At 63.9% G+C, this 228984-nt stretch carries 213 protein-coding genes, 2 tRNA genes, 2 pseudogenes and 1 riboswitch (2 of these 218 only partly in view); of the genes and pseudogenes, 120 read left to right on the top strand and 97 right to left on the bottom strand.

Annotated features, from left to right (window positions below; all coding sequences use genetic code 11):
• The 5 genes in view from pstC to phoB are tightly spaced (at most 22 nt apart) and all read left to right on the top strand, a layout consistent with a single transcriptional unit that may run on beyond the window.
• A protein-coding gene (pstC, locus tag BM374_RS03270; RefSeq protein ID WP_177248144.1) for a phosphate ABC transporter permease subunit PstC crosses the window boundary here: on the top strand, positions 1-222 show its 3' portion. It extends 774 nt beyond the left edge of the window; only the last 222 of its 996 coding nucleotides appear in the window; its start codon lies beyond the left edge, outside the window; it ends in the stop codon at positions 220-222.
• A 4-nt stretch (positions 223-226) separates the two neighbouring features.
• The gene (gene pstA, locus BM374_RS03265; protein WP_092289111.1) at positions 227-1072 is read left to right on the top strand and encodes a phosphate ABC transporter permease PstA; all 846 of its coding nucleotides are present in this window, start codon (positions 227-229) and stop codon (positions 1070-1072) included.
• Positions 1069-1890 carry a phosphate ABC transporter ATP-binding protein PstB gene (gene pstB, locus BM374_RS03260; protein ID WP_092289110.1) on the top strand — a complete coding sequence of 274 codons (822 nt, stop codon included), beginning with the start codon at positions 1069-1071 and terminating at the stop codon, positions 1888-1890. The genes pstA and pstB overlap by 4 nt, the downstream gene beginning before the upstream one ends.
• Positions 1891-1901: 11 nt before the next feature.
• Complete coding sequence (phoU, locus tag BM374_RS03255) at positions 1902-2618, top strand: phosphate signaling complex protein PhoU (protein WP_092289109.1); 717 nt, start codon at positions 1902-1904, stop codon at positions 2616-2618.
• A gap of 22 nt (positions 2619-2640) precedes the next feature.
• On the top strand, positions 2641-3348 hold the full coding sequence (gene phoB / locus BM374_RS03250) for a phosphate regulon transcriptional regulator PhoB (protein WP_092289108.1): 708 nt from the start codon (positions 2641-2643) through the stop codon (positions 3346-3348).
• Positions 3349-3609: 261 nt separating this feature from the next.
• Here the strand turns inward: phoB and BM374_RS03245 are convergent, their stop codons facing one another.
• Positions 3610-4122 (bottom strand): GcrA family cell cycle regulator, encoded by a 513-nt coding sequence (locus tag BM374_RS03245; RefSeq protein WP_092290184.1) that lies wholly within the window; start codon positions 4120-4122, stop codon positions 3610-3612.
• 454 nt (positions 4123-4576) lie between these two features.
• Here BM374_RS03245 and BM374_RS03240 point away from each other — a divergent pair, with 454 nt between their 5' ends.
• The 3 genes from BM374_RS03240 (at position 4577) to BM374_RS03230 (ending at position 7993) form a co-directional block, all read left to right on the top strand.
• A complete protein-coding gene (locus tag BM374_RS03240; RefSeq protein ID WP_177248061.1) occupies positions 4577-5779 on the top strand; it encodes an aspartate aminotransferase family protein in 1203 nt (400 codons plus the stop codon).
• Positions 5779-6702 carry an ornithine carbamoyltransferase gene (gene argF, locus BM374_RS03235; RefSeq protein ID WP_092289107.1) on the top strand — a complete coding sequence of 308 codons (924 nt, stop codon included), beginning with the start codon at positions 5779-5781 and terminating at the stop codon, positions 6700-6702. Before BM374_RS03240 ends, argF begins: the two co-directional genes overlap by 1 nt.
• Positions 6703-6985: 283 nt before the next feature.
• The gene (locus BM374_RS03230) at positions 6986-7993 is read left to right on the top strand and encodes an Hsp33 family molecular chaperone (protein WP_092289106.1); all 1008 of its coding nucleotides are present in this window, start codon (positions 6986-6988) and stop codon (positions 7991-7993) included.
• Between the two features lie 113 nt (positions 7994-8106).
• On the opposite strand, the gene apaG is transcribed toward BM374_RS03230, so the two are convergent.
• Complete coding sequence (apaG, locus tag BM374_RS03225; RefSeq protein ID WP_177248143.1) at positions 8107-8499, bottom strand: Co2+/Mg2+ efflux facilitator ApaG/CorD; 393 nt, start codon at positions 8497-8499, stop codon at positions 8107-8109.
• Positions 8500-8692: 193 nt separating this feature from the next.
• Here apaG and BM374_RS03220 point away from each other — a divergent pair, with 193 nt between their 5' ends.
• From BM374_RS03220 to BM374_RS03210, 3 genes are read left to right on the top strand one after another with little or no spacing between them, the layout of a single operon-like run.
• The gene (locus BM374_RS03220) at positions 8693-9955 is read left to right on the top strand and encodes an OpgC domain-containing protein (RefSeq protein WP_092289104.1); all 1263 of its coding nucleotides are present in this window, start codon (positions 8693-8695) and stop codon (positions 9953-9955) included.
• Positions 9955-10734 (top strand): SGNH/GDSL hydrolase family protein, encoded by a 780-nt coding sequence (locus BM374_RS03215; RefSeq protein ID WP_092289103.1) that lies wholly within the window; start codon positions 9955-9957, stop codon positions 10732-10734. The genes BM374_RS03220 and BM374_RS03215 overlap by 1 nt, the downstream gene beginning before the upstream one ends.
• A gap of 12 nt (positions 10735-10746) precedes the next feature.
• Positions 10747-11739 carry an SGNH/GDSL hydrolase family protein gene (locus BM374_RS03210; RefSeq protein WP_092289102.1) on the top strand — a complete coding sequence of 331 codons (993 nt, stop codon included), beginning with the start codon at positions 10747-10749 and terminating at the stop codon, positions 11737-11739.
• Between the two features lie 137 nt (positions 11740-11876).
• On the opposite strand, the gene BM374_RS03205 is transcribed toward BM374_RS03210, so the two are convergent.
• A complete protein-coding gene (locus tag BM374_RS03205) occupies positions 11877-13064 on the bottom strand; it encodes an O-succinylhomoserine sulfhydrylase (RefSeq protein ID WP_092289101.1) in 1188 nt (395 codons plus the stop codon).
• 73 nt (positions 13065-13137) lie between these two features.
• Positions 13138-13217, bottom strand: a riboswitch (SAM riboswitch).
• 107 nt (positions 13218-13324) lie between these two features.
• Between BM374_RS03205 and BM374_RS03200 the strand changes: the two genes are divergently transcribed.
• The 4 genes from BM374_RS03200 (at position 13325) to BM374_RS03185 (ending at position 17742) form a co-directional block, all read left to right on the top strand.
• On the top strand, positions 13325-14431 hold the full coding sequence (locus tag BM374_RS03200; protein WP_092289100.1) for a 2'-deoxycytidine 5'-triphosphate deaminase: 1107 nt from the start codon (positions 13325-13327) through the stop codon (positions 14429-14431).
• Between the two features lie 102 nt (positions 14432-14533).
• The gene (locus tag BM374_RS03195) at positions 14534-14962 is read left to right on the top strand and encodes a PAS domain-containing protein (RefSeq protein ID WP_092289099.1); all 429 of its coding nucleotides are present in this window, start codon (positions 14534-14536) and stop codon (positions 14960-14962) included.
• A gap of 104 nt (positions 14963-15066) precedes the next feature.
• Complete coding sequence (locus BM374_RS03190) at positions 15067-16119, top strand: hypothetical protein (protein ID WP_092289098.1); 1053 nt, start codon at positions 15067-15069, stop codon at positions 16117-16119.
• Between the two features lie 180 nt (positions 16120-16299).
• Positions 16300-17742, top strand: a complete 1443-nt coding sequence (locus tag BM374_RS03185) for an MATE family efflux transporter (RefSeq protein ID WP_092289097.1) — start codon at positions 16300-16302, stop codon at positions 17740-17742.
• A 55-nt stretch (positions 17743-17797) separates the two neighbouring features.
• Here BM374_RS03185 and BM374_RS03180 read toward each other — a convergent pair whose 3' ends face one another.
• From BM374_RS03180 to BM374_RS03165, 4 genes are all read right to left on the bottom strand, one after another.
• On the bottom strand, positions 17798-18193 hold the full coding sequence (locus tag BM374_RS03180; protein ID WP_092289096.1) for an SRPBCC family protein: 396 nt from the start codon (positions 18191-18193) through the stop codon (positions 17798-17800).
• A 126-nt stretch (positions 18194-18319) separates the two neighbouring features.
• Positions 18320-18679, bottom strand: coding sequence for a VOC family protein (locus tag BM374_RS03175; RefSeq protein WP_177248060.1), 360 nt, complete (start codon positions 18677-18679; stop codon positions 18320-18322).
• 54 nt (positions 18680-18733) lie between these two features.
• Positions 18734-19573, bottom strand: a complete 840-nt coding sequence (locus BM374_RS03170) for a helix-turn-helix transcriptional regulator (protein ID WP_092289094.1) — start codon at positions 19571-19573, stop codon at positions 18734-18736.
• Between the two features lie 9 nt (positions 19574-19582).
• Positions 19583-20161 (bottom strand): methylated-DNA--[protein]-cysteine S-methyltransferase, encoded by a 579-nt coding sequence (locus BM374_RS03165; protein WP_092289093.1) that lies wholly within the window; start codon positions 20159-20161, stop codon positions 19583-19585.
• A gap of 175 nt (positions 20162-20336) precedes the next feature.
• Between BM374_RS03165 and BM374_RS03160 the strand changes: the two genes are divergently transcribed.
• The 13 genes from BM374_RS03160 (at position 20337) to BM374_RS03100 (ending at position 31519) form a co-directional block, all read left to right on the top strand.
• Positions 20337-20410: transfer RNA gene (locus BM374_RS03160), tRNA-Gly, on the top strand.
• A gap of 17 nt (positions 20411-20427) precedes the next feature.
• Positions 20428-20877 carry a ribose 5-phosphate isomerase B gene (rpiB, locus tag BM374_RS03155; protein ID WP_092289092.1) on the top strand — a complete coding sequence of 150 codons (450 nt, stop codon included), beginning with the start codon at positions 20428-20430 and terminating at the stop codon, positions 20875-20877.
• A 186-nt stretch (positions 20878-21063) separates the two neighbouring features.
• Positions 21064-21645: a helix-turn-helix domain-containing protein gene (locus tag BM374_RS03150; protein WP_092289091.1), complete on the top strand. Its 582-nt coding sequence runs from the start codon at positions 21064-21066 to the stop codon at positions 21643-21645.
• On the top strand, positions 21645-22157 hold the full coding sequence (locus tag BM374_RS03145) for a GNAT family N-acetyltransferase (protein ID WP_177248059.1): 513 nt from the start codon (positions 21645-21647) through the stop codon (positions 22155-22157). The genes BM374_RS03150 and BM374_RS03145 overlap by 1 nt, the downstream gene beginning before the upstream one ends.
• Positions 22158-22159: 2 nt before the next feature.
• Positions 22160-22624 carry a GNAT family N-acetyltransferase gene (locus BM374_RS03140; RefSeq protein WP_177248142.1) on the top strand — a complete coding sequence of 155 codons (465 nt, stop codon included), beginning with the start codon at positions 22160-22162 and terminating at the stop codon, positions 22622-22624.
• An 88-nt stretch (positions 22625-22712) separates the two neighbouring features.
• Complete coding sequence (locus tag BM374_RS03135) at positions 22713-23756, top strand: LacI family DNA-binding transcriptional regulator (RefSeq protein WP_092289089.1); 1044 nt, start codon at positions 22713-22715, stop codon at positions 23754-23756.
• 72 nt (positions 23757-23828) lie between these two features.
• Positions 23829-25283: a xylulokinase gene (gene xylB, locus BM374_RS03130; RefSeq protein ID WP_092289088.1), complete on the top strand. Its 1455-nt coding sequence runs from the start codon at positions 23829-23831 to the stop codon at positions 25281-25283.
• Complete coding sequence (xylA, locus tag BM374_RS03125) at positions 25284-26606, top strand: xylose isomerase (RefSeq protein WP_092289087.1); 1323 nt, start codon at positions 25284-25286, stop codon at positions 26604-26606. It begins immediately after the preceding gene.
• An 8-nt stretch (positions 26607-26614) separates the two neighbouring features.
• Positions 26615-27373, top strand: coding sequence for an ATP-binding cassette domain-containing protein (locus BM374_RS03120; protein WP_092289086.1), 759 nt, complete (start codon positions 26615-26617; stop codon positions 27371-27373).
• Positions 27373-28443, top strand: a complete 1071-nt coding sequence (locus BM374_RS03115; RefSeq protein ID WP_092289085.1) for an ABC transporter permease — start codon at positions 27373-27375, stop codon at positions 28441-28443. The genes BM374_RS03120 and BM374_RS03115 overlap by 1 nt, the downstream gene beginning before the upstream one ends.
• Before the next feature lie 216 nt (positions 28444-28659).
• A complete protein-coding gene (locus tag BM374_RS03110; protein WP_092289084.1) occupies positions 28660-29592 on the top strand; it encodes a sugar-binding protein in 933 nt (310 codons plus the stop codon).
• 100 nt (positions 29593-29692) lie between these two features.
• Positions 29693-30673 carry an aldo/keto reductase gene (locus tag BM374_RS03105; RefSeq protein ID WP_092289083.1) on the top strand — a complete coding sequence of 327 codons (981 nt, stop codon included), beginning with the start codon at positions 29693-29695 and terminating at the stop codon, positions 30671-30673.
• A gap of 3 nt (positions 30674-30676) precedes the next feature.
• Positions 30677-31519 (top strand): amidohydrolase family protein, encoded by an 843-nt coding sequence (locus BM374_RS03100; protein ID WP_092289082.1) that lies wholly within the window; start codon positions 30677-30679, stop codon positions 31517-31519.
• A 204-nt stretch (positions 31520-31723) separates the two neighbouring features.
• On the opposite strand, the gene BM374_RS03095 is transcribed toward BM374_RS03100, so the two are convergent.
• From BM374_RS03095 to BM374_RS38405, 3 genes are all read right to left on the bottom strand, one after another.
• Positions 31724-32089, bottom strand: a complete 366-nt coding sequence (locus tag BM374_RS03095; protein ID WP_092289081.1) for a nuclear transport factor 2 family protein — start codon at positions 32087-32089, stop codon at positions 31724-31726.
• A gap of 153 nt (positions 32090-32242) precedes the next feature.
• Positions 32243-32593: a RidA family protein gene (locus BM374_RS03090; protein ID WP_092289080.1), complete on the bottom strand. Its 351-nt coding sequence runs from the start codon at positions 32591-32593 to the stop codon at positions 32243-32245.
• Positions 32594-32710: 117 nt separating this feature from the next.
• Entirely contained in the window at positions 32711-32866 is a 156-nt protein-coding gene (locus tag BM374_RS38405) for a hypothetical protein (protein WP_177248058.1), read from the bottom strand.
• 210 nt (positions 32867-33076) lie between these two features.
• Between BM374_RS38405 and BM374_RS03085 the strand changes: the two genes are divergently transcribed.
• Together BM374_RS03085 and BM374_RS03080 are read left to right on the top strand one after the other, a co-directional pair.
• The gene (locus BM374_RS03085; protein WP_092289079.1) at positions 33077-34081 is read left to right on the top strand and encodes a PAS domain-containing protein; all 1005 of its coding nucleotides are present in this window, start codon (positions 33077-33079) and stop codon (positions 34079-34081) included.
• 295 nt (positions 34082-34376) lie between these two features.
• Positions 34377-36482 (top strand): HAMP domain-containing methyl-accepting chemotaxis protein, encoded by a 2106-nt coding sequence (locus tag BM374_RS03080; RefSeq protein ID WP_092289078.1) that lies wholly within the window; start codon positions 34377-34379, stop codon positions 36480-36482.
• Positions 36483-36512: 30 nt separating this feature from the next.
• Here BM374_RS03080 and BM374_RS03075 read toward each other — a convergent pair whose 3' ends face one another.
• Positions 36513-38171, bottom strand: coding sequence for an FAD-binding dehydrogenase (locus BM374_RS03075; protein ID WP_092289077.1), 1659 nt, complete (start codon positions 38169-38171; stop codon positions 36513-36515).
• Between the two features lie 251 nt (positions 38172-38422).
• On the opposite strand from BM374_RS03075, the gene BM374_RS03070 reads away from it, so the two are divergent.
• The 5 genes from BM374_RS03070 to BM374_RS03045 all read left to right on the top strand — a co-directional run bounded on the left by BM374_RS03070 (position 38423) and on the right by BM374_RS03045 (position 42890).
• Complete coding sequence (locus tag BM374_RS03070; RefSeq protein ID WP_092289076.1) at positions 38423-38944, top strand: hypothetical protein; 522 nt, start codon at positions 38423-38425, stop codon at positions 38942-38944.
• A 193-nt stretch (positions 38945-39137) separates the two neighbouring features.
• Positions 39138-39263, top strand: coding sequence for a hypothetical protein (locus BM374_RS40250; protein WP_502689409.1), 126 nt, complete (start codon positions 39138-39140; stop codon positions 39261-39263).
• Between the two features lie 18 nt (positions 39264-39281).
• The gene (locus BM374_RS03060; protein WP_092289074.1) at positions 39282-39872 is read left to right on the top strand and encodes an SCO family protein; all 591 of its coding nucleotides are present in this window, start codon (positions 39282-39284) and stop codon (positions 39870-39872) included.
• A 254-nt stretch (positions 39873-40126) separates the two neighbouring features.
• Positions 40127-41062 (top strand): ABC transporter substrate-binding protein, encoded by a 936-nt coding sequence (locus BM374_RS03050; RefSeq protein ID WP_092289072.1) that lies wholly within the window; start codon positions 40127-40129, stop codon positions 41060-41062.
• 184 nt (positions 41063-41246) lie between these two features.
• Positions 41247-42890, top strand: coding sequence for a lysine--tRNA ligase (locus tag BM374_RS03045; protein WP_092289071.1), 1644 nt, complete (start codon positions 41247-41249; stop codon positions 42888-42890).
• A gap of 154 nt (positions 42891-43044) precedes the next feature.
• On the opposite strand, the gene BM374_RS03040 is transcribed toward BM374_RS03045, so the two are convergent.
• Entirely contained in the window at positions 43045-43797 is a 753-nt protein-coding gene (locus tag BM374_RS03040) for a carbonic anhydrase (RefSeq protein WP_092289070.1), read from the bottom strand.
• Positions 43798-43890: 93 nt separating this feature from the next.
• On the bottom strand, positions 43891-44544 hold the full coding sequence (locus tag BM374_RS03035) for a S24 family peptidase (protein WP_092289069.1): 654 nt from the start codon (positions 44542-44544) through the stop codon (positions 43891-43893).
• A gap of 300 nt (positions 44545-44844) precedes the next feature.
• On the opposite strand from BM374_RS03035, the gene BM374_RS03030 reads away from it, so the two are divergent.
• Complete coding sequence (locus BM374_RS03030; RefSeq protein ID WP_092289068.1) at positions 44845-45189, top strand: DUF952 domain-containing protein; 345 nt, start codon at positions 44845-44847, stop codon at positions 45187-45189.
• Complete coding sequence (locus tag BM374_RS03025) at positions 45186-46283, top strand: quinone-dependent dihydroorotate dehydrogenase (RefSeq protein ID WP_092289067.1); 1098 nt, start codon at positions 45186-45188, stop codon at positions 46281-46283. The genes BM374_RS03030 and BM374_RS03025 overlap by 4 nt, the downstream gene beginning before the upstream one ends.
• Before the next feature lie 123 nt (positions 46284-46406).
• Here BM374_RS03025 and BM374_RS03020 read toward each other — a convergent pair whose 3' ends face one another.
• From BM374_RS03020 to BM374_RS03005, 4 genes are all read right to left on the bottom strand, one after another.
• On the bottom strand, positions 46407-47732 hold the full coding sequence (locus BM374_RS03020) for an MATE family efflux transporter (RefSeq protein WP_092289066.1): 1326 nt from the start codon (positions 47730-47732) through the stop codon (positions 46407-46409).
• Between the two features lie 87 nt (positions 47733-47819).
• Entirely contained in the window at positions 47820-48125 is a 306-nt protein-coding gene (locus BM374_RS03015) for a DUF6460 domain-containing protein (protein ID WP_092289065.1), read from the bottom strand.
• Positions 48126-48429: 304 nt separating this feature from the next.
• Complete coding sequence (locus tag BM374_RS03010) at positions 48430-50091, bottom strand: ATP-dependent DNA ligase (protein ID WP_092289064.1); 1662 nt, start codon at positions 50089-50091, stop codon at positions 48430-48432.
• Complete coding sequence (locus BM374_RS03005; RefSeq protein WP_092289063.1) at positions 50088-51122, bottom strand: ligase-associated DNA damage response exonuclease; 1035 nt, start codon at positions 51120-51122, stop codon at positions 50088-50090. The genes BM374_RS03010 and BM374_RS03005 overlap by 4 nt, the downstream gene beginning before the upstream one ends.
• A 133-nt stretch (positions 51123-51255) precedes the next feature.
• Between BM374_RS03005 and BM374_RS03000 the strand changes: the two genes are divergently transcribed.
• From BM374_RS03000 to pdeM, 4 genes are all read left to right on the top strand, one after another.
• Entirely contained in the window at positions 51256-52182 is a 927-nt protein-coding gene (locus tag BM374_RS03000; RefSeq protein ID WP_092289062.1) for a class I SAM-dependent DNA methyltransferase, read from the top strand.
• Positions 52183-52297: 115 nt separating this feature from the next.
• On the top strand, positions 52298-53527 hold the full coding sequence (locus BM374_RS02995; protein ID WP_177248057.1) for an ABC transporter substrate-binding protein: 1230 nt from the start codon (positions 52298-52300) through the stop codon (positions 53525-53527).
• Between the two features lie 229 nt (positions 53528-53756).
• A complete protein-coding gene (locus BM374_RS02990; RefSeq protein WP_092289061.1) occupies positions 53757-56423 on the top strand; it encodes a ligase-associated DNA damage response DEXH box helicase in 2667 nt (888 codons plus the stop codon).
• A 151-nt stretch (positions 56424-56574) separates the two neighbouring features.
• Entirely contained in the window at positions 56575-57258 is a 684-nt protein-coding gene (pdeM, locus tag BM374_RS02985) for a ligase-associated DNA damage response endonuclease PdeM (RefSeq protein ID WP_502689413.1), read from the top strand.
• Positions 57259-57424: 166 nt separating this feature from the next.
• On the opposite strand, the gene BM374_RS02980 is transcribed toward pdeM, so the two are convergent.
• The gene (locus BM374_RS02980; RefSeq protein WP_177248056.1) at positions 57425-58285 is read right to left on the bottom strand and encodes a LysR family transcriptional regulator; all 861 of its coding nucleotides are present in this window, start codon (positions 58283-58285) and stop codon (positions 57425-57427) included.
• Positions 58286-58383: 98 nt separating this feature from the next.
• Between BM374_RS02980 and BM374_RS02975 the strand changes: the two genes are divergently transcribed.
• Together BM374_RS02975 and BM374_RS02970 are read left to right on the top strand one after the other, a co-directional pair.
• Positions 58384-59292: a DMT family transporter gene (locus tag BM374_RS02975; protein WP_092289058.1), complete on the top strand. Its 909-nt coding sequence runs from the start codon at positions 58384-58386 to the stop codon at positions 59290-59292.
• Positions 59293-59306: 14 nt separating this feature from the next.
• Positions 59307-60080 carry an MBL fold metallo-hydrolase gene (locus BM374_RS02970; RefSeq protein WP_092289057.1) on the top strand — a complete coding sequence of 258 codons (774 nt, stop codon included), beginning with the start codon at positions 59307-59309 and terminating at the stop codon, positions 60078-60080.
• Positions 60081-60195: 115 nt separating this feature from the next.
• On the opposite strand, the gene BM374_RS02965 is transcribed toward BM374_RS02970, so the two are convergent.
• The 6 genes from BM374_RS02965 to BM374_RS02945 form a co-directional block, all read right to left on the bottom strand.
• A complete protein-coding gene (locus tag BM374_RS02965) occupies positions 60196-63666 on the bottom strand; it encodes a tetratricopeptide repeat protein (protein WP_092289056.1) in 3471 nt (1156 codons plus the stop codon).
• 352 nt (positions 63667-64018) lie between these two features.
• The gene (locus BM374_RS02960) at positions 64019-65752 is read right to left on the bottom strand and encodes a thiamine pyrophosphate-requiring protein (protein ID WP_092289055.1); all 1734 of its coding nucleotides are present in this window, start codon (positions 65750-65752) and stop codon (positions 64019-64021) included.
• 53 nt (positions 65753-65805) lie between these two features.
• The gene (locus BM374_RS39290; RefSeq protein WP_244552521.1) at positions 65806-66636 is read right to left on the bottom strand and encodes a hypothetical protein; all 831 of its coding nucleotides are present in this window, start codon (positions 66634-66636) and stop codon (positions 65806-65808) included.
• Positions 66618-67460 (bottom strand): alpha/beta hydrolase family protein, encoded by an 843-nt coding sequence (locus BM374_RS39285; protein WP_244552520.1) that lies wholly within the window; start codon positions 67458-67460, stop codon positions 66618-66620. The genes BM374_RS39290 and BM374_RS39285 overlap by 19 nt, the downstream gene beginning before the upstream one ends.
• Before the next feature lie 92 nt (positions 67461-67552).
• Complete coding sequence (locus BM374_RS02950) at positions 67553-69256, bottom strand: FAD-dependent oxidoreductase (RefSeq protein ID WP_092289054.1); 1704 nt, start codon at positions 69254-69256, stop codon at positions 67553-67555.
• 24 nt (positions 69257-69280) lie between these two features.
• The gene (locus tag BM374_RS02945) at positions 69281-70654 is read right to left on the bottom strand and encodes an MFS transporter (protein ID WP_092290177.1); all 1374 of its coding nucleotides are present in this window, start codon (positions 70652-70654) and stop codon (positions 69281-69283) included.
• A gap of 139 nt (positions 70655-70793) precedes the next feature.
• Between BM374_RS02945 and BM374_RS02940 the strand changes: the two genes are divergently transcribed.
• Positions 70794-71690 (top strand): LysR family transcriptional regulator, encoded by an 897-nt coding sequence (locus BM374_RS02940; RefSeq protein ID WP_092289053.1) that lies wholly within the window; start codon positions 70794-70796, stop codon positions 71688-71690.
• A 78-nt stretch (positions 71691-71768) separates the two neighbouring features.
• Here the strand turns inward: BM374_RS02940 and BM374_RS02935 are convergent, their stop codons facing one another.
• Positions 71769-72356: a PadR family transcriptional regulator gene (locus BM374_RS02935; RefSeq protein WP_092289052.1), complete on the bottom strand. Its 588-nt coding sequence runs from the start codon at positions 72354-72356 to the stop codon at positions 71769-71771.
• A gap of 197 nt (positions 72357-72553) precedes the next feature.
• On the opposite strand from BM374_RS02935, the gene BM374_RS02930 reads away from it, so the two are divergent.
• The 4 genes from BM374_RS02930 to BM374_RS02915 all read left to right on the top strand — a co-directional run bounded on the left by BM374_RS02930 (position 72554) and on the right by BM374_RS02915 (position 78380).
• The gene (locus BM374_RS02930) at positions 72554-72937 is read left to right on the top strand and encodes a nuclear transport factor 2 family protein (protein ID WP_092289051.1); all 384 of its coding nucleotides are present in this window, start codon (positions 72554-72556) and stop codon (positions 72935-72937) included.
• Positions 72938-72970: 33 nt separating this feature from the next.
• Positions 72971-74761, top strand: a complete 1791-nt coding sequence (locus tag BM374_RS02925) for an acyl-CoA dehydrogenase C-terminal domain-containing protein (protein ID WP_092289050.1) — start codon at positions 72971-72973, stop codon at positions 74759-74761.
• Positions 74762-74803: 42 nt separating this feature from the next.
• Positions 74804-76012, top strand: a complete 1209-nt coding sequence (locus BM374_RS02920; RefSeq protein WP_092289049.1) for an acetyl-CoA C-acetyltransferase — start codon at positions 74804-74806, stop codon at positions 76010-76012.
• 154 nt (positions 76013-76166) lie between these two features.
• A complete protein-coding gene (locus BM374_RS02915; RefSeq protein ID WP_092289048.1) occupies positions 76167-78380 on the top strand; it encodes an FAD-dependent oxidoreductase in 2214 nt (737 codons plus the stop codon).
• Between the two features lie 78 nt (positions 78381-78458).
• Here BM374_RS02915 and gstA read toward each other — a convergent pair whose 3' ends face one another.
• Positions 78459-79073 carry a glutathione transferase GstA gene (gstA, locus tag BM374_RS02910; protein ID WP_092289047.1) on the bottom strand — a complete coding sequence of 205 codons (615 nt, stop codon included), beginning with the start codon at positions 79071-79073 and terminating at the stop codon, positions 78459-78461.
• A gap of 127 nt (positions 79074-79200) precedes the next feature.
• On the opposite strand from gstA, the gene BM374_RS02905 reads away from it, so the two are divergent.
• The 3 genes from BM374_RS02905 (at position 79201) to BM374_RS02895 (ending at position 81924) form a co-directional block, all read left to right on the top strand.
• Positions 79201-79698 carry a MarR family winged helix-turn-helix transcriptional regulator gene (locus BM374_RS02905; RefSeq protein WP_092289046.1) on the top strand — a complete coding sequence of 166 codons (498 nt, stop codon included), beginning with the start codon at positions 79201-79203 and terminating at the stop codon, positions 79696-79698.
• 99 nt (positions 79699-79797) lie between these two features.
• On the top strand, positions 79798-81168 hold the full coding sequence (locus BM374_RS02900; RefSeq protein WP_092289045.1) for a glutamate--cysteine ligase: 1371 nt from the start codon (positions 79798-79800) through the stop codon (positions 81166-81168).
• 177 nt (positions 81169-81345) lie between these two features.
• Complete coding sequence (locus tag BM374_RS02895) at positions 81346-81924, top strand: PAN domain-containing protein (RefSeq protein WP_092290176.1); 579 nt, start codon at positions 81346-81348, stop codon at positions 81922-81924.
• A 151-nt stretch (positions 81925-82075) separates the two neighbouring features.
• Here the strand turns inward: BM374_RS02895 and BM374_RS02890 are convergent, their stop codons facing one another.
• Genes BM374_RS02890 through tldD form a run of 3 tightly spaced genes read right to left on the bottom strand, consistent with a single transcriptional unit; the run spans position 82076 to position 84855 of the window.
• A complete protein-coding gene (locus BM374_RS02890; protein ID WP_092289044.1) occupies positions 82076-82642 on the bottom strand; it encodes a nucleotidyltransferase family protein in 567 nt (188 codons plus the stop codon).
• A gap of 12 nt (positions 82643-82654) precedes the next feature.
• Positions 82655-83431 carry a signal peptidase I gene (gene lepB, locus BM374_RS02885; RefSeq protein WP_092289043.1) on the bottom strand — a complete coding sequence of 259 codons (777 nt, stop codon included), beginning with the start codon at positions 83429-83431 and terminating at the stop codon, positions 82655-82657.
• Entirely contained in the window at positions 83428-84855 is a 1428-nt protein-coding gene (gene tldD / locus BM374_RS02880) for a metalloprotease TldD (RefSeq protein WP_092290174.1), read from the bottom strand. The genes lepB and tldD overlap by 4 nt, the downstream gene beginning before the upstream one ends.
• A 170-nt stretch (positions 84856-85025) precedes the next feature.
• On the opposite strand from tldD, the gene BM374_RS02875 reads away from it, so the two are divergent.
• A complete protein-coding gene (locus BM374_RS02875) occupies positions 85026-85313 on the top strand; it encodes a hypothetical protein (protein ID WP_092289042.1) in 288 nt (95 codons plus the stop codon).
• 6 nt (positions 85314-85319) lie between these two features.
• Here the strand turns inward: BM374_RS02875 and BM374_RS02870 are convergent, their stop codons facing one another.
• Positions 85320-85865, bottom strand: a complete 546-nt coding sequence (locus BM374_RS02870) for an invasion associated locus B family protein (RefSeq protein ID WP_177248055.1) — start codon at positions 85863-85865, stop codon at positions 85320-85322.
• 447 nt (positions 85866-86312) lie between these two features.
• Here BM374_RS02870 and coxB (BM374_RS02865) point away from each other — a divergent pair, with 447 nt between their 5' ends.
• From coxB (BM374_RS02865) to BM374_RS02825, 9 genes are all read left to right on the top strand, one after another.
• Positions 86313-87167, top strand: a complete 855-nt coding sequence (gene coxB / locus BM374_RS02865) for a cytochrome c oxidase subunit II (RefSeq protein ID WP_092289041.1) — start codon at positions 86313-86315, stop codon at positions 87165-87167.
• An 81-nt stretch (positions 87168-87248) separates the two neighbouring features.
• Positions 87249-88865, top strand: a complete 1617-nt coding sequence (gene ctaD, locus BM374_RS02860; protein ID WP_092289040.1) for a cytochrome c oxidase subunit I — start codon at positions 87249-87251, stop codon at positions 88863-88865.
• 60 nt (positions 88866-88925) lie between these two features.
• Positions 88926-89870 (top strand): heme o synthase, encoded by a 945-nt coding sequence (locus tag BM374_RS02855; protein ID WP_092289039.1) that lies wholly within the window; start codon positions 88926-88928, stop codon positions 89868-89870.
• Entirely contained in the window at positions 89867-90043 is a 177-nt protein-coding gene (locus BM374_RS02850) for a cytochrome c oxidase system small membrane protein (RefSeq protein WP_035700697.1), read from the top strand. The genes BM374_RS02855 and BM374_RS02850 overlap by 4 nt, the downstream gene beginning before the upstream one ends.
• 5 nt (positions 90044-90048) lie before the next feature.
• A complete protein-coding gene (locus BM374_RS02845) occupies positions 90049-90705 on the top strand; it encodes a cytochrome c oxidase assembly protein (RefSeq protein WP_092289038.1) in 657 nt (218 codons plus the stop codon).
• Positions 90706-90769: 64 nt separating this feature from the next.
• A complete protein-coding gene (locus tag BM374_RS02840) occupies positions 90770-91666 on the top strand; it encodes a cytochrome c oxidase subunit 3 (RefSeq protein WP_092289037.1) in 897 nt (298 codons plus the stop codon).
• Positions 91667-91762: 96 nt separating this feature from the next.
• Positions 91763-92164, top strand: coding sequence for a DUF983 domain-containing protein (locus BM374_RS02835; protein WP_092289036.1), 402 nt, complete (start codon positions 91763-91765; stop codon positions 92162-92164).
• On the top strand, positions 92161-92925 hold the full coding sequence (locus BM374_RS02830) for an SURF1 family protein (protein ID WP_092289035.1): 765 nt from the start codon (positions 92161-92163) through the stop codon (positions 92923-92925). The genes BM374_RS02835 and BM374_RS02830 overlap by 4 nt, the downstream gene beginning before the upstream one ends.
• A 108-nt stretch (positions 92926-93033) precedes the next feature.
• Positions 93034-93399 carry a nuclear transport factor 2 family protein gene (locus BM374_RS02825; protein ID WP_092290171.1) on the top strand — a complete coding sequence of 122 codons (366 nt, stop codon included), beginning with the start codon at positions 93034-93036 and terminating at the stop codon, positions 93397-93399.
• 30 nt (positions 93400-93429) lie between these two features.
• On the opposite strand, the gene BM374_RS02820 is transcribed toward BM374_RS02825, so the two are convergent.
• The gene (locus tag BM374_RS02820; protein ID WP_092289034.1) at positions 93430-94770 is read right to left on the bottom strand and encodes a histidine kinase; all 1341 of its coding nucleotides are present in this window, start codon (positions 94768-94770) and stop codon (positions 93430-93432) included.
• 86 nt (positions 94771-94856) lie between these two features.
• Between BM374_RS02820 and BM374_RS02815 the strand changes: the two genes are divergently transcribed.
• The 5 genes from BM374_RS02815 to BM374_RS02795 all read left to right on the top strand — a co-directional run bounded on the left by BM374_RS02815 (position 94857) and on the right by BM374_RS02795 (position 100153).
• On the top strand, positions 94857-95501 hold the full coding sequence (locus BM374_RS02815) for a response regulator transcription factor (RefSeq protein WP_092289033.1): 645 nt from the start codon (positions 94857-94859) through the stop codon (positions 95499-95501).
• A 549-nt stretch (positions 95502-96050) separates the two neighbouring features.
• Complete coding sequence (gene thrC, locus BM374_RS02810; protein WP_177248054.1) at positions 96051-97469, top strand: threonine synthase; 1419 nt, start codon at positions 96051-96053, stop codon at positions 97467-97469.
• Positions 97466-98755 (top strand): M16 family metallopeptidase, encoded by a 1290-nt coding sequence (locus BM374_RS02805; protein ID WP_092289031.1) that lies wholly within the window; start codon positions 97466-97468, stop codon positions 98753-98755. The genes thrC and BM374_RS02805 overlap by 4 nt, the downstream gene beginning before the upstream one ends.
• A 39-nt stretch (positions 98756-98794) precedes the next feature.
• Positions 98795-99382 (top strand): GNAT family N-acetyltransferase, encoded by a 588-nt coding sequence (locus BM374_RS02800; RefSeq protein WP_063197874.1) that lies wholly within the window; start codon positions 98795-98797, stop codon positions 99380-99382.
• Between the two features lie 117 nt (positions 99383-99499).
• On the top strand, positions 99500-100153 hold the full coding sequence (locus BM374_RS02795) for a hypothetical protein (RefSeq protein WP_092290170.1): 654 nt from the start codon (positions 99500-99502) through the stop codon (positions 100151-100153).
• A 197-nt stretch (positions 100154-100350) separates the two neighbouring features.
• Here BM374_RS02795 and BM374_RS02790 read toward each other — a convergent pair whose 3' ends face one another.
• The 5 genes from BM374_RS02790 to BM374_RS02770 all read right to left on the bottom strand — a co-directional run bounded on the left by BM374_RS02790 (position 100351) and on the right by BM374_RS02770 (position 102988).
• Positions 100351-100836 carry a F0F1 ATP synthase subunit B family protein gene (locus BM374_RS02790; protein ID WP_092289030.1) on the bottom strand — a complete coding sequence of 162 codons (486 nt, stop codon included), beginning with the start codon at positions 100834-100836 and terminating at the stop codon, positions 100351-100353.
• Positions 100837-100841: 5 nt separating this feature from the next.
• Positions 100842-101408: a F0F1 ATP synthase subunit B gene (locus tag BM374_RS02785; protein ID WP_092289029.1), complete on the bottom strand. Its 567-nt coding sequence runs from the start codon at positions 101406-101408 to the stop codon at positions 100842-100844.
• A 61-nt stretch (positions 101409-101469) separates the two neighbouring features.
• Complete coding sequence (locus BM374_RS02780) at positions 101470-101697, bottom strand: F0F1 ATP synthase subunit C (RefSeq protein ID WP_092289028.1); 228 nt, start codon at positions 101695-101697, stop codon at positions 101470-101472.
• Positions 101698-101750: 53 nt separating this feature from the next.
• On the bottom strand, positions 101751-102500 hold the full coding sequence (locus BM374_RS02775) for a F0F1 ATP synthase subunit A (protein ID WP_092289027.1): 750 nt from the start codon (positions 102498-102500) through the stop codon (positions 101751-101753).
• Between the two features lie 113 nt (positions 102501-102613).
• Entirely contained in the window at positions 102614-102988 is a 375-nt protein-coding gene (locus BM374_RS02770) for an AtpZ/AtpI family protein (RefSeq protein ID WP_092289026.1), read from the bottom strand.
• Between the two features lie 387 nt (positions 102989-103375).
• Between BM374_RS02770 and BM374_RS02765 the strand changes: the two genes are divergently transcribed.
• Together BM374_RS02765 and BM374_RS02760 are read left to right on the top strand one after the other, a co-directional pair.
• Complete coding sequence (locus BM374_RS02765; protein ID WP_092290169.1) at positions 103376-103909, top strand: hypothetical protein; 534 nt, start codon at positions 103376-103378, stop codon at positions 103907-103909.
• A gap of 27 nt (positions 103910-103936) precedes the next feature.
• Positions 103937-104422, top strand: a complete 486-nt coding sequence (locus BM374_RS02760) for a secondary thiamine-phosphate synthase enzyme YjbQ (protein WP_092289025.1) — start codon at positions 103937-103939, stop codon at positions 104420-104422.
• Positions 104423-104496: 74 nt separating this feature from the next.
• Here the strand turns inward: BM374_RS02760 and BM374_RS02755 are convergent, their stop codons facing one another.
• The gene (locus tag BM374_RS02755) at positions 104497-106125 is read right to left on the bottom strand and encodes an MFS transporter (protein ID WP_210188574.1); all 1629 of its coding nucleotides are present in this window, start codon (positions 106123-106125) and stop codon (positions 104497-104499) included.
• 302 nt (positions 106126-106427) lie between these two features.
• Between BM374_RS02755 and BM374_RS02750 the strand changes: the two genes are divergently transcribed.
• On the top strand, positions 106428-107099 hold the full coding sequence (locus BM374_RS02750; protein WP_092290167.1) for a response regulator: 672 nt from the start codon (positions 106428-106430) through the stop codon (positions 107097-107099).
• 94 nt (positions 107100-107193) lie between these two features.
• Here the strand turns inward: BM374_RS02750 and BM374_RS02745 are convergent, their stop codons facing one another.
• Positions 107194-110025, bottom strand: coding sequence for an ATP-binding protein (locus tag BM374_RS02745; protein ID WP_092290165.1), 2832 nt, complete (start codon positions 110023-110025; stop codon positions 107194-107196).
• Positions 110026-110222: 197 nt separating this feature from the next.
• On the opposite strand from BM374_RS02745, the gene BM374_RS02740 reads away from it, so the two are divergent.
• The 3 genes from BM374_RS02740 to BM374_RS02730 all read left to right on the top strand — a co-directional run bounded on the left by BM374_RS02740 (position 110223) and on the right by BM374_RS02730 (position 112331).
• Positions 110223-110642, top strand: coding sequence for an organic hydroperoxide resistance protein (locus BM374_RS02740; RefSeq protein WP_092290163.1), 420 nt, complete (start codon positions 110223-110225; stop codon positions 110640-110642).
• 33 nt (positions 110643-110675) lie between these two features.
• The gene (locus BM374_RS02735; RefSeq protein WP_092289023.1) at positions 110676-111707 is read left to right on the top strand and encodes an alpha/beta fold hydrolase; all 1032 of its coding nucleotides are present in this window, start codon (positions 110676-110678) and stop codon (positions 111705-111707) included.
• A gap of 69 nt (positions 111708-111776) precedes the next feature.
• Positions 111777-112331 (top strand): cytochrome P460 family protein, encoded by a 555-nt coding sequence (locus BM374_RS02730; protein WP_092289022.1) that lies wholly within the window; start codon positions 111777-111779, stop codon positions 112329-112331.
• A gap of 26 nt (positions 112332-112357) precedes the next feature.
• Here BM374_RS02730 and BM374_RS02725 read toward each other — a convergent pair whose 3' ends face one another.
• Together BM374_RS02725 and hemA are read right to left on the bottom strand one after the other, a co-directional pair.
• On the bottom strand, positions 112358-115867 hold the full coding sequence (locus BM374_RS02725) for a PAS domain-containing hybrid sensor histidine kinase/response regulator (RefSeq protein ID WP_092289021.1): 3510 nt from the start codon (positions 115865-115867) through the stop codon (positions 112358-112360).
• 183 nt (positions 115868-116050) lie between these two features.
• The gene (gene hemA, locus BM374_RS02720) at positions 116051-117280 is read right to left on the bottom strand and encodes a 5-aminolevulinate synthase (protein ID WP_092289020.1); all 1230 of its coding nucleotides are present in this window, start codon (positions 117278-117280) and stop codon (positions 116051-116053) included.
• Between the two features lie 221 nt (positions 117281-117501).
• On the opposite strand from hemA, the pseudogene BM374_RS02715 reads away from it, so the two are divergent.
• Positions 117502-117724: pseudogene (locus BM374_RS02715) on the top strand (TRAP transporter large permease subunit); the annotation flags it as partial.
• A 20-nt stretch (positions 117725-117744) separates the two neighbouring features.
• Positions 117745-118176, top strand: coding sequence for a type II 3-dehydroquinate dehydratase (gene aroQ, locus BM374_RS02710; RefSeq protein ID WP_092289019.1), 432 nt, complete (start codon positions 117745-117747; stop codon positions 118174-118176).
• Positions 118177-118186: 10 nt separating this feature from the next.
• On the opposite strand, the gene BM374_RS02705 is transcribed toward aroQ, so the two are convergent.
• The 4 genes from BM374_RS02705 to BM374_RS02690 form a co-directional block, all read right to left on the bottom strand.
• Entirely contained in the window at positions 118187-119248 is a 1062-nt protein-coding gene (locus BM374_RS02705) for an MBL fold metallo-hydrolase (protein WP_092289018.1), read from the bottom strand.
• Between the two features lie 212 nt (positions 119249-119460).
• Positions 119461-121614 carry a methyl-accepting chemotaxis protein gene (locus BM374_RS02700; RefSeq protein WP_092289017.1) on the bottom strand — a complete coding sequence of 718 codons (2154 nt, stop codon included), beginning with the start codon at positions 121612-121614 and terminating at the stop codon, positions 119461-119463.
• Between the two features lie 168 nt (positions 121615-121782).
• The gene (locus tag BM374_RS02695; RefSeq protein ID WP_092289016.1) at positions 121783-122508 is read right to left on the bottom strand and encodes an outer membrane protein; all 726 of its coding nucleotides are present in this window, start codon (positions 122506-122508) and stop codon (positions 121783-121785) included.
• A 222-nt stretch (positions 122509-122730) separates the two neighbouring features.
• Positions 122731-123051: a hypothetical protein gene (locus BM374_RS02690; protein WP_092289015.1), complete on the bottom strand. Its 321-nt coding sequence runs from the start codon at positions 123049-123051 to the stop codon at positions 122731-122733.
• 190 nt (positions 123052-123241) lie between these two features.
• Here BM374_RS02690 and BM374_RS02685 point away from each other — a divergent pair, with 190 nt between their 5' ends.
• Entirely contained in the window at positions 123242-123529 is a 288-nt protein-coding gene (locus BM374_RS02685; RefSeq protein ID WP_177248053.1) for a hypothetical protein, read from the top strand.
• Positions 123530-123626: 97 nt separating this feature from the next.
• Here the strand turns inward: BM374_RS02685 and BM374_RS02680 are convergent, their stop codons facing one another.
• From BM374_RS02680 to BM374_RS02655, 7 genes are all read right to left on the bottom strand, one after another.
• Positions 123627-123836, bottom strand: coding sequence for a hypothetical protein (locus BM374_RS02680; protein ID WP_092289013.1), 210 nt, complete (start codon positions 123834-123836; stop codon positions 123627-123629).
• Entirely contained in the window at positions 123833-123997 is a 165-nt protein-coding gene (locus BM374_RS38400; RefSeq protein ID WP_177248052.1) for a hypothetical protein, read from the bottom strand. The genes BM374_RS02680 and BM374_RS38400 overlap by 4 nt, the downstream gene beginning before the upstream one ends.
• Before the next feature lie 167 nt (positions 123998-124164).
• Positions 124165-125787: an ABC transporter ATP-binding protein gene (locus BM374_RS02675; RefSeq protein WP_177248051.1), complete on the bottom strand. Its 1623-nt coding sequence runs from the start codon at positions 125785-125787 to the stop codon at positions 124165-124167.
• On the bottom strand, positions 125787-126626 hold the full coding sequence (locus tag BM374_RS02670) for an ABC transporter permease (protein WP_143270142.1): 840 nt from the start codon (positions 126624-126626) through the stop codon (positions 125787-125789). The genes BM374_RS02675 and BM374_RS02670 overlap by 1 nt, the downstream gene beginning before the upstream one ends.
• Positions 126623-127594 carry an ABC transporter permease gene (locus BM374_RS02665; RefSeq protein WP_092289011.1) on the bottom strand — a complete coding sequence of 324 codons (972 nt, stop codon included), beginning with the start codon at positions 127592-127594 and terminating at the stop codon, positions 126623-126625. Before BM374_RS02665 ends, BM374_RS02670 begins: the two co-directional genes overlap by 4 nt.
• A 197-nt stretch (positions 127595-127791) precedes the next feature.
• Positions 127792-129342, bottom strand: a complete 1551-nt coding sequence (locus tag BM374_RS02660; RefSeq protein ID WP_092289010.1) for an ABC transporter substrate-binding protein — start codon at positions 129340-129342, stop codon at positions 127792-127794.
• A 171-nt stretch (positions 129343-129513) separates the two neighbouring features.
• Positions 129514-129825, bottom strand: a complete 312-nt coding sequence (locus BM374_RS02655) for a hypothetical protein (RefSeq protein WP_092289009.1) — start codon at positions 129823-129825, stop codon at positions 129514-129516.
• Positions 129826-130007: 182 nt separating this feature from the next.
• Between BM374_RS02655 and irr the strand changes: the two genes are divergently transcribed.
• Together irr and BM374_RS02645 are read left to right on the top strand one after the other, a co-directional pair.
• The gene (gene irr, locus BM374_RS02650) at positions 130008-130484 is read left to right on the top strand and encodes a Fur family transcriptional regulator Irr (protein ID WP_092289008.1); all 477 of its coding nucleotides are present in this window, start codon (positions 130008-130010) and stop codon (positions 130482-130484) included.
• A 223-nt stretch (positions 130485-130707) separates the two neighbouring features.
• The gene (locus tag BM374_RS02645) at positions 130708-131964 is read left to right on the top strand and encodes an aminopeptidase (RefSeq protein WP_092289007.1); all 1257 of its coding nucleotides are present in this window, start codon (positions 130708-130710) and stop codon (positions 131962-131964) included.
• A gap of 132 nt (positions 131965-132096) precedes the next feature.
• Here the strand turns inward: BM374_RS02645 and BM374_RS02640 are convergent, their stop codons facing one another.
• On the bottom strand, positions 132097-132684 hold the full coding sequence (locus BM374_RS02640) for a hypothetical protein (protein ID WP_244552517.1): 588 nt from the start codon (positions 132682-132684) through the stop codon (positions 132097-132099).
• A gap of 207 nt (positions 132685-132891) precedes the next feature.
• Between BM374_RS02640 and BM374_RS02635 the strand changes: the two genes are divergently transcribed.
• Entirely contained in the window at positions 132892-133347 is a 456-nt protein-coding gene (locus BM374_RS02635; RefSeq protein ID WP_092289006.1) for a cupin domain-containing protein, read from the top strand.
• A gap of 109 nt (positions 133348-133456) precedes the next feature.
• Here BM374_RS02635 and BM374_RS02630 read toward each other — a convergent pair whose 3' ends face one another.
• The 6 genes from BM374_RS02630 to BM374_RS02600 form a co-directional block, all read right to left on the bottom strand.
• Positions 133457-133978, bottom strand: coding sequence for a hypothetical protein (locus BM374_RS02630; protein WP_092289005.1), 522 nt, complete (start codon positions 133976-133978; stop codon positions 133457-133459).
• A 74-nt stretch (positions 133979-134052) separates the two neighbouring features.
• Positions 134053-134997, bottom strand: coding sequence for an EamA family transporter (locus BM374_RS02625; protein ID WP_092289004.1), 945 nt, complete (start codon positions 134995-134997; stop codon positions 134053-134055).
• Between the two features lie 70 nt (positions 134998-135067).
• Positions 135068-135883 carry an MBL fold metallo-hydrolase gene (locus tag BM374_RS02620; protein ID WP_092289003.1) on the bottom strand — a complete coding sequence of 272 codons (816 nt, stop codon included), beginning with the start codon at positions 135881-135883 and terminating at the stop codon, positions 135068-135070.
• Positions 135884-136083: 200 nt separating this feature from the next.
• Positions 136084-136479: a type II toxin-antitoxin system VapC family toxin gene (locus BM374_RS02615; protein ID WP_092289002.1), complete on the bottom strand. Its 396-nt coding sequence runs from the start codon at positions 136477-136479 to the stop codon at positions 136084-136086.
• A gap of 148 nt (positions 136480-136627) precedes the next feature.
• Positions 136628-138154, bottom strand: coding sequence for a permease (locus BM374_RS02605; protein ID WP_092289001.1), 1527 nt, complete (start codon positions 138152-138154; stop codon positions 136628-136630).
• On the bottom strand, positions 138151-138900 hold the full coding sequence (locus tag BM374_RS02600; protein ID WP_177248140.1) for an ABC transporter ATP-binding protein: 750 nt from the start codon (positions 138898-138900) through the stop codon (positions 138151-138153). The genes BM374_RS02605 and BM374_RS02600 overlap by 4 nt, the downstream gene beginning before the upstream one ends.
• A gap of 273 nt (positions 138901-139173) precedes the next feature.
• Here BM374_RS02600 and BM374_RS02595 point away from each other — a divergent pair, with 273 nt between their 5' ends.
• From BM374_RS02595 to BM374_RS02570, 6 genes are all read left to right on the top strand, one after another.
• Complete coding sequence (locus BM374_RS02595) at positions 139174-140049, top strand: branched-chain amino acid ABC transporter permease (RefSeq protein ID WP_092288999.1); 876 nt, start codon at positions 139174-139176, stop codon at positions 140047-140049.
• Positions 140050-140053: 4 nt separating this feature from the next.
• Positions 140054-141205 carry a branched-chain amino acid ABC transporter permease gene (locus BM374_RS02590; protein ID WP_092288998.1) on the top strand — a complete coding sequence of 384 codons (1152 nt, stop codon included), beginning with the start codon at positions 140054-140056 and terminating at the stop codon, positions 141203-141205.
• Positions 141202-141960 carry an ABC transporter ATP-binding protein gene (locus BM374_RS02585; protein ID WP_092288997.1) on the top strand — a complete coding sequence of 253 codons (759 nt, stop codon included), beginning with the start codon at positions 141202-141204 and terminating at the stop codon, positions 141958-141960. The genes BM374_RS02590 and BM374_RS02585 overlap by 4 nt, the downstream gene beginning before the upstream one ends.
• A 4-nt stretch (positions 141961-141964) precedes the next feature.
• The gene (locus BM374_RS02580; protein WP_092288996.1) at positions 141965-142753 is read left to right on the top strand and encodes an ABC transporter ATP-binding protein; all 789 of its coding nucleotides are present in this window, start codon (positions 141965-141967) and stop codon (positions 142751-142753) included.
• Between the two features lie 45 nt (positions 142754-142798).
• On the top strand, positions 142799-144637 hold the full coding sequence (locus BM374_RS02575) for an AMP-dependent synthetase/ligase (RefSeq protein WP_092288995.1): 1839 nt from the start codon (positions 142799-142801) through the stop codon (positions 144635-144637).
• Positions 144638-144720: 83 nt separating this feature from the next.
• Positions 144721-145920 carry an ABC transporter substrate-binding protein gene (locus tag BM374_RS02570; RefSeq protein ID WP_177248050.1) on the top strand — a complete coding sequence of 400 codons (1200 nt, stop codon included), beginning with the start codon at positions 144721-144723 and terminating at the stop codon, positions 145918-145920.
• A gap of 52 nt (positions 145921-145972) precedes the next feature.
• Here BM374_RS02570 and BM374_RS02565 read toward each other — a convergent pair whose 3' ends face one another.
• Together BM374_RS02565 and BM374_RS02560 are read right to left on the bottom strand one after the other, a co-directional pair.
• Complete coding sequence (locus BM374_RS02565; RefSeq protein ID WP_092288993.1) at positions 145973-147097, bottom strand: lysozyme inhibitor LprI family protein; 1125 nt, start codon at positions 147095-147097, stop codon at positions 145973-145975.
• A 66-nt stretch (positions 147098-147163) separates the two neighbouring features.
• Positions 147164-147895: a transglutaminase-like cysteine peptidase gene (locus BM374_RS02560; RefSeq protein WP_092288992.1), complete on the bottom strand. Its 732-nt coding sequence runs from the start codon at positions 147893-147895 to the stop codon at positions 147164-147166.
• Between the two features lie 613 nt (positions 147896-148508).
• Here BM374_RS02560 and BM374_RS02555 point away from each other — a divergent pair.
• The 10 genes from BM374_RS02555 (at position 148509) to BM374_RS02510 (ending at position 164561) form a co-directional block, all read left to right on the top strand.
• Positions 148509-153989, top strand: coding sequence for a VCBS domain-containing protein (locus BM374_RS02555; protein WP_092288991.1), 5481 nt, complete (start codon positions 148509-148511; stop codon positions 153987-153989).
• A gap of 80 nt (positions 153990-154069) precedes the next feature.
• Positions 154070-156298, top strand: a complete 2229-nt coding sequence (locus BM374_RS02550) for a CHASE2 domain-containing protein (RefSeq protein WP_092288990.1) — start codon at positions 154070-154072, stop codon at positions 156296-156298.
• A 35-nt stretch (positions 156299-156333) separates the two neighbouring features.
• Positions 156334-156531 (top strand): hypothetical protein, encoded by a 198-nt coding sequence (locus BM374_RS02545; protein ID WP_092288989.1) that lies wholly within the window; start codon positions 156334-156336, stop codon positions 156529-156531.
• On the top strand, positions 156528-157943 hold the full coding sequence (locus tag BM374_RS02540; RefSeq protein ID WP_092288988.1) for an amidase: 1416 nt from the start codon (positions 156528-156530) through the stop codon (positions 157941-157943). Before BM374_RS02545 ends, BM374_RS02540 begins: the two co-directional genes overlap by 4 nt.
• Before the next feature lie 234 nt (positions 157944-158177).
• Positions 158178-158447, top strand: coding sequence for a GlsB/YeaQ/YmgE family stress response membrane protein (locus BM374_RS02535; protein ID WP_092288987.1), 270 nt, complete (start codon positions 158178-158180; stop codon positions 158445-158447).
• Positions 158448-158700: 253 nt separating this feature from the next.
• Positions 158701-160449: a type I secretion system permease/ATPase gene (locus BM374_RS02530; RefSeq protein ID WP_092290154.1), complete on the top strand. Its 1749-nt coding sequence runs from the start codon at positions 158701-158703 to the stop codon at positions 160447-160449.
• Complete coding sequence (locus BM374_RS02525) at positions 160446-161780, top strand: HlyD family type I secretion periplasmic adaptor subunit (protein ID WP_143270140.1); 1335 nt, start codon at positions 160446-160448, stop codon at positions 161778-161780. The genes BM374_RS02530 and BM374_RS02525 overlap by 4 nt, the downstream gene beginning before the upstream one ends.
• 164 nt (positions 161781-161944) lie before the next feature.
• A complete protein-coding gene (locus BM374_RS02520) occupies positions 161945-163414 on the top strand; it encodes an AMP nucleosidase (RefSeq protein WP_092288986.1) in 1470 nt (489 codons plus the stop codon).
• Between the two features lie 120 nt (positions 163415-163534).
• Entirely contained in the window at positions 163535-164149 is a 615-nt protein-coding gene (locus BM374_RS02515) for a tetratricopeptide repeat protein (RefSeq protein ID WP_092288985.1), read from the top strand.
• 136 nt (positions 164150-164285) lie between these two features.
• Positions 164286-164561, top strand: coding sequence for a DUF1488 family protein (locus BM374_RS02510; protein WP_177248049.1), 276 nt, complete (start codon positions 164286-164288; stop codon positions 164559-164561).
• 12 nt (positions 164562-164573) lie between these two features.
• Here BM374_RS02510 and BM374_RS02505 read toward each other — a convergent pair whose 3' ends face one another.
• Positions 164574-165059, bottom strand: coding sequence for a CinA family protein (locus BM374_RS02505; protein WP_092288983.1), 486 nt, complete (start codon positions 165057-165059; stop codon positions 164574-164576).
• Positions 165060-165202: 143 nt separating this feature from the next.
• On the opposite strand from BM374_RS02505, the gene BM374_RS02500 reads away from it, so the two are divergent.
• The 3 genes from BM374_RS02500 to BM374_RS02490 are packed head-to-tail and all read left to right on the top strand — an operon-like array spanning position 165203 to position 167809.
• Positions 165203-166261, top strand: coding sequence for an amidohydrolase family protein (locus tag BM374_RS02500; protein ID WP_092288982.1), 1059 nt, complete (start codon positions 165203-165205; stop codon positions 166259-166261).
• 25 nt (positions 166262-166286) lie between these two features.
• The gene (locus BM374_RS02495; RefSeq protein WP_092288981.1) at positions 166287-167396 is read left to right on the top strand and encodes an amidohydrolase family protein; all 1110 of its coding nucleotides are present in this window, start codon (positions 166287-166289) and stop codon (positions 167394-167396) included.
• The gene (locus BM374_RS02490; RefSeq protein ID WP_092288980.1) at positions 167396-167809 is read left to right on the top strand and encodes a Rieske (2Fe-2S) protein; all 414 of its coding nucleotides are present in this window, start codon (positions 167396-167398) and stop codon (positions 167807-167809) included. The genes BM374_RS02495 and BM374_RS02490 overlap by 1 nt, the downstream gene beginning before the upstream one ends.
• A 139-nt stretch (positions 167810-167948) precedes the next feature.
• Here BM374_RS02490 and BM374_RS02485 read toward each other — a convergent pair whose 3' ends face one another.
• Together BM374_RS02485 and BM374_RS02480 are read right to left on the bottom strand one after the other, a co-directional pair.
• Positions 167949-169289 carry an MFS transporter gene (locus BM374_RS02485; protein WP_092288979.1) on the bottom strand — a complete coding sequence of 447 codons (1341 nt, stop codon included), beginning with the start codon at positions 169287-169289 and terminating at the stop codon, positions 167949-167951.
• Positions 169290-169431: 142 nt separating this feature from the next.
• On the bottom strand, positions 169432-170325 hold the full coding sequence (locus tag BM374_RS02480) for a transcriptional regulator GcvA (protein ID WP_092288978.1): 894 nt from the start codon (positions 170323-170325) through the stop codon (positions 169432-169434).
• 110 nt (positions 170326-170435) lie between these two features.
• On the opposite strand from BM374_RS02480, the gene BM374_RS02475 reads away from it, so the two are divergent.
• Together BM374_RS02475 and BM374_RS02470 are read left to right on the top strand one after the other, a co-directional pair.
• Complete coding sequence (locus BM374_RS02475; protein ID WP_092288977.1) at positions 170436-170639, top strand: DUF1127 domain-containing protein; 204 nt, start codon at positions 170436-170438, stop codon at positions 170637-170639.
• 76 nt (positions 170640-170715) lie between these two features.
• On the top strand, positions 170716-171339 hold the full coding sequence (locus BM374_RS02470) for a GNAT family N-acetyltransferase (protein WP_092288976.1): 624 nt from the start codon (positions 170716-170718) through the stop codon (positions 171337-171339).
• 237 nt (positions 171340-171576) lie between these two features.
• On the opposite strand, the gene BM374_RS02465 is transcribed toward BM374_RS02470, so the two are convergent.
• Together BM374_RS02465 and BM374_RS02460 are read right to left on the bottom strand one after the other, a co-directional pair.
• Positions 171577-172407, bottom strand: coding sequence for an enoyl-CoA hydratase (locus BM374_RS02465; protein WP_092288975.1), 831 nt, complete (start codon positions 172405-172407; stop codon positions 171577-171579).
• Positions 172408-172563: 156 nt separating this feature from the next.
• Entirely contained in the window at positions 172564-173265 is a 702-nt protein-coding gene (locus BM374_RS02460) for an SDR family NAD(P)-dependent oxidoreductase (RefSeq protein WP_092288974.1), read from the bottom strand.
• Between the two features lie 232 nt (positions 173266-173497).
• Here BM374_RS02460 and BM374_RS02455 point away from each other — a divergent pair, with 232 nt between their 5' ends.
• Together BM374_RS02455 and BM374_RS02450 are read left to right on the top strand one after the other, a co-directional pair.
• Positions 173498-175282, top strand: coding sequence for an acyl-CoA dehydrogenase family protein (locus BM374_RS02455; RefSeq protein ID WP_092288973.1), 1785 nt, complete (start codon positions 173498-173500; stop codon positions 175280-175282).
• Positions 175283-175361: 79 nt separating this feature from the next.
• Positions 175362-176450 carry a Zn-dependent alcohol dehydrogenase gene (locus BM374_RS02450; RefSeq protein WP_092288972.1) on the top strand — a complete coding sequence of 363 codons (1089 nt, stop codon included), beginning with the start codon at positions 175362-175364 and terminating at the stop codon, positions 176448-176450.
• Between the two features lie 250 nt (positions 176451-176700).
• Here the strand turns inward: BM374_RS02450 and BM374_RS02445 are convergent, their stop codons facing one another.
• The 4 genes from BM374_RS02445 to mbfA all read right to left on the bottom strand — a co-directional run bounded on the left by BM374_RS02445 (position 176701) and on the right by mbfA (position 180664).
• A complete protein-coding gene (locus tag BM374_RS02445) occupies positions 176701-178173 on the bottom strand; it encodes an amidase (RefSeq protein WP_092288971.1) in 1473 nt (490 codons plus the stop codon).
• A gap of 90 nt (positions 178174-178263) precedes the next feature.
• Positions 178264-178791 carry a cytochrome b gene (locus BM374_RS02440; RefSeq protein ID WP_092288970.1) on the bottom strand — a complete coding sequence of 176 codons (528 nt, stop codon included), beginning with the start codon at positions 178789-178791 and terminating at the stop codon, positions 178264-178266.
• Positions 178792-178822: 31 nt separating this feature from the next.
• The gene (locus tag BM374_RS02435) at positions 178823-179683 is read right to left on the bottom strand and encodes a hypothetical protein (protein ID WP_092288969.1); all 861 of its coding nucleotides are present in this window, start codon (positions 179681-179683) and stop codon (positions 178823-178825) included.
• Positions 179684-179692: 9 nt separating this feature from the next.
• The gene (gene mbfA / locus BM374_RS02430; RefSeq protein ID WP_092288968.1) at positions 179693-180664 is read right to left on the bottom strand and encodes an iron exporter MbfA; all 972 of its coding nucleotides are present in this window, start codon (positions 180662-180664) and stop codon (positions 179693-179695) included.
• A 184-nt stretch (positions 180665-180848) separates the two neighbouring features.
• On the opposite strand from mbfA, the gene BM374_RS02425 reads away from it, so the two are divergent.
• A complete protein-coding gene (locus tag BM374_RS02425) occupies positions 180849-181571 on the top strand; it encodes a hypothetical protein (protein ID WP_092288967.1) in 723 nt (240 codons plus the stop codon).
• Between the two features lie 144 nt (positions 181572-181715).
• Here the strand turns inward: BM374_RS02425 and BM374_RS02420 are convergent, their stop codons facing one another.
• From BM374_RS02420 to BM374_RS02395, 6 genes and pseudogenes are all read right to left on the bottom strand, one after another.
• Positions 181716-182090 (bottom strand): hypothetical protein, encoded by a 375-nt coding sequence (locus tag BM374_RS02420; RefSeq protein ID WP_092290150.1) that lies wholly within the window; start codon positions 182088-182090, stop codon positions 181716-181718.
• Positions 182091-182201: 111 nt separating this feature from the next.
• Positions 182202-183348, bottom strand: a pseudogene (locus tag BM374_RS02415) (alpha/beta fold hydrolase).
• Positions 183349-183526: 178 nt separating this feature from the next.
• On the bottom strand, positions 183527-184396 hold the full coding sequence (locus BM374_RS02410) for an MBL fold metallo-hydrolase (RefSeq protein WP_092288966.1): 870 nt from the start codon (positions 184394-184396) through the stop codon (positions 183527-183529).
• 14 nt (positions 184397-184410) lie between these two features.
• Positions 184411-185022: a glutathione S-transferase family protein gene (locus tag BM374_RS02405; RefSeq protein ID WP_092288965.1), complete on the bottom strand. Its 612-nt coding sequence runs from the start codon at positions 185020-185022 to the stop codon at positions 184411-184413.
• Between the two features lie 135 nt (positions 185023-185157).
• Complete coding sequence (locus BM374_RS02400; RefSeq protein WP_092288964.1) at positions 185158-186000, bottom strand: fumarylacetoacetate hydrolase family protein; 843 nt, start codon at positions 185998-186000, stop codon at positions 185158-185160.
• A gap of 176 nt (positions 186001-186176) precedes the next feature.
• Complete coding sequence (locus tag BM374_RS02395; protein WP_177248048.1) at positions 186177-187028, bottom strand: MBL fold metallo-hydrolase; 852 nt, start codon at positions 187026-187028, stop codon at positions 186177-186179.
• Positions 187029-187217: 189 nt separating this feature from the next.
• On the opposite strand from BM374_RS02395, the gene BM374_RS02390 reads away from it, so the two are divergent.
• On the top strand, positions 187218-187649 hold the full coding sequence (locus BM374_RS02390; protein ID WP_092290148.1) for a DUF3775 domain-containing protein: 432 nt from the start codon (positions 187218-187220) through the stop codon (positions 187647-187649).
• 199 nt (positions 187650-187848) lie between these two features.
• Here BM374_RS02390 and BM374_RS02385 read toward each other — a convergent pair whose 3' ends face one another.
• From BM374_RS02385 to BM374_RS02370, 4 genes are all read right to left on the bottom strand, one after another.
• Positions 187849-188631: an SDR family oxidoreductase gene (locus BM374_RS02385; RefSeq protein WP_092288962.1), complete on the bottom strand. Its 783-nt coding sequence runs from the start codon at positions 188629-188631 to the stop codon at positions 187849-187851.
• Between the two features lie 117 nt (positions 188632-188748).
• Positions 188749-189261 carry a CvpA family protein gene (locus BM374_RS02380; protein ID WP_092288961.1) on the bottom strand — a complete coding sequence of 171 codons (513 nt, stop codon included), beginning with the start codon at positions 189259-189261 and terminating at the stop codon, positions 188749-188751.
• A gap of 236 nt (positions 189262-189497) precedes the next feature.
• A complete protein-coding gene (locus tag BM374_RS02375) occupies positions 189498-191090 on the bottom strand; it encodes a GMC family oxidoreductase (protein WP_177248047.1) in 1593 nt (530 codons plus the stop codon).
• A 128-nt stretch (positions 191091-191218) separates the two neighbouring features.
• Positions 191219-192595, bottom strand: coding sequence for a coniferyl aldehyde dehydrogenase (locus tag BM374_RS02370; protein ID WP_244552532.1), 1377 nt, complete (start codon positions 192593-192595; stop codon positions 191219-191221).
• Between the two features lie 380 nt (positions 192596-192975).
• Between BM374_RS02370 and BM374_RS02365 the strand changes: the two genes are divergently transcribed.
• From BM374_RS02365 to BM374_RS02345, 4 genes are all read left to right on the top strand, one after another.
• Positions 192976-193052, top strand: a tRNA-Met gene (locus tag BM374_RS02365).
• A 537-nt stretch (positions 193053-193589) separates the two neighbouring features.
• Complete coding sequence (locus tag BM374_RS02355) at positions 193590-195113, top strand: alpha-hydroxy acid oxidase (protein WP_210188572.1); 1524 nt, start codon at positions 193590-193592, stop codon at positions 195111-195113.
• Positions 195061-197028, top strand: a complete 1968-nt coding sequence (locus BM374_RS02350; RefSeq protein WP_092288958.1) for a glycoside hydrolase family 15 protein — start codon at positions 195061-195063, stop codon at positions 197026-197028. The genes BM374_RS02355 and BM374_RS02350 overlap by 53 nt, the downstream gene beginning before the upstream one ends.
• On the top strand, positions 197025-197531 hold the full coding sequence (locus BM374_RS02345) for a hypothetical protein (RefSeq protein WP_092288957.1): 507 nt from the start codon (positions 197025-197027) through the stop codon (positions 197529-197531). The genes BM374_RS02350 and BM374_RS02345 overlap by 4 nt, the downstream gene beginning before the upstream one ends.
• 9 nt (positions 197532-197540) lie before the next feature.
• Here BM374_RS02345 and BM374_RS02340 read toward each other — a convergent pair whose 3' ends face one another.
• Positions 197541-198572: an SDR family oxidoreductase gene (locus BM374_RS02340; RefSeq protein WP_092288956.1), complete on the bottom strand. Its 1032-nt coding sequence runs from the start codon at positions 198570-198572 to the stop codon at positions 197541-197543.
• Positions 198572-199015, bottom strand: coding sequence for a PPC domain-containing DNA-binding protein (locus tag BM374_RS02335; RefSeq protein WP_092288955.1), 444 nt, complete (start codon positions 199013-199015; stop codon positions 198572-198574). The genes BM374_RS02340 and BM374_RS02335 overlap by 1 nt, the downstream gene beginning before the upstream one ends.
• A gap of 147 nt (positions 199016-199162) precedes the next feature.
• Between BM374_RS02335 and BM374_RS02330 the strand changes: the two genes are divergently transcribed.
• From BM374_RS02330 to BM374_RS02320, 3 genes are all read left to right on the top strand, one after another.
• Positions 199163-200920, top strand: coding sequence for a thiamine pyrophosphate-dependent enzyme (locus BM374_RS02330; protein WP_092288954.1), 1758 nt, complete (start codon positions 199163-199165; stop codon positions 200918-200920).
• 129 nt (positions 200921-201049) lie between these two features.
• Positions 201050-204037 (top strand): FAD-binding and (Fe-S)-binding domain-containing protein, encoded by a 2988-nt coding sequence (locus tag BM374_RS02325; RefSeq protein WP_210188571.1) that lies wholly within the window; start codon positions 201050-201052, stop codon positions 204035-204037.
• A gap of 29 nt (positions 204038-204066) precedes the next feature.
• Positions 204067-204258, top strand: coding sequence for a hypothetical protein (locus BM374_RS02320; protein WP_143270138.1), 192 nt, complete (start codon positions 204067-204069; stop codon positions 204256-204258).
• Between the two features lie 132 nt (positions 204259-204390).
• Here the strand turns inward: BM374_RS02320 and BM374_RS02315 are convergent, their stop codons facing one another.
• From BM374_RS02315 to BM374_RS02295, 5 genes are read right to left on the bottom strand one after another with little or no spacing between them, the layout of a single operon-like run.
• The gene (locus BM374_RS02315; protein WP_092288952.1) at positions 204391-204666 is read right to left on the bottom strand and encodes a cytochrome C oxidase subunit IV family protein; all 276 of its coding nucleotides are present in this window, start codon (positions 204664-204666) and stop codon (positions 204391-204393) included.
• Positions 204663-205307 (bottom strand): cytochrome c oxidase subunit 3, encoded by a 645-nt coding sequence (locus BM374_RS02310; protein ID WP_092288951.1) that lies wholly within the window; start codon positions 205305-205307, stop codon positions 204663-204665. Before BM374_RS02310 ends, BM374_RS02315 begins: the two co-directional genes overlap by 4 nt.
• Positions 205300-206907, bottom strand: coding sequence for a cytochrome c oxidase subunit I (gene ctaD / locus BM374_RS02305; RefSeq protein ID WP_092288950.1), 1608 nt, complete (start codon positions 206905-206907; stop codon positions 205300-205302). The genes BM374_RS02310 and ctaD (BM374_RS02305) overlap by 8 nt, the downstream gene beginning before the upstream one ends.
• Positions 206904-207845, bottom strand: coding sequence for a cytochrome c oxidase subunit II (gene coxB, locus BM374_RS02300; protein ID WP_092288949.1), 942 nt, complete (start codon positions 207843-207845; stop codon positions 206904-206906). Before coxB (BM374_RS02300) ends, ctaD (BM374_RS02305) begins: the two co-directional genes overlap by 4 nt.
• A gap of 26 nt (positions 207846-207871) precedes the next feature.
• On the bottom strand, positions 207872-208225 hold the full coding sequence (locus tag BM374_RS02295) for a hypothetical protein (protein WP_092288948.1): 354 nt from the start codon (positions 208223-208225) through the stop codon (positions 207872-207874).
• Between the two features lie 119 nt (positions 208226-208344).
• Here BM374_RS02295 and BM374_RS02290 point away from each other — a divergent pair, with 119 nt between their 5' ends.
• Genes BM374_RS02290 through BM374_RS02265 form a run of 6 tightly spaced genes read left to right on the top strand, consistent with a single transcriptional unit; the run spans position 208345 to position 215397 of the window.
• The gene (locus tag BM374_RS02290) at positions 208345-209001 is read left to right on the top strand and encodes a cytochrome c3 family protein (RefSeq protein WP_092288947.1); all 657 of its coding nucleotides are present in this window, start codon (positions 208345-208347) and stop codon (positions 208999-209001) included.
• Positions 208998-211886, top strand: coding sequence for a TAT-variant-translocated molybdopterin oxidoreductase (locus BM374_RS02285; RefSeq protein WP_092288946.1), 2889 nt, complete (start codon positions 208998-209000; stop codon positions 211884-211886). The genes BM374_RS02290 and BM374_RS02285 overlap by 4 nt, the downstream gene beginning before the upstream one ends.
• Positions 211883-213238, top strand: a complete 1356-nt coding sequence (gene nrfD, locus BM374_RS02280) for an NrfD/PsrC family molybdoenzyme membrane anchor subunit (protein WP_092288945.1) — start codon at positions 211883-211885, stop codon at positions 213236-213238. The genes BM374_RS02285 and nrfD overlap by 4 nt, the downstream gene beginning before the upstream one ends.
• Positions 213231-213761, top strand: coding sequence for a DUF3341 domain-containing protein (locus BM374_RS02275; RefSeq protein WP_092288944.1), 531 nt, complete (start codon positions 213231-213233; stop codon positions 213759-213761). The genes nrfD and BM374_RS02275 overlap by 8 nt, the downstream gene beginning before the upstream one ends.
• Positions 213758-214288 (top strand): c-type cytochrome, encoded by a 531-nt coding sequence (locus tag BM374_RS02270; protein ID WP_092288943.1) that lies wholly within the window; start codon positions 213758-213760, stop codon positions 214286-214288. The genes BM374_RS02275 and BM374_RS02270 overlap by 4 nt, the downstream gene beginning before the upstream one ends.
• Before the next feature lie 44 nt (positions 214289-214332).
• Positions 214333-215397 carry a hypothetical protein gene (locus tag BM374_RS02265; RefSeq protein WP_143270137.1) on the top strand — a complete coding sequence of 355 codons (1065 nt, stop codon included), beginning with the start codon at positions 214333-214335 and terminating at the stop codon, positions 215395-215397.
• On the opposite strand, the gene BM374_RS02260 is transcribed toward BM374_RS02265, so the two are convergent.
• The 6 genes from BM374_RS02260 to BM374_RS02235 form a co-directional block, all read right to left on the bottom strand.
• Positions 215339-216166: a thioredoxin domain-containing protein gene (locus tag BM374_RS02260; protein WP_210188570.1), complete on the bottom strand. Its 828-nt coding sequence runs from the start codon at positions 216164-216166 to the stop codon at positions 215339-215341. The two genes, BM374_RS02265 and BM374_RS02260, sit on opposite strands and share 59 nt — an antisense overlap.
• Positions 216167-216270: 104 nt before the next feature.
• Complete coding sequence (locus tag BM374_RS02255; RefSeq protein ID WP_092288940.1) at positions 216271-217038, bottom strand: ABC transporter permease; 768 nt, start codon at positions 217036-217038, stop codon at positions 216271-216273.
• Positions 217035-217799, bottom strand: a complete 765-nt coding sequence (locus BM374_RS02250; protein ID WP_092288939.1) for an ABC transporter permease — start codon at positions 217797-217799, stop codon at positions 217035-217037. Before BM374_RS02250 ends, BM374_RS02255 begins: the two co-directional genes overlap by 4 nt.
• Complete coding sequence (locus BM374_RS02245) at positions 217796-218602, bottom strand: ABC transporter ATP-binding protein (RefSeq protein WP_092288938.1); 807 nt, start codon at positions 218600-218602, stop codon at positions 217796-217798. The genes BM374_RS02250 and BM374_RS02245 overlap by 4 nt, the downstream gene beginning before the upstream one ends.
• Complete coding sequence (locus BM374_RS02240) at positions 218599-219303, bottom strand: GntR family transcriptional regulator (protein ID WP_092288937.1); 705 nt, start codon at positions 219301-219303, stop codon at positions 218599-218601. Before BM374_RS02240 ends, BM374_RS02245 begins: the two co-directional genes overlap by 4 nt.
• A 12-nt stretch (positions 219304-219315) precedes the next feature.
• The gene (locus BM374_RS02235) at positions 219316-220197 is read right to left on the bottom strand and encodes an ABC transporter substrate-binding protein (RefSeq protein WP_502689412.1); all 882 of its coding nucleotides are present in this window, start codon (positions 220195-220197) and stop codon (positions 219316-219318) included.
• A 151-nt stretch (positions 220198-220348) separates the two neighbouring features.
• On the opposite strand from BM374_RS02235, the gene BM374_RS02230 reads away from it, so the two are divergent.
• Positions 220349-221338 carry a fumarylacetoacetate hydrolase family protein gene (locus BM374_RS02230; RefSeq protein WP_092290145.1) on the top strand — a complete coding sequence of 330 codons (990 nt, stop codon included), beginning with the start codon at positions 220349-220351 and terminating at the stop codon, positions 221336-221338.
• Positions 221339-221387: 49 nt separating this feature from the next.
• On the top strand, positions 221388-222164 hold the full coding sequence (locus tag BM374_RS02225) for a cyclase family protein (protein ID WP_092288935.1): 777 nt from the start codon (positions 221388-221390) through the stop codon (positions 222162-222164).
• Positions 222165-222180: 16 nt separating this feature from the next.
• Here BM374_RS02225 and BM374_RS02220 read toward each other — a convergent pair whose 3' ends face one another.
• From BM374_RS02220 to BM374_RS02205, 4 genes are all read right to left on the bottom strand, one after another.
• The gene (locus BM374_RS02220; RefSeq protein ID WP_092288934.1) at positions 222181-222774 is read right to left on the bottom strand and encodes a DUF1349 domain-containing protein; all 594 of its coding nucleotides are present in this window, start codon (positions 222772-222774) and stop codon (positions 222181-222183) included.
• Positions 222775-222908: 134 nt separating this feature from the next.
• The gene (locus BM374_RS02215; RefSeq protein WP_502689411.1) at positions 222909-223832 is read right to left on the bottom strand and encodes a substrate-binding domain-containing protein; all 924 of its coding nucleotides are present in this window, start codon (positions 223830-223832) and stop codon (positions 222909-222911) included.
• Positions 223833-223869: 37 nt separating this feature from the next.
• Positions 223870-225207: an ABC transporter permease gene (locus BM374_RS02210; protein WP_092290144.1), complete on the bottom strand. Its 1338-nt coding sequence runs from the start codon at positions 225205-225207 to the stop codon at positions 223870-223872.
• A complete protein-coding gene (locus BM374_RS02205; RefSeq protein WP_092288932.1) occupies positions 225204-226844 on the bottom strand; it encodes a sugar ABC transporter ATP-binding protein in 1641 nt (546 codons plus the stop codon). Before BM374_RS02205 ends, BM374_RS02210 begins: the two co-directional genes overlap by 4 nt.
• Before the next feature lie 167 nt (positions 226845-227011).
• On the opposite strand from BM374_RS02205, the gene BM374_RS02200 reads away from it, so the two are divergent.
• Positions 227012-227722 (top strand): GntR family transcriptional regulator, encoded by a 711-nt coding sequence (locus tag BM374_RS02200; protein ID WP_092288931.1) that lies wholly within the window; start codon positions 227012-227014, stop codon positions 227720-227722.
• Between the two features lie 158 nt (positions 227723-227880).
• On the opposite strand, the gene BM374_RS02195 is transcribed toward BM374_RS02200, so the two are convergent.
• On the bottom strand, positions 227881-228381 hold the full coding sequence (locus tag BM374_RS02195; RefSeq protein WP_092288930.1) for a hypothetical protein: 501 nt from the start codon (positions 228379-228381) through the stop codon (positions 227881-227883).
• Positions 228382-228662: 281 nt separating this feature from the next.
• On the opposite strand from BM374_RS02195, the gene BM374_RS02190 reads away from it, so the two are divergent.
• Positions 228663-228984, top strand: the beginning of a protein-coding gene (locus BM374_RS02190) for an ATP-binding protein (protein WP_092290143.1). It continues 2732 nt past the right edge of the window; 322 of the gene's 3054 nt are visible here — the first part of the coding sequence; its start codon is at positions 228663-228665; the stop codon falls past the right edge of the window.

Genomic DNA, 228984 nt, shown 5'->3' with positions numbered 1-228984 from the left:
GCGGTGACCTTCATCATCGGCAATTCGTTTCGAATCTCGTCCTCGATCTTCGCGCCCGGCACGACCATTTCGGCGGCGATCGCGAGCGAGTTCGCCGAAAGCGACGGCCTGCACCAGTCTGCTCTGATCCTGCTCGGCTTGCTGCTGTTCGTGTTGACGTTCTTTGTACTGGCCGCGGCGAGGCTCATGCTGCTGAGGCTGGAAAAGAAGGCGGGGAAGTAGCGCCATGAATCCGATCTACGCACGCCGCCGCCGCAAAGACCTTGTCATTCGTGGGTTGTGCTTCGCTGCCGCCCTGTTCGGTGTCACCTGGCTTCTGCTGATCCTGGCGACGTTGCTCTACAACGGCCTCACCGGGCTCAGCCTCCAGGTCTTCACGCAAAGCACGCCGCCTCCCGGCTCGACCGAAGGCGGCCTGCTCAACGCCATTGTCGGCTCGGTCATCATGACCTTGATCGGGGTCGGCATCGGCGCGCCGCTCGGTCTGTTCGCCGGCACCTACCTCGCCGAATATGGCCGGCATGATCGCCTGACATCGGTGATCCGCTTCATCAACGACATCCTGCTCAGCGCACCGTCGATCATCATCGGCCTGTTCATCTACGGCGCGGTAGTGGTTCCGATGCGCGGATTCTCGGGCATCGCCGGCTGCCTGGCGCTGGCCGTGATCGTGATCCCGGTGGTGCTGCGCACCACCGAGGACATGCTGCTTCTGGTGCCCAATCCGCTGCGCGAAGCCGCGAGTGCCCTCGGACTGCCGCGCTCGCTGGTCATCAAGAGGATCGCTTATCGTGCCGCGCGCTCCGGCTTGATCACGGGCGTTTTGCTCGCCACTGCGCGCGTGGCCGGCGAAACCGCACCCCTGCTTTTCACCGCGCTGTCCAACCAGTTCTTCAGTCTGGATCTCAGCAAGACGATGGCGAACCTTCCGGTTACCATCAACAACTTCGTGCAGAGCCCCTATGAATATTGGAAGCAACTCGCCTGGAGCGGTGCGCTGTTGATCACGCTCACCGTGCTCGCCCTGAACATTGGCGCCCGCATCCTCGGCGCCGAGAGGACCGCAAAATGACCGACCTGTCCGTATCCGTGAGTTCGAACGCTCACCTGGCCTCGCAGCAGCCGCTGCCGGAAGCGCCGGCGAAGGTGACCGTGCGCAACCTCAACTTCTATTACGGCGAGCACCACGCGCTGAAGAACATCAACCTGACGCTCGGCACCAATCGGGTTACGGCCTTCATCGGTCCGTCCGGCTGCGGCAAGTCGACCCTGCTGCGCATCTTCAACCGGATGTACGACCTCTATCCGGGCCAGCGCGCCACCGGCCAGCTGATGCTCGACCAGACCAACATTCTTGATCCCAAGCTGGACCTCAACCTGCTGCGCGCCCGCGTCGGCATGGTGTTCCAGAAGCCGACGCCGTTCCCGATGACGATCTACGAGAACATCGCCTTCGGCATCCGTCTTTATGAGAAGATCTCGAAGTCCGAGATGGATGACCGCGTCGAGAAGGCTCTGCGCGGCGGCGCGCTGTGGAACGAGGTCAAGGACAAGCTCAACGCCTCCGGCCTGTCGCTCTCGGGCGGCCAGCAGCAGCGCCTCTGCATCGCCCGCACCGTTGCCGTGCGGCCCGAGGTCATTCTGTTCGACGAGCCATGCTCGGCACTCGATCCCATCTCGACCGCCAAGGTCGAGGAGCTGATCCAGGAACTCTCCGAGAACTACACGATCGCGATCGTCACCCACAACATGCAGCAGGCGGCCCGCGTCTCCGACAAGACCGCCTTCATGTATCTCGGCGAGCTGATCGAGTTCGACGACACCAGCAAGATCTTCACGTCGCCATCCGACCGGCGTACGCAGGATTACATCACCGGCCGGTTCGGCTGAGGAGACGGGACATGGGTTCTGAACATACCGCAAAAGCCTTCGACACCGACCTCCAGGAGCTCACCCGCCTGGTCGCCGAGATGGGCGGCATCGCCGAGCGCATGATCGTCGATTCCGTCGACGCGCTGATCCGCCGCGACGTAGCGCTCGGTCAGCGCGTCGTCACCATCGATGCCGAGCTCGACGCGCTGCAGAAGAAGATCGAAGAACGCGCCGTGCTCACCATCGCGCGCCGCCAGCCGATGGCGATCGATCTGCGCGAGATCGTCGGCGCCATGCGCGTTGCGACCGATCTCGAACGCATCGGCGACCTCGCCAAGAACATGGGCAAGCGCGTCGCGGCGCTGGAGACCGACTTCCATCCGCTCAAGCTGTTCCGCGGCCTCGAGCACATGACCGACCTCGTGCAGCAGCAGGTCAAGTCGGTGCTGGACGCCTATGCTGCGCACGACCTGCCGGCGGCGATGGCGGTGTGGAAGGGCGACGAGGAAGTCGATGCCATCTGCACCTCGCTGTTCCGCGAGCTCCTCACCTACATGATGGAGGATCCGCGCAACATCTCCTTCTGCATCCATCTGATGTTCTGCGCCAAGAACATCGAGCGGATCGGCGACCACGCCACCAACATCGCCGAGACCGTGTTCTACATGATCGAAGGCCAGGCCATCACCGACAAGCGGCCGAAGGGCGACATGACGACGTTCGCCACGACGGTCCCGAACACCTGATTACGCAAGGAGCGACGACCCGATGGGCGCACGCATTATGGTGGTTGAGGACGAGGAAGCTCTGACCGAGCTTCTCCGCTACAACCTCGAAGGCGACGGCTATGACGTCGAGACGGTGATGCGCGGCGACGACGCCGACACCCGTCTCAAGGAGCACATCCCGGATCTGATCGTGCTCGACTGGATGCTGCCGGGTCTCTCAGGCATCGAACTGTGCCGCCGGCTGCGGACGCGGTCCGACACCAAGCAGCTGCCGATCATCATGCTCACCGCGCGCGGCGAGGAGAGCGAGCGGGTGCGAGGGCTTGCCACCGGCGCCGACGATTATATCGTCAAGCCGTTCTCGGTGCCTGAGCTCTTGGCACGTGTGAAGGGCCTGCTCCGGCGCGCAAGCCCGGAGCGGCTCGCAACGGTGCTGGCTTTCGGCGACATCGAGCTCGACCGCGAAAAGCGCCGCGTGGCGCGCTCGGGCCGGCCGATCGATCTCGGCCCGACCGAATACCGCCTCTTGGAGTTCTTCCTGGAGCATCCCGGCCGCGTGTTCTCGCGCGAGCAGCTGCTCGACAGCGTGTGGGGCCGCGACATCTATATCGACGAGCGCACCGTCGACGTGCATATCGGCCGCCTGCGCAAGCTGCTCAATCTCGGCCGCGAGCAGGATCCGATCCGCACCGTCCGCGGCGCCGGCTATGCGCTCGACGATCGCTTTGCGAAGGCGGAGCAGACGTAGGATTTTTGCGGGTGTTGGTTTGGCGAGCTACGGCAATCTCAGCCGCCATCCCGGGGCGCGCGTAGCGCGAGCCCTGGATCCATAACCACAGGAGGCGGATTGGCGAAGACTCGGAGTGACCATCTCGCGCAACAACCGCGCTCTCTGGTTATGGATCCCCGCCCCCCGTGCGCAATTGCGCACTAGGCGGGGGACGACACCGAGTAATTGGAGCCGTCATCGTGTGACGGCTACCGTTTTTGCAAAAACGAGATGGCTAGCTCACCGCGCGCCCGGCTTCGCCGGGGCGCGCCGGCGATCGGCCGCCGGCTGATACGCCACCCGCGAGTGCTGGGCGCAGTAGGGCAGGCCGGACAGCGCCTTGCCGCCGCAGAAGAAGAAATCCGGGCTCGAGGGATCGCCGACCGGCCAGTGGCAGGTGGCCTCGTTCAGCTCGAGCAGCGACAGCCGCTGGCTCATCGGCACCACGTTGTCATAGGTGACAGGCTCAGCCTCGACTTCGACCTCGAAGGCCTGCGCCAGTGCGGTGTTGCCGCGCGCCATCGGTCGGCTCACCCGCATCATGTGCTGCGCGGGACGTGCCTTGCGCGGCCGCGGAGCCGCCGAAGATGGGCTCTTGGCGCGGCCGGACAGGCCGAGCCTGTGCACCTTGCCGATCACGGCGTTGCGGGTGACATTCCCAAGCTCAGCGGCGATCTGGCTGGCCGAAAGTCCGGCCTCCCAGAGCTTTTTCAGCTGCTCGACGCGATCGTCGGACCAGGTCAAAACCGTCATTGCACCCTTTCCTTCGCCGCGCGCCGCCATCCTGGGGCGGCACGACGAATGCCTAAGTCTCGAAAAACCCGTGCCGCCAGAATCCCTTAAGGCTCGCCGGGCGCAATGAGACGCCCGAACGTTTACGCCGGTACATGAGGACTTCTGGGATCAGAACTGCTGCACGAGATGTCGTATCTGACAAGCCAAACGCTACAATATGGCGCGACTCACGCGCAAGAGTCCGCCGACTCGCTTCCACATGTTCCGTGGCGAAATTCCCGCAAAAACGCCACCGCAAGACTACGGAATCAGCGTTTCGCGAGGCTTTCCGGGCGGCATTGACACCGGTTTCACCAAGCCTAAGATAGTCGCGCGTGCCGCCCTTAAAAGGCGGCACGTTTCGTTTTCCGGGCCGGTCAATGGTGCGTTGCGCAATGCACCCTTCACCGTCCGCAACAATCAAGTGATCGTCATGACCAACAGCGCAGCGCCGCATTTGCTTCCCGTTTTCGCCAGAGCCGACATCGGTTTCGAGCGCGGTGAAGGCGTCTGGTTGATCGCGACCAACGGCGATCGCTATCTCGATTTCACCTCGGGCGTCGCGGTGAATGCGCTCGGCCATGCCCATCCTGCGCTGGTCAAGGCGTTGCAGGAGCAGGCGACCAAGCTCTGGCACATGTCGAACCTGTTCCAGAGCCCTGACGGCGAGAAGCTCGCCGCGCGCCTGTGCAGCGAGAGCTTTGCGGATCTCGTGTTCTTCTGCAATTCCGGCGCCGAGGCGCTGGAGGGCGTGATCAAGCTGGTGCGCCATCATCATTTCTCCAAGGGGCACCCGGAGCGGTACCGCATCATTACGTTCGAGGGCGCCTTCCACGGCCGCACGCTCGCAACGCTCGCCGCGACCGGCGCTGCCAAATATCTCGAAGGCTTCGGTCCGCCGATGGATGGCTTCGACCAGGTGCCGCATGGCGACCTCGAGGCCGTCAAGAAGGCGATCGGTCCGCACACCGCCGGTATCCTGATCGAGCCGATCCAGGGCGAGGGTGGCGTGCGCTCGGCTCCATCAGGCTTTCTCAAGGCGCTGCGCCAGCTCTGTGATGAGAAGGGTCTGCTGCTTGCGTTCGATGAGGTGCAGACCGGCATGGGCCGCACCGGCGATCTTTTCGCTTACCGGCGCACCGGCGTCACGCCCGATGTGATGTCGCTGGCCAAGGCGCTCGGCGGTGGCTTCCCGATCGGCGCGATACTGGCGACCGCCGATGCCGCGGCCGGCATGGGTCCCGGCTCGCATGGCTCGACTTTTGGCGGCAATCCGCTGGCGATCGCGGCCGCGAATGCCGTGCTCGACGTCATGGTCAAGCCCGGCTTCTTCGATCATGTGCAGAAGATGTCGCTGCTGCTCAAGCAGAAGCTCGCCTCCGTAATCGACCGTCACCCAGATGTCGTCAGCGAAGTGCGCGGCGAGGGCCTCCTGATCGGAATCAAGGCCGTGGTGCCCTCCGGCGACCTGGTCGCTGCGCTTCGCAAGGAAAAGCTGCTCACCGTCGGCGCCGGCGACAATGTCGTGCGCTTCCTGCCGCCCTTGATCGTCACCGAAGCCGAGATCGAGGACAGCGTCATCAGGCTCGAACGCGCCTGTGCTGCGCTATCAAGCAACAAGCGGGCGGCAAGCTGATGAGCAAGAAACCCAAGCATTTCCTTGATATCAACGAGCTGCCGCTGTCGGAGCTCAAGAGCATGCTCGCGGCCTCCTCCGCCATGAAGGCGAAGCAGAAGGCGCATCAGCCGGTCAGGCCGCTCGAAGGCAAGACGCTGGCGATGATCTTCGAGCGTCCGTCGACCCGCACCCGCGTCTCGTTCGACGTCGCCATGCGCCAGCTCGGCGGCGAGCCCATCATGCTCACCGGCGCCGAGATGCAGCTCGGCCGCGGCGAGACCATCGCCGACACCGCACGTGTGCTGTCGCGCTATGTCGATGCCATCATGATCCGGATCCTCAACCACGAGGCGCTGCTGGAGCTCGCGGCGAATGCGACCGTGCCCGTCATCAACGGCCTGACGCGGCGCTCACATCCCTGCCAGGTGATGGCCGATCTCCTGACCTTTGAGGAGCATCGCGGCCCGATCGAAGGCAGGACCGTGGCCTGGACCGGCGACGACAACAACGTGCTGGCGTCCTGGGCGCATGCCGCCGAGCGATTCAAGTTCAAGCTCAACGTCGCAACACCGCCGGAGCTTGCTCCGAAGAAGGTGATGCGCGACTTCATCAAGGCCACCGGGGCATCGATCGTGATCGGCACCGATCCGGAAGCCGCCGTGAAGGGCGCCGATTGCGTCGTCACCGACACCTGGGTGTCGATGGGCGACAAGGAAGGCGAGCACCGCCACAACGTGCTCAAGCCCTATCAGGTCAATTCCAAGCTGATGTCGCTGGCGAAGCCCGATGCGCTGTTCATGCACTGCCTGCCCGCCCATCGCGGCGAGGAGGTCACCGACGAGGTGATCGACGGCCCGCAATCGGTCGTGTTCGACGAGGCCGAAAACCGCCTGCACGCGCAGAAAGGCATTCTGGCCTGGTGCTTTGACGCGGTGAAGTAGAGCGACAGTGGAGCGAGTGCCCGCGCCGCTCCCCTCCGCCGTCATCCCGGCGCGCCTCAAGCGCGCGCAGATCCGGGATCCATAACCACAGGAGGTGGTTTGGCGAGGACTCGGAGTTGTCATCTCGCGCCATGACGCAATCCTGTGGCTATGGGTCCCGGGCTCGCGCTTCGCAGCGCCCCGGGACGACACCGAGCTTGAGGTTGCTTCGTACAATTCGAGTTGCATTCGGAACGCCCCGCACCCCTTCCATTTCGCCCCCTCCGACCCCAGATAAAGCGCCATGGTTTCCCAATCCCCTGACATGAAGACCGGGCATGAAGGCCCGGTTCGCGCGCCTTCAGCGGTTCCGATCGATGACGCTGTGGTGCCTTACGAGGTCGACGCGCTCGATGTGCGCGGTCGCCTGGTGCGGCTTGGTCCCGCGCTCGACGACATCCTGACCAAGCACGATTATCCTGCACCGGTCGGCAAGCTGCTCGGCGAGGCCATCGTGCTGACGACGCTGCTCGGCTCGGCGCTGAAATTCGAGGGCCGCTTCATCCTTCAGGCCCAGACCGACGGTCCGGTGTCGTTCCTGGTGGTGGATTATAATGCGCCGGATCGCCTGCGCGCCTATGCGCGCTTCGATGCCGCGCGCCTCGGCGATGCCAAAGATTCCGGCGCGCTGCTCGGTCGAGGCCATCTCGCCATGACCATCGACCAGGGGCCCGACATGAGCCGCTATCAGGGCCTGGTGGCGCTCGACGGCGGCAGCCTGGAAGATGCCGCCCACGAATATTTCCTGCGCTCCGAGCAGATCCCGACACGTGTGCGTCTCGCAGTCGGCGAGGAGTGGCGCAGTAGCGATGGCGGCAAGCATCGCTGGCGCGCCGGCGGCATGCTGATGCAGTTCTTGCCGAAGGCGCCGGAGCGCGCGCGACAGGCTGACCTGCATCCCGGCGATGCGCCTGATGGCGCCGAGATGCACAGCGTTGCTGAAGACGATGCCTGGGTCGAGGCGCGCTCGCTGATGGAGACGGTCGAGGACGTCGAGCTGATCGATCCCGATCTCTCCGGCGAGCGGCTGCTCTACCGCCTCTTCCACGAACGCGGCGTGCGCGTGTTCAACCCGCTTGTCCTGAAGGCGCAATGCTCCTGCTCGCGCGACGCGGTTGCCTCCATGCTGAAGAGCTTCTCGCCGGATGATCGCATCGCCATGGTCAAGGACGACAAGGTCGTCGTGACCTGCGAGTTCTGCTCGTCGGTGTACCAGTTCACACCGCACGAGGCCGGCGTCGAAGACGCGTAGGCGTCGGCATCGTAGGGTGGATTAGCGAAGCGTAATCCACCTCTTTTGTCTCCGCTGAAACATGGTGGATTACGCCTTCGGCTAATCCACCCTACGGCACTGCGCCACTGCCCCTAATTCAACACCCGCTTGTTGTCAGGGCTGTCGAGCGAGAACGTCGGCACCTCGATCTCGAAACGCTCGCCGGTCTCGCTGACCATCTGGTAGCGGCCGGTCATGAAGCCGGAGGCGGTCGAGAGCGGCACGCCCGAGGTGTATTCGAAGCGCTCGCCCGGGGCGAGGGTCGGCTGCTCGCCGACGACGCCTTCGCCCTTGACCTCCTGCTGCCGGCCGGAGGCGTCGGTGATGATCCAGTGCCGCGTCTTGAGCTGCACGGTCTCGTCGCCGGAATTGGTGATGACGATGGTGTAGGACCAGAAATAGCGCGAGCGGTCGGCCGACGACTGCTCCGGAACAAAGTTCGGCTCGACGGTCACTTCGATCTGGCGGGTCACGGCGCGGTACATGGTTGCCATCATAACGAAATCCTCGCCCGGAACCAAATGCCGCCGAGCCCTTCGCGACATCGTCCCGCCAGAATTGGCGGGGAAGTACACCCCCCAAATACACTCGTATGTGATCCGGCCGCTTTGCGAGGCGGCGACTGGACCGGTACACTCCTTGAAACGTCGCGATTTGCGGAAGGGTTTTTGGGCCCCGATGACCATTGCCGATCAAGTGACGGGATCAATCGCAGGAACCGCAAGCGCCAAGCCCGCGGATGCCAAGCCTGTGGAGGCCAAGCCGCGTGCGCCGGCGATCACGCTGCCCGCCATCGGCGAGCGCGAACTCAGGCTCGACCTGTTCCGGGGTCTCGCGTTGTGGCTGATCTTCATCGATCATCTGCCGCCCAATTTGCTGACCTGGTTCACGATCCGCAATTACGGCTTCAGCGACGCCACCGAGATATTCATCTTCATCTCCGGCTACACCGCAGCCTTCGTCTACGGCCGTGCGATGCTGGAGAACAGCTTCGTGGTCGCCACCGCGCGCATCCTGCGCCGGGTCTGGCAGATCTATGTCGCCCATGTCTTCCTGTTCACGATCTTCCTTGCCGAGATCTCCTATGTGGCGACCAGCTTCGAGAACCCGCTCTACACCGAAGAGATGGGGATCATGGATTTCCTCAAGCAGCCCGATGTCACCATCGTGCAGGCGCTGCTCTTGCGCTTCCGTCCCGTCAACATGGACGTGCTGCCGCTCTACATCGTGTTGATGCTGGCGCTGCCGCTGATCCTGTGGTCGATGAAGTGGAGGCCGGACGTCACGCTCGCGCTCTCGGCCCTGCTCTACGCGGCGACGTGGGAATTCGACCTCTACTTCTCGGCCTATCCGAACGGCTTCTGGGCGTTCAATCCGCTGGCCTGGCAATTGTTGTTCGTGTTCGGGGCCTGGTGTGCGCTCGGAGGTGCGCGACGCATGTCGCGCATTCTGGCTTCCCCGGTGACGATGTGGATATCGATCGCCTATCTCGTCGCGGCGTTCTGCGTGACGCTGACCTGGTACGTGCCGCAGCTGTCGCACTTCATGCCGAAGCGGCTCGAGCAGTGGATGTATCCGATCGACAAGACCGACCTCGACGTGCTGCGCTTCACGCATTTCCTGGCGCTGGCCGCGCTCACGGTGCGGTTCCTGCCGCGGGAATGGCCGGGCCTGAAATCGCCGTGGCTGCGGCCGCTGATCCTGTGCGGCCAGCATTCCCTGGAGATCTTCTGTCTCGGCGTCTTCCTGGCCTTTGCGGGCCATTTCATCCTGGCCGAGGTCTCGGGTGGACCTGCCATGCATGCGCTGATCAGTCTCGCCGGAATCCTGATCATGTGGGCGGTGGCCTGGGTGATTTCGTGGTACAAGCGGGTGGCTGACAAGAGCGGTGCGAAAACCAAAAACGCCGTCGGCAACGCCGATCTGGCGGGAGGGGGCTGATGAAGGCGAAGGTACTCCTGAGCCTGATCCTGCTGTGCGGTGTCCTCGCCGCGCCGTCGGCGCGCGCCGAGGATGCTGCGCCTGCTGCTCCGACCCTGCCCGCGGCCTGCGAACTGCCGTCCTACCTGCTCACAAGCGAAAGCCAGCTCCACAAGGTTGCCGACACCGTCAAATCAGGCAAACCGCTCGAAATCCTCGTCGTCGGAAGCCGCTCGACGACCATTCCGTCGTCGGAGAGCAGCTCCTATCCGGCCAGGATGGAGGCGATCCTCAAGGAGAAGCTGCCGCCGTCGGAGGCCGTGCACGTCTCCGTAGAAATACAGAGCAAGAAGACCGCGGAGGAGACTGCCGGAAGCTTCGTTAAGCTGATGGAAGCAAAAACACCTACTTTGGTGATCTGGCAGACCGGGACCGTGGATGCTATCCGATCCATCGATCCCGACGAGTTTCGCAACGCGGTGACCGAAGGGGTCGCTGCGTTGCAAAATGCAGGGGCTGACGTCGTGTTGATGAATTTGCAGTACAGCCCGCGCACCGAAACCATGATCTCGGCGCCGCCTTATCTCGATAACATGCGGGTGGTGGCGCAGGAGCATGATATCCCGCTGTTCGACCGTTTCGCGATGATGCGGCAGTGGAATGATCAGGGTCAGTTCGACCTGTTCAGCCCGTCCCGCGGCCCCGAGCTGGCGAAGCAGGTCCACGATTGCATCGGCCGGGCGTTGGCACAGTTCGTGATCGACGCAGCTCACCTGGGGCCGGCCGAGCAGCAAAATTGAGGTCTAGCGTTAATGAGTTCTTTCCGCCCTTTTGGCCTGTCGATATGGCTGGCGGCGCCCGCCGCGGCGGCGCTGCTGATGCTGACGTCCTTCGTGCAGACACCCGCTCACGCGCAAGCGACACCTGCTTCGCCGCAGGCGACTAATCCCACTCCGCCATTACCATCCGAGATGACGGTCGCCGTGACCGGCCAGCCGGCAAGCGAGCAGCGCGGTCTCACCTCGCGCGCCATCGACAAGGTGAAGCAGGTCGCGAAATCCGCCGGCGACATTTTCAGCCGCGTGCCTTGCCTGTCGCCGAAGGGCGTCTCGAAGACCATGGGCTCGCTGCCGCATGTCGCGAACAAGCTGATTGCCGGCAAGCCCGTCGTGATCGTCGCGTTCGGCTCGTCGTCGACTGCAGGCTATGGCGCCAGCTCGCCCGACTTCAACTATCCGAACCGACTCGCTGCACAGCTGCGCCGGCAATACCCGACCGCAGATATCACCGTCGTCAATGCCGGCGTCGGTGGCGAGGACGCTCCCGAGATGATGAAGCGCCTCCAGAAGGCGGTGATCGACGTGCACCCGGACATGGTGATCTGGCAGGTCGGTACCAATGCCGTGCTGCGTAACCTCGATCCCGGCGACACTGCGAAAATAGTGGAAGAGGGCATCAGCCGCATCCAGGCGTCCGACGAGGCCGACATCGTGCTGGTCGATCCGCAATATTCACCTGCCGTCAACAAGCGTGCCGAGAGCGCAGGCAAGATGGTGAAGCTGCTCGGCAAGGTCGCCGAGCTTCGTCACGTCGGCATTTTCCCGCGCTTCGAGGTGATGCGCGACTGGCATGAGAAGCAGGCGCTCCCGGTCGAGAGCTTCGTCATCGCCGACGGCCTGCACATGAACGATTGGGGCTATGCCTGCTTCGCTCAGCTACTCGGCGATGACATCATCCGCTCGGTGGGGCAGATCAAGCTGGGTGTGAACGTGCCGGCAGACGTGCGGACCTATCGGCCGATGTAATTCCGCTGTCGTGTCTTCGTAGGGTGGGTTAGCCCTGCAGATGTGCGAAGCGCATCTGCTCGGCGTAACCCACCACCTCTGCATCCGCGGAGATAAACAGTGGTGGGTTACGCCTTCGGCTAACCCACCCTACAACCTCACGCCTTCTCCAGCGCCGCGGTGAGATCCTCGATCAGATCATCGGCGTGCTCGAGCCCTGCCGAGAAGCGAATGAAACCCTCGCCGATCCCGAGCTCCGCGCGCACCTCCGGCTTCAGCCGTTGATGCGTTGTCGTCGCCGGATGCGTGACGAGGCTCTTGGCGTCGCCGAGATTGTTGGAGATCTTGGCAAGCTTGAGCTCGTTGAGCACCCGGAACGCCGCGGCCTTGCCGCCCTTCACTTCGAAGCCGACCAGCGTCGAGCCGCCGCGCATCTGCTTCCTGACCAGTGCCGCCTGCGGATGATCCTCGCGGCCGGGATAGACCAGCCGCGCAATCTTCGGGTGGCTCGCCAGCACATCGGCGATGCGCGTGGCGGTGTCGGTCTGCGCGCGCACGCGCACGCCGAGCGTCTCCAGGCCCTTGAGCAGGACCCAGGCGTTGAACGGTGAGATCGACGGGCCGGTCTGGCGCATGAAATTGTGGATGTGCTCGGCAATGAAGGCCTCCGACGACAGGATGATGCCGCCGAGGCAGCGGCCCTGGCCGTCGATATGCTTGGTCGCGGAGTAGACCACGACGTCGGCTCCGAGCTCGAGCGGGCTCTGCCAGATCGGCGTGGCGAACACGTTGTCGACGATGAGCCGTGCGCCAGCCTGGTGCGCGATCTCGGCAATGCCGGGAATGTCGAGCACGTCGAGCGTCGGGTTGGTCGGGCTCTCCAGGAAGAAGGTCTTGGTGTTGGGCTTCACCGCGCGCTGCCATTCATCGAGATTGGCACCATTGACCAGCGTGGTCTCGATGCCGTAGCGCGGCAGCAGGTCCTGCAACACATAGAGATTGGAGCCGAACAGCGCGCGCGACGCCACCACGTGATCGCCGGCCCTGAGCGGCGCCAGGATCGCCGTCGTCACTGCGGCCATGCCGGTCGCGGCCGATCGCGCGGCCTCGGCGCCTTCGAGCTCGATCATGCGGCGCTCGAACATCGCGATCGTCGGGTTCGAATAGCGCGAGTAAATGAAGCCGGGGTCCTCGCCCTTGAACCGCGCCTCGCACTCCTCGGCGCTGTTGTAGACATAGCCCTGCGTCAGGAACAGCGACTCCGACGTCTCGCCATATTGCGAGCGCAGGGTGCCGGAATGGACCAGGCGAGTTTCGGGGCGGTAGTTGGCAGGCGACTTCGACATAGGACCCTCCGATATGACCGTCTCGTCAAAACGGTCACAAAAAAACCGGCCTGGATATCTCCACGGGCCGGGATCACAGAGGTCCCCGGCCTGTTTAGCGACTTATTTAACGTGGCTGCAAGCCGGCCGGCTCAAATCACCACGGGATAAGTGATGCTCATATTCCGCAATGCCCTTTCCGTCAAGGCGTCCATCGGATAGCCGTAAACGCTGGTATTTTCACATGTCCGGATGGGTGTGCCCCTGACGAGGATCCCCGGTTGAGTTTCACGGTCGCCGCCGACGCCAATGGTATCCTGCCTGACCGCATGATCGCGGCGATGGCGGAAGAGGGTCTCATCCTGCCCGCCTATGATTTCGTCGAAAGCCAGATCCAGCCGGCAAGCCTCGATCTGCGTCTCGGCGACATCGCCTATCGCGTGCGCGCGAGCTTCCTGCCTGGACCCGGCGCCACCGTCGCCGAGCGCATCGACCAGTTGAAGCTGCACGAGTTCAGCCTCGCCGATGGCGCGGTGCTGGAGACCAACTGCGTCTACATCGTGCCGTTGCTGGAGAGCCTCGCGTTGCCGCCGGAGATCGTCGCGGCCGCGAACCCCAAAAGCTCGACCGGCCGCCTCGATGTCTTCACCCGCGTGATTGCCGACGGCACCCGGCGCTTCGACATGATCGGCGCCGGCTATCACGGCCCGCTCTATGCCGAGATCAGCCCGAAGACCTTTCCGGTGCTGGTGCGCGAGGGCTCGCGCCTTAGCCAGGTGCGCTTCCGCACCGGTGATGCCATCCTCAATGCCGACGAGCTCGATGGGCTGCATGCCACTGAGCGTCTCGTCGACATCGACGATGCCGATCTCACGGGCGGCGTCGCCGTCTCCGTCGATCTCTCCGGCGAGAAGGGCAGCGGCTTCGTCGGCTATCGCGCCAAGCGCCACACCGGGGTCGTCGATGTCGATCGTCGCTCCGGCTATGCAGTGGAAGATTTCTGGGAGCCGATCTCGGCGCGTCCCGACGGCAGCCTGATCCTCGATCCCGGTGAGTTCTATATCCTCGCCTCCAAGGAAGCGGTGCAGGTGCCGCCCGATTACGCCGCGGAGATGGTTCCGTTCGATCCGCTGGTCGGCGAGTTCCGCGTGCACTATGCCGGATTCTTCGATCCCGGCTTCGGCTATGCCGGTGCCGGCGGGCAAGGCGCGCGCGCCGTGCTGGAAGTGCGCTCGCGCGAAGTGCCGTTCATCCTCGAGCACGGCCAGATCGTCGGCCGCCTCGTCTACGAGAAGATGCTGGCCCGCCCCGATGCCATGTACGGCCAGCGCATCGGCTCCAACTACCAGGCGCAGGGCCTGAAGCTGAGCAAGCATTTCCGGGTGTAGTGCTCACCGCACCCTCTGCTGTCATGCCCGGTCAAGTCGGGCGATGACACCGAGCGTGTGGCAAGGTACCTCAGGACATCCATCGACATGCGAGGTGGCGCCATGACCGATCAGTTCCAACTCGACGCAAACATCCTCAACGACGTCGCCGACGCGCTGATCTATTCGGATCGCTCCGGCACCATCACACGGTGGAATCGCGCATCCGCTGTGCTGTTCGGCTTCCCAGCGGACGAAGCGCTCGGCCAAAATCTCGATCTGATCATTCCCGAACATCTGCGCGCTGCACACTGGAAGGGTTTTGAGGCCGCGCTCGCCAGCGGCACGATGAAGCTTGCGGGCAAGCCGACACTGACCCGGGCGCTGCACAAGAGCGGACGCAAGCTCTACATCGAAATGACTTTTGCGTTGGTGCGTGACGCCGCTGGCAACGTGCTCGGATCGGTTGCGATGGCGCGCGACGTCACCGATCGGGTCGAGCGCGAGCGCGCCGCCAAGGCAGCACAAAACAAGCCTGCGCAAAATTCGTGATGCGGAATTGACGGGCTATCGTGCAGGCCGCCCTGCTCGCACCTCATGTTGCCTGCTACGGGACGCAGTGACACACTCGATCAAAACAACGATCGGGAGTGAACATGACCGCAGCAGCAGACGCGGCGCATGCAGCGCAATGGAAGCGCTGGCGCGCGGTCGCCGAGCTCTATCACGCCTATTTCACCGGCCTCATCCTCACCGTGGTCACGCGCCGTGGCACGGCCGATGCAGCGGAGTTTGTCTTCCGCGTGTTCCGCCGCCAGCAGCAGGAGCGCTTCCTGCCGGGGCTCAAGAAGCTCGGGATCGATCATCTGCCGCCGGCAGTGGCGGCCGCGCAATATCACTACCTCTCCAACTGGATCGGCGGCGTGCATGTCGAATACATGTATGAGAGCGACACCAAGGCTTGGATCCGCTATCCGCCGCCGCGCTGGATCTGGAAGGGCGCTGCGATCTGCGGCGTGCCGGGCGAGGTGAGCCGCGCGATGTTGCGCGGCTGGCACGCCAACAACGGCGTCGCGCTGGACGACACCAGACTGGGCTTCGTCTGTACCAAGCAGAGCGTCGACGGCCAGGACGGGCTCGAAGGCTATTATCATCAATACGACCATGCGCTCGAGCTCGACCAGCGCCTGGTGTTCGCGCGGCATCTCGAAGCGCCGCTGTTCGACGAGAAGACCGCGCCGGCGCTGCCGGTCGCAAGCTGGCCGAAACCACGGCTGGAAAAAGCCTATCGCAACTACGCCATGGAATATGTCCGCACCGCTGCACCGGTGATGGTGCAGCTGTTCGGCCCGGAAGATGGCGGCTATCTCCTGCACCTCACCGGCAAGCTGATCGGGATGCAATGTTTCGATGAAGTCGCGACGGCGCTGTCGATGAGCCGCGGCGGTGCGAGGGAGTTCGCCTCGTTCCTTGACGCGCTGTTCGCCACGCAGGACGACTCCGCCGAGATCACGCAATCCGAAGGCAGCTTCGAGATCGCGCAGCAGAGCTGGAAGTTGATGGACGACGTGGCCGAATATCATGGTGCCTGCACCAAGGTGCTGGAGGGATTGTTCGAAGGGTTGGCTGCCGGATGCGGTCGGCATATCCCGGTGCATTTGCGCCCGACCGCCGCTGGCCGGCCGCCGCTGGTCTGGACGATTGGATAGGGAGAAGACCGCAATTCCACGGGCTGAAATGCACTGCCGCAGGGCACGCCTGCATCTGGCGCAGGAGGAATCGCCAGCCGCCGTGCTAACAAGTGCTGACGCGCCTTTCGCGCGAGCAAATTCATTGGCACACCTACGCATTGCCGCCCCCGCAAATGGCGCTTACACCCTGGAGAGGAAATGACTGAGATCGCCGAGATCCCGGTCGATGAGCAGGAACGTCCGCTGCCGCCATCCCCGCGCCCCGCACGGAGCGCGCTGACCGACGGGCCGATCCTGCGCACTCTGCTCTCGCTCGCCTGGCCGAACGTGGTCGCGCTGTCCGCCGGCACCTGCGTGGTGATCGCAGAGACGTCCTATATCGGCCGCCTCGGCGTCGAAGCACTGGCTGCGATGGCGCTGGTGTTTCCGACGGTGATCCTGACCATGACGATGTCGGGCGGCGCCATGGGCGGTGCCGTGGCTTCCGCTATCGCACGCGCGCTGGGCGCCGGCGATCGCGAGCGCGCCGGGACGTTGGCGGCGCATGCACTCCTGATCGGCATCACCTTCGGCCTCGTCTTCATGCTGGGCATGCTGATCTTCGGGCCCCAGGTGCTCACCATGCTCGGCGGCCGTGGTGACGTGCTGGCGCATGCGATCGCCTACACGCAAGTGTTCTTTGGCGGTGCGGTGCTGCCCTGGACGCTCAACACCATGGCCGGCGTGCTGCGCGGCACCGGCAACATGAAGCTGCCGTCGCTGTTGATCCTCAACTCTGCGGTCTGGCAGATCGTGCTCGGCGGCACTCTCGGCCTCGGGCTCGGACCCGTACCGCAGCTTGGCATGCGCGGCGTCGCGGCCGGCGCGCTGACCGCCTACTCCATGAACATCTGCATCATGGGTTGGTACCTCTTCTCCGGCCGCGCGCGTGTCGTTCCCAAACTGCGTGGCTTGCGCATCCAATGGGCGATGTTTTTCGACATCCTGAAGGTCGGCGCAATCGCCTGCTTCTCTCCGCTGCAATCGGTGCTGACCATCTCGATCTTCACGCACATGCTGGCGAAGTTCGGCACCGCGATCCTCGCCGGTTACGGCATCGGCGCGCGGCTCGAATTTCTGCTGACCTCGATCGCGTTCTCGTTCGGCATCGCCTCGGTGCCGATGGTCGGCATGGCGGTTGGCGCCGGCCGTATTTCGCGCGCCCGGCGCATCGCCTGGATTGCAGGTGCGAGTGCTTTCGTTGCCGTGGGTACGCCCGCCTGCCTCGTCGCGCTGTTCCCCGATCTCTGGGTCAACATCTTTACGGACAGCGCCAATGTGCGCGCGACCAGTCATCAATATCTGTCGACCGTAGCGCCGTTCTATGCCTTCATCGGGCTCGCCTCGACGATGTACTTCTCGTCGCAGGGAGCGGCCAAGGTGATCGGTCCGGTGCTGGCGCAGACTGCGCGGCTGATCTACATCGCGAGTTGCGGCTGGTGGTTGTCGACGCACGATGCCAGCGCGCAAAATTTCTTCTGGCTTGCCGCAAGCTCGATGGTCGTGCTCGGGCTGCTCTCGAGCTCCAGCGTGGCGTTGACGCGCTGGGGTCCGCGCGGGACGAGGCCGGCGGTTCGCGCGGTGCTCTCAGCCGCCGATTAGCGATGCCTGTGGCGGCGATGGCCGCCACAGCTGACCTCGCGGGATCGGACAAGAGCTAGCCCGCCGGGAAAGCCTTGTGCATCGCGACCACGGCGGCCTTGGTCTGCTCTCGCACGTAAGGGGCAAGCTCGTTCGGCAGCATGTCGATGATCCAGGCCAGGCGACATTTCGCCTCGCCGTCGGCGATCACCTGCACCGAGGCACTGTAGTGCTTCAGCCGCTCGTTGCTGATCGCGTAGACCAGCCGCTGCCGTGCATCGTCGCAATCGACCAGCACCTCGCGTGCAACCGAGCCGTTGGCGAAGGTGACGATGCGCGCATCGCCGTCGAGCTCGCAAGCGGTGACGAATCCCGGCACCAGCCGCCGAGGCAGCGCACCGAAATCGCGCACCGCATCCCATACGTTGCGGGCCGGGGCGGGGAGGGAGACATCGTTGTGAATGGAGGCCATAGAGAGTCCCATTTTTCTGGAGTCATTCCCGGGCGTTCGACGAGCCGAGCCCGGAATCTCGAGATTCCGGGTCTGGTGCTGCGCACCACCCGGAATGACATCGTATGTGGGGCCTTTGGTTGCGCCCTACGTACAAACCGCTTCGACATTGTTTCCATCAGGATCAATCAGAAAAGCCGCATAGTAAGTCGGACTGTAATCCTTGCGCGGCCCGGCGCCGCCATTGTCACGGCCGCCGCTTTTTAGCCCCTCGCTGTGAAACGCCTTCACCGCGTCATGATTCCCTGCGCGAAACGCGATATGCGCGCCGTCGGCCTTGCGGCCCGTGTTCAGATGCAGCCAGAGCGCCGGCTCGCCCTTCGGCCCGAACCCGGCATAGCCGTCGCCGCTCGAGCACAGCACGTAACCGAGCGGCGCCAGCACGGCGGCGTAGAAACGCGTGGCGGCGTCGAGGTCGGCAACGCGCAGCCCGATATGGTCATACATGGTCGTCTCCATTGCAAAGCGCGCCGAACTGGCGCGCGCCGGAGACGACCCTAGTCAGTTGAGGGCGAGCGGCTCTTGGAGAATCTTGCGCTTCCCTTTCGCAGCCTGCCGGAACCTGGTCGGCGACATGCCGGCGGCGCGGTGGAAGGTGCGGACGAAATTGGAGAGGTCGCCGAAGCCGACATCATAGGCGACATCGGTCACCGCGATGTCGTCCTCCGTGAGCAGGCGCGCCGCATGCCGCAGCCGCGAGCGCACCAGATATTGATGCGGGGTGACGCCGAGCACGTTGGAAAACAGCCGCAGGAAATGGAACGGGCTCAGCCCCGCCAGGCGCGCGGCCTGCTCGAGATCGATCTCGGCATGCGAGTTGTCGTCGATCCACAAGGCGGCCTCTACCGCGCGGCGGCGGTCGCGCGCCGTCGGCGCTACCCGCTTGCGCGGCTTGCCCGAGACCACATCAACAAAGCGGCCGGCCAGAAGCTGTCCGACCTCGTCGAGTCCCAGGTCGCTATTGCCATCTGCCGCCGTCTGGGCGAGCTCGCCCAGCACCATCAGCTCGGGCAGCGGCGGCGTTGCACCGATTTGCCAAGTCTCACGTCGTCCGCCGAGAGCATCGACGAGGTCCTCGCTGAGGAAGAACGACAGGCAGACATCGCCGCAGACGTGCTCATGGGTGCAGGTGTATTCGTCGCCGGGCGCTCCGACCAGTAGCGAGCCGGCCACCAGCTCGAAGAAGCCGGCGCTGCAATGGCAGCCAAAGCTTCCCGAGCGGACATAGGCGATGGAATGACCGGTGCGGCACTCGGCAAACGGCTGGTCGTCCGGTCCCGCGTCGCAGCGAAACTCGGAGACCGTCATCGTCTGGGACGTCAGCAGTGTGGTCGCATCCATCCCCGGTATTTAGGAGGGCGAGCGCGGCGGAGCAACGGGCAGCAGCACCTCGAACAGCGTCTTGGTGGCGATCGGATGGGCACCTTCGAGCGACAAGAGGCGCCGCTTCGAGATCACGCCGCCGTAAGGCGAGATCCGGTCAGTATAGCCGCTCGCTTCCAGCACCCGGTGGCAGGGCACGATGATCATGTAGGGATTTCGGGAGATCGCCTGCGCCACCGAATGCGCGGCGCCGGAGGCGCCCAGCGCCTTGGCGACCTCATGATAGGTGCGCGTCTCCCCGCGGGGGATGGTGCAGGCATATTCATAGACGCGCCGGTTGAAGGCAGGCACGCCGCCGGCATCGAGGCTGACGTCGGAAAAATCGGGATCGCTGCCTTGCAGCAAGGTCACAATGCCCTCGATCGCGAGCTCGGAATTGAGCGGTGGCGCCTGCTCGCGCGCCTCGGGATGGATCTGAAAAATCCGGCGGCGGGTGTCGATCTCCCGCGCCTCCGGCAATTGTACGGCAGCGACGCCAGTGCTGCTCCAGATGATGCCGCAACGGCCTATCGCCGTGTCGAAAATCGCGTAAGCACTCCCCACCATGCACACGCCCCACTCAGTGCACGTTTCTCCCCAGACGTTCGATCATAACACCGCCACAATCCGGCGCACCCAAAATCTTGCCAGGACGTTAAGATCAGTCCGGCTTGAGGCGCCAAAGCTCTTGGCGCCGGACACCGTCTCGGCTAATCAGGAAGAGTGCACGACACGCGCATGAGCGGGCGTAGTTCAATGGTAGAACGGCAGCTTCCCAAGCTGCATACGAGGGTTCGATTCCCTTCGCCCGCTCCAAATTCCTGGGACTATCAATGGCCGACAAGGACGAGAGCGCGCGCTTGGTCGCGATTGCCTGTGATCACGGGGGCTATGCCCTCAAGGAAGCCCTGAAAGGCGCGCTGCCCGATGTGACATGGTTGGACCTCGGCACCGATAGCGCCGCCTCCGTCGACTATCCCGATTTCGCTCACAAGCTGGCCGAGGCCATCAAGGCCGGTAAAGCCGGACGCGGCATTTTGATCTGCGGATCGGGTATCGGCATTTCCATGGCCGCCAATCGCCATGCGCATATCCGTTGCGCCCTCGTTCACGATGTCACCGGTGCGCGGCTGTGCCGCCAACACAATGATGCGAATGTTCTGGCGCTGGGCGGCCGGACGACCGGCGATGTGGTGGCGAGGGAATGCGTTGAAGCCTTCCTGAACACGGCGTTCGAAGGCGGCCGCCATCAAAAGCGCATCGACAAGCTGGGCTCCTGCTAAGGGCCGCTTACCCGACACCGCCTGATCCGTCCGTTCGCTCTTTGTGCATCCCGAGCGTTGCTCCCCGGCACGCAAAGATTCCAATATATTAGCCTCTCGCTCCCGGCACGCATCGTTCCACCGCCTTAAGCTCTTAGTGCCCGGCGGATGCGGTCCATGTGCCGGGCGATGTGCGGATCAGAGGCCATGGACCAGCAAAAACTCGACAGGGCGATCGGTCGCCGATTGAAGATTCTGAGGACGCAGGCCGGCATGACCTTGAATGAGCTCGCGGCGCGCTCCGGTGTCAGCCGGGCCATGATCGGGCGGGTGGAGCGGGCGCAGAGCAGTGCCACCGCGGCGCTGCTCAACAAGCTCTGCGCCGCGCTCGACGTCACGCTCAGCGATGTGGTCGCGCTTGCGGAGAAACCGCCCGAGCGGCTGGTGCGCCTCGCCGACCAGCCGCAATGGCGCGATCCCGACAGCGGTTACCGCCGCCGTCATGCCTCGCCGGCCGATGCGGCAAGCGGCATCGAGATCATCGTCGTCGATCTGCCGGCCGGCGCGCGCGTGGCCTACAGCCCGTGGGGGCGCAGCGCCTTCACCCAGCAGCTTCTGATGCTGGAGGGCGCGGTCTGCGTCTACATCGATGCCAAGACGCTGCGCCTGCGCGAGGGCGATTGCCTCGACTTCGACGTCATGCGCGCGATCACCTTCGAGAATGAAACCAGGCAGGATGCCCGCTACGTCATCATCACGCGGCGCGGCACCTCTTATGGGAAAATGTGATGTCGCCGATCGTCCGGGACGCCACGCTCGAGGATGCCGGGGATATCCTCGCCATCTATAATTTCGCCGCCATCAACACCACGGCGGTGTGGACCGACGGCCCCGCCGACATCGCCTCGCGGCGCGAATGGATCCGCGCGCGTCAGGAGGCCGGCTATCCCGTGCTGGTGGCGATGAAGGGCAGGGACGTCGTCGGCTTCGCCTCCTTCGGCGATTTTCGCCCTTTCCCAGGCTATCGCCACACCGTGGAGAATTCGGTCTATGTCGACGAGCGGCATCATCGGCTTGGCATCGGCCGCAGCCTGGTCACTGCGCTGGTCGAGCGCGCCAGTGCGCTGAACAAGCACGCGATGATCGCCGGCATCGAGGCCGCCAATATAGCCTCGCTCGGATTGCATGCATCGCTTGGCTTTGTCGAGGTCGCCCGCATGCCCGAGGTCGGCTGCAAATTCGGCCGCTGGCTCGATCTCGTCTTCATGCAGAAGACGCTTGCAGGCAATGTGAGGCCCTGATGATGCAGATCCGCACCGGCGATACCTTTGATCCGCGCGTCGTCGCGCTGCTCGACCACCATGTCGCGGCGGCGCGGGCGCAGACTGCGCCGGGCAGCGCGCATGCGCTCGACCTCGCAGGCCTTCGTGCCAGCGATGTCGCATTCTGGACCGGCTGGGACGGCGAAACGCTGGTCGCGACCGGCGCGCTGAAGACGCTCTCGCCCGACCACGGCGAGGTGAAGTCGATGCACACGCTCCAGACGGCGCGCCGCCGCGGCTTCGGTGGCCTCATGCTCCGCCACGTCATCGCCGAGGCCCGCAGGCGCGACATGACGCGGCTGAGCCTCGAGACCGGCTCGTGGGATTATTTCAAGCCGGCGCACGTGCTCTACCGCGCCCACGGCTTCGTGCCTTGCGCACCGTTCCAGGGCTATGTCGAGGACCCCAACAGCCTATTCCTGACGCTCGATCTGACCGGCGTCTAAGAGGTGCAACGCAACCGCGGCTCGAAAACATTGCCGCATCCCTCAAAATGAGTTGCGTACCTCAAAACACCTCTGCTAGCCTTCAGTCATGGTTGAGGAGACCGTTTCCGCCGCGCTGACGCTGAAGGACATCGCCCGCGAGGCCGGTGTCAGCTTGGCTACGGTCGACCGCGTCCTGCATCACCGCCCCGGCGTGCGGCCGGACACGGTCCGGCGCGTCCAGGAGATCATCGCGCGTAACGCCTTTCAGCCGCACGTGGCTGCCGCCGAGCTTGCCCGTGGCCGCGCCCGCCGCTTCGCCTTTGTGATGCCGACCGGCGCGAACCCCTTCATGCAGCAGATCGAGGCCTATCTCCGGGAGATGTCGGGCTGGCTTGCCGCGCGCCGTCTCAGCGTCGAGCTGGTCAATACGGATGTGTTCGATCCAGCCGTGCTCGCAGCCTCGCTCGAGGCGCTGTCGGGCAATTACGACGGCATTGCCGTGGTGGCATTGGATCATCCCGGCGTTCGCGCTGCAATCAACGACCTCGTCGATGCCGGCACCAAGGTGGTGACGCTGGTTTCGGATGTGCCGTCGTCGCGCCGCCATCATTACGTCGGCATTGACAATATTGCGGCAGGCCGCACCGCCGGGGCACTGGTCGGCCGGCTGGTCGGCCAAAAGTCCGGCAAGATCGGCATCATCGCGGGTTCGCAGGGCCTGCGCGATCACGCCGAGCGTATTTTCGGCTTCAATCAGGTGATGGCGTCGGAATTTTCGCACCTCGATGTATTGCCTCTGCTCGAGGGGCGCGACGACGACGATCGTTCCGAGCAGCTGATCTCGCGGCTCCTCGGCAAGCACCCCGACATCATCGGCCTCTACAATGTCGGCGCCGGCACGCAAGGCGTGGCCAAGGCACTGACCGAGGCCGGCCGCGAGAAGCAGGTCGTCTTCATCGCCCACGATCTCACGGCGATGACGCGGAGATTATTGCTCCAAGGCGCGCTGGATGCCGCGATCTCGCAGAACCCGGGGCATGAGGCGCGCGCCGCCGTGCGCGTGCTGCTGTCGCTTGCACGGAACGAGCCGATCTTGAGCGAACAGGAGAATATCCGCATCGACATCTTGATGCGGGACAATTTGCCGTAGCGGCGGCGTGAAGAGGATGGTCCGTGGAACAGGCGACGGAGATCGCCAACCGGGCCGGCAAGGGAGGACGAATTGTATCTCGGACTGGACATCGGCACGTCAGGTGTGAAGGCAGTGCTCGTCAGCGAGGCCGGCGCGGTTGTCGCGACGGCGGCGCGCGAGCTCGCGCTGTCGCATCCGGCGCCGCTGTGGTCCGAGCAGGATCCCGATGCCTGGGTTGATGCGGCGACCGGCGCGGTCGATGATCTCGCGCGCCAGCATCCGCGTGAGGTCGCGCAAGTCGTGGGTATCGGCCTGTCAGGCCAGATGCACGGGGCGACGCTGCTCGGTGCGGACGGCCGTCCGCTGCGCCCGGCCATTCTCTGGAACGATGGCCGCTCGCATGCCGAGTGCCTTGAGCTCGAGCGCCGCTGTCCCTCGCTGCACGCCATTGCCGGAAATCTGGCGATGCCCGGCTTCACCGCGCCAAAGCTGCTCTGGGTCGCGCGGCACGAGCCGAAGATATTCGCCCGCATCGCCAAGGTGCTGCTGCCGAAAGCCTATGTCCGCTATCGCCTGACCGGCGAGATGGTCGAGGACATGTCGGACGCATCAGGTACGCTATGGCTTGATGTCGGTTTGCGACGCTGGTCGGCACTGCTGCTGCACGCCACCGGCCTCGATCTGCACCACATGCCGCGCCTCGTCGAGGGCGGCGCGGTGAGTGCGGTGCTCGCGCCCGAATTTGCACGACGCTGGGGCATGACGAAAGACGTCGTGGTCGCGGGCGGCGCCGGTGACAACGCGGCGAGCGCGATCGGGCTCGGCGCGATCGCCCCCGGCAATGCCTTCCTGTCGCTCGGTACCTCCGGCGTGGTGTTCCGCGTCACCGACCGCTTTGCGCCGGCGCCTGAAGCGGCGGTGCACGCATTCTGCCACGCGCTGCCGGGTCTTTGGCACCAGATGGGCGTGATGCTGTCGGCGGCGGCTTCACTCGGCTGGCTCGCCGGCATGATGGAGGTGCCGGCCGCGGCTCTGCTGGTGCCGCTCGGTGAGCGCGTCGACGCGCCAAGCCCAGTCAAATTCCTGCCCTATCTCGACGGCGAGCGCACCCCGCACAACGACGCCGCCGCGAGCGGCGCCTTCGTCGGCCTGCGGGCTGCGACCGGTCGCAGCCAGATCGTCCAGGCGGTGCTCGAAGGCGTCGCCTTCGCGGCACGCGACAACCTGGCGGCGCTGGGTGCGGCAAGCGGGCCGATCGCCGAGCTCGATCTGGTCGGCGGCGGCTCGCGTTCGCCACTCTGGGCGCAGATCTGCGCCGACGTGCTCGGCATTCCCGTGCACCGTGTCGAGGAGGGCGAGGTCGGCGCGGCCCTTGGCGCAGCGCGGCTCGGCCGGCTCGCCGCCACCGGCGAAGATCCCGCGCAAGTCTGCACCCGTCCGCGACGGCTCGCCAGTTTCACACCTCGCGCACCCGCTGCGTCCGCCTATGATGAGGCCTATCGCAGCTGGCGCAAACTTTATCCCGCATTGAAGGAGACGACCTAAGTGAACGCGCCAGCCAGATTCTTCGATGCAAGCACGCCTGTCGCCTTTGCCGGCAAGGACGCGGATAATGCGCTCGCCTTCCGCTGGTATGACAAGGATCGCATGGTTCACGGCCGCAGGCTGGAGGACCATCTGCGCTTCGCGGTCTGCTATTGGCATTCCCTGTGTTGGCCGGGCGGCGATCCCTTCGGCGGCGAGACGTTTCTGCGGCCCTGGCATCACGGCTCTGATCCGATGGCGATGGCGCGCGCCAAGGCCGATGTCGCCTTCGAGCTATTCCGCCTGCTGGACGTGCCGTTCTTCACCTTCCACGACGTCGACGCGGCGCCGGAAGGAAATTCGCTTCAAGAGTCCGTTGCGAACCTCAACGCGATTGCTGATCTGTTCGAAGCGAAGATGGCTTCAGCCAAGGTCCGCCTGCTCTGGGGCACCGCGAACCTGTTCACGCATCGCCGCTACATGGCCGGCGCTGCGACCAATCCGGATCCTGATATCTTCACCTATGCCGCCGGCCAGGTTCGCGCCGCGTTGGAGGTGACGCACCGGCTTGGCGGCCAGAACTATGTGCTGTGGGGTGGCCGCGAGGGTTACGAGACGCTGCTCAACACCGATCTGGAGCGCGAGCTCGACCAGCTCGGCCGCTTCGTATCGCTGGTGGTCGAGCACAAGCACAAGATCGGCTTCAAGGGTCCGATCCTGATCGAGCCGAAGCCGAAGGAGCCGACCAAGCATCAATATGATTTCGATGTCGCTACCTGCTATGGCTTCCTGGCGCGCTACGATCTGCTCAAGGACGTCAAGCTCAATATCGAGCAGAACCACGCCATCCTCGCCGGCCACTCCTTCCAGCACGAGGTCGCCCTGGCCGAGGCGCTCGGCGTGTTCGGCTCGCTCGACATCAACCGCGGCGACGATTTGCTCGGCTGGGATACCGACCAGTTCGCGATGAATGTTCCCGAGCTGGCGCTGGTGTTCCACGAGATCCTGAGCCGCGGCGGCTTCACCTCGGGCGGGCTCAATTTCGATGCAAAGATCCGTCGTCAGTCGATCGACCCCGATGACCTCATCCACGCCCATGTCGGCTCGATGGATGCATGCGCGCGGGCGTTCCTCGCAGCTGCCGAGATGCTCGATGCCGGCGCCCTCTCAGGGCCGCTGGCCAAACGCTACGAGGGATGGGCCGGGCCGGAGGGACGGGCCATTCTCGGCGGCCAGCGCTCGCTTGCCGATCTCGCCGATCGCGCGCAAGGTCCGGGTTTCGACCCGCAACCGCGCTCGGGGCGGCAGGAGTATCTGGAATCCCTCGTCAACCGCTACGTCTGAGGTCGCTGATGGCAAGTGCTGACACAACACCGGTCCTCGAACTCACCGGCATTGGCAAGGAGTTCGGCGCCATCCGCGCGCTGCATGACGTCGACATGCAGGTGCGCCCGGGCGAAGTGGTCGGCTTGATGGGCGACAATGGCGCCGGCAAGTCGACGCTGGTCAAGATCATCGCCGGCAATTTCCGCCCCACCCATGGCGAGATCCGCTTCGACGGCAATGCCGTTCACTTCAGTCGCCCGGTCGATGCTCGCGCGGTCGGGATCGAGGTCGTCTATCAGGATCTCGCGCTCGCCGACAATCTGACGGCCGCGGCGAACGTCTTCCTCGGTCGCGAGTTGAAGCGCAAATTTGGACCGATCGCGCTGCTCGATCACAAGGCGATGGCCTCGCGCGCATTGGACTTGTTCGGCGAGCTGCGCTCGGAGACCCGGCCGCATGACCTGGTCAAGCAGATGTCCGGCGGCCAGCGCCAGGCCGTCGCAATTGCCCGCACGCGACTGTCCAATGCCAAGCTCGTGATGATGGACGAGCCGACCGCCGCGATCTCCGTGCGTCAGGTGGAGCAGGTGCTCAGCCTGATCCATCGTCTGAAGGAGCAGGGCGTCGCCGTCATGCTGATCTCTCACCGCATGCCCGACGTGTTCGCCGTCTGCGACCGCGTGGTCGTCATGCGCCGCGGCGAGAAGCGGGCCGACAAGCCGATTCACGAGACGTCCCCCGAGGAGGTCACAGCCCTCATCACCGGCGCGAAGGAGGCGGCGTAATGTCCGTGCCCATGGAAAGCCCGATCTCCTTCACCAATGTCGGCCGCAGCAAATGGTGGCACCGCGGCATCTTTGCCTCGCAGACCGGTTATGTGCTGCTGGCGCTCGTGGTGCTGATGATCGCGATGCGGTTTGCCAGCCCCTATTTCTTCACCGAAGGCAACATGCAGAACGTGGCGAAGAACTTCTCGTTCATCGCCATCGCCACGCTCGGAATTACGTTCGTCATCATCACCGGGGGCATCGATCTCTCCGTCGGTTCGATGATGTGTTTTTCCGCCATGATCACCTCCATGGTCATGGTGGAGCTGTCGGCGCCGGGATCGCTCTTCGTCCATATGGCCGCCGATGGCAAGACGATCGTCGCCAACACGCCCGGCTTGATCCTGCTGATCTCGGTACTCGCAGGCCTGCTCGCCGCGTTCATCGTCGGGCTCATCAACGGCTTTTGCATTGCGGTGCTCGGGCTGTCGCCCTTCGTCACCACGCTCGGCATGCTCTCGATCGTGCGCGGGCTCGCTTATGTGGTCTCGAACGGCCGCGGCAGCTTCCCGGGCGGGCCCGATGCCGATCTTTTCTACGCGTTGACCTCGGGTGATGTGTACGGCGTGCCCGCGCCCTTCATTTACCTGGTGATCCTCGCCGTGGTGATGGCGGTCGTGCTGCATCACACGAGCTTCGGTCGCCACGTCTTCGCGCTCGGCGGCAACGAGAAGGCGGCGGAATTGACCGGCATCCCGGTCGTGCGCGTGAAGATCGAGGTCTATGTGATCTGCGCGCTCGCCGCCGGCCTGCAAGGCATCATCATCTCGGGCTGGCTCGGATCCGCACCCGCGAACATGGCGACGTCCTACGAGCTCAACGTCATCGCCGCCGCGGTCATCGGCGGCGCCAACCTCGCCGGTGGCCTCGGCGGACCGCTCGGCGCCATCGTCGGCTGCGTGCTGCTGGAGGTGATCCGCAACGGCCTCGTGCTCGCGCAGGTCAACTCCTACTGGCAGCAGACGCTGGTCGGCGTGATCATCATCCTTGCCGTGCTGGTCGATCGCATCCGCTCGCGCATGACTTGAAGCATGATCCGGACCCGGAGGGCCGCGTTAGCGCAAAGCGTGAAGCGGTTTTCCGGAAAGATCATGCTCAAACAACGATCTGAAGCGAAATGATGATCCACCCAGATCTCATTTCGCTTCAGGGGGTTACTCCGGAAGGACAACGAAAGATCGTCTATCCGCCTGCCGGAGCATCAGATCACAAATGGATAGGCATCAAAGTGTGGAGGGAATGTAATGAAGAAGCTTCTTCTGGCCGGCGTGACCATCGCGATGATGGCGACTCCGGCGTTCGCCCAGACCTACAAGTTCGCTGTCGTTCCCAAGGCGATGAACAATCCGTTCTTCGACGTGGCACGTGACGGCTGCATGAAGCGGGCCAAGGAACTCGGCAATGTCGAGTGCATCTACAAGGGACCGATCGAGCACGAGCCGGCGACGCAGGCGCAGATCATCCAGGACTTCATCACCCAGAAGGTGGATGGGCTCGCGATCTCGGTTGCCGACGTCGCGTCCATGACCAAGTCGATCGAGGCTGCGACCGCGGCCGGCATCCCCGTCATCACGTTTGACGCGGACGCACCGGGCTCCAAACGCATCGCCTATATCGGCACCAACAACAAGGACTTCGGGCTCGCACTCGGCAAGCAGCTCCTGCAGCTCCGGCCCGATGGCGGCAAATACGCCATGGTCTCCGGTGGCCCGGGTGCGAAGAACCTCGCCGAACGCGTCGATGGCGTTCGCGAAGCGCTCAAGGGCTCCAAGTGGGTCGAGGTCCAGGGTTCGCCGACCTTCTGCAACGACGATTCCGCGCTTGCGGTTCAGCAGATGACGGACCTTCGCACCGCGACGCCGGATCTCGCCGCGATCGTTCCGGTCGGCGGATGGCCGATGTTCGCGCCGGAGGGCTTCAAGGCCTTCGTCAACAAGAACAAGAAGGACATCGATAGCGGCAAGCTGACGCTCGTCGTCGCCGATACGCTGAAGATGCAGCTCGAGTTGCTGCGCGACGGCTACTCCAACGCGCTCACCGGCCAGCGGCCGTTCGAAATGGGCGAGAAGTCGATGGACACGTTGCTCGCGATCAAGAAGGGCCAGAAGGTTCCGGAAGTGATCTACACCGGCCTCGATCTGGTGACGAAGGATAACGTCGCTCAACTCTTGAAGTAGAGACGTCGAGCAGGAACGTCTCCCAGCCCCGACGTTCCTGCGCTACACTCCCTCTCCCGCCCCGCGGGGGAGGGAGTGCTGTTTTGGGAAGGAAACTGCAATGAAGCGTACCCGGCTTGCAGACGGTCTCGATGTTACTTCGATCGGGCTTGGTTCGGCCCCGCTCGGTGGATTGTTCTCGGTGGTCAGCGATGCGGACGCGGAGGCAACGATCGAGCGCGCCTGGTCGCTCGGGGTTCGCTTCTACGACACCGCGCCGCTCTATGGTTTCGGCCTGGCCGAGCGTCGTCTCGGCAACTTCCTGCGGCAGCAGAAGCGCGACTCGTTCGCGATCTCGACCAAGGTCGGCCGGTTGCTGCGCGCGCCTGGCGGCGCGACGGTCGAGGACGATCATTACAAGGGCGCGCCTGCGCTGCGGCCGCAATTCGATTTCAGCTATGACGGGGTGATGCGCTCGGTCGAGGAAAGCCTCGGTCGCCTCGGGCTCGACCGCGTCGATGTTCTGCTCGTGCATGATCCCGACGATCATTATGACGAAGCCGTCAGCGGCGCCTTCCGCGCGCTGGTGAGGCTGCGCGACGATGGCACCGTCAAGGCGATCGGTTCCGGCATGAACCAGTCCGAGATGCTCACGCGTTTCGCCGAAACCGTGCCGGTGGACTGCTTCCTGCTGGCGGGCCGTTACACCCTGCTCGACCAGGGGGCGCTGGATGCGCTGTTCCCGGTCTGCGTCGCCAAGAACATCGGCATTCTGCTCGGCGGCATCTACAACAGCGGCATCCTCGCCAACCCGCACATGGGCGCGAAGTTCAATTATGAGGACGCCGACGCCGCGCTGGTCGCGCGCGCGCTCGCACTCGACGAGCTCTGTCGCAAGCACGGCACCGAGCTGAAGGCCGCCGCGCTCCAGTTCTGCATGGCTCATCCGGCCGTGACGGTTGCCGTGATGGGCGCGCGCAACGCCGCCGAGGTCGCCGACAACATCGCGATGTCGGAGCGCGCGGTGCCGCAAGCCTTCTGGCAGGAGCTGCGCGCGCGTGGCCTCGTCGACGCGCGGGCGCCGCTGCCGGGCGGAGCGTGAGCCATGATCATCGACGCCCACCAGCATTTCTGGGATCCCGCGCGCGCAGATTATCCCTGGATGAACGCTCCCGAGCTCGCGCCGATCCGCCGCCCCTTCGGCCCCGCCGATCTCGCGCCATTGCTGAAGGCGAACGGCATCGACGCCAGCGTCGTGGTGCAGTGCCGCTCCTCGGTCGCGGAGACCGAGGAGTTCTTGCGGATAGCGCAAGCCACGCCCTCCGTCATCGGTGTGGTCGGCTGGGCCGACCTGACCGATGCTGCGCTTGGTGACACGCTCGACCGCCTGCGCGCACTGCCGGGCGGCGCAAAGCTGGTGGGTATCCGTCACCAGGTTCACGATGAGGCCGATTCCGACTGGCTGTTGCGCGCCGATGTTCAGCGTGGACTCGCAGCACTGTTCACCCGCGATCTCACCTACGACTTCCTCGTCCGCTCCCGCGAGCTGCCCGCTGCGATTGCAAGCGCAAAAGCCTTTCCGAACGCCCGCTTCGTGCTCGATCACGCAGCAAAACCGCCGATCGCCGATGGCGGCAGCACCGATTGGTCCGATCACATCAAGGCGCTTGCGGCTTGCAGCAATGTCTGGTGCAAGGTCTCAGGGCTCGCGACCGAAGCGAGGTGGGATGATTGGGACGCGGAGCGCCTCTTTCCCTACGTGCAGCACGTCGCGAATTGCTTCGGCGAGGATCGCCTGATCTTCGGCTCCGACTGGCCGGTGTGCTTGCTGGCGGGCAGCTACGGCGAGATCAAGAGCGCGCTGGAAGCGTGCCTGGCGAAGCTCGGTGCGCACGTGCGCGAGAAGGCGTTTGGCGTGAACGCGAAGGCTGCGTATCGGTTGGCCTGATTGCAGTCGATGCGCGCTCTTCCCCTCTCCCCTTGTGGGCCCCTTGCGGGAGAGGGTGGATCGCCGCGAAGCGGCGAGACGGGTGAGGGGTATCTTTCCGCGAGTCGCCGCTCGCATGCGAGTTCGCAGAGGCAACCCCTCATCCGCCGCTTCGCGCCACCTTCTCCCACAAGGGGAGAAGGAAGAAAGTGGCATCTGGCGGCCTCACGCGCCCGTGGGCAGCTGATCCAGAAATCCCGTGATGCTCCGGATTCGCCCGTCCTTCAGCACGGCGAAATCCGTTCCCTTGATCGGGCTGTCGATACCGTCAGGGCCGAGGCCCCACGAGAAGCGCACATGGTCGCCGTAGCCGTTGGGCTCGCCGATCAGGCTGAACTTGAAGTCCGGAAATCGCTGCTGCACGCCTGATATCAGCGCATCGATGCCATCAAGGCCGTCGCCCTTCATCAGCGGATCGACATAGCTCGCATCCGCGGTCCAGTTTTCACTCAGTAATTCGCGGCGGCGATTTTGCGCGCGCTCGTTCCAGAGATCGATATAGCGGCGGGCGATGCTGACGTGGTCGGTCATGGTGCTCTCCTTCGATGGCGCCGTAGTCGGCTGTTGCAACTATCGAAGGTTCGCGGGCGAGGATCGATTACCTCGGAGATCATGGGGCCAAAAAAGATGGAGCGCGATGATGGTCTCATCGCGCTCCGGCCGCATCCAGAATGACTGCGAGAATTACTTCGCCGCGGTCACCATGATCTCGACCGTGTACTGCGGAGCCGCAAGCTTGGCTTCGACGGTGGCGCGGGCCGGGGTATTGCCGGGCGAGACCCAGCCATCCCACACCGCGTTCATTTCCTGGAACGTCTTCATGTCGGTGATGTAAATCGTGGCCGACAGCAGCTTCGACTTGTCGGTGCCGGCCTTGGCGAGATGGCCGTCGATGGTCTTCAGAATGTCCTGGGTCTGCTTCGTCACGCTTTCACCGGCGGCGTTGCTGGCGACAACACCGGCGAGATAGACGGTGTTGCCGTGCACGACGACCTGGCTCATACGCGGGCCGGTTTCAAAACGCTGAATGCTCATTTACGGGGATCTCCTTAAGGGAATGGCGGCCTTGTCTAGCGCAGCACCTCGTGCCGAGCCACCCCGGGCATGCAGGCATTGCCGGCCACGCATGCGTTGCCGACAATGCATGCGCCTTCACGGAAAGCGCTGGAAGAATGTCCAGGTCGTCTCGGCGCGGTCGATGTCGCCGTTCATCACGCCATGAACGTCGATCGTAGCGGCCCGTGCGGGAGGGAAGCAGCAGCTCGCTGCCAGCCAGAACGGGACAGCGTGCAGGACGGCTCTTGTCATTTTGGCGATGATCGCAGCATCATCGGTGGCATTTAACCGCTTCGATGCGCGTAACCAAGTTCAAGACTTTGGCGCGACTTTCAACCGCATGTAAGGACCTTCCGAAGTGCACAAATATGTTGCAGCAATCGAGAATTGAGCTGCGTCAACGTATGGAACTGAGATAGGCTGCAATTGGGAGTTGAGACTAATTTCGCGACGGGGGCTGAATTGCGCCACCTGGAAAAATACCTCGACCCTTCGGATATACTTCGTTTTTTTGAAGAGAAATTTGGGACCGGGGTCTGGCGTTGCGATGCCGAAGGCCGGATGCAGTGGTCACGCGGCTTCTATAGCCTGCTGGGCCTCGATCCCGATGCCGTCGCGCCCACCTATGCCGAGATCGAGAGACGAATCCATCCGGAGGATCGCCGGCCGCCGCACGTTCCGCGCGAATTGGTCTTTGACCGATCGTTGCTTGATGGCGAGTTTCGCATCATTCGACCGAATCGCGCGCTGCGCTGGATACGTATCCAGTCCGAGACGTTTCTGAACTCCGCCGGCGAGCCGGAATGCGTGCTCGGGATCGCCATCGACATCACCGAAGAACGCAGATCGCTGCAGCCGCTCAAGACGAATGCGGGTCGCTACGCGGCGCTGACGCGGGTCGCAGACGGATTGCTGTGGATCGGTGCTCAGGACGGCCGCATCACCGCGCTGCTGAACGCGGAGAACAGGCCGGACGCGCACTGGTTCTTCGGCAAGAGCTGGGTCGATCTGCTTCCGGAGGAGGAACGCGAAGCTGCCTTGCGGATCTGGGCGGCAGCTGCCGAAACGGGGCAGCCCTATGACGTGGAGCATCAACTGCGCCAGCCCGATGGCACTTATCGGTGGTATCATTGCAAGGCTTTGCCGGTCACGGATGCGGATGGCAACATTCGCGAGTGGTTGGGAATCTCCACCGACGTGCACCAGCAACGACCCTCGATTCAACACGCCGCGCTGCCAAGATTGACCGGCGCGCAATTGCGCGCGGCCCGCGGCATGCTGAACTGGTCGGTGAAACAGCTCGCCGCACGAACCGGGCTTTCTGCCGCCGTGATTCGCCGGCTTGAAGAGCAGAACGGCTTCTTGCGACTGCCGGACGATACATTGACGAGTCTTTGCGACGCGCTCTCGTCTGCGGGCATAGAGCTCATCTTCGGCGCTGGAAAACCTGGTGTGCGGCCGAGATAGTCATCACGGTCGTCACGCAGCCATTCGACTCCGGCGGCAGAAATAGTGCTCAATTTTTGCGTGTTGAGAGAGCTCACGCGCAAATTTTTCTTAATGCCGCAATAAGCAATTTTGGCCACACTCGGCCTACACGCCAAAGTCAGAATCGTGAAGACGTGAAACTGACGGTAGTAGCCGGGTAGCGGGCGCTGCAGGGGTATCGCCAGATCTGGTCATGTCAAACGGTCGTATCGGTCCGCGGCAACGTCCGTGGGGCAAATTTCATGCGACGTCTTATGCTTCGGAGTATTTGCAAATGTCTTATTTCAGATTTCGCATTGGCGGCCGGTTGGTCGCCGGATTTGCTGCAGTCTGCGCCATCATCGCACTTTCCGTCGGATACACCATGCTCGAGGTCGAGCGTATTGCAACGACGGTCGATCGCATGACGAAGCTGCGCACGCCGGTCGCGCTGGCGAGCACCGAGCTGATCGGCAATCTCTACTCCACGCTCGCGACTCTGCGCGGCTATCTGCTGAGCGGGAACCCGCAAGGCAAGCTCGATCGCATGGCCATGTGGAAGGAGATGGATCGAACCGTAGCCGCGTTCGACGAGCAGGCGGCGCAGTTCACCGATCCCGAGAACAGGCAAAGATGGGAGCAAGCCAAGGCGCTGCTCGCCGAGTTTCGCGCGGCGCAGGAGAAGGCCGAAGCGATCGCTTTCACCCCCGATGCCTATCCCGCGACCAAGCTCATGATCAGCGAGGCCGGCCCGCGCGCTGACGTGATCTTCTCCGAGATCACGAAGATGATCGATCAGGAGGAAGCACAGGAAGCCACACCGGAGCGGAAGAAATTGCTCAAGGCGATGGCCGACACGCGAGGCAATTTCGCCGCTGCCACGGCCCTGCTCAGGATGTACCTGCTCTCGGGCGAGAAGGCCGACAAGGAGAAATTCGGGAGGCCGTGGGAGAGCTTCGAGAAAGGCTATGCCGGAGTCAATGCGCGAAAGGACCTGCTCACTGCCTCGCAACAGGCGTCATTCGACAACATTGCTAAGGCGAAGCGCGAGTTCGCACCCCTCTATGAAAGGATCTTCGCGCTCCGGGAGGCCCAGGACTGGAATGCGCCGGTTTACCTGCTGCTGACCGAAGCCGCGCCGCGCGCGGCAAGAATTCTCGACCTGCTCGACGGACCCAAGGGAGTCGACGGCACGCGCTCGGGAGGCATCAAGTCCAATCAGAAGAGGATGCTGGTCGAAGAGACCCACGGCGTGCAGGAGAGCATCTCGCTGCTGAAGATGGTGCTGTGGATGCTGCTGGCTGCCGGAGTCGGCCTCGGCGCGACCATCGCATTGCTCACGTCCCGCTCGATCGTCGCCCCGATCCGGGGAATGACCAGCGCCATGGGCAAGCTCGCCGGCGGCGACACGTCGACCGCGATCCCCGGCGTCGGCCGCACCGACGAGGTCGGCGAGATGGCCAATGCGGTCCAGGTGTTCAAGGACAACATGATCGAAGCCGATCATCTGCGCGCCGATCAGGCGCAGACGGAGGCCCGCGCGGCCGCCCAGCGCAAGGCCGACATGCACAGGCTCGCGGGTCAGTTCGAGGAGACCGTGGGCGAGATCGTACGGACACTCTCATCTTCCTCGACCGAGCTCGAGGCCGCAGCCAGAACCCTGAGCAAGACCGCCGAGACCACCCAGGAATTGTCCAGCGTGGTCTCCGCCGCATCCGAGGAAGCCTCGACCAATGTTCAATCCGTGGCTTCCGCTACGGAGGAGATGAGCTCGTCAGTCAACGAGATCAGCCGTCAGGTTCAGGATGCAGCCAAAATTGCCGGTGCCGCCGTCGAGCAGGCGCAGCAGACCAACGATCAGGTCAACGAGCTGTCGGTAGCCGCCGCTCGCATCGGCGACGTGGTCGAGCTGATCAACACGATCGCGGGCCAGACCAACCTGTTGGCGCTCAACGCGACGATCGAGGCGGCGCGCGCGGGCGAAGCCGGCCGCGGCTTTGCCGTGGTCGCCTCCGAGGTCAAGGCGCTCGCAGAACAGACGGCGAAGGCGACCGGAGAGATCGGTCATCAGATCGCCGGCATTCAGTCCGCCACCCGGGACTCGGTGACTGCGATCAAGGCGATCAGTGGAACGATCGTCCGGATCTCGGAGATCTCGTCGACGATCGCCTCCGCCGTTGAAGAGCAGGGCGCGGCGACGCAGGAGATTGCCCGCAACATCCAGCAGGCGGCGCAAGGCACGGACCTGGTGGCTGCCAACATTACCGAGGTGAAGCACGGTGCCTCGGAAACCGGCTCGGCTTCCACTCAGGTGCTTGCCTCGGCCCAGTTGCTGTCCAACGACAGCGCGAGGCTGAAGGCGGAGGTCGACCACTTCCTCAGCACGGTCCGCGCCGCCTGAGACGTTTTCGACGCCCCGCGGCAGGGGCGGTTACCCCACCGCCTTCGCCGCGGCGCGACCCGCATTCCGGCCCGAGAACAGGCAGCCGCCGAGGAAGGTGCCCTCCAGCGAGCGGTAGCCGTGCATGCCGCCGCCGCCGAAGCCCGCGGCTTCGCCGACCGCATAGAGCCCGGGAATGATCTGCCGCTCGTTGCCGAACACGCGCGAGTCGAGATCAGTCTCGAAGCCGCCCAGCGTCTTGCGCGTGAGGATGTTGAGCTTGACCGCGATCAGCGGCCCCTGCGCGGGATCGAGGATGCGGTGCGGCGCGGCCGTGCGGATCAGCCTGTCGCCGATATAGCGCCGCGCATTGTGGATGTTCATCACCTGCGCGTCCTTGACGTAGGCATTGGCGATTTCGCGGTCGCGTGCCTCGATCTGCGTCTTGATGTCGTGGAGCTTGAGCAGATCGTTGCCGGCGAGCTTGTTCATGGCCGCGACGAGGTCCTCGATCCTGTCGCGCACGATGAAATCGACACCATGGCTCTTGAACGCCTCCACCGGCGCGGGCGCACCCTTGTTGGTGGCGCGGCGCAAGGTCATGCGCCAGCTTTTTCCCGTAAGGTCCGGGTTCTGCTCGGAGCCCGACAGCGCAAACTCCTTCTTGATGATGGCCTGCGTCAGGATGAACCAGGAATAATCGTAGCCTGACGACATGATGTATTTGAGCTGGCCGAGCGTGTCCGAGCCGGGGAATAGCGGCGCCGGCAGCCGCGTGCCTGTGGCGTCGAACCACATCGAGGAAGGACCTGGCAGGATGCGGATGCCGTGGCGCGGCCAGATCGGTGACCAGTTCTGGATACCTTCGACATAGTGCCACATGCGATCGCGGTTGATCAGCCGCGCGCCCGCCTTCTCGGTGATGCCGATCATGCGGCCGTCGACGTGCTCGGGCACGCCGGAGATCATGAACTTCGGAGGATCACCGAGGCGCTTGGGCCAGTTGGCCCGTACCAGATCGTGGTTGCCGCCAATGCCGCCGGAGGCGACGATGACAGCCTGCGCCTTCAGCGCGAACTCGCCGACGACGTTGCGCGACGAGCTCTTGCCGCGCTCGACGTTATCGGCCGCAAGGATCGCGCCGCTGACCCCGTCCACGGTACCGTTGGTGATCGAGAGCGCATCGACACGATGGCGGAACTTGAAGATCAGCCGGCCGCTCTTGGCGGCCTCGCGCGCGCGGCGCTCGAACGGCTCGACGATGCCGGGGCCGGTGCCCCAGGTGACGTGAAAGCGCGGCACCGAATTGCCGTGGCTCATCGCATCATAGCCGCCGCGCTCGGCCCAGCCGACCACGGGGAAGATGCGATGGCCCATCGCACGCAGCCAGTCGCGCTTCTCGCCGGCGGCGAACGCCACATAGGCCTCGGCCCATTTGCGCGGCCAGAAATCCTCCTCGCGATCGAAGCCGGCGGTGCCGAGCCAGTCCTGCATCGCGAGCTCGAAGGAGTCCTTGATGCCGAGCCGGCGCTGCTCCGGCGAATCGACCAGGAACAATCCGCCGAACGACCAGAACGCCTGGCCGCCGAGCGACTGCTCGCCTTCCTGATCGACGACGATGACGCGCTTGCCGGCATCGGCGATCTCGGTCGCCGCCACCAGTCCCGATAGTCCTCCGCCGACGACGATGACGTCCGCTTGCTCAGCCATGAGTTCCCCCCTGTAGTTGCCCGGGATTGAAGCCAGCCGGCGCAACTGAGATCAAGGGCTCGTCGCGTAAGACATCGTTAACGTGTTCCACTTGGGATCGAGACTGGCCGAGTGCAGCGCGGACGCAACACTGGATTTGAATTTGTTTTGAGTAAGCCGGCCTGCCTAGACAAAGCCGCAGAGTCGACGGACGCTAGGCGGGCATCACCACCTGACACGCAGATTCGAAAACGACTTGGGGCGGGGGAACAATGAAGTTTCTGACGGGGTTGCTTGCGGCGGTTTGCTTGATCGCCTGCATGGGGGCTTCTCACGCGGTGGTTCGGATCGCGGATGACCGCGGCGGCCGGATCGGAACCTACGTCGACAAGTACCAGGATCTGCGCCAATCAGGTGACACCGTCATCATCGATGGTCTCTGTGCATCTGCCTGCACCATCGTGCTCGGCGCCATTCCGCACGACCGGATCTGCGTGACCTCGAGCGCGACGCTCGGCTTCCACGCCGCTTGGGATTTCGGCGCCAATGGCCGCGCCGTCACCAATTCCGAAGCGACCCAGATGCTCTATGCGATGTATCCCTCACAGGTGAAGCGCTGGATCAGGGAGCGCGGCGGCCTCACCCCGCACATGCTGTTCCTCAGGGGCAGGCAGCTCCAGGCGATGTACAAGCCCTGCTACCTGGACGCACAGGCTTCCACCATCAAGCCGTCGCGTCGGCCTCTGCCGCAATCGGACCAGCTCGAATCCGCCCGCGGCCAGCTGCTGCACTGACATTTCGGTCTGACTGGATCGTCCTGGCCCGCCGCGGCGCCTTGCCCGCTGGCGGCGCCTTGCCCGCAGGCGGGTCAAGGCTTATCTGGAGCCTGGAACCGGGGTCTTTGCCCCAATCATTGCCATGGCTCAACCCATGCATCCCGCAAATCCTGTATCGGACAATTCGCCCAGTACCGGCCGGACGCCAGCCGTGCTGCTGTTGGTGGGCGCAAGCGCCGGCGGTCTGGTCGTGATCGGCGCGCTGGCGCTGTGGTTCCATTACGGCACCCAGGTGTTCTTCGAAATGATCAGGACCGGCTTCGCCGCCTGTTTCTGACCCGGAAAGTGTTCGCTCATGAGCTCCACCGCCCGTCCGCTGGTGATCGCGACCGCCTTTGCCGCAAGTCTCGTCGTTGGTCTGCTCGTGCTGTTCTGGGCGATGGGCGGGGTCAGCAAGGTGGCTCAGCCGGCCGCGATCGGCGGCCCGTTCCAGCTCACCGATCAGAACGGCAAGGCCGTCACCGAGAAGAGCCTCAAGGGCAAGCCGACCCTGATCTTCTTCGGCTACACCCATTGCCCTGACGTTTGCCCGACCTCGTTGTTCGAGATGTCGGAAGTGCTGCGTGCGATGGGCAAGGATGCCGACAAGGTCAACGCCGTCTTCATCTCGGTCGATCCCGAGCGCGACACGCCCGCAACCATGAAGGAGTATCTCTCGAGCTTCGATCCGCATCTCGAGGGCCTGTCCGGCGATCCCGCCGAGACCGCCAAGGTGATCACTTCCTACCGGGTCTACGCCAAGAAAGTCCCGACCAAGGACGGCGACTACACCATGGACCACACCGCGTTGATCTACCTGATGGACCGCGACGGGCGTTTCGTCTCGCCGTTCAACCTGAAACGGACCCCGGAAGAGGCGGCGGCGGATTTGAAGAAGTATCTGTAGGAAGAGCGCAACGATGGCGCGGCGTCCTCGGTGCAACCTCTCCCGCTTGCTTGCGGGGGAGGTCGGCGCGAAGCGCCGGGTGGGGGCTTTCGCCTCTCGGGGACTGCCTCATTGTGGCGACACCCTCTCCCCGACCCTCCTCCGCAAGCGGGGGAGGGGGCGCACCTCCCCCTTGGCCGCATTTCGGCTCGCGTTCCCGGCCGGATGGTCTATAAGGCCTTCCGATCCCAATGAAATTCATTCATTTTCTGCCGATGGCTCCATCGCGACAGCCAAAATCGTCCAAATCCGCCCGCAGGTTGCTGACGGGGCTGACTTTGGCCGCGTGTCTGCTTGCTGGCCCGTCCGGCGTCCGCGCACAGGTCCCGGCCAAGCAGCCGCCGGCGGCCCCTGAAGCCACGCCCAGGGTCGCGCCCCAAGCCGCTCCGCAGGCCGTGCCCGGCTTCTGGGATCCGCGGCGGCGCCCCGAGCGGCCGGACCTGTCGCGCCTGACCGTGATCCGCTTCCTGACCGAGACCGACTACCCGCCGTTCAACTACACCGGGGCCGACGGCAATCCGGCCGGCTTCAATGTCGATCTCGCCCGCAGCCTGTGCGAGGAGATCAAGGTCAGCTGCACGGTGCAGATGCGCCGCTTCGAGACGCTGGTCGATGCGCTCACCTCCAATCGCGGCGATGCCATCATCGCGTCCATGGCCGTGAGCCCGCAGCTGCGCGCGCGCGTCGACTTCACCGATCCCTATTACCGCGTGCCGGCGCGCTTCGTCTCGCGCAAGGATGCGGTGATGCCGGAGATCCGGCCCGAATATCTCGAGGGCAAGAAGGTCGGCGTCATCGCGGGCTCCGCGCATGAAGCGTATCTGAAGGCGATGTTCACCGACGCCGAGCTGCACGCCTATCCCAACGACGACGCATTGCGCGCCGCGCTTCGCAAGGGCGAGGTCGATTTCATCTTTGGCGACGCCATCTCGCTCGCCTTCTGGATCAACGGCACGGACTCTGGCGATTGCTGCGCCTTCTCCGGCGGCCCCTTCGTCGAGAGCCGCTTCTTCGGCGAGGGCATCGGCATCGCCGTGCGCAAGGGCAACGACGTGCTGCGCCAGGCCCTGAACTGGGCCCTGTTCCGCGTCTGGGAGAAAGGTCGCTACACCGATCTGTGGCTGCGGTATTTCTCGGTGAGCCCGTTTTAGTTTCTGCGCTGCCGCCTCATCGTCATTGCGAGGAGCGTAGCGACGAAGCAATCCAGTCTGTTTCCGCAGAAAGATTCTGGATTGCTTCGCTTCGCTCGCAATGACGATGAGGCGGCAGCGTTGCCCCGCAAGATTGCATTCTGCCCGGAAATCGCTATTTTCCGCGGCCCGGAGGCCCTTCTGAATGTCCGTTATCGATTCCAACATGAGCCCGAGCGATCTTCGTGCGCTCGCCGAACAATCCAACGCCTGGCCATTCGAGCAGGCGAAGGCCATTGTCGCCCGGCTGAAGAAGAGCCCGAAGGACGAGGTGCTGTTCGAGACCGGCTACGGTCCCTCCGGCCTGCCTCATATCGGCACGTTCGGCGAGGTCGCGCGCACCTCGATGGTGCGGCATGCCTTCCGCGTGCTGACCGAGGATAAGGTCAAGACCCGCCTGCTCGCCTTCTCCGACGACATGGACGGCTTCCGCAAGGTGCCTGACAATGTGCCGAACAAGGAGCTGTTGGCGCAATATTTGGGGCGGCCACTCACGTCCGTACCGGACCCGTTCTCGAACGAGCATCCGTCGTTTGGCGATGCCAACAACGCGCGCTTGCGTGCGTTCCTGGATCATTTCGGCTTCGATTACGAGTTCGCGAGCTCGACCGTCTATTACAAGTCGGGCCGTTTCGATGCGACGTTGCTGAAGATGCTCACCGCCTACGACAAGATCATGGACATCATCCTGCCGACGCTCGGGCCCGATCGTCGCGCGACCTATTCGCCGTTCCTGCCCATCAGCAAGACCACAGGCGTCGTGCTCCAGGTGCCGATGGTCCGCCGCGACGTTGCGGCCGGCACGGTGACCTATGTCGACCCGGACACTCATCAGGAAGTCGAAACATCGGTCACCGGCGGCAACGTCAAGTGCCAGTGGAAAGCGGATTGGGCGATGCGCTGGGTCGCGCTCGGCGTCGACTACGAGATGGCCGGCAAGGACCTGATCGACTCCGTGAAGCTCTCCGGCGCGATCGCGAGGGCACTCGGTGGCACGCCGCCCGAAGGCTTCAACTACGAGCTTTTCCTCGACGAGAAGGGCCAGAAGATCTCGAAGTCGAAGGGCAACGGCCTCACCATCGACGAATGGCTGCGCTACGCCTCGCCGGAATCGCTCTCGCTGTTCATGTATCGCGAGCCGAAGGCGGCGAAGCGGCTGTTTTTCGATGTCATCCCGCGCCAGGTCGACGACTATCAGCAGTTCATCGACGGCTTCGCCAGGCAGGACGCCAAGCAGCAGCTCGGCAATCCGGTCTGGCACATCCACAACGGTAAGCCGCCGCAGGGCGACATGCCCGTGACGTTCCAGCTGCTGCTCACGCTGGTGTCGTCGTCGAACGCGGAAAATGCCGAGACGCTGTGGGGCTTCATCGGCCGCTATCGTCCGGGCGTGAGCCCGCAGACGCATCCGAAGCTCGATGCGATGGTCGGCTACGCCATCAACTACTACCGCGACTTCGTCGCGCCGACCAAGCAATTCCGCGAGCCGACCGAGACCGAGCGCGCCGCGCTGCAGGACCTGCGCGATGCGCTGTCACAGCTGCCGCCGGATGCCTCGGCCGAAGACATCCAGAACGTGGTCTACGAGATCGGCCGCCGTGAGCCGTTCCTCGACCAGGTCAAGAAGGGCAAGGATGGCCGCCCCGGCGTCACGCTCGACTGGTTCAACATGCTCTACCAGGTGCTGCTCGGCCAGGAAAAGGGCCCGCGCTTCGGCTCCTTCGTTGCGGTCTATGGCGTGCAGAACGCCGTCAACATGATCGACGGTGCTCTGGCGCGGAGCGCGTGAGGTATACCCTCGGCGTCATCGCCGGGCTTGACCGGGCGATCCAGTACTCCGAGACGGCTGTGATTAGGCCGAGACGCCGCGGCGTACTGGATTCCCCGCCTTCGCGGGGATGACATCGAGTAATACGGCCAAATTGCGGAGTGGCGCCACCCCCTCAAATCGACTTGAGCACGTAGCGCCTGTTGTCCTTCTGCACCGGGCGCGCATTCATCGGATAGAGTTTTGCGAATGCGGCGACATCTGCGGCCGAGACCTGGATCGGGTCGGTCAGCAGCAGCCATTCCACCACTTCCGAGCAGGGCGGCGTCGTCAGCGAGCCGGGATAGCGGAAATAGCTGAGCCTCGTCGGCAGCAGGGCGTGGGGATCGATGCCCGCATCCGCCTTCACCGCGGGGCCTTCCGCCGCCGGCATCGTCTTGATGATCTTGCCGAACGCTGCGTTCGGCTTGCCTTCCGCCATGAGCACGCCGACCACAGCGAGCCCGCCGGCATCGTTGCTGTGAACGAAATGCGCCTCCATCGGAAAATTCTTGCCGCCGATCATATGCTCGCTCGGCCGGTGGAAATGCACCTGCACCAGCTTGTATTTGACGTCGCCGAGAAGGAGCGTGCTGCCCTCGGCGAAGTTGAGCTGGATGGTGTGGCCGTTGTTGACGATGGTGTCGGCGCTCTTGCCCCAGTTCAGCTTCAGCGCCGGCAGTTGCGATTTGACCGTCGCCTCGATATCGATCGGCGATTGCTGCAGGCCGACCGCGCAGGCCTTGTTGGCCGCGTCGAGATCGCCCCATTTGGCGGGAGCGCCGGCCCCCTCATAGCTCCAGTGCACGCCCTCGGCGGCGAAGGCCGGCTTGCACACCGGACAAAGCGCGAGACCTGCAAGGGCCTTCAATGCGTGACGACGATTCATGGTAATTCCCCCTAACTGAACCTGGTCGGCAATATCGGCCGCAACCTATGCGAGAGGGGCGGTGAGTCGCAATGGTGCGATCGCTCGCTGGATCTATTGGCTTGCCCACACGATCCGCGCAATCCAGGCAACCTCGCTCGCCGCCAACCTGCGCTCGGGCTGCGAGGCGTCGAACGGCTGCACATCGAGCGTCTTCGCCGTACGGCGTTTCAGCGTTGCCGCAATCACCTCGCCCGTCCCAGTCTTCACCACGACACGATCGCCCTTGCGGATCGGCGCACCGTGCGAGACGAGGATGACGTCACCCTCGCGGTAGGCAGGTAACAGCGCATCGCCTGACATTGCCAGCGCGAAAGTGCCGTTGTCCTCGGCGGTCGGCAGCGCGATCTCACCCCAGCCTTTGCCGGACGGCAAGCCTTGCTCGTCGAACGCGCCGCTCGCGCCGGCGAGCGCGAAGCCGAGCAACGGTACGGTGCGGCCGTCGCCGGAATCGTCGTCGATCAGCCTGACAAAAATGTCGATCGAGGAGTCCGCCGCTGCCAGCGCCTTGGCGATCGATTCGGTCGAGGGCCAGCGCTCGCGACCGTCGGAGGTGACACGTTTGGACTTGTTGAAGGTGGTGGGGTCGAGCCCGGCGCGCTTGGCAAGGCCGGACGGCGACAGCCCGGCACGCGCGGCCAGACGATCCAGCGCGGCCCAGATCTGGTCGTGGGTCAGCATCCTCCGTGCTTTGGCCTGTTTGACCATGGCAGGTCCAGCCCGTCGCAACTCAGGAAAACTATCCTCAAATCAACCGGTTTTCCGTTTTTCGCGCAAGGGGCACTAAGGCGTTTTCGAGCAAAGTGGTTGCCGGTTCGGGTTAGGAAAGCGCGCCGAAGCAAGAATTTGGAGCCTCATTCCGATTTCAGCCGAACGAAGCAGCTCTAACCCTTGAGTTCGGAGGGGGCGGCCTTTACGGTCGCGCCGGGTTTTAAGACCCTTGAGAGACGAAAAACCCCAAGAGAGTCAAAGAGCTGACTCAACGAGCAAACAGGACTCCGGTAAGCGGTGGTCAAGATCTATAAAATCTGTCCGGCCCCGGCCTGGCGCGAGGCGGAACGGCAGGGCGTGTACCGGGGGAGCGCGGATGATGCGCGCGACGGGTTCATCCATTTCTCGACCGCGCTCCAGGTTCCGGAGACCCTGCGCAAGCACTATTTCGGCCAGCGCGCGCTGTTCCTGGTCGAGGTCGACGGCGATGCGCTTGGCGGCGCGCTGCGCTGGGAGCGTTCGCGCAATGACGAGCTGTTTCCGCATCTCTATGGCGAGCTCGATCTCGGCGCCGTACTGTCGGTGATAAACCTCAATATACGCTCGGATGGCGGGCATGACGTACCGGAGCTTGCGCCGTGATCCGCGCTTTCGATGCATTCTCGCTGCCGGTGCTGCGCTGGCTCGATCCGGAGGATGCGCACCGGCTCGCGATCCAGGGCCTGCGCTTCCTGCCGCCGGTGAAACCGAGGCCTGACGATCCCAAGCTCGCGGTGCGCGCTTTCGGGCTCAACTTTCCCAACCCGATCGGTATGGCCGCGGGCTTCGACAAGAGCGCGGAAGTGCCCGACGCGCTGCTGCGGCTCGGCTTCGGCTTCGTCGAGATCGGATCGGTGACGCCGAAGCCGCAAGCCGGCAATCCGCGACCGCGGCTGTTCCGGCTCGAGCGCGACGAGGCCGTCATCAATCGCATGGGCTTCAATAATGACGGAGCGGAAGCGGTGCTGCGGCGGCTTGCCGCGCGCGCGGCGAACGGCGGCGTCGTCGGCGTCAATGTCGGCGCCAACAAGGATTCGCCTGACCGTGTTGCCGACTACGTCAAGCTGATCGAGACCTTCGCGCCGGTCGCGAGCTATTTCACCGTCAACGTCTCCTCGCCCAACACGCCCGGTTTGCGCAACCTGCAGGAAGGCGCGCTGCTCGACGATTTGCTCGGACGCGTGATCGATGCGCGCGAGCGTGTCAGGCAGAAGGCCGGCGACACGCCGGTGCTGCTGAAGATCGCGCCCGACCTCAGCCTCGCCCAGCTCGACGATGTCGTGCAGGTCGCGCGCTCGCGCCGGGTCGACGGCATGATCGTGTCGAACACGACGATCGCGCGGCCGAGCACGCTGCGCGAGGAGATGCGCGCGAAGGAGCAGGGCGGCCTGTCCGGCCGGCCGCTGTTCCGTCTGTCGACGCGCATGGTCGCGGAAACCTATGTGCGCGTCGAGGGCGCATTCCCTCTGATCGGCGTCGGCGGCGTCGATTCCGGCGGCGCCGCGCTGACGAAGATTCGCGCCGGCGCCAGCCTGATCCAGCTTTATTCCTCGCTGGTCTACAAGGGCCTCGGCCTCGTCGACGAGATCAAGCGCGATCTGACCTCGACGCTGCTGCGCACGGGGCGCGACTCTTTGTCAGAGATCGTCGGCGCGGATGCCGCCACGCTGACGGCGGAAGACTGGCCGGGGATGTAGGTCTCGTGCCCCGGGCGCAGCGCAGTGCGCCGCGTCTTCGCGGCGTGATGCGCTGCTGAACCGGGGCCCATGCCGCCGCATTCTGGGTCTCGGCTCGCGCTTCGCGCGTCCGGGACACGAGAGCTACGGCTTGGAAAACGTCGCCCGATACAGCGCCGGATACCTCGCGCCCTGCAGTCCGCCACGCGCGACATAGAACGCCAGCAGCGCACACCAAAGCCCGGCATTGCCGAGAGATTGCAGCGCCCACCACACCCCCAGGAAGATCGCGAGCGAGGCCAGCATCAGGTTGCGCATCTCGCGCGCCCAGGTGGCGCCGACATAGATGCCGTCGAAGCCGAACGCAAACACGCCGGGGACGGGCGCAAGCACGATGAACGGCAGGAACTCGCGCGCGGCGCGGCGGACATCCTCACTCGCGGTCATGAAATTGATCAGGTTCGGCCCGAACAGCGCGAACAGCACCGCGACGACCATCGCGAAGCCGAGGCCCCACAGCAGCACCAGCCGGGTCGAATCGGCAAAACCCCTGGGATCGCGTGCGCCAAAGGTGCGGCCGCAGAGCTGCTGGGCGGCATTGGCGAGGCCATCGAGGAAGAAGGCGCTGACCAACAGGAAATTGTTGAGCACGGAGTTCGCCGCCAGCGTGACGTCACCGGCGCGCGCGCCCTTGGCGGTGAAGAACAGGAAGACGGTGATCAGCGCGGCGGTGCGGATCATGATGTCGGAGTTCACCGACAGCAGTCGCATCAGCTTGGCGCGATCGAACAGCGTTGCGCGGGGAACGGCAAGGCCGCCATCCGCATGGCGTCGGCAGACGATGACGCCGAGCACGAAGCCGACGCTCTCCGACAGCAGCGCGGCGATCGCCGCGCCTGCGATACCGGTGTCGTAGACCAGCACCAGCAGTATCGTCGCCGCCATGTTGATGAGGTTGATGACGACCTGGAGCGCGAGCGCCGGATTGGCGCGGGCCTGCCCGACCAGCCAGCCGAGAATGACGTAGTTGGCGAAGGCGAATGGCGACGACCAGATCCGGATCATGAAATAGGTCTTGGCGGCGTGCGTGACGCCCTCGCTGCCGCCCATCAGGTCGAACAGCGCGCCGGCCAGCGGCATCTGCAGCGCAATCAGTGTGCCGCCGATCAGGCCGGCGACGATGAAGCCGCGCACCAGGATCACGGTCTGCTCGCGCGCTTCGCCGGCACCGAGCGCCTGCGCAGTGAAGGCGAGCGTGCTCATGCGCAGGAAGCCGAACAGCCAGAACAGGCAGTCGAAGATCACGGAGGCCATCGCGACGCCGCCAAGCAGGGCGGCATCGTCGAGCCGGCCGATCGCCGTGGTCGAGACCACGCCGATCAGCGGCGTTGTCAGGTTTGCGACCATCGCGGGACCGGCGATGGCGAACACCTGGCGTGAGCCGACCCTTTGAGGAAGCGGTGCATTCATGTCAGGGGCGTGTATCCGAACGCCAAGCCGAACGCACCATCGCAGCCGGCATGGCGTGATTGCGCCGGTTGCGCACGTCCAAAAGACTTACCGGCCGCGCGGTGAGCCGAACAGGCGCGACAAGAACCAGATCGGGATCACGATGACCGCGCCAAGCAGGAAGTAGCGCCATAGCCAGTTCACGGCATCGAAGCCGAGATCCCACAGGCGCTGGAACAGCAGGCGAATGCTGGTGAGGATATTCCAGGGATCGAAGCCGATCGCGGCCAGCACGACGCCGACCAGGATCGAGAGCAGCACCAGGCGAAACGCGACCGCCAGCGGCGAGCCGCCGAGAAAGCGGTGCAGGCCATCGCTGTGGCCAGCCGGCAAATCTCTGACGTCGTGGGCCATCTCAAACTCCTCGCGGGGATTCGATCCCCATTATAGGTCACGGCGGGGGACATGGGGAACCCGTAACGGCGCGTCAATCGGGTTACCGCGTTTTAATTCGGGCAGCTTCGGAAGATAGATTTGATGGAATTAGGTCGGACCGCAGCCGCTAAACCTCGCCTGCTTGCGAGGTCGGCGCGAAGCGCCGGGTGAGGGCTCTCGCCTCTGGGGGAATCCCAATGCGGAGACAGCCCTCTCCCCGACCCTCTCCCGCAAGCGGGGCCCGCAAGCGGGCGAGGGAGCGCACTGCCTTCGCGGCGGCAATTCACGCCTCAATCTCCGCCGCCTCTTCCTTCAGCATCCTTTCCAGCGTCTCCAGCCTATCCGCTTCCCGCGGCGGCTTGTCCCAGCGGAGGCGGCTGATGCGGGGAAAACGCATCGCGACGCCGGATTTGTGGCGCGGCGAGCGCTGCAGGCCCTCGAAGGCGACTTCCAGCACCAGCCCCTTGTCGCCCTCGTGCACGACGTGGCGGACGGGGCCGAACTTCTCGGTAGTGTTGCGGCGGACGAAGCGGTCGATCTGCAGCAGCTCCTCGTCGGTGAAGCCGAAATAGGCCTTGCCGACCGGCACCAGCTCCTCGCCGTTCTCGGTCTCGGACCAGACGCCAAAGGTGTAGTCCGAATAATAGGACGAGCGCTTGCCGTGGCCGCGCTGCGCATACATCAGCACGGCATCGATGATGTGCGGATCGCGCTTCCATTTCCACCACTGGCCCTTCGGGCGGCCCGGCAGATAGGGTGCATCGCGCCGCTTCAGCATGACGCCTTCGACCGCATCGGCGTCCTCACCGGCGCCGGCGCTTGCGGGATCGGCGCGCGCGGCGGTGAGAGCGTCCCAGCTTGCGAAGGGGACGATAGGTGACAGATCAATGCGGGGATCGTCGAGCTTTGCGATGAACGTCTCGAGATGCTCGCGCCGCTCCGCGAACGGCAGTTCGCGCAGATCGTTCTCGTCGTCGCCGAGCAGATCATAGGCGCGCAGGTGAATCGGAAACTCCTTGATCAGTTTTGGCGAGACGACCTTGCGGTTGAGCCGCTGTTGCAGAACGTTGAAGCTCTGTACGCGCCCCTCGCGCAGGATCAACAGCTCGCCGTCGATCGCGCCCGGAAGGCGCAGCGACGGCACGAGGTCCGGGAAGCTTCCGGTGATGTCCTCACCGGTGCGGGAATAGAGACGCGCGGTGATCTGGCCGCCGTCGTCGCGGCCGGCGACGGCCTGCACGCGAATGCCGTCCCATTTCCATTCGGCGATGTAGTCGGCCGGATCGAGGCTTGCGAAATCGCTGTCCTCGATCGCATGCGCCAGCATCACCGGGCGGAACGGCGCGGGATCGCGATTGACCGGCTTCTGGCTGCGGCCTTCCAGCCAGGCGAACAGGTCGAGATAGGGCGGCGAAAGCCCCGGCCAGATCAGCTCGATCTCATGCGGGTCCTTGTCGCCGAGCGCGGCTGCCGCGGTCTTCGCCAGCCGCGCCGAGATACCGATCCGCATCGCGCCGGTGACGAGCTTCAGCAGCGCCCAGCGGCCGGTCTCATCCAACTCGTCGAGCCAGCGTTCCAGCTGCTTTGGCAACTCCGTCTTGCCGAGCGTGCGGAGCGTGGTGACGACTTCGGTGAGCGTCGGGGACGGCGGGTTGTTGTGCGCCGCCATCGCGCTCTTCGGCCACATCAGCGCGACCGTCTCCGAGAGATCGCCGACATAGTCGTAACTCAGCCCGAACAGCACCTCATCCGTGCGCGATGCGATGAGATCGCGGATCAGCGCGGGCTTGGCGTGCTTGAAGCTGAGCGCGCCGGTGAGTGCCGCGAGCGCGTAGCCGCGGTCGGGATCGCCGACCTCGCGGAAATAGCCTGACAGCAGCCGCAGCTTGTTGTTACGGCCCGGCTCGTAGGCGAGGCGATCCAGCAATTCGGCGAAGCGGTTCATGCCTCGGCCTCGGCTTGGATCGGTGTCTCGCCTTCCTCCTCGCCATAGCCGACGAGATCGAGCGGCCGCGCGTGCAGACCTTGCGTCTTGCACCAATGCACCAGCGCATCTTCCTGGCCGTGGGTGACCCAGATCTCGCCGGCGCCGGTCGCGGCGATCGTTGCGGTGAGGCCGTCCCAATCGGCGTGGTCGGAGATGACCAGCGGCAATTCGATGCCGCGCTGCCGCGCACGGGCGCGCACGCGCATCCATCCAGAAGCGAACGCGGTGAGGGGATCGGGGAAGCGGCGCGTCCAGAGGTCTGCCGTTGCCGAGGGCGGGGCCAGCGTGATGGTGCCTGCGAGCGCCGCCTTCTTCACGCCCATCGCCGGCCTGAGTTCGCCGAGCGCGATGCCGCGGCTCTGGTAGTAATGCGTGATCGTCTCCATCGCGCCATGCAGATAGATCGGCGCGTCATAGCCGGCCTGGCGCAGCAGCGCGATCACGCGCTGCGCCTTGCCGAGCGAGTAGGCGCCGACGAGATGCGCGCGCTCCGGAAACAATGCGACGGAGGCGAGCAGCTTCCGCACCTCCTCGGCCGCATCGCCATGGCGAAACACCGGCAGGCCGAACGTGGCTTCCGTGATGAAGACGTCGCAAGGCACCAGCTCGAACGGGACGCAGGTCGGGTCGGGCGCGTCCTTGTAGTCGCCGGAGGCGACGATGCAGGTGTCCTTGGCGGACACCGCGATTTGCGCCGAGCCCAGCACGTGGCCCGCCGGGTGGAATTTCACTTTGACATCGCCGAGCCTGAGCTCCTCGCCGTAGCGGATCGCTTGGGTCGATCCGGCGAAATTCTCGCCGTAGCGCAGCCGCATCATGTCGAGCGTCTCCTGCGTCGCCAGCACCGCGCCATGGCCCGCGCGGGCATGATCGGAATGGCCGTGGGTGATCACGGCCCGCGCGACCGGGCGGATGGGGTCGATGTGAAAGCCGCCAGGCTTGCAGCACAGGCCGTCAGCAGTTGGCAGCAGGATGTCTTGCGGGCGCATTTCTGTCATATAGGAAGTGGTCGTCCCTAATTAACCCGTCATGCGCGGGCTTGACCCGTGCATCCATCCTCTTAAAGAGTTGCTTTTTTGATGGATTGCCGGGTCAAGCCCGGCAATGACGACCTGGTTCCCAATGCCGCTCCGCCTGTTCCTGACCTCCGGCGATCTCATGGCCGACCGCCGTTTCGAGTTCGCGCGCGACCTCCAGCTCAAGGGCGATCTGCCCGCGGCCGCCGACCTGATCGAGCAGGCGATCGAGCTCGCGCCAAACTTCACCTCGGCCTGGTTCACGCTGGGCGAGATCCGTCAGCAGCTCGGTGAACGCGACAAGGCCATCGCGGCGTTCCGGAAAGCGCGCGAGTCCGACCCCGACGACCAGCACGGCGCCGGCCTGCATCTGATGCGGCTCGGCGACGCCGAGATGGTGGAGATGCCGAAGGCTTATGTGCAGGCGCTGTTCGATCAATACGCGCCGCGCTTCGAACACGCGCTGATCAACGATCTCGGCTATCGCGCTCCCAGCCTGATCTTCAAGGCGGTGCTCGCCGCGCGCGTCGCCGCGAAGAAGCCGGCCTTCTTCAAGCGCACCATCGATCTCGGTTGCGGCACGGGCCTGGCGGCGGCGGCCTTCGCCAAGCAGGTCGATCATTTCATCGGCATCGACCTGTCGCCAGGCATGATCAAGGAGGCGCGCGCCACCGGCCTCTACGCCGAGCTCGAAATCGCCGACATGATCGAGGGCCTGCGCACGAAGAGTGACGCCAGCGCGAACCTCGTCGTTGCCGCGGATGCGTTTGTCTATCTCTCCGATCTCGCGCCTGTGCTCACCGAAGCCAAACGCGTGCTCGTCTCCGGCGGCGTGCTTGCCTTCACGCTGGAGACGCATGATGGCGATGGCATCGTGCTCGGTGACGGCCTGCGCTATGCCCATTCCGCGGAATATGTCCGCGGCGCCATTGCGAAGGCTGGACTGAAGCTGCTGACATTGGAGCCGGCCTCGCCGCGCAACGAGAACAACGAGCCGGTGCGCGGCCTCGTCGTGGTCGCCGACAAAACTTGAGTCTAGGCGCTAGAGCCAAGCGATTTAAGCGTCGTTGCGTCGCAAAGCTGCGCCTTCCCACTTGCGAGCCGTGCTGCGTTCCCAGCAAAATGCGCGCATGAGGGAGAAAACAACAATGACGAAGAATCCATCGCGGCGCGATATCGGCGCCGCCGCATTCGCCACCATTGCCGCATCCGTGCTGCCTGCGCCCTACGTCCGGGCCGCCGAAAAGAAGTACGATGCGGGCGCCAGCGATACCGAGATCAAGATCGGCCAGACCGTGCCGCATTCCGGCCCCGGCTCCCTCTACGGCGTGTTGGGCCGCATCGGCGAGGCCTATTTCCAGATGCTGAACGAGAAGGGCGGCATCAACGGACGCAAGATCAAGTTCCTCACCATGGACGACGCCTACAGCGCGCCGAAATGCGTCGAGGCAACGCGGCGCCTGGTCGAACAGGAGGAGGTGCTGGCGCTCTACGGCTCGCTCGGCACCGCGCCGCAGACATCAGTGCACAAATACCTGAATTCGAAGGGCGTGCCGCAGCTCCTGCTCAACACTGGCGCCTCGAAATGGAATAACCCGAAAGAGTTCAAATGGACCATGGCCGGTCTGCCGCTCTATCCGACCGAGGCGCGCATCCTGGCGCGGCACGTCGTCAGCGTGAAGCCGAACGCCAAGGTTGGCATCCTCTACCAGAACGACGATTTCGGCCGCGACTTCTTAGGTCCCTTCAAGAAGGTGCTGGCCGATGCCGGCGGCACCGCGCAGGTGATCATGGAGCAGACCTATGATCTCACCGATCCCACGGTCGATTCCCAATTGATCAATCTCTCGAAGTCGGGCGCGGACGTCTTCTACAACATCTCCACCGGCAAGGCCTCGTCGCAGTCGATCCGCAAAGTCGCCGAACTCGGGTGGAAGCCGCTGCAGCTGTTGTCGGCCGGCTCGACCGGCCGCTCCATTCTCAACGCCGCAGGGCTGGACAATTGCGCCGGCATTGTCGCCATCCGCTACAACAAGGAGGTCGGCCTGCCGAAATGGGAGAAGGATCCCGACGTGATGGCGTTCGAGGAGCTACGCAAGAAATACATCCCGACCATCGACCCCGACAACACCATCGCCTTTGCCGGTTATGGCCAGGCGGTCACCATGGGCGAGATCCTGCGCCGCTGCGGCGACGATCTCACCCGCGCCAACGTGCTGAAGCAGGCCTCCAACCTCAAGGGCTTCCATTCGCCCTATTTCCTCGACGGCGTCACCTACGACTACACGCCCGACGATTACACGCCGATGAAGACGCTCTACATCTCGATCTTCAGCGGCAAGGATTGGGACATCTCCGACAAGCCGATGTCGGAGTAGGGCGTTTCTTCCTTCTCCCCTTGTGGGAGAAGGTGGCGCGAAGCGCCGGATGAGGGGTTCTCACCGTACGCAAAACTGTTCGCGAGGATGGAAACCCCTCACCCGTCTCGCCGCTGCGCGGCGATCCACCCTCTCCCAGAAGGGGCCCACAAGGGGAGAGGGGAAGACCGCCCACGACACCCGCGCCCACCCCTCGACGAACCCATCCCCACGGCTTACCTCTAACGGCGTGCCGCCCCGCATCCTCAAAATCCCGGCCGAGCCGGCCACGCTACTGCCCGACCGTTTCCAAAAATGGTTCGCAGGCCGCGGCTGGTCGCCGCGCGCGCATCAGCTCGCACTGCTGGAAAAGGCGCGCGAAGACTGCTCCGCGCTGCTGATCGCGCCGACCGGCGCCGGCAAGACGCTGGCGGGATTCTTGCCGACGCTGGTGGAGTTGTCTTCTTCTCCCTCCCCCCTTGTGGGGGAGGGGCGGGGAGGGGGAGGGCCACAAGCACCGCTCGTGGGGCTACCCCCCTCGCGGCAGCCTGCGGCTGCCGACCTCCCGCACCAGGGGGGAGGTGACAACAAGCTCGTCTCTACCGGCCGCAGCGTTCAGCGCGGCGGCGGCCTGCACACACTCTACATCTCGCCGCTGAAAGCGCTTGCCGTCGATATCGCGCGTAATCTCGAGCGTCCCATCGCCGAGATGGGCCTGCCGATCAAGGTCGAGACCCGCACCGGCGACACGCCGGTGTCGCGACGCCAGCGCCAGCGGCGTTATCCGCCTGATATCCTGCTGACGACGCCGGAGCAACTCGCGCTGCTGCTCTCCTCCGACGACGCCCCGTTTCTATTTTCGTCACTCAAGCGCATCGTGCTCGACGAGCTGCACGCGCTGGTGACGTCCAAGCGGGGCGATCTGCTCTCGCTGGGCCTCGCGCGGCTGTGGCGATTGGCACCGCAGATGCGCGCGATCGGCCTGTCGGCAACCGTCGCCGAGCCGGAGCAGCTCGCACGCTTCCTGGTGCCGCAGCCCGAGGGCAAAAAGAGGGCGGCCGACATCGTCGTCGCCGGCGGCGCCGCGCCGCCGCTGGTTCAGATGCTCGACACCCGCGAGCGGCTGCCCTGGGCCGGCCACAGCGCGCGGCATGCGCTCCCCGAAATCTACGAGCTGATCAAGGCGAACAAAACCACGCTGGTGTTCGTCAATACCCGCAGCCAGGCCGAGATGCTGTTCCAGAATCTCTGGAGCATGAACGACGACGGGCTCGCCATCGCGCTGCATCACGGCTCGCTCGACGTCGCCCAGCGCCGCAAGGTCGAGGACGCGATGTCGGCAGGGCGATTGCGCGGCGTGGTCTGCACCTCCTCGCTCGATCTCGGCGTCGACTGGGGCGATGTCGATCTCGTCGTCAATATCGGCGCGCCGAAGGGCTCCTCGCGCCTGATGCAGCGCATCGGCCGCGCCAACCACCGCCTCGACGAAGCCTCGCGCGCCGTGCTGGTGCCGGCCAACCGTTTCGAAGTGCTGGAGTGCCGCGTCGCCATCGACGCCATCGCCGAGAATGCGCAGGACACGCCGCCGCTGCGCCTAGGCGCGCTGGACGTGCTGGCGCAGCACGTGCTCGGCTGTGCCTGCGGCGAGCCGTTCTTCTCGGATGAGCTCTATGCCGAGGTCCGCACTGCCGCGCCCTACGCCAATCTCACGCGGCAGGATTTCGATGATGTCGTCGATTTCGTCGCCTCCGGCGGCTACGCGCTGAAAACCTATGAGCGCTTCGCCCGCATCAAGCAGGACAAGGAGGGCCGCTGGCGCGTCGCCAACCCGAAAGTGCGGCAGAGCTACCGGATGAATGTCGGCACCATCGTCGAGGACGACATGCTGAAGGTGCGGCTGGTGCGTTCGCGCGGCGCAGGTCACGGCTCCACCGGCGTGATCGCGCGCGGCGGCCGCCTGCTCGGCGAGATCGAGGAGGCCTTCATCGAGGGCCTCTCGCCCGGCGACACCTTCGTGTTCTCGGGCGAGGTGGTACGCTATGAGACCCTGGTCGAGGACCAGGTCTACGTCTCGCGCGCGCATGACAAGGATCCGAAAGTGCCGTCCTATATGGGCGGCAAATTTCCGCTCTCGACCTATCTCGCCGAGCGCGTGCGGCGTCTGCTCGATGATTCCAGCGCGTGGCGTGGCTTGCCGGAGCAGGTGCGCGACTGGCTGTCGCTGCAAAGGGAAGCTTCGCGCGTGCCGGCGGTGCGCGAGCTGCTGGTCGAGAGTTTTCCGCGCGCCAACAAGCATTACATCGTCTGCTATCCGTTCGAAGGCCGCCTTGCGCACCAGACTCTCGGCATGCTGTTGACGCGCCGGCTGGAGCGCGCCCGCGCCCGACCGCTCGGCTTCGTCGCCAACGAATATGCGGTGGCGATCTGGGCGCTCGGCGATCTCTCCTTCATGATCCGCGAAGGCAGGATCGACCTCAACGCATTGTTCGACCCTGACATGCTCGGCGACGACCTCGAGGCCTGGCTCGCCGAATCCGCGTTGATGAAGCGCACCTTCCGCAATTGCGCGATCATCTCCGGCCTGATCGCGCGCCGCCACACCGGCGAAGAGAAGAGCCGCCGCCAGGTGCTGTTCTCGACCGACCTCGTCTACGACGTGCTGCGCAAGCACCAGGCCGACCACGTCCTGCTGCGTGCCGCGCGCGCCGATGCCGCCACCGGCCTGCTCGACCTGCGCCGCCTCAGCGACATGCTGATGCGCATCCAGGGCCGCATCACCCATCGGGAACTCGACCACGTCTCCCCGCTCGCGGTCCCCGTGATGCTGGAAATCGGCCGCGAGTCAGTTTATGGCGAAGCTGCAGACGAGCTGTTGGCCGAAGCCGCCGACGAGCTGGTCAAAGAGGCGATGTCGTAGAGAACCTGTCTGTGGGGCGCACCGATCTATCAACCCAACGCGGTCATTCCGGGGCGTGCGTTAGCGCGAACCCGGGATCTCGAGATTCCGGGTTCGATGCTTCGCTTCGCCCCGGAATGACGGTGAGGCGCGGCACGTGACGGAGCAAGTATTGATCTCCATCACCTCGACGTTCGCGCTGGATATTGCAGGCGTGTCGTTCCACACTGACCTCTCCGGCGCGCTGTTCTGGGAAGAGCAGCGCCTGCTTGTCGTCTCCGATCTGCACCTCGAAAAAGGCTCGAGCTTCGCCACGCGCGGCGTGCTGTTGCCGCCCTACGATACCGTTGCCACGCTCGGCCGCCTCGCTGCTGTCATCTCCCGCCATAATCCGCGCATCGTGATCGCGCTCGGCGACAGCTTTCATGATCGCACCGCGCATGAGCGCCTGTCGGCCGACGACCGCGAGTCCGTTGCCGCGCTTCAGAGCGGCCGAGACTGGATCTGGATCTCGGGCAATCACGATCCCGAGCTGCCGCGCGATCTCGGCGGCACCGTCGCCGACGAGGTCGCGATCGGCCCGATCACCTTCCGCCACGAGCCATCAGGCGCGCATGGCGAGATCGCCGGCCATCTCCATCCCAAGGCCCGCGTCTCCGCGCGCGGCCGCTCGATGGAACGGCGGTGTTTCGCCAGCGACGGCCTGCGCGCGGTGATGCCGGCCTTCGGCGCCTATGCCGGCGGCCTCAGCATCCGCGACGCGGCATTCGCCAGGATTTTTCCGACAAACGGCTTTGTCGCCCACCTGCTCGGCGACCGCCGCGTCCACGCGATCGCCGCGGCAAGGTGTTATTGAGGCGCAGGCCTTCTAGGGTGGGTTAGCCGTGCAGAACTGCGCGAAGCGCAGACCGCTTGGCGTAACCCACCGCTTCTGTTTCCGCGCAGTAGAGGGTGGTGGGTTACGCCCCGCAGATGCACTTCGTGCATCCGCAGCGCTAACCCACCCTACGCATCTCACAGGCTCACGCCGCCTTCGCCTGCACGTCTTCGCAGAACTCCGCCAGCCGGTCTGCCAGCCGCAATGTTGCGGAGCTCGCGTTCGGCGCGGCCATCAGCGCCACCTCGGTGCGGTTGATCGGCGCAAACCCGTCCTTCGCCGTCAGCACGCGGTGATCTGATTGGATCGACATCTCCGACAGAATGCTCAGCCCCATGCCGGCGGCGACCGCGGCCTGGATGCCGGCGAGGCTCGACGACATATAGGACATGTGCCAGGCGCGGCCGGCGCTTTCCAGCGCGTGGATGGCGCCGGCGCGGTAGAGGCAGCCGAGTGGAAAACCGATCAGCGGCACCGAGGGCACGTTGATGTCAACCGGATGGCTCTTGCTGGTGACCCAATGCACCTGCTCCGGCCACACCGCGATCGCCTCCTTGCCACCCGCCTCGCGCTTGTAGAGCGCGAGATCAAGCTCGCCGCGTTCGAGATCGCGCGCGAGGTTCTTGCTCTGGTCGGCGCGCACGTCGAGCCGCAGGTTCGGATGCGAGCGCGCGAACGCACCCAGCAGTTTTGCCAGCCGATACGCCGCAAAATCCTCGGGGATGCCAAGCCGGATCGCGCCTTCGCCTTCCTCGCGCAGCACGTCGCGCGCCTCTTCCGCCAGCGTGAGCAGCCGCCGCGCATAGGAGAGCAGCCGTTCGCCGGCTTCAGTGGGGCGGACGTCCTTGCCGTCCCGATGCAGCAGCACCTGGCCGACATCCTCCTCCAGCCGCTTGATCTGTTGGCTCACCGTCGATTGCGTGCGGTGGACGCGCTCGCTGGCGCGGGTGAAGCCGCCGGCCTCGATCACCGAGACGAAGCTGCGCAGGAGCTCCAGATCGAGCATTCCAGCCTCCATTCGAAAATCCACTGATATCGAGTTAATCATTTAATTTCCAAATGGCAAGGACAGTCCCTAGATCGAGGGCTCAGGAGAATGCCCTCATGTCCCTCGCCGCTTCGATTCCCGCGCCCCGCAGCCGTCTCAACACGCTTCCGCTTGCCATCGGCCTGTTCTGCCTGCTCTGGAGCTACGCTTTCGTCGCCGGCAAGATCGGCGTCACCCATTGCCCGCCGCTGATCCTGCTCGCCGCGCGCTTCTCGCTCGCCGGCGTTTTGATCCTCGGGGCCACCTTGATCCGTGGCGGTTGGTCGTTGTCCTGGCGCGACGCCCTGATCTTCGCCGTGCTCGGCATCGCCAACAACGCGCTCTATCTCGGGCTCGGCTACACCGGCCTGCAATCGGTCTCCGCCGGTCTCGGCGGCCTGATCGTCTCGGCCAATCCGGTGTTCACGGCCGCGCTCGCGGCGCTCCTGCTCGGCGAGGGCATGACCTGGCGCAAGGCCAGCGGTCTCTTCCTCGGGATCATCGGCGTCACGGCGATCGTCTGGCATCGCCTGTCGGTCGGCACCGACTCTCTGCACGGCATCCTCTTCACGCTGGCTTCGCTGGCGTCGATCGTATCAGGCACCATCCTGTTCAAGCTGCTCGCGCCCAAGGGGAGCTTGTGGATCGGCAACGGCGTGCAGAATCTTGCGGCCGGCATCGTGCTGACGCCGGTGGCGCTGACCTTCGCCGACGTTCATGCCATCGATGTCACGCCCAGCCTGATCGGTGCCTTCGCCTTCCTCGTGCTCGGCGGCTCGATCCTCGCCTACTGGCTCTGGTTTCATCTCCTCAAAGTGTGTGGTGCGACCGCAGCCAGTGCCTATCATTTCCTGATGCCGCCGCTCGGCATGCTGTTCGCCTTCCTCGTGCTCGGCGAGCATGTCGAGGCGCGTGACTTGCTCGGGATCATTCCGGTCGCGCTGGGCATTTACCTGGTGACCCGTCCTGCCAAGTCGGTTTCGTAAGAGGAGTTCCCCTCATGACTGTTTCCATCACCCTGATCGGCGGCCCGACCGCGCTGATCGAGATCGACGGCTTTCGCCTGCTCACCGATCCCACCTTCGACGCGCCCGGCGCCTACCAGCTGCCGCATGTGAAGCTGGAGAAGACGATTGGCCCGGCGATGAAGGCCGATGCGATCGGCCCTGTTGACGCCGTGCTGCTCAGCCATGACCAGCATTCGGACAATCTCGACAATTCCGGCCGCGACTTTGTGCTCAAAGCCAGGCGCGTGCTGACGACGGAGGCCGGCGCAAAGCGCCTCGGCGGCCATGTCGAGGGTCTCGCGCCGTGGGCGACCGCGCACCTGAAGGATGATGACGGCAACACGCTGACCATCACCGCGACGCCTGCGCGTCACGGCCCTGCCGGCATCGAGCCGCTGTCGGGCGACGTCATCGGTTTCGTCGTGCAGTCGAGCCGCAAGGACACGCGCCCGGTCTATATCAGCGGCGACACCACCTGGTTCGACGGCGTTGCCGAAGTCGCGCGCCGCTTCAAATGCGGCGTGGTGCTGCCCTTCGCGGGCGCCGCGCAAACCCGCGGGCCGTTCCATCTCACCATGGACACCAACGACACCGTCGAGACCGCGCGCGCCTTCCCCGATGCGATGATCGTGCCCGTGCATACCGAGGGCTGGGCGCATTTCCGCCAGAACGGCGAGGATCTCCGCAAGACCTTCGACGCGCTCGGCTTCGGGACAAGGTTGCGCTTGCTGGAGCCGGGCGTGCCGACGGTAATCGAGGCGCCGTAGTCGTCATTCCGGGGCGACGCGAAGCGTCGAGCCCGGAATCCATCGCGCCACCGGCTCTGCAGATGAATGGATTCCGGGCTCGCGCTGCGCGCGCCCCGGAATGACAATTCTCAAATCAATGCGCCGCTGACGCCGTCTTCTTCGTTGCGACCGGCTTAGGTGAGGGCTTGATAGCCGCTTGCGGCGCGTTGTCCCAGCCGCCCGCGGGCGCGGGAACGTTGACGGCATCGTCGGGCTGCGGCTCGGCGCTGAAGGTCTGGATCGCGAGCTTGGCGGCGGCGAGCGATTGCGGGTCGAGGCGCTTGGCGACGTCGTCGCGCTTGCTCGCCGAATCCGCATCGCCCTGGGCCGCGGCGAGGCTGAACCATTTGTAGGATTCGGCGAGGTTCTGCTCGACGCCGATGCCGCGGGCATAGAGGATGCCGAGGTTGAACTGGCTGTCGGCAACGCCGCGATCGGCCGCTTTCCGGAACCACTGCGCCGCGCTCTTGTAGTTGGCGCCGTGTCCGCCGCCATCGGCATCAAGCACCGCGAGATTGTGCATTGCCTTGGCGTTGCCGCGCTCGGCGGCCTGGGTGTAGTAGCGGCGGGCGATGTCGGCGTCCTTCTTCACGCCGAGGCCCTTTTCGTAGAGCGTGCCGAGGCGGAATGTTGCGGGCACCACGCCGGCCTGCGCAGCGCGGTCGTACCATTTCGCGGCTTCGTCGTAGTTCGCAGCCACGCCCTTGCCCTCGGCAAAACGCACGCCGATCTCGAAAGCTGCAGTCGCATCGCCCTTCATCGCGGCGGTGCGCAGGCCCGGGCCGCCGATGCCGTCAGGCAGCTTCTCGCTCGGCGGCACCTGGACGGTGCCAAGACGTGCACGGCTCGTGCCCGAGAGCGCGCCGGTGACATCGCTGTTCGTAGCCGGCGGAGCCGGTGTTGCTGCGGCGGGCGCGGGCGGAATTGCGACCGAAGCCGTGCTGGCGGGGTTCGCTGCCGGCGCGGCATCGTTCAGGGATTGCTTGCCGATCGGCGTCGGCGAGGTCATCGACGGCGTGACCTGTTCGGGCGCGGCGGGCTTGCTTTCGACCGGCGGCGGGGCCTGCGGCGCCGGCCGGCTCGACGTGTCCTCCATCGCCTGCGGCGCCGGTGGCGGGCTGCCCTCGAGCAGGTTCATTGCCATCTTGAAGGTGCCGAGCACGATCACGACCACGCTCGCGCCGACCAGCAGCGAGCGGATTTTGGATGTGATGGTCGAGCCGCCTTCCGGCGCCTTTCCTTGTCCTTGTCCTTGGCCCTTGGCGCGCGCCATGGCGGCCTTGACGCCGCGAGCGGGCTTCTCCTGCGGCTGCGCGGCGGCAGCTTGCGCGGCGCGGCGCGCGGCCGCGATGAAGCTCGACGACGACACCGGCTCCTTCGGTGCCGCCGGGATTTCGCTGATCGCACTTTCGGACGCGGCAATGCGCTCGGACGGCGTGGCGGGACGGCCGCTCGGACGCGTGCCTGGCTCGAGCGGATGATCCGGCGGCAGTTCAGGCGCGATCGCGGCGCGCACTGGCGCGGTGTGCGGCTCCAGAATCTCGCTGATCGCGCGCGGCGGCAAAGGCGGCGTGCCTTGCGCAGCCATCGGGACCGACGGCGGTGCGGCGGCGTGGAATTCACGCGGCGCGGCCACGAAAGCTGAGTGCGCCGGCTGCTGCGCAGCGGCCGGATTTGGCAGCTCGGGCCTCGGATCGTATTTCGGTGGTTGTGGCGGCCGTGGCTCGCGCGCCATCGGCTCGACGGGCGCTGCCATTGACGATGGCCCCGGCATGGGCGCAGCCATCGGCTGTGGTGCAGGCGCCGGCGGCGCGGTGCGCACCGCGCGCAGATCGCCCTCGATCATGGCAAGACGATCGACGACATGACCGAGCGTGTTGTTCACGGCCTCCAGCGAATCCTGGGTGCTGCGGTTGGTCTCGGCCTGGCTGAAGCGGATGTCGGACAGCTCGCGCTTGACGAGATCGACCATTCCGGAATCGGGAGCTGGCGTCGAATGACGGCTCTCCGCCAGCGCGGAATAGGTCGCCTGCTGGCGCTCCAGATGCCTGAGGATGTCGTGCAGCCCGTCCTCGACGCGGCTGAAATTGCCGCCGCGCGAATCGGAGGCGGCCTCCAACCGCTCCAGCAGATAGGAGACCCGCTGCTCGAGATGCGCGAAGGTCGAGGCCGAGTCGTTGCCGACCTGCATGCGGTCGAAACGGTCGGAGAGTGCGCGGATTGCTGCTTCCAGATGCTCGGTGCTCTCGGTCGGCTGAGGCCGTTCGCGCGTCTCCAGCGCGGCGGTGAGCGCAGCAATGCGCTGCTCGAGAACCGCAAAGCTGTCGCTATGACCGGACGAGCGGGTGATCTGGTCGACCTTGGACGACAACAGCTGCACGTCTTCGGACAGACGCGCCAGCGCCTCGTTGGAGGCGACGTTCGAAACGATGCCGCGCAACGCCGAGATCGCGCCTTCGAGCTGGCGCACAGTCGAGGGATCGTCGTTGGCGCGGAGGATCAGGTCGAGCTTGGCGCCGAGATTGCGGATCGCCTCGTCATAGCCGGTGAGTTGCTCGGCCGGCGTCAGCGTGCGCAGCACCTGCTTGATGTCGGACAGCGCGCGCTCGATGCCTGCCAGCACCTGGCCGTCGGTGCCGTTGGAGCGGGTCTCGTCGATGCGACGATGCAGCGAGCGGATCTCGTTCTCGATCGACTCGATCGCGCGGCGCGGCATCGCCTCGGTGATGGCGCTGCGGATCTCGGCAAGCTCGGCGCGGAAGCCGTTGATCGCCTGCTCGGTATTGTCAGGGCGCTGCAGCGACTCGATCTGGCTCGTGATCTTGAGCAGATGGCGCTCGAGCGAGGAGAAATCCGGCCCTGCTTGCGGTGGCGGCGGAGCATAGGCGGGCGCGGGTGGCGCCATCGGGGCCGCATAGGGAGCTGCGCCAGGCGCGATCGATGGCGCTGCGCGCGGCGGCACTTGCCGCGGCGCGAATCCGTCGAGCTCGCTCTGTCGCGCGGTGATCTCGGCGACCGCGACGTCGAAGGAGGCGGGGCTCAGGGGGGGCGAGTTGCGATAGACTTGCGCGGCTGCGCGCTCGACCGCATCCGCCTGGCGCTGGCGTGTCTCGACTGGTGCCTGTCGCGGCGCTTGAGGTTGTTGAGGTTGCTGAGCCTGAGGCTGCTGGGGGCGCGAGATCTGCGACAGGCGGGCGTCGAGCCGCGAGATCGCGTCGTTGAGCTGGCGGGCAACACCCTGCTCGCGCGAGACATCCTGGCGCGGGGCTGCGGGCTTCGAAATCCGCTCGATCTGCTGGGTGATCGCGTCGAGCCGTTTGTGGATGTCGGCGACGTCGCGACTTTCCTGACTCGGCATCGAAGCCGAGCGCGGATCGGGACGCTGCTCCTGACGTTGATCCTGGCGCTGCTCGTAAGGTCCGCGAAAGTTCGGTGGGGCGGTGTCGCCGAGCGTGGAATTCAGCCAATCGTTGAGTGACATGCCGGCACGACGCGCAGCAGCTTCGGCCCGCTCCCGGACGGATGGATCGATGCCGTCAACACTCCACGATACGCGCGAATTCATGACTCTGTCCGGTTCCGACTCCGGCGTCCCACCCGACGCCTCCAGTCTCCCCTCGCGTGCCGGTTGCGAAGACAATCGGATTTGGCGCGGGTCGTCTGCCTCGAAGACCGACTTTTTCCTGTTACGGTAAATAACGGGTTAAGGAACGCCGGCCGGGAGTCTTAAAGTTGGGCGGCGGGAACCGGTTTGGGCGCGGCTCTCGTCCGATTGCCCAACAACCGGTGTCATGCCCCGGCTTCTCGATTCGAGCCGCGCCGTCTCTGGAATATTGGATCGCCCGGTCAAGCCGGGCGATGACAGCTGAGTGCTTGGCAAGGTCGCGCCGCCCGTCCGGCTGCATTTAGCCTGTTTGTTAGAGCGGCACGATGTCGACATGCATGACGGCGGCGCGCCCGGCATCGACCGCGCGGAGACAGCGCGTGATGGTCTCATCAAGCCGATCCGGATCACTGACCCGTTCGCCATGGGCGCCGAACGCGCGGGCAATGTCGATGAAGTGCCGCTGCTCGTCTTGGCGTCCGGTCCGAAGCTGGGACAGGAACGCATCAGCCTTCTGGGCCTGTCCGTCTGGATAGACTCGCTGAACCGAGGCCTTCACCGCCTGCCAGCCTCCGTTATCGAGAACGATGGTGAAAATCGGCAGCCGATAGTGCTGCGACACGGCGTAGACGGAATCCGGCGCGGCGAAGTGGAAGGCGCCGTCGCCGACGATCTGCACCACCCGAGAGGAGGGCTTCGCCAGGCTGAGGCCGAGCGCCATGCCGCCGCTGAAACCAAGCCCGCCACCGGCCAGCCCAACATAGGTCATGGGCTTGGTGCGGCGGAGTTGCTGCTGAAGGACGGGCGCATTGCGGACAGCCTCATTCAGGACGATGTCGTCCTCGGACAGGAGCGCCCGGAGACGCGCGAAGAGGAATGCCGGATTGATTGCGCCTGGCTCGCCCTTTTGCGCGGCCGCGGATCGTCGCTTTGCCTCGACGGCCTCACGTATCGGGTGCCAGCCCTCGATCCGGCGACGCACCTTCTTTCGGTAGGCTTCGTCGGCGCGCGCTTCGACGATCTCGAGCACCTGCTGCAGGATGATCGCCGAATCCCCCTGGATGCGCAGGTCGGTGGCAAAGCCCCACATCGGAATGTCCGCCTTCAGCGGATCGATATCGATTTGGATCCAGCGTAGCGCATCCGCAGCCCTCACAGACTGCGGAACGAAGGGCACGTCGGTATCGATGAGCAGCCCGAGATCAGCATTGGCGACCAGCGCGGACGGATCCGCACCGGCGAAACACGGCGAGTCCTGTGGAATGTTCATCGTGACCGGATTGAATTCGGCCACGCGAATGCCGCAGGCGAGCGCCAGGCGGTCGAGCACCGCGACAGCATCTGGATTGCGTCCGAGATAGGCGGTGAACGCGATCGGATTCCCGGCCGCCATCAGCGCTTCAGCGACGGCATGCGCGCGCGCCGGTTCGATCCCGCCGGCCTTCACGGAGCCATACCGCGCCGGCGGATATCCAGGCATTTGCTGCTCGTCCCGGATTTCCGCGAGGGTCTCGCGCGGCAACATCATGTAGACCGGCCCCGGCGGATCGCTGTGCATGAACGCCGCAGCGCGCGTCAGCGCCTCCTTCACGACCACGCCCGATGGAAGCGTGTATTCCCATTTCACATAGGGCCGTACGATGCTCCCCTGGTCAAAGCTGTCCTGGACGAAGTGCACATAGGTATCTCGAGATCCGGTGAGCTCGCCGTGCAACGTGAATGGGGCCTGGCCGGCAAACAACATGACTGGCAGGCGATAGCGAAACAGATTCTGGATCGCCATGCACGCATTGGCCGTGCCGGCATCGACATGGACGAACACCGCCTGGCCGCGGCCGGTCGCAAACGCGTAGCCCGCCGCCATGTGGACGGCGACCACCTCATGCGGGCACAGGATGACCGCTGGATGACGCCGTCCCTCGCTGTCCCAGCGGGCGATCTCCTCGATCAGCGAGACGTGGTCGGTCCCGAGATTGGCAAAGATGTAGTCGACCCCGAGATCGACGAGGGTCTCGAGGAAGTAGTGTGCGGTGCTGTACGTCGGCATGCTTTGATCTTTCCCGCCTCACCACACCGCGTTCCGGCGGCCCAAATCCGGACTCAGATTGCCGCCTGTGTCGCCGTTCCCGCCACCATGTACCAGGTCACCAGCAGGGCGCAGATCAGCGCTCCAGGCAAAGATGTGCCCGTGCGTCGCCAGGTGAAAGTCGAGATGATGGCGACAGCCGCAAGGAGCGGGATGAACTGAATGCCGATGATGGTAGATAGCGGCACGACCGGCGAGGTCGGAAACGGATTGATCAGCTTTCCGCCAAGCCACATCGCCAGGTATTGGCCGCCGATGAGAACGACAAATCCGAGCGAGAGCACCAGGATCGTCGTGACATAATGGCCGATCGCCGGCGCATCGAGGCGGCTGAAATTCGCGTGCAGCGTGCGCAGCGCGACGACAAAGAACAGTGTGAACGGAACGAGATAGATCAGCATGATCATCAACTGTGTCGCGCTCGGCAGTTTGAGTGCCACGACCCAGAAACGAAAGTCGATCTTGAACAGAAGGTCGGCAAGCCAAACCGCCACAACGCCGATAGCGACCGTCGCAAGCGCGATCAAGACAGCCTGGGCCGCGACACCCTTGCGGCTGGTGCGCCTCGGCACGAAGGGCAGCAGAGCCAAGGTGATCGCCGTGTTGAGGAGCGCCCAGATCATGATCTCTGTCGTGAAAACCTGCGGGAGGAAACGCGATGCCGGCAGCCACGCATTTCCAATGGCAAAGGCAGGATAGTACGTGATCGCAGGCAGCAGCGCAGAAACCCAGAAAGCGGCCCACCATTGCCTGCCCTTGGGCAGCGCGGCCGTCGTCGCATCCGAACGGGCCGGCCCGATCTGAAGTGGGGCAAACGCTGAGAACGTCAGCAGCAGGTCGAACAAACCAGCAAACCTACGAGGGCGATCAACGTGCCGATCTCCTTGCGGAACCAGATCTGATCGGTCGGCGGCAGGGGCGTGCCGCCTATCAGCGTTTTGCTGAACCAGTCGAGGCTGTCGCCGATCGCTTCCTGCGAAAAATGATCGGCCGGATGCGTGATTGCCGGGGTATAAAGGACCCGCGCCGTACCCTTGCTGATATCGCCGTAAATCTTGCCAGGTTCGATAGCTCCCGCCCCACCGAACACGGCGGCAAGCTTTGCAGACTGAGGAATATTTTTGGCGTACTCGCTTCCCCACATGATCTGGGAGAACTCGTCGTATTGCGAGAAAACCACTGCGAGATTGCGCGGCCAGATCGGCGTGCCATCGGCCGCAAAAGGCTTTCCGGTGGAAGAACCCTCCAGCACAAGCGACTTGTAGGCATCCGGCATCGCTGCAGCCGCAGCCAGAATTGTCCAGCCGCCCATGGAGTGCCCTTCAAGGCCGATGTTCTCCTTGTCGACATATGGCAGGCTACGCAGATAGGCCAGACCGTCGGGACCGCCGAAACCGTGCGCGAAAGCAGGCGGATCACTGTAGCCATGGCCGGTCTGGTCCAAGGCAACGACCACGTAGCCGCGCCTGGCGAACTCGATCGCAAAACCGTCCTGCGTCTCGCGCGAGTTGATATAGCCGTGGACGGCGAGGATTCCGGGGGCAGGGTTTCGCTCGGTCGCATTCCGCGGAATGTAGACGAGAGCGCTCATCGTATTGCCAGCGGCGCCCTTGAAGCGCACATCTTCGATACGAATGCCATTGGTCGTCTGGGTGAAATGCGCCAGCATCCCACCCAGCAAGATTAGAACCGCTCCGACGGCAGCCATCGCCCCTTGACGCATTGAGTCCCCCGTTTGAAACAAGAAAGCTACACTTCCGATTAAGCAACGTGAGCAGCCGCGGCTTCTCTGGCCGAGTCGTGCTCACGGCTGGTCAGCTGGGAAATTGCTCCGCGCAATCGCTCAAACAGCCGATCAGAATCCCGCGGCGCCGCCATACCGCGCCAGGCAATGTGCGAATCCGGGCGCACCAACAGGAGCGTCTCAGGAAAATCGAATCCCGCCTTGGCCCGATCGACGTCGAGGAGCGTCAAGGGAGTGCCCGAACGCGCGGCTGCCTCGACCAGCGGCGCCGCATCGACGGCCGGATCGAACCGCACCAGCGTATAGGCGGGCCCGAGCGCGTCGAGCAGCGAACGTCCAGCAGCCAGCCATGCGTGCGGCACGCGCGCGCCGGGCACGGTCGAGGCCGTGAAGCTCCCCATGCTGTAGGGCGGCGGCGCTTCGCCGTCGTAAGCGATGATCGGCGAGCGGTCGTAGTAATAACCGAAATTCAGACCGGCGCAGCAATATTGCTGGACGTTGAGATCGTAGGCGGCCTGGCCGACCTTGCTACGCGCGGCATCGCCATCAGGACCATCGATCTCGACCTCGGCGGGCACCGCGCGCCGTTGACTCATGACGGCAAGTGCGTGGTTCATCGCGAAATGCGAGACCTGCTCGGTGATCGGCTGGCGCTCGGCCTCGTAGGCGTCGAGCAGCGCTGGGTTCGCCCATCCCTGCAGGACGCCGGCCAAAATCCAGCAGAGATCGACGGCATCGGCGATGCCAGCATTCATGCCGTACCCTGCATAAGGAATCCAAAGATGGGCGGCATCACCGCAAATGAACGCACGGCCGTCCCGGAAGCGATCGGCTACGAGGCGCCGCCCGACCCAATCCTCCTTGCTGATGATCTCATACTGGAAGCGATCATCGACGCCGAGAATGGTGCGCAGCGCCCAGTCGCGATCGACGCTGTCGAACTCGAGCTCTTCGGGCGCGAGGTGGTTGTGGATCAGCCAGTTGTCGCGGCCGTCGATCGAGACCGTCGTGCCGCAGCGGCGCGGATTGAGCGACATGGTCATCCAGGCGGGCTTCTGGGTGATCAGATCCTTCAGCGCGGGGGCGTGAATGTATGTGGACTGCACGCGCTGCACGACGTCAGTGCCACCAAGGCGCGAGCCGATCAGCCTACGCACAGTGGACCGGCCGCCATCGCAACCGATCAGATAATCGGCGGCAATGGTGATGTCCTCGTTCGTATCGAGGTTCTGCGCCCGCGCAATTACGTCATCTGCGCCCTGCTCGAAATGCTCGACCTGGACGCGACTGAGAATCCTGATCCTTGGCTGGGCTTCGGCGGCAGCGAACAGGATCGGCTCGAGATAGATCTGATTGATCCGATGCGGCGGCTCGGGCGTCGGCCAGTTGGTATCCGGGCCTCCGGTCGCCGTGTAGCGATCCGCGCGACAGGGAATCGGGATGCGCGTCAGTTCGCGCCCGACGACCGCAGTACGGTACGCGCAATCGTTCGGGAAGTCGGCGGGCAATCCGCCTTCTCGCACTTCGCGCGCGATGCCGAGGCGACGGAACACCTCCATTGAGCGTGCGGAGACATGGTTACATTTCACGTTCGGAGGCTCGCCGGCGCGGCGGATTTCGGCGACGACGACATCGATGCCGCGAGAGGCGAGATCCATGGCGGCGGTCAATCCGACCGGCCCCGCCCCGACGATCAGAACCTGGGTTTGGATGGCTTTCATGTCATCTTCTCTAACTAGAGTAGTTCATGCGCGTTCGGGCACGGAAAGCGCGTCATGTTGTGTCTTGCCGGCCAGCGCGCCGCCACGGCGCATGCTGAGGAGGGCAAGGCCAAGGATCACCAGTGCCGAGCAGAGCTGTGGCACGGCGCTGACCTGGAACAACGATGGGATCCCCCATTGCGCCGCAAGCATCAGTCCGCCGACAGTGACGCCGAGAATCGAGCCGAAGCGGCCCATGCCGAGCGCCCAACCAATTCCGGTGGCGCGGATGTAGGTCGGATAGAGGCGCGCCGCATACGCGTTACAGCCGATCTGTCCGCCGATCACGGCGACGCCGGCGATGAACACTGCCGGCACCAGGATCGGCAGCGCGGCTCCCGCAAGGCCGATGGTGACGATCGAGATGAACCCGGCGGCGTAGGTCAGGAACAGGACGCGATGGAAGCCGAGTCGCTCGATCAGCAATCCGAGCGCGACCGTACCGAGCATTCCGCCGACCTGAAACGCAACGCCGACAGCGATCGCCGCCTGCAAATCGAGGCCGACACCATGCGTCAGTGTCGGCAGCCAGCTATTCAGAAAGTAAATGTCGAGCATATTCATGAAGAACATGACCCACAGGAGCAGTGTCGGCACCAGCCGATGCCTCGTGAAGAGCTGCGGCAACAGAAAACCCTTGCCGCTTTCCTCGACGATGGTGAAGCGCGCATCCGCTGCAAAGCTTGCCGATGGATCGATCCGGGCCAAAAGCGCGCGAACGCGGCCGCTCTTTCTTGCATCGAGCGCGAGCAGGGAGAGCGATTCCGGGAGCCACAGGATCAGGACGGGGCAAAGGACGAGCGGAAGGAAGCCGCCCACCATGAAGATGACCTGCCAGCCATAGGCCGAGATCAGCTTGGCTGCGACCCAGCCGCCAATGGCAGAGCCGAGCGACACGGTCATGAACATCAACATGATCAGCAGGGTCCGGCGGCGCTGCGGTGAGTATTCGCTGGTCAGGGCAATGGTATTGGGAAGGACGCCACCGAGGCCGAGCCCGGTCATGAAGCGCAGGATCACGAGATCCGAGACGCTCCCGGCCCGGCTCGTTGCCAGCGACCCCAGCGCAAACACGAGAACACCGGCGACCACCAGCCACTTCCGGCCGAAATAATCGGCGAGCGCACCGAACAACAGCGAGCCGACCATGACGCCAAACAAGGACGCACCGAATACGGGCCCGAGGGCGCCGGGCGCCAGATGCAGATCCTTGCTGAGCGCCGGGGCGACGAAACCAAGCGCCTGGGCATCGAAGCCGTCCAGCCCGATCACTAGTGCACACAAGCAGATCGCGCGGATTTGGAAGGCCGACAGCGGACGGTCGTCAATGTAACGGCCAATGTTGATCGCTTCCGCCAAATCTCCCTCCCCTTGCTTGTTGTCGTTCGATGACACGCCGCGGCCAAGCCGCAGCGGCGAGCATCGCGCCGGAATTATCTTGCACGACTGCACTCTTTCGATTAGCCACAAAATTCTCATCCATTCACGAGCTTAGCTTATGAATCCTACCATGCGGCAGCTCGAGGCGCTGGTCCTGGTCTATCGCCTCGGAAGCATCACGAAGGCGGCGGCCGAGCTGCGCGTCACGCAGTCGGCGATCAGCCTCCTCATCCGGCAGATCGAGGAGAACTTCCAACTCAAGCTGTTCGATCGGACCACACGCGCGCTGCACCCGACGGCTGCGTGCCGGGAAGCGATCCCCGCAGCGGAACGGATCCTGTCGAGCGCACGAGGACTGTCGCAGCACATGCGTGACCTGGTCGAAGTCAGGACGGGGCGGATCGCCGTCGCAGTCTCCGCCGGCGTCGCCTCGGCCCTGCTCCCGCGCATCCTGGCGAGGTTTCGGTCTCGCTATCCCGAGGTGAAGATTGATCTGTTCGACATCGCTCCCGATGAGCTGCTGCCGTTCGTCACGGCGGGCCACGCCGAGTTCGGCATCGGCAGCTTCGAGGACGACGGCACCTCGGAAGCGCGGATCGAAACGCTCATGCAAAGCCCGCTCTCGGCGATCGGTATCAAAGACGGCCGGTTCGAGAAGCGCCGACGTTTGACCTGGGCCGACCTCACCGTCTCCGACCTGATTGCGATGCGCCGCGGAACGCGGATTCGCTCCCAGATCGACGAGGCCTTGTCACAGACGGGGCAGGAGCTGAAGCCGGCCCTCGAAGTCTCGCTCATCACGACCGCCCTGGCACTCACCGCGGAGGGCGCCGGAATCAGCATCCTACCGGCGCACATGCTGCCAAAGGCGCAGTTTCCAACCCTAGCAGCCGTTCCACTCAGCCAGCCGATCGTCAATCGGCACGTCTCGCTGTTGAGCCGGGCCGACTTTACGCTCTCGCCTGCAGCGGAGCAGTTCGCCGAAATCGTCAGACGCGTCTTGTCGACGAAATAGTGCCCTGAGCGCGCTGACGATTCATCCCGATCAGATCGCTCTTCAAGCCTACCGATCCAGTCTAGCCGTCGGCGCGCTTCAGCTCTTCTCCCGCTTGCCATCCTCGATCGGCACCACCGTGCCCTTGCCTGACATCGCCGACAGGGCCTCGAGCGCCTCTTCGCAGAAGTCGGCCACCATCTGCTCGTGCCTGGCGCCGAGCTGAAGCAGCAGCAGATTGCCGAGGTCGAGCCGGCCCTCCGCCGTTCCCTCCGGAAATCGCTTTTTCAGGATCCGCTCGTAGTTCTGGTGCCGGTCGCGATGGTGCTCCAGGCGGTCCATCAGATCGGTGCGGATGGGCTCGATGTCGATGCTGTCGAGCGCATGCAGCCGGACCAGCAGGTCGTCCTTGATCGAAGGCGGGGTGCTCGGACGCGCGGCCCAGTGCCGCAGTGCTGTTCGGCCCTCGGGAGTCAGCGTATAGATGAGTTTGTTGGGCTTGCCTGTCTGGACGACCTCACGGCCCTGGATGTAGCCGCGGTCGCGCAGCTTGGAGAGCTCGCGATAGATCTGCTGGTGGTCGGCTTTCCAAAAGAAGCCGATCGAGGAATCGAATGTCTTGGCGAGCTCGTAGCCCGTCATCGGACGTTCCGTCAGGCATGCGAGGATTGCGTCGCCCAACGCCATGGCACCAGCTCCCTTGAAATCCCGACTATCTGGCTTGACTTTATGCGCATTGGTGCATATGCGTCAATGTGCATATGAGGCGAGATCGAGGTTGGCCACAGGCCAGATCCGAAAACGCAATGAAATCAACGTCCTCGCTACTGTGCATGGGGTTGTTTTCAAAGCTTTGCCCAAGGCCTTGAGGGAGGCACCTGAGAATGACCGGCCTCGGTTCCTGGTACGCCTACACGAAGTCCCACGACAGCGCTGCGCTGTGGGACCTGCTGCATCCTGACGCCGTGTTCGAAAGCCCCGTCGTGCATTCGCCGCAGCGCGGGCGCGACATCACCTTCAAATATCTCGCCAGCGCCGAGAAGGTGCTCGGCGGTCCCGGCTTCACCTATGTCGGGGAATGGACAAACGAGCGCGGCGCGGTGCTCGAGTTCAAGACCATGATCGACGGCATCGAGATCAACGGTGTCGACATCATCACCTTCGACACCGACCGGCGCATCACCCATTTCAAGGTGATGGTGCGTCCGCTCAAGGCCATCAACATGCTGCACCGCCTGATGGCGGAGCAACTCGCCGCCCAATCATAATTCCCAAATTTCAGCCCCTGCCGGGAGACCGCCATGCCGATCTACAAAGCCCCCGTCGAAGACGTCAACTTCCTGCTCAATGACGTCTTCCAGATCGACCGCTACGACAATCTCGCCGGCTTCTCGGATGCGTCGAGCGACGTGCGCGAGGCCATCCTGGGCGAAGCCGCCAAGCTCGCCGAAGAGGTGCTGCAGCCGCTCAATCGCGTCGGCGACCTCGAAGGCTGCAGGCGCGCCGACGACGGCAGCGTCACCACGCCGAAGGGCTTCAAGGAAGCCTTCAAGCAAGTGGCAGAAGGCGGCTGGCTTGGCCTGTCGGCGCCGACCGAGTTCGGCGGCCAGGGCCTGCCGGTGACGCTCAGCCAGGCGGTCAACGAATTCCAGATCTCCGCCAACATGGCGTTCTCGATGTATGGCGGCCTCACCATGGGCGCGACCGCGGCGCTGCTGGTGCACGGCACACCCGAGCAGAAGCAGACCTACGTGCCGAAGATGGTCTCCGGCGTATGGACCGGCACCATGAACCTGACCGAACCGCATTGCGGTACCGATCTCGGCATGCTCCGCACCAAGGCGGTGCGCCAGGCCGACGGCAGCTTCAAGATCACGGGCACCAAGATCTTCATCTCGGCCGGTGAGCACGATCTCGCCGACAACATCATCCACCTCGTGCTCGCCCGCATCGAGGGCGCACCCGCCGGCATCAAGGGCGTGTCGCTGTTCGTGGTGCCGAAATTCCTCGTCAATGCCGACGGTTCGGTCGGCGCACGCAACGGCGTCGTCTGCGGCTCGATCGAGCACAAGATGGGCATCCACGGCAATTCGACCTGCGTGATGAACTACGACAACGCCACCGGCTGGCTGATCGGCGAAGAGAACAAGGGCATGCAGGGCATGTTCGTGATGATGAACGAGGCTCGCCTCGGCGTCGCCGTTCAGGGCCTCGCGCAATCCGAGGTCGCTTATCAGAATGCCGTCGCCTATGCCCGCGAGCGCATCCAGGGCCGCGCGCTCACCGGCGTGAAGGCGCCGGACAAGCCGGCTGACCCGATCATCGTGCATCCCGACGTGCGCCGCACGCTTCTCTCGATCCGCGCTTTCAACGAGGCCGCGCGCGCCTTCGTGATGTGGACCGCGCTGAAGAGCGACGTTGCCCACCGCTCGGAGGATCCGAAGGACCGCCAGGCCGCCGACGACCATATGGGGCTGATGACGCCCGTGCTGAAGGGCTTCCTCACCGACTACGGTTTCGCCAACGCGGTACAGGCGCAGCAGATGTATGGCGGTCACGGCTACATTGCCGAGCAGGGCATGGAGCAGTTCGTACGCGATGCCCGCATCGCCATGATCTATGAAGGCGCCAACGGCATCCAGGCGCTCGACCTCGTCGGCCGCAAGCTGCCGCGCGACGGCGGCCGCGCCATCATGGCTTTCTTTGGCGAGGTCATGGCCTTCGCCAAGGAGAACGGCGGCGACGAGGCGCTGAAGCCGTTCATCACTCCGCTCTCGACTTCGCTCGGCCATCTTCAGCAGGCCACGACGTGGCTGATGCAGAATGCGATGGCCAAGCCCGACAACGCTGGCGCTGCAGCAACCGACTACCTGCATCTCTTCGGCTTCGTCGCGCTGGGCTACATGTGGGCGAGGATGGCCAAGGTGACGCAGGCGAAGATTGCCGCGAGCGGCGCGACGCCCTATCTCTCGACCAAGCTCGTCACCGGCCGCTTCTTCATGGAGCGGATGCTGCCGGAAACCGCCGCCAATCTGGCGCGCATCCAGTCCGGCTGCGCCACCATTATGGAACTGCCCGCGGAAGCGTTCTGATTTCCGCGCCATCAATCTCGAACAACAGATCAGGAGGGCGTCATGCCTGAGGCATTCATCTACGATCACGTTCGCACCCCGCGTGGCCGCGGCAAGGCGGACGGCGCGCTGCACGAAGTCACCGCGCTCGCGCTCGCCAGCGTGCCGCTGAAGGCGCTGAAGGACCGCAACAACCTGCCCGAAGATTCCGTCGACGATGTCATCCTCGGCGTGGTCGATCCGGTCGGCGAAGCCGGCTCCGATATCGCGCGCTTCGCGGCGCTGAAGGCCGGTCTCGGCGAAGCCGTCCCCGGAGTGCAGATCAGCCGCTTCTGCGCCTCGGGCCTCGATGCCGTGAACTTCGCTGCCGCGCAGGTGATGAGCGGCCAGCATGAGCTCGTCATCGGCGGCGGCGCCGAATCCATGAGCCGCGTCGGCATCGGTGCTTCCGGCGGCGCCTGGCCGATGGATCCGTCGATGGCGGTCCCCGCTTACTTCATGCCGCAGGGCGTGTCGGCCGATCTGATTGCCACGAAGTACGGTTTCTCGCGCGACGATGTCGACGCCTATGCTGTGCAGAGCCAGCAGCGCGCGGCCAAGGCCTGGGACGAGGGCCGCTTCAACAACTCGGTCGTGCCGGTGAAGGACATCAACGGCCTCACCATCCTCGCCAAGGACGAGCACATGCGTCCCTCGACGACGATGCAGTCGCTGGCGCAGCTGCAGCCGTCGTTCACGATGATGGCGCAGATGGGCGGCTTCGATGGTGTCGCGATCCAGTCGCATCCGGAGATCGAGCGCGTCAACTACGTGCACCACGCTGGCAATTCGTCGGGCATCGTCGACGGTGCCGGCGCCGTGCTGCTCGGCAGCAAGGAGGCGGGCAGCAAGTATGGGTTGAAGCCGCGTGCAAAAATCCGCGCGTTCGCGAATATCGGTTCCGAGCCTGCGATGATGCTGACCGGTCCGGTCGACGTCACCGAAAAGCTGTTCGCGCGCTCCGGCATGAAGAAGTCGGACATCGACCTGTTCGAGCTCAATGAGGCCTTCGCTTCGGTCGTGCTGCGCTACATCCAGGCTTTCGACATCGACAACGCCAAGATCAACGTCAACGGAGGCGCGATCGCGCTCGGCCATCCGTTAGGGGCCACCGGCGCGATGATCCTTGGCACCGTGCTGGACGAGCTCGAGCGCACCAACAAGTCCACGGCGCTCGTCACGCTGTGCATCGGCGGCGGCATGGGCACCGCGACCATCATCGAGCGTGTGTAAGGAGCAATCGTAGGGTGGGTTAGCGAAGCGTAACCCACCTCTTCTGTTTCTGCAGGGAAGGCAGTGGTGGGTTACGCCTTCGGCTAACCCACCCTACGAAATCCAGATCAACCGCCGCGCCTGCGATCGGCTGCGGCACCGAGGAGCAACCAGCATGGCATACAAGAATTTCAAGGTTGAGACCGATTCCGACGGCATCGCGCTCGTCACCTGGGACATTCCGGGCCGTTCGATGAATGTGCTCGACGAGACCTCGACCAACGAGCTCGATGCGATCGTCAAGGCGACCACGGCCGATGCCGCGGTGAAGGGCGTCGTCATCACCTCCGCCAAGGAAGCGTTCTGCGCCGGCGCCGACCTCTCCATGCTCGAAGGCATGAACCAGGCCTATGCGAAGCTCTTCAAGGAGCAGGGCGAGACCGCGGCGAACCAGATGCTGTTCGACCAGAGCCGGCGTTTTTCGCAGGTGCTGCGCTCGATCGAAACGTCAGGCAAGCCGTGGGCGGCCGCCATCAACGGCCTTGCGCTCGGCGGCGGCTTCGAGATCACGCTGTGCTGCCACTATCGCGTGGCGGCGGAGAATCCCAAGACCCGCCTCGGCCTGCCCGAGGTCAAAGTCGGCCTGTTTCCTGGCGCCGGCGGTACGCAGCGCGTGCCGCGCCTGGTGCCGCCGCAGGACGCGATGACCATCCTGCTCAAGGGCGATCCGGTCACGATCGAGAAGGCGAAGGCGCTGAATCTGATTCACGCCATCGTTCCGCCTGCCGACCTCGTCAAGGCGGCGAAGGAGTGGATCAAGGGCGGCGGCAAGGCCGTCGCGCCGTGGGACGAGAAGGGCTTCAAGCTTCCCGGCGGCCCGGTGTTCTCCAAGGCCGGCATGATGATGTTCCCGGCGGGCAATGCCATCTATCGCCGCGAGACCTACGACAATTATCCAGCCGCGCGCGCCATCATGAGCTGCGTCTATGAAGGCCTGCAGTTACCGATCGACGCCGCGCTGCGCGTCGAGTCGCGCTACTTCACCTCGGTGCTGCGCTCGAAGGAAGCGGCCGCGATGATCCGCAGCCTGTTCCTGTCGATGCAGGAGCTCAACAAAGGCGCGCGCCGTCCGAAGGATGTGCCGCCGACCAAGGTGAAGAAGATTGCCGTGATCGGCGCCGGCTTCATGGGCGCGAGCGTCGGCTACGTCTCGGCCCGCGCCGGCCTCGACGTCGTCCTGATCGATCGCGACCAGGAGAGCGCCGACAAGGGCAAGGCGCATGCGCAGAAGGTGATCGAGGAGCAGATCAAGAAGGGCCGCGCCAAGCCTGACGATGCCGAGAAGCTGCTCGCGCGGATCACGCCGACCGCGGATTATGCCGCGCTTAGGGATGTCGACCTCGTCATCGAAGCCGTGTTCGAGGACCGGAAGGTCAAGGCCGATACGTTTGCCAAAGCGCAGGAATATCTGAAGCCGGACGTGATCTTCGCGTCGAACACTTCGACGCTGCCGATCACCTCCCTGGCCGAGAGCTTCAAGGACCAGGGCAAGTTCGTCGGCATCCACTTCTTCTCGCCGGTCGAGAAGATGATGCTGGTCGAGATCATTCTCGGCAAGAACACCGGCGATGTCGCGCTCGCGACCGCGCTCGATTATGTCCGGCAGATCGGCAAGACGCCGATTGTGGTCAATGACTCCAGAGGCTTCTTCGCCAACCGCTGCGTCGGCCGCTACGTCGCCGAAGGCAACGAGATGTTCCTCGAAGGCGTGCCGCCGGCGATGATCGAGAACTGCGCCAAGATGGCCGGCATGCCGGTCGGCCCGCTCTCGCTTTCGGACGAAGTCGCGCTCGACCTCGGTCTGAAGATCATGAAGGCGACCGAAGCCGATCTCGGCCCCAACGCCATCAATCCCGATCAGAAGAAGCTGATGGTCGAGATGGTCGAGAAGCAGGGCCGCCTCGGCCGCAAGAACAGCAAGGGCTTCTACGACTATCCCGACAAGGGTAAGGGCCAGAAGAGCTTGTGGCCGGGGCTCTCGGCGCTCCAGCCGAAGCAGCTCGACCCTGATACGCTCGATGTCGAGGAGCTGAAGCAGCGTTTCCTGGTGGTGCAGGCGGTGGAAGCCGCGCGTACGGTCGAGGACCACGTCATCACCGATCCGCGCGAGGCGGATGTCGGCTCGATCCTCGGTTTCGGCTTCGCGCCTTTCACCGGCGGCACGCTATCCTACATCGACTTCATGGGAGCTAAGAAGTTCGTCGAGCTCTGCCACAAGCTCGAGGCCAAGTACGGCTCGCGCTTCAGGCCGCCGAAGCTGCTGGAAGAGATGGCCGCCAAAGGCGAAACCTTCTACGGCCGTTTCGCGCCGAAGAAGGCTGCTGCCTGATCGAGCTTAAGCTCATTCGAGGATAAGAAGGGCCGGATCGTCGATCCGGCCCTTCGTCGTCGCTGTCGCGATCCGGCGTTACTTGGCCTGCACCAGTCCTTCCTTCTTCAGAGCTTCCTGCACCTTCGGCCGTGCCGCGACGCGGGCCTTGTAGGCGGTGAGGTTGGGCATCGCCGAGAGGTCGAACTTCATCCGGTCGCCCCAGGTCAGCATCGTGAAGAGATAGCCGTCAGCGACAGAGAACTGCTTGCCCATGAGGTAGTCTTTGCCGGCGAGCTCGCTGTCGATGTGCTTCAGCTTGCCCATGACACGATCCTTGAAGAACGCCTTGGCTTCGTCGTTCAGCGCCGGAGCGAACAGCGGGCCGAAGCTCTTGTGCACCTCGGAGGTGAGGAAGTTCAGCCATTCGAGCAGCTTGTAGCGCTCGGAACTGTCCCGCGCGGGCGCCAGGGCCTTGGCCGGGGCCTTGTCGGCGATCATCTGGACAATGACCGGGCCTTCCGTCACGATCTCGCCGCTGTCGAGGCCCAGCGCGGGAACCTGACCCTTCGGATTGACCTTCAGATAGTCTTCGCCGTTCTCGAGCTTCTTGGCCCGAATATCGACCTTGACCAGCTCATAAGGCAGGTCGGCCTCCAGGAGCGCGATGTGAGGGGACAGCGAGCAGGCACCGGGCGAATAATACAGTTTCATGGAATTTCCTCCTCTGGACGCTTGGTTGGGGCGAAGGGAACACCTACATGCACCTGCATGGAATAGTCAAGATTGATGCAGGTGCATCGAATGAGGTAAGAAGCGGACGACGAGTTTGAGCGGGACCATGAAACGCAAACCATCGACCGAGGCAACCAGCGCCTGGATCCGCCTGATGCGGGTGCAGAGCCGCGTGCTCGACTGCGTCGAGCAGGATCTGAAGAAGGCCGGTTTCCCGCCGCTGGCCTGGTACGATGCGCTGCTCGAATTGTCGCGGGCGCCAAGCGGCGAGCTGCGGCCGGTGGAACTCGAGCGGCAGATGCTGATCCCGCAATACTCCACCTCGCGCCTGATCGACCGCCTGGTCGATGAGGGGCTCGCTTCCCGGCGCGAATGCAAGATCGATAAGCGCGGCCAGTTCGTCGAGATCACGGAGGCGGGCCGCGAGCTGCAGAAGCGGATGTGGGGCGCCTATTCGGCTGCGATCGAGAAGTATGTCGGCTCGAAACTGTCCGACGCCGATGCCGTCAAGCTCAGCGGTCTGCTCGACCGGCTGGGCTGCTCATGCGGCGAGATGAAGCTGCCGCCCGTCGTCAATGTCAGCGAAAGCTCGCCGTCGCGATGATCGCGCGGCAAACCAGCACGTCTGCGCGCCCGGTGGGTTCGCGGACAATCCCCGTCACCTGGGCGCATTCGGTCGAAGCGCTTCTGATTAGAGTTTGATATGGCGCGAGACCAGATCGATATGACGCCGCTGCAATCGCGCGACGAACTCGTTGCGTGGTTCGAGGCCGGCTGCAAGGACCCATCGGAGTTCCGCATGGGCACCGAGCACGAGAAGACGCCGTTTACGCTCGAAGGCCACCGTCCGGTGCCTTACGAAGGCGCGCGCGGCATCGGCGCGCTGCTCGAAGGCATGAAGCTCCTGCTCGGCTGGGAGCCGATCATGGAGAAGGGCAACATCATCGGTCTCTACGACGTCACCGGCGGCGGCGCGATTTCGCTCGAGCCCGGCGGACAGTTCGAACTATCGGGCGCGCCGGTCGAGACGGTGCACCAGACCCAGAGCGAGTTGATGGCGCACCTGGCGCAGGTGCGCGAGATCGCGACCCCGCTCGGCATCGGTTTCCTCGGCCTCGGCATGACGCCGTCCTGGTCGCGCGCCGACATCCCCGTGATGCCCAAGGGCCGCTACAAGATCATGACCAACTACATGCCGAAGGTCGGCCAGTACGGCCTCGACATGATGTATCGAACCTGCACGGTGCAGACCAATCTCGACTTCTCCTCCGAAGCCGACATGGTCAAGAAGCTGCGCGTTTCCCTGGCGCTTCAGCCGGTCGCGACCGCTCTGTTTGCCAATTCGCCGTTCACGGAAGGCAAGCCGAACGGCTTCCTGTCCTTCCGCTCCGAGATCTGGCGCGATACCGACAACGCCCGCGCCGGCATGATGCCGTGGGCCTTCGAGGACGGTATGGGCTTTGAACGCTATGTCGACTATGCGCTCGACGTGCCCATGTATTTCGTTAAACGCGGCGACGATTACATCGACGTGTCGGGCTCCTCGTTCCGCGCCTTCTTCGACGGCCGCAACAACAATCTTCCCGGCGAGCGTCCGACGCTATCGGACTGGGCCAACCATCTTTCGACGATCTTCCCGGAAGTGCGGCTCAAGCGTTATCTCGAGATGCGCGGCTCCGATGGCGGCCCGTGGGGCCGTCTGCCGGCGCTGTCGGCGTTCTGGGCCGGGCTGCTCTATGACGACGCATCGCTCGATGCCGCCTGGGACCTGGTGAAGCACTGGACCGCACCAGAGCGTCAGGCTCTGCGCGACGATGTGCCGCGCTTCGGCTTCAAGTCGCGGATCAAGGACCGCTATCTGTTCGAAATTGCCAAGGAATGCCTCGTTCTGGCGCATGCCGGACTGCGCCGTCGCGGCCGCATCGACGCGATCGGCCGCGACGAAACACGGCATCTGGAGCCGCTCGATCGCATCATTGATTCCGGCCGGACGCCGGCCGAGGAGATGCTCGAGAAGTTCAACGGTGCCTGGAAGGGGTCGGTGGAACCGGCCTATGCGGAATACGCATTCTAGATTCAATCATAGCGCGTTTTCTTCACGCGAACCGGGGTCCACGTCGCTTGAACCATGCTTCCAGGCAAATAGCCAAATGATCGGGCTTTAGGCCGTTCATCGCCCATACAGGTTTGCGGCGATCAAATGACGGACTGGAAAAACCTGAGCGCCGTCAATAACTCGAAAGCTGTTTCGATGGGGAAGGGCCACCTGCCTGGGGCCGTCATGGCAAAGGTCACGGCTTGCGTCGTGGCATGTGTCACGCTGCTTTCGCTCGCCTTTGTGAGCGGGCCGGCGCGTGGCCAGACGGCGTTCGACCGGCCCGGAGGCGATTACTTCAACACGCCGGTCACCTCGGGTGATCCCGAGGACTGCGCGCTGCTCTGCGAGCGCGATCGCCGTTGTCGCGCGTGGAGCTTCGCCTATCCTGATATCGATGGCGCCGCGGCGGTATGCTGGCTCAAGAATACCGTGCCGCCGCGACAGCCCGCTAATTGCTGCATCTCCGGGGTGCGTGGCGCTGGCGTGATCGAGCCGCGCGTCGAGGGCGTCGAGAGCTCGATCGACCGCCCCGGCGGCGATCTGCGCAATTTCGATCTCAAGCAAGGCGACGGCGAGGAAGCCTGCAAGGCCGCCTGCACCGCCGACAATAAATGCCGCGCCTTTACCTACGCCCGTCCCGGTTACACCGGGCGCGAGGCGCGCTGTTTCCTGAAAAAGGAGATCAAGCCGCCGCGGCGAAAGGCAGGGTTCACGTCGGGCGTGGTCAGGTAGTGTTCGCGCTCGTGCCCCGGGCGCAGCGCAGCACGAAGTGATGCGCTGCTGAACCGGGGCCCATTCGGCCCCGCAATGCTCGGCGCGATGGGTCCCGGCTCTGCGCCGCATCGCTTCGCGATGCGTCTTGTCCGGGACACCAGAGTTTTATTCATTCCGCCGCAATTACCGTAAGCTCAGGCCATAGCGACTTCCATCGACCGGCTTTCGCAGCGTAATTCGCGGTGGAGAAATTCGATCCCGGATTTGGGCGCGCAATGAGGCGCGCGACGTCGTCGAAGCCGTGCGGTGCATAAACGTCGTAACCACTGTCCGTGCGCCTCACGCCCACTTGCGTGTTCTGGGGGAGGAAACGGTCGATACCGTCGGTTGAGCACGACAGCGGCGGATAGGGCAGACCGTGTTTGGTCGGGTACCACAGATGCACGCGGGCCTGATTACGAGCCTCGATCTTGACGTCGAGGTGATCGAGCCGCGCTTGTAGCTTGCGGATCACCGCGTCTTCCGCGTCCCACGACGTATCAGGGTGGAAGTAGAAGATATCATAGTCGGCGATGCCATGATCGAGGGGCCGGCCAGTGAGCACGTTCCACGCTGTTTGCACAAGGCATCCCGAGACCAGCCACGCATCCGGCAGCGCGAGGCTGCGGAGTTCGTCGATGATCAAACCGTTGACGGGATTTAGCAGGGCGAGGGCAAGAAACTCGTCTTTGCTCACCTTGCGATCAACTCAGTGCACGGCGGTGAAGAAACGCGCGAGACGGAAGCCGGAGAGCCAGTTCCAGACCGGCTGGCCGCGCATGCCGAGATCCCAGGAGCCGAGCACGGCGTCGGCACGGCCGACGAGATTGTCGACCGGCAGCAAGCCGACGCCGCCCGAGCGCAACGGCACGCGACTGTCGGCGGAGTTGTCTCTGTTATCGCCGAGCACGAACAGATGACCCGATGGCACGGTGACCTCGGGCGTGTTGTCGAGCGGGCCGTTGTCACGCATCTTGAAGATCAGATGCGACACGCCGTTCGGCAGGGTCTCGACATAGCGATAGGCCGGCTCGCTGCCGCCATTGTCGTCCTCGGCAGCTCCAACGCCATCCGGTTTCAATTCGGCGGGGCGGTCGTTGATGAAGAGCTGGCCTTGCCGCATCTGGATGCGGTCTCCGGGCAGGCCGACGACGCGCTTGACCCAGGCCTGCGAGCGATCGCCGGGCCAGCGGAACACCACGACATCGCCCTGCTTCGGCATCTCGGCGAATACGCGCCCGGTTTCCGGCAGGTTGATCTGGATCGGCAGCGAGGAGGTGCCGTAGCCATAGGGGAATTTCGAGGCGAGCAGCGCATCGCCGATCAGCAGCGTCGGCTCCATCGAGCCCGACGGCACATAGAACGGTTCGGCCAGCGCACCCTTGGCGATGAAGACGGCCGCGACGATGCCGGCGAGCTGCGCGATCTGCCCGGCCCAGCCGGTGCCCTTCCGCTTGGTGCTCATAGTTGCTTTCTCAACGCTCATGCGCCCGTTCCACCCACCGTAATGCGTTCCATCAGGAGTGACGGCTGGCCGACGCCGACTGGCACGCCCTGACCGTTCTTGCCGCAAGTACCGATGCCGGTATCGAGGGCGAGATCGTTGCCGATCATGCGGATGCGATGCAGGTCGGTCGGCCCGTTGCCGATCAGCATGGCGCCCTTCAGTGGCGCCCCTAACTTGCCGTTCTCGATCTTGTAGGCTTCGGTGCACTGGAACACGTATTTGCCCGAGGTGATGTCGACCTGTCCGCCGCCGAAATTCGCGGCAAACACGCCGTTCTTCACCGACGCCAGAATCTCGGCCGGATCGCGGTCGCCCGCGAGCATGTAGGTGTTGGTCATGCGCGGCATCGGCACATGGGCGTAGCCCTGGCGTCGGCCGTTGCCGGTCGGCTTCATGTTCATCAGCCGCGCGTTCTGGCGGTCCTGCATGTAGCCGACCAGGATGCCGTCCTCGATCAGCACGGTGCGGTTGGTCGGCGTGCCCTCGTCGTCGATCGACAGCGAGCCGCGGCGCGAGGCAATGGTGCCATCATCGACCACAGTGACGCCCTTGGCCGCGACCTGCTGGCCCATCAGGCCGGCGAACGCAGACGTCTTCTTGCGGTTGAAGTCGCCCTCGAGGCCGTGACCGACGGCTTCATGCAGCATCACGCCGGGCCAGCCGGCCCCGAGCACGACGTCCATTTCGCCGGCGGGGGCGGGAATCGATTCCAGATTGACCAAGGCCTCGCGCAGCGCGCCGTCGGCGGCGTCGCGCCAGGATCGGGTCTCGATGAACTCGGCATAGCCGGCACGGCCGCCATAGCCCTTGCTGCCGCTCTCCTGCCGGTCGCCCTGGCCGGCGACGACGGAGACGTTGACGCGCACCAGCGGGCGGATGTCGCGATAGCTCTCGCCGTCGGGCCGCAGGATCTCGACTACCTGCCAGGTCGCGCCCAGACTGACGCTGACCTGTCGCACCCGCGGATCCTTGTCGCGCAAATACGCGTCGATCTCGGCTAGCAGTTTGACCTTGGTCTCGAAGCCCGGCGCATCGAGCGGATTGTCATCGCCATAAAGGCGCACATTGGTATGCGGCGGCGGTGCGGCAAAGCTGCCAGAGTAGCCGCCGCGGACGGCTGCGACGGCATCGGCCGCGCGAATCAGCGCCGGCAGCGATACGTCGGAGGAATGCGCATAGCCGACCGCGTCGTCCTTGACGGCGCGCAGGCCGAAGCCTTGCGAGGTGTCGTAAGTCGCCTGCTTCAGCCGCCCATTGTCGAACATCAGCGCTTCGGTCTGGCTGTATTCCAGGAACAATTCGCCGTCATCGGCACCGGCAAGGCCGCGCGCGACCTCGTGGCGAACCTGGTCGCGGTCGAGATTGGCGCGGTCGAGCAGGGAGGTTGTGGCAGGGTTGGTCATGCGTCCGTCCATTATCGGGGGATGTGCGGCAAGATAATGGTTTCCAGCGCGTTTCGCGAGGGTCGGGCTGTCACATTACGGAAACGATAGGTACCGCTTCCGCTTAAACTCGCTTTCAGTATTTCGGGTTATCGAGGACGAACCCACGGATCAGAGCCGCCGGCAAAAGCATGTGGAATTCCCTGTTTGCGTTCTGGGATCAGTATCACGGTCTGATCATTGGTTTTGGCGTACTGGGCCTGGTCCTGCTTTTTAACCAGTTCATCTACCGTCGCTACTGGACCTCCTATCCCACTCGCGAGGCCTATATCGCAGCTCATCCCGGCTGCCACACGGCGGACGGCATCGTTTGCGCGACGTGCGGGCAAAAAGCGCTGACCGGGCCGGTGGCCGGAAAAGGGCGCATCTATCGCTGCGACTGGTGCGACAACGAGCTTTACCGTGTCGACAGAGCGTGAGCGCTGCTACGGCAGCTTGTCGTAGCCCTCGCCGAGCCCGTTCAGGCTGAGCGGGAAACCGATGCCTTCTTCCGGCGTCTCGAAGATGATGAAGGTCGCAGTCTTGGCGCTGCGGAGCTGGCCGAGCAGCTTGTCGTCCATGACGACCTCGGCGACGCAGCCATTGGGCAGGCAGCGGACGAAGCCGGCGCGGCCGACGTCCTGGTTGTCGAGCTTCAGCCCGAGGCCGGAGGGCAAGAGCACGCCCAGCGGGGCGACCACGCGCATCAGGCGGCTCTTCTGGTCGGCGGTCTTGAGCACGATCACGGTGAGGCCGGCATTGGAGCGGTCTTCCGCCACCACGCTCTGGATCAGGGCGCATTGCTCGGCCTGGGCGCCCGGAGGGGTGTCGCAGCGGATCTGCCAGTCGCCATGGACGGAGCGCACCGCGCCCTGCGCATGGGCAGAGCCGGGCAAGGCAAGGAGAAGGACGGTGGTCAGGAGGCCGATCAGCGTCATGAGGCCGCTAGCCGGCCATATTGCCGATCTTGCCATGCATCTCGATAGCCCCATCAGGGTCGGTCCCTCTGCTCGCTTGGGTCGCTCGCGCTGGTGGACTGATACGGGAATGACGGCGTCTTGAAGGCAATTCACAAGCAAGTTCCGCGCCGCTTGGCCATCATCGCCGCCACGAATCAGGTTCCTGCGCGGCCTTGCGCCAGTGCCTACAGCGGGCAACTCGGCTGTCAAGCCGCGGCATCCCGGCAAGCGGTATTTTTGTCTGATCTTACTAGGAAATATCTTGCGGGTGATCGCTGGCAGAAGAGGCTCAAGACTGCATTGCGATAGATCAAGAATTATGGTTTGAGAGGCTTGATTTCGGCGTTCTAGCGATCTGGCCCCAATTCCTCTTAGAGGTATTCTTGAGCGGCGGTTTGTCAGACGGGCGGATCGGAATAAGCGTTTCCCGGAAACAGGGGAGCGCACTTGGGGTGATTTCGTAAGGGGAGCGCGAACGGCATGAGGATGTCGATGGGTCGGGTGGGCCGGCATTTGCTGGGAATGGCCACCATCGCCTTGATGGCGACTGGCATCACGCTGCTGACGGGCGGCGCGGCATTTGCCGAGCTCGGGCAGCCCGAGCCGTGGGAATGGCACCTGCAAGGCTCCGGCTCCCCGGTGATGGACAATATCGTCTGGTTCCACAACTTCTTGTCCGTGCTCATCATCGTCATCACGTTGTTCGTTCTGGCGCTGCTGGTCATTGTGGTCATGAAGTTCAACGCGAGGGCCAATCCGGTGCCGTCGCGGACCACGCACAACACACTGATCGAGGTGGTGTGGACGCTGGTGCCGGTGCTGATCCTGGTCGGCATCGCGGTGCCGTCGTTCCGCCTGCTGTTCCTCGAGCTCGACGTGCCGAAGGCGGATCTGACAGTCAAGGCAACCGGCAAGCAGTGGTACTGGTCCTACGCCTATCCCGACAACGGCAAGTTCGAGTTCGACTCGCTGATGGCCCAGGACAAGCAGCCCCGCCTGCTCGGCGTCGACAACGAGATGGTGGTGCCGGTCAACAAGGTGATTCGCGTCCAGGTCACCGGCGCCGACGTCATCCACGCGTTCGCGCTGCCGGCCTTCGGCGTCAAGATCGACGCCATTCCGGGCCGGTTGAACGAGACCTGGTTCAAGGCCACCAAGACCGGCATGTTCTACGGCCAGTGCTCGGAGCTCTGCGGCAAGGACCATGCCTTCATGCCGATCGCGATTCGCGTGGTGAGCGACCAGGAGTTCGCCTCCTGGGTTGAATCGGCGAAGAAGAAATATGCGAGCGGCGGCACCAGCACGTTCGCCTCCGCGGCCGGCCCGACGCAGTAGCATCGGGTGAGGTGGGACTGAAAGCGACATAAGGGGCGGGACCTCCAAAGGTCCGAATGGGACGCAAGGCAGGATTTGAAAATGGCAACGAGCGCAGCGACACACGGCGATCACGCGCATGACCACGAGCACGCCCACCCGACCGGATGGCGGCGCTACGTCTATTCGACCAACCACAAGGACATCGGCACGATGTACCTGATCTTCGCGGTCATCGCCGGCATCATCGGTGCCGCGATGTCGATCGCGATCCGTGCCGAGTTGATGTATCCGGGCGTGCAGATATTCCACGAGACGCACACCTATAACGTGTTCGTGACCTCCCACGGCCTGATCATGATCTTCTTCATGGTCATGCCCGCCATGATCGGCGGCTTCGGCAACTGGTTCGTGCCGCTGATGATCGGTGCGCCCGACATGGCGTTCCCGCGCATGAACAACATCTCCTTCTGGCTGCTGCCGGCCTCCTTCGCGCTGCTGCTGATGTCGACCTTCGTCGAGGGCGAGCCGGGCGCCAACGGCGTCGGTGCCGGCTGGACCATGTACGTGCCGCTGTCGAGCACCGGTCACCCTGGTCCCGCCGTCGACTTCGCGATCCTGTCGCTGCATCTGGCGGGTGCCTCGTCGATCCTCGGCGCCATCAACTTCATCACCACGATCTTCAACATGCGCGCGCCGGGCATGACCCTGCACAAGATGCCGCTGTTCGTCTGGTCGATCCTGGTGACGGTGTTCCTGCTGCTGTTGTCGCTGCCGGTGCTCGCCGGTGCGATCACTATGCTGCTCACCGACCGCAATTTCGGCACCACCTTCTTCGCACCTGACGGGGGCGGCGATCCCGTGCTGTTCCAGCACCTGTTCTGGTTCTTCGGTCACCCCGAGGTGTACATCCTGATCCTGCCCGGCTTCGGCATGATCAGCCAGATCGTCTCGACCTTCTCGCGCAAGCCCGTGTTCGGCTATCTCGGCATGGCCTACGCCATGGTCGCGATCGGCGGCATCGGTTTCGTGGTGTGGGCGCACCACATGTACACGGTCGGCATGTCCTCGGCGACGCAGGCCTATTTCGTTGCCGCGACGATGGTCATCGCGGTCCCGACCGGCGTGAAGATCTTCTCCTGGATCGCCACCATGTGGGGCGGCTCGATCGAATTCCGCGCCCCCATGATCTGGGCGGTGGGCTTCATCTTCCTGTTCACGGTCGGTGGCGTCACCGGCGTCGTGCTGGCAAACGCCGGCGTCGATCGCGTGCTCCAGGACACCTACTACGTCGTCGCCCACTTCCACTACGTTCTGTCGCTCGGCGCCGTGTTCGCGATCTTCGCCGGCTTCTACTACTGGTTCCCGAAGATGTCGGGCTACATGTACAACGAGACCGTCGCCAAGGCGCACTTCTGGGTCACGTTCGTCGGCGTCAACATGGTGTTCTTCCCGCAGCACTTCCTTGGTCTGTCGGGCATGCCGCGCCGTTATGTCGACTACCCCGATGCGTTCGCGGGCTGGAACTTCGTCTCGTCGATCGGTTCCTACATCTCCGGCTTCGGCGTGCTGATCTTCCTCTACTGCGTGCTCGACGCCTTCATGAAGAAGGTGCCGGCGGGCGCCAATCCCTGGGGTGCAGGTGCGACCACGCTGGAGTGGACGCTGCCCTCGCCGCCGCCCTTCCACCAGTTCGAAGTGCTGCCGCGCGTGCAGTAAGCCGGCTTCCGCGGCGCCCGAGACGGGCGCCGCGGCTGTATAACGAAGCGAGTTGAATTCGTGTCCGTCCTCGACCAGAACGCCATCGACATCAATCCCCGCATCTCCGAGGCGGAGGTCGGCGACTATCTCGCGCTGCTTAAGCCGCGGGTGATGTCGCTCGTGATCTTCACCGCGCTGGTCGGGATGGCGATGGCGCCCGGGCACTTCCACTGGGTGCTGGCGATCACCTCGCTGCTCTCAATCGCCGTCGGCGCCGGCGCCTCGGGCGCGCTCAACATGGCGCTCGAAGGCGACATCGACGCCAAGATGTCGCGCACCGCCAACCGTCCGATTCCGCGCGGCCGCATCACCCGGCCCGAGGCGATGGCGTTCGGTATGACGCTCGCTTTCTTTTCGGTGATGACGCTCGGCATCCTCGTCAACTGGATCGCGGGCGCGCTGCTCGCCTTCACCATCTTCTTCTATGTCGTGATCTACACGATCGGCCTGAAGCGCTGGACCGCGCAGAACATCGTGATCGGCGGCGCCGCCGGTGCGCTGCCGCCGGTGGTGGCCTGGGCTGCCGTAACCGGCAGGGTCGATGTCGAGCCGCTGCTGCTGTTCGCCATCATCTTCTTCTGGACGCCGCCGCACTTCTGGGCGCTGGCGCTGTTCCGCTCCGACGACTATGCCCGCGCCGGCATTCCGATGCTGCCGAACGTCGCCGGCCCGGACGCGACCCGCCTGCAGATCCTGCTCTACACCATCGTGCTGATCGCGGTGGCCGCAGCGCCCTGGGTGCTCGGCTATTTCGATGCCATCTACGGCATCGTCTCGCTGATCCTGGGTGCCGGCATGCTGGTGCTCGCGATCAATGTCTATATGCGTCGCGAGCGCAGCCAGTCGCTGCGCGCGACGCGAAAGCTGTTTGCCTTCTCGATCCTGTATCTGTTCGCGCTGTTCGCGACCCTGCTGGCCGAGGTCGTGGTCCGGGCGCTTGCTCCTATGGTTGGGGGCGCATGATCACGGCGATGGCTGACAAACCCGAGCCAGATGGAATCGTCCTCACCGAGGCGCAGAAGAAGAGCCGTCGCCAGCGCTCGATCGCAATTGCGCTCGCGCTCGGTGTGCTCGTCGTCCTCTTCTTCGCCGTGACCATGGTCAAGGGGCCGGCGGTTCTCGTTCGCCCAATGTGACAGAGATGGATCAGAAGCCGACCATATCGCCCGATCAGAGCCGAACGGCCAGGAAAGGCCGTTCAGGCGGCTTGAGTCGCGATGTGCTGGTCGGTTCGATCTGCGGCGGCGTGGTCGCGCTGATGGTCGGCGCATCCTACGCAGCGGTGCCGTTCTACAACTGGTTCTGCCGCGCCACCGGGTTCAATGGCACGACCCAGGTCGCAAAGTCGGCGCCCGCCACCGGCCCGATCGCACGGAAGATCGCGGTGCGTTTCGATTCCAACGTCGCGCCCGGCCTGCCCTGGAAGTTCGAGCCCGAGCAGACCGAAATCGAGGTCAATATCGGCCAGGTCACCACGATCTATTACACCGTGACCAACCAGGCCGCGCGCACCACCTCAGGGCAGGCCGCCTACAACGTCGCGCCGCTGACGGTCGGATCGTACTTTCAGAAGATCAATTGCTTCTGCTTCACCGAGCAAACCATGGCACCCGGCGAGAAGCGCGAGATGCCCGTCGTGTTCTATGTCGATCCGTCGATCGTCAATGACCATGACAATGACGGGCTGAGCACGATCACGCTGTCCTACACGTTCTATCCGGTGAAGGATCCGGTGGTGAAGCCGCTCGCATCCGGCGAGGACGACAAGCGCAAGGGAAATCTCCAGCCGCCGGGTTGATGCTCAGGGGTTGGAACAAGGGGATAAGTGCCCGACAGGCACGGGATTGAGGAGACAGACCGCAATGGCTACCGCGCAAGGCAAGCATCACGACTACCATCTGGTCGATCCCTCTCCGTGGCCGGCGGTCGGCTCCGTCTCGGCCTTCATCATGGCGGTCGGTGCGATCTCCTGGATGCACCACATGTTCTCGGCGGCACCGATCGTGTTTGGTGTCGGCACCGTCGGCGTGCTCTACACCATGGCGAGCTGGTGGGGCGACGTGATCAAGGAAGCCCAGTACAAGGGCGACCACACCCGCGTCGTGCAGCTGCATCACCGCTACGGCATGATCCTGTTCATCGCCTCCGAGGTGATGTTTTTCGTCGCCTGGTTCTGGGCCTATTTCAACGCGGCGCTGTTCCCGGCCGATGCCGTCCACGCCACCCGTGACGCGGTGTTCGGCTGCGGCCTCGGCACCCAGCCTGGCGCCTGCTCGGTGCCGGGTACCTGGCCGCCCCACGGTATCGAGACCTTCGATCCCTGGCATCTGCCGCTGCTCAACACGCTGATCCTGCTCACCTCGGGCACCACGGTAACCTGGGCGCACCACGCACTGCTCGAGAACGACCGTCAGGGCCTGAAGTATGGCCTGATCCTTACCGTGCTGCTTGGGGCGACCTTCACTTGCGTGCAGGCCTATGAATACAGCCACGCGGCGTTCTCGTTCGCCGGCAATGTCTATGGCGCCACCTTCTTCATGGCGACCGGCTTCCACGGCTTCCACGTGCTGATCGGCACCATCTTCCTGATCGTGTGCCTGGTGCGCGCCTATGCGGGCCACTTCACGCCGAAGCAGCATCTCGGCTTCGAGTTCGCTGCCTGGTACTGGCACTTCGTCGACGTGGTCTGGCTGTTCCTGTTCCTGTGCATCTATGTCTGGGGACACGGCGCCGAGACCATGGCCCACGGCGCGCACTGAGCCGCGACAAATCGATCGGGAAAGGGCGGCCGCAGGGTCGCCCTTTCGCTTTCCAGTGCTCAAGGCCTGGCTGAAACTGTGATAGACTTGCATGTCATGAACGATCCCGCCGGCACTTCCGAAACCCAACCCACGGTCCTGCAAAGCGCGCTGCGTGGGCTCGCCTGCAAATGCCCGCGCTGCGGTGAGGGCAAGCTCTATGCGGGCTTCCTGACGTTGGCGCCGTCCTGTGACCGCTGCGGCCTCGACTATGCCTTCATCGACGCCGGCGATGGTCCGGCGATCTTCATCATCATGCTGGCCGGCGCGATCGTGGTCGGCTGCGCACTCGTGGTCGAGGTCAAGTACCAGCCGCCGTTCTGGCTGCATGCCGTGTTGTGGCTGCCACTGATCCTCGCCACCACGCTGTTGCCATTACGCTCCATGAAATCGCTGCTGATCGCACTGCAATTCCACCACAAGGCGGCGCCGGGCCGGCTGATCGACCGCGCGAAATGAACGAGACGGCGCGCAAGCCCCGCGTGGCCGGCTTCGCGCTGTTCACGTTTCTGCTGATGGCGGCCTTCGTCGCGCTTGGTGTGTGGCAATTGCAGCGCCGCACCGCCAAGCACGAGCTGATCGCGGCCCTCACCGAACGTCTTGCGGCAGCACCTGTCGCGCTGCCGCCGCCTGCGCAATGGGCTGCGCTGACGCCTGCGCGCGACGAATTTCGCCGCGTCAGCTTCACCGCAACCTATGTGGCTTCGCCGGACGCCATGGTCTATTCGTCCGGCTCGGCCGTGCGCAAGGATGCATCCACCCCAGGCACCTGGGCCTTCCTGCCGGCGCGGCTGCCGGGCGGCGAGATCGTCGTGATCGATGCGGGCTTCGTCGAGAACACGATGCAGGATCGCAGCGTCGAGGATCGCGCGGTGAAGAAGCTCGTCACCGGCGCGCCTGTTGCGATCACCGGCTATCTGCGCTTCCCGGAAACCCCGGGTTGGCTGACGCCGGCCGCGAACCTCGACAAGCGGCTGTGGTTCGTGCGCGATCATCTGGCGATCGCAAGCACCCTTCATTGGGGCGCGGTCGCGCCGTTCTATGTCGATCTCGAGCAGCCGGCGCCCGAGAACGGCATTCCGCGCCCGGGGCCGCTCGACGTGCACCTGAAGGACGATCATCTGCAATACGCCATCACATGGTTCGCGCTTGCCGGCGCGGTCCTGATCGCCTTTATCGTCTGGCTGAGGGGACGCTGGCGGAGTGGCGCAAATCGGTAGGTTTTCGGTGGGAACCCGGAATCCTCCGGGCTTTATTATTCAGCGCATATTCACGAGGGTGATCTTAATTCGCCCCCGACTTTTCCGCGGCGAACAGGATTGCTGGCGTTGAGCGATTTCGATCAAATGGGACTTGTCGTCGACTGGGTGGATGCCTGCCGCAGGGGCGACCTCACGACGCTGCTCGACCTCTACGCCGACGATGCCGAACTGAAGTGCACGTGCAACGGCACGCGCCTTTATCGCGGCCGGAGCGAGCTCGAAGCCTATTGGGAACCTAAACTCAGCGCGTTCTCCTCGGTAGGATTGGGCCTTGAGGAGATACATCCCGCGCAGAATGGGGTTGATCTGGAATATTCCATCGCGGGTTCGCTGCGCATCCGCGCCTCGTTCCGCTTCAGCGCGGACGGCAAGATCCACGGCACGTTGTGCGAACCGGCGCAGCAGGATGCCCACCAAGGCTGCGCTTGTTAGAGCGTTTCGAACGTTCCATCGGAATGGGCTTTAGGTTGATGCCTGCCCGTCTCGCACCGTTTCCATCGGCAGACGACAGCGAACATAGGTTCGATCGTTCGCACGCAGAAGTGACAGCGATCCGCTGAGCGCGCGCACGCGTTCATGCATGCCGGTCAGGCCGCGGCCGAAGACATTGTCGGCAGGAAAGCCGCCGCCGTCATCGGAGACTTCGATGCTGAGCGCATCGCCTGCTATCGCCGCCTCCACGTGGGCATTGCGTGCTCCGGCGTGGCGCAGCACGTTGGTCAACGCCTCCTGGATCACGCGGTAGACGGTTTGGGCCCGTGGCCCGTCGACCCCGTTGAGGCCAGGATCGATTGTCGCGGTGAGGCCGATATGCGGCGCCTGCCTGCGAAAATTCTCGAGCAGCGCCCGGACGCTGCCCTCCAATCCCAGCTCCTCGATGTAGAGCGGCCGCAGCCGGTCGAGGATGCGGCGATTGGTCTGCTGGAGCGCCTCGACCGAGCGTATCACCTCCTGCATGGAATTGCCGAGATGTCCCGCCTGCGGTGAAGCTTCGCCCAGCGCGATCGTGCCGGCGCGGATGCTGAACAACAGCGGGCCGAGCTCGTCATGCAGCTCGCGGGCAAGATCGCGCCGCTCATCATCCTGGAGCGACACCAGCCGGTGCAAGAGATCGCGATTGTCCCGACTGAGTTGCGCGAGCGTGGTTGCCAGCGCATTGGCCTCCTCGCAGCTTTGTCGGATTTCGGGCGGACCTGCGACCGGAATCGGCGTTGCATAATCGCCGCGCCGGATTCGGGTCAGGCCGGCGCCGAGGTTTTGCAGCGGCCGAAGCGCGGCACCTGCAAAGAAATAGGCGATCAATCCGGTGAGCACCATCAGCACGGCGGCGAGGCTCACCAGCGACACAAAGCCGATCCATTTCTCGAACAGGTCGGCGGAGAGGTCGGGCATGAACACAATGTCGCCGACATGCCTGCCCTCGATCATGACGGGAGATGCCGCGCCCACGTCTGGAAGGGCGATCAGGTCCACGAACCATCGCGGCACGCCATGCACATCCCGCAGGCCCTCCTTCGCGGCGAGCACAGGACCCGCTTCCACTGGCCGGAATTGAATATCTGAGGTGGGATCCAGGGATTGGACGAACGCGTCCAGCACCTTCCTTGGATTGTCCGAGGCGCCGAGCGCGTTGTTGAGTGCGACGGCGATCGTCTGAGTCGAGCGTCGACCTGGCTCGCTCTCCTCGGCCAGCTGACCGGTCGCAAAGGCCTGGAACAGCACGCCACTCAGGACCAGCGCGGCGACGAAGCTCAGGCCGAGCGGGAGAAACAGTTGAGTCCTGAATGAGAGCCGTTGCCACATTAGGCCAATTCTAACGTGCATCGGCGGAATTTTCTCTTTCCATTTGTTCCTGCCGGTCTATGAGTCGAACAAACAGAGAGCGCGCAATGCAAGATACCGCCAAACCGGCGACCAAGGTTCTCATCGTCGACGATCATCCCGTGGTGCTGTCGGGGTGTCGCACCCTGTTTGCGTCCGACCATTCGATCCGGATCGACGAGGCGAGCGATGCCAAATCCGGACACCGGGCCTATATCAGCAAGCGCCCCGACGTGACCGTGATCGACATCAGCCTGCCCGATCTCTCCGGCTTCGAACTGATGCGGCGGATCCGCAAGGACGACCCGGACGCCAAGATCATCATGTTCAGCATGAACGATGATCCGGCCTTCGTGGTGCGCGCAGTGGAGCTCGGGGCGCAGGGCTACGTCTCCAAGGGGGACGATCCCCGCATCCTGCTCAAGGCCGTGCGCAGGGTGGTTGCCGGCGACAATTTCATCTCGCCGCAGCTTGCCGAGGCCGTGACGTTCTCCGGCGCTGCGATCAAGGCCAATCCGGCCTCGCAGATGACGCCGCGGGAGCTCGAAATTCTCCGCCTGCTCGGGCGCGGCAACAAGATCGTCGAGGTCGCCGGGGCGCTCGGCATTTCCTACAAGACGGTCGCCAACACCACATCGCTGCTCAAGCAGAAGTTAGGGGCCAAGAACCATTCCGACCTGATCCGGATCGCGGTCGAAATCGGCATGAACTGACCTCGTCAGGACCGAGCCGGGCTGCTCCAGGATGCAGCCGGCTCGGCCGCCGGATCGACGCTACCGCTTGTGCGGGCAATGCAGGGACGGCGGCTGATCTGATCCGCCGACCCGATCGGCCGACGAACCGTTCGTACCCCGTTCAATGTCGTTGGCTTGGGAAAACGCGGCATTGAGGCCACGCGGCGGCCAGTTTGGCGCCCGACCTTGCCAAGCCGTCTCGGGAAAGTCTGGAACATTTGAAGACGCGCGCCGTTTTTGGTCTTGACGATCTCGTGACGGGCGACGATAGCTCGAACCAACGATTTTCGGGGCAGGTGCCCCGACGCGGAAAACCGGGTCTGCACACATCAACGACAGACCTTCCAAGAGAGGGCTGCGGCATCGCCGCAGCCCTTTTTGTTGGGCCTGCTTGCTGCCGGGAAGCGGTTTCCCGATGCCGCAAAACACTCTATGGTGCCCGCAGCGCCTCCGATGGCGAACTAGGAACATTGTAAAATCAAAGGCTTGGGGTCCAGATTCAGATCGGGCCGGCCTTTGGAGGGTAGTTTGACTCGTTACATCTCGACCCGGGGCGAGGCCCCTGAGCTTGGCTTTTGCGACGTGATGCTGACCGGGCTTGCCCGCGACGGCGGCCTGTATGTGCCGGTGACCTGGCCACAGCTCTCACGCGAGACCATTGCCGGCTTCTTTGGTCGTCCCTATTGGGAAGTCGCAGTCGATGTCATCCGGCCGTTCGTCGGCGGCGAGATTTCGGACGCCGAGCTCGGCCGCATGGCGAACGAGGCCTACGCCACCTTCCGTCATCCGGCGGTGGTACCGCTGCGCCAGATGTCGCCGCACCAATTCGTGCTGGAGCTGTTTCACGGTCCGACGCTCGCCTTCAAGGACGTGGCGATGCAGCTGATCTCGCGGCTGATGGATCATGTGCTGGCCAAGCGCGGCCAGCGCACCACCATCGTGGTCGCGACGTCAGGTGACACCGGTGGCGCCGCGGTCGAAGCCTTCGCTGGCTTGGAGAACGTCGACCTCATCGTGCTGTTTCCGCACAAGCGCATCTCCGAGGTGCAGCAACGGATGATGACGACCACGGGCGCGGCCAATGTCCACGCGCTCGCCATTGAGGGTAATTTCGACGACTGCCAGGCGCTCGTGAAGGGGATGTTCAACAACCATCGCTTCCGAGACGCGACCTCGCTGTCCGGCGTCAATTCCATCAACTGGGCCCGCATCGTCGCGCAGGTGGTCTACTATTTCACCTCCGCAGTCGCGGCCGGCGCACCGGGGCGTGCGGTGGACTTCATCGTGCCAACAGGCAATTTCGGCGATATTTTTGCAGGCTACGTCGCCAAGCGCATGGGTCTCCCCGTCCGGACGCTGCGCATCGCCGCCAATGTCAATGACATCCTCGCGCGCACGCTCAAGACCGGCATCTACGAGGTGCGCGGGGTGCACGCCACCGCCTCGCCGTCGATGGACATCCAGATCTCCTCGAATTTCGAGCGGCTGCTGTTCGAAGCGAGCCGGCGCGATGCGCCCGCGGTGCGCCGGCTGATGGAGCAGCTCAAGCAATCGGGCCGCTTCGTGCTGCCGGATGCGACGCTGGCTGCGATCCGCGAAGAGTTCGACGCCGGCCGCGCCGACGAGACCGAAACCGCGGCCGCGATCCGCGCCGCCTGGCGCGAGGCCGGCGAACTCGTCGATCCGCACACCGCGGTGGCGCTCGCGGTCGCCGACCGCGACACCACGGATACGACTGTGCCGAACATCGTGCTCTCCACCGCGCACCCGGCCAAATTCCCTGGCGCCGTGGAGTCGGCTTGCGGCCAACGGCCGCAACTGCCGGCCTGGCTCGACGGTCTCATGACCAAGTCCGAGCACATGACGGTGATGAAGAACGATCAGTCCGAGGTGGAGCGGTTCGTGCTGTCGGTCAGCCGCGCCGCAAGACAGGGAGTTGCCGGATGAGCGTCGAGATATCCAAGCTTGCCTCCGGCCTGACCGTCGTCACGGACAACATGCCGCACCTCGAGACCGCCGCGCTCGGCGTCTGGGCCGGCGTCGGCGGCCGCGACGAGAAGCCGAACGAGCATGGTATCTCGCATCTGCTCGAACACATGGCATTCAAGGGGACAACCGGGCGCTCGTCACGCGAGATCGTCGAGGAAATCGAGGCGGTCGGCGGCGACCTCAATGCCGGCACCTCGACCGAGACGACGTCCTATTATGCCCGCGTGATGAAGGCCGACGTGCCGCTGGCGCTCGACGTGCTCGCCGACATCCTGGCCAATCCCGCCTTCGAGCCGGACGAGCTCGAGCGCGAGAAGAACGTCATCGTGCAGGAGATCGGCGCGGCCCAGGACACGCCCGATGACGTCGTGTTCGAGCATCTCAACGAGCTCTGCTATCCCGAACAGCCGATGGGACGCTCGCTGCTCGGCACCGCCAAGACGCTGAAAAGCTTCAACCGCGACTCGCTGCGCAACTATCTCTCGACGCATTATCGCGGCCCCGACATGGTGGTGGCGGCCGCCGGAGCCGTCGACCACAGCCAGGTCGTCGCCGAGGCCGAGAAGCGCTTTGCCAGCTTCGAGGCGGCGCCGGGACCGAAGCCGCAGGCCGCCCAGTTCGGCAAGGGCGGCGCCAAGGTCGTGCATCGCGAGCTCGAACAAGCGCATCTGACGCTCGCGTTGGAGGGCGTACCGCAGACCGATTTGTCGCTGTTCTCGCTCCAGGTCTTCACCAACATCCTCGGCGGCGGAATGTCGTCGCGGCTGTTCCAGGAGGTGCGCGAGAAGCGCGGCCTCTGCTACTCGATCTACACTTTCCACGCGCCCTATAGCGATACCGGCTTCTTCGGCCTCTACACCGGCACCGATCCGGCCGATGCGCCGGAGATGATGGAGGTGGTGGTCGACATCATGAACGATTCTGTGGAGACGCTGACCGAGGCCGAGATCGCCCGCGCCAAGGCGCAGATGAAGGCAGGTCTGTTGATGGCGCTGGAGAGCTGCTCGTCCCGCGCCGAACAGCTCGCCCGGCACGTGCTGGCCTATGGAAGACCGCAGACGGTGCAGGAACTGGTGGCCCGGATCGACGCCGTCAGCATCGAATCGACCCGTGATGCGGCGCGTGCACTGCTTTCGCGCAGCCGGCCTGCGGTTGTCGCATTGGGCAGCGGCAGGGGTCTGGACACGGCGGTGTCTTTTGCGGAAGGATTGACCCGGGCGCGCGCCAAGGCGCGGCTGCATTAGGAGCCGCGCCACGGACCGCCCGCCCCGGGAAGCATCACCATGGCTCTCTTTCGCCTGCCGTCCAGTGGACCTGCTGCCCTCGCCCCCCGCGGCAACGGGCTGCTGCTGCGCGCGCCGCAGATGTCGGACTTTCTGCAATGGGCGCACTTGCGCGAGACCAGCCGCGATTACCTGACGCCGTGGGAGCCGATCTGGCCATCGGATGATCTGACGCGGTCCGGCTTCCGCCGCCGCCTGCGCCGCTATTCCGAGGACATCGCCGCGGACCGCTCCTATCCGTTCTTGATCTTCCGTGAACTCGACGGCGCCATGGTCGGCGGCATCACGCTCGCCAATGTCCGTCGCGGCATCGTCCAGGCCGGCACCATCGGCTATTGGGTCGGCCAGCCCCATGCTCATCGCGGCTACATGACGGCGGCGTTGCGAGTGCTGTTGCCGACGCTGTTCGGCGAACTCAATCTGCACCGGGTTGAGGCCGCCTGCATCCCCACCAATGCACCGTCGATCCGGGTGCTGGAGAAGTGCGGCTTCTCACGCGAAGGGCTGGCGCGCCGTTATCTCTGCATCAACGGCATCTGGCAGGATCATCTGCTGTTCGGCCTGCTGCACGAGGATTTTCGCGGCTGAGCCGGGGCGCTGCGCGAGGGGATCACCACTTTTTGCTGCCTTGGGATCGCCGATTTTGGCGATATAACCCGCAGGCCGGCCGATCGGCCGGAATGTTGCGATGGAGTGCTGCCGTTCATGAATGAGCTTCGATCATTGCGGAATGCGCTGCGGCGGGGTCCGGTGATCGCGCTGGCGCTGTCGGTGTTGTCTGCGACTGTCTCGCCGGTCGCGGCACAGTCATTGACGGACCGCTTCAAGAGCCTGTTCGGCGGCAGTTCCGACGAGCCTGCCCAGCCCAAGCCGGCGCCTGCACCGGGCGCGCCTCAGGCCGATGACGACATCGATTGCCCGCAGGTCACGGTGCGCGCCGGTGCGTCCACCTATGGTGTCGGAGCGACCGGCAAGCCCGCCGTCGGCAACGACGTCCGCTTCCAGGCCTCGATCAGCAAGATGGCGCGTGAATGCATTCGAAATGGCGGCGAGATCACCGCGCGCATCGGCATTCAGGGGCGGGTCATCGCAGGCCCCGCCGGTGCGCCTTCCACGGTCGAGGTCCCCCTGCGCATCGCGGTGGTGCAGGGCGGCGTTGGCGAGAAAGTGATCACATCGAAGGCCTACCGGACCACGGTCGAGATGTCGGAGGCCGGCAGTGTGCCTTTCAGCTTCGTTGCCGAAGATCTCGTCTATCCGGTGCCCTCGGCGGCAGTCGCCGATTCCTACATCTTTTATGTCGGCTTCGACCCGCAGGCGCTGTCGCCGGAGCCGAAGAAGGCGCGGAAGAAGAAGTAGGGCGGGGTCGTGCCCCGGACGCGACGCAGCGCGTAAGCGGTGCGGCGCAGAGCCGGGGTCCAGAAGCCGTGGATCCATGGGTCCCGGCTCTGGGAGCAGCGTTACACGCTGCGCCGCGTCCGGGACAACGGGTCCGTTGCCCAAAAAAAAAGCCGGCGCTCATCGCGCCGGCTGTTTGATTCGTGAGGCGAAATCCCTCAGTTCAGCTTCTGCCGAACCTCGGTGATGCCCTTGGCGAGCAGATCGTCGGCGACCGGGCCCTTGACCGACTGCGACAGGATCGTAGAGGCGGCCTGAACGGCAGCTTCGGCGGCTGCGGCACGGACGTCAGCCAGCGCCTGGGCCTCGGCGAGCGCGATCTTGCTCTCCGCGGTCTTGGTGCGGCGGGCGACGAAGTCTTCCATCTTCGCCTTGGCCTCGGTCGCGATGCGCTCGGCTTCGGATTTGGCGTTGGCGATGATGTCGGCGGCTTCGCGTTCGGCCGCGGCGCTGCGCGCCTTGTAGTCCGCGAGCACCTTGGCGGCTTCCTGCTTGAGGCGCGTCGCGTCGTCGAGCTCGGCCTTGATGCGCTCGGCACGATGGTCGAGCGCAGCCACTGCCTTCTTGAAGACTCCGAGATAGCCGAACACGACCATCAGGACGACGAAGGCGATGGCGACCCAGGTTTCAGGATCGAAGAACATGTCGACTAACCCTTCAAGGACGCATCAACGGCAGCACTGACCGACGCCGCATCCGGAACGACACCGGTGAGCTGCTGCACGATGGTGCCAGCCGCATCGGCCGCAATGCCGCGGACATTGCTCATGGCAGCCGTGCGGGTCGAGGCGATGGTCTTCTCCGCCTCGGCGAGCTTGGTTGCCAGCTGCTCTTCCAGCGCCTTGCGCTCGGCTTCCGCCTGCGCATTCGCCTTGTCGCGGGATTCGTTGCCGATCGCCTGAGCACGCGAACGCGCCGAAGCGAGTTCGCCTTCATAGGCCTTCAGCGCCGCTTCGGACTGATCCTTCAGCTTCTGCGCCTCGGCAAGGTCGCCCTCGATCTTGTTCTGACGCGCCTCGATCGCACCGCCGACCTTCGGCAGAGCGAGCTTGGACACGATCACGTAAAGCACGACGAAGAAGATCGCGAGCGACACCAGCTGCGAAGCGAAGGTGCTGCTCTCGAACGGCGGAAACGCGCCGCTGTGATGTCCGCCGTCGGCTTCGGTGTGGGCGCCGGTCTCAGGACCTTTCGCCTCGCCATGACTCTCGGCCATGGAGTACTCCTGTTGCTGTCACGCGCCGCTTCGGATGAAGCGGCGCGAAAGAAGTCGTTCCTTAGAAAACGAACAGCAGAAGCAGCGCGATCAGCAGCGAGAAGATGCCGAGCGCTTCGGTCACGGCGAAGCCGAAGATCAGGTTGCCGAACTGGCCCTGCGCGGCCGAGGGGTTACGGACCGCTGCGGCGAGGTAGTTGCCGAAGATCACGCCCACGCCGACGCCCGCACCGCCCATGCCGATGCACGCGATGCCCGCGCCGATGAGTTTTGCTGCTGTCGCGTCCATTTTAGACTCCTTGAAAGAAAGATAGGGTTGTGGGTGGAAATTCCCCGGACCGCTCAGTGTCCCGGATGAATGGCGTCGTTGAGGTAGATGCAGGTCAGGATCGCAAACACATAGGCTTGCAGGAACGCGACCAGAATCTCGAGAGCGTACAGCGAGATCGTGAGCGCCAGCGGCAGCACGCCGCCGACCCAGCCGATGGCGCCGAGCGAGAAGCCGAGCATGGCGACGAAGCCCGCGAACACCTTCAGCGCGATGTGGCCAGCCAGCATGTTGGCGAACAGACGGACGCTGTGCGAGACCGGCCGCAGGAAGAACGACAGGACCTCGATGAACATGACCAGCGGCAGGATGTAGCCGGGGACGCCGTGGGGAACGAAAATCTTGAAGAACTTCAGGCCGTTCTTGGCGACGCCGTAGATCAGCACCGTGAAGAAGACCAGCAGCGCCAGCGCCACGGTCACGATCAGATGGCTCGAGATCGTGAAGGTATAGGGGATGACGCCGACGAGGTTCGAGACGCAGAGGAACATGAACAGCGAGAACACCAGCGGGAAGAACTTCATGCCTTCCGCGCCGGCCGTCGAACGGATCGTCGAGGCGACGAATTCGTAGGAGATTTCAGCGACCGACTGCAGGCGGCCGGGAACGAGCTGGCTGCCGCTGGCCAGCATCAGGATCGAAATGATGGCGACCGCCACCAGCATGTAGAGCGAGGAATTGGTGAAAGCGATCGTGTGATTGCCGATATGGCCGATCGTGAAGAGAGGCTCGATGTTGAACTGGTGGATCGGATCGATTTTCATCGGCGCGGCATCTCTTGGTCTGCCGGGCAATGCCGGCTGGTCTCGGTCTGCCGGCCGGGCCGGCCCGCACCGGCGAAGCCGGCGCGATCACTCCTCTCCTGTGCGGATCGGCCTCAAGTACCACCGCGCCTGTTCTGACCCGCGCCCGCGGATCTCACCACATTCACTACGCCGGCCACGAAGCCCAGCAGCGTGAACACGATAAATCCGAAAGGCGACGTCGACAGCAAGCGGTCGAAACCCCAGCCAATCCCCGCTCCGACCACGACCCCGGCGATCAACTCGGAGGATAACCGAAAACCAAGCGCCATCGCCGAGGCTCTGGCCGCTCCGTCTCCACCGTCACCTGCGGGTTGCTCAGTCTTGACGTGGCGGCCGCGTAATTCGGACAACCGCTGATCAAGATTTCCGAGCCGTTCGGAAAGCGCAGCTTCATCGGGCGATCTATCGCGATCTCCATTCTCGCCGTGTCCCGTGTCTTGAGCCATGCCACGAAGACCCGAAACGCTGCGGTTGAATGGAAATTACGCCCGCCACCCTCAAAAGCCGCGCGGACCATACTGACCGCACATAATCAAGTCAAGCCAAGTCACGATCGCGTCGTCTTCTGTTATGTGGCTGATTTTATTGGAGATATTTCCTTGTGCGCCAGCGCTGCACACAGCGTGACGCCGCACCGCAGCAGCCTTGCGCGCGATCCGCCGACATGGCCGACATTTGGCCGTAGCTTTCGGGATCAAAGTGACGGTGACTTCCGTTGATTCCGCAGCTGCGGTTTTTTGCGGCGGCTCCAGCTGACCGGCGGTGCGCCGTCGCCAGTCCGGGTGTAGCATTCGAAGCGGACGTGCCACCCGTTCGACGTGGCGGAGAGCGCGATGAGACCTGTGAAATCATCCACAACATCATGGCTTGCAGCGGCGATCGTTGCCGTGGCGGCGGCCAGCGGCGGCGTGGTTGCTGCGCAATCCGCGCCCGATGGCGACAACGGCCGTTACAGCATGACGCCGATCCCGGAGGGCGTGCTGCGGCTCGACACCCGCACCGGCGCCGTCTCGACCTGCACCAAGAACGATGCCGGCTGGGCCTGCTATGCCGTGCCCGACGAACGCTCCGCGCTCGATGCGGAGATCGGTCGGCTCCAGGCCGAGGTCGAGAAGCTCAAAGGAGAGCTCGCGGCCGGGCCGTCCGTATCGGGCAAGATCGACGAGGCGCTGCCGAAATCCGATTCCCTGAAGAAGGCCGAGCCGCAAACACGAGATCCAAAGTCCGCCGAGGGTGACCGCAAGCTCGAGATCCCGCTGCCGAGCGACCAGGACCTCGACCGCGCAATGTCGTTCCTGGAAAAGGCGTGGCGCCGGCTGATCGACATGGCCAATCGCGTGCAGAAGGACGTGTCGGGCAAGATCTGAATTGTCGTACCGGCCGAGAGACCTTTGATGACATCAGCCAGATCCATCACACGCTCGGCGCCATCGTCGGTGCAAGCCACGTTCATCGTGTCGTCGCTGCTGACGGTGCAGACACAGGGGCGCGGCTTCACCGACCTTACCGGCGAGGTCGCGAAATTTGTCGCTGACACTCGCGCGCGCGAGGGCGCATTGACGCTGTTCATCCGCCACACCTCGGCGTCGCTGACGATCCAGGAGAATGCCGATCCGTCGGTCCTCGTCGATCTCACCACCGCGCTTGCGCGGCTTGCGCCTGAAAACGTGCCCTGGACGCATGACACCGAAGGGCCGGACGACATGCCGGCGCACATCAAGACGATGCTGACGCAGACCTCGCTGCACGTGCCAGTGCTGGGCGGCAAGCTCGCGCTCGGCACCTGGCAGGCGATCTATCTGATCGAGCATCGCGCGCGCCCGCACCGGCGCGAGGTCGTGCTGCAATTCATCGGCAGCGGCGAGGCGACACCAAAATGAAACCGGCCGCGGAATCTCCGCGGCCGGTTTGACTTGCTGAGAGGCCGGGCGCCTTGGGCGCCGGCCAGTCTCGACTAGATCTGCTTGATGTCGACGTCCTTGGTCTCGGGCAGAAACAGGAAGCCGACCACAAGGCTCATTGCCGCGATGGCGACCGGATACCAAAGGCCGGAATAGATGTTCCCGGTGGCGGCCACGATCGCAAACACCGTCGCCGGCAGGAAGCCGCCGAACCAGCCGTTACCGATGTGGTAGGGCAGCGACATGCCGCTGTAGCGGATGCGGCTCGGGAACAACTCAACCAGCCAGGCCGCGATCGGCGCGTAGACCAGTGTCACGTAAATCACGAGGACCCAGAGCAGGATCGTCGTCATGACATAGTTGATGTCGTTCGGATCGGCGGAGGCCGGATAGCCGTGGGTCTTGATCGCCGCCGGCAACGCCTTGGCGAAATCCGCCGACGTGGCCGTGAGCGTCTGCTCGCCGATCTTGACCGTCGCCGGGGTGCCCTTCGGCGCATCCTGGTTCTGGTAGTTCACCGACAGGTTCACCAGCGCGGCCTTGGCGATGTCGCAGCCGGTGGTGAACTTCTCGGTGCCCGTCGCCTTGAACTGGAACGAGCATTCGCCGGGATCGGCGATGACAGTCACCGGCGCGGAAGCCAGCGCGGCTTCCAGCTTCGGGTTGGCAAAGTGGGTGATGCCCTTGAAGATCGGGAAGTAGGTCACCATCGCCAGCAGGAAGCCGGCGAGGATGATCGGCTTGCGGCCGATCTTGTCGGACAGCATGCCGAAGATGACGAAGAAGGGCGTGCCCAATGCCAGCGCAACCACGATCATGATCTGCGACGGGACGGCCGGGACCTTCAGCGTCTGGGTGAGGAAGAACAGGGCGTAGAACTGTCCGCCGTACCACACCACCGCTTCGCCTGCGGTTGCGCCAAGCAGTGCCAGGATCGCGATCTTGGCATTGTTCCATTCGCCGAAGGCTTCGGTAAGCGGGCGCTTCGAGGTCTTGCCCTCATCCTTCATGCGTTGGAAGACCGGCGATTCATTCAGGCTCAAGCGAATCCAGATCGAAACCGCCAGCAGCACGCCGGACAGCAGGAAGGGAATGCGCCAGCCCCAATCGCCGAACGATTCCTCGCCCATCACAGTCCGGATTCCGAGGATCAGCAGCAGCGCCAGGAACAGGCCGAGCGTCGCGGTGGTCTGAATCCAGGAGGTGTAGTAGCCGCGCCTGCCCTGAGGGGCGTGCTCCGCGACGTAGGTCGCCGCGCCGCCATATTCACCGCCAAGAGCGAGACCCTGGATCAAGCGCAGGCCGATCAGCACGATCGGCGCGGCGATCCCCCAGGTTGCATAGCCCGGCAGCAGGCCGATGAAGAACGTGCCGATGCCCATCAGCGTCATGGTGACGAGGAAAGTGTACTTGCGGCCGATCATGTCGCCGAGGCGGCCGAAGATCAGCGCACCGAACGGACGGACGGCGAAGCCTGCCGCAAAGGCGAGGAGCGCGAAGATGAAGCCGACATTCGGCGGGACGTTCGAGAAGAAGTATTTTGCCAGGAAGGCGCCCAGCGTGCCGTAGATGTAGAAGTCGTACCATTCGAACACGGTACCGAGCGAAGATGCGAAAATGACCTTTCGCTCTTCGGCAGTCATTCCCCCAGCGCGGACCCCTGAGCCCGCTGTGGCAGCCATTGTCATCGTTTCGCTCCCAGAGTTAGTGCAAAGCCGCGCGCCCGGACCGGCCGGATCAATTTAGGCTTGCGCTCAAAGTAACATCGGCGTGAAACCTGCCCCAATACGACTTTCGGCCTTCCGCACTGACACGCAACTGACGGTGCGGAGTTATAGTGCCGTGCCGCGCTCCCGGCGCGCGGATTAACCCCTTTTTCCGCAAAGGAATAATGGGCCCTTGCATGCCACGGCCGGTCGGGGAAGAATTGACCATTGCGCGGGTCCGGACTACTGGCCCGGTGACGAACGACAGCAAGAGACCGATGAACGCTCCTTCCACCCATCTCGTCATTGCCGATGACCATCCGCTGTTCCGTGACGCGTTGCGGCAGGCGGTGGCGGGCGTCCTGAGCACGGCAAAGATTGACGAGGCTGGTTCTTTCGAGGATCTGACCAAGCTGTTGGAACAGACCTCCGACGTTGATCTGGTCCTGCTCGACCTCTCGATGCCGGGTATCTCCGGCTTCTCCGGCCTGATCTATCTGCGCGCGCAATATCCGGCGATCCCGGTGGTGATCGTCTCGGCCTCCGACGACAGCGCCACGATTCGCCGCTCGCTCGATTTCGGCGCCTCGGGCTTCATTCCGAAGCGGTTCGGCGTCGAGACCTTGCGCGATGCCATCCTCAAAGTGATGGAGGGGGACGTCTGGGTTCCCGCCGACACGGACCTCACGGCGGCCGCCGACCCCGACATGACGAAGCTGCGCGACCGCCTGGTGACGCTGACGCCCCAGCAGGTGCGGGTGTTGATGATGCTGTCGGAGGGACTGCTGAACAAGCAGATCGCCTACGAGCTCGGCGTCTCCGAGGCGACGATCAAGGCGCATGTCTCGGCGATCCTGCAAAAGCTCGGGGTCGAAAGCCGGACCCAGGCGGTGATCGCGGCCGCCAAGATCGCCGGCGGCCAGTGGAAGCAGGGCGCCCCGACGGGGTAGTCCAGTCACAAGGGCTTTGCGTGCGACGTGGCCATCTGAGTCCCGGCCCTGCGCAGCAGCCTTGTACGCTGCCGCGCGTCCGGAGACGAGAGACCTACAGGTTCTCCAGGATCTCGCGAGCCGCTTTGATATCCGTGGTGTCGGAGCCCTCGGCGAAGCCTTCGAGCGCCGTCCGGAGCAATCGCTTCGCTTCCCCGTCGTCGGCGACAAGCGTTGCCAGATCGATCGCGGCGCGCAGCTCCCAGGCTTTCGCGCCCGTGCGCCGGCTCAGTTCCAGCGCCTCCCTGAAATAGCTCTCCGCCTGCTCGATATTCGGCTGCGGCTGGGAGAGCAACACCTTGCCCTTCATCCGCAGCAGCTCGGGTCGGTACAAACGATCGCCGCCCTGATCGACGAGACCGATCACATCGTCGATCAGCTCCGCGCTTCTCTCGATTTGTCCGAGCGCCAGAAGGCCGTCAATCAGCGCGATATTGAACGTCGTGGTGAGCAGCTCATAGCCGGCATCATGCAGCTCCTGCAGGGAGAGCCTGACCGTTTCGACGCCGCTTTTCGCATCCCCGCGCCGGATTGCGAGTTCGCCTTTGACGCCTCTGCCGACTGCGAGATAGGGCCCCATCGAGCGGGACGCAGCGTGAGCGATGAAGCGGTCGATGTGCTCGTCAGCGGCATCGAGGTCACCGTTCCAGAGATCGATCGAGACCGCCCAGATCAGGGCGATGCAGAGCGTGATGGGATGATCCATCTGCGCGGCCTCGTCGACGGTCTGTTGCGCCAGTTGCCGCGCCTGCGCGGGTCGGCCCTGCAGCCACAATTCACGCGCCAGCGAGATGCCGGCGCGGTTGCGATGGTCGAAACCATAGACCGTGCTGATCCGCTCCGTGCCGGGACCGCGCCAGGCCGCCTCCAGCATCTTCAGGGCGTCGCGATGTTGGCCGCCGAGATGCAAGGAGACCCCGAGCAGCGATTGGGCGAGAGCAAGCGAGGCGGGATCGCCCAGCGTTTCCGCAACGGCGAGACCATGCTTCGCATGGCCGAGCGCGGCTTCGAACTGACCGATCCGCTCGTGGAAGATGTGCATCCGGCCGAGCAATTGAAGCTGGTTTGGCGCATCGCCGAGCCCGTTCGCAATGGCGAGCGCCCGGGTCAGCGCATTGCGTGCCGCTTCGCTGCCGCCGCGCGTGAACATCAAGGCCAAACCGAGCGCGGCTTGCAGATGCATCTCTTCAGCGCTGCCCCGCGAGATGGGATCCATGGCCAGCAGCGCCCGTTCCGACCAGCGCCGGCATTCCATCAGCAGGGACATCGCGAGGAAGATGGGTGCCGCCGCAGCGGCGAGCGCAATGCCGATCCTCGCATTTCCGTCCGGGCCAAAACACCAGTCGAGCGCGGCGCGCACGTTGTGAAGCGCCGAGAAGTGGATGGCCCGCTCGTCGGCACTCGGCAGCGCCGCCCATGTGGCGCCGGCTTGCTCCAGCCATCGCTGGTAGTAGGTGGCGTGGCGGGCGGCGAGCGCCGATCCGTCGTCGGCGATCGCGAGCAGATAAGCGCGCGTTGTGTCGAGAAGGCGGTAGCGCATCATGGCGCCGATGGGGCGTGGGGCGACCATCGATTTGGCGAGGAGGCTGTCGATGGCGTCGAACAGACGCGAGCGGTCGACCTGCTCGTCGGGCACGATCTCGAGCGCGGCGTCGATGGTGAAATGGCCGGCGAAAACCGCAAGCCTGCGCAGCACCAGGCGCTCGAGCTCGGACAGCAGCCCGTAGCTCCAGTCCAACGTCGCCTGCAACGTCTGCTGTCGCGGCGGCGCGGTCCGCTGTCCCTGCCACAGCAGGTTGAGACGCTCGTCAAGCAGCGTCGCAGTCTGCTCCAGGCCATAAGCTTCGACGCGACCGGCGGCGAGCTCGATCGCCAGCGCCATGCCATCGAGCTTGCGGCAGATTCTGGCGGCAATGACGGCATTGGAATCGTCGAGCGCAATCTGGGCGCCGCCGGCGGCGGCGCGTTCGAGGAAGAGTTCGAGTGCGGGATAGGTCCGCGCAACTGCGGCCGTCAGTTCGCGATCTTCAGGGGGAACGCCGAGCGGCGCCAACCTGTAGACCTGCTCGCCCTCGACGCGCAGCGCCTCTCGACTCGTCGCCAGGACGTGAACCTGCGGCGCGGCCTGAAAAATTTCGGCGGCGAGTGGTGCAGCCGCGGCAATCACATGCTCGCAATTGTCCAGGATCAGCAACATGCGCTTGTCCTGCAGATGTGCAAGTAACGCGGGCATCGGATCATCGGCTTGGGCCGGCAGGCCGAGCATCAGCAGGAGCGAGGTGATCACGAGATCGGGATCGCTGAGCGCCGCGAGATCGATGAAATGTGCGGCGTCGGAGAACGTCTCGAGCAGGTCGTGGGCGATCGCGACTGCAACGGCCGTCTTGCCGACGCCGCCGGGGCCTACGATCGTTACGAAACGGGACGTGACGAGCTTGTCCGACACGGTCGCGATCGCATCGGCGCGTCCGACCATCCGCTGCAACCGGTTCGGCAGCTTGACAGGCGGCAATTCAGCCCGGGATGCCGGGCGCGCCGGCGTCGAAATCTCGGCGTGCGAGATCGGCGCCACGAAGCAGTAGCCGCGGCCGGACAGCGTCGTGATGTAGCGGGCGCCGTTCTTGCCGTCGCCGAGCGCTTTCCGCAACGCCGCGATGTGGAAGCGCAGATTGGCTTCCTCGACACTCATGCCGGGCCAGACCAGGCCCATCAGATCCGATTTGCTGACGACCTCGTTGGGGCGCGACATCAGCGCGATCAGCGTATCGAAGCTCTTGGCGCCCATCGGCAGCACGACGCCGTCGCGCGTCACCAGCCTTTCATGTGGCGTCACCGTGAATGGTCCAAACGAGAATGTTGCGGCAGCGGGCCCGACCGGCTCGGTCATGACGAAATCTTGCTCATTTGCAGCATCGGATAGCCAGCGGGCGTCGATCCCGCAAGATCGGTATTGCATCGGCATAAGGCAAATGTTTGCGGATCTCGAAAGCCGGTTCCCTGCCGCCCTCACAACTTCTCACAAGTCCAAACGGGTGTGCTGCGACGCTCCCTGCTACTCAGTTGCGCGACGGCAAGGAGATACTCATGAAGCAATCGGAAAAACTGCTCTACACCGCACGAACCCACACCAGTGGCGGCCGTCAGGACGGCCTGTCCCGCAGCTCCGACGGGCGTCTCGATGTGCGCCTGTCGCCTCCGGGTGGCGCCGGCGTCGGCACCAATCCCGAGCAATTGTTCGCAGCCGGTTGGTCGGCCTGCTTCGAAGGCGCGATGGAGATCGCGGCGCGCAAGCGGAAAATCGACCTTCCAAGCAAAAGCGCGATCGATGCGGAGATCGACCTCGTCCTCGACGAGGGGGCCTACGCGCTCAGAGCCCGCCTCGGCGTCAGCCTGCCCGGCCTCGACCGCGACGTCGCGCGCGATCTCATCGATGAGGCGCACCGGACCTGTCCTTATTCCAAGGCTGTTCGCGGCAATATCGACGTCACAGTCGAACTGATCTGACCCTTCAACAACGATCAACAGGATAACAGGACAATGACACAGATGATCGACCAGCATCGCCGCCAGTTCCTCGGCGTCGCAGCCGGCACCGTCGCCGTCGGCCTCGGCGTGATCGACCTCGCACGTGCCGAAACGGAGGCAGTACGCTCCTCTCCATCGAGCTCCTCCTTCGGCACGATCAAGCAGATCAAAGCCGGCGTGCTTGATGTCGGTTACGCGGAAACCGGTCCCGCGACAGGCCCGGTGGCGATCCTGCTCCACGGCTGGCCTTACGACATTCACAGCTTCGTCGACGTCGCGCCGATCCTGGCGCAGGCCGGCTACCGCGTCATCATTCCTTATTTGCGCGGCTACGGTTCGACCCAGTTCCTCTCCGGCGAGACGCTGCGCAATGGCGAGCCGGCGGCGCTGGCCGTCGATATCGTCGCGTTGATGGATGCGCTCGACATCAAGAAGGCTGTCGTCGCCGGCTTCGACTGGGGCGCGCGCACCGCCGATATCATCGCCGCGCTGTGGCCGGAGCGCTGCCGCGCCCTGGTGTCAGTGAGCGGCTATCTGATCTCCAGTCAGGCGGCAGGCAGCGCGCCGCTGCCGCCTTCGGCCGAGTTGCAATGGTGGTATCAGTTCTATTTCGCGACCGAACGCGGCCGCGCCGGCTACGACAAGTACACCCATGATTTCGCAAAGCTGATCTGGAAGCTGGCCTCGCCGCAGTGGAAGTTCGACGACGCTACTTTCGATCGCAGCGCGAAGGCTTTCGAGAACAAGGATCACGTCGCGATCACGATCCACAATTACCGCTGGCGGCTCGGGCTCGTGAAGGGCGAGGCGAAGTACGAGGAGATCGAAAGGAAGCTCGCTTCCGGCCCGGTCATCAACGTGCCCACCATCACCATGGAAGGCGATGCCAACGGTGCCCCGCATCCCGATTCCAGCGCCTATGCCAAGAAGTTCTCCGGCCGCTACGATTATCGCCTGATCACCGGCGGGGTCGGTCACAATCTGCCGCAGGAAGCTCCGCAGGCCTTTGCCAAGGCCGTCATCGATGCCGACGGCGGCGCCTGAGCGCTCGTTCACCTCGGTCCGGCGCGCGCCGGGCCGAGGCACCCCGCGATCCCAGCTAGAAGAATCCTCATGACGTCTCCCGAATCCGAACCGAAAAAATCGTTCCCCACCACGATCATCGCGGTGGCGTTCCTGCTTGTCGTCGCCCTCCTGACATGCGTGCCGTATCTGGTCTCGATCGCGCTCGCTGGAGATCCTGTGACGGCGGACGCCTCGCCGATCTTCGGCGTCACGGTCCCTGTGAACTACAAGCAGTGGGAGCTGATCGCGCCGGCCGAGGAGGCCGCGCCCCTGGATGAGCTGCGCGCGGTCGTCGGCAACCAGGTTGCAATCGATGCCTATCAGGACGGCAAGCTGCCATTCCCCGATGGCACCATTCTGGTGAAGCGCGCCTGGAAGCGCGTGCAGTCTCCCGACTTCGCCTCAGCGACCATTCCCGGTGCTGCCACCACGGTCCAGGTCATGGTCAAGGATTCCAGGAAATACGCCGCGACCGGCGGCTGGGGCTTTGGGCGCTTCATCAACGGCAAGCCGGTGGATGAGGCGCAGCACCGCACCTGCTTTGCCTGCCATGAAGCCCGCGCCAGGGGACATGACTACGTGTTCACCCGGCTTGCGCCTTGAGATGGGAGGATCGGTCCGCAGCTACTTTATTCCGCTGCCACCATCTGCTGGGTCCGCCACTGCCCCAGCAGGGCGCGCAGCGAGGCCGGCTTCACCGGCTTGTTCAGCACCGCGATCTTTTCGTCGCGCGCCGCCATTTGCACCGCGGGGCTGCGATCGGCAGTGATCAGGATGGCGGGAATGGCGTCGCCGAAGCGGCGGCGGATGTCGCGGATGGCGGCGATGCCGTTGCCGCGGTCGAGGTGATAGTCGACCAGCAGCCCGGTGACGCGCCGGCCGGCGGCTTCGATGGCGGTAATTGCGCCTTCGGGATCGGCAACCGCGATCACCTCGGCGTCCCAGGCCTTGAGCAGCGTCCGCATGCCGTCGAGGATCGCGGCGTCGTTCTCGATGCAGACGATCAGCGCGCCGGAGATCGAGGTGCGTGCCAGCGGTGTTGCGATGGTCACCGCGGCGGTCAGCGTCACGGCCTTCGCCGTCGGGACGGTCACTGAGAACAGCGAGCCGCCGCTGGCATTGGCGTCGATGGTGATGTCGTGGCCGAGCACGCGCGCCAGTCGCTCCACGATCGAGAGTCCCAATCCCAGCCCGCGCGCGATCCGCGCGCCCTGCTCGAGGCGGTGGAATTCCTTGAAGATCTCGCTGCGTTTGACCGCGGGAATCCCGACGCCGGTGTCATAGACGCAGATATTGAGCGAGGCGCCGCGGCGGCGGCAGCCGACCAGCACGCGCCCGCGCGGGGTGTATTTGATCGCGTTCGAAATCAGGTTCTGCAACAGCCGCCGCAGCAGCAGCCGATCCGACGCGACCGGCAGGGAGCAGGGCACGAAGGTGAGATCGAGGCCCTTGGCGCGCGCGATCGGTGCGAACTCGATCTCCAGCGAGCGCATCAGATCGGCCATCTTGAAGCTCGAGATCGAGGTCGTCATCGCGCCGGCATCGAGCCTGGAGATGTCGAGGAGCGCGCCGAGGATCTCCTCGATGGCCTGCAGCGACTCGTCGATATTCTCGACCAGCCGCGTCTCCTCGCCATTGTGCTGGCGCTCGACCAGGCTCGTGACGTAGAGCCGCGCCGCGTTCAGCGGCTGGAGGATGTCGTGGCTGGCAGCCGCGAGGAAGCGGGTCTTGGAGATGCTGGCGTCCTCCGCGGTGCTCTTGGCCAGCGCCAGCTCGGAGTTCAGCCGGGTCAGTTCCTCGGTGCGGTCGCGCACGCGCTTCTCCAGCGTGGCGTTGGCGCGCTCCAGCGCTTCCGCGGCTTCGAAAGTCGGCGTGACGTCGGTGAAGGTGATGACGAAGCCGCCGCCGGGCATGCGGTTGGTGAGCACTTCGATCACCATGCGGCGTTCGGGAAGGCGTTCGAGATAAGGCTCGCTGTCGGTGGTATAGGCCACGAGCCGCTGCTCGATCATCGCCTCGCGATCGGTCTGATCGGCGGGATCGCTCACGCCCATGAATTCCAGGATCTCGCGGAGCGGCGTGCCAAACTGGATGAAGTGCGGGGGCACGTTGAGCAGATCGCCGAACTGCCTGTTGGAGCAGATCAGTTGCAGGTCTGCGTCGAACACCGCGATGCCCTGCCGAACATGGTTCAGCGCGGTCTGGAGGATCTCGCGGTTGAAGTGGAGCGCTGCATGGGAATCGTCGAGCAGCTTCAGCGCGGCCTTCGCGGATACGGTGCGCTTGCGCAGCAGCAGTGACATCACGAGGCGTGAGGACGCAGCCCCGATCGAGGATGCGATCAGGTGCTCGGCGTGCTGCAGCAGCTCGAAATCGGCGGGTGCTCCGGGCTCCAGCCGCATATTGCGGTGGGCCGAGAACGCCTCGAACGATTGCCGCGCACGATCCGGGCCGAGATACTGCGCAACCGTGGCCTGGATGTCCTGCACCGTGATCGTGGTGCGCCAGCGACGCAAGCTCGGCGAGATCGGCGCCAGCGTGTTGGGCACGAACAGGTCGGCCTGCACAAGCTCGATGGACGAGGGCTGCCGGGCCAGCGACAGCAGCACATAGGTGAGAATGTTGAGCGAGAGCGACCAGACCACGCCATGCATCAGCGGCGACAGATCGGCGCCGAACAGCGCCTGCGGCCGCAGCGCCTCGATCCCGAATGGCCCGTGCTGGAGCAGCAGAATTCCGGCCGTCGAGGAATCCATGAAGCTCGGTATGAACAACGTGTAGAGCCACACCGCGAAGCCGACCAGCATGCCGCCGATGGCGCCGCGCGCGGTCGCCCGCCGCCACAGCAGGCCGCCGAAGAAAGCGGGCGCGAGCTGCGCGATGGCTGCAAAGGAGAGCAGGCCGATCGCTGCCAGCTGGGCATTGCCGAGCGCGCGATAGTAGAAATAGGCCATCACCATGATGGCGAAGATGGCGAGGCGCCGCGAGCGCAACAGGAAGTCGCCGAAGTCGTTGGTGCCTGCGCGCCCCTCGGGTCGTCGTTGCAGCACCAGCGGCACCACGAGGTCATTCGAGACCATGATGGAGAGCGCGACGCATTCGACGATCACCATCGCCGTTGCTGCCGATAGGCCCCCCACGAAGACGGCGACGCTGAGAAGTCCCGCGCCCCCCTCCATCGGCAGCGCCAGCACGTACATGTCGGGATTGACAGCGCCGAACGGGAAAGTGATGAGGCCGGCGAGCGCGATCGGGATCACGAACAGGTTGATCGCGACGAGATAGAGCGGGAACAGCCAGCGCGCGCGGCTGACTTCCGCGTCCGAAGAATTCTCCACCACGCTGACGTGAAACTGCCGCGGCAGCAGCATGATCGCGCACAATGACAGCAGCGTCATGGTCAGGAAATTGCCGATCGACGGCGAATAATCGATGGCGCGCACCGCCTCCGGCGTCTTCATCGCGCGATCGATCAGTTCGTGCGGGGAGAACATCCAGAAGGTGACGAAGATGCCGGCGGTGAGGAAGGCAGCCAGCTTGATGATGGACTCGGTCGCAACCGCCAGCATCAGCCCATGCTGATGCTCGGTGGCGTCGGTCTGCCGCGTGCCGAACAGCACCGCGAAGGCGGCCATCGCCAAGGTGACCATCAGCGCAATGTCGCCGAGGATCGGAATGTGCGAGAACGCCTGGTCCTCGCTCAGAATGACTTCCAGCGAGGACGCCACCGCCTTGAGCTGGAGCGCGATGTAGGGCACCGATCCGATGATCGCGATCAGCGCCACCGTTGCCGCCACCGCCTGGCTCTTGCCGTAGCGCGCACCGATGAAGTCGGCGATCGAGGTGATGTTGTGCGCTTTGGCAAGCTGGATCACGCGGCGGAGCACGCCGGCGCCAAGCCCGATCATCAGGATCGGGCCGACATAGATCGCAAGGAAGTCGGTGGAGGTGCGCGTGGCAAAGCCCACCGAGCCGAAGAAGGTCCAGGAGGTGCAGTAGATCGCCAGCGACAGCGGATAGATCAGCCCGGACGCGCGGCCGGGGCCGGCCGGCGAGCGGCGGTCGCCATGGCTCGCCACCAGGAACAGGAAGCCGATATAGCCGAAGGCGGCGGCGATCACGCCCCAGTCGTGCAGCATGGCGAGCGTGCTTCTCCCCGGGCGCAAAGGCGCCCGCTCTCATTTTCGCTGCAAATCTAGCGCGTTGGCCGCGTGGAGGCGACAGCGAAATGGCAGGCGGGAGGGGGAACCGGGGTTGTCGTTAAGGTGCAAACGAGCGCAACGGCGCCTACCGTCGCCCTCCAGGGGAGGGTAAGAAGACGCCTACTCCGCCGCGAGCGACTTCTGGCGGAGCGGCAGACCCAAACGGTCCCACACCTGGAGCAGGGCTTCGGCGAGCTGATCGATCAGGCCGTCGTCGTGATAGGGCGAGGGCGTGATGCGCAGCCGCTCAGTGCCTTTGGGCACGGTCGGGTAGTTGATCGGCTGGATGTAGATGCCGTGCTCCTCGAGCAGCATGTCAGAGGCCTGCTTGCACTTCTCGGGATCGCCGACGAACAGCGGGACGATGTGGGTGTCGCTCGACATCACAGGCAGGCCGGCGGCGTTGAGGATCGCCTTGACGCGGGCGGCGCGATCCTGGTGGCGCTCGCGTTCCCAGCTCGAGCTCTTCAGATGCTTGATCGCGGCGGTGGCGGCCGAGCAGATCGCCGGCGGCAGCGCGGTGGTGAAGATGAAGCCCGGCGCATAGGAGCGCACCGCGTCGATGATCTGGCCGTTGGCGGCGATGTAGCCGCCCAGGCAACCGAACGCCTTCGCCAGCGTGCCCTCGAGAATGTCGATGCGATGCATGACGCCGTCACGCTCGGCAATGCCGCCGCCGCGCGGGCCGTACATGCCGACGGCATGAACCTCGTCGACATAGGTCATCGCGCCGTACTTCTCGGCGAGATCGCAGATCTTGGCGAGCGGGGCGATGTCGCCGTCCATGGAATAGAGGCTCTCGCAGGCGATCAGCTTCGGCCGGTGCGGGCCTGCGGTCTTCAGCAGCTCTTCGAGATGCGCAAGATCGTTGTGGCGGAACACTTGCCGCTCGCAGCCGGACTGGCGGATGCCCTCGATCATCGAATTGTGGTTGAGCTCGTCCGACAGGATCAGGCAGTTCGGAATGAGTTTTGCGATGGTCGCAATGCCGGTCTGGTTCGAGACATAGCCCGAGGTGAACAGCAGCGCCGCTTCCTTGCCGTGGAGGTCGGCGAGCTCGGCTTCGAGCTGCACCAGCGGGTGATGCGTCCCTGCGATGTTGCGGGTGCCGCCCGCGCCGGTGCCGACGCGCGTTGCGGTTTCGACCATGGCGCCGATCACCTTGGGGTGCTGGCCCATGCCGAGGTAATCGTTGGAGCACCAGATCACGACGTCGCGCTTGCCCTTGGGCGAGTGCCAGACCGCGTGCGGGAACCGGCCGGCCGTGCGTTCCAGGTCGGCGAACACGCGGTAGCGCCGTTCAGAATGGAGGCGATCGAGGGCGGAATTGAAGAACTGGGCGTAATCCATCGGCGAAACCTGAGACGGAACTGACCAAAAGGGCTGCATCTCCTTAGAGCTTTTCCAGCTCCAATGTCTATGCGCTATCCCACATTCGGCCGTGAGGGGCATTTGGGCAAAATGCCCTATCGTGCGATTTCAAACTTGATCCCGATCAAGTTCGCGCGAGAGACTATGCTGCTATGCAGCATACGCGCCCGTGCGCGCCCAGCCGGCCTTGGCCTTCCTACCCGGTCTATTTCGGCGTGCTCTTCATCATCAACAACGCGATCGGCCTGATCACGCCGCTGGTCGGCGTCGTGCTCAACGTTGTCTGCGGCGTCTCCCGGGTGTCGATGGACGATCTGATCCCGCGGCGTCTGGCCGTTGATGATCGCGCAGCTGGTCGTGCTAGCTTTGCTGACGCTGTTCCCCGTTCTCGTCGTCGGACCTGCAAAATGGTTCGGCGGCTAACCCTCTGGAAAGACCCGATCATGAAGCGCGTGATGATCCTCAACGGCCCCAACCTCAACATGCTCGGCATCCGCGAGCCGCACATCTACGGCACCACGACGCTCGACCAGGTCAATGCGGGCTGCGAGGAGGCCGCCGCAAAACTCGGGCTCAAGCTCGCCTTTCACCAGTCCAACCATGAGGGCGTACTGGTGGATTTGATCCAGTCGGCGCGGCAGGATGCCGACGCGATCGTCATCAATCCGGCCGGCCTGTCCTTTACCTCTGTCTCGATCATGGACGCGATCAAAACATTCGAAGGCCCGGTGCTGGAAGTCCACATCTCCAACATCCACGCCCGCGACGAATATCATCGCCACTCCAAGATCTCGTCCGTGGCGACCGGCGTGATCTGCGGGCTGGGCCCGTTCGGCTATATCGCGGCGCTGCACGCGATCGCGAACATGAATTGAAGCGACCGCTTCACGTCGTCCTGAACTGCAGCACGCCGTCCTTGGTCTCGGCCGTCAGCCGACCCTCGACGATCATGTAGTTGACATGGGCGACGAGCTCGCCGGCGGCAAAGCCCATCTGGTGCTCGTCCAGCACGTGCTTGTTGAAGACGACGGGCACCAAAGCGCGCGAGGTTTGCGGCACCTCGCGGCAGGCTTCCGCAATCAGGCGGCAGCGCTCCTCATGGTGATCAGCGAGCTGCTTGATGCGGGTCTTCAGGCCATAGAACGGCACGCCATGGCCGGGCAGCACCAGCAGGTCATAGGGCAGGGTGGTGGTGAGGCTCGCAAGCGAGGCCAGATATTCGCCGAGCGAGTTCTGGTCGGGCTCGACCGCCCACACGCTGACGTTCGGCGAGATCTTGCTCAGCACCTGATCGGCGGAGAGGAACAGCTTGTCGTCGGCGCAATACAGCATCACCTGGTCGAGCGCGTGGCCGCCGCCGGTGATCACCTTGAAGCGGCGCGCGCCGATCACGACCTCGTCGCCATGTGAGATGCGGCGGTAGGACGGTGGCAGCACCGAGACGCGCTTGAGATAATCCTGACCGCGACCGAGCAGCTTTTCGGTGAGCGACTCGTCCATGCCGTGGCGGCGGAAGAACAGCCGCTGCGCCTCGCGCCGCTCCTCGGTGCCGCGGTTCTGGTGATAGACCGATTGCAGATATTCGACCTGCGACATCACCAGCGGACAGTTGAACCGCTCGACGATCCAGCCCGCCAGACCGACATGGTCGGGATGCGAATGCGTGACGATCAGGCGCGTGATGTTGACGCCCTTCAGCGGCCCTTCGAACAGCTTGGTCCAGGCCTCGATCGTCTCCTCGTTGCCGAAGCCGGCATCGACCATCGCATAGCCGTCGCCGTCGGCGAGCAGATAAATGTTCACGTGGTTGAGGCGGAACGGCAGCTTCAGCCGCGCCCACAACACGCCGGGACGCACCTCGACGATCTCGTCGTGGCCGGGATGCTGGTCCCAGGGATATCGCAGCGCCTCGGCGGAGGACTGCACGGTGTCCGATTTCGCGTTCATGCTACCGGCTTAAACCCAGCGCGGGCGGGGCGCCAGCCGAAAAGAACGCCTGCCGGTCGCCGCATAGCGGTCATTCCGGCCGTATTCCGTAGCCCGGATGGAGCTCACCAAAGAGTCCGTCATTCCGGGGCGCGCTCCAGCGCGAACCCGGAATCCAGAGGTTATCGTGCGAGATTCCGGGTTCGCCTCTTCGAGGCGCCCCGGAATGACAATCAGGCCGCCCGCATGTTGTTGAGAAACGCGTCGATCTCCCCGCGCAGCAGGTCGGCTTCGCGGCGGAGTTCGTCGGAGGCACTCAGCACCTCGCTCGCCGCGGCCCCGGCCTCGGCGGAGGCGGTGGAGACGCCGACGATGTTGCTGGAGACCTCGCTGGTGCCGCCGGCGGCATGCTGGATATTGCGGGCGATCTCGCGGGTCGCTGCGCCCTGTTCCTCGACCGCGGCTGCAATGGTCGTGGTGACGTCGTTGATCTCGCCGATGATCCGGCCGATACCCTGGATGGCGCCGACGGCCGAAGTCGTGACCTGCTGCATGCTGGCGATCTGGGTTCGGATTTCATCCGTCGCCTTCGCGGTCTGGCTCGCGAGGCTCTTCACCTCGGACGCGACCACCGCAAAGCCGCGGCCGGCTTCGCCTGCGCGGGCCGCCTCGATGGTGGCGTTGAGCGCGAGCAGGTTGGTTTGCGAGGCAATCGTCTGGATCAGGTCGACCACGACGCTGATGCGGCTGGCACTCTCGGCAAGGCTCTGCACCGTGGTGTCGGTGGCGCCGGCCTCGTCCACCGCCTTCTTGGCGATCGCGGCCGAGGTGACCACCTGCTTGCTGATCTCCTCGATAGAGGACGACAGCTGCTCGGTGCCTGACGACACCGTCTGCACGTTGACCGAGGTCTCCTCCGCGGCAGAAGCAACCGCGTTCACTAGCGCGTTGGACTGGTCGGCGGTTGTCGACATGCTCTGCGCGGTCGCCTGCATCGAATTGGCGGATTGCGCGAGATTGTCGAGCGCGGCACGCACCGTGCCCTCGAACTCCGCAATCTTGGCTTCCATTTGCGCGGCACGCTCGGCCTTGGCGACGCGATCCTTCTCCTGCTCGCTCGCAAGCGCCCGGGCCTCGATCATGCTGTCGCGGAACACCGTCAGCGTTTCCTTCATCGCGCCGATCTCGTCGTTCTGGCGCGAGCGGACGATCTCGGTGTCGAGGTCGCCGGCCGAGAGCAGCTGCATGGCGCGCTGAAGCTCCCGGATGCGGCGCAGGATGTTGCGGCCGACATAGAGCCAGACGAACAGGGCCGAGCCGATCAAGGTGATCCCGCCCAGGGCCAGCATGGCTGTCGTGGCAAGCGAGATCTCCTGACGTGCCCGGAAGGTCGAGGCGTTGGTCTCCTTCTGTACGCCGTCGACGAGCGCCTGCACGCTGATGCCGAGGCCGACATTGAGCTTGCGGGTCTCGTCTAAAATGGTCTGGCCGTAGTCGATGGAGTCGAGCTCCTTCTGGCGGATCTTGAACACGCCGGATTTGCCCTCGCCGAAGGCGAACAGCTTCTGCACGGCATCGCGCACCGCCTGTACCGAGGGAATGTTCGGCAGGTCATCGAGGTTGGACTTGACGCGGTCGCGGGTCGTCTTGAATTCCTTCTCGATCGCCTCGAGCGTATCGCTGCTATTGGCCGAAAGAGCCGCCATCATGTCGGCGGCCATCAGATTGCCATTGGCGGAGACGGTCGAGATCTGCGACACCGTGCGCGCAGCTTCGGTGGCATCGTCGGCCGACACTTCCGCCGAACCGAGGATCGCGTTGAGGCGTGTTTGCGCGTCCAGCATCGCCGGGCCGGCGGCGCCGACAAAGGACTGCTGGGCCTTGCGCAATGCTTCATACTGCTTGTCGTGCAGCGCTCCGGTGTCGAGTCGTTCGCGGGCGGCTGAGACCAGGCTCTGCGTGGCTTCGTCGATGCTCTTGGCGGTGTCGCGGAGCGCGTTCGCGGTCTGCTGGTCGGCGCCAAGCTCGATGATTTCGCCGAGCTTGCCCATCGCGAGCTGCTGGATCTCCTTCACATTCTTGGTGCGCTCGTTCAGCGCATCATCGCTGGGCGAGGCGAGCAGGCCCGGTCCTTGCGCGGCGAGCGTCGCGCTCTGCGAGGCGAGCTGAAGGCTGGCAGAGAGGCGCGGGATGTCGCGGCCGCTCAAATCCATCATCGTCGAGCCGAGATGGTTGAACACGAAGCCGGCGCCGGCCGCGATCACGAGGCCCATGCCGGCGATCACGGCGAAAGCCGCGAACAGGCTGCCGCGCAGGCCCCATCTCGGCATTTTGAAACGAGGCTTGAGACGGCCTACGACACGGCCAACGCCCAGACGGATCGCCATCGAAATTCCCCCACACCCGTAAATCTTCTAATTTTCGTCGCGGAGTATCCTCGGGCCGGGTTAAAAAATCGCAAGTTGCACAAAAGGTTGGCAGTTCCGCAGGGCGAAAAAAGAAAGGGCCGGCAATGATGCCGGCCCTCGATAGCGAAACGGTGTTGTCAGGCGCGATCAGTAGCGCGCGACGACCGGGCTTGCCCAGTTGAAGCGGTAGTTGAGGCCCGCCTTGAAGGTGTGGTCGCCGGTGGTGAAGTTGCCGGTGCCGACCAGCGGACCTGCCGTGAAGTGTGCGTCGCCGAAATTATAGTACTGATACTCGGCCTTGGCCGACCAGTTCGGCGCGAACATGTATTCGAGGCCTGCGCCGATAGTGTAGCCGTTGCGGTGATCGCCATCGATGATGAAGGTGGCCGGCGCGCCGGCGGTGGTGGTCACCTTCTCATTGTTGTCCGAATAGGCGTAGCCGCCCTTCACGTAGACCAGGCCCGGGCCCCAGGTGTAGCCGACGCGACCGGTGATCGAGCCGAGGCCGCGCTGGTCGTTGGTGTAGGTGCCGCCCGGGAACACCGCGCCGACACTGCCGGAGAGCCAGGAATACTGGGCTTCGGCGCCGACCACGAAGTTCGGATTGACCTGCCAATCCATGCCGGCCTGCAGGCCGCCGAGGAAACGCCCGTTGCCGTTGTTGCCGGTGGAGAGGCCGCTGAAATTGTTGTCGCTCGAGAACGCACCGCCGATATGGCCGCCGATGTAGAAGCCGGTCCAGTTGTAGATCGGCGCGACATACGCCGGCGCAGCCTTGTTGTAATAGGGGCGGGCACCGAGATCGGCGCCGATCGCCGGCGCAGCCGCACCCACCACGAGCAGCGCAACGGTCGCAAATAGAATCTTCTTCATCGTCCAAACTCCAGCACTAAGGTCCCCGGCAGCGCGCTGTCCGCGCCGCGTTGGTTTTGCAGATAGCTTGCTTTTGAGGAAAATGCTGTCACATGCGTGGCACAACAGCGCCCAACCCAACTTATTGGGCTGTAATTGATTTTCGTGCTTAATGGCGGCTTAAGAAGTGCTGAAGGAAAGCTTAACTCGAGACGTTGCCGGTAACCTCGCGCGCGCATCTCGTTAACCAAGGCGCCGCAACACCTCGTCACGCATCTGCGCGCGGAACGCCGCGCGTCTGGCCGGCCGCTCTTCCTCGCGCACGTCATGACGGTCGAAGATGTCGAACTTCTCCAGGATCGGATAGCGCTCGCTCGCCATCGCAAGCACGCGCAGCACCTTGGTCGCGGCGTGCGTCGGCCCGCTCACCTCCCAGCGCCGGATCGTGTCGGCGCCGCTCTTCTCCGGCAGAGCACACAGCTTCGCCATGTCGGCTGCGGTGAGCGTCTGTCCGAGCACCTCCGACAGGTCGGCGCGCAATTGCTTCAGTTCGGCACCCGTCATGTCACCTCAGGACACGAAAGTCTTCGCAGCGTCTAGCGCTGATTCGGGTCGATCCGAAGGCGGGCATGTCAGGCCTCCTGGGGTTCCGGCACATTTCCGCGCACACGGAGTTATGAACGGATGGCCTATGGGAATCCTTCGGTGAATGAACACATGGTCAACAGTGCGGCAAGGCATGGAGGGATCCGTCATGACAACGATCAGGTTCGCCATCGCGGCGCTCGTCACGGTCGGACTGCTTGCCGCGCCGTTCGCGGCCGAGGCAAGGAAGGCTCGTGCGAGCCGGCATTACAGCACGAATGTGATGGCTCCCGCCTACAACGGCGCCGGCGTGACCGCGACGCAGTCGAGGCCATCCTACGGAAGCTCAGGCCCAGCAATTGGCACGGTCACGGCGCCTTCGATCGGAACGTATAATTGGCCGTCGGTCGGCGTCACCAACGCAGTCCCGACCTGGAGCAACACCAACCCGCGGTAAGCTGCGGCAAGATAGCGCGTGGCCGCGCCGCGGATTTGGTCGGGCGTCTGCTTCTCGGAAAGACGGATTGCCGGATCGACGCCGAAGCGGGAGCGGCCTAGATTCCCCGGCCGTTCTGCTGACCGATCACGCAGCGCCATGCGGCCAGGCGTTCGGCCGGATGCTGGTTCATCCATTCGGCGAGCTGCGGCGCGCCCATCAGGCAGGACTGCACCGAGACCTGTGCGAAGTCGGAGGAGGTGACGAGTTGTTCGTGGCAGCTTCCCGGCGAGGCGAGGCTACAGAGCACAGCGATGATCTTGATCACGCGAGGTTGCTCCCGTCGTTTCGACGCGGGTCGGGTCCACTCGATTGCTCACCGGCCGGACCGTCGGACGGGAAAATGCTGTCGTAGATCGCGCGCGCTTCCTGAATGAGACGAAGACGCTCGCGCTCGGACTTCGAGACAAACTGAATAATCTGGCCCATGTCGGCCTCCAATCGATCCTCGATCCATCATCAGATGATGGAAATCATTTCATGTGATGTGGGGTTCCGGCCTTGGCTTTGCAGCCGTGCAGGTGGTCACGGGGGATAAAAAACCCGTGACTGCTCCGTTCCTCAGACGGAGCAGAATACCGAGACGAAAAGGCGCCTCACACCGCCAGCACGCGTTCCTTCTGTCCTGGAACCGCAGCCAGCAGCTCGCGCGTGTAGGAATGTTCCGGCGCGGCAAAGAGCTGCGCGGTCGGCTTCAGCTCGACGATGGCGCCCCGCTGCATCACCGCGATACGGTCGCAGATCTGGGCAGCAACCCGCAGGTCGTGGGTGATGAACAGCATCGAGAGGCCGAGGCGGGCCTTGAGATCTTCGAGCAGCCGCAAGACCTGCGCCTGCACTGAGACGTCGAGCGCAGAGACGGCTTCGTCCGCGACGATGATCTCGGGCTCAAGCGCGAGCGCGCGTGCAATGCCGATGCGCTGACGCTGGCCGCCGGAGAATTCGTGCGGATAGCGCTCGACCGCGCCGGCATCCAAGCCGACCATCTTCAGGAGATCCCGAGCGCGATCGAACGCCGCACGCGGATCAAGGCCGGCCGCAATCGGGCCGTCGGCGATGATGTGGCCGATCTTGCGCCTTGGATTGAGCGAGGCGAATGGATCCTGAAAGATCATCTGGATGCGATGGCGCTCGGCGCGCAGCGCCTTGCCCGAGAGCTGCGTCAGGTCGGTGTCGCCGATCCGCACCGTGCCGCGATCGGCTTCGATCAGCCGCATCACCAGCCGCGCCACCGACGATTTTCCGGAGCCGGATTCGCCGACGAGGCCCAAGGTCTCGCCCTTGAGAATGTTGAAGTTCACTGCGCGCGCGGCATCGACGCGTCTATCTTCGCGAAACCAGCCGCCCGAGGTGACGTAAGTCTTGTCCAGCCCGATCACCTCGACAGCTTTGGCCTGGCCGTCGAGGGGGGCGCGCGCCGGCGGTTGCATCGAGGGCACGGCGGCGAGCAGCGCCTTGGTGTAGTCGTGCTGCGGCTCGCTGAAGACGCTGGCGGCAGGGCCTTCCTCCACGACCTTGCCATGGCGGAGCACCACGACCTGGTCGGCAATATCTGCGACGACGCCAAAGTCATGGGTGATGAACATCACCGCCATATTGCGGCTCTGCTGGAGGTTGCGGATCAGCTTCAGGATTTGCGCCTGGGTCGTGACGTCGAGCGCGGTGGTCGGCTCGTCCGCGACCAGCACCGCCGGCTCGAGCGCAAGCGCCATCGCGATCATGGCGCGCTGGCGCTGCCCGCCGGAGAGCTGGTGCGGATAGGCGCGCACGATGCGCTCTGGGTCGGGCAGGCCGACCTCGCGCGCCAGCGACAGCGCTTTTGCCCGCCGCTCCCTCGGCGTGAGCAGGCCGTGGGCCTCGAACATCTCCGCCATCTGGTCGCCGATCCGCATCAAGGGATTGAGCGCGGTCATCGGCTCCTGGAAGATCATCGCGAGCCGGCGGCCGCGCAGATCGCGCCAGCCGTCGTCGTCGAGCTTGAGCAGGTCGCGGCCTTCGAACTGGATCTCGCCTGATGTGACCGACACCGTGTCGGGCAACAGGCCCATCAACGCATGCGCGCACATCGACTTGCCGGAGCCGGACTCACCAACGACGCAGACGATCTTGCCGGGGCGCAGGTCGAGCGAGACGCCGTCGACCGCGAAGGGGCGCTCGGCGCCCTTGGGCAGCGCGATCCGCAAGTTCCTGATCGAGACGGCGGGCGGGGCAGTCGTCATCAGCGTCCCTCCCGCGAGAGGCGCGGATTCAGCGCATCGTTGAGGCCTTCGCCGATCAGGTTCAGCCCGAGCACGCAGATCAGGATGGCGACGCCGGGAAACACGGTGATCCACCAGGCCTGCCGGATCACGGTGCGGCCGGCGCCGACCATGTAGCCCCAGGAGATCAGGTTGGGATCGCCGAGGCCGAGGAAGGACAGCGAAGATTCCAGCAGGATCGCGGTCGCCACCATCAGCGAGGCCAGCACGATCACCGGCGACAACGCGTTGGGCAGGATTTCGCGCAGGATGATCCAGCTGTTGCTTTGCCCGGTGACCACGGCGGCCTGGACATATTCACGCGTGCGCAGCGACAGCACCTCGCCGCGCACCAGGCGCGCGACCGGCGGCCAGCTCACCACGGCGATCGAGGCCACGATCGAATAGATCGAGGGCTGCAGGATCGCGACCAGCACGATCGCGAGCGCAAAACTTGGAATGGTCTGGAAAAATTCGGTGAAGCGCATCAGCGCGTCGTCGACCTTGCCGCCGAAATAGCCGGCCATGGCGCCAATGGGAACGCCGACGACGAGTGCGGCCAGCGTCGAGACGAGGCCAACCAGCAGCGAGACGCGGGCGCCAAAGATCATGCCGGCGAACACGTCGCGGCCGAGTGCGTCGGTGCCGAGCGGCACGGTCGAGAGCGTGAAGGGCGGCAGGAACGGCCGCTGCACCATGCGCCAGGGCGAGTTCGGAAACAGCAGCGGCCCGAACACCGCGACCGAGATCGCGAGCAGCAGGATGATGAGGCCGATGACGCCGCTCGGGCTCTTCAGCATCGATGTGCAGAACTGTTTCATGCGGCGAATTCGATGCGCGGGTCGACCAGGCGATAGACGAGGTCGGTGACGAGGTTGAAGATCAGCACCATGACGGAGCAGGTCACGAACACGCCGAGCAGCAGATTGTAGTCGCGCTGCAGAAGCGCGTCGTACATCAGCCGCCCGATACCGGGCCAGGCGAACACGGTCTCGGTGATGACCGCGCCGCCGATCAGCGTGCCGGCATGGACGCCGGCGAGTGTCACGACAGGAAGGAGCGCGTTGCGCAGCACATGGCGGCGCTGGATCACGGCGTCGGAGAGGCCTTTCGCGCGCGCGGTCTTGACGAAGTCGAGCCGCTTCACTTCGAGCATCGAGGCGCGCGTCATGCGGGTATAGGTCGCCATGAAGAACAGGCCGAGCGTCACCGCCGGCATGATCAGGTGTCTTGCGACGTCGGCCGCATGGGCGAGGCCGGCGAGGTTGGCGCCGACGGTCTCGTAACCGAAGCTCGGCAGCCAGTCGACCGTGACCGAGAACAGCAGGATTCCCATCAGCGCCACCCAGAAGATCGGCATTGCGTAGAAGATCAATGCAAAGATGGTGATGCCGGTGTCGAGGAAAGTCCCGGCGAACCGCGCCGCGAAGGTGCCGAAGAGAACACCGAGCGCCAGCGAGATCGCGAATGCCGTCAGCGTGAGCAGCAATGTGGCCGGCAACCGCTCCGCGATCAGTTTCGCCACCGGCGCCTGCTGGCGGAAGGAGAAGCCGAGGTCGAGGGTCGCAATGCCCGTGACGTATATGAAGAGCTGCTCGGGCAGCGGCTTGTCGAGGCCGAACTTTTCCCGGAGCTGGTTGACGAAGACCTGGTCGCTGGCCCCAGCCTCGCCCGCCATCACGACCGCGGGGTCGCCGGGCGCAAGCCGGATCAGGAAGAAATTGAGGACGACGATCGCAAGCAGGACGATCACGCCCTTGAGGACACGCTGAGCGACGAATGAGAGCATCTTGGAACTAGATCAATTTTGCCAGAGTGTCGCCGCAGCGACGGTGCGCTCCCTCTCCCGCTTGCGGGGGAGGGCAGGGGAGGGGGTGTTTCCGCAGAGGGATTGCCAAGTGGGGAGGACCCTCACCCGCTACGCTCTTCGAGCGTAGCGACCTCTCCCGCAAGCGGGAGAGGTAAGTGGAGTTCGGAGCGCCCGCCTCACTTCTCGAGCCATGCGTCCTTGAAGCCGTCATTGACCCCGATCCCCGTGGTGATCAAATTCTTGACCTTGCAGCGGGTGATGGTCGGGAATTGAAGCTCGAGCAACCAGGCCACCGGCACGTCCTCGACCAGGATCTTCTGCGCCTTGTCGTAGATCTCCTTGCGTTTGGAGTCGGGAGTGGCGACCGCGCCATCGGCAAACAGCTTGTCGATCTCGGGATTGGTGTAGCCCTCGGCGTTGTTGAACACCTGCCCCTTGGCGATGTTGCTGGAGACATAGTTGCGGCCGACGCCGAGGGCGGGATCGCCGTACTGATAGAGATAGGTGAAGGCGATATCGAAATCCCAGTCGCCGATCTTCTGGTTGCCCCCGGCGACGTCGGTCGAGATCGTCTCGATGTTCATGCCGACATCCATCAGGTTCTGCTTCACAGCTTCGCCCCAGCGCTGCCAGGTCTCGCCATAGGCGAGCAGCAAGAGGCGGATCTTCTCGCCCTTGTAGCCGGCTTCCTTCAGCAGCGCCTTGGCTTTGGCCGGATCGTACGGGTATTTCGGCACGTCGTCGGTGTAGTACTTGATGGTCGAGGCCGAGGGGCCGGTGGCGACCTTGCCGAGCCCGTTCCAGATCACATCCTTGGCGAAATCGCGGTCGATCGCATACATGATCGCTTGCCGCACCCGCTTGTCGGCCAGCGGGCCCTGACGGTTGTTGAGCCACAGCCAGGCCAGCGGAGAGAAGAATTCCCAGCCGGCGCCCGTGACACAGGTATCCTTCAGCTTGGAGAGCCGCGGCACGTCGAAATTCTCGACCGAGCCGCCGGGCAGCACGTCGACCTTGCCGGTCTCATACGCCACCGAACGCGCGGCGGCGTCGGGGATGATCTGCCAGTAGATCTCGTCGATATAGGGCTTGCCCTTCTCGTAATAGTTCGGGTTCTTGACCAGCCGGATGAACGAGCCTTTCTGCCATTCCTTGAACATGAAGGGGCCGGTGCCGACGGGCGCGTTGTTGTAGGGGTTGGTTTTCCAGTCGGTGCCTTCATAGAGATGCTTCGGCACCATCGGCATCGAGCCGACCTCGAAAATGCCGAGGAATGGGCCGAACGGCTGCTTCAGCGTGAATACGACGGTGTAGTCGTCGGGCGCCTCGATCTTGTCGACCTGCACGAGGTTGGCACGGGCGCGCGCGTGCGTCTGCTTCAGCATCTCGATCGAGAACAGCACGTCGGCCGCCGTGAAGGGCTTGCCGTCATGCCAGGTGACGTCCTTCCTGAGCTTGAAGGTGTAAGTCTTGGCGTCCTCGCTGATGCTCCAGCTTTCGGCGAGCTCCGGCTGCGGCTCGAGCTTGGGGCTGTAGCGCAACAGCCCCTCAAAGATGTTGCCCGAGACCATCTGGGTCGGGCCGTTCTGGATCATCGCAAGCATCAGGCCGGGCGGCTCGGGCTGGATCACCGCGTTGATCACGCCTCCCGTCTTCGGTTCTTGCGCCAGCGCCGAGGCCGTGAGGCCGCAAGCCAGGAGGAGACCAAGCAACACTCGTTTCGACATGCCGTATCTTTCTCAAGCGCGGCCAAACCGCAGGCGCTCCGCGACGTCCACGCGCGCGAAGCGACGGCCGGCCCATCCCAGTCCCCATCCGGGTGCGAGGCTCACACGGTCCCGTTCCATGCTGCAAGATGAAAGTCTCGACAGTGTCAGCACAAAAAATGCACAGCGGGCTCAGGAGATTTTCAGCGCCTGTTGCAATTCGTCCAGTGCACCGATGAGCAGTTCGCGATGGGCGATGTCGTCCTTTGGAATTGCGCTGACGCTTGCCGCGAGCTCGCGCAAGATGCCGGCGAGCAAGCCAAAGTTGATGTGAAGGTGCACCGACTTGCGCTCGTCCTCGGTTCCGGGCCGCTCGAGCACGAGTGCCACGCCGCTGCCGTCGAGACGGGCTTCGAACCGCGATGAATGCGCGAAGGTGCCGACGTAAAATTTGTCTGGATATTCGAGTGCGATTTCTGCCTTGTCAGGAACCGGCTTCGTCATGGGCGGCCTCATCGATACCGCACCATTCTGTCCGGGATTAAGCCGACCTGTCTTGCGATAGGTCAGAGGGCGGCCTCGGAATTGATCCGGATCAAAGCCAAGCCGCCCCTTTTGCGATCCGATGTCAACTGGCGCAAGGCAAAGCCGCGCCTTGTCCGTTTTTCCAGGAGAAAAGACGACCGATGGACATCCAGGCCACCGACAATCCTGCGGGCGGGGAGGATGCCGTCGATCCAGGTCTGCTCTCGGATGATGGAACGAAGCATTGTCTGCAAGTGCTCAGCGATGCTGGCCTGCGCCCGACCCGCCAGCGTCTTGCGCTCGGCAAACTGCTATTCTTGCGCGGCCATCGCCATGTCACCGCGGAGAGCCTCCACGACGAAGCGGTGGCGGCGAACGCCTATCTGTCGCTCGCCAAGGTCTACAACACGTTGAACCAGTTCACCGAGGCCGGCCTGCTGCGCCGGATCGCGGCCGACGGCATCAAATCGTTCTTCGACACCGACACGTCGGTCCATCCGCACTTCTATTTGGAGGGCGAGGATGTGCTGGTCGACGTCGCTGGCGGCCTTGCCTTCAGCAAGGTGCCGGATGCGCTTCCCGGCCACGAGATCGCGCGGCTCGACGTCATCATCCATCTGCGCCGGAAACGGATGTGACGACGGCACTGGTCGCGAAGGCCTGCTCGAACCTCTCTGCTCACCGAAAAATGACATCGGCCGTGCGGTCCGCCATGGCCGATCGGGCGCCGAAATCGGCAACGTGTTGAAAACCAAGCCGGGTGAAACTCCGTATCTTTCACGTCTTGCAAGACGCTCGCACACTTGTGTCCCGCGATGCTAGGCTTAGATTGAATGGCAGACCTTCGGCAGAGGACCCGGCATGACTGATCCCCGCAATACTTCCACGTCCATTGATCCCGTGAAGCTCGACCGGCTGGCCGAGGTGGCGGTGAAGGTGGGACTGGGCTTGCGGCCGGGACAGGACCTCCTCTTGACGGCCCCCGCGATCGCGTTGCCGCTGGTGCGCCGCATCGCCGTGCACGCCTACAAGGCCGGCGCGGGCATCGTGACGCCGATCCTTTCCGACGAGGAGATGACGCTGGCGCGCTACCGCTACGGCCAGGACAACAGCTTCGATCGTGCGGCCAACTGGCTCTACGAGGGCATGGCGAAGGCGTTCTCGGACAACACCGCGCGTCTTGCCATCGTCGGCGACAATCCGATGCTGCTGTCGGGCGAGGATCCTTCCAAGGTGGCGCGCGCCAGCAAGGCCAATTCCATGGCCTACCAGCCGGCGCTGGAGAAGATCGTCAACTTCGACACCAACTGGAACATCATCGCCTATCCGAGCCCGTCCTGGGCCAAGCAGGTCTTCCCTGATGATCCCGAAGAGGTCGCGATCGGCAAGCTGGCGGATGCGATCTTCGCGGCGTCCCGCGTCGACCGCGAGGATGCGATTTCGAATTGGGCGAGCCACAATGCGGTGTTGCGCGAGCGCACCAACTGGCTCAACGGCCAGCGTTTCCGCGCGTTGCAATATTCGGGTCCCGGCACCGACCTTACCATCGGGCTTGCTGACGGGCATGAATGGGAAGGTGGCGCCTCGTCCGCCAAGAACGGCATCAGCTGCAACGCCAATATCCCCACTGAAGAGGTCTTCACCACGCCGCATTGCCGGCGCGTCTACGGCCATGTCGTGAGCTCGAAACCGCTGTCCTACCAGGGCACGCTGATCGACAACATCGCGGTGCGCTTCGAGGACGGCAGGATCGTCGACGCCAAGGCCTCGCGCGGCGCGGAGGTGCTGAACAAGGTGCTCGACACCGACGAAGGCGCACGCCGGCTCGGCGAAGTGGCGCTGGTGCCGCATTCCTCGCCGATCTCGCAGAGCGGGCTGTTGTTCTACAACACGCTGTTCGACGAGAACGCGGCCTCTCACATCGCGCTCGGCCAATGCTATTCGAAGTGCTTCGTGAACGGCGCCCAGCTCACGCCGCAGCAGATCGCCGCGCAAGGCGGCAACCAGAGCCTGATCCATATCGACTGGATGATCGGCTCGGCCGAGACCGACATCGACGGCATCCTGGCCGACGGCAGCAAGGTGCCGGTGTTCCGCAAGGGCGAGTGGGCGAAGTAACCGAAGCTACTCGTCATGCCCGGGCTTGTCCCGGGCATCGACGTTCTTTGTTCCGCAAGGCGTGGATGGCCGGGACAAGCCCGGCCATGACAGGCGTGAACACTTCGGGCGCATCGCTAGGGTCAAGCGCCTTCACGCCGCCGTGTCGCGCAGCATCGGGTTGTTGTCGATGCTGAAGCGATTGAACAGCGTGGTGAAGGGGCTGCCGTCGGTGGCCCGGACGATGGCGTCGGACGTCGCGACCGCCTCGTAGAGCGCGCCGACCGGGTCGTCTGCCTCCGGCAGGGCGAGGCGTTCGCGGATTTGCTCTCGCGCCTCGTTGACGTCGTCCTCGTCGTCGAGTGTCGCCTCAAGCGCATCTGCCGCGCGCCGCATCTGCGGGAGATCGCCGCCGGCGGAGAATTTGAGGATGTCGAGCCAATAGGGGCGGGCGACGACCAACTGAATGAAGGCCTCGAAGCTTTCGGCGATGATGCCTGCGCGCCCTTCCGATGAGACGTAGAGGACATTTTGCGACGGTAGCAGCACGAAGGCGCCGCCTGAGCCGTCACTGCAGATCTGCCGGGGGCTTTCGGCCCCGTCGACCGTGAACCAGGGTTCCTCGTCCGACGCGAACGAAATATCGAGGCTGCCGAGCCACGCGACGACCTCGCCTTGGGCTGTCAGGGCATCAGGGGTCAGGGGCAACGATCGGGCTCCTTCCAAGTCGCTTTCGCGCACTTTGTCGCACCCCGGAAAAGATGGGTTCATATGCCCGAATTTGCAGGCAAATCCCGACGTCAACCGTTTCGCGTATGCAACTTGTGGCTGATTATCGGGGCCAGCGTAAGAAAGAATTAAAAGCCGGCAATTAGCGTTCCGACATCTTTCGAAATAATCCGGGCCGAGACCCGGTCATACATATTGTATTATTCCCTGGGGGAGCAGATGTCTCGCGCGTTGATTGAAGTTGGTAGTTGCAATGTGGATCTGGAGCTCCGGCCGATCGAGCCGACCTGGATCATCGAGGGTAACCCGGTCTCGCGTTCGCACATTCTCTCGACCAGCTCCGACGGCACCTCCTCGACCATCATCTGGTCCTGCACCGAAGGTCGCTTCAACTGGTACTATGATTTCGACGAGACGATCATGATCCTGGAAGGGTCGATCGTGCTGGAAAGCGACGGGCTCCCGCCGAAGCGCTACGGTGCCGGCGACGTCATCTTCTTCCGCGACGGCGCGCACGCCAAATGGCATGTCGAAGGCTACGTCAAGAAGATCGCCTTCTGCCGCAAGACAAACCCGGCCCTGATCGGCTTCATGGTCCGCGTCGTCAACAAGCTGAAGCGGATGTTCATCTCGCCCGGCGAGCGTCGTCCCGCGACCCTCATGGGTGCCGGCTAACTCCATTCAAGGACGCTTCCCAGCGGCCACGACGGAAGAGGGGGCGGGATCAACATCCCGGCCCCTCTTTCACATGATGACGGTCGTTCGCTCCATGGCGACGTCTTCGTCAGCTCTTGCGTCGCTGCGCCCTCACATCGACCACCAGCCGCCAATCGGCTGCCGTGGCGGGCTTGACCTCGCCGAGCCAGTGAAAGGAATCGTCGGCGATTTCCGTAAAACTCCAGCGCGTGAGATCACCTCCGTCGGTCGTGCCCTCCTGCACGATGTCCTCGCCGCGCGGCCGGCCGATCTGCTGGCGGAATACGCCGCGGCCCGGATCGAACCAGGAAATCCGCCACGCTGAAATGGAGGGATCGAAGACGCGCAGTGTCGTGCCGTACCAATTGCCCGCGATCGGAAAGACGGGGCTGCCCGCAAGGCGCGGGATGATCCAGACATCCTGGACGGCACGGCCCTCCAGCACCCAGCCGAAATGGATTTCGCCCGGCGCGATGTGCTTCGTCCCATCAGCGCCGTGGGCCGTAATCTCGGCCTCCCAATCGCCGACGAAGCGGCCGTAAAGCTGAAGCGCCCCCGCGTGCTCGGGGTGGGGTCCTTCTGCGTGCAACAATCTCGCAAATTCGGTCATGTCGATCTCCCGTTGCCACGGAGATCAGCACAGTCGGCTGCCACCGACTTGGAGAAAATTGCCGCCGGTGATCGTCAGGTCTTGCGCAAAGACAGATGTCTCATGTCCCGATCAGCCGGATCGTTCGCCCGGCGACTCCCTGCGCGTTCGGCGCTCCAGATGACGATGATCGAGATGATGACGAGACCTGCGCCAAGCAGCATCATGCGCGAGAACGGCTCGCCCAGCACGAGCGTGCCGAGCAGCACGGCGATGACAGGGTTGACGAAAGTGTAGGTCGATACCAACGATGTCGAGACATTCTCGAGCAACCAGTTGTAGGCGACGAAACCGATCACGCTTCCGGAGATGATCAGCCAAAGCGCAGCCGCGAGCGACGTCGGCGAGACGTTGCCCGGCCTGAAGCTTTCGATCTCGCCGGCCAGCCAGCTGATCACGAACAGCACGGCACCGCCGATCGAAAGCTGCATGCCCGACAGCAGGATGGCGGAGGCCTGGCTCGACATGCCCCTGGACAGGACGGTTCCGACCGACCAGGACAGCGCCGCCAGCAACAGAAGGACGACGGGCAAAACGCTGATGCCGGCCTGCGCGACGTTTTGCCATGCCACGAGGCCAACCCCGAAGAAGCCCGGCACCAGTGCGAGCAGGGCGAGAGGCCTGGGGCGCTGATCACCGGGGAACAGCACATCGATCAGCAGGATCCAGAACGGGATCGTGGCAAGCACGATCGCCGCCACGCCCGAAGGAACCGATTGTTGCGCGAAAGCGAGCACGCCATGACAACCCACGAAGAACAGCAGCCCACAGAGGCTCGCATTGACCCATGTCCGCAACGGAACGCTCGCAATCTGTCTGCCACTCATGGCCAGCAACACGATGCCACCGCAGAACGAGCGAAGCGCCATCAGCAGAAACGGCGGGATCGATTTCAATCCCAAAGTGATGGCAAAATAGGTGGAACCCCAAAGCATGTAGATGGCCGCGAATGCGGCGATGACCAGGAACCTTCTGCTCATGATTGCTCCGATCGAGGATGTTCTCGAGGCAACCAAGTCGGAGCAGGATCATGCGTTCCGGTTTCGCGCGTCAGACGCCGTCGAGGATGATCACCGTTGGCGTCGTCGGCAAGGTGTCGCGCGATATCCGCAAGGAGCGCTCGGTACGACGGTCGATCTCGAACTGCTGGCCGATGCGGAGCATGAACTCGTCGAGGGGGGTGGCGAAGCGGTGCATCGGCAGCACCACGGAGGCGCGTAGGCGCTTGGTGATCTCCGAGATGCCGTCGAGCGACATGGTGTAGGTGCCGTCGATCGGCACCATCACGATGTCGAGCCGCCCGATCTGGGCGAAATGGCTGTCGTCGAGCTTGTGGTGCAAATGGCCGAGATGCCCGATGCAGAGGCCCGCCACCTCGAAGATGAAGATCGAGTTGCCGTCGCGGATCATGTCCGCGCCGGAATCGTCACCAAAGTAGCGGCGGATGTCGGTCGTGACGTTGCGGATGAAGGTGTCGCCGATCCGCTCCGACACCACAGCCGGCTTGCCGTTCTCACCCCAGCCATGCAGCACATGCGGAATGCGCTTGTCGGGATTGAGAGAATAATGGGTGCTGTGGGCCCGGTTCATGGTGACGACATCGGGCAGGCGGCCGACCTGATAGGCGCCGCTGTAGTCGGTCGCGATGCGCACCCCGCCGGGCGTGTCGATGAAATAGGTGGAATGGCCCGCATAGGTGATCTCGACCTCGGCCGCGGCGGCGGTCTGTCGGAGGGCGACCGGCGTGATGCGGGGCGCAGCGTTCGCCATCGCCAGGCATTCGCTGCGCTGAGGCGGCTGCTGGGCGAGGGCAGGTGAAAGGAATACGCCAAAGAAAGCAAAGATCGTAAGAATTAGTCGAGACATAGCGGAGTTGCCCCATCGCCACGCTGCCATCTAGGCAGTGTAACGTTGAATCTCCCTGACTTCCGATCTTTCTGTTGCCCGGCTGACGTTCACATGAGCGAGAGCGCAGCACCAACCCGTGCTTCCAAGAAGATAATAACCGTCAAACTGTCGCCGTGCATTCGTTCACCGGTCTTGACGACGACCTCGAAATGCCGCGGCTATGGCAGCCGCGCCGAACCGCCGCTCGCCTCGATCAATTTCACGGCCTTTTTGTCGACCGACACGAAGACCTCTGCCCCAAGCCAGCTGCCTTCGTGGGCGATAACACCATCGACGAAATCGCCGCCCGCATCGAGAAGCGCCAACCCGGCTTCGGCGACGGACCGATTGACGACCACGTTTGAGGCATTGATCAAGTGCCGGATCGAAGCCGCAATATTGGCAGCAGAAGCTTTGTAGCCTCGCGACAGGACCCAGACCAATTCGCACAATGCGGAGATCGATAGGGCTACCACATCCGCCTTCTTTAGAAGGGCTTCAGCCGCCTTGCTCTGTTCGACGTTGTCCCCGACAAGAACACGTATCAGGACGTTTGTGTCGGGTGTTATCTTCATCGCTTGCCGGCCCAGCCGTCAGCAATGATCTCATTCATCTCTTCGATGGACAGCGATCGACCGTTCGTTTTTCCTTTCAGGAAGTCGTTGTCGTCCTAAGTAAGGCAATTTAGCCTTACTTTCGAGTGGAATACGGAGCCGAGACGCCTCACTCGCGCTTTGGGCTGAACTTCCAGGTCATCGCAACCAGGCCCGCGGTCATAAGACCGCTGACGATGCCTGCCATCGGCAGCGTGAGCAGCAGCGCGGCGGTGGCCGCCCAGCCGATCGAGGAGAAGGCTTCGGCGAAAGTGGCGAGTCGCGAGGAGGTCTGGCGGCGACGGAACTGGCTGCGTCGGGCCTGGACACGGAACCAGAGCTGGATCGCGGTGGCGGAGGCCGCGCCGACGATGAGCATGGCGGCCGTGATGACAGCCTGGAACAGCGAGGCGAAAACCAGGGCCGCAACCAGCGGGCTGAAGATGGCGGCGATCGCGATCAGCACCACCTCGATCTTGGCGCGGGTCACGCTGGATGGCGTCAGCGGCGCGGTCGCGACCAGATCGGGCGCGTCCTCGCCCGAGATCGTCAGCCAGGCCAGTCCGCCGGCGAGTTGACCCGCGGCCATCACGATCACAGGTGTGATCAGCGTCAGCGCCACGGAACTGTCGCCAAAGCTGCGCCACAGCAACAGCGCTGGCGGCACCAGATAGAGCAGCTGCATCAGGGTTTGCGAGATCAGCCAGGGATCGCGCCAGAGCAGGATGAACTCCTTGCGCCTCAGCGCCTGCTGTCGCGAGCCGCCGCGGAACGCGCGCTCTCTCGCGCGCTTGCGGCTCGATGTGCCATAGGCAGCAGCGTCGATCGCGGTGTCGGCGAAGCGGCCCGAGAAGATCGCCATCACGCATCCGAGCAGAACCAGCCCCAGCGCCAGCAGAAGCAGCAGCGCCGCGCTGTCGCCCATCGTCGCGCGTGCCGGCCACCACCAGATGCTGTCGACCTCGGGCGCGTGGGCGGCCAGGGTGCCTGAGGTGAGGATGGTGAAGCGCGACAGCGTGCCATACGAGATGATCGCCGCCACCTGCAGCGCGATCACGAAGCCGGCGCCGATGATCGCGGCGAGGATCTGGGCGACGAAGCGCGTCCGCGCCGGGCCGATCAGGCGAAACAGCAGGATGGTGACGGCAATCGCGATCGCCGCGGCCGACAGGCCCATCGCGATGATCACGCCGAAGGCGTTGAGCCAGCGCGGCCCGCCGCCGATCACCAGCACGTCGATGAAGGGCGTCGAGAACAGCAGCGCCATCAGCGTGACGCTGAGCGCAATTGCGGCGATGCGCACCGAGAACAGATTCGCGAGTCGCGCCGGCGAGGACATGATCAGGTCGAGATCGGCGCGGGCGTAAAACACCCGCGTCACCGATTCGATCGCCTGCGACAGCATCAAGGTCCACGCGAGCAAGATCGTCGCCGAGATCACGATCAGCGAGGATTTGTCGAGCGGCAGCTGCAGATCGGCGAAGCGGCCGATCACGGCCCAGGCGGGCAGGTGCAGCAGCGCGGCGAAGAACACCAGCCCGATCACGGCGGCGCGGGCACGCCGGCGCCGGCCGCCCGTCATCATGGCGAACCATTCGCGCCAGGCGAGCCTGAGCTCGTGACGGGCAAACCAGGAGAGCGCGGTCGCCGAGCTCATGCCGCGTCCTGAAGCGTGACCAATGCGATGAAGAGATCTTCCAGGCTGGTGTCGGCATGGCCGTTCTGCTGACGCAGCTCCGTGAGTGTGCCTTCGGCAACGAGACGGCCCGCGGCGATCACGCCGATGCGGTCGGCCATGCGCTCGGCGACTTCGAGGATATGCGTCGTCATGATGACGGTGCAGCCGGCGCGGACGCGCTCGCCGAGCAGTCCCTTCACGTGGCGGGCCGAAACGGCATCGAGTCCTGTCAGCGGTTCGTCGAGGATGATGAGGCGGGGATCGTGCACCAGCGCGCCGGCGAGAGCGACCTTCTGGCGCATGCCCTTGGAGAAGCCTTCGCAGCGCTCGTGCCGGTGCGGCTCGAGCCCGAGCGAGCTCAGGAGCTCCTCGGCGACCGGTTTCGAGACCGAGGGTGCGATGCCCCAGAGACCGGCGACGAATTCCAGATATTCGAGCGGGGTGAGCTTGTCATAGATCATGGGCTCATCGGAGACCCACGCCATCACCTGCTTGGCCGCGACGGGATCGACGAGCGCGTCGATCCCGAAGATCGAGACCGTGCCGTCGTCGGGCCTGAGCAGGCCTGCAACCATGCGCAAAGTGGTGGTCTTGCCGGCGCCATTCGGGCCGACCAGCGCGTAGAATTCCCCGGCACGAATGGTGAGATCGAGGCTATCGACCGCCAAACGGTCAAAACGCTTCGTTAACCCTCGGAGTTCGAGCGCCGAGCTGTCCGGCTTCATGACGGCCACACCATCCGGTTTTGCATCGGTCGCGACCATGGCCTGAAGATATTTCGGCCCCGTGAATCTCGCGACCGCAAATTCCGGCATCCATCTTGGACTAAAGGCAAGAGACCCTAGAAGTCACCGTTTGTTGACAGCGCTTGGCGGTTCAGGCTGAATTGGCGCCGGGACAAATGGTGCTCACGCAGCGAGACGACTGCGTAGCGGCTGGACACAAGATGTGGCGATGCGGTCGTCAAGAACCGCAGGTTGCATCGGGAGGACGCGGCGATGCTGGATTTCGTTCAGCAGCTGGTCAGCGGTGTTGCACTCGGCTGTGTCTACGGCCTGATCGCACTCGGCTTCGTACTCGTCTACAAGGCCACCGAGGTCGTCAATTTCGCCCAGGGCGATCTGATGATGCTGGGCGGCTTCTTCGCCTTCACCTTCATCGGCATGATGGGCCTGAACTACTGGATCGGCTTTGCCGGTGCGGTGGCGGCGATGGCGCTTTTCGGCATGCTGGCGGAGCGGATTGTGGTGCGGCCGATCCTCGGCTATCCGCAATTCTCCATCATCATGGCCACGATCGGCCTCGGTTATTTCCTGCGCTCGGTCGCCGGCATGATCTGGGGCACCGACGATTTCAAGATCGACACGCCGTTCAGCCAGGGCGTCTTGCGGATCGGCTCTCTCGTGCTGGCCTATGACAAGCTCTCGGTGATCGCGGCGACGATGATCCTCTGCGCGCTGCTTTGGCTGTTCTTCAACAAGACCACGCTCGGCACCGCGATGCGCGCCAGCTCCGAGAATATGCTGGCGGCCTATTACATGGGCATTCCCGTCAAGCGCGTGGTGTCGATCGTCTGGGCAATCAGCGCGGCGGTCGCGACCTGTGCCGGCGTGCTGCTGGCGCCGATCACCTTCATCCATTCCAATGTCGGCCTCGTGCTCGGGCTCAAGGCGTTTCCGGCGGCGGTGCTCGGCGGGTTCGGCTCGATTCCCGGCGCGGTCGTCGGAGGCGTCCTGATCGGCGTGATCGAGAGCATGGCCGGGTTCTATCTGCCGGAGGGTTGGAAGGACGTCGCGCCCTACATCGTTCTGCTCGCCGTGCTGCTGCTCAAGCCCGAAGGCCTGTTCGGCCTTCACGCCCGCAAGAAGGTCTGAACGCATGCGCTTCCTGTTCAAGACCGACTATGAGGATGACATCAGGCTGTTCCCGCATTCGGGCTACGTCGTCTCCTATGGCCTGTTGTTGGCGATCCTGCTGATCGCGCCCTACGTGCTCTCCAGCTATCTGATGAGCCAGCTCGTCTTCGTCTGCATCTACGCCACCGTCGGCGTTGCGCTGCTGATCCTGACCGGCTTTACGGGACAGGCCTCGCTCGGGCACGCCGCGTTCCTCGCGATCGGCGCCTACACGGCCGCCTATTTGCAGAAATACAATGTGCCGTTCCCGGTCTATTTCCTCGCCGCGGGCGTCCTGACCGGCTGTATCGGCGCGCTGGTCGGCTTTCCCGCGCTGCGGCTTCAGGGCATCTATCTCGTCATCGCCACCATCTCCTTTGCCTTCATCGTCGAGGAGATCCTGGCGCGCTGGGAGAGCGTCACCAACGGCAATGAGGGTCTGCGGGTCAAGGCGCTGTCGCTGCTCGGCGTGACGGTCTCGCGCGACAGCCCGACCTTCTATTTCCTTTGCCTTGCGGTGCTGGTGCTGACCATCGTCGGCACGCTCAATCTGTTGCGCTCGCCGACGGGGCGCGCCTTTGTCGCGATCCGCGACAGCGAGACCGCGGCGCGCAGCATGGGCGTCAACGTCGCGCTCTACAAGGTGAAGTCCTTTGCGATCTCGGCAGCGATCACGGGCTTTGCCGGCGTGCTGTTCGCGCACAAACTTTCCTTCATCTCGCCGGAGATGTTCACGCTGCAGCTCTCGATCGAGTTCATCATCGTGATCCTGATCGGCGGCACCTTCAGCCTGCACGGCGCGGTGCTGGGCGCGATCTTCATCGTGATGATCGATCCGTTCCTGACTTACCTCAAGGACGACATGCCCGGAATCATTGCCGGCATCGCCGCGGCCCTTGGCGCAGGCACGGCGACCGCGGGAAACATCCAGTCGAAGGTCGCGGCGTTCGCCTCGCTCAATGGTCTCAAGGGCGCGATCTACGGCGTCATCATCATGCTATTCGTGCTGTTCGAGCCGCTGGGCCTCTACGGTCGCTGGCTCAAGATCAAGCTGTTCTTCCAGCTGTTTCCGCTCTACAAGCGCGCCACCTTCAAACGGCAGAAGATCTACGTGAAGTCGGAGCGCAACCGATGAGCTATTTCCGCGCCGAGAACCTGTCGCTGCATTTCGGGGGCCTCAAGGCCGTCGATGCGGTGTCGTTCGCGGTCGAGAGGGGCGAGATCCTGTCGATCATCGGGCCGAACGGCGCGGGCAAGAGCTCGATCTTCAATCTGGTCTCGCGGATCTACCGGCCGACCTCGGGCCGCATCTTATTCGAGGACCAGGACATCACCGAACAGCCGCCCTACGACATCGCCAGGCTCGGCATCGCCCGCACTTTCCAGAACATCGAGCTGTTCGAGAATGCGACCGTGCTGTCGAATCTGCTGGTGGGGCGCCACCGGCATTGCACCACGCAGCTCTGGCAGGAGCTGCTGTTCCTGCCGAGCGTGCGCGCCAACGAGAAGCTGCACCGCCGCCGGGTCGAGCAGGTCATCGAATTCCTTGACCTCGAGCCTTATCGCGACAAGCTGATCTCGGGTCTACCCTATGGCGTGCGCAAGGTGATCGAGCTCGCGCGTGCGCTCTGCTCCGAGCCGAAGCTGATTCTGCTCGACGAGCCATCGTCCGGCCTCAATGTCGAGGAGACCGACGACATGTCGTTCTGGATCCGCGACATGAAGAGCGAGCTCGGCGTCACCGTGCTGATGGTCGAGCACGACATGTCGCTGGTTAACCGGGTCTCGGACCGTGTCATCGCACTGAATTACGGTCGCGTGCTGGCGATGGGCTCGCCGTCCGAGGTGCAGCAGCACCCCGACGTCATCGCAGCGTATCTGGGAGCCTGACGCGATGGATGCGACCGTGGCCCCGGACATCATCCTGAGACTCTCGAACATCGAGAGCTATTACGGTCCGATCATGGCGATCCGCGGCATCTCGCTGGAGGTGCCGCGCGGCCGCATCGTCACGCTCTTGGGCGCCAACGGCGCCGGCAAGACCACCGTGCTGAAGACCATCTCGGGCATTCTCGACCCGCAAAAGGGTTCGATCGAGTTCATGGGCAAGCCGATCCAGCGCATGGAGGCGGACCGCATCGTCCGGCTCGGCCTCAGCCATGTGCCTGAGGGGCGCGAAGTGTTCCCGTTCCTCTCGGTGCGCGAGAACCTGATGATGGGCGCCTATCCGCGCAAGGATCGCGACGGCGTGTCGGAGGATCTGGAGCGGGTCTACGTCTATTTCCCACGTCTGAAGGAGCGCATCGACCAGCCGGCCGGCCAGCTCTCCGGCGGCGAACAGCAGATGCTCGCGATCGGACGTGCTCTGATGAACCGGCCGACGCTGCTGCTGCTCGATGAGCCCTCGCTCGGCCTGTCGCCGATCCTGGTGAAGGAGATCTTCACGATCATCCGCCGCGTCAATGAGGAGCAGGGCATGTCGATCCTGCTGGTCGAGCAGAACGCGCGCGTGGCGCTGGAGACGGCGCATTACGGTTATGTGCTGGAGATCGGCCGCGTCGTGATGAACGACAGCTGCGACCGTTTGATGCATTCGAAGGACATTCAGGAATTCTACCTTGGCGCCAAGGAGGCCGGCGCTCGAGGCGAACGGCGCTGGAAAAAGAAGAAGACCTGGAGATGACGACCTCGACCATGAAAGCTCGAGGGCGACAAAAAGGAGACGTACATGTCCCGACCGGCGGTTCTGACGGTCGCTGATACGATCGCAAAGAGCTTCGTGCGAGCGGCAGAGGTGCGCGGCGATAGGCCTGCGATCCGCGAGAAGAAATTCGGCATCTGGCAGCCAACGAGCTGGCGCGAATGGCTGCAGATCTCGAAGGAGATCGCCTACGGCCTTCGCGCCATCGGCTTCATGCCCGGGGACGTCGCCTCCATCATCGCCAACGCCGTCCCGGAATGGATCTACGCCGACATGGGCATCCTGTGCGCCGGCGGCGTCTCCACCGGCATCTATCCGACCGATGCGTCGGCCCAGGTCGAATACCTCGTCAATGATTCCACCACGCGGGTGATCTTCGCCGAGGACGAGGAGCAGCTCGACAAGGTTCTCGCCTGCCGGGCGCGCTGTCCCAGCCTGCAGCGGATCGTCGTGTTCGACATGGAGGGCCTCAGCGGCTTCTCCGACGACATGGTGATGTCGTTCGAGGAGTTTCGCGCGCTCGGCCGCAATCACATGGTCGGCCGTGAGGCGCTGTGGCAGCAGATGATCGGCAGCCGCGGTGCCGATGATCTCGCCGTGCTCGTCTACACGTCAGGCACGACGGGGCCGCCTAAGGGCGCGATGCACGCGAACCGCAGCGTCACGCACCAGATGCGGCACGCGGGCGATTTCATTCCGGCGCGGGAGGACGAGGACCGGTTGATCTTCCTGCCGCTCTGCCACGTCGCCGAGCGGGTCGGAGGCTATTACATCTCGGTCGCGCTCGGCTCGGTGATGAACTTTGCCGAGAGCCCGGAGACCGTGCCGGACAATCTGCGTGAGGTGCAGCCGACGGTGTTCCTCGCGGTGCCGCGGATCTGGGAAAAGTTCTACTCGGCCATCACCATTGCTCTGAAGGATGCGACGCCGCTGCAGCAATGGGTCTACCGCCGGGCCATCAAGATCGGCTACCGCATGGTCGATTGCCGCCTCGAGGGCAGGAGGGCGCCGCTCGGCTTGCGCATCGCCAACCGCATCGCCTACGGGGTCGCGTTCCGCAACATCCGCCGCATGATCGGGCTCGACCGCTGCCGCATCGCCTTCACCGGTGCGGCGCCGATCGCGCCGGACCTGATCCGCTGGTACCTCGCGCTCGGCATCGACATGCACGAGGTCTACGGCCAGACCGAGAATTGCGGGGTCGCCACCATGATGCCGGCGGCGCGCATCAAGCTCGGCTCGGTCGGCACGGCCGTGCCCTGGGGCGAGGTCGCGCTCTCGCCCGAGGGCGAGATCCTGATCAAGGGCGATTTCCTGTTCATGGGCTATCTGAACCAGCCGGAGAAGACGGCGGAGACCATCGATGCCAGAGGCTGGTTGCACACTGGCGATGTCGGCACCATCGACAACGAAGGCTTCGTCCGCATCACCGACCGGATGAAGGACATCATCATCACATCAGGCGGCAAGAACGTCACGCCGTCGGAGATCGAGAACCAGCTCAAATTCTCGCCCTACATCTCGGACGCGGTCGTGATCGGCGACCAGAGGCCCTATCTCACCTGCCTCGTCATGATCGACCAGGAGAATGTCGAGAAATTCGCCCAGGACCACGATATCCCCTTCACCAATTACGCCAGCCTGTGCCGCGCGACGGAGATCCAGGATCTGATCTGGCACGAGATCGAAGCTGTCAACGCGAACTTTGCCCGCGTTGAAACCATCAAGAAGTTCTACCTGATCGAACGCCAGCTCACGCCGGAGGACGAGGAGCTGACGCCGACCATGAAGCTGAAGCGCAATTTCGTGAACAAGCGCTATGCCGCCGAAATCGATGCGATGTATCGCCAGCGCGCGGTGGCGTAAGCGGGCATGCGCAGGACGAAAACAGCGAAGCGGTGATGGCCCCGCCCTTCGCGTCGAATGGGCCCCAAGGAGAGGAGACGTCAATGTCGAAATCGTTGAAAGCGTTCGGCCTTGCTGTGGGTGCGGTGGCGCTCACCTGTCTGCCGGCTGCGGCGCAAACCAAGGTCACCAATGAAGGCATCTCGGCACGCGAGATCGTCATCGGCACCCATCAGGATCTCTCGGGCCCGATCAAGGTCTGGGGCGTGCCTGTTTCCAACGGCATGAAGATGGCGGTCGAGGAGATCAACGCGGCCGGCGGCGTCCAGGGCCGCAAGATCAAGATGATCCTGGAGGACAATGGCTACGATCCGAAGAAAGCGGTGCTGGCCTCGCAGAAGATGGTCGAGCGCGACAAGATCTTTGCGATGATCGGCCCGATGGGCTCGCCCACGGTGCTCGCCGCGCAGGACATCCTGTTCGATGCCGGCGTGCTCCAGCTGTTTCCGCTGACGGCCGCCGAATTCACCTTCAAGTTCGATCCGGCCAAGCCGCAGGAGCGGCTGAAGTTCAACAATCTGCTGCCCTATGTCGAGAGCACGCGGGCGGCGCTGAAATACATGATGGAGTGGAAGAACTTCAAGAAGCCCTGCATCATGCATCAGGACGACGAGTACGGGAAGAACGTGCTCGACGGCTTCAATCAGCAGCTCACCGCAATGAAGATTCCGGCGGCATCGGTGACGAGCTACAAGCGCGGCGCCTCCGACTTCAGTGCGCAGGTCGCCAAGATGAAGTCGGACGGCTGCGATCTCGTCGTGCTCGGCACCGTGATCCGCGAAACCATCGGCGCGATGACGGAGGCGAAGAAGCTCGGCTGGGACGTCACCTTTCTCGGCGCCACGCCAACCAATGTGCTGGAAGTGCCGACGCTCGGCAAGGATGCGGTCGAAGGGCTCTATGCAGCGAGCGGCTTCGAGATTCCCTATGAGGACACCGCCAAGGGCAAGGTCCACGACTGGCTGATCAACTACAAGAAGATGTTCGGCACTGATGCCAATACGCAGGCGATCATCGGCTACAACGCGGTGATGACGTTTGCGTTCTACGCCGACAAGGCCGGCAAGGATCTGACCGGTCAGAAGATGCTCGATTCACTGGAGTCGGGCGAGAAATTCCTCGACATCTTCAACTCGCCGCCGACCAAGTTCTCCAAGACCGACCATCTCGCCAACACCGTCACCCAGGTGCAGCAGGTCAAGGGCGGCCGCTGGGTTCTGGTGAAGGACAATCTGATGTTTTGATGCGGTGTGGCTTTCACCCTCCCCTGCCCCTCCAGGGGAGGGTAAGTGCTCACTACGATCCCCCGCTGGCCGTCCCCGAATTCACCGGCGCCAGTTCGTCTTCGCGGCAACGCCAGCCGTCGCCGGCCTTCACGAAGGCAAACGTCCGCTGGATCCTCAGGCGGCGCGTGACGTTGAAGGCGGCTGCGGCGCGCTCCTTGTTGGCGGCGCCCGGTTGCGGACGGCCGGTGGCCGCGTCCCAGCAGGTTCCGGTGCAGGTCGAGGCGACCTTGCTGCAGGTGGTGAACGGCGCCAGCACCACCATCTCGATTTCGCCGGTGACCTGCGCCTCCTGGTCCGTGGCCTGGCTGTCGAGCGCGTGGACGCTGATGATGCGCAGGAAATTGCCGCACGAATTGGCGGCGTGGATGCGCGCGGCGCAGAAATCGACGGCGTCGGTGTCGGGCTCCCGGGATGAGACCTGCCGGCCGAACACTTTCTTCGGATCGCCTTTGGCGGCCGCGATCTCGTCGGTCTTGTGCTTGAGGTAATCGGCGAGACAATCTTCCGCGGAGCCGAGCTCTTCGAGCGGCACGTTCTCCTTGCCGACCAGATTGCACTTGCGATCGCGCTCGCGCGTCCAGCGGCCGTATTCGGCGAACGCAAAGCGTGCCGCGGTCGGGTCAAGCTTCCCGATCAGGCCGAGCACCTGGCTGTTGAGCTCGGTCTCGGTCAGCGCCAGCGAGGGATCCGCGCAGATCAGCGCGCCGGCCGCGGTGTTGGCCGCGAGACAGTCGAAATCCGGATCGCGCAGGATCGCGGCGCGATCTTCGGTCACCTTGAGCAGGCAGGCCTTCACCCGATCGAAATCTTCAGTGCGGATCGCATTCTGGCCGACGATGCCGCAGCCGAGATTGCGCTGGCGATTCCAGATCGCGTTCTCCTCGATCGCGGGCAGGCGATCGGGTAGGCGCGCGAGCCGCGCCTCGATGGCCGTGTTCAGCCTCTCGGCGGCCGCGGACAGCTCAGCGTCGCCGCAGAACAATTGATTGCCGGGGTCGCGGATCTGCTGACAGTTGTTCTTGGAAAACTGCGGCAGCTTGTCGGCGATGGAGGAAGCGGATGCGCCCGATTGCGCGAAACCTGATGCTGCCGGGACCGCCAGCAGCGCAAGCACAGTTAGCACGATCAATCGCATTCCAGCCGCCCCCCGCATCAAGGGCGACATGCTAGCGCCAGGAATCACGCGGCGAAACGGGTTTGTTCAATGCGTTTCGGGGGTCGCCATCGAGAACTGCAGGGGCTCGCCGACATATTTCAGCACCGCCGACTGGTAGAGCACGAACAGCGGCTGGTAGCTGCGTGCGCTGTCGTCCTCGACCATGGCCATGCGGCGGTTGTCCAGCATCAGCCAGTGGCCGTCGAGCCTTGCGGCGGCAACCGCATGCGCTTCGCCTGCTCTGACGTCGCGCACCACGACGATGCGGAGATCTTCTGCGGCGATGCCGGCAAGCCGCAGCGCGGCGAGCTTGGCAATGGCATAGTCCTCGCAGTCGCCGGCACCGCGCGCGAAGGTCGCGAGCGGCGAGCTCCAGACGTCATCAGTGCCGTCATTGGCGGCGCGGATGGCGAGGTTGATGGCGCGGTTGGTCTCGCCGAGCCGGGCGCGGCCCTCGCGGCTGCGGGCCTGGTCGACGATGGCGAGCAGTCTCAACGCCGCGGGCGAGGCGCAATTGTCGCGATCGCCGTCGCACAGCGCAAGCTGCACCATGTCGTCGTCGAACTTCTCTTTCATCGCGAACCATTTCTGCCGCAGGCCACCCTCGGAGATGACAAAGGCGAACACGCCGAATGGCTCGGCGGATTTGCGCACGAGCACGCCTGGGCCGGGCGACAGCAATGTGCCGGCACGAAGATCGGCGACCGACCCGAGCAGGATCAATCCGCATAGAGCAATGATGACGCGCCAGGCGCGCCGGCGAGCTGCGGTCTCCATCTGACATCCCCTTGCGGCTTCGCTTGGGTCCCCTCGACCTCGACGTGCCGGCTTGTTGCTTTCGCGGAGATAGTGCGAGACGGGCCGTTTTGTTCTGTTTAACGCGCGTGGATAGGGCGCCGAAACCGCGGAGCAGGCTGAAGCGGGCCTGTCCAAATTGCGAAAAATTTTACGAATCGACGGCTAGGAGAGGGCCTGCTGCCGCGAAAAGGAGTCAATTGCAGGCAGAAGTTGTAGGCGCGATTCCAGGCGTTATAGCTAACGAGTCGCTATTTCGCGGGTTCTGTTAGTTGGTTCACAGATTTGGTCCCGTATTTGCCACAGGATGTCGCGGGGTATTATGAGCAAAAGACGAGCTATGTATTCGCCGTCAAACTTATACATTGGAATACATGGAGGCTCGGCAAATGTGCTCGTATAAGCTAGGCTATGTTTACAAAAGTCGCGGGTGTTGCTTCAGCTCTTCTAGCAATGTCGCCATAGGCATAGGCACCGGCCGCCAAGTCACGCGAAATCACACAAGCAATGGATGGTTTCGCTAAGGACTTGGTAATGATATGCAAGCTTAGGCAAACGATACTTACATAAATATTAACCCCTTTTTGGTGCCCGGTTGAATTACGCTGGCAAATTTGACGCCGCGCTCTCCTTGAACGGGCAGGGTTCCCCCTCGCTCGCCTCCAGCCATATCGATTCCTTTACTGCCAAAGCCCACGGCCACGTGCCCGACGGCGCGGTCGTCATTGCCGATCCCAACCTGATCTTCCACGGCGAGTTCAAGCGCACCGGTCTCGACCTCGTGCTGTCCCATGACGGTCACGACTTCGTCGTTCACGACTATTTCAGGGGCGACAAGCGCGCGGCGATCGCTTCGCCCGACGGCGCCCATCTCACCGGTGACATCGTCAGCGCGCTCACCGGCTACGTTCAGGTCGCGCAGGCCGCGCCCGGTGCCGCCGCGGCGCAGGTCATCGGCCACGTCACCAAGCTGAGCGGCAGCGCGACCGCGATCCGCAACGGCGTCTCGGTCATCCTGAACAACGGCGACAACGTCGAGAAGGGCGACGTGGTCTCGACCGGCTCAGACTCGACGCTCGGCGTCACCTTCATCGATGGCACCGTGTTCGGCCTGTCCTCCAACGCGCGGATGGTGCTGAACGAGATGGTCTACGATCCCAACGGGTCGAACAATTCTTCGTTGCTCAGCCTGGTTGCGGGCACCATCACCTTCGTCGCCGGCGAGACCGCCAAGCATGGCGACATGAAGATCGACACGCCGGTCGCCACCATGGGCATCCGCGGCACGGCGGTGCTGACCGAAATCAATTTCGTCGTTCCCGCAGGCGGTGGCGATCCGCAGCCGCAGGCGAACTTCCAGGTGCTGGTCGAGCCGAACGGCACCACCGGCTCCTACATCCTGTTCGACAAGCTGACCTTGCTGCCGATCGCAACGGTCAACCAGGCCGGCCAGATGATCCAGATCAGCGGCGGCAACGTGTCCGTCACCAACGCGCTGCTGTCGCCTGACGTGCAGAAGCTGATCACCGACGTGTTCACGCTGAAGTTCACGGACAACAACACCAACACCAAGCTCACCACGAACTTCACCGATACGATCACGCAGGACGGCCACATCGTCTTGATCAAGACGGACACCGGGGCCACCGCGACCGCGACCTTCACCAATACGGGCAACAACAGCACCGGCCCGGGCCTGAGTGGGTCGGACAAGGGAGCCGACCGCTTTCCCGGCCCGCCGCAAGCGCGCAGCCTCGATGCCAACGGCAACGTGACTTCGGTGTTCAAGCTGACCGAGCACACGAGCGCAACCGCCGATCACTCGGATGCGACCGGCGACAGCATCGGGCCCGATACCGTGTCCGGCCGGATCACGTTCGTCGATCAAAATCTCGGCGACCGGCCGACCGTGTCGGTGAATCTCGCCGATGCGCCCAACTATGTCTACAAGGACGCCGGCCAGCACGATGTCACCGGCTCGCTCTCCGCTCTCCAGAAGCTGGACATCGCCGCGACCCAGATCCAGATCAGCGTCGTTGCTGAAGGCGGCAACACCAACAACGGTTCGGCGGTCTGGACCTACACGATCCCCGACCACGTCTTCGACTTCCTGGCGGCCGGTGAAACGCTGACGCTGACCTACATGGTCCGCGTCGACGACAATTTCGCAGTCCAGCCCGAAACCACGTTCATCCCGATCACCATCACGATCACGGGCACCAACGACAAGCCCACCGTCGCAACGTCGGGCGGCACCGTCATCGAGAAGGTCGGGACCGGCAACACCGCGCTGGACACCATTAGCGGTGCAGTGAGCTTCACCGATGTCGATCTGACGGATCGACCGATCGTCAGCGCGGCGCTTTCGACCACCCAGCCGTTCAAATATCTCGACGCGCATGGTCACGACATCACGTCATCGCTGACGCCGGAGCAGCTTGCTGCGGTCGCCGCCGTCGAGCTGCCCTTGACCATTGTGCAGGGCGCGGGAAACAGCAACAACGGTTTCGCGACCTGGACGTACAGTGTTCCCGACCGCCTGTTCGATTTCCTCGCCGACGGTGAGACGTTGGTCCTCAATTACGTGGTTCAGGTCGACGACGGCCACGGCGGCGTCGTCAACACGCCGATCACGGTGTCCATCAATGGCGCCGATGTCAGCGTCGAGGGCACCAACGATGTGCCGACGATCGTGGCGGCATCGACCACCCCGACCGGTGCGGTGAAGGAGGATGCGGCGGCGACCTTGTCGGCTGTCGGCACCATCACCTTCAACGATCCGGATCTCACGGATACCCACACCGCGAGCTTTGCTCTGAAATCGACGGCGTCGACGGCGCATCTGCCTGGCTTCGCCGACAACAGTTCCCATATTGGCACGTTTGCGCTGACGGCGGTGAGCGAGAGTCCGGGCGTGAGCACGGTCGGGTCGGTTGGGTGGAGCTTTACGCTCGACGACAACGATCCGGTGCTGCAGTCGCTGGCCGAAGGCCAGACCATCACGCAAGTGTACACCGTCACCATCGACGATCATCACGGCGGCACAGTCACCCAGGACGTCACGGTCGTCATCACCGGCACCAACGATGCGCCGACGATCACGAGCAACACGGCCGCCGCAACGGGCGGTGTGACCGAAGATGCGGCCACGCCGACGCTATCGACCGGGGGCACGCTGGCGATCCAGGACCTCGACCTGATCGACACCCATACGGCCGCGGCGGTGTTCAAATCGTCGGCCTCGAGTGCGCATCTGCCCGGTTTCAGCGAAGGCACGACCCATATCGGCACCTTCACGATCGATCCGTCGGTGACGGAGTCGAACAGCGACACCAACAATGGCGCTACGCTGGGCTGGAACTTCAGCCTCGACGACAACGATCCGCTGTTGCAGTCGCTGGCCGAAGGCCAGACCATCACGCAAATCTATACCGTCACCTTCACCGACAATCACGGTGCGCAAGTCTCGCAGGACGTCACGGTCGTCATCACGGGCGCCAATGACGCGCCCACCATCACGAGCAACGCGGCCGCCGCAGCGGGCGCGGTGACCGAAGACACCGGGCTGACCCTGCTGGTCGGCGGCACGCTGGCGATCCAGGACCTCGACCTGATCGACACCCACACCGCCGCGGCGGTGTTCAAATCGTCCACATCGAGCGCGCATCTGCCCGGGTTCAGCGATGATACGCCGCTCGGGACCTTTACGATCGATGCGGCGGTGACGGAGCTGAACTCCGACACCAACAACGGCGCCACGTTGGGCTGGCACTTCAGCCTCGATAACGGCAACGCGGTGCTGCAGTCGCTGGCCCAGGGCCAGTCGATTACCGAGGTCTATACGGTTACCTTCACCGATAACCACGGTGCGACGGTCTCGCAGGACGTCACGGTCACCATCAACGGTGCCAACGACGCGCCGACCATCACCAGCAATGCGGCGGCTGCAGCGGGCGCGGTGACCGAGGATACGAGCGCCCTGCTGTCAATCGACGGCACGCTGGCGATCCAGGACCTCGATCTGATCGACACACACACCGCGAGCTCGACTTTCAAATCCTCTACGTCAAGCGCGCATCTGCCTGGATTCAACGACAATACACCGCTTGGGACCTTCACGATCGATCAGTCGGTGACGGAGTTGAACACCGACACTGACAATGGCGCCACGCTGGGCTGGCACTTCAGCCTCGACAACGGCAACGCCGTGCTGCAGTCGCTCGCCCAGGGCCAGTCGATCACCGAAATCTATACCGTCACCTTCACCGACAATCATGGCGCGACGGTCTCGCAGGACGTCACGGTCACGATCAACGGCGCCAATGACGCGCCGATCGTGACGAGCGATGCGGCGGCCGCCAGCGGCGGGGTGATCGAGGATGCGGCCACGCCGACCTTGTCGACCTGCGGCACGCTGGCGTTCAAGGATGCCGATCCGATCGACACGCACACGGCGACGGCCGTGTTCAAATCATCATCCGTCAGCTCCGCGTTATCCGGCTTCGGCGCCGATTCGCATATCGGCACGTTCACGGTCGACCCGTCGGTCACGGAGTCCAGCAGCGATACCGACGACAGCGCTACGCTGGGCTGGCACTTCAGTCTGAACGATGACGATCCGGTGCTGCAGTCGCTGGCCGAAGGTCAGACCATCACACAAGTGTACACCGTCACCTTCACCGACAACCACGGTGCCGCGGCGACGCAGGATGTGACCGTCACCATCACCGGGACCAACGATGCGCCGACACTGTCGGGGGTCGAGGCCGGTACGCTCGTAGACACTGCCGTCACCGACACCTTCTCCGACCTCACCGGCACGCTGGTCGGCAGCGATCCCGATAGCGGCGAGACGGCGACGCTGACCTACGCAGTGCTCGACTCGCACAACAGCGCAGCGACGACGGTCGCGGGCCATTACGGCGCGCTGACCGTCAATGCCAACGGCACCTACGACTACGTGCCCGACGCCGCCGCAATCAACGCGCTGCCGGCGGGCTCCTACACCGATACGTTCACGATCCAGACAATGGACGTGCACGACGCGACCGGCACGGCGACATTCACCGTCGACGTGACCGGCGCCAACGATGCTCCGACCCTGTCGAATCTGAATATCGGTACCCTCACCGACACGGCGGCGACCGATACCTTCTCGAACCTCACCGGAAAGTTGGCGGGCGCTGATGCCGACAGCGGAGAGACCGCGACGCTGACCTATGCCGTCCTCAATGCGGATCACGATTGGACGACGACGGTCAACGGCCTGTACGGCGCGCTGACCGTCGGCGCCGACGGCAGCTACTGCTACGTTCCGAACGCCGCCGCGATCGATGCGCTCTCGGCGGGCCAGTACACCGATAGCTTCACGGTGCAGACCAAGGACGTGCATGGTGCGACCGGCACGGCGACGCTCACGGTTGGTGTGACTGGCGCGAACGATTCGCCCATCTTCAACGTCGACAACATCAGCGTGTCACAACCGAATGACGAGCGTATCGTCGTATACGGTCTCGAAGTCACCGACGCAGACGCTGCGGCGAATGAAACCTTCACGCTTCAGGGGACCACCGCAGAGTCGGGCAGCAGCGTCAACCCGTCCTCGGGAACCGGTACTTTTGCTGCCATCAATGCAATGCTGAACACGGTGACTTACAATGAAGGCAGCGGCGAACCGTCGACCGGCAAGATCACGCTGACGGTGGCCGATGGTCACGGCGCGACCGATACGATCAATTTGATTTTCAATCTTGCCGAAAACTCGGACTCTCACGCGAGCCTCGGCGGCACGACCGGCAAGGATGTGTTCTTCGGTACGGGGTACCAGGAACAGTTCGTGTTTGCGGCCAACTCGAATCACGACACGATCGTGAATTTCACGCCCAATCAGGATCAGATCGACCTGTCAGCAGTCGTAACGGCTGACAGCGTTTCCGATTGGATGGCTCAGCACGTCGCGGCGTCGCCGACAAATTCCGCAGACACCCTGATCACGATCGATAGCGCTGACACCATCCTCCTGAAGGGCGTCACAGCCGGCAGCCTCCATGCGAGTGACTTCATCGTTCATTCCTGAGAACCGCGTGGACACCGCCGATCGCCCTGGACGTGCGGTGGGAACTGCCATTCGTCGTTAAAGCGTGATATTCAGCCAGTATGAAACGTCTCAAGATCTGGCGCCGGTGGTTCGCGCAAAAGTTCGGCTTTGCGCGGCTGGTGTGCCTTGGGCTGCTGGTCGTGTTTGCGGCCGTGCGTATCGCCGATCCGAGAGTGGTCGAGGAGGTGCGCGTCCGCGCCTTCGACTGGTACCAGCGCATCGATCCCCGTCATAAGACCCAAAAGCCCGTCATCATCATCGACATCGACGATCGGACCTTGAAGGCGGTCGGCCAGTGGCCATGGCCGCGAACCAAGCTCGCCGAGCTCGTCACCAATCTGACCCGGCTCGGTGCCGCCGCCATCGCCTTCGACGTCATGTTCCCCGAGCCCGACCGGCTCAACCCTGCTCTTGCAGCCGAGACCTTCCGCAATCTGGACGAGGCGACACGCGAGAAACTCAGGGCGCTGCCGAGCAACGATCAGGCGTTCGCCGAAGCGATCAAGGGCTCTCGCGTCGTGCTCGGCGAGACCGGCCTTCCTGTCAGCAATTCGGACCTCGACAAGAAGCTGCCGCAGACCGGCTTGGCGACCCTCGGCGAGGATCCGCATCCCTTCCTGTACGAATTTCCCGGCCTGCTGCGAAACACTGCCGTGCTCGAGGCGGCCTCCGCCGGCCGTGGCTTGCTGACCATCAAGCCCGAGCGTGACGGCATCGTCCGCCGGCCGCCGATGATCACGCGGGCCCAGGACCTGATCCTGCCGTCGCTAAGCTTCGAGATGCTGCGGGTGGTGTCGGGCTCCAACACGATGCTGGTGAAGACCGATCGCGACGGCATCGTCAGCGTCGGCGTGCCGCGCTTCACGATCCCGACCGACAAGAACGGTCTGCTCTGGGTTCATTTCGCCCATCATGATCCCTCGATCTACATCCCCGCGGTCGACGTGCTGGAGGGGCGGGTCGCGCCGGAGCGGATCGCGCAGCGGCTGGTGTTGATCGGCACCTCGGCAGCGGGGCTCAACGACATTAAGACGACGCCGGTCGATCCCGCCGTGCCGGGCGTCGAAATCCACGCCCAGGTGCTGGAAAGCACGCTGACCGGCTCGATCATCTCGCAGCCGAATTACGGCCTCGCAATCGAGTTCTTCGCCGCCATCATCCTGGGCCTTCTGGTGATCATATTCGCTCCGAGGTTTGGGCCCGTCACGCTGGTCGGCGTCGGCGCACTGTTCGCCTCCGTGCTGATCGGCTTCTCCTGGTACTATTATGTGCGCTATCGCCTTCTGATCGATGCCACCTATCCGTTGTTCTCGACCACCGCGATCTATTTGATGCTGATTTTCGCAAGCTTCGTCCGCGAGCAGCAGCAGCGCAAGCAGATCCGCGGCCAGTTCGCCCAATACATGTCGCCCGTGCTGGTCGAGCAGCTCGCGCAGTCGCCGGAAAAGCTCGTCCTCGGCGGCGAGGAGCGCGAGATGACGATCATGTTCTCCGACGTGCGGGGGTTCACCAGCATCTCGGAGAGCTACAAGCACGATCCGCCAGGGCTCATCGCACTGATGAACCGCTTCCTCACGCCGCTCACCGACGTGATCATCGAGCGGAAAGGGTATATCGACAAATATATGGGCGATGCCATCATGGCGTTCTGGAATGCGCCACTCGCCGATACGCAGCATGAAATCAACGCCTGCGAAGCTGCGATCCAGATGCTGGAGAAGATCGACACCGTCAACCGGGAGCGCGAGCAGGAGGCCGCCGAGGGCGGCCATGTCTACATTCCGCTCAATGTCGGCATCGGTCTCAACACTGGCGTCGGTGTGGTCGGCAATATGGGCTCCGATCTGAAGAAGAACTATTCGGTGCTCGGCGACAGCGTGAACCTGGCCTCGCGCCTGGAAGGCCAGACCAAGGAATACGGCTTCCCGATCATTGTCGGCTCGCGGACCGCGCTCGCGGCGAAGGACAGGTTCGCGATCCTCGAGCTCGACTTCATCATGGTCAAGGGCAAGAGCGAGCCGGAAGTCATCTACGCCATCGCCGGCCGAGAGGACGTGATGCGGTCGGCCGCTTTCCAGCGCCTGCGCAACATCACCATCGAGATGCTCGGCTGCTACCGCGGCCGCGACTGGCAGGGCGCGCTGGACGCCATCGAGCGCGGCCGCCGCAGCGAGGACGCCGACACGCTGGAGAAGCTGTTCAAACTGTATGAGGCGCGCATCAAGGAGTTTCAGGCCAATCCGCCGCCGCAGGATTGGACCGGGGCGTATGCGCTGCTGACGAAGTAATGGATGCGTGAGAGCTCTCACAGGGAGACGACTGCATGACAAGACCGACACCGAGAGAGATCAAGCCGATCGCGCAAATCGCCGGCGTTCCCGTGGATGACGAGATCGCAGCGCGCATCTCTGCGTCCATCGGACCCGCCTTCGAGGGCTTTGCGGCCATCGCCGGCACGCTGCCGTTCGACCTCGAGCCCGCGCACTATCCGATCACGCAGACGCAGAAGGTGTCGAAATGAGGCTTGAGCCGGCCTTGATGACGCTCACCGAGGTCGCGCGCGCGATCGCGATGAAGCAAGTCTCCTCGCATGAGGTGACGCGGGCGCTGCTGCAGCGCATCGCGCAGTGGCAGCCGCATCTCAATGCCTTCATGGCGATCGAAGCGGAAGCCGCCCTGAAGGCGGCCGATGCCGCCGATGCCGAGCTCGCCAGGGGCGAGCTCCGTGGCCCGCTGCACGGCGTGCCGCTCGCGCACAAGGACATGTATTACGATGCCGGCAAGGTCGCGACCTGCGGCTCGCTGATCCGCCGGGACTTCGTGCCGGCGGTGACGTCGACCGCGTTGCAGCGCCTGAAGGACGCCGGGCAGGTTCGCCTCGGCACGCTGCATCTGGCCGAGTTCGCCTATGGCCCGACCGGCCACAACGCCCATTACGGCCCGGTGCGCAATCCCTGGAATGTCGCGCATATCACCGGAGGCTCGTCCTCGGGCTCCGGCTCGTCGCTCGCCGCGCGCCTCACCTATGCGGCGCTCGGCTCGGACACCGGCGGCTCGATCCGCATGCCTGCGCATTTCTGCGGCGTCACGGGGCTGAAGACCACGGTGGGGCGTGTCAGCCGCGCCGGCGCGATGCCGCTGTCGCAATCGCTCGACACGGTCGGCCCGCTGGCACGCACCGCGGAGGATTGCGCGCTGCTGCTGGCACTGATGGCCGGCCCCGACCCTGAAGACTCGACCGCAAGCCATGAGCCGCTGTCGGATTATGTCGCAGCGACCAAGAGCTCGCTGAAGGGTTTGAAGATAGGGGTGCCCGCGACGTTCTATGTCGACGATCTCGATGGCGAGGTCGCGCGCGTGCTGGACGAGACCCTCGCGGTGCTCAAGCGCGAAGGCGCCGATATCGTCAAGGTCGAGCTGCCGGATCAGCGGCAATTGTCCTCGGCGAGCCAGCTCGTGCTGGCCGCTGAAGCGGCAGCCTTCCACAAGCGCTGGATGATCGAGCGGCCGCAGGATTATGGCGCGCAGACCTTGATGCGGCTTCAGAACGGTCTCGCCATTCCCGCCATAACCTATCTCGAGGCGATGCGCTGGCGCGGGCCGGCACTCGCCGCGCACAATGCGGCAACTGCAGGCGTTGATGCGATCATCGCTCCGGCCTCACCGATCCCGGCGCCGACGATCGAGGAGAGCGATGTCGGCGGCGGACCGAACGCGCCGGCTTTGCTGCAACGGCTGACGCTGTTCACCCGCCCGGTGAATTTCCTCGGCCTGCCGTCGCTCACGGTGCCATCGGGCTTCACCAGGAGCGGACTGCCGGTTGGCATGCAGCTGATCGGCCGATCCTTCGATGAAGCGACCCTGCTCACCATCGGCGCCGCGTTCCAGCGCGTTACCGACTTTCACGATCGGGTCCCCAAGCTGCCGTCGTGACACGAAAGCGCCGAGCTGCGCTGCCTGACGCGGCTTCTTCTGAAAATCCTCTGCGCGGGCTTGGCGTTGTCACAATCCACCTCAGGCCCACCGGCGGGTCGATGTCTACTGTGCATGGGGTTGTTTTCGCGTTTTTGTCTGGCCCGCCTCGTTGGGGAATCCTGAACATCATTCAGACTCCATTCATCCCGGTTCCGGTTCCATGGCCGCGTTCACGGAGAGGGACTTCAACTCATGTATATTTCTGGCCAAAGCCTCATCATCATCCTGTTCGTCGGCCTGATCGCCGGCTGGCTCGCCGGCAAGGTTGTGCGGGGCAGCGGGTTCGGCATCATCGGCGACATCGTGATCGGCATCGCCGGCGCATTCGTCGCGAGCTTCCTGTTCCCAAAGCTCGGCATCCATCTCGGCCTCGGGCTGGTTTCGGAGATCATCTATTCCGCGATCGGCGCCGTCATCCTGCTGCTGGTGGTCCGGCTGGTGCGCGGCGGCGGCCGGCTCTAGCGGGTTCGCGGTTCAATCAACGTTCCGCCTCTCCCTTGTCTGGGGAGAGGCGCCGTCCTTGCCGGAAAAAGCCGTAAATCCTGTGAAATACCGGACTTGCGCATCGGGTCATCGGGGGTAGATGTGACGAGGCCCGGATTAATTCGATTGCGTTGCAAGCGGGGAATACCCGATATTAATGCGGGGCGAGGTAAGCCTCGATTTTGCCTTGGAAATCAGGGGCTTTGCCCCTTACCCGAAAGAGATCAGACTGATGGCAGCCGTTCCCGGCCTCCGCCGTTCAGAGCTCGGTGACGCGCTGCGTGCCTGCCGCACGGCGTTCGTCGGCGTCGGCTTCATGAGCTGCATGATCAACCTGCTCTATCTGACCGGGTCGATCTTCATGCTGGAGGTCTACGATCGGGTGCTGCCGAGCCGCAGCATCCCGACCCTGGTCGGCCTGATCGTCCTCGCCGGCGGTCTTTACGCGGCGCAGGGCGTGCTCGACATGATCCGCAGCCGCATTCTGGGACGGGTCGGCACCGCGCTCGACGAGGCCCTGAACAAGCGCGTGTTCGACACCATCGTGCGCCTGCCGCTGCTGGTCGGCAGCCGCAACGAGGGACTGCAGCCGCTGCGCGACCTCGACAATGTTCGCTCCTTCCTCGGCGGCATGGGCCCGAGCGCGTTCTTCGACCTGCCCTGGCTGCCGCTCTATCTCGCCATCTGCTTCGCTTTCCACGTCATGATCGGCGTGACCGCATTGGTCGGGGCCGTCATCCTGGTCGGGCTGACGCTGGTCACCGAGTTCCTGTCCCGCCAGCCTGCGAAGGAGGCGATGGGCCTTGCCGCCCGGCGCAACGACCTCGCCCAATCCAGCCGCCGCAATGCCGAAGTGCTGGTGGCGATGGGCATGACCGGCCGGCTGAACCAGCGCTGGAGCGAGGCCAACGAAAAATATCTCTCGGGCAATCAGCGTGCGAGCGACGTCGCCGGCGGCCTCGGTGCGATCGCGAAAGTGCTGCGCATGATGCTGCAGTCGGCCGTGCTCGCGGTCGGCGCCTATCTCGTCATCCACCAGGAGGCGACAGCCGGCATCATCATCGCGGGCTCGATCCTCTCGGCCCGTGCGCTGGCGCCGGTCGATCTCGCGATCGCGCACTGGAAATCCTTCGTGGCGGCCCGCCAGAGCTGGCATCGCCTCAGCCGCCTCCTGGAGCAGATGCCGGCGCAGGCGATGCCGACCCAGTTGCAGGCGCCCACCAGCCGCCTCTCGGTCGAAGGCGTCGCCATGGTGGCGCCGGGCGACCAGCGCCTGATTGTCCAGGACGTCACCCTTGCACTTGAAGCCGGCAACGGCCTCGGCGTGATCGGGCCGAGCGGTTCCGGCAAATCCTCGCTGATCCGCGCGCTGGTCGGCGTCTGGCAGCCGGTCCGCGGCAAGGTCCGGCTCGACGGCGCGGCGCTGGACCAGTGGGCGTCCGACGCGCTCGGCCGCCACATCGGCTATCTGCCGCAGGACGTCGAGCTGTTCGGCGGCACCATCGCACAGAACATCAGCCGTTTCGATCCCGAAGCGACCTCCGACGGCATCATCGCCGCGGCCAAGGAGGCCGGCGTGCATGAGATGATCATCAAGATGCGCGAGGGCTACAACACGCAGGTCGGCGAGCAGGGCACTTCGCTCTCCGCGGGTCAGGCCCAGCGCGTGGCGCTGGCGCGCGCGCTCTACGGCAATCCGTTTCTGATTGTGCTGGACGAGCCCAATTCCAATCTCGACACCGAAGGCGACGAGGCGCTGACCCGCGCCATCCGCCGCGCGCGCGAACGCGGTGCGATCGTCATCGTCGTGGCGCACCGTCCCATCGGCGTCGAGGCGGTTGACCAGATCCTGGTGCTCCGCGACGGCCGCATGCAGGCGTTCGGCCCGAAGGAGCAGGTGCTCGCCCAGGTGCTCCAGCCTCGCGTCGCGCCGCCGGCGCCGATCAAGGTCGTCAGCGAAGGCGGAGTGGCCAAAGCATGAGCACGATGACGGTTGGCGGCACAAAGCCTGCTGCGCCCAAGACTGTACGGGAATCGATCCGGTTTCACCTGATCCTCGGGCTCGGAATCGTGCTGTTCCTGGCCGTCGGCCTCGGCGGCTGGGCATCGACAGTGCTGATATCAGGCGCGCTGATCGCCCCCGGTCAAATCGTGGTCGAATCCAACGTCAAGAAGGTGCAGCATCCGACCGGCGGCGTGGTCGGCGAGGTGCGCGCACGCGACGGTGACGTGGTCAAGGCCGGCGACATCGTGGTGCGGCTCGACGACACCGTGACCAAGGCCAACCTCGCCATCGTGGTCAAGAATCTCGACGCGGCCCAGGCGCGCGCGGCGCGACTCCAGGCCGAGCAGCGCGGGCTCGACAAGATCGAGTTTCCGCAATCGCTGCGCGATCGCATCAGCGATCCCGACGTCAAGACGCTGATCGACAGCGAAAGCAAGCTGTTCGACGTTCGCGTCAACGGCCGTGCCGGCCAGAAGGCGCAGCTCCGCGAGCGCATCCAGCAGCTCAACGAGGAGATCGAAGGTCTTTCAGCGCAGGAGAAGGCCAAGGACAAGGAAATCGACCTGGTGCAGCAGGAACTCACCGGCGTGCGCGATCTCTACGACAAGCACCTGGTGCAGATCTCTCGCCTGACCACGCTGGAGCGCGACAGCGCCCGCCTCAACGGCGAGCGGGCTCAATACATCGCCTCGCGGGCGCAGGCCAAAGGCAAGATCACCGAGACCGAGCTCCAGATCATCCAGGTCGACAAGGACATGGTCAGCGAGGTCTCCAAGGATTTGCGCGAGACCAACGACAAGATCGGCGAGCTGATCGAGCGCAAGGTCGCGGCCGAAGACCAGCTCCGCCGCGTCGACATTCGCGCCCCGCAGGACGGCATGGTGCTGCAATCGACGGTGCACACGGTCGGCGGCGTCGTCACCGCCGGCGATACGCTGATGTTGATCGTGCCGCAGACCGACGACCTCCAGGTCGAGGCCAAGGTCAATCCCGTCGATATCGACAAGCTGCAGATCGGCCAGAAGACGTTGCTGCGTCTGTCCGCATTCAACCAGCGTACCACACCAGAGCTCAACGGCGTCGTCAGCCGCGTCTCACCCGACGTCACCACGGACCAGCGCACGGGCCAGAGCTACTATACCATCCGCGTCTCGATGTCCGCCGAGGAGGTCGCCCGGCTCGGCGATTCCAAGCTGATTCCCGGTATGCCGGTGGAAGCCTTCGTGCAGACCGGCGACCGCACCATGTTGTCCTACCTGTTGAAGCCGCTGCACGACCAGTTCATGCGGGCCTTCCGCGAGAAGTGAAACGCGACAATCTCGGTTGCGTGGGGTGGGTCAGGCGAAGCAGTAACCCACCACTTCTCTAGCCGTGAAGCAGAAGTGGTGGGTTATGCTGCGCTAACCACCCTACGACACCTTCTTCTTTGCTATAGTTCGACTCGAAGCCTCAACAACCCGGCGCTCGAACAATGCAATCTCCACCCTCTATTGCCACGGAATCCTTCTCCGATGCCTCCGCGGCTGTCGCCCGTCTCGAGGAAATCTACGAGCGCAACACCAAATTCCTGCGTGACCGGTTCGAGGCCTATGTCTCGGGCGATACGATCACGACGCGGGTGCGGGCCTATTATCCCTTCGTCCGCCTGACCACCGCGACGCATGCGCGGCTGGATTCGCGTCTGTCCTACGGTTTCGTCGCGGGCCCCGGCGTGCACGAGACCAGCGTGACGCGGCCGGATTTGTTCCGCAGTTATCTGACCGAGCAGATCGGTCTGCTGATCCAGAACCACGGCGTTCCCGTCGAGATCGGCGAGTCCAACGAGCCGATCCCGATTCACTTCGCATATCGCCGCGATATCAACATCGAGGCGGCCATCACCACCAGCGAGAATTCGTCCGTCGCACGATCGCTGCGCGATGCATTCGACGTACCTGATCTCACCACAATGGACGATGCCATCGCCGACGGCACGTTCGAGCTTCGGCCGGGCTCGCCAGAGCCGTTGTCGCTGTTTCGCGCTGCCCGCGTCGATTACTCGCTGCGCCGGCTCTATCACTACACCGGCACCGATCCCGAGCATTTCCAGAATTTCGTGATCTTCACCAATTACCAGTTCTACGTCGATGCCTTCGCGCAGCTCTGCCAGCAGCGGCTCCAGTCCGGCGAGGCCGGCCTCGACGCCTTCGTCGCGCCCGGCAATGTGATCACGCACAGCGGCGGAGCGACGAGCGGCGATGCGCCCCTGCGCAGCCCGCAGATGCCGGCCTTCCATATGGTCATGCCAGGCTATCGCGGCATCACCCTGATCAATATCGGCACCGGCCCGTCCAACGCGCGCAACGTCACTGATCACGTTGCGGTGCTGCGGCCACATGCCTGGCTGATGCTCGGCCATTGCGCCGGCCTGCGCAACACGCAGCGGCTCGGCGACTACGTGCTCGCGCATGGCTACGTGCGCGAAGACCACGTGCTCGATCGCGAGCTGCCGCTGTGGGTGCCGATCCCGGCGCTCGCCGAGATGCAGGTGGCGCTGGAACAGGCGGTCGAGGACGTCACGGGCCTGGAAGGTTTCGAGCTCAAGCGCCTGATGCGCACCGGCACGGTCGCCAGCGTCGACAACCGCAATTGGGAGATCTCCGGTCCCGAGGTGATCCGCCGCATGTCGCAGTCGCGTGCCGTTGCCCTCGACATGGAATCGGCTGCGATCGCCGCCAACGGCTATCGTTTCCGCGTGCCCTATGGTACGCTGCTCTGCGTCTCCGACAAGCCGCTGCATGGCGAAATCAAGCTTGCCGGCATGGCCAGCGAGTTCTATCGGCGTCGCGTCGGCCAGCATCTCGAGATCGGCCTGAAGGCCCTGGAACGGCTCAAGCAGCAGGAATCGGAGCGGTTGCATTCGCGCAAGCTTCGCAGCTTTGCCGAGGTGGCCTTTCAATAAGGACAACAGAACTGCCGCAAGAGCGCCGATGTTTCCGTCAGCACAGCGCTCCGGAATAATGCTGCCGAGGCAGGGTTATCAATTCGTCCGGGGCCGCTTGAAACTGCACAGGAGGCGGAGATGTTCACGAGGACGATCAGGCTCGTCACGCTGGGTACATTTGCGACAGTCTTGTTGAGTTCGCCGACGTTTGCCGCGGGCGGCGGTGGGGGTGGAGGCGGCGGCGGAGGTGGGGCCGATCCCTTTGCCGCGTCCTCTTCGGGCCAGGCGTCGCAACCGCAGCCAGTCTATCCAAAACGCGGGGGCACCAAGGCAACCCAAAAAGGCAAGAAGCCGAACAACCAATCCAGTATCGGCGATCCCGCATTCGCGGCCGGGTATCGCATGGCCTATGACACCATCTACGAGCGCAACGACTATGCGACCGCGATCGCGCAATTGAAGTCGCTGGGCCATGACGACCATCCGAACGTCGCCAACCTGATCGGCTACTCCTATCGCAAGCTCGGCGATTACGAGCAGTCGCAGGTCTGGTACGAGCGCGCGCTGAAGGCGGATCCGAACCACGTATTGACGTGGCAGTATTATGGTCTTTGGCAGCTCGAGCGGGGTAACCGCGAGCAGGCGCTCTATCATCTGAGCCGGATTGCAGCCATCTGCGGCACGGATTGCGAAGAGTATCGATCGCTGGCCGCCGCACTCGACAAGCCGACCGGCACGGCGCTCGTCTACTGAAGCCGGAGCGGCGCCATTCGACGGAGCAGTGCTGTTGCAGGCTCCCCCGGTGGCTGCTCTGTCCGTCGGCGCGGATGGTGACAAAGCGTCAGATTTTCAGCATTGTCCCGTTCGGGGGCGCGAACGGGACAATCGAATGCCGCTGACGCGCGACAGGATCATCGGCCACGACCTCGAACGGCTGGCCTTTCGCTTCACCATGCTGAGCGACGATGAAGTCGTGCAGTGCCAGATCAGCGATGCCGCGATGGATGAACTGGCGGGCATGCAGGGCACCGAGAGCAGCGCGCGGCAGGCGCAGTTCACCTCGCTGCGCGAGACCATCGAGCGGATCGCCTCGGACCTCTACGACGAGGCGCCGCGGTTCAAAGGCTATGTGGTACGGATATTCATACGGCATTTGAGACGGTGAGAAGGTTGGCTGTCACCGCGCCTCCAATTTCTTCAGCAGCAATTTCAGCGCCGTCGCAGCGAACACCTGCATATTCGCGAACCGGTCATTACTATCAGTCTCCAGCGTCATCACCTCGGCTGCAGGCCCCGCCACAGCCATGCAGCTATTGCCGGCGGCATCGCCGTAGCGGTTGCCGGTCGGGCCGGCGGCGCCGGTCTCAGACAGGGCCCAGTCGGAGCTGAAGCGGCCACGCATCTGTTCCGCCAACAGTTGCGCGTATGGCTCCGATGAGGAGCGAAAGCCCTTCATTCCTTCATCCGAAATATCCATCAGCACGCGTCTGGCATCGCGGGTGTAGACCACCGCGCCCCCGAGAAAATAAGCGGACGCGCCGGGCACCGCGAGCAGGCTTGCAGCGATCAAGCCGCCGGTCGAGGATTCCGCGACGGCGATAGTCTCTTTGCGCGCGATCAGTTTCGCGGCGACCCGTTCCGCAATCCCAATGAGTTCTTTCATCCCGTCCCCCTGTTCGTTCGCAATCGAGCTCCGCCTTCCTAGCATATGACGGAAGCCTTGGCTGAGTTGCGGGCGACGGGCAGGCCTGCTTGAATGGTGGATACAAGAACAGACATGCCAGGAAACGTGAGAAGGCAGACGTCATGACGTCCCTGATCGCCGGCGGAGTGGATTGCGACGTACATCCGGCCGTGCCGCATCTGACCAGCCTGCTGCCGTACCTGAACGACTATTGGCGCGATCAGGTGACGACGCGCGGCATGGTCGACCTCGTCTCTCAGTCCTATCCGCAGAACTCACCGATCACTGCGCGGCCCGACTGGCGGCCCGAGAAAGGAAAGCCCGGCGAGAGCCTGCAGGACATGCAGCGCCACGTGCTCGATCCCTTCCAGCTCGGCTATGCGATCTGCAATCCGCTCTACGGCGTGCAAATGGTGTTTTCCGAGGACATGCAGGCTGCCTTCTGCCGCGCGGTCAACGATTGGCTGGCGACAGAATGGCTCGACCGCGATTCCCGGCTGCGCGGCTCGATCGTGATCCCGACGCAAAGCATCGAAAAAGCCGTCGCCGAGATCGAGCGCTGCGCAGCGGACCAGCGCTTCGTGCAGGTGCTGATGCTGGTCATGGGCGACGTGCCGCTCGGCAAACGCGCGCTGTGGCCGATCTACGAGGCCGCGCAACGACACGATCTGCCGGTGGGCATTCACGCCGGTTCCGCCTATCACAATCCACCGACCGCGGTGGGCTGGGGTTCCTACCACATCGAGGATTATGTCGGTCAGGCCCAGGCGTTCCAGACCCAGCTCACCAGTCTGATCGTCGAAGGCGTGTTCGCCAAATATCCGCACCTGAAAATGGTGATGCTGGAGTCCGGCGTCTCCTGGATCGCGCCGTATCTCTGGCGGCTACACAAATTCTGGCGTGGGGTGCGAATGGAGACGCCATGGGTCGATCGCGCGCCGCTGGAGATTGTGCGCAGCAACATCCGCTTCTCATTACAGCCATTTGATGCGCCGCCGAACGCGGCGACATTAAATCGCTTGTTTGAGCATATGCAGTCCGACGAATTGGTCCTATTCTCCACGGACTATCCGCACTGGCAGTTCGACGGCCAGGATGCGCTGCCCGAGGGGCTCGCCCCCGATCTCGTGCGCAAGATCATGATCGACAATCCGCATACGACTTATCCCCGCCTGAAATGAGCCCGCTGCCAAAGGAGGCAAGGCGATGAATATCCAGTTCCGCGAGAGCCTAGAGGCCGCTTCCCCATCGACGACGAAAACCGCGATTGCGGACTGCGACATCCATCCGGCACGCGCCACCCGGGCCGAGCTTTATCCCTATCTCGCCAAACGCTGGCAGCATCACCTCGAGATTTACGGCGTTCATGCCTATCAGGGCATGATGGAAGGGCCGCCCTATCCGAAGGCTCAGCCCAATGCCTCGCGCCGCGATGCCTATCCGCCGGAAGGCGGCCCGCAGGGCTCCTCGCTCGCCTTCATGCAGAAGCAACTGCTCGATCCGAACAACGTGCAGCTTGGTGTGCTCAATCCGCTGGGGACCGGCCAGGGCATCCGCAACCACGAGCTCTCGGCGGCGCTGTGCTCGGCGATCAACGACTGGCAGATCGACAAATGGACCAGCAAGGACAAGCGGCTGAAGGCGTCCATCGTCGTCGGCAATGAGGACGGGCTGTCGGCCGCCGCCGAGATCCGCGAGCGCGCCGGCGACAAGAACTTCGTGCAGGTGCTGCTGCTGAGCCGCAACGTCGAGCCGCTCGGCCAGCGCCGCTATTGGCCGATCTACCAGGCTGCGGAAGAGGCGGGCCTTCCAGTCGGCGTGCACGCCTTCGGGTTTGGCGGCAACCCGATCACGCCGTCGGGCTGGCCGTCCTATTACATCGAGGAGATGGTGGGCCATTCGCAGTGCCAGCAATCGGCGCTGGCGAGTCTCGTGCTGGAAGGCGTGTTCGAGCGCTTCCCGAAATTGAAGATGGTGATGATCGAGGCCGGCTTCGGCTGGGCGCCGTCGCTGGCTTGGCGCCTCGACAAGGTCTGGCAGCGGCTGCGCAGCGAGGTGCCGCACGTCAAGCGGCCGCCGTCCGAATATATCCGCGAGCAGGTGTGGTGGACGACGCAGCCGATGGAGGACCCTGAAAGGCGCGAAGACCTGTTCGACGTCATCAACTGGATCGGCTGGGACCGTCTGCTGTTCGCGACCGATTATCCGCATTGGGATTATGACGAGCCGTCACGCGTGCTGCCTGCAGGCGTCAGTGAAGCCAATCGCGAGGCGTTCTATCTCGGCAATGCCAAGAAGCTCTACGGAATAGCTTGATGGCGCGTCATGTGATTGCGCCGGTGGACGAGCTTCCGCCGGGGACGCGAAAATTCCTTGAGATCGAGGGACGGCCGATCGCGGTCTTCAACATCAAGGGCGAGTATTTCGGCTTGATGAATCGCTGCCCGCACCAGGGGGCGGCCTTGTGCGAGGGCCCGCTGATCGGGCTTGCGCAGTCCGGGGATCCCGGCGAGATCGAATACACCAGGCTTGGTGAGATCATTCGCTGCCCCTGGCACGGCTGGGAGTTCGACATCCGCACCGGCCAGTCCTACTGCGATCCCCGCCGCTTCCGCGTGAAGGCCTATGCGGCCCATGTCGAGCCGGGCGCAAGCGTCGTGAAGGGACCGTATGTGGCCGAGACTGTCACGGTGACAGTGGAGAGCGACTACGTCGTGGTGGAGCTGTAAGTCTCCGTCATTCCGGAGCGATGCGAAGCATCGAGCTCCGATGCGCAATTGCGCATCAGAGAATCCATCGTGCGTGTGGAACAATGGGAGAATTGGATTCCGGGCTCGCCTCTTCGAGGCGCCCCGGAATGACGCCGTCTTACTGTCCCGTCGCGGGCTCCCTAGCCGTATCATAGGCAGGCACCGCCTGCTTGCCGCCACGATAAACGGTTAGCGCGGCGATGATGCCGAGTGCCGCTCCGAACATGAGCCAATACGCCGGCGAGGCCTTGTCGCCGTTGGTCATGCTGATCAGCTTGGTCGCCACGGCGGGCGTCGACGTGCCGAAGATGCCTGCGGCGAGGGCGAAAGCGATCGAGAAGCAGGTGGTGCGGACATGGGCCGGCACGATCTCGACCAGGCATCCCAGCATCGTGCCGCTGTAAACGCCAAAGTAGAACGAGAACATCATCTGCACCGCCAGCAGTTTCCCGAGGCTGGGAGCTGCCGCGAGCCAGGACAGCGCGGGGTAAGCCGTCAGGAACGATAGGGCCGCGATCGTCACCAACACCGGCTTGCGCCCAATGCGGTCGGACAGCGCCCCGCCGACCGGATTCCAGATGAAGTTGGTGACAGCAACGAGAAGCGTCACCAGCAGCGTTCCGGTCGGCGACAGATTGAGCTGCTTGCCGAAGCCAGGGGCATAGACCGTGATGAAGTAGAAGGTCGTGGTGGTCAGCACGGCGATCATCATACCGAGGATAACGATGCGCCAGTTGGCGATCGCCGACGCGAACACTTCGCGCGCGGTCGGATGCTTCTTCATGGCCAGGAAGGCCGGGGTTTCCTCGAGCGAGCGCCGCAGGAAGAAAATGACCGGGATGATGATGCAGCCGACAAAGAACGGGATACGCCATTTCGCAACGCCGCCGATCACATCGAGGAAGGTGTCGCCGGGGATGAGCTCCCTCAGGATGAAGCCGAGGATCGCTGCGACGAAGATCGCGACTTGCTGACTGGATGATTGGAACGAGGTGTAGAAGCCGCGATTGCCGGGCGTGGCGATCTCGGAGAGATAGACGGAAACGCCGCCGAGCTCCACGCCGGCCGAGAAGCCCTGGATCAATCGGCCGATCAGCACGATGACCGGAGCGGCAACACCGATCGCTGCGTAAGAGGGGCAGAACGCAATCACCACGGTGCCGAGCGCCATGAGCGCGAGTGTGAAGATCAGGCCCTGGCGCCGGCCGATACGGTCGATATAGGCACCAAGAACGATGGCGCCCACCGGGCGCATCAGCGCGCCGAGCCAGAACACGCCATACGCATTGAGCAGGGCCGCGGTCTCGTCTGCGGCCGGGAAAAACGCCTTGGCGATATCCTGCGCATAGAAGCCGAACAGGAAGAAGTCGAACTGCTCGAGAAAATTGCCTGATGTGGCGCGCAGGATCGCGCCGATGCGCGACTTGATTGCGGGCGGGTTGGTGGCTGGTCCAGCCATGAACGTTACTCCCCTTCGAGACGTGGCCGGACCGGAACTCATTTCACGGCAAGGCGACAAATTGCTGCTGCGACAATCTGGCTACCCCTCTCGCGCGGGACGTTGCGAGTCAACCCATTTCGCTGGGGAAGCTGATGAGTTTTCAGGCTTTATTCTGGGTCGCGGCGAGCACCCATTGGCGAAAGGCCGCGAGCTTCGGCGCCTCGCGGCGGCCCTCCGGCGAGACCAGATAAAAGCCTGCATCCGCCGGCAGTGCGATCTTGAAGGGGACCACCAGCCGACCCTTGGCGATATCGTCCTGCACATAGGAGGTCCGGCCCATCGCCACGCCCATGCCGTCGATCGCCGCCTGTACGGTCATGAAAGTCATATCGAAGGTGATGCCGGGCTGCCGTGAGATGCTGGTTGAAAGCCCCGCCGCTGTCAGCCAGAGGCGCCAGTCATCGCTGGTGCTGGTGTGCAGAAGCACATGGTCCTTCAGATCCTCCGGCGTGCGCAGCGATTTTTCGCCGCGAAGGAGGGAAGGACTGCACACCGGAAACAGCTCGTCCGCCATCAGCCACTCGGCACGCACGCCCGGCCACTGGCCGCGGCCGTAGCGAATCGCGGCATCGACATTGTCGCGCTGGAAGTCGACGAGACTGGTCGAGGTGGTGATGCGGACGTCGATGCCGGGATGGGTCTCCTGGAAATCGGTCAGACGCGGCAGCAGCCATTTCGCCGCGAGTGATGCGATCGTCGAGACCGTCAGCACCTTGTCGTCGTCCTTGCGCAGCAGCCGGTCGGTGGCGAGGCGAAGATCGTTGAAGGCAGCGCGGACACCGGGGAGGTAGTCACGCGCTTCGGGGGTCAGCGCCAGCGAGCGGTTCTGCCGGATGAACAGACGGATGCCGAGCTCCTCCTCGAGACGCCGAATTTGATGGCTGATCGCGGTCTGCGTCACATTCAGCTCGCTTGCGGCCAGTGTGAAGCTGAGATGCCGCGCGGCCGCTTCAAAGGCCCGCAAACCGTTCAGGGATGGCAATCTGGCAGTCATTTGGCAGCAGCATGCATGAGCTTAATTCATGCGAAGGGGTACAAATTGTCGTTTGTGGCAGCGCATTCGGAGGCAGATATTAGTGTTAAGCTTAGCTCAAGGAGCTGAAAATGTCTACGTTGACCGATAATTCGATGACAAATCATCATGCGCCAGGCCTCATCCGGCAGGTCAGTGAGACGCTCCATCTCTGGCATGAGCGCTACCGCAACAGGCGTGAGCTCACCAACTGGACCGCCCGTGATCTCCACGACGTTGGCCTGTCCTGGTCCGACGTTGCCTATGAGGCTGACAAACCCTTCTGGCGGGCCTGATAGGCCGCCAAGCCGGCGCCGCCTGATCCCAGGGGCGCCGGCGGTCCCCTATTCGAGTTTTACGTGGGCGCGTGTCATGGGCACCTATCGCCTGGAGGACCTGAAGCAATATTCGGACACGCTGCGCACCTGGCAGGGTGATGCGCTCAAATTGCGCTTCGTCGAGCCGCGCGACACCGACGAGCTTCAGCACTACTTCCGTTCGCTCTCGACCCGCTCCCGCTACAACCGCTTCTTCGGCGCGATCAGCGAGCTGCCGAAGGGGCTGCTCAACGACTTCCTTCAGATCGGCGAGCGCGAACGTTTCACCGTAGTCGCGACCACCGTGGTCGACGGCTTCGAGACCATCGTCGCCGAGGCGCGCTATGCCTTGCATGCCGAGACCTCGATGCTTGAATTCGGCCTGTCAGTGGACGATCGCTGGCATGGTCGTGGCATCGCCACTGCGCTTCTGAAGAATCTCGAATGCCGCGCAGCAGCCCTTGGCGCCGAGCACATGTTCGGCGACACACTGCGCTCGAACGAGACCATGATCTCGCTCGCTCGCAAATCCGGTTTCTCCTTCGTCAATCATCCTGATGATTGGAAGCTGGTGCGCTTCGACAAGGAGATCAACGTCGCGCCGAACGACATTCCCTGCGCCAGCTGGCGCCTCGCCGCTCTTTCCCGTCAGGCCGACAGCCCCTCAGCCTCGGCCTGACACGACTGCAAGCCCGGCCTGGTCCAACCAGCGCCGGGCGTTTTTTTGCCAATATCAAACCCGTCATCCTGAGGTGCGCGCTCAGCGGCGCATCTGCGCCGCTGAGCAAGCCTCGAAGGATGATACGGCCCCGCTGCTTGCTGCAGTTCCGCGCAGCAGCAGTCGGGCCGTCGCCCTTCGAGGCTCGCGGAAGAGGCGAGCACCTCAGGGTGACGGTTCGCGATTTTTCGAACGCTCCTACTTCCCCGTGAACACCGCCTTGCGCTTTTCGATGAAAGCCTGCACGGCCTCCCTGTGATCGGCGGTCGTGGTCAGGCGCACCAGCCGCTCGGCCTCGTGATCCCTGGCGGTTTCGAAGTCGAACAGCAGGGCCTCGTCGAGATTGTCCTTCATGTAGCGCAGCGCCAGGCGCGGGCCTTCGGCGAGCGACTTGGCCAGGGCGAGGGCCTCGGCCTGCAACTTGTCGTCGGGGACGACCCGATTGACGAGGCCGATCGCTTCCGCGCGCGCGGCATCGACACGATCGCCGGTGAACATCAGCTCGCGCGCCCGCGCGGTGCCGACGAGACGGGTGAGGAGCCAGGCGATGCCGTAATCGCCCGACAGCGCGATGCGGGCATAGCCGGTGGCGACGAACGCCGATTGCGCGGCAATGCGGATGTCGCAGGCCATGGCGATGGCGAGCCCGGCACCGACCGCGGGGCCAGGAAGGGCTGCGATTGTCGGCTTGCGTACCGACGCCAGCGCGCCCGTCAGCAACCGTTGCCGCTCTTGCAGATCGGCGATGCGATCCTCGAGCGACATCTCCAGCTTCTTGGGATCGCGATGCGCGCCCATGCCCTTGACGTTGCCGCCGGCGCAGAACGCTTCGCCGGCGCCGGTGATCAGGAGCGCGCCGACATCGGGGCTCTCGCCGCAGGTGCGGATCATCATGCGCAGCGCCGGCGTCAGCGCGTCCGACAGCGAATTGCGCGCCTCCGGCCGGTTCAGCGTGATGACAGCGACGCGGTCGCTGACAACGCAGAGGAGCTCGTTGGTGCCGGTATCGATGGTGGTTTCGGTGGTCAATGATTCCTCCCTGTTCTTGTTGGCTCTCGTAGGCTGGGTTAGCTGAGCGGACTGCGCCTGGCGCAGGTACGCTCGGCGTAACTCACCTCTTTAGCGTTCGCGGAGACAGAAGAGGTGGGTTACGCCTTCGGCTAACCCACCCTACGGGGTCTCGGTTTAAAACTTCTCCACCCAAGGGCGCAGCTCGAGCTCCCAGCTCCAGGCGCTGCGCGGCTGTTGCAGCACATTCCAATAGCTCTCTGCGATCGCATCAGGATCGAGCATCGAATCCGGCTTGTCCGCCGGGTCGTTGCGCGCCGCGCTGCGGATGCCGCCGTCGATGACGAAATGCGCGACATGGATGCCTTGCGGTGACAGCTCACGCGCCATGCTCTGCGCCAGCCCGCGCAGCGCGAACTTGCCCATCGCGAACGGTGCGGACTGCGCGTAGCCCTTGACGCTGGCCGAGGCACCGGTGAACAGGATCGCGCCATGCTGGTTCGGCAGCATGCGCTTCGCCGCCTGCTGCGCCACCAGGAAGCCGCCATAGGCGCTCACCGCGATCGCGTTGGCAACGTCGGTTGGGACGAGATCGACGAACGGCCCGCGCGCGCGGCCGCTGGCGTTGTAGACGACGAGGTCGGGCGTGCCGATCTCGCGCTCGACGAGGCCAAACAGGCGCTCGACCTCCTCGGGCTCGGTGGCGTTGCAGGCATAGGCCTTGGCGCCGGTCTCGCTACAGAGCGCACCGAGCTTCTCGATCTTGCGCGCGGCCAGCGCGACTCGGATGCCTTGCGCGGACAACAGCCGCGCCAGCGAGGCGCTCAGGCCTTCGCCTGCGCCGACGATGAGGGCGATCTTGTAAGTCGGGTGTTCCATGGTGTGATCTCTCAGGGACAGACGTCATTGATCTAGGCATCCGCCGCGTGGACAACCAGCCGCAGTCACAGACCGGACTAATCACATTCCGCAGAGCGAACTGCTCCTTCACGGCAATCATGCCGCCCTGACGATTTGCGGCTTTATTGCCCCTCGCAAGGGGAGCATGATCGACATCATCTCAAGCGGCAAGCGATAAGAATGCCGCCGGGCGAAAACCAAGAGGACGATCATGCACGAGCCGGTCACAGCGCAGCCACAGCATGTCGCGGCCGCACCATCCGGCCTGCTGGCGCCAGATACCACGGGCATGAATTTCTACCGCGCCGACCCGGCGCTGAGGGATATGTTGCGCATCCATCTGCCGGACACGCTCTTCCGCCACATCGAGCCGCATCTGGACCGTCTCGGTGAACTCGCCGGCGGCCATCTCGACGAGTGCGCGCGGCTTGCCGACCGGCACACGCCGGTGCTGCACCAGCGCGACAAGTTCGGCCGCGACGTGCAATGGATCGAATATCATCCGGCCTATCGCGAGCTGGAGAATGCCGCATTCGGCGAGTTCGGCATCCACGCGCTCTCGCTCCGCAAGGGCATCATGGGTTGGCCAGACAAATATCCTGTCGTGGCCAAGCACGCCTTCACCTTTCTGTTCAACCAGACCGAATTCGGCATGGGGTGCCCGATCAACGTCACCGACGGCTGCGCAAAACTGCTGGCGAATTTCGGCAGCGATGCCCTCAAGGCGAAATATCTCGACGGCCTGACCTCGACCGACATGAGCAAGCTGACCCAGGGCGGCCAGTTCATGACCGAGAAGGAGGGTGGCTCCGACGTCGGCACGCTGACAACCCGCGCCGTGCAGGAGGGCGACCATTGGCGTCTCTATGGCGAGAAATGGTTCTGCTCGAATGCGGACGCGAAAGTCGTAATGCTCCTGGCGCGGCCCGAAGGCGCGGCCCCGGGCACGCGCGGCGTCGGCCTGTTCCTGATGCCGCGCTTCCTCGACGACGGTTCGCAGAACCACTATCGGATCGTGCGCCTCAAGGACAAGCTCGGTACCCGCTCGATGGCCTCGGGCGAGATCAAGCTCGAAGGCGCCATCGCCTATGCCGTCGGCAAGCTCGATCGCGGCTTCGTGCAGATGGCCGAGATGGTGAATTCCTCGCGGCTGTCCAACGGCGTCAAATCCGCCGCGCTGATGCGCCGCGCCTATCACGACGCCATGACGGTGGCCAAGAACCGCGTGGTGTTCGGAAGCCGCATCATCGACCTGCCGCTGGGACGACGGCAGATGCTTAAGATCATGCTGCCGGTCGAGCAGGCGCTGTCCATGAGCTTTCTCACGGCCGATGCGCTCGACCGCGCCGAAGCCGGCAGCCAGGATGCGGCAGCGCTGCTGCGCATCCTGACGCCGACGCTGAAATTCCGGGCCACGCGCGATGCACGAAAGGTCTGCGGCGATGCGCTCGAGATGCGCGGCGGCATCGGCTACATCGAGGAATTCGCCACTCCGCGCCTGCTGCGTGATGCGCATCTCGGCTCGGTGTGGGAAGGCACCGGCAATATCGTCGCGATCGATGCACTCCGCCGCGCCGTCGGTCGCCATGGCGCCGAATCCGCGCTATCCGCCGATTTGCATTCGCGGCTCGATGACAGTGCCTCGGTGCCGCAGGCCTGGCGCGACAATCTGCGCGTGCTCGTCGACCGCGCCGTCAGTTTTGCGCGCGAAGTCGCCGGGACGTCCGAGAACGAGGCCGACGCGCGGCGCGCCACCAGCGTGCTCTATCACGTTTCCAGCGCAGTGGCGCTCGCCTGGGAGGCGCATCGCATCCACGCGATGCGCGGCGACGCACGTCGGCTTCTGCTGTCGCGGCTGGTGGTTGATCACCGGGTGGCGCTGAGCGACCCGTTCCGGCTGACGGAAAATGCCACCCAGGCCAAGATCGCTGCGCTCCTGCTGGGTGATCGCGACGCCAGCATGAGCGAGGTTGGCGAACTGGCTCTGGCGTCGTAGGCTCTCTTTCCACCTCTCCCTTCGGGAGAGGTGGACAGCCAACGGATCCAACGAACAAACAACAACGAGGAAACACCCCATGAAGGCCGCCGTCCTCTATGAAGTCAACCAGCCGCTCGTCGTCGAGGACGTCAGCCTGCCGAAGCCGGGCCCGCGCGAGGTCCTGATCCGCACCGCGGTTGCCGGTCTCTGCCACTCCGATCTTCACTTCATGGAAGGCCTTTATCCGCATCCGCTGCCGGCGGTGCTCGGGCACGAGTCGGCCGGCATCGTCGAGCAGGTCGGCTCCGACGTGACTTACGTGAAGCCGGGCGATCACGTCGTCACCTGCTTGTCGGTGTTCTGCGGCACCTGCGACAATTGCACCACCGGCCGCACCGTGCTCTGCACGGACACAACAGTAAAGATGCTGCCCGGCGTCTCCAACCGGATGCAATGGTCGAAGCCGGAGAAGCTGCACCAGTTCCTCAATCTCTCGTCCTTCGCCGAGCAGATGCTGGTGCACGAGAATGCGATCGTCAAAATCAGGAAGGACATGCCGCTCGATCTCGCCGCGCTGATCGGCTGCGGCGTCATCACCGGCTACGGCGCGGTGGTGAACACGGCGAAGGTGACGGCCGGCGAGACCGTGGCGGTGATCGGCTGCGGCGGCGTTGGCATGGCCGCGATCAACGGCGCGCAGATCGCCGGTGCCGGCCGCATCATCGCCATCGACACCAATCCGGCCAAGCTCCAGCTCGCGACCAAGCTTGGCGCGACCGACATCATCAATCCCGCCGATGGCGACGTGGTGAAGCAGGTGCGCGACCTCACCAATGGCGGCGTGCATCATTCCTTCGAGGTACTCGGGCGCAAGGAGACGGCGGAGCAGGCCTTTGCCATGCTCACCGCCGGCGGTACCGCCACCATCGTCGGCATGATCCCGTTCGGCCAGAAGATCGAGCTGCATGGCTTCGACTTCCTGCGCGAGCGCAAGATCCAGGGCTCCTCGATGGGCTCAAACCACTTCCGTGTCGACATGCCGAGGCTGGTCGATTTCTACCTGCGTGGCCGGCTGCACCTGGAAGACTGGATCTCGGCCAAGCTGAAGCTCTCCGAGATCAACGAGGGTTTCGCCAACATGAAAGCCGGCAAGACGCTGCGCAGCGTGATCGTGTTTGATAGCTAGTAGAAACCTCAATGACGGTGTCGTCGCCCGGCTTGACCGGGCGATCCAGTACGCCGCGGCGGCAGTTGCGCGCACCAACTACCGCCGCGGCGTACTGGATGCCCCGGTCCCGGCTCCGCCAAGGCTACGCCGAGGCCCACACGGCCGCTCGGCGCGCCGAAGCGTGAGCGAAGGCGGCAAGCCGCGGCATGACAGCGGAATGAGGTGGCCTTAGCCCAACTTTCTGCGACACGTGGCCGACGACGAGACCTCAATCCTCGAACATCTTCGGCGGCACGAAGCCGCCGAACTCGCGTTCGATCAATTCGGCGAGCCTCAAGGGCGTACGGTCCTCCAGCCACGGGCCGACGATCTGCACGCCGACCGGCAGTCCATCAGGTGCGAATCCGGTCGGGATCGCGGTCGCGGGCAAGCCGGGGAGCGTGGCGATGCCGGGCCAGGCGAGCTGGTCGGTATAGACGTGCTCCTTGCCGTCGATCAGGATGCGGCGCTGCTCCTGGTCTTCCGAGTGATCGTGCGGATAGGCCGGCGTCGGCATGATCGGGCAGATCACTGCATCGAAGGATTTGAACAGCTCGTGCCATTGCGCGCGCAGGCGTGTCCGGCCGCCGCGCGCCAGCAGCCAGTCACGATGGCTGAGCGCGATGCCGCGCAGGCGTTCGGCCTGCAGGCTGTTGTTGCTGGCCGGCAGGGTAGCGGCTGCCGCAACTGCGCCTGCGTAGAACTCGGGCGAGAAGCTGGCTGCGAGGAACGACAGCAGCATCCGCATATAGAGGCGCGAGGACGTCGCGAAATCCGGCAGCAGCGGACTGCTGCGCTCGATCCTGACGCCGGCTTTGGCGAGATTGTCGGCGAGCGTATTGATGCTGCCGCGCACCGCGGTGTCGGTCGGCAGCACCGGATCGGAATCGATCACGAGAACTCGGAATTCTTTCAGCGAGCCGTGACGCGCGGCTGGCAGCTCGAGCCTGTAGGCCTTGCCGTTGTCGAGCGGGTCGGGACCGGCCATGACATCGAGCAGCAGGGATAGATCGCCGGCACTTCGCGCCATCGGTCCGATCACGGCGAGATCGCGCTCATAAGCTAGTGCGGGAGCCGGTGGCGGCGTATGACCACGAGACGGTAACAGATCGAAGGTCGGCTTGTGTGCGTAGACGCCGCAGTGAAATGCGGGCACGCGCAGCGAGCCGCCGATATCCGAGCCGAGTGACAGCGGGCCGTAACCCGCTGCGAGCGCCGCCGAGGAGCCGCCGGATGAACCACCGGGCGTGCGGCCGAGATCGTAAGGGTTGTTGGTGGTGCCGTAGATATCGTTGTAGCTCTGCCAGTCGGCGAGGGCGAGCGGCACGTTGGTCTTGCCGAGCACGATGGTGCCGGCGTCCTTCACCCGCGTCACCGGCAGCGCGTCCTCCCTGGCAATAAAGTCCTTATGCGCGGGATTGCCCCAGGTCGTTGGCAGGCCGGCGATGTTGTAGGATTCCTTCACCGTCATCGGCAGGCCGAGCAGCGGTTTTCGTTCGCCGCGGGCCAGCGCCGCATCCGCTTCGCGCGCGGCGTCCAGCGCGCGGTCGAAATCCCGGACGCAGACCGCGTTGATCTTGCCGTCGTGACGTTCGATGCGGTCGATCGCATCTTGCGTGAGCTCGACGGCGGACACCTTTTTCGCCGTCAATGCGGCCGACAGCTCGACGGCGGTTTTGAAACTCCATTCCGATCTGGCCACGACATGCTCCTGCGGTTCACTTAAGGAATGATGCGCAGTTTTAGCCGATGCCGCAACCGCCGTTTGATCGCGGTTGATCTGTCCGGAATGCTACCCGGGCAGCATCCGCCGCATGACCCGGTCGCGATAGATGAAGATATGCGCGAGCGCGGCTGCGACGTGAATGCCGATGGTGACGAGCAGCGCCCATTCCATCGCCTGGTGGAGGCCGTCGATGGCCCGGCCGGCGGCTGCGTTGTCGGACGCGAGCATCGGCAGCGGCACGAGATAGAAGAACGAGACGGACCAACCGCGGAACGACGCAAACAGCCAGCCCGAGATCGTCGTCGTCAGCACCAGCACGTAGAGCAGCCAGTGGACGGCCTCCGAAGACAAGCGCTGCCAGGCGGGCAGGGAGCTTTCAGGCGCGACCGGATGGGTGAGGCGCCAGACAAAACGGAGCGCCGTCAGCAGCAGGATCGTCAGCCCAATCGATATGTGGAACGTCATGCCGGCGCCCGGGCTCATGCCCCGATGGATATCCGGCATCAACCAGCCGATCGGGTACTGCACAGCCAGCAGGGCGACGATGAGCCAGTGGAAAATCTTGGCGGGCGTGCCGTATTGAAGGCGGGTCATGAGGATCCCTGGCATTGAACGGTCGCGCCGGTCAGGGCTGGAAGCCACGCACGGCAGCATGGGTGAACGGATTGACGGGCCCGCTGGTCATCCGCGAGCCGGCGTCCGGTTTCTGCCCCGGTACTGGAAAGGCATAGCCGATGATAGTCTTGACCACGAGGCGGTCGGAGCCCGGCGTCAACCCGTAGCCGACGCCAAAGTTCACGTCGAACACGCCAGCCTTGAAGTCGGTGACAGCAAACAGCGTATGCTGCTGGTCCGCAAGCTTGTCGAAATTGCCGATCTGGCCGAGGTCGCTGTAGTACTCGAATCCTGCGAACAGATCGTCCCCGAATTTGCGTGCGATACGCGCCGCCGGCGTGAAATGCTGTTCGGCAAACTTGCCGAAATGGACGTCGACGATCGGATTGACGATGAACTCGTAGTCGCTGTTCCGTATCCCGATGATGGGACGAATCTCCATCGAGAAGCGGGACTGGGAGAATGGCGGCGTCTCGTTGCTGAATTCGAAGTTCACGCCGTAGAAGAAATTGCGCTGCTCGGCATGCGGCGAAACGAACAGCGTGCGCAGCTTGAAGGCGTCCGAATAGAAGCGCTCGTCCTGGATCGAGAACGGCAGGTAGAGCCCGACCTCCCACCAGTCGGTCACGCCGTAGGCGAATTCCGGGGTGCCGTTCAGGCTGTGATTTGAGGCGAGCCCGCCGGGAAAGGGCGGATTCCTCTGACCGAGCGCGATGTAGTTCAGATGCTGCTGGATCGTGAACTGGCCGATCTCGGCGATCCCGGCGTTGTAGACTTGAATTTCATCGGTCGCGTGCGCGGCTCCGCCCAGGGTCGGGAGGGTCAACACTGCCGCAAGGCCTGCTGCGTTGAATGAACGATGTCCCTTCATCACCGTCGCCTACGCCGCCCCGATCAAGATGCCGACCGCCAGCACGATGGCGCCGCCGAGCACGATCTGGAATACGGCTTGCAGGAATGGCGTGTCCATGTAGCGCGAGCGGATGAACGCGATCGCCCAGAGTTCGAAGAACACGACGACGCAGGCGATCGCGGTGGCGATCCAGAATGCGTTTGCCCAGCTGTCGGGCACGAGATAGGGCGCGGTGTGGCCGAGCCCGCCGAGCGTCGTCATTGCGCCACAGGTCACCCCGCGCAGCCATGGCGAGCCGCGCCCCGTCAGCGAGCCGTCGTCGGACAGCGCTTCCGCAAACCCCATGCTGATGCCGGCGCCGATCGAGGCGGCAAGGCCGACCAGGAAGGTCTGCCAGTTGTGATGCGTGGCAAAGGCCGCGGCGAACAGCGGCGCCAGTGTCGAGACCGAGCCGTCCATCAGGCCGGCGAGGCCCGGCTGCACATATTGCAGCACGAACATCCGCCTGCGCGTGCGATCTTCTTCGGCGCGCACGTCGGGCTTGAGGATCTCGTCGGTCAGTCTTGCTGCGGTGTTCTCGTGGCTCTTTTCCGCTTCGGCGAGATCGCCCAGCAGCCTGCGGACATTGACGTCCTCGGCCTGATCGGCGGCCTTCGCATAGAAGCGCGCGGCTTCGAGCTCCATGGTCTCGACTTCCCGACGGATCGTGTCGAGCGGCAGGTTCTTGGTCAGCCAGATCGGTCGGCGGCGCAGAAAACCCTTCACATCCTCGCGACGAATCGGCGGCAAATGCTGGCCGAAGCGTTGCTCGTACATTTCCAGCAGCATGTGCCGATGGCCGCGCTCTTCCTCGGCCATCTGCTCGAACAGCTTGGCCGAGTCGGGGTAGCGTTCCTTCAGATCCTCGGCGAAGCTCATGTAAATGCGGCTGTCTTCCTCCTCGGAGGAGATCGCGACCGCAAGCACCTCGCGCTCGGTCAGATCGGCAAAGTTCTTCACGAATTGGCCTGTTATCAGTTTAGAACGGTTCTAAATCGATATAGGCTGCAATTCGTTCAGGGTCAATTCACGCTCGCCACGCGAATCCTGACAATCCACGCGCCGCCACGGATGGCGCTGGGAGCATGGAAACCTGCCGCGACGTAAAAGTTTGAATTCTATAATGTGAATGGACGGGTGAAGAATGGCCAAGGTCAAGTTTCGTCTGAACGATCCCCGGCTGGCGCCCCGCCGCACAAAGCTGGAAATCCCGGGCTGGGCTGGCACGCGCGAGCCGCGTGCGAACGGTTCGCGTGAGCAGGTCTGGCATTGCGTGCCGTTTTCCGAGGGCGCGCAATACGGCATCGAGCTGTTCTATCCCTATGACTTCGAGCTTCGTGTCACGACCAGAGACGGGCGCCTGGTCCTCGAGGCCGATTGGGGCGAGCCGCCGGAAGGTGGCGCGGAATGGCCGCCGTTTCGCAGGTTTGGCGACGCATTCTACACCTATCAGATCCTGCTCGATCTCAAGGTCGAGAAAGGCATGGCGATTCGGACCGAGCCGCATCCGCGCTTCTATGCCGATCGCACCGACACGGTGCCGATCGCGGTCCCTGCGTTGATCCGCAACTGGTGGCCGATGATGTTCTTTTGCGTCTTCAAGGCGCCGGCCGAAGGCCAAACCCACATCTTCCGACCCAACGAGCCCTTCGCTCAAATCATCGTCATTCCCGAGGAGGCGAACTTCGAGCTCGAGCCGATGGAGGAAGAGGAAGCGGCGGAGCGCGAGCTCCAGGCTCGCCGTATCTACAACAGTCGTCCCAAACTGGCTGCCGGCACCGAATGGACATCGTCATCCGATACGGTGTTCGACGGCACTTACCGGCATCTCCATCGCGCGGCCAAGGAGAAGGCCCGCAACGAATAGGCGACCGCTGGCGGGTTTGCGCCTTCTCTAAACTGCGCGCGGTACCAGCCGCGGGTGCTTCCATCTAGTGCTGCCGGCGACGGCCTCGGCAAAAGAAAACAGGACCCGAAGGTCCTGTTCGTCGCATTCATGGTGCCCGCGATCTCAATAATAATCGCGGCGATAGAAGCTGTGATGGTGGTGATGATGATGGTGGTGATGGTGGTAATACCGCCGATACCGCGGCACCACCACGACTGGCGCGTCGTCATAATAGCGATAGCGCCGATAGAAGCTGTGATGGTGATGATGATGGTGGTGATGGTGATAGAACTGGGCGAGCTGAACATTCTCGCTCGTCTTTGCCGGTGGCGCTTCATCGATAGCCTGCAGCAGGGCGCTGGCGTTCGCAATCGGCTCCAGCAGGTCGGCATATGAATTCGCCTGCAGAACGTCCGTCGGTGCCGGTGCGGCTTCAACCGCGCCAAGCGTCCCGAGCGCAGCCACCGCGCCCAGTAGTCCGGCGATTTTCTTGTCCATCTTCATCTCCCATGGTCGCCGGACACAGTTCCGGTATCCCGCAACGTCAGACATTGCCGAATGTTCCCTGAACCGCGGATTAATGCCTTGTGACGAGACGGTGACGCCGCCTCAGTCCGCTGCGGCGTCGTCGAGAAACTTCAGCAGCAGCCGGCTGACTTCGGCGGGCTGCTCCTGCTGCACCCAATGGCCCACCGTCGACGAGATGGCAGCCGAGCATCTTCGTGCAGCCGCGCCCCTGCATCGCTTCGAACACGCCAGGACGTTGATACGTGCCCCAATCCTGCTTGCCCGAGATGAAGCACGAGGGCACGTCGATGCTGCGCCCTGAGAACAGTTGCATCTCGCTGTTGAGCATGCCCGACGTGACGTAGCGATACCATTGCAGCCCACCCTGGAATCCGGTGCGGCGATATTCGGCGCTGTAATAAGCGAGATCGCTGTCCGGCAGCCATGTGTTGGCGGCGATCGCGGCCGGCGAGGGCATCTCCTTCGCGACCGTCTCGGCCATGGTCTCGCCGAGGTCCATTACGTAATAGGTCGGCAGCTTTGCGAGTTCGTCCGCCGCCCACGACTTCATCGGATAAGGCTTGTTGTCGATCCAGTCCGCGCTCTTTTGGTGATAATAGGCGCGGAGAAAATCATGCACGCCCTGCGGTGCGTGCCGCATGTCGTCGTTGGCTCCGCGTGTCGAATAGTACCAATGATAATGGATACGCGGCCGCGGCAGCGCGGCGAGCTCGCGATGAACGGGATCTTCGGCTGCGGGCTGTGCCGGAGCATCGACGGTGTTGAAGGGCAGCGAGGGGGCGCCGCCGAACGGCGCGCTCATCAAGGTCACCGAGCGAAATACGTCGGGGCGGATCAGCGCGCACCAGGCCGCGACCGGACTGCCGAAATCATGACCCGCCAGATCGACCTGCCTGTAGCCGAACGCAGACACCAGCGCGAGCGCATCGCGTACGAGGTTTGGAAGCGAGAACGGTGCAAGATCGCCGTCGTAGTCGGCGGTCCAACCCGTGGTGCGGCCATAGCCGCGCTGGTCGGGCGCGAGCACGTGATAGCCGGCTGCGGCCAGCGCCGGCATCACCTTGCGCCAGGAGAAGGCAAGCTCGGGAAAGCCGTGCAGCAGCAGAATGCACGGACGGCCTTTGGTCTCGAAGCCGGCCTCGAGCACATGCATGCGCAAACCGTTGATACCGTCGACATAACGCGAGCGGATGCCGGCGGGGAGAGGGATGTCGGGGAGTGTTGTCATTGCATTCTCCACACGGGTGGAATCGTAAGGTGGGTTAGCCCTGCGGATTGCGCGAAGCGCAACCGCTTGACGTAACCCACCACTTCTACTTCTGCGGAGACTAAAGAGGTGGATTACGCTCAGCGTCTACGCTTCGCGTATCCGCAGAGCTAACCCACCCTACGGCATCTCCGCTAAATCACACCGCCGCACACACGAACGCATTGCCCCTGCGTTTGATCTTCCCGACCGACGGCGAGGGGAAATGCGCGGTGCAGCACAGCGTATCGGTGTCGCAATAGCGCTCGAGGAAGCCGCGACGCGTTTTCGCGGCCGCGGCCGGATCGACGTCGAACTTGATCGACAGCTCCGGGTACAACGTCTGCAATGGCGAGTGCATGAGATCGCCGGAGAACACGGCATCGTCCTTGCCGCGTCCCATTGCGATGGCGATGTGGCCAGGCGTATGGCCCGGCGTCGGCAGGATGCGGACGTGATCGCCGATCTGGTGGTCGCTGCCGACCAGCTCGTGCCTCTTGGCCTCGACCACCGGCAGCACGCTGTCGGCGAAGGGCGGAATCTCCGCCTTCGCATTCTGCTCGAACCAGTGGTCGTATTCCTGCTTGGCGAAGACGTAACGCGCCCTAGGGAATGTCGGCACCCAGCGGCCGTTCTCGAGCCGCGTGTTCCAGCCGACGTGATCGACATGCAGATGCGTGCACATCACGAAGTCGATGTCGTCGACCGCAAATCCGGCGGCACTCAGCCCGCGCAAATAGGTGTCGTCGGTCTTCATGTTCCATTTCGGACGATTGGGGCGCGGCTTGTCGTTGCCGATGCAGCTATCGACCAGAATGGTGTGGTGCGGCGTCTTCACCACATAGGACTGGAAGCACAGCAGCAGCACGTCCTGCTGGTCCAGCGCGCGTGCCTGGCGCATCCAGGACCGGTTCTCCGCCAGCACCTCAGGCGTCAATCCCGGCAGCATCTCGAGCGCCGGGACGAACGAGGTCTCCTGCTCGATGACGCGATGGATGGTGAGATCGCCGACCGAAAACGTCAGGCTCATGAGAGCTCCTGGGCTTATGCTGTCGGCGGCACCGAGATTTTCACCGAAGGCCGCTCCAGCATCTTCTGGTGGAAGGCGTCGAGCTTCGGATAGGCCCTGCGCCAGCCGCAATCGGCGAAGCGGAAGTCGGCATAGCCGAGCACGCAAACAAGGCCGATCTGCGAAATGTCGAACGGGCCGTCCAGCACCTCGGGCATATTCTCGAAGCGCGCCATGCCGGTCCAGGCCCGGTTCCAATGATCGTCAATCCATGCCTGCCATTGCAGGCCCTGCGGTCGCACCATCTTCTCGTAGCGGCACAGCAGCATGGAATCGAGCATGCCGTTGATCAGGGAGTGATTGGTCTTGGCCTTCCAGCGCCGCGGACCGTAAGCCGGGATCAGGCTGCCGCCGGCCATCTCGTTGAGATATTCGACGATGACGTAGGAATCCAGGATCACGTCGCCGTCGTTGGTGATCAGCACCGGCAGCTTCTTCAGCGGCGTGATCTTCGAATAATCCTCATTGACCGTGCCCGGCGCGACGGTTGCCGGCATGAATTCGATCTTGTCGATCAGCCCGAGCTCGATCGCGGCGATACGCACCTTGCGGGCGAAGGGCGAGGCGGCGGAGAAGGAAAGTTTCATTTTGGATCCCTGTTGTCCTTCCGGGGCGATGCGAAGCATCGAACTCAGGTGCGCAATTGCGCACCTGAGAATCTCGAGATTCCGGGTCTGGCGCTCTCGCGCCATCCCGGAATGACGAAAGAGGCCGTCGCAACCTTACGCCGCAACGATCTCCTGGCGCTGCTCGCCGAGGCCCTCGATGCCGAGCGTGACGACGTCGCCGACATTGAGGAAGGTCGGCGGCTTCATGCCGAGACCGACGCCTGGGGGGGTGCCCGTGGTGATGATGTCGCCCGGCAGCAGGGTCATGAACTGCGAGACATAGGAGACGCACTTGGCCATCGAGAAGATCATGGTTTTGGTCGAGCCAGTCTGGCGGCGCTGGCCGTTGACGTCGAGCCACATCGACAGGTTCTGCACGTCCTTGATCTCGTCCTTGGTGGCGAGCCACGGGCCGACCGGCCCGAACGTGTCGTGCGACTTGCCCTTGGTCCACTGGCCCAGGCGCTCGGTCTGGAAGTTGCGCTCGGAGACGTCGTTACAAACGCAATAGCCGGCGACGTAGTTCAGCGCGTCGGCTTCCGAAACGTACTTGGCGCGGGTGCCGATGATCGCGGCGATCTCGACCTCCCAGTCGAGCTTGGTCGAGCCGCGCGGCTTTTCGACCGCGTCGTTCGGGCCGGACAGCGAGGTGTTGGCCTTCATGAAGATGATCGGCTCGGTCGGAATCGCAGCGCCGGTCTCCTTGGCGTGGTCGCTGTAGTTGAGGCCGATCGCGACGAATTTCGAGATGCCGGTCACGGGCGCGCCGAAGCGCGGCTTGCCGGAGACGGCGGGCAAGGAAGCGGGGTCGAGCGCTGCCAGCTTCTTCAGGGATTCAGGCGAATAGGCCTCGCCGGTGAGGTCCTTCAGATGCGCCGACAGATCGCGCAACTGGCCGGATTTGTCGATCAGGCCGGGCTTTTCCGCACCTTTTTCGCCGTAACGAACAAGCTTCATTCTCGTTTCTCCCTTGGGATGGACTGATCGGTTAAATAGCTTCATGGAACAGGGCGGCGAGAAATTCAACCGCCGAAAAGGAGGCGCATTGCAGCCCTTACTTTGAAGAGTGGCCCCTGGATCGTAGGGTGGGTTACGCCCTCGACTGCGCTTCGCGCAGCCGCAGGCTAACCACCCTAAGATTGCAGCGCCTCAAACCTGAACGCATCGCCATCTCTCTTGATATGCCCGGCCGAGAAATGTCCGCCGATCACCAGTGTCGGCGTATCGGCAAAACGCGAGAACACCTTGTGCCGGCTTGCCGCCGATTGGGCGGTGTCGGTGTCGATGACCGAGCACCAGCCGAGGTGGGCCATCTGGCAGGGGTGATGGGCGACGTCGCCGCTATGCAACGCCTGTTCGCCGCCGGATTCGATCAGGACGCTGATATGTCCCGGGCTGTGGCCGGGGGTGGGGATCACGCTGATCTCTTCGCACAGGCGGTGATCGCTTCCAATCAGCTCGACCTTGCCCGCGTCGACAACAGGCTTCACCGAATCGTTGAACACGGCGACCTTGTCCGGCTCGGCCGTATAGTCGCGCCAATATTCATATTCGGTCTTGCCGAATAGATAGCGCGCCTTGGGGAAGGTCGGCACCCAATTGCCGTCTACCAGCTTCGTATTCCAGCCGACATGGTCGACGTGAAGATGCGTGCATAGCACGGTGTCGATGCTCTCAGGCGGAAAGCCCGCCGCGATCATGGTCTCCAGGAACGGTGTGCTGCGGTTATTCCAAACGGGAATACCGCGGCCCTGCTTGTCGTTGCCGAGGCCGGTATCGACCACGATGCGGCGGGTTGGCGTCTCCACCACCAGCGAATGGATCGACATTTTCAGCCGGCCCTCTTCGGTGGCGAAATGCGGAATCAGCCAGGGCAGCTTCCTGATCGCGTCGGTGGTCGCGGCCGGCAGGATGAAGCGGGTCGAACCGACCGTTTCCATCTCAACCACTTTGGTGATCGTGACCTTGCCGACCTTCCACCGCATCGGGCGAGCCCCTATTTTCTTGCCTCACCGTCATTCCGGGTTCGTGACTTCGTCACTCCCCGGAATGACAGGGGTAATTAGAGCCGAAAAGATGCACACTTTCCGCCGTGAAACGCAATGGATCATCTGTCGCGATGCTGCGTTATCGGGGGAACCTGGACCAACCCAAACGACGAGCAGGGGCAGCCCATGCCAGAGCTTGCGATTTCCGCCGACAAGGTCGCCTTCATCATCGAGAAGGCGCGCGAATTCGACGTCAAGGAATCCGGGTCCGATCCGGATTCGGGCTCCAACCCATCCGATGACGATGAGATCGACGTGCTCGAGGATACCAATTCCGATCCGGTTGCAGCCGAGCTTGCCGGCTTCATCCGGGCGCTGAACGAGGACGAGCAAGTGGACCTGGTCACGCTGATGTGGCTCGGCCGTGGCGACGGCGATGTTGACGAGTGGGATGATCTGCACGCCCGCGCGGTGGAGGCGCGCAGCGAGTACAAGTCGCCACGGCGCGAGACGGTGCAATATCTGCTGGGCGAGCCGATGCTGGGCGATCTGCTTGCCGATGGTATGGATGAGCTCGGCATCGACTGGAGCGACGAGCGGACCACGCCGGTGCCGTAGCCCCTGCCGCGCCAACCGACGATCACGGTGCCGAGCTTGTCGCCCTTCTCGACAGCGAGATGGGCCCGCGCCGTATCAGACAGTGCGAACTGCGCCGGGTGAAGGGTGACGCTCTCACGTGTCGCAGCACCCCCTCACCCGATTTGCTTGCGCAAATCGACCTCTCCCCATCGGGGAGAGGTGAAGGGTGCCGTCGCTCTCACAGCGTGCCCGGGAAGGCGCCGCCGTCGAGCAGAAGGTTCTGGCCGGTGATGAAGCCGGCCTTGGCGCCGCAGAGGAAGGCGCAGGCGTAACCGAACTCGTCGGGCTGGCCGAACCGGCCTGCGGGGTTGAGCTTGGCGCGCTCGGCGAGGATCTGCTCGGGCGTCGTGCCGCGCTTGTCGGCCTCGGCCTTCGCAGTGCCGGTCAGACGATCGGTCTCGAACGGGCCCGGCAGCAGGCCGTTGATGGTGACGTTGTTGATCACGGTCTTGCGCGACAGGCCCGCGATGAAACCGGTGAGTCCGGCGCGCGCGCCATTGGAGAGGCCGAGAATGTCGATCGGCGCCTTCACCGCGGCCGAGGTGATGTTGACGATGCGGCCGAACTTGCGGGCCATCATGCCGTCCACCGTCGCCTTGATCAGCTCGATCGGCGTCAGCATGTTGGCGTCGATCGCCTTGATCCAGTCGTCGCGGGTCCAGTTGCGGAAGTCGCCGGGCGGCGGGCCGCCGGCATTGTTGACGAGAATGTCCGGCTCCGGGCAGGCCTTCAGCACGGCCTCGCGTCCTGCAGGCGTCGTGATGTCGCCGACGATCTCTGTGACCTTCACGTTCGGATAGGCTTTGCGGATTTCGTCGGCTGTCTTCTTCAGGGCTTCCGCGCCCCGCGCGGTCAGCACGACGTCAACACCGGCTTCGGCCAGCGCCATGGCGCAAGCGCGCCCCAGGCCCTTGCTGGATGCGCAGACGATGGCGCGCCGACCTTTGATCCCAAGATCCACTGTTTCACTCCCGAAAATAGCAGGCAGGTTTCTGATGGGCGCACTCTAGCCAACATCGGTGCCGCTGATAAGGGACGGGCCCGCGTCAAAATGCATGGCGCACGCGGGGGCGATGCATTAAATGCGCCGCTCCTGCTTGAGGCGGTCGATCGCGTCGGCGGCCTCCGGTGGCAGCGATTTGAAACCCATCTGTCCGACCGCCGAGAACAGCGGGCGCAGACGCGAGCCGGCGAGGAACGGCGGCTGGCGGCCCGGCGGCACGATCTGGTCGAACACCAGCACCAGCGTGGTGGCGACGAGCCCGACCCTGACGGCGCCGAGCGCGGCGCCGCCGATCCGGTCGCCGATCCCGGCTTCGCGGATCGTATCGCTCAGCGCGAGCCGGCCGAGATAGCCGAACAGCATTCCGACCACCACGAAGATGGCGAAGAACCAGATCCAGTTTTGAAACAGCGACGCGTTCGGGTTGCCGGCAACCTGCGGCACGATCAGCGGCATCAGCGCGACAGCGATGGGCGCGGCGAGGAGATAAGCGAGGATGGTCATGGCGCTGCCGAGCAGGCCGGTCCTGAAACCGAAACCGATCGCAATGGCGAGTGCGGCGTAGATCGCCAGATCAAAGCTGTTCATGAGCGAAACCCTGCCAAATGGAACGTATGAACGACGAGCCGATCGTTCCGGTTTCAGATCGCTAAAATCGTCTCTATTTTGGCTCCTGCAGCCTAGGATTGCATTCGTTCATGACTATTCGACGTCAGTAAAGAAACTATCTCCGGGGGCGGGCGCATCCTCAGCATCGAATGGGCTGTCATCCCGGATGTGCGCTGACGCTCGTCCGGGACGACAGCGGAGAACAACGCGACACACTACCGCATCTCCACCTTGATCATATCCGCCGCCTTCTCCCCGATCATGATCGCAGGCGCGTTGGTGTTGCCGCCGATCAGCGTCGGCATGATCGAGGCGTCGACGACGCGAAGGCCATCCACGCCGTGCACCTTCAGCTTCGGATCCACCACCGCCATGGCGTCCGTGCCCATCTTGCAGGTGCCGACGGGATGATAGACGGTGTCGACGCGATTGCGCAGGATGGCGCGGATGTCGTCGTCCGTTCGCACATCGGCCGTGAACATGTCCTTCTTCTGCAAGGCGCGCAGCGCAGGCGTTTCCATCAACCGTCGCGTGGTCTTGAAGCCCGCAACCATCGATTCGAGATCGTCGTCCTCGCCGAGGAAGTTGGGATCGATCATCGGCGCGGCGAGCGGATTGGCGCTTCCGAGCCACACGCTGCCGCGGCTCTTGGGCCTGAGCAGGCAGACATGGCACGAGAAGCCTGCCTCCCTGTGCTTCTTGCGGCCGTGGTCGTCGAGCATGGCGATGACGAAGTGCAGCTGGATATCTGGCACGTCGAGATCTGGCCGGGTCTTCAGGAAGCCGCCGCACTCGGCGAAATTGGTGGTCATCAGGCCGCGTCGCTCGCGGCGATAGCGCTGGATCGCGCGGAGCAGCGACGGCCGCCGGCCAAGCGATGAGTGAACGAAGTGCGGATAGTCGGAAGCGTAGACGAACACGAAATCCGGATGGTCCTGCAGATTTTTCCCGACGCCCGGTAGATGATGCACGACGCCGATGCCGTGCGCGCCAAGCGCCTCACGATCGCCGATACCCGACAGCAACAAGAGCTGTGGTGACTGGAAGGCGCCAGAAGCCAGGATCACCTCGCGCCGCGCGCGCAGCTGTTTCGTCTGCTTGCCCTGCACATATTCGACGCCGACCGCACGTCCGCCCTCGAACAGGATCCTGGTGGCATGCGCCCCGGTCTCGACACGCAAGTTCGCGCGTTTGCCCATGTGCGGCTGCAGATAGGCGCGCGCCGCGCTCCAGCGCTCGCCCTTGTGCTGCGTCACCTGATAGCTGCCGAGCCCTTCGTGATCTTCGCCATTGAAGTCGTTGCGGATGCGGAACTGCGCCTCGCGCGCGGCCTGATGGAAGATATCATGGATCGGATTGTCCGACCGCAGGCGGTTGACGTGCAGCGGGCCGCCCTTGCCGTGATAGTCGCCGTCGAAGTCGGCGTTGTTCTCCGACCGCTTGAAATAAGGCAGCACGTCCGCATACGACCAGCCTTGATTGCCGAGCGAGGCCCAGTGGTCATAGTCCCATTTGTGGCCGCGGATGTAGACCATGGCGTTGATCGCCGAGGAGCCGCCGAGGCCCTTGCCGCGCGGTTGATAACCGATACGTCCGTTCAATCCCTTTTGCGGAACGGTATTGAAGGCCCAGTTCGCCGCGCTGTAGGGCAGCGCGAGCCCGAATGGCGTCGTGATCCGCCAGGTGTCGTTCGTGCCGCCGGCATCGAGCAGCGCCACGGATGTTGCCGCATCCTCCGACAGCCGCCCCGCCACCGCGCAACCGCCGGAGCCCGCGCCCACGACGATGAAATCGAATGTATCGGCCACTGATGTTTCCCCCTGCTTCTCGTCATTCCGGGGCGCGACGAATCGCGAGCCCGGAATCCATCTCAGCACCATTAATGCGGACAAATGGATTCCGGGCTCGCGCTACGCGCGCCCCGGAACGACGTTCCCTACGACATGAACCGCATCATCTTCTCCAGCCGCGCGATCTTGCCGCCATAGGGCGGATAGAGATCGGCGAGGCGATTGAATTTGGAGCGGTAAAATACCGGCTTCAGCTTGCTGAACGTGCGAAAACCCCATTCGCCGTGATAGGCGCCGGTGCCGGAGGCGCCGACGCCGCCCATCGGCTGGTTGATTTGCGCGAAGTGAAACAGGCAGTCGTTGATGGTGACGCCGCCGCTGACCGTGCGCGTCAGCACATCGTCGCGCGCGTTGCTGTCCGTGCCGAACCAGTACAGCGCCAGCGGCCGGTCGCGCCTGACGATGAAGGCGATCGCATCGGCGCGTTGGCGATAGGGGAGCACCGGCAGAACGGGGCCGAAGATCTCCTCCTGCATCGCGGCCATGGCTTCGGTCGCGCCCACGATCAGCGTCGGCGGGAATTTGCGATGCGCCTTCCAGTTGGGATCGTCAGCCTTGGCCGGTTGCAAGATCTTGGCGCCACGTTGCGCTGCGTCAGCGACCAGCCCTTCGAGCCGGGCATAGTGCCGGTCGGAGATAATCGAGGTGTAGTCCTTGTTGGCGGGATCGATGCCGAACATGCGCCGCATCTGCGCGCGAACCTTTTCGGCAAAGCTCTGCAGCGAAGGCTCCGGCACCAGCACATAGTCAGGCGCAATGCAGGTCTGCCCGGCATTGAGCAGCTTGCCGTAGGCGATGCGCTCAGCCGCCTCGTCGAGGTCGGCTGAGGCGTCGATGACCGCCGGCGACTTGCCGCCCAGCTCGAGCGTGACGGGGGTCAGATTGCGTCCTGCCGCTTCAGCGACCAGCCGCCCGACCCGGGTCGAGCCCGTGAAGACGAGGTGATCGAACGGCAGGTGCGCAAATCCCCTTGCGACCTCGTCCTCGATGCCCGTGACGAGCAGCTCCGTGGCATCGAACTTCTCGGCGACTGTCTGCTCGAGCAGCGCGGAAAAGTGCGGCACGAGCTCGCTCGGTTTGATGATGACCCGGTTGCCGGCGGCGATGGCGCCGATCGCGGGCGCGAGCGTCAGCTGCAGCGGATAATTCCAGGGCGCGATGATGCCGACGACGCCGAGCGGCTGCGGCATCAGCCGGTTGCGCGCGGGGAGGAATTGCAGCGCCGTCGCCACGCGCTGCGGCGCCATCCAGCTCTTCAGGTGTTTTGCGGCGTGCCGGATCTCGGAGAACACCATCATGGCCTCGGCGATGGTGGTCTCGACCGCCGCGCGGTGGCCGAAATCGGCCGAGATCGCCCGCCGGAAGCGCTCCTCGTTGTCGGCGACCACCGCGCGCAGCCGCGCCAGCCGATCGAGCCTCGCGGCGCAATCAGGCGCCGGCTCCGCCCGCGAGCGCGCGACCATCGCCTGGAAACTGTCGGTGAGTGCGGCCAGCGGCGCGCTCACGAGGGGTGATCCAGAATGGTGTTCAAGGCGGTTCCTCCCCCGTCAGACGTTTCGCCGCTGTTTTGTTGCCGCAAGCTGGCGGTTTGTGGAACTTCTGGCAAGTGCCGGGCAAGCCGGCCGGAATCTGCGCCCATTGCCTGTCATAAAGTCGAAAAAAACGTCTCCGCAGCCCTTTCCAAAGCCAGCCCGCCTTGATACATACGCCCCGCACCCGACGGGCCTTGGCCCGGGGTTGCCTTCCAGGGAAGCCTTCGGGACGGGAGAAGCAAGCCACGCGAAGAGCGTCGGCCCTCAATCCACCGTCCCCGGCATTTTCTCGAAGGCGCGCAACGGTTTAACGCGGGGTGGAGCAGCCCGGTAGCTCGTCAGGCTCATAACCTGAAGGTCATAGGTTCAAATCCTATCCCCGCAACCAAATTGGTAAAAAACACCCCAGCAATCCCAATGGACTGCTGGGGTTTTTTTTGTCCGATATCAGCCTTAACGACATCAATAGCTTAGCTGATAGGTTCAACCCGGCCCGCAACTAAACGTAGTCGGCCGCGAATTTCGGCCGGCATTTTCGACGGCCTCGGAATTGATTGGCGGATCTCAGGATAGCCGCAGGTCGGAGCGAGCGCGTTGACAAAACGCGGGCAACTAGCGGCAGGAGCTTCGGGCCGATGTCGTGATGGTCACCGGGGCTCTGATAGCTCCGCGGCAGCCAGGTGAACCTTTGTCGATGTTGGGCCCGGATGAATGAACCCTACGGCGCCCTGTGCGAGTTGTGTTTCATTTTATCGCAGCGCCTGCGCTTGGTTCGAACTGCTCGTGCGCCATCTGACGACCGATCACGCGAGCATACATCCCGAGTGCCTGATCTTCGCGGATTGTCGTGGCGAGTAGCGCGAATCTAAGTTTCTTCGTGATGAGTTCTCGCTGAATGAACGTTTCCACCCTTTGGCACAACGCCATGCAGGCGCTGGCGAGGGCGGCCTTGATGCTTGCAAGCTCATCCCATGGACGAGTCATCCAAACAGGAACCAAAGCAATTTGCGGGCAATTGTCCCGAGTGGAAGCTGCGACCACGCCTGACGAAGACGCTCATCGACAGGCCAGGGTCAGCGAGGCTGCGATGCAAGACAGGATATTCTACCGCCGCGCTGTGAACCATGACAGCGTCCATCTGCTGGCTTGCGCCCTCGCAGGCTTAGCCGGCGCCGTTGCCGGCGCTTCCTTGGTGCGGAGATCGCGTTCAAGCGGGTTTGAGCCCAATCGCCATACGCAGTTGGCGCAGCTCAATGACACGCCCGCGCGGCGATACTACACCGGCTTCAACCCGCAGCGCGCGATCGCAATTTCCGACCTGCGGGCGATGAGCCACAAGCGGCTGCCGCGATTTGCGCTCGAATATCTCGAGGGCGGAGCGGAGGATGAAGCGGCCATGCTTCGCGAGCGGCGCGCCTTCGCCAATTGGCGTTTCATGCCACGGACCCTGGTCGATGTATCTCACCGCTCGCTGGCGACCAATATTCTCGGCCGACCTGCCGCCATGCCGCTGGTGATTTCCCCGACGGGCCTCAATGGCATCCTTCACGTCCATGGCGACCGCCTGCTGGCCCAAGCCGCGCTGCACGCAGATGTTCCATTCGTCCAAAGTACGATGTCGAACGATACGATGGAAGAGGTGGCCCGCGCTGCGCCTGGCGTTCGCCATTGGTGGCAGCTCTATGTGTTTGGAGGTGACGAAATCTGGCAGGAACTGCTCCGACGCGCGGACCGCGTGGGGTGCGAGGCACTTGTTCTGACCACCAACGCCCAGATCTTTGGTGATCGCGAATGGCAGCGTCGCAATCAGATCGGAAAGGGTCGACTCTCGGCATCGGCAGCGCTCGAAAGCCTGACCCATCCGCTCTGGTTTGTCGAAAATCCTCTATCGCATGGTCTGCCGAGCTTCGCGAACATCATTGACTTCGTGCCGAAGGACCAGCGCAGCTTTTTCGCAGCCTCGAACTGGGTACGTGCCCATCAACCGGCCTCGCTGAGCTGGGACACGGTCGCAAAGATCAGAGAGCGCTGGAAGAAGCCATTCATTCTCAAGGGCATTCTCTGTCCCGACGACGTACGGCGCGCCGTCGACAGCGGCGTCGATGGCATCGTGCTGAGCAGCCATGGCGGTCGCCAGCTGGACTGGACGATTTCGCCGCTCGATCTCCTGCCGTTCGCGCGCAAGATCGTCGGCGAGAAAACCGCGCTCTACATCTCCGGCGGCGTGCGGCGGGGAACCGACCTGCTCAAGGCCTGCGCGCTCGGCGCCGATGCAGTGTGGGTGGGACGCGCCCCTCTGTACGGCCTTTGCGCCGCCGGAGCCGCAGGCGCTGTCCGCGCTCTCGAGATCCTCCAGGCTGAAGCGCGCAATGCGATGGGTCTGTTGGGTGTAAGTCATGTGGACGATCTCGGTCCGCACCTGCTCGCGCAGACGGGGCGGGTGGCCTAGAGGAACCAAAGCAGGGCCAGCGGCGTCAGATTGGCAGCCGCGCTGGCGCGACCCCAAACGATGCGAAGCACGGAGGCCGATATTGAACCGGCAGACGTCGCGTGCTGGAGAACTTCATCAGCCGGAAATCAAGGACTATGCCATTATCGGCGACTGCAGGACGGCGGCCTTGATCTCGCGGGAAGGGTCGCTCGACTGGCTGTGCCTGCCGAATTTCTCCAGCCCCAGTGCATTTGCGCGCCTGCTTGATCCAGATGCCGGCCATTTCTCGATCAGGCCCCGGGCATCTTTCACCGTCGAACGCCAATACGTGCCCGAAACGGCCGTCCTCGAAACGACGTTCAAGACTGCCAGCGGCACCGTGCGCCTGACGGATCTCTGCCCCGTCTCGGATAGCGTCGGCTCTCTCCTGCCGATGCGCGAGGTCCTGCGAATTGTCGAAGGTATCTCCGGTTGTGTCGAACTGGAAATCGAGTTCGCGCCCCGACTCCATTACGGGCGCATGCGAGCGCCGATCCGCAGATTGACCGATGCGGTATGGCGCTGCGGCGGCGCGACCGAGCTGCTCCTGCTCAACTGCAACCTCGAATTGGTCGACGACGGGCCAACGCTGAAGGCAACGACGTGCATGACTGGCGGCGAGCGGCAACATTTCAGCCTCTCCTATGTCGAACGCGACGTCGGCACGATCGCCCCGATCGGTGCGGATGCAGATGCTCGCTGCGGCCGCACGATTGCGTGGTGGCGCAGTTGGAGTGGACTTTGCAATTTTATGGGACGCGAACGTGATATGGTGTTGCGGAGCGCGATCACGCTCAAGCTGATGACCTTCTGTCTCTCCGGCGCGATCGTCTCAGCGCCGACCACTTCGCTTCCGGAGACGATCGGCGGCGCGCGTAACTGGGATTACCGATACTGCTGGCTGCGCGACGCGGGGCTGACCATGAGTTCGCTGGTCGATCTGGGCTTCCATGAGGAGGCCTCGAGTTATCTCGGCTGGTTGCTGCACGCCACGCGCCTGACACGACCGAATCTCAGGATCCTCTACGACCTCTATGGGCGTACGAGTGTGGGCGAACGGATCGCCGGCTGGCTCGCCGGTTACATGAACAGCGTGCCGGTTCGCATCGGCAATGGCGCGATCATGCAGCGCCAGCTCGATGTGCATGGACAGGTGATTGCCGCCGCACAGATCTTTGCTGCGTCGGGACGGAAACTCGGCCCTTTGGAAGCGAAGATGCTCGCCAATTTTGGCGATGTGGTCTGCAAGCAATGGCGAGAGCCGGATAACGGCATCTGGGAGATCCCCGGGGCTCGCCGCTCCTACACGTTCTCGAAGGTGATGTGCTGGGTCGCGTTGGACAGGTTGCTGTCCCTGCATGAGCGAGGGATCATCGATCTCGGGGCGCGAGAGACGCCGTTTCGGCAGACTCGTGCGGACATCGCCGACTGCATTGAAAGCGACGGCTTCAATGCGGACCTCGGAAGCTACACCGCCGAACTCAGTGGACACGAGATGGATGCGGCGCTGCTGCTGCTGGTCCGCTTCGGGTACAAGGTCGCATCGGATCCGCAGATGATCGCAACCTACCATCGGATCGAGCAGGTGCTCGGTTGTGATGGGCTGCTTTACCGGTATCTGCCCGGGCATGATGGTCTGAAGGGCAGGGAAGGTGCGTTCGGCATCGTCAGCTTCTTTGCCGTCGTGCATCTTGCCGAACGCGATCTCGTTCAGGAAGCAATCCAGCGCTTCGATCATCTCTGCGCGTTCGCCAACGATGTGGGCCTGTTTGGCGAAGAGATAGAGCCTCAATCCGGCAGAGCGCTCGGCAACTATCCCCAGGCGTTCACTCATGTCGGACTGATCCATTCCGCCCTTGCCATCGAGCGGGCGCGTCGGAGAATTGCGCAGTGAGCGCGTCGGACGGGTTTTCCTGGTATCTGCCGCTCTGGGCGCTGGTCGCAACCTTGGCGATGACATCCATTCTGGAAGCCAGCCGTGGGCTTGGATTTTCCCGACTGAGCTTGCCCTTCCTGATTGGCACGTTCGTTACAGATCAACGCGGGCGCGCGGTGGTCATTGGTTTTATCGTTTATACATTGGGCGGATGGCTGTTTGCGTTCGTCTATTTCATGCTGTTTTCGAGCGTCCGGATTTACACTTGGTGGTTCGGTGCGCTCGCAGGTCTCGTGCATGGCCTGTTTCTCCTGACCTGCGCGCTGCCTCTGCTGCCCTTCGTACATCCAAGGATGGCCTCGGAATACCATTCCGCAAGCGCGATCCGACAGCTCGAGCCGCCCGGATTTCTCGCCATGAACTACGGCTATCACACGCCCTTGAGCACGCTGTTTGCCCAGATCGTCTACGGCGCGACACTCGGCGGCTTCGTGGAAGTCGCAAACTGGATGAATTCGTGACGGTGGAGGCTAGTAATAGTTCCGTACGCGCAGTCTTCCGCGTGAATGAGGCCGGGCCAGCCGACCAAGCATCAGAAGCGCGGCTCCGAACGCAATGACCGGTGCCACGCGCGCGATGGCGCCGCGGGCCACGATCGCGCTATTGCCGGATTCGCTTCCGAAGCTGCCACGGGTTCGGTGCAGGTCGCTGACCGGTTCCAGAAGATTGTCCTTCCGGTACGGCGTGACAGGCGTGCCGGTCTCCTGGGCGTCGAATGTCGTGCGTGCAAGATAGTGATCGAACAGGCCCGGAGCCAGCATGTTGCCGAGCACGACCGCCAGTGTGCTCGCGCCGATCCAGTATTCCCGCGCAGGCCGCCAGGCGGCGCGATACAGCGTGTCGGCAATCACCTCTGGCTGAACCACAGGGGGCACCGGACGAGGTTGGTGCGTCCTGTGCGTGCGTGCCCAGTCGAATTGTGGTGTGTTGACGGCCGGCAGTTCGACGATCGTGACCTTGATCCGGGAGCCGGCATGGATGAGCTCGGTGCGCAACGAATTCGTGAAGCCGCGGATAGCGTGCTTCGCACCGCAATAAGCGGCCTGCAATGGAATACCGCGAAATGCCAGAGCCGAGCCGACTTGAATGATCGTGCCGGAATTGCGCGGGCGCATATGGCGCAAAGCCGCCATCGTGCCGTGAACCACGCCAAGATAGGTCACGTCGGTCACGCGGCGGAATTCCTCAGGCGTCAGATCCCAGACCGGCGAAAACACGGTGACCATCGCGTCATTGATCCAGACGTCGATCGATCCGAAATGTTCGGCAATGGCATCCGCAGCGGCAAAAACCTGATCGGCATTGGCGACGTCCGCGGCCGCCACGAAAGCACTGCCGCCCAACCGCTCGACCTCGTCCTTCACGGCATCGAGCGCGTCCTTGTCGCGTGCGATCAGCCCGATCCTGCCGCCTGCCCGTGCATAGCGGTGGGCCGCGGCCCGCCCGACGCCGGCGGACGCCCCCGTGATCGCGACCGTGCGGTTTCGGAATTCAGGGGACATCACGCGTCAAGCCGGATGAGCGCAAGACCCGACTCCGGATCCTTCTTCTTGCGAAGATGAGCGGGACTTTCCGTGACGATGACCTCGAGCGTTGGCCGCACATGCGCTTCGCCGAGATGTCCGGCCACGGCGGTGCCGTCCGGCTTACCGAGCACCAGGTGAATGTGCAGCGCGGCCTTGCCGGATGGTCCGTCGGCAACGTCACCGATGAGTGAGGCAACCTCGACCTGCTCCGTGACCGGGATCCGCTGATATTCCTTCTTGGTCCAGTCGAAATACATCAGAACGGCGTCGCTGAAGGCGCCTATCGCTGTGAGTTGGGCAGCGTGCACTTTCTCCGCGGCTACGAAGCGTTCGAGGCAATCCATCGCCTCCTCGCCCGTATCGAGAACGACTGCATAGGTCCTCAGTCCGCTGGTTTCATGCAGAAGCTTGTGGCGCATGTGAAGTCCTCCCGTGCAGAGCCAACCGCGAACAGCTTGCAAGAGTTCCTGAACGCTCAGAGGAGTTGGTCGAAGGTTGGTTGGAACACTCCGGATGCAAGTCCGTTCTGCGATCAAGGGGCGACTCGGAATTGCGGACGAAAAAACATGGCGTCTCCCACTGCATCGGACGTCCTCGTCGAGACGCTGCTCGACTGGGGCGTGGACACTGTCTTCGGGCTTCCCGGCGACGGGATCAACGGCATCATTGAAGCGCTGCGCACGCATCAGGATCGCATCAAATTTATCCAGGTGCGTCACGAAGAGGCTGCGGCCTTCAACGCCTGCGCTTACGCGAAGTGGACCGGTCGCCTCGGTGTGTGTATCGCGACCTCCGGCCCCGGCGGCATTCATCTGCTCAATGGTCTTTACGACGCCAAGCTCGATGGACAGCCGGTCCTTGCCATCACGGGGCTGCAATTCCACGACCTGCTTCACACCTTCACCCAGCAGGATGTGGAACTCGACAAGCTGTACATGGACGTCTGCGTCTATAATAGCCGGATCATGGGACCCCAGCACGTCGAGAACGTGGTGGAACTGGCTTGCCGCACCGCCCTCGCCTATCGCGGCGTCGCGCATGTCACGGTTCCCGTCGATATGCAGTCCCAACCGGTAAGCGCCGGCAAGCCATCGGAGCGCAACATACCTCATCATGTGTCCGATCTGATGGCTCGCTCCTCACAAGCGCCGAGCGACGACCAGATCAACCGAGCCGCCGAAATCCTCAACGCCGGCCGGAAAACCGCAATCCTCGCTGGTCGCGGCGCACTTGAAGCGCGCGATCAGGTGCTGGCGGTCGCGGAGCGTCTCGCCGCGCCGGTGATCAAACCGCTATTAGGCAAGGGCGTCATTCCAGACGATAGCCCGTTCTCGGCAGGCGGCATCGGTCTGCTCGGCACCAAGCCGGCGCAAGAGGCTCTTGAGAGTTGCGATACGTTGCTGATCGCCGGCAGCTCATTCCCCTATATCGAGTTCTACCCCAAGCCCGGCCAGGCGCAGGCGGTGCAAATCGAGCTCGATCCGATGCGGATGGGTTTGCGATATCCCGTTGCGGCCGGTCTGGTCGGCGATACCGGCAAGGCGCTTCAGGCATTGCTGCCCAGATTGGATTACCGGGACGACCGGTCATTTCTTGAAACCGCCCAATCCGGCATGAAGAAATGGAACCAGTTGATGACCGAGCGGGGCACGCGAAGCGACAAGCCCATGAAGCCCGATGTCGTCGCCTACGAACTGAACAAGCTCCTGTCCGACGATGCGATCGTTGCAACGGATTCCGGGACGATCACCACCTGGATCGCCCGTCACCTCGTGATGCGCGGAAACATGATGTTCTCATGCTCGGGCAATCTGGCGACCATGGCCTGCGGCTTGCCCTATGCAATCGCTGCTGCTGTTGCCCACCCGGGCAGGCAGGTCGTGGCCTTTGTCGGTGATGGCGGCCTCACCATGTTGATGGGCGAGCTTGCGACTTGCATCAAATATGACCTCGACGTGAAGGTCGTGGTGATCAAGAACAACGCACTTGGCCAGATCAAATGGGAGCAGATGGTCTTCCTCGGCAATCCGGAATATGTCTGTGATCTCCAGCCGATCGATTTTGCCACTGTGGCGCGCGGCTTCGGCGTCGGTGCTTTCAGTGTCGATGATCCCGCGCGGTGCGGCGAGGTGCTGCGCGAAGCGCTGAGCACGCGCGGTCCCGTCCTGATCGAGGCGGTCGTCGATCCGCACGAGCCCCCAATGCCGCCGAAGGCGACGATGAAGCAGGTCAAGAACTTCGCCGAATCGCTTGCTCGCGGCACGCCGGCAGGCGGGAAAATCGCCTGGACTGTAGCCTCGGACGTCGTCCGCGAGATCACCTGAAGTCGCATGGTGTCTCGCGAGCCGGCGTGAAGCGATATCGGCGCGAGCGACGGCGAAAAACGCCTCGATCCGAGGTGCTCGGCTCGCCTCTAGGCCTGCCGAGGGACGCCGCGCGGCAAAGGAAAGCTGATGAGCCGCATCCTGGAAGTCGATCATAGCAAGGCGCGCGCGTCGCAGCGGCGCGTCGAGCGGGCGCCGGACGGCAGGATCATCAGCGAAGAGGTGTCGCCCCGTTCTCCGGGACAATATGAAGATCTTGGTCGCGAGCTCGCCGGCGCTGTGGATGGCGAGGTGCGATTCGAGGCGGGCGACCGGGCCCTTTATGCCACGGATGCATCAAACTACCGACAGGTGCCGATCGGCGTGGTGATCCCGCGCTCGACTGCTGCCATCGCCAGGACTGTCGAGCTCTGTCGCAAGTTCGATGCGCCCATCGTCATGCGTGGTGGCGGGACGAGTCTTGCGGGGCAAGGCTGCAACTTCGCCGTATTGATCGATTGCTCGAAATATCTCAATCGCGTGATCGCGATCGATCCCGTGTCGCAGATCGCGGAAGTGGAGCCCGGTTGCATTCTTGACAACCTGCGTTCGACGGCTGAGCGCCATCACCTTACGTTCGGGCCCGATCCCGCGACACATGACCACAACACGCTCGGTGGCATGATCGGTAACAATTCCTGCGGCGTTCATTCCGTGATGGCGGGCCGTACGTCGGACAACGTCGAGTCGATGGATATCCTCACCTATGACGGCCTTCGTTTCGAAGTCGGCCGGACGGGCGAGGATGAATTTCGGCAGCATCTCGCCGCCGGCGGACGGCGTGCGCAGATCTTCCAGCAGCTCGACGAATTTCGCAGACGATATCGCGATCTCATCCTGGCGAAATATCCAAAGATTCCGCGCCGTGTGTCCGGCTATGAAAATCTTGACGAGCTGATGCCGGAGCGCGGGTTCAACGTTGCGCGCGCGCTTGTCGGAACCGAGGGAACGTGCGCGGTCGTTCTGCGCGCCAGGCTCAATCTGATTCCCAGTCCAAACCACCGTGTGCTCGTCATCATCGGATTCGATGACGTCTATCGTGCCGCCGACGCGGTTCCTGACGTGCTGGCCTATGGGCCAATCGGGCTCGAAGGTTTCGACGATCTGCTTGTGGAATTCGTCAAGCGGAAGCATCTTCACCCCGAGGACGTGAAGGTGTTGCCGGCCGGAGGCGGATGGCTGATCGCGGAATTCGGAGCCGACAGCAGCGATAGCGCGATCGCAAAAGCCAATCCGCTGACCGAGGAATTCAAGCGCCGCGGGCGCGACGCAAAGCTGGTCGCTGATCTCAAGCAGCAGGCCAAGATCTGGGAGGTTCGCGAAGCGGCTTTGGCGGCGACGGCCCACGTGCCGGACTTTCCAGAAACCCATCCGGGATGGGAGGACAGTGCGGTCAGCCGGGAAGACCTCGGCCGCTACCTGCGCGAGCTCAAGACACTCTATCACAAGCATGGTTACGAAGCCTCGGTTTATGGCCACTTCGGCGATGGGCTCGTGCATTGCCGTGTCCCGTTCGATCTGCGCACCGAAGCTGGCCTCGCCAATTGGCAGCGCTTCCTGGATGAGGCCGCCGACCTCGTGGTGCGCTATGGAGGGACGCTTTCCGGCGAGCATGGTGACGGTCAGGCGCGCGCGAGCCTCTTGGAGAGGATGTACGGCCCCGAACTGATGCAGGCTTTCCGCGAATTCAAGGCAATCTGGGATCCTGCCGGCAAAATGAATCCAGGCAAGGTGATCGATCCGTTCCCGCCATCATCGAACTTGCGAATTGGCCCTGATTATCAGCCGCCCGATCTGCCGACTTATTTTTCCTATAAGGAGGACTCCAACAGCTTTGCGAAGGCGACGCGCCGCTGCGTCGGCGTCGGCGCCTGCCGTCGTCGCGACAGCAACAAGGGTATCATGTGCCCGAGCTACATGGCGACCAACGAGGAAAAGCACTCGACGCGGGGCCGTGCGCGTCTTCTGTTCGAAATGTTGCACGGCGGGCCGATCGACGATCTCTGGCGCAGCACCGAGGTGGAGGAGGCGCTCGATCTCTGCCTCGGCTGCAAGGGCTGCAAGAGCGACTGCCCGGTGCAAGTCGACATGGCAACTTACAAGGCGGAGTTTCGCGCACATCACTACAAGGGCCGCCTCCGCCCGCGCACGGCCTATTCCATGGGATTGATCCATCGATGGTCGCGCTTCGCTGGTTCCGCCCCTTGGCTTGCCAACGCCGTCCTTCAGTCGGCGGGCCTTGCCGCGGCAGCCAAATGGGCAGGCGGCATTGCGCCGCAGCGCAGGATCCCCGCTTACGCGCACCAGCCCTTCGTGCAGTGGTTTCGAGCCAGGGGCGAGCGCAAGGGCCGCAACACGGTGATGTTGTGGCCGGACACCTTCAACAATTACTTCAGGCCGCAGACGGCCATCGCGGCCGTCGAGGCTCTCGAGGCGCTGGGCTACTGCGTGACCATCCCCGACCGCGATCTCTGCTGCGGGCGCCCATTGTATGACTGGGGCATGCTTGACCGCGCCAAGAAGCTGTGGGAGCGCACATTCACCGCCCTCGCGCCGGCCATGAAGGAGGGGATGCCGATCGTCGGCCTCGAGCCCGCTTGCGTCAGCGCGTTCCGCGACGAGTTGCCGAACCTTTTTCCCGGTCACGAGCACGCCGAACGGCTCTCGCATCAGACCCTGTTCTTCACCGAATTTCTCGATCGGCACGTTCCGCATGAGCAGCTCGGCCGTGCTTCGGGCTCGGCGCTGGTGCAGATTCACTGCCATCATCATGCGGTGCTCGAGCCGGACGCCGAGCAACACGTCCTCGACCAGCTCGGGCTGGATTACGAGATCATGAGGTCTGGCTGTTGCGGAATGGCCGGGGCATTCGGATTCGAGCGAGACAAATACGATGTCTCTATCACGGCGGCCGAACGTGCCATGATGCCCATGATAAGAAGCGCGGCCTCCGACACGGTCATCCTGGCAAACGGGTTCAGCTGTCGCGAGCAGATTGAACAGTGCACCGGCCGCAGCACCAAGCATATCGCCGAGTTGCTCGCAAACGCGGTCAGCACCAGGGGCGCCATGCGCTGATGCTACCCGGCGAATCGGGAGTTGAACACGTGCAACCGAAATCGCCTGACAAGGATCGCAAGCAGCGCCGAGGCCATCGACAACACGAGGTCTTGGGCGGCCAAGAAGACATGGACGACGGGTCGGCTTCACGGCGCGCTGAAGGCGTCGAAGGCGGCTCGGCTCATGAGGTCCACGAAGGCAAGCTCGTCAAGAAACCTGCCACCGAAAGCGGGAAGTAGGTGGGAGCGATCAAACGCGCAAGGTCGGCTGTCAAGCAGATTCCAGAAGGACCAGGGCGCACAGAGCGTCGCGACTATGTCCGCAGCCGTTGGGGCAAGAACGCGCAGCTTGATATCAGGACTAGCTGACCCCTACGTCCGGGTCAGGAAATCCATCAAGCCAAGCCAAAGCAGGATCCCGAGCCAGAACAGCCCGGCGCCGGCGAAGACGAGCGTGAGACCGCTCCGATGGCGCAGCTCCATGAAGATGGCGGCGACAATGCCTGCTTTGATGGTGCCGATGCTCATGGCCACGATAGCATTGCCGGCCCCGAGCGGCACATAGGCGAGCGTCACGGTCAATGCCAGCAAGGCCAGCAGGACAAGCCAGGCGCCGATGAGGGAAAGGGGTGGTCGCCATTGCGTCATGATGAGGACCGTCCGGGCAGGTAGATCAGAGCGAACAGGAAGATCCAGACCACGTCAACGAAGTGCCAGTACAGCGCCGCGCTATGCAGTGCCGTATGATGCCGCGTCGTCGGCGCCTTCCGGCAAATCATTGCAAGCGCGATCAACAGGCCGATTCCGATTAGCATGTGCAGGGCGTGGACCGCAGTTGCAACGAAGTAGAAGATGAAGAAGAGCTGGATGCTATTGCCGCGCGGTCCGGCGAACTGGAAATCGATGCCCGGGACGAGGTGCTCGCCATACTCCCTGCTGTACTCGACCCCCTTGAGCGCGATGAAGGCCAGGCCAAGGCAGGCCGCCCCCATCAGCAGCCATGTGGTGATCCTGGCGGTGTCGGGCGAGAAGATCTCAACCGCCCATGCGACCAGGAAACTGGATGTCAGCAGCACGGCCGTGTTGGCCGTTCCGATCACGATCTCGGTGTGTCGGCTGGCTTCGGCAAAGCCCTGCGGGAACGCGTGCCGGTAGACGAGATAGGCCAGGATCAGGCCGCCAAACAGGAGAACTTCCGTAGCGATGAAAACCCACATGCCGAGTTCGGCGGTGTGGTCGCGGTGAGGTATTGAAGCGTATTGCGGGGCGAAAGCGGAGCTCTCAGGCATTTTGCGGCTCCGCCTGAAAATCCCTGTTGTACTGATAGGGGGCGCGCGTCACCACGGGTTGTGTCGTGAAGTTGAAACCCGGGGGCGGCGACGACGTCTGCCATTCGAGCCCGGGAGCGTTCCAAGGGTTCGCCGGCGCGCGACGGCCGAAGAATGCGGAGTAGCCGAGATAGAATAACGGCATCAGATACGCGACGGCGAGGATCACTGCACCACCTGAAGACAGCACGTTCCAGAGCTGAAACTCCGGTGGATAAACGTGATAGCGTCGCGGCATGCCTTCCGCGCCGAGAATGAACTGCGGGAAGAACGTGAGATTGAACCCGAAGAAGATCAGAACCGCGGCCGTACGCGCCCAATATTCCGAATAGAGCCGGCCGGTGATCTTCGGCCACCAATAGTGCAGACCACCGAAATAGGCGGTCACCATGCCGCCGACCATGATGTAGTGGAAGTGCGCCACGACGAAATAGGTGTCGGTCGCGTGCACATCAAAGGCGAGGCAGGCGAGGAAGAGCCCCGTCAGGCCGCCGATCGTGAACAGGCCGATAAATGCGAGCGCATAAAGCATGGGAGCGTCAAAATGGATCGAGCCCTTGTGCAGGGTCGCGGTCCAATTGAAGACCTTGATTGCGGAGGGCACCGCAACGATGAAACTCATGAAGGAGAAGACGAGGCTTGCGACCAGCGATTGGCCGCTGACGAACATGTGGTGGCCCCACACCAGAAAGCCGACCGCAGCGATGGCGAGGCTCGCCCAGGCGACGAACTTGTAGCCGAACACCTGCTTTCGCGAGTAGCAGGATATCAGTTCGTTGACCACGCCCATGCCCGGCAAGATCATGATGTACACTGCAGGATGCGAGTAGAACCAGAACAGGTGCTGGAACAGCAGCGGATCACCGCCGATCCTGGGATCGAAAATGCCGACGCCGAAGAAGCGTTCCGTTGCGATCAGGAGCAACGTGATTGCGAGCACCGGTGTCGCCAGCACCAGAATGACCGACGTCGCATAGAGGGACCATAGAAACAGCGGCAGGCGATACCAGGTCAAGCCGGGCGCGCGTAGGCGGTGGATGGTGACGATGAAGTTGAGCCCGGTCAGAATCGACGAGAAGCCTGCAATGAAGACACCTGCGGCTGCGACGATGACATAGCTGTTGGAGTAGAGGGTCGAGAACGGAGTGTAGAAAGTCCAGCCGGTGTCGATGCCGCCGGCAAAGATGGCAAACAGCGTGGTGCAGCCACCCAGCATGAAAATGTACCAGCTCAACAGATTGAGCCGGGGAAAGGCGAGGTCGCGTGCACCGATCATCAACGGGACGATGAAGTTACCGAGCGTGTTGGGAATGGACGGGATCAAAAAGAACCACACCATGATGATGCCGTGCATGGTGAACAGGCGGTTGTAGATGTCCGAGCTGACCAGGTCGGCCTGCGGCGTGGCGAGCTCGATCCGGATCGCGGTAGCGGCCGCGCCGCCGATGAAGAAAAAGAAGATCAGGCTTGCGAAATACAGGATCGCGATCCGCTTATGGTCTGTCGTCAGGAACCATGACTTCAGCGTGTAGTCGGCGGTGAGATAGTTCATCTCGCTCATGGTGAATGTCCTGCAAGCGATTTGATGTAAATCACGAGCCGCAAGAGCTGGTCCTCGCTGACCTTGCCCTCGAATGAGGGCATCAGCGGCTCGTAGCTCGCGACGATCTGGCTACGCGGCAGCAGGATGGAATCCCGAATGTACTTGTCGTCCGCGATCACGCTGGTGCCGTCGGACAGCGGCACCGGCTTGCCGTATACGCCTTCGAGCGGCGGTGCACGGACCTTGCTGCCATTGCCGTGGCAACCGCTGCACCCGAGCTCGCGAAACAGCATACCGCCTTCATCCGCAAGCGGACTTGATGGGGCCTGCTGAGTTAGCCACTTGGAAAAATCGGCCGATTCCATTGCCACGATCTCGCCGATCATGCCGGAGTGGTCCGTGCCGCAATATTCCGCGCAGAACAGGTGATAGTGTCCCGGCTTGTCCACCTCGATCTCGAGGTCCTGGTAGCGGCCCGGAACCACGTCATGCTTGAGCCGAAGGGCGGGAACGAAGAAGCTGTGAATGACGTCCTGGGACGCCATCACGAGCCTGACGGGACGTTTGACCGGAATGTGCAGGGCATTGATCTCCGACTGACCGCCGGGGTGCTGGGTCTTCCACATCCACTGCTTCGCGACGACGAACACATCATGCTCGTCCGACGTTGTCTGATAGATCTGGAAATACACGCTGGCCCCCCAGACGAAGAGCCCGAGAAAACAGACGAACGAGGCGGTGGTCCACCCGACCTCCCAATGCCAGCCTTTGGCGACGTGGTCATCGCGATTGGTCTGGTTGCCGGCGCGGTAGCGCACGCAAAACAGCGTGAGCAGGAAGAACAGCAGTCCGAGCACCAGCGCGCTTGCAATCAAAAGACCGGCGAACAGCAGGTCGACATCGCCGCTGTGCGGCGAGAGCCCGGGTTGCCACAGCGGAATCCACTGGCGCCACATTTATGGCAGCCTCGTCAGACGCGAGCTCATGGCGTCGGCCACCCGGGCAGCCCCTTGCGCAGGAGAATCTCGACCGCGCGGTCGATCGGAATGCGGACTTCGCCACGATTGCGATCGGCCCAGCCGTAACCGCGCTCGATCTGCTGGTCGCCCTGTCGTGATTTCTGCAGCGTGTCCCGAGGGGCGACTTCGAGCGGTGGCGCATTTGAGCTCAACGCGGGACGGCTCGCGGGCGTGATGCGTTTCATCGATTGCGGAAAAACGAGCGGCAGCACGAGCGGCGTGACTGCGACGAAAGTCGCAAGGCTCCCCGCAAGCCAGCCGACAAGGCGAAATCCGACGTCCGACCGCTCGTAATCGAAGCGCTTGCTGCCCGCCATGTTCGTTGTCCTCGCTCGCGGCAGGACAATGCTGCATCTGGAATTGTGTTCCTGTTTAGGAACCAATGCGCGACGTCAAGATTGTCGCCCCGATAGCTCGCCATCGGGGCGCAGCGAGAATGGTCCAGTTATTCTCCCCTGTGGCGGACACTTGGTTGCGCCTGTTTCTGATCGGCGGCCTGTCACTGGCCGGCGGCGGCACTGTCGCGGTCGTTGGCTTTGCGCGCTCGGCATATATGACAGACACCGACGTTCGGCCGCGCCAACCTGTGCCGTTCAGCCATCGGCATCATGCGGGGGAACTAGGCATCGACTGTCGCTATTGCCACAGCAATGTCGAAGTTGGCCCCTCGGCCGGCCTGCCGCCTACCGAGACCTGCATGACGTGCCACTCGGAGATCTGGACCAATGCGAAGATGCTGGAGCCGGTGCGGCAAAGCCTCGCGAACAACACGCCGATTCAGTGGACACGCGTGGCAAAGCTTCCCGACTACGTGTTCTTCCGTCACGACATCCATATAGCCAAAGGCGTCGGCTGCGAAACGTGCCACGGCCGTATCGACCAGATGGCGCTGACGTATCGAGCGAAGGCGTTCACAATGGAGTTTTGCATCGATTGTCATCGCGGTCCGGCCCCGCATCTGCGACCGCCGGACTACATCACCGACATGGCCTGGAAGCCGACATCGGATGCGCGCAAGGAAGGCGAAGAGATCGCCGCCCATGAGGGCATTCGCTTCGGTGAGCTCACCCATTGCTACGTGTGTCACCGATGAGGCGCCGCATCGACCATCAATCGATGGACCGGCCGCGCGTCTGGGCAGGCGTCGAGGAGCTCTCCGATGATCCCGGGTTTCAGGCCTTCATCGAGGCGGAATATCCGGCGGTCCAGGAGTTCTCGAAGACTGCTCGCCGCGAATTCCTGAAGCTGATGGGCGCATCCTTTGCGCTGGCGGGGCTGACCGGCTGCGAGAAGAGCTCGTTCGTTGCCGCGTTACCCTATGTCGACCAGCCGGCGAGCGAGACGATCGGCTTGCCGCGCTACTATGCGACCGCCGTCTCGCTCGATGGCTACGCGCAACCCGTGATCGCCACGACTCATGCCGGGCGGCCAACCAAGCTCGACGGCAATCCGGGACATCCGACAACATTAGGCCGCAGCGACATTTTCATCCAGAGCGCGGTGCTGCAACTCTATGATCCCGACAGGGCGGCCGCGCCGATGCGCCGTGGCGAGCCCGTGAGCTGGGCGGACGTCGAATCGGCCATCGGCCTGATGCGCGAGAACTGGCTCGCCGATCAGGGCGAGGGCGTGCGGTTGCTGCTCGGACCCACGACGTCGCCGACGCTCTTGCGACAGATCGCTGCTTTTCTGAAGCAGTTTTCGAAGGCGCGCGTTCATCTGCATTCGACCGCAGGTCTTGATGCAAGACGACAAATCACGGCCGCGTCCTATGGACAGCCCCTCGATCAGCACTATGTGCTCGCAAACTGCGATGTGGTTGTCAGTCTCGACGACGATTTTCTGGGGCCTGGACCTGACCAGGTCCGCAATGCGCTGGGTTGGTCGCAATCGCGCCGGCGGTACAGCGACCGGCCAGGCAATCGATTGTTCATGGCGGAAAGCGTGCCATCCGCAACTGGCGCATTGGCGGTCCACCGACTGATCGCCGACGCACGTCGCATGCCGGCGCTGGCTGAAGCGCTTGCCGAATCTGTCGGCGTCGCCGGGGCATCCCGGCCGGAATTGACCGACGCCGAGGGCCGCTGGATTGCGCGTGCCGCGGCCGCCTGCAAGGAACGGCCGGGACGCTCGCTGATTGTCTCAGGTTTGAGTGGAGGTGCCGCCGCCGGTCTCTGGGTCGCGAGGATCAATCAACAAATCGGGAATGCCGGCCAGACGCTCAAGCTGACGGCGCCGATCTCGGGACCAGCAAATGCGGGGACGTTGGCCGAACTGGTATCCGATATCGACAGCGGGCGGGTAAATTCGCTTGTCATCTTCGACGGCAACCCTGCCTACGGCGCCCCGGGCGACCTCGGCGTCGGCGAAGCCATTACGCGCGTCCGCTCCTCGATTCATCTTGGCCTACAGCGGGACGAGACCGGCGCTCTCTGCGAATGGCAGCTTCCTCTCGCGCATGCACTGGAAAGCTGGAGCGATGCGCGCGCCGTCGATGGCACCGCAACCATCCTTCAGCCGGTGATTTCGCCGTTCTACGATGTTCGGACGGCGCACCAGATCGCCGCGATGTTACTGGGAGAGGTTGATCCGGCCGCAGATGCTGCCGTCCGCGAAACCTGGCGGGCGAGCTTTGGCGATGCATTCGATACGCGGTGGAAGCAAGCGTTGCATGACGGCTTTGTCGAAGGAGCCGAGCCGTCCATCACGGCCTCGCCCGCGAGCAACTTCATCGCGCCGCCAGGCACGACTGGAGATCTCGACATTGTGTTTCGGCCGGACCCAACCGTCTGGGACGGCCAGTTCGCCAATATCGGCTGGCTCCAGGAGCTTCCCAAGACGCTGACGACCGTCACCTGGAGCAATGTCGTTGCCGTAAGCCCGGCGCTGGCAAAGCGTCTCGCTGCCAGCAATGGCGATCATGTCGAAGTGAAGATCGGTGAGCGTCGCGTGAGTGGACCAGTCTGGATCATGCCGGGTCAGGCCGACAATACGGTCGCGCTCTTTCTTGGCTATGGAAGGACCCGGGCCGGGCGGGTCGGTAATGATCTGGGTTATAATGCCTATCACGTGCAAGCCACCGCGGATCCATGGCTGGCGCGCGGAAGCCTGCGCAAGCTCGATACCAGCGAAGATCTGGCGGTGACCCAGTTGCATCACCGCCTCGAGGGATTTGATCTGGCCCGCGAAGTCAGCCCAGGTCAGGCAGAACGCGCACCATCTGATCAGGCAAGCCTCTATGCCCCTTGGCCCTCGTCGAAGAACGCCTGGGGCATGGTGATCGATCTCGATAGCTGCATCGGCTGCAATGCCTGCGTGGCGGCGTGCACGGCCGAGAATAACGTACCTGTGGTCGGGGCGGATCAGGTCAGGGTCGGCCGCGAGATGCACTGGTTGCGGATCGCGCGCTACTACACCGGGGACATCGCCGAACCGCGCAGCTTCTTCGAGCCGGTACCCTGCATGCATTGTGAGGACGCGCCCTGCGAAATGGGCTGTCCGGTTCACGCCACGACGCACAGTCCGGAGGGCGTGAACCAGATGGTCTATAACCGTTGCATCGGGACGCGCACCTGTTCCAGCTACTGTCCCTACAAGGTGCGGCGCTTTAACTTTTTCGACTATCGCGCCCCGGGCGATTCATCGGAGCATGCCGCCCACAATCCTGACGTGACCGTGCGCTCGCGCGGAGTCATGGAGAAATGCACTTATTGCACGCAGCGCATCGAGGCGGCCCACGTCGCTGCGGACAAGGAGAACCGTCCCTTGCGTGATGGCGAGGTGATCACCGCTTGCCAGCAGGCCTGTCCAACCAAGGCGATCGTATTCGGCGACATCAACGATCCGAACTCCGAGGTTTCGCGGCTGAAGCGGAGCAGCCGGCACTACGTGCTGCTTGAGGAGCTGGGAACGCGGCCGCGCACCACCTATCTAGCGCGGTGGCGCGACGATGATGATGCGGAATCGAGGCAGGGATGAGTGATCGATCCGACATCCTGCCGACGCGCCAGAGCATGGGCCGCATCGCCGACCAGCTCACCGATATTCCCCTGCATTTCCCGGTGGAGCGTCGCTGGCTGATCGCGATGATGTTCGCGAGCGCGCTGCTTCTGCTGTTGATGGTCTCGGTGGTCGAGCTCTTCACCCGCGGTGTTGGCATCTGGGGCATCAACATCCCCGTGAACTGGGCGTTTGCGATCCACAACTATGTCTGGTGGCTCGGCATCGGTCATGCAGGCACATTGATCTCGGCGCTCCTGCTTTTGACCGGAAGCGAGTGGCGTAACTCCCTTAATCGATTCGCCGAGACGATGACGCTGTTCGCCGTGGTCTGTGCCGGAATCTATCCGATCCTACATCTCGGCCGGCCTTGGTACGTCTACTGGATGTTTCCCTATCCGGCCACGATGGGCGTCTGGCCGCAATTCCGCAGCCCCCTCGAATGGGACATCTGGGCGGTATTGACCTATCTGACAGTCTCGCTGGCCTTCTGGTACACCGGCTTGATCCCCGATCTTGCCGCCGCGCGCGACCGGGCGACACGTCGCGGCTGGCAGATCTTCTTCGGTGTCACGGCACTCGGGTGGCGCGGCTCAGCCAGGCATTGGCTACGCTGGTCGCAGGCGTACCGCCTCACCGCAGGCCTTGCGGTGCCGCTGGTCGTATCGGTCCACAGCGAGGTGTCGCTGCTGTTTGCGGCGGGACAGATCCCAGGCTGGCACTCGACGATCTTTCCGCCGTACTTCGTGCTGGGGGCCGCGTTCTCCGGCTTTGCCGTCGTCTCCATCATCGCGGTGGCGCTGCGCTCGTGGTTCGGGCTCGAGAACCTCGTGACCAACGATCACCTGGACATGCTCGGAAAAGTCCTGCTCGCGACCGGCCTGATGACAGGCTATGGCTACGTGTTCGAAGTGTTCGACGCTCTCTATTCGGGCGAAACGCACGAGATTCAGACACTGGTCGACCGCTTGGCCGGCGCCTACGCCTGGACCTATTGGGGCGCGGTCCTTTTCAACTTCATTCCCCTCCAGGCGCTGTGGTGGCGCGTCGTGCGGCGAAGCGGATGGATGCTGCTGCTGGTCTCCGTATCTGTCGTGATCGGAATGTGGCTCGAGCGCTACATGATCCTGGTCACGAGCCTCTACCGCGATTTCCTGGTCTCGTCCTGGAGCCACTTCACGCCGAGCTTCTGGGACTGGTCGACCTATTTTGGCACGATCGGGTTGTTCCTGGTGCCGTTCCTTATCGCGATCAGGCTTGTCCCCATGATCTCGATCTTTGAGAGCAAGGAGCTTCTCCACGAAGAGAAAGAGGAGAAGCAGCATGCCTGAAGGACTCTACGGTGCATTGGCAGAGTTCAAGAGCCCGGAAGATCTGTTGGCGGCCACGCGGAAGGTGAGGGAAGCCGGCTACCGCAATCTCGATGCCTTCACGCCGTTTCCGGTCGATGGTCTCGATCGCATTTTGCGGCTTCCGCGCCCAACCATTGCTTTCGTCGGTCTTGCGGGGGCCGTCGCCGGCGCGGGAATCGCGCTGATCATGCAGTTTTACGTGAATTACGACTACCCGCTGAATGTCGGCGGCCGGCCGATCTATGCGATCTCGGCCTTCGCGGTCGTGACCTTCGAACTCACCATCCTGTTCTCCGCGCTCGCCATGCTGGTCGGGATGCTGTGGCAGAACGGGCTGCCGCGGCTTAATTATCCCGTGTTCGACACCGATCGATTTCACCGCGCCAGCAAGGACCGGTTTTTCCTTTGCGTGAGCGCGGACGATGCCAAGTTCGAGGCGGGCGAGACCTTGGCGTTCCTCGTCGGCATCGGGGCGCTGTCGGTGGAGCTTGTGCCGGGATGAACAGGCTGCCGCTCATCGTTCTGCTTGCAGCTCTGCTGGCGGCCTGCGACCAGAACATGGACGTGCAGCCGCGCTACAGCGAATATTCGCGCGCACCGCTGTTTCGTGGCAGCGTGCTGCGCCAGCCTCCGGCAAACACGATCGCCCGCGATGATCTCGAACGGGAGAAGGCCGTTGTCGCCAAGCCAGCGCTCTCAGCCGCGCTGCTTGCACGGGGGCGGGAACGCTTCGGCATTTTTTGCTCGCCGTGTCACGGCGCCGGCGGCGACGGCACCGGGATCATCGTCCAGCGCGGCATGCCGAGGCCGACCAGCTATCACGACGACCGGCTGCGCGCCGCTGATGATCAATACTTCTTCGATGTGATCACCAACGGCCATGGTGCGATGTATTCCTATGCGGCCCGCGTCCCGCCAAGGGATCGCTGGGCGATCGTCGCCTATATCCGCGCGATCCAGCTCAGCCGACACGCCTCGCTCGACGACGTGCCGGCGGATCAGCGGGCCAGACTCGAGAGCGCGCCATGAGAGTTGGTGCCGGCGCAAGGAGCGGGATGGCGGTGATCTCGGGCTTGACGCTGATCGCCGGATTTGTCGTCGACGCACGGTCGACCGCCGCGGCCTATCTCGTCGCCTGGATCGCTTGGGGTGCCATCCCGATCGGAGCGCTTGTCCTCTTCATGACCAGCTATCTGGTGCGGCGCCGCTGGACCGAGCAATTGCATCCCATCTTCGTCGCGACCACCGGGATACTGCCCGTTGTCGCGCTGACCTTCATTCCCATTCTTCTCTTTATGAGGGACATCTATCCCGCCATCGCCGGTCCGGCGACACTGCCGCCGTTCAAGGCGGGCTGGTTCGCGCCATGGTTCTTCGTGTCGCGGGCGGTGCTCTACTTCGGGATCTGGATCGCGCTCGCGGCGTGGCTCCGGCGAGCCTGGCGCAATGATGAGGCCATGGTGCGCGCGGCGTCGGTAGGATCGATCGCGTGGACCTTGACCGTGTCGCTCGCCGGGATCGACTGGGTGGAATCGCTGGAGCCCGAATTTCATTCGTCGATCTATGGTCTGATCTATCTCAGCTTCGTGCTGACCAACGCAACAGCCTTCGTTATCGCTGCCGGCCTGCTGTCGCCACGACGGATTGGCCCGAGCCGCGGCTACAGCGGCCTGCTGCTCTCGGTGCTGTTGCTGTGGTGCTACCTCCATGCGATGCAGTACATCGTCATCTGGTCGGGAAACATTCCCAAGGAAGTCGCTTGGTATTTGGTGCGATCGGAGAATGGCTGGCAGTTCGTCCTGGCGGCACTCTCGTTCGGACAATTCGTGTTTCCATTCTGCGCAATGCTGAGCGCCCGGGTGCGATCGCATCCGCGCTGGTTGTTGGCCCTGTGCGGGCTGACGCTGGCGATGCGTTGGCTCGAATCTGCGATCCTCATTCTTCCGCCTGCCCACGGGCTGTCGCTTGCGCGGACAGTTGTAATGCTGCTCGCCGCGGCGCTCTTTCAGGGCTTGGTGCTGTGGCTTGCGTTCGAGGCGGTCCTCGAGCGGGGAGCGGCGGAGAGAGCGATCGTCGCGGCTATCTGGCCGCAAGCTCGCGTCGAAAGAGAAACCCGATCAGCAGGGCAAGGACAATGACGCTGATGGAGGTGGCCGCGAGCAGGAGCCGTCGCGCCGCCAGCGTGTAGGTGCCGCTGGCGGGATCGAAGCCGTAACAAAGCAGATGGATCTGATCGGTCAAGCGCCCGACATGCCCCTGACCTGCTTCGACCAGGGCCAGACGCAGACTCGTCGCATCCACCGCCAGCGCCGAGAGCGCGCGCGAAATCCGACCGTCGGGCGTCACCACGAAGGTGGCCGCGGGATGGGCGAATTGGTCGTGCTCGCGATCGTAAACGGTCTTCACGCCGAACGCATCGATCAGCGAGGCAACGCCTGTAGCTGCGGTGCGCAAGAAAACGCTGTGTTCGGGCAGGCCGTTCCTTGTGCTCAGCTGCGCATCCTTCATCGCCTGCGCCTGAGCAGCCGTATCCTTCGGGTCGAAACCGACAATGATGAGGCGAAAGTCCCTGCCGGCGCTCAGGCCGGTGTCGGCGAGCGCGTTCGACACGATCGATATCGCCGGTCCGCAAAGCGTTTGGCAGGTGTAGTCGGCCAGGATCCAGACCGTCGGGACGCCTCCAAGCCAGTCTCGCAGCGGCGCTGCGTTGCCGCTCGGATCACGCATGCGAACTTGCAGTGGCAACAGTGCATTCAGCCGTAGCGTGAGCGTCGCTTGGTCAAGCTGGCTGGCCGTGACGGCAGCCTGGGTAGTGCGGGGGATCGCTCCAAGGCACACCAAGACGATCATCCATGCCGCGAGCAACGCGCGCATCCTTGAGACGTTGATCGTGCGTTGGGCCGGCAAAGGTGCCTCTGATCCCGTGATCCCACGTGCATGGCGGCGGCCACGATCGGGGCATTCGCATCCGGCAATGTCGGTGCGATGCCTTTGTTCCAAGATCGCCGCAACTACCTCGCCGCGGTCTGCCAGGCGAGCAGTCGCTGCTCGACCAGCGACACCGCAATCGACGTCACATATCCGGTGGCACCGAGCAGAATGACGCCGGCAAAAAGGTCGGCGGATCGGAACGCGCGCGCCGAGAGCAGGACCCACTGACCGAGGCCGTCGAGGCCGGCCAAGATCTCGCAGACCACCGAGAGGATCAGCGCGACCGTCAGGCTGAGCCGCATGCCCGCGAGGATGTCCGGCAATGCCGAGGGCAAGGCGATCTTGCCGATGATTGCGGCGCGCGACATCTGCAGCGAGCGGGCGACCTCATAGAGCCGCGGCTCGACCGCGGCAAAGCCGTGAATGGTTGCGAGCATGATCGGCCAGATCGCGCCGAAGGCGATCACGAACAGCGCCATGCCTTGCGTCAGCCCAAGCATCGCGATCGCGACCGGGATAATCGCCGACACCGGCAGCGGCCGCAGGAATTCCAGCGAGGGCGCGACATAGGCCCGCATCACCTTCGAGGATCCGATCAGTGCGCCGAGCGCAATGCCGGCGATCGAGGCGGCGAGCCAGCCATAGGCCATGTGCTCGAGCGTACCGATGAGCTTGCCCGCGAGATCGCCGCTCGAAAAGCCGCGCACCAGCGCGGCCCAGGCCCTGTCAGGGCCGGGCAGGAACACCGGCGAGACCAGGCGCAGGTCGGCGATCAGCTGCCACGCCGCGACGAAGCTGCCTGCGACCAGGATGCTGGCGACACGCCAGAGGATCGCAGCGCGGTTCATGGATTGTCTCCGGCGAGCGCGGCGCGGCCGAACAGGCGCCGCTGGGCCGCAATCATCAGGACGTTCAGCGCGTAGCCGATCGCGCCGATCCACACGAGATAGGCGAGCATCAGGTCGGCGCGCAGCGCCTGTTGCGCCAGCATGATGCCGGCGCCGAGCCCGATCGGATTGATCGCGATCTCGACCGTGACGGCGACGATCAGGGCGATGCCGGCCGACAGGCGGAAGGCGACGAAAATCCGCGGCAGCGCGGCCGGGATCACGACCTTCGCGATCCGTTGCGGCGCGCTCAGCCTCAAGGCGCGCGACACCTCCATCAAGCGCGGCTCGATGCTGCGCACCGCGCTGCGCGTCATGATCAGCATCGGCCAGACGCAGGCGAACGCCACGATCACGATCTCCATCCGGTAGCCGAAGCCGAGGGCGATCAGCGCAATCGGCAGCAGCGCGATCGAGGGGATCGGACGGATCGCCTCGACCGTCACCTCCATCAGCCGGTCGAGCGGGCGCGAGATGCCGAAGGCAATGCCGAGTGAAAGGCCTATTGCACTGCCGACCGCCAATCCTGCAAAGGCGGCGAACAGCGTGTCGCGGGTCGCGATCGGGATCGAGAGATCGGCAAGAGCCGTGGCCAGGGCCACGAGGATCGCGCTCGGCGGGGCCAGGCTGTCGCTCTGCAGATGGGTGAGGCGCGCCCAGAGCTCGAACGCGAGCATCAGCGCCAGCGGCAGCAGCAAGGGCCTCGTGCGACTGAGGCTCAATGTTCGGTCGCCTTGATGAAGTCGAACAATTGCCGGCGCAGCCGCAGGAATTCCGGATGCTCGCGGGTGGCGAGCTGGTCGCGCGGGCGCGGCAGATCGATGTCGAGCTCGATGCCGATCCGGCCGGGATGCGGCAAGAGGCCGATGACGCGGTCGCCGAGATAGATGGCTTCGTCGAGATCGTGGGTCACGAAGACCACGGTCGTCTGGCTCGCTTGCGTCAGCGACAAGACCTCGTCCTGCAAGCCCTGTCGCGTCATCGCGTCCAGCGCGCCGAACGGCTCGTCCATCAGCAAGGTCGACGGCTCCTGCGCAAGGCAGCGCGCGATCTGCAGGCGCTGCTGCATGCCGCCCGACATTTCGGTCGGATATTTGCCGGCATGGCCGGGCAAGCCGACCTTGCGCAGCAGCGCCTCGATGCGCGCACCGCGCTCGCGCGCCGGCACGCGCGCGGCTTCCAGCGCCAGCGAGATGTTGCCGGCCGCGGTTCGCCACGGCAGCAGCGCCTTGCCGTAATCCTGGAACACGATCGCGACCTCGCGCCGCGGCGCGGTGACCGGCTCGCCGTCGAAGGTGACGGAGCCGCTGGTTGGGCGATAGAGGCCCGCGGCGAGCCGCAGCGCGGTGGTCTTGCCACAGCCGGAGGCGCCGACGATGCAGAGGAATTCGCCCGGCCGCACCTGAAGATCGAGGTTCTCGATGATGGTCTTGCCGCCGAGCCGCAGCGTCGCGGCGTTGAACGCGATCAGCGTCTTCTGCCGCCGCGCAGCGCGCGCCTCATCGAGCCTGGCAACGACGCTCATGGTTGCTCCCCGCTTTCAGGCGGATAGACGAAATCGATGGTCGAGTGCAGATGTGCCGCCAGCATTTTTTGCGCGGCAGTCACGTCGCGGGCCAGCACGTGGTCGGCGAGCATCTGGTGACTCCTGATGAAGCCCTCACCGCTGTCGATTGCGCCCATCATCACGCGGCGGTAGCGATAGGCCTGGTCGTAGAGATCGGAATGGGCCGCCAGCATGCGCCGCGAGCCGCAGGCGGCGAGCAGTGCGGTGTGAAAGCCCTTGTGCAGCCGGTCGAACTCGGCCGCGCCTTCGCGGAATTCATTGCCGGTGCGCTCGATATGCCGGCGCATCTGATGCAGCGCGCTGACGATGCCAGCCTCCCAGGCGAGGTCGCCGTGCCGGATCGCGAGCCTGACGGCCTCGATCTCGACCGCCGTCCGCATGCAGGTGATGTCGGCGAGATCCTCGCGGCTGACCTCGGCGACGCGAAAGCCGCGCTGGCCGATGCCGACGATCAGACCGCGCGACATCAGCCGCGACAGGCCTTCGCGCAAGGGAGTGGCGCCGATGTCGTAGCGCTGCACGAGGTCGACAATTCCGAGCCGCGATCCCGGTGCGAGACGTCCGGCCAGGATGTCCTGCTCGATGAGATTTGCGGCGCGCTCGCTCAAAGTGCCGGCCTCGGCCGGCAGCCGTTCGAGAGTGCGCTCGGAAGCGGGCATCGCCGATATCCTCTAGTTCAGCACCAGTTTCGCGGTGTCGAGCTTCGATTGCAGCATCTTCTGCGACGACATCACGTCGATCCACCAGGAGAGGTTTTCTGCCCTGAGGTTCGGCTCGGACTGGTTCGGCGGCGTCGCCTTGACGAGCTCGAGCGGCTGCTTGGTGAACTTGGCGATCGAGGCGGAGGCCTTCTCGCGATCGCTGTTGACGATCACGGCGGCCTCCGCGATGGCTTCGCGGAATTTCTTCACCGTCGCCGCATTCTTCTCCGCCCAGTCGCGCGATGCGGCGTAGAAGATGATCGGATCGGTGCGACCGAGCTCGGCGCCGTACCGCGCGCCGACCGAACCGAGCCCTGCATTGGTCATGCGCGTGACGAACGGCTCGGCGGTGAGCACGGCGTCGACGCCGCCTGATTTGATGATGTCCGCCATGGTCGGGAAGGTGACCTCGACGAAATTGACGCTTCGGGGATCGACGCCTTTCTCAACCAGCCATTTCACGAACAGCACGTGCAGAAAGGCGTTCAGGCCGGGCGCGCCGACCTTCTTGCCGACGAAATCCTTGGGGTCCTTGATGGTGATGCCGTTGCGGACGAAGGCGGCGATCGCGGTGTTCGAGGTCGGGTTCATCACCGAGGCGCCGGCGATCGCGACGAGGTCGAGGCCACCGTCGACGGCTTGGAGAAAGACGGTCGAGGTTGGGCCGCCGACCTGAATCGAGTTCGACAGGATCGCCGCGGGGATGTTGGAGTTGATTGCGATCGGCGTCATCTCGACGTCCAGCCCGTGCTTCCTGAAAATGCCTTCGTCGACCGCGACCATGGCCGAGGCGCAGTCGGAGGTCGCGGTACAGCCGATCTGGATCTTGGACTCCGCCAGCGCTGGGCCCATCAAGGCAACAGACGCCCCGAACGCGAGCCCCGCCAGCATCGCCGTCAATTGCGTTCGCTTCACCGCGCTCTCCCCGATTTGTATTTTTCAGTCTTGTTTATCGATATTTTACATGATCATATATTCGAAATAAGAGCAAGGGGTGCCCAAGGTGAAGCTCGCAACATTCAAATCCGCCGGTCGGGAGAAGATCGGAGCCGTTTATGCCAATGACAGCCAGGTCTTTGATCTCGCCGCCGCCGCCGCGCGGGACGGCGAGGCCGATCCGGCCTTCGGCTCCATGCTGGCGCTGATCGACGCCGGACCCCGCGCGCTCGATCGGGCCCGCGCACTGCTCGACAAGCACGGCCAGGACGCGACGCTGTCGGCGGCGGTCAGCGCCGTCGACATCCTCGCGCCGGTGCCGGAGCCCAGGCAGATGCGCGACGGCATGTCGTTTCCGCTGCACATCCTGCAGGCGCCGCGCGGGCAGCGGAAGCTCGCCGCGCGGGCCAAGGGCGACAACGCGGAATTGGCGCGCATCGACGCCGAGCCGCTCGGTGAGCTGCCCGAGGTCTATCGCAAGCAGCCGATCTTCTACATCACCAACCGCTTCAGCGTCCGCGGCACCAACACCACGGTGAAATGGCCGCGCTACAGCAAGGTGATGGACTACGAGCTCGAGTTCGGGATCGTCACCAAAAACAGGGGCGCGAACATCACGCCTGCGAAGGCTGGGGATCACATTTTCGGCTATACCATCTTCAACGATTTCTCCGCGCGCGATGCCCAGCGCATCGAGATGGAGGGACGGCTTGGCCCGGCCAAAGGCAAGAGTTTTGACGGCGGCAACGTGATGGGCCCCTGGATCGTGACGCCGGACGAGATCGGCGATCCCTATCGGTTGAAGATGGAAGCGCGCGTCAACGGCGAGACCCGCTCCAAGGGCGTCTCCGAGGGCATGCTGTTTTCCTTCGAGGAGATCATCGCCCACGTCAGCCAGGACGAGACGCTGATGCCCGGCGAATTCATCGGCTCCGGCACGGTCGGCAATGGCTGCGGTCTCGAGCTCGGATGGTTTCTCGAGCATGGCGATACGATCGAGCTCGAGGTCGAGAAGATCGGCATTCTGAAGAACCGCGTCGAGCGGCAAGACGCATGAAGCGACGCCTGACGGCCGCCAACGAAAAAACAATCAACGAGGAAGCGCCATGACGACCAGGCTGATCGACATCTCCGTCCCGCTGCAAAACGATGTGCCCGCCGACCCGCCCGGCAATCATCCGACGATCCAATATATCAATCACCAGCAGGGCCTGCCGCGCATGCTGCAGTTCTTCGACGGACTGAAGGCCGAGGATCTGCCGGACGGACAGGGCTGGGCGGTGGAGCAGGTCAGCCTCTCGACCCACAACGGCACGCATCTCGACGCACCTTGGCATTTTCACCCGACCATGAATCGCGGCGAGCGGTCCTGGACCATCGACGAGGTGCCGCTGGAATGGTGCTTCCAGCCAGGCGTGAAGCTCGACTTCCGGCATTTGCCCGACGGCTATGTCGCTTCAGCCAAGGATGTCGAGACCGAGCTCAAGCGCATCGGCCATGAGCTGAAGCCGCTCGAGATCGTCGTGGTCAATACCAGCGCCGGCGCCAAATATGGCCGGCAGGACTACGTCACCTCGGGCTGCGGCATGGGCTATGAAGCGACCATGTACCTGCTCGAGCGCGGCGTGCGCCTGACCGGCACCGACGGCTGGAGCTGGGACGCGCCGTTCGTCTACACCGCGAAGAAATACGCGGAGACCAAGGACGCCGGCCTGATCTGGGAAGGCCACAAGGCCGGCCGCCATATCGGCTACTGCCATCTCGAGAAGCTGCACAATCTCGAGCAGCTGCCGCCGACCGGCTTCAAGGTCTCATGCTTTCCCGTGAAGATCGAGCGCGCTTCGGCAGGCTGGACGCGCGCGGTGGCGATTCTCGAGAGTTAGCGGCTCGGGCTCCGCTCTAGCTCAGATCATGCAGATCCTTGCCAAGTGGCGGCTTGAGCGAAAACTCCGTGAACTTCACCGGCAATCCCGCCCGTTCGGGTGTGCAGGCCATCGGCCCGACGAGATAGGATTGCGCTTTGGGGAAAGGCGCCAATCGGACGAGTGGCCAGATCTGGCCGTCAGCCGACGACTGCAATCGAATAACGCCCTCGGTGACCGTGACGCGCATCCGGAAATCACTGGCGTCGTGCGCATAGGGGGCTGTTGCCCAATCCGACTGACCATTGGTCAAGACGCTCGACAGCATGGCGCGCCCGTCCGAGAACTCGATCCCGGCTTTGATCCAATGCTCCGCGTCGACCCGCACCATGATGCCGGCTTGATCGTAGAGCTCTTGAAACTCGCACTGGACGCGCAACTCGGCCGTGAACGCCTCCGTGGTCCGAAAACCCAGGAAGTGGCCACTGTCGCGGCAGAACCCATAGTGAGTTTTCTGCCAGAAATCGGTGGCCTTGTCGGTGACGATCTCGAGGCTGTCGTCCTGCGCGGTCCACCGCTTCGGCTCATTCAGCCAGACACCATCATGTCTTGCGAAGATGGAAGCGCTCATGTCGAACCTCGACGAAAGTTGTCGACACCGCCGGGTGTCGATCAGGCGCGGCAAGACAGCCGCACGACGAATGGAGAGCCGGATGCGCGATCACGCACCCGGCTCTCCAAAGAACGCATTTCAGTGTGGCTAAATCAGAGCAGCCCGTTCTTCTTCAGGATATCCGGCGCGTTCTCCTTGGTAATCAGCATCGTCGGCAAGGTGATGACAGGCTCGAGCTTCTCGCCCTTGAGCAGCTTTGCCGCCTGTCTCAATCCTTCCGCACCGGGCGTTGCGTAGAGGAACGTCGCGGTGAGCTGGCCCTTGGAGACCCAGGTGACGCCCTCATCAGGCAGTCCGTCGATGCCGATGATGAACTTGATATCCTTGTCGCGGCCGGCGTCCTTGGCGGCGAGATAAGCGCCGTAGGCCATTGGGTCGTTATGGCCGTAGACCATGTCGATCTTCTCGTTGTTACGCAGCGCCGTCGTCATGATGTCGTAGGCCTTGTCCTGCTTCCAGTCGCCCGACTGGTTGTTGAGCAGGTACTTGATGCCCTTTTCCTTGTCCGTGAAGGCATGGAAGCCGTCGTGCCGGTCATGCGCGGGTTGGGTGCCCATGCCGCCCCAGATCTCGACGACGTTGCCGGCCGCCTTGCCGGGACCGCCGAGCAGCTTCACCGCGTGCTCGCCGGCGGCCCTGCCGATCGCGACGTTGTCGCCGCCGATGAACTGGGTGATGCGCTTGGTGTCGACGTTGCGGTCGAGCACGATGACGGGAATCTTGGCGTCGATCGCCTTTTCGACCACACCGGTCAGGCCAGCCGATTCCTTGGGCGAGATCAGGAGCACGTTGACCTGCTGCACGATCAGATTGTCGCAATCGGCGACCTGCTTCTCGGTCTTGTCCTGGCCGTCGGTAATGATGAGGTCGATGTCAGGATGATTCTTCGCTTCAGTCAGGATGTCCTTGTTGAATTGCACCCGCCACGGCTCCAGCGTGGTGCACTGGCTGAAGCCGACTTTCGACTTGCCGGCGGCCCTTGCAGGCGTCCAGCCTGCCGGCAGATAGATGGTCATTGCGGCGCCCGCCGCAGTGGTCGACAACTTCAAAAACTCACGACGCTTCATCGAGATCCTCCCTTGCGAGTTGGGCCTTTGCGGCGCTTGGCAGCCGATCGGTCTCGGCTGTTTTCGGATCGACATGAGCTTCGCCCGATCGACGGAACCGCCATCGCGCGACGAGCTGGCCGAGATTCTGCTCCTGCACCAGCACGGTGCAAATGATGATCAGCCCCTTCATCACGAGCTGGACGTTGGAGTCGATGTTCTGAAGCTGCAGGATGTCGGAGAGCAGACCGAAGATCAGGACGCCGACGAAGGTGCCGGCAAGGCCGCCGCGGCCGCCCATCAGGCTGGTGCCGCCGATCACAACGGCGGCGATCGCGTCGAGCTCGAGGCCCGTGCCCGCATCGGGCTTGCCTTGCCGGTACTGCGCGACGAACAGCACGCCGGCGATCCCGGCGAGAAGGCCTGACAACAAATAGGCCGTGAGCTGCACCTGCGCGACCTTGATACCGGAAAGCTTTGCCGCCTCGACATTGCCGCCGATCGCATAGGCATAGCGGCCGAAGGTAGTGAAGCGCAGGATCGCGCCGAACAGGCAGATGGCCGCGAGGAAGAAGACGCTCGGGACAGGCAAAACGCCCCACAGCATCGAGCGCAGCAGCTCGAAAGCCTCGGTCGCATTGGTGCCCGTGTAAACAGGCACCACGGCATTGTCGGACCCGGCCGTCAATCGCGCGATGCCAAGTGCGCTGACCATCATCGCGAGCGTCGCGATGAAGGGCTGCAGCCGGCCGGTGACGATCAGGAGCCCGTTGAGGCCGCCAAGCACCATCGCGAGGCAGGGCGCGATCAGCAGGACACCGAGAACGCCGAATTTGGTCGGCATCTGGTTCATCGTCCACCAGCCGATGGCGATAGCGGCGACAAGGCCGAGCAGTCCCGGAAGCGTGGTGCTCTGCCATCGCGGCAGCGCGATCTCGCGCCGCCTTCCGGCGCTGACATCGCGGCCGCGCGCGAGGCCGGCGAACACGAAGCGTGCAGCCAGCGCGACGGCAGCGCCACCGACGAGGATCGCCGCCGGCACGCCCAGGACGGATGCCGAGGTCCAGCCGGGCTTGGTCAGCAACATCGCGCAGATCACCGTCGAGAAGCCCATCACCGAGCCGACCGAAAGATCGATGCCGCCAAGCAGGATGACCATGGTCATTCCAGTCGCGACGAGGCCAGTGATCGAAACTTGGCGCAGCACGTCGGTCAAATTGCCGTAAGACAGGAAGATGTTGTGGCCGGACGAGGTGTGCGGCGAGATGACGGCGCCGATCAGGCAGATCAGTACGAGCCCCCAATACAGCTTGGTGCGCGAGAGCAAGCGGAACAGGGCTTTCATGATGCGGCTTCCTGCGACCATCTCGCCATGCCCGGTGCGGCGAGGCGCATCACCGTCTCCTGCGACGCGTTCTGGCGTGCGAGAATGCCGGTCTGCCGGCCCTCGCACATGACGAGGATGCGGTCGGACAACAGCAGCAGCTCGGGCATCTCAGAAGTCACCACGATGATGCCGAGGCCCTGGGCTGCGAGGTCGAAAATCAATCGGTAAATCTCCTGTTTGGCGCCGATGTCGATGCCGCGGGTCGGCTCGTCGAGCAGCAGGATGCGCGGTTCGGTTGCCAGCCATTTGCCGATCACGACCTTTTGCTGGTTGCCGCCGGACAGCGCGGCGGCTTCCTGGCCGATACCCGTGCAGCGAACCGAGAGCCGTCTGACCATCTCAGTGGCGAGCGCGCGTTCGCGCGCGAATGCGCGCAGGCCAAATCGCGAAAGCGCACCAGTCGAGGGCAGCGCGACGTTGTCGCAGATCGAGGCGGCCAGATGCAGGCCGCGCTCCTTGCGGTCCTCGCTGACGAGTGCGACGCCGAGATGGTAGGCGTCGGAAGGAGAGGCGATGTCGACCGCCGCACCGTCGATCGCGATGCGCCCCTCGCGCCAGCCGCGCGCTACGCCGAAGATCGACTCCAGAATCTCCGTCCGTCCGGATCCGAGTAGGCCGCCAATGCCAAGGATCTCGCCGCGCTTCAGCTCGAAGCTCACGCCGTGCAATGTGCGCCGCCATCCGTGCGGACCGAGCGTATCCAGCGTCAGGTCCTGCACCGAGAGGACAACCGCGCCATCCTGCGCCGTCGCGCTGCGCGCGTGCGCGGCCATCTCACGGCCGACCATCGCCGAGATGATGGCGCCGCGCGAGAGTTGATCGATTCGTGCCGTCACCACGTGCCTGCCATCGCGCAGCACGGTGACGCGATTGGCGAGCTCCAGCACCTCCTCGATGCGGTGCGAGGTGTAGATGATCGCGACGCCTTCGCTTGCGAGCTGGCGCACGATCTTGAACAGCGTGTCGCATTCCGACGAGGACAGCGCCGAGGTCGGCTCGTCCATGATGAGGATGCGCGCGTTGAGCGACAGCGCCTTGGCGATCTCGACGAGTTGCTGCTCGCCGACGCGCAGGCCCGCGATCCTGGTCTCCGGCGCGATGGCGACGCCGAGCCGCGCCAGCAAGCGCTCGGCGGTCCTCGCCATCCGGCGCCGGTCGATCAAGACTCCGCCGATCAGCGGCTCTCGGCCGAGGAAGATATTGTCGGCGACGCTCAGCTCGGGAACGAGATTGAGCTCCTGGTGGATGATGGCAACGCCGGCCTCTTCGGCGTCGCGCACGCCGGTGAAGGCTGCCGGATGGCCCTCGACCAGAATGGTGCCGTCGTAGCTCGTGTGCACGCCGGCGAGGATTTTCATCAGGGTGCTTTTGCCGGCACCATTCTCGCCCATCAGCGCGTGCACTTCGCCGTGGCGCAGATCGAAGTCGACCTCGTGAAGCGCGTTCACGCCGGCAAAGGATTTGGAGACCCGCTCCGCGCTGAGCACGACATGGCCATCAAGCACGCCGGCGCGGCTGCCAAGCTCGACCACGCGAGGGGAGCGCTGCGCACCGCGCTCGTCGTCCGACCCGAGCGCGCCGAAGCGTGCCTTCATTGGGTTGCCTCCCGGCGTGCCGTCAGTCCCTGAAGACATCGAGTCGCAGGTGTTCGTTTGCTTATTAACTGATATGCTAGTTATATCAGCTGCTGCTCGTCAAGCCTTTTGGCCGCGCGATTGGCGTCGCGGCGCCGAAATGTGTAGATCGGCCGGGGGAACACAGCATGCATTCAGTCGGCGGGTTCAGTGGCGCGAGGCCAGCGCGCGGGCGCAGCGCAGGCGGCTCGAAAGTCGATCAGGCCTATCTTGCGCTGAAACGCGCCATCGTCTCCGGCGCGCTCGCGCCCGAAACGCCGATCGACAAGAACGAGTGGTGCGCGCGCTTTGACGTGTCGAAACTGTCGATCACGACGGCAATCAACAGGCTCGCCTTCGACGGATTGGTCGTGGTCGAGCCGCAGCGCGGCTCCTACGTTGCCAGGATTCATCTTGAGGACGTCAGGCAGTGGATGCTGATGCGTCGCGCGCTGGAGGTCGAGGTCGTCGGCGTCTGCGCGACCAGCATGTTGGACGATGCGATCGCCGCGCTCGGCCAGAATCTCGCCTATCAAAAGGCTGCGATCGCGAGCGGAGACCTCGAAGGTTTCCACGCGCTCGATACCAGATTTCACCAACAGATGACCGAGAGCCTGGGCCTCGCGCGCGTCGGCGAAGCGCTCGATACGATCCGAACTCATCTTGAACGCGTTCGTCGCACGCTATTGCCCGAGCCGGGTCGGCCAGAAGGAACTTACAAGGAGCACGAGGCGATCTACCGCGGGATAGCAGATCGCAATCCTGAGAGGGCCAGGACCGAGATGGCCAGCCATCTCGATCGCGTCGCGCGCGAACTGAATACCTTCGTGGAGAAGCATCCCGGCTTCTTCGAGAGCTAGTCGGTGCGGCGACGTCCGCGCGGAGCGTACGGTTGCTGCAAGTCCTGCCTTAGGTGTGGAGACATATCGGCGAGCGGGGGCAGCCAAAAACACGGGCCGGCAAATTGCCAGCCCGCGTCGTTCAAATCGGATGTTGCTGCTGCGATTCAGCGTGACGATCATCCCTTCTCGGGTCGGTGCGGGCAGACCATCGTCAGGTTGAGCAACGCCGGCTTGTCCGAGCCCTTCTTGTACTCCCACTCCAGCCGGATCTCATGCCGATGAGCGAGGGCATCGCTTGGCTCGTGCGTGATGATCTTCGTCTTCATCGGGATCGGCGGCTCGGAGTTGAAGCACTTCCGGACGCAGGCATCGAGCAGGTCGCACCGCGTCAAGGGAATCACCCCTGGCTCGTCCCTGGACAGGGGGACCGTGTTCGGCTGCGTGCTGAGGTCGACGCGGGCCCGCCCCTTCTCCTTGTGCCAGTACTTGGCGCTGCCCTCCGGCCATTTCGAGGCCGGCGTAAGAATCAGGTGATACTGACCGTATTCCAAGGTCGGCAGATCGATGTCGTCCGACGCCCTGAGCTTGGCGACGCTCTTCTTCATGTTTGCCAGGGGGTAGTAATTACTGTTCATCAAGTCTCGAAATGATTTGCCGCTATACGTTCTTCCGCCCATTACCTTGTCCTTAGCTGTGGTCTCACCAATCAGGGCAACGTGTAGCCCGGCAAGGCTCGTTGGCCGGAACGAAAGCCTCGGCGCCCCCTAGAACGCGCAGCCCCAAATTCGCGCGCGCAAACGCTACCATTCACAACCGTGCTTCGTCCAGCCAGCGCGCTTTGGTGATGCTGCGATACTTGCATGCGCGGAAGTTAGATTGCCATGAGTCTGCTGATAGGTAATCTTGCAACGGGCGTCGATCGACGGAGACCGGCGTGAGGACCTCTGAAGGCATGGAAATGCATTGCGTCGCGTGTCAGTCGACGATCGACCCAGGCGATAGCTGGTGCTCCAAATGCGGGGCCCCGGTGCGGCGCTCGGAGCCGGACAGCGAGCGCAGGTTCGTAACGATTCTCCGGGCCGACGTGATTGACTCGACAGAGCTCGTTGCCGAACTGGACCCGGAGGCGGCGGTCTCTCGCCTGGAGCCGGCTTTGGCCGCCATGAGGGGGGCGGTGCGTCAGTTCGGAGGCATCGTCAGCAAGGAGCTTGGGGACGGACTTGCGGCTGTGTTCGGCGCTCCGATCGCGGACGACAATCATGCTCCCCTGGCATGTCATG

The sequence above is a fragment of the Bradyrhizobium sp. Ghvi genome, from assembly GCF_900115265.1.
In the GTDB taxonomy this organism is placed as follows: Bacteria; Pseudomonadota; Alphaproteobacteria; order Rhizobiales; family Xanthobacteraceae; genus Bradyrhizobium.
This window is presented reverse-complemented; position numbering and strand designations above follow the sequence as displayed.

Bases quoted from the DNA above. Each gene is read 5' to 3' on its own strand.
- BM374_RS02240 (WP_092288937.1), bottom strand. From the start codon at position 219,303: ATGCCCGCTTCCGAGCGCACTCTCGAACGGCTGCCGGCCGAGGCCGGC.
- BM374_RS02490 (WP_092288980.1), top strand. From the start codon at position 167,396: ATGGCGCGTCATGTGATTGCGCCGGTGGACGAGCTTCCGCCGGGGACG.
- rpiB (WP_092289092.1), top strand. From the start codon at position 20,428: ATGGCCGACAAGGACGAGAGCGCGCGCTTGGTCGCGATTGCCTGTGAT.
- BM374_RS02975 (WP_092289058.1), top strand. From the start codon at position 58,384: ATGTCCCTCGCCGCTTCGATTCCCGCGCCCCGCAGCCGTCTCAACACG.
- BM374_RS02625 (WP_092289004.1), bottom strand. From the start codon at position 134,997: ATGAGCAGAAGGTTCCTGGTCATCGCCGCATTCGCGGCCATCTACATG.
- BM374_RS02335 (WP_092288955.1), bottom strand. From the start codon at position 199,015: ATGCGCCACAAGCTTCTGCATGAAACCAGCGGACTGAGGACCTATGCA.
- BM374_RS02755 (WP_210188574.1), bottom strand. From the start codon at position 106,125: ATGGCTGCCACAGCGGGCTCAGGGGTCCGCGCTGGGGGAATGACTGCC.
- BM374_RS02900 (WP_092289045.1), top strand. From the start codon at position 79,798: ATGGCGCGAGACCAGATCGATATGACGCCGCTGCAATCGCGCGACGAA.
- BM374_RS03165 (WP_092289093.1), bottom strand. From the start codon at position 20,161: ATGGTGGGGAGTGCTTACGCGATTTTCGACACGGCGATAGGCCGTTGC.
- BM374_RS02615 (WP_092289002.1), bottom strand. From the start codon at position 136,479: ATGAAGATAACACCCGACACAAACGTCCTGATACGTGTTCTTGTCGGG.
- BM374_RS02790 (WP_092289030.1), bottom strand. From the start codon at position 100,836: ATGTTCTTCGATCCTGAAACCTGGGTCGCCATCGCCTTCGTCGTCCTG.
- BM374_RS02520 (WP_092288986.1), top strand. From the start codon at position 161,945: ATGCAATCTCCACCCTCTATTGCCACGGAATCCTTCTCCGATGCCTCC.
- BM374_RS39285 (WP_244552520.1), bottom strand. From the start codon at position 67,460: ATGCTGGCGCATTTCACCCAGACGACCAATGGCATTCGTATCGAAGAT.
- BM374_RS02635 (WP_092289006.1), top strand. From the start codon at position 132,892: ATGTCTCGCGCGTTGATTGAAGTTGGTAGTTGCAATGTGGATCTGGAG.
- BM374_RS02770 (WP_092289026.1), bottom strand. From the start codon at position 102,988: ATGGCTCAAGACACGGGACACGGCGAGAATGGAGATCGCGATAGATCG.
- BM374_RS02275 (WP_092288944.1), top strand. From the start codon at position 213,231: ATGCCTGAAGGACTCTACGGTGCATTGGCAGAGTTCAAGAGCCCGGAA.
- BM374_RS03095 (WP_092289081.1), bottom strand. From the start codon at position 32,089: ATGACCGACCACGTCAGCATCGCCCGCCGCTATATCGATCTCTGGAAC.
- BM374_RS03205 (WP_092289101.1), bottom strand. From the start codon at position 13,064: ATGTCGAAGTCGCCTGCCAACTACCGCCCCGAAACTCGCCTGGTCCAT.
- phoB (WP_092289108.1), top strand. From the start codon at position 2,641: ATGGGCGCACGCATTATGGTGGTTGAGGACGAGGAAGCTCTGACCGAG.
- BM374_RS02535 (WP_092288987.1), top strand. From the start codon at position 158,178: ATGTATATTTCTGGCCAAAGCCTCATCATCATCCTGTTCGTCGGCCTG.
- BM374_RS03115 (WP_092289085.1), top strand. From the start codon at position 27,373: ATGTCCGTGCCCATGGAAAGCCCGATCTCCTTCACCAATGTCGGCCGC.
- BM374_RS02690 (WP_092289015.1), bottom strand. From the start codon at position 123,051: ATGACGGGTGCCGAACTGAAGCAATTGCGCGCCGACCTGTCGGAGGTG.
- BM374_RS03080 (WP_092289078.1), top strand. From the start codon at position 34,377: ATGTCTTATTTCAGATTTCGCATTGGCGGCCGGTTGGTCGCCGGATTT.
- BM374_RS03195 (WP_092289099.1), top strand. From the start codon at position 14,534: ATGACCGATCAGTTCCAACTCGACGCAAACATCCTCAACGACGTCGCC.
- BM374_RS02700 (WP_092289017.1), bottom strand. From the start codon at position 121,614: ATGGCGATCCGTCTGGGCGTTGGCCGTGTCGTAGGCCGTCTCAAGCCT.
- BM374_RS03240 (WP_177248061.1), top strand. From the start codon at position 4,577: ATGACCAACAGCGCAGCGCCGCATTTGCTTCCCGTTTTCGCCAGAGCC.
- BM374_RS02585 (WP_092288997.1), top strand. From the start codon at position 141,202: ATGAGCTATTTCCGCGCCGAGAACCTGTCGCTGCATTTCGGGGGCCTC.
- BM374_RS02660 (WP_092289010.1), bottom strand. From the start codon at position 129,342: ATGTCGAAACGAGTGTTGCTTGGTCTCCTCCTGGCTTGCGGCCTCACG.
- BM374_RS02670 (WP_143270142.1), bottom strand. From the start codon at position 126,626: ATGAAACAGTTCTGCACATCGATGCTGAAGAGCCCGAGCGGCGTCATC.
- BM374_RS02575 (WP_092288995.1), top strand. From the start codon at position 142,799: ATGTCCCGACCGGCGGTTCTGACGGTCGCTGATACGATCGCAAAGAGC.
- BM374_RS02605 (WP_092289001.1), bottom strand. From the start codon at position 138,154: ATGAGCTCGGCGACCGCGCTCTCCTGGTTTGCCCGTCACGAGCTCAGG.
- BM374_RS03100 (WP_092289082.1), top strand. From the start codon at position 30,677: ATGATCATCGACGCCCACCAGCATTTCTGGGATCCCGCGCGCGCAGAT.
- hemA (WP_092289020.1), bottom strand. From the start codon at position 117,280: ATGGATTACGCCCAGTTCTTCAATTCCGCCCTCGATCGCCTCCATTCT.
- BM374_RS03050 (WP_092289072.1), top strand. From the start codon at position 40,127: ATGGCTCCATCGCGACAGCCAAAATCGTCCAAATCCGCCCGCAGGTTG.
- BM374_RS03060 (WP_092289074.1), top strand. From the start codon at position 39,282: ATGAGCTCCACCGCCCGTCCGCTGGTGATCGCGACCGCCTTTGCCGCA.
- aroQ (WP_092289019.1), top strand. From the start codon at position 117,745: ATGAAGCGCGTGATGATCCTCAACGGCCCCAACCTCAACATGCTCGGC.
- BM374_RS02950 (WP_092289054.1), bottom strand. From the start codon at position 69,256: ATGAAAGCCATCCAAACCCAGGTTCTGATCGTCGGGGCGGGGCCGGTC.
- BM374_RS02470 (WP_092288976.1), top strand. From the start codon at position 170,716: ATGGGCACCTATCGCCTGGAGGACCTGAAGCAATATTCGGACACGCTG.
- BM374_RS02895 (WP_092290176.1), top strand. From the start codon at position 81,346: ATGGGGAAGGGCCACCTGCCTGGGGCCGTCATGGCAAAGGTCACGGCT.
- BM374_RS02550 (WP_092288990.1), top strand. From the start codon at position 154,070: ATGAAACGTCTCAAGATCTGGCGCCGGTGGTTCGCGCAAAAGTTCGGC.
- BM374_RS02450 (WP_092288972.1), top strand. From the start codon at position 175,362: ATGAAGGCCGCCGTCCTCTATGAAGTCAACCAGCCGCTCGTCGTCGAG.
- BM374_RS02745 (WP_092290165.1), bottom strand. From the start codon at position 110,025: ATGACCGAGCCGGTCGGGCCCGCTGCCGCAACATTCTCGTTTGGACCA.
- BM374_RS03220 (WP_092289104.1), top strand. From the start codon at position 8,693: ATGACCATTGCCGATCAAGTGACGGGATCAATCGCAGGAACCGCAAGC.
- BM374_RS03010 (WP_092289064.1), bottom strand. From the start codon at position 50,091: ATGAACCGCTTCGCCGAATTGCTGGATCGCCTCGCCTACGAGCCGGGC.
- BM374_RS02815 (WP_092289033.1), top strand. From the start codon at position 94,857: ATGCAAGATACCGCCAAACCGGCGACCAAGGTTCTCATCGTCGACGAT.
- BM374_RS03145 (WP_177248059.1), top strand. From the start codon at position 21,645: ATGTCGCCGATCGTCCGGGACGCCACGCTCGAGGATGCCGGGGATATC.
- BM374_RS02980 (WP_177248056.1), bottom strand. From the start codon at position 58,285: ATGCTCGATCTGGAGCTCCTGCGCAGCTTCGTCTCGGTGATCGAGGCC.
- nrfD (WP_092288945.1), top strand. From the start codon at position 211,883: ATGAGTGATCGATCCGACATCCTGCCGACGCGCCAGAGCATGGGCCGC.
- BM374_RS02270 (WP_092288943.1), top strand. From the start codon at position 213,758: ATGAACAGGCTGCCGCTCATCGTTCTGCTTGCAGCTCTGCTGGCGGCC.
- BM374_RS02505 (WP_092288983.1), bottom strand. From the start codon at position 165,059: ATGAAAGAACTCATTGGGATTGCGGAACGGGTCGCCGCGAAACTGATC.
- BM374_RS02405 (WP_092288965.1), bottom strand. From the start codon at position 185,022: ATGAAACTTTCCTTCTCCGCCGCCTCGCCCTTCGCCCGCAAGGTGCGT.
- BM374_RS02200 (WP_092288931.1), top strand. From the start codon at position 227,012: ATGCATTCAGTCGGCGGGTTCAGTGGCGCGAGGCCAGCGCGCGGGCGC.
- argF (WP_092289107.1), top strand. From the start codon at position 5,779: ATGAGCAAGAAACCCAAGCATTTCCTTGATATCAACGAGCTGCCGCTG.
- irr (WP_092289008.1), top strand. From the start codon at position 130,008: ATGGACATCCAGGCCACCGACAATCCTGCGGGCGGGGAGGATGCCGTC.
- BM374_RS02540 (WP_092288988.1), top strand. From the start codon at position 156,528: ATGAGGCTTGAGCCGGCCTTGATGACGCTCACCGAGGTCGCGCGCGCG.
- apaG (WP_177248143.1), bottom strand. From the start codon at position 8,499: ATGTACCGCGCCGTGACCCGCCAGATCGAAGTGACCGTCGAGCCGAAC.
- BM374_RS02775 (WP_092289027.1), bottom strand. From the start codon at position 102,500: ATGAAAATCGATCCGATCCACCAGTTCAACATCGAGCCTCTCTTCACG.
- BM374_RS02630 (WP_092289005.1), bottom strand. From the start codon at position 133,978: ATGACCGAATTTGCGAGATTGTTGCACGCAGAAGGACCCCACCCCGAG.
- BM374_RS03135 (WP_092289089.1), top strand. From the start codon at position 22,713: ATGGTTGAGGAGACCGTTTCCGCCGCGCTGACGCTGAAGGACATCGCC.
- BM374_RS02435 (WP_092288969.1), bottom strand. From the start codon at position 179,683: ATGAAGGGACATCGTTCATTCAACGCAGCAGGCCTTGCGGCAGTGTTG.
- BM374_RS02285 (WP_092288946.1), top strand. From the start codon at position 208,998: ATGAGGCGCCGCATCGACCATCAATCGATGGACCGGCCGCGCGTCTGG.
- BM374_RS02995 (WP_177248057.1), top strand. From the start codon at position 52,298: ATGACGAAGAATCCATCGCGGCGCGATATCGGCGCCGCCGCATTCGCC.
- BM374_RS03185 (WP_092289097.1), top strand. From the start codon at position 16,300: ATGACTGAGATCGCCGAGATCCCGGTCGATGAGCAGGAACGTCCGCTG.
- BM374_RS03150 (WP_092289091.1), top strand. From the start codon at position 21,064: ATGGACCAGCAAAAACTCGACAGGGCGATCGGTCGCCGATTGAAGATT.
- BM374_RS02210 (WP_092290144.1), bottom strand. From the start codon at position 225,207: ATGAAAGCCCTGTTCCGCTTGCTCTCGCGCACCAAGCTGTATTGGGGG.
- BM374_RS02315 (WP_092288952.1), bottom strand. From the start codon at position 204,666: ATGACGCAATGGCGACCACCCCTTTCCCTCATCGGCGCCTGGCTTGTC.
- BM374_RS02425 (WP_092288967.1), top strand. From the start codon at position 180,849: ATGGCCAAGGTCAAGTTTCGTCTGAACGATCCCCGGCTGGCGCCCCGC.
- pstB (WP_092289110.1), top strand. From the start codon at position 1,069: ATGACCGACCTGTCCGTATCCGTGAGTTCGAACGCTCACCTGGCCTCG.
- BM374_RS02965 (WP_092289056.1), bottom strand. From the start codon at position 63,666: ATGAATTCGCGCGTATCGTGGAGTGTTGACGGCATCGATCCATCCGTC.
- BM374_RS02780 (WP_092289028.1), bottom strand. From the start codon at position 101,697: ATGGACGCGACAGCAGCAAAACTCATCGGCGCGGGCATCGCGTGCATC.
- BM374_RS02915 (WP_092289048.1), top strand. From the start codon at position 76,167: ATGGCATACAAGAATTTCAAGGTTGAGACCGATTCCGACGGCATCGCG.
- BM374_RS02255 (WP_092288940.1), bottom strand. From the start codon at position 217,038: ATGAACCGCGCTGCGATCCTCTGGCGTGTCGCCAGCATCCTGGTCGCA.
- BM374_RS02565 (WP_092288993.1), bottom strand. From the start codon at position 147,097: ATGCGATTGATCGTGCTAACTGTGCTTGCGCTGCTGGCGGTCCCGGCA.
- lepB (WP_092289043.1), bottom strand. From the start codon at position 83,431: ATGAGCGTTGAGAAAGCAACTATGAGCACCAAGCGGAAGGGCACCGGC.
- BM374_RS03020 (WP_092289066.1), bottom strand. From the start codon at position 47,732: ATGAATGCACCGCTTCCTCAAAGGGTCGGCTCACGCCAGGTGTTCGCC.
- BM374_RS03105 (WP_092289083.1), top strand. From the start codon at position 29,693: ATGAAGCGTACCCGGCTTGCAGACGGTCTCGATGTTACTTCGATCGGG.
- BM374_RS02355 (WP_210188572.1), top strand. From the start codon at position 193,590: ATGCAGGCGCTGGCGAGGGCGGCCTTGATGCTTGCAAGCTCATCCCAT.
- BM374_RS02805 (WP_092289031.1), top strand. From the start codon at position 97,466: ATGAGCGTCGAGATATCCAAGCTTGCCTCCGGCCTGACCGTCGTCACG.
- BM374_RS03245 (WP_092290184.1), bottom strand. From the start codon at position 4,122: ATGACGGTTTTGACCTGGTCCGACGATCGCGTCGAGCAGCTGAAAAAG.
- BM374_RS02730 (WP_092289022.1), top strand. From the start codon at position 111,777: ATGACGTCTCCCGAATCCGAACCGAAAAAATCGTTCCCCACCACGATC.
- BM374_RS02800 (WP_063197874.1), top strand. From the start codon at position 98,795: ATGGCTCTCTTTCGCCTGCCGTCCAGTGGACCTGCTGCCCTCGCCCCC.
- BM374_RS02620 (WP_092289003.1), bottom strand. From the start codon at position 135,883: ATGTCTCGACTAATTCTTACGATCTTTGCTTTCTTTGGCGTATTCCTT.
- BM374_RS02935 (WP_092289052.1), bottom strand. From the start codon at position 72,356: ATGGCGTTGGGCGACGCAATCCTCGCATGCCTGACGGAACGTCCGATG.
- BM374_RS03175 (WP_177248060.1), bottom strand. From the start codon at position 18,679: ATGTATGACCATATCGGGCTGCGCGTTGCCGACCTCGACGCCGCCACG.
- BM374_RS02740 (WP_092290163.1), top strand. From the start codon at position 110,223: ATGAAGCAATCGGAAAAACTGCTCTACACCGCACGAACCCACACCAGT.
- BM374_RS02655 (WP_092289009.1), bottom strand. From the start codon at position 129,825: ATGACGAAGCCGGTTCCTGACAAGGCAGAAATCGCACTCGAATATCCA.
- BM374_RS02600 (WP_177248140.1), bottom strand. From the start codon at position 138,900: ATGAAGCCGGACAGCTCGGCGCTCGAACTCCGAGGGTTAACGAAGCGT.
- BM374_RS02350 (WP_092288958.1), top strand. From the start codon at position 195,061: ATGTGGACGATCTCGGTCCGCACCTGCTCGCGCAGACGGGGCGGGTGG.
- BM374_RS02940 (WP_092289053.1), top strand. From the start codon at position 70,794: ATGAATCCTACCATGCGGCAGCTCGAGGCGCTGGTCCTGGTCTATCGC.
- coxB (WP_092288949.1), bottom strand. From the start codon at position 207,845: ATGTGGCGCCAGTGGATTCCGCTGTGGCAACCCGGGCTCTCGCCGCAC.
- BM374_RS03210 (WP_092289102.1), top strand. From the start codon at position 10,747: ATGAGTTCTTTCCGCCCTTTTGGCCTGTCGATATGGCTGGCGGCGCCC.
- BM374_RS02455 (WP_092288973.1), top strand. From the start codon at position 173,498: ATGCACGAGCCGGTCACAGCGCAGCCACAGCATGTCGCGGCCGCACCA.
- BM374_RS03215 (WP_092289103.1), top strand. From the start codon at position 9,955: ATGAAGGCGAAGGTACTCCTGAGCCTGATCCTGCTGTGCGGTGTCCTC.
- BM374_RS03180 (WP_092289096.1), bottom strand. From the start codon at position 18,193: ATGGCCTCCATTCACAACGATGTCTCCCTCCCCGCCCCGGCCCGCAAC.
- BM374_RS03005 (WP_092289063.1), bottom strand. From the start codon at position 51,122: ATGCGCCCGCAAGACATCCTGCTGCCAACTGCTGACGGCCTGTGCTGC.
- BM374_RS02920 (WP_092289049.1), top strand. From the start codon at position 74,804: ATGCCTGAGGCATTCATCTACGATCACGTTCGCACCCCGCGTGGCCGC.
- ctaD (WP_092289040.1), top strand. From the start codon at position 87,249: ATGGCAACGAGCGCAGCGACACACGGCGATCACGCGCATGACCACGAG.
- BM374_RS02830 (WP_092289035.1), top strand. From the start codon at position 92,161: ATGAACGAGACGGCGCGCAAGCCCCGCGTGGCCGGCTTCGCGCTGTTC.
- BM374_RS02330 (WP_092288954.1), top strand. From the start codon at position 199,163: ATGGCGTCTCCCACTGCATCGGACGTCCTCGTCGAGACGCTGCTCGAC.
- BM374_RS02420 (WP_092290150.1), bottom strand. From the start codon at position 182,090: ATGGACAAGAAAATCGCCGGACTACTGGGCGCGGTGGCTGCGCTCGGG.
- BM374_RS02925 (WP_092289050.1), top strand. From the start codon at position 72,971: ATGCCGATCTACAAAGCCCCCGTCGAAGACGTCAACTTCCTGCTCAAT.
- BM374_RS02750 (WP_092290167.1), top strand. From the start codon at position 106,428: ATGAACGCTCCTTCCACCCATCTCGTCATTGCCGATGACCATCCGCTG.
- BM374_RS02220 (WP_092288934.1), bottom strand. From the start codon at position 222,774: ATGAGCGCTTCCATCTTCGCAAGACATGATGGTGTCTGGCTGAATGAG.
- BM374_RS02785 (WP_092289029.1), bottom strand. From the start codon at position 101,408: ATGGCCGAGAGTCATGGCGAGGCGAAAGGTCCTGAGACCGGCGCCCAC.
- BM374_RS02295 (WP_092288948.1), bottom strand. From the start codon at position 208,225: ATGGCGGGCAGCAAGCGCTTCGATTACGAGCGGTCGGACGTCGGATTT.
- BM374_RS02475 (WP_092288977.1), top strand. From the start codon at position 170,436: ATGTCTACGTTGACCGATAATTCGATGACAAATCATCATGCGCCAGGC.
- BM374_RS03035 (WP_092289069.1), bottom strand. From the start codon at position 44,544: ATGGTCAAACAGGCCAAAGCACGGAGGATGCTGACCCACGACCAGATC.
- BM374_RS02325 (WP_210188571.1), top strand. From the start codon at position 201,050: ATGAGCCGCATCCTGGAAGTCGATCATAGCAAGGCGCGCGCGTCGCAG.
- BM374_RS02930 (WP_092289051.1), top strand. From the start codon at position 72,554: ATGACCGGCCTCGGTTCCTGGTACGCCTACACGAAGTCCCACGACAGC.
- BM374_RS02235 (WP_502689412.1), bottom strand. From the start codon at position 220,197: ATGGGCCCAGCGCTGGCGGAGTCCAAGATCCAGATCGGCTGTACCGCG.
- BM374_RS02495 (WP_092288981.1), top strand. From the start codon at position 166,287: ATGAATATCCAGTTCCGCGAGAGCCTAGAGGCCGCTTCCCCATCGACG.
- BM374_RS02765 (WP_092290169.1), top strand. From the start codon at position 103,376: ATGAGACCTGTGAAATCATCCACAACATCATGGCTTGCAGCGGCGATC.
- BM374_RS02590 (WP_092288998.1), top strand. From the start codon at position 140,054: ATGCGCTTCCTGTTCAAGACCGACTATGAGGATGACATCAGGCTGTTC.
- BM374_RS02905 (WP_092289046.1), top strand. From the start codon at position 79,201: ATGAAACGCAAACCATCGACCGAGGCAACCAGCGCCTGGATCCGCCTG.
- BM374_RS02595 (WP_092288999.1), top strand. From the start codon at position 139,174: ATGCTGGATTTCGTTCAGCAGCTGGTCAGCGGTGTTGCACTCGGCTGT.
- BM374_RS03090 (WP_092289080.1), bottom strand. From the start codon at position 32,593: ATGAGCATTCAGCGTTTTGAAACCGGCCCGCGTATGAGCCAGGTCGTC.
- BM374_RS02970 (WP_092289057.1), top strand. From the start codon at position 59,307: ATGACTGTTTCCATCACCCTGATCGGCGGCCCGACCGCGCTGATCGAG.
- BM374_RS02735 (WP_092289023.1), top strand. From the start codon at position 110,676: ATGACACAGATGATCGACCAGCATCGCCGCCAGTTCCTCGGCGTCGCA.
- BM374_RS02390 (WP_092290148.1), top strand. From the start codon at position 187,218: ATGCCAGAGCTTGCGATTTCCGCCGACAAGGTCGCCTTCATCATCGAG.
- BM374_RS02195 (WP_092288930.1), bottom strand. From the start codon at position 228,381: ATGGGCGGAAGAACGTATAGCGGCAAATCATTTCGAGACTTGATGAAC.
- BM374_RS02960 (WP_092289055.1), bottom strand. From the start codon at position 65,752: ATGCCGACGTACAGCACCGCACACTACTTCCTCGAGACCCTCGTCGAT.
- BM374_RS02370 (WP_244552532.1), bottom strand. From the start codon at position 192,595: ATGGTCGCGCGCTCGCGGGCGGAGCCGGCGCCTGATTGCGCCGCGAGG.
- BM374_RS02480 (WP_092288978.1), bottom strand. From the start codon at position 170,325: ATGACTGCCAGATTGCCATCCCTGAACGGTTTGCGGGCCTTTGAAGCG.
- BM374_RS03000 (WP_092289062.1), top strand. From the start codon at position 51,256: ATGCCGCTCCGCCTGTTCCTGACCTCCGGCGATCTCATGGCCGACCGC.
- BM374_RS02290 (WP_092288947.1), top strand. From the start codon at position 208,345: ATGGTCCAGTTATTCTCCCCTGTGGCGGACACTTGGTTGCGCCTGTTT.
- BM374_RS02510 (WP_177248049.1), top strand. From the start codon at position 164,286: ATGCCGCTGACGCGCGACAGGATCATCGGCCACGACCTCGAACGGCTG.
- BM374_RS03140 (WP_177248142.1), top strand. From the start codon at position 22,160: ATGCAGATCCGCACCGGCGATACCTTTGATCCGCGCGTCGTCGCGCTG.
- BM374_RS02760 (WP_092289025.1), top strand. From the start codon at position 103,937: ATGACATCAGCCAGATCCATCACACGCTCGGCGCCATCGTCGGTGCAA.
- BM374_RS02225 (WP_092288935.1), top strand. From the start codon at position 221,388: ATGACGACCAGGCTGATCGACATCTCCGTCCCGCTGCAAAACGATGTG.
- BM374_RS02845 (WP_092289038.1), top strand. From the start codon at position 90,049: ATGGATCAGAAGCCGACCATATCGCCCGATCAGAGCCGAACGGCCAGG.
- BM374_RS02525 (WP_143270140.1), top strand. From the start codon at position 160,446: ATGAGCACGATGACGGTTGGCGGCACAAAGCCTGCTGCGCCCAAGACT.
- BM374_RS02560 (WP_092288992.1), bottom strand. From the start codon at position 147,895: ATGGAGACCGCAGCTCGCCGGCGCGCCTGGCGCGTCATCATTGCTCTA.
- BM374_RS02870 (WP_177248055.1), bottom strand. From the start codon at position 85,865: ATGGGGCTATCGAGATGCATGGCAAGATCGGCAATATGGCCGGCTAGC.
- BM374_RS38405 (WP_177248058.1), bottom strand. From the start codon at position 32,866: ATGACAAGAGCCGTCCTGCACGCTGTCCCGTTCTGGCTGGCAGCGAGC.
- BM374_RS02570 (WP_177248050.1), top strand. From the start codon at position 144,721: ATGTCGAAATCGTTGAAAGCGTTCGGCCTTGCTGTGGGTGCGGTGGCG.
- BM374_RS02725 (WP_092289021.1), bottom strand. From the start codon at position 115,867: ATGCTGCACGACTGGGGCGTGATCGCCGCCGCCTTCGGCTATATCGGC.
- BM374_RS02205 (WP_092288932.1), bottom strand. From the start codon at position 226,844: ATGAAGGCACGCTTCGGCGCGCTCGGGTCGGACGACGAGCGCGGTGCG.
- gstA (WP_092289047.1), bottom strand. From the start codon at position 79,073: ATGAAACTGTATTATTCGCCCGGTGCCTGCTCGCTGTCCCCTCACATC.
- BM374_RS03110 (WP_092289084.1), top strand. From the start codon at position 28,660: ATGAAGAAGCTTCTTCTGGCCGGCGTGACCATCGCGATGATGGCGACT.
- BM374_RS02460 (WP_092288974.1), bottom strand. From the start codon at position 173,265: ATGGAACACCCGACTTACAAGATCGCCCTCATCGTCGGCGCAGGCGAA.
- tldD (WP_092290174.1), bottom strand. From the start codon at position 84,855: ATGACCAACCCTGCCACAACCTCCCTGCTCGACCGCGCCAATCTCGAC.
- BM374_RS02705 (WP_092289018.1), bottom strand. From the start codon at position 119,248: ATGAACGCGAAATCGGACACCGTGCAGTCCTCCGCCGAGGCGCTGCGA.
- BM374_RS38400 (WP_177248052.1), bottom strand. From the start codon at position 123,997: ATGGGCCAGATTATTCAGTTTGTCTCGAAGTCCGAGCGCGAGCGTCTT.
- BM374_RS03230 (WP_092289106.1), top strand. From the start codon at position 6,986: ATGGTTTCCCAATCCCCTGACATGAAGACCGGGCATGAAGGCCCGGTT.
- BM374_RS03190 (WP_092289098.1), top strand. From the start codon at position 15,067: ATGACCGCAGCAGCAGACGCGGCGCATGCAGCGCAATGGAAGCGCTGG.
- BM374_RS03170 (WP_092289094.1), bottom strand. From the start codon at position 19,573: ATGGATGCGACCACACTGCTGACGTCCCAGACGATGACGGTCTCCGAG.
- BM374_RS02400 (WP_092288964.1), bottom strand. From the start codon at position 186,000: ATGAAGCTTGTTCGTTACGGCGAAAAAGGTGCGGAAAAGCCCGGCCTG.
- BM374_RS03120 (WP_092289086.1), top strand. From the start codon at position 26,615: ATGGCAAGTGCTGACACAACACCGGTCCTCGAACTCACCGGCATTGGC.
- BM374_RS02500 (WP_092288982.1), top strand. From the start codon at position 165,203: ATGACGTCCCTGATCGCCGGCGGAGTGGATTGCGACGTACATCCGGCC.
- ctaD (WP_092288950.1), bottom strand. From the start codon at position 206,907: ATGAGCGAGATGAACTATCTCACCGCCGACTACACGCTGAAGTCATGG.
- BM374_RS02665 (WP_092289011.1), bottom strand. From the start codon at position 127,594: ATGCTCTCATTCGTCGCTCAGCGTGTCCTCAAGGGCGTGATCGTCCTG.
- BM374_RS02875 (WP_092289042.1), top strand. From the start codon at position 85,026: ATGTGGAATTCCCTGTTTGCGTTCTGGGATCAGTATCACGGTCTGATC.
- BM374_RS02245 (WP_092288938.1), bottom strand. From the start codon at position 218,602: ATGAGCGTCGTTGCCAGGCTCGATGAGGCGCGCGCTGCGCGGCGGCAG.
- BM374_RS02840 (WP_092289037.1), top strand. From the start codon at position 90,770: ATGGCTACCGCGCAAGGCAAGCATCACGACTACCATCTGGTCGATCCC.
- BM374_RS02795 (WP_092290170.1), top strand. From the start codon at position 99,500: ATGAATGAGCTTCGATCATTGCGGAATGCGCTGCGGCGGGGTCCGGTG.
- BM374_RS03045 (WP_092289071.1), top strand. From the start codon at position 41,247: ATGTCCGTTATCGATTCCAACATGAGCCCGAGCGATCTTCGTGCGCTC.
- BM374_RS02835 (WP_092289036.1), top strand. From the start codon at position 91,763: ATGAACGATCCCGCCGGCACTTCCGAAACCCAACCCACGGTCCTGCAA.
- coxB (WP_092289041.1), top strand. From the start codon at position 86,313: ATGAGGATGTCGATGGGTCGGGTGGGCCGGCATTTGCTGGGAATGGCC.
- BM374_RS02675 (WP_177248051.1), bottom strand. From the start codon at position 125,787: ATGACGACTGCCCCGCCCGCCGTCTCGATCAGGAACTTGCGGATCGCG.
- BM374_RS02395 (WP_177248048.1), bottom strand. From the start codon at position 187,028: ATGCGGTGGAAGGTCGGCAAGGTCACGATCACCAAAGTGGTTGAGATG.
- BM374_RS02580 (WP_092288996.1), top strand. From the start codon at position 141,965: ATGGATGCGACCGTGGCCCCGGACATCATCCTGAGACTCTCGAACATC.
- BM374_RS02545 (WP_092288989.1), top strand. From the start codon at position 156,334: ATGACAAGACCGACACCGAGAGAGATCAAGCCGATCGCGCAAATCGCC.
- BM374_RS02380 (WP_092288961.1), bottom strand. From the start codon at position 189,261: ATGAACAGCTTTGATCTGGCGATCTACGCCGCACTCGCCATTGCGATC.
- BM374_RS02515 (WP_092288985.1), top strand. From the start codon at position 163,535: ATGTTCACGAGGACGATCAGGCTCGTCACGCTGGGTACATTTGCGACA.
- BM374_RS03075 (WP_092289077.1), bottom strand. From the start codon at position 38,171: ATGGCTGAGCAAGCGGACGTCATCGTCGTCGGCGGAGGACTATCGGGA.
- BM374_RS02410 (WP_092288966.1), bottom strand. From the start codon at position 184,396: ATGAGCCTGACGTTTTCGGTCGGCGATCTCACCATCCATCGCGTCATC.
- BM374_RS02820 (WP_092289034.1), bottom strand. From the start codon at position 94,770: ATGTGGCAACGGCTCTCATTCAGGACTCAACTGTTTCTCCCGCTCGGC.
- BM374_RS02440 (WP_092288970.1), bottom strand. From the start codon at position 178,791: ATGACCCGCCTTCAATACGGCACGCCCGCCAAGATTTTCCACTGGCTC.
- pstA (WP_092289111.1), top strand. From the start codon at position 227: ATGAATCCGATCTACGCACGCCGCCGCCGCAAAGACCTTGTCATTCGT.
- BM374_RS02310 (WP_092288951.1), bottom strand. From the start codon at position 205,307: ATGCCTGAGAGCTCCGCTTTCGCCCCGCAATACGCTTCAATACCTCAC.
- BM374_RS02685 (WP_177248053.1), top strand. From the start codon at position 123,242: ATGACAACGATCAGGTTCGCCATCGCGGCGCTCGTCACGGTCGGACTG.
- BM374_RS03015 (WP_092289065.1), bottom strand. From the start codon at position 48,125: ATGGCCCACGACGTCAGAGATTTGCCGGCTGGCCACAGCGATGGCCTG.
- BM374_RS03040 (WP_092289070.1), bottom strand. From the start codon at position 43,797: ATGAATCGTCGTCACGCATTGAAGGCCCTTGCAGGTCTCGCGCTTTGT.
- BM374_RS02340 (WP_092288956.1), bottom strand. From the start codon at position 198,572: ATGTCCCCTGAATTCCGAAACCGCACGGTCGCGATCACGGGGGCGTCC.
- BM374_RS02645 (WP_092289007.1), top strand. From the start codon at position 130,708: ATGACTGATCCCCGCAATACTTCCACGTCCATTGATCCCGTGAAGCTC.
- BM374_RS02215 (WP_502689411.1), bottom strand. From the start codon at position 223,832: ATGACCATCTATCTGCCGGCAGGCTGGACGCCTGCAAGGGCCGCCGGC.
- BM374_RS03070 (WP_092289076.1), top strand. From the start codon at position 38,423: ATGAAGTTTCTGACGGGGTTGCTTGCGGCGGTTTGCTTGATCGCCTGC.
- BM374_RS02850 (WP_035700697.1), top strand. From the start codon at position 89,867: ATGATCACGGCGATGGCTGACAAACCCGAGCCAGATGGAATCGTCCTC.
- phoU (WP_092289109.1), top strand. From the start codon at position 1,902: ATGGGTTCTGAACATACCGCAAAAGCCTTCGACACCGACCTCCAGGAG.
- BM374_RS02695 (WP_092289016.1), bottom strand. From the start codon at position 122,508: ATGAAGAAGATTCTATTTGCGACCGTTGCGCTGCTCGTGGTGGGTGCG.
- BM374_RS02530 (WP_092290154.1), top strand. From the start codon at position 158,701: ATGGCAGCCGTTCCCGGCCTCCGCCGTTCAGAGCTCGGTGACGCGCTG.
- BM374_RS02485 (WP_092288979.1), bottom strand. From the start codon at position 169,289: ATGGCTGGACCAGCCACCAACCCGCCCGCAATCAAGTCGCGCATCGGC.